156 protein-coding genes and 3 pseudogenes are annotated in these 176,368 nt (G+C 65.2%); 85 read left to right on the forward strand and 74 right to left on the reverse strand.

Annotated elements, in window-relative coordinates; all coding sequences use genetic code 11:
• The first annotated feature begins 88 nt into the window (after nt 1-88).
• Genes BLU17_RS15470 through hutG form a run of 4 tightly spaced genes read left to right on the forward strand, consistent with a single transcriptional unit; the run spans nt 89 to nt 4,277 of the window.
• The gene (locus BLU17_RS15470; protein ID WP_245746879.1) at nt 89-787 is read left to right on the forward strand and encodes a HutD/Ves family protein; all 699 of its coding nucleotides are present in this window, start codon (nt 89-91) and stop codon (nt 785-787) included.
• Nucleotides 787-2,025, forward strand: a complete 1,239-nt coding sequence (hutI, locus tag BLU17_RS15475; protein ID WP_091997926.1) for an imidazolonepropionase — start codon at nt 787-789, stop codon at nt 2,023-2,025. The genes BLU17_RS15470 and hutI overlap by 1 nt, the downstream gene beginning before the upstream one ends.
• A complete protein-coding gene (locus BLU17_RS15480) occupies nt 2,022-3,440 on the forward strand; it encodes a formimidoylglutamate deiminase (RefSeq protein WP_425434095.1) in 1,419 nt (472 codons plus the stop codon). The genes hutI and BLU17_RS15480 overlap by 4 nt, the downstream gene beginning before the upstream one ends.
• A 30-nt stretch (nt 3,441-3,470) precedes the next feature.
• Nucleotides 3,471-4,277 carry an N-formylglutamate deformylase gene (gene hutG, locus BLU17_RS15485; protein ID WP_091997928.1) on the forward strand — a complete coding sequence of 269 codons (807 nt, stop codon included), beginning with the start codon at nt 3,471-3,473 and terminating at the stop codon, nt 4,275-4,277.
• Nucleotides 4,278-4,448: 171 nt separating this feature from the next.
• Here the strand turns inward: hutG and BLU17_RS15490 are convergent, their stop codons facing one another.
• Nucleotides 4,449-5,954, reverse strand: coding sequence for a phospholipase D family protein (locus BLU17_RS15490; RefSeq protein WP_091997929.1), 1,506 nt, complete (start codon nt 5,952-5,954; stop codon nt 4,449-4,451).
• 445 nt (nt 5,955-6,399) lie between these two features.
• On the reverse strand, nt 6,400-7,263 hold the full coding sequence (locus BLU17_RS15495) for a LysR family transcriptional regulator (protein WP_091997931.1): 864 nt from the start codon (nt 7,261-7,263) through the stop codon (nt 6,400-6,402).
• A gap of 144 nt (nt 7,264-7,407) precedes the next feature.
• Between BLU17_RS15495 and BLU17_RS15500 the strand changes: the two genes are divergently transcribed.
• From BLU17_RS15500 to BLU17_RS33180, 4 genes are all read left to right on the forward strand, one after another.
• Nucleotides 7,408-9,045, forward strand: coding sequence for a gamma-glutamyltransferase family protein (locus BLU17_RS15500; RefSeq protein WP_091997932.1), 1,638 nt, complete (start codon nt 7,408-7,410; stop codon nt 9,043-9,045).
• Nucleotides 9,046-9,407: 362 nt separating this feature from the next.
• Complete coding sequence (locus BLU17_RS15505) at nt 9,408-9,656, forward strand: hypothetical protein (RefSeq protein ID WP_091997935.1); 249 nt, start codon at nt 9,408-9,410, stop codon at nt 9,654-9,656.
• A gap of 213 nt (nt 9,657-9,869) precedes the next feature.
• Nucleotides 9,870-11,321 carry an IS1182 family transposase gene (locus tag BLU17_RS15510; protein WP_091998199.1) on the forward strand — a complete coding sequence of 484 codons (1,452 nt, stop codon included), beginning with the start codon at nt 9,870-9,872 and terminating at the stop codon, nt 11,319-11,321.
• 274 nt (nt 11,322-11,595) lie between these two features.
• The gene (locus BLU17_RS33180) at nt 11,596-11,754 is read left to right on the forward strand and encodes a hypothetical protein (RefSeq protein WP_176929110.1); all 159 of its coding nucleotides are present in this window, start codon (nt 11,596-11,598) and stop codon (nt 11,752-11,754) included.
• Nucleotides 11,755-11,764: 10 nt separating this feature from the next.
• Here the strand turns inward: BLU17_RS33180 and BLU17_RS15515 are convergent, their stop codons facing one another.
• From BLU17_RS15515 to BLU17_RS15530, 4 genes are all read right to left on the reverse strand, one after another.
• Nucleotides 11,765-12,706 (reverse strand): ABC transporter substrate-binding protein, encoded by a 942-nt coding sequence (locus BLU17_RS15515; RefSeq protein WP_091997937.1) that lies wholly within the window; start codon nt 12,704-12,706, stop codon nt 11,765-11,767.
• 92 nt (nt 12,707-12,798) lie between these two features.
• Nucleotides 12,799-13,827, reverse strand: coding sequence for an ABC transporter permease (locus BLU17_RS15520; protein ID WP_091997939.1), 1,029 nt, complete (start codon nt 13,825-13,827; stop codon nt 12,799-12,801).
• Between the two features lie 19 nt (nt 13,828-13,846).
• Nucleotides 13,847-15,358, reverse strand: a complete 1,512-nt coding sequence (locus tag BLU17_RS15525; RefSeq protein WP_091997941.1) for a sugar ABC transporter ATP-binding protein — start codon at nt 15,356-15,358, stop codon at nt 13,847-13,849.
• 52 nt (nt 15,359-15,410) lie between these two features.
• The gene (locus tag BLU17_RS15530) at nt 15,411-16,145 is read right to left on the reverse strand and encodes a GntR family transcriptional regulator (RefSeq protein WP_091997943.1); all 735 of its coding nucleotides are present in this window, start codon (nt 16,143-16,145) and stop codon (nt 15,411-15,413) included.
• A gap of 197 nt (nt 16,146-16,342) precedes the next feature.
• Here BLU17_RS15530 and BLU17_RS15535 point away from each other — a divergent pair, with 197 nt between their 5' ends.
• The 3 genes from BLU17_RS15535 to BLU17_RS15545 all read left to right on the forward strand — a co-directional run bounded on the left by BLU17_RS15535 (nt 16,343) and on the right by BLU17_RS15545 (nt 20,925).
• On the forward strand, nt 16,343-17,641 hold the full coding sequence (locus BLU17_RS15535; protein WP_091997946.1) for an L-fuconate dehydratase: 1,299 nt from the start codon (nt 16,343-16,345) through the stop codon (nt 17,639-17,641).
• A 274-nt stretch (nt 17,642-17,915) separates the two neighbouring features.
• Complete coding sequence (locus tag BLU17_RS15540) at nt 17,916-19,832, forward strand: SMP-30/gluconolactonase/LRE family protein (protein WP_091997948.1); 1,917 nt, start codon at nt 17,916-17,918, stop codon at nt 19,830-19,832.
• 172 nt (nt 19,833-20,004) lie between these two features.
• Nucleotides 20,005-20,925: a 3-hydroxyacyl-CoA dehydrogenase family protein gene (locus tag BLU17_RS15545; protein WP_091997950.1), complete on the forward strand. Its 921-nt coding sequence runs from the start codon at nt 20,005-20,007 to the stop codon at nt 20,923-20,925.
• Between the two features lie 18 nt (nt 20,926-20,943).
• Here BLU17_RS15545 and BLU17_RS15550 read toward each other — a convergent pair whose 3' ends face one another.
• The gene (locus tag BLU17_RS15550) at nt 20,944-22,419 is read right to left on the reverse strand and encodes a sigma-54 interaction domain-containing protein (RefSeq protein WP_091997952.1); all 1,476 of its coding nucleotides are present in this window, start codon (nt 22,417-22,419) and stop codon (nt 20,944-20,946) included.
• A 358-nt stretch (nt 22,420-22,777) separates the two neighbouring features.
• Here BLU17_RS15550 and BLU17_RS15555 point away from each other — a divergent pair, with 358 nt between their 5' ends.
• On the forward strand, nt 22,778-24,178 hold the full coding sequence (locus tag BLU17_RS15555; protein ID WP_091997954.1) for a GntP family permease: 1,401 nt from the start codon (nt 22,778-22,780) through the stop codon (nt 24,176-24,178).
• A gap of 24 nt (nt 24,179-24,202) precedes the next feature.
• A complete protein-coding gene (locus tag BLU17_RS15560) occupies nt 24,203-24,994 on the forward strand; it encodes a 3-hydroxybutyrate dehydrogenase (RefSeq protein ID WP_091997955.1) in 792 nt (263 codons plus the stop codon).
• 102 nt (nt 24,995-25,096) lie between these two features.
• On the opposite strand, the gene BLU17_RS15565 is transcribed toward BLU17_RS15560, so the two are convergent.
• Nucleotides 25,097-25,495: an FKBP-type peptidyl-prolyl cis-trans isomerase gene (locus BLU17_RS15565; RefSeq protein ID WP_091997957.1), complete on the reverse strand. Its 399-nt coding sequence runs from the start codon at nt 25,493-25,495 to the stop codon at nt 25,097-25,099.
• A 275-nt stretch (nt 25,496-25,770) separates the two neighbouring features.
• Between BLU17_RS15565 and BLU17_RS15570 the strand changes: the two genes are divergently transcribed.
• A complete protein-coding gene (locus tag BLU17_RS15570; protein WP_091997959.1) occupies nt 25,771-26,349 on the forward strand; it encodes a DUF4142 domain-containing protein in 579 nt (192 codons plus the stop codon).
• A gap of 66 nt (nt 26,350-26,415) precedes the next feature.
• On the opposite strand, the gene BLU17_RS15575 is transcribed toward BLU17_RS15570, so the two are convergent.
• Nucleotides 26,416-27,015, reverse strand: a complete 600-nt coding sequence (locus tag BLU17_RS15575; RefSeq protein WP_091998200.1) for a TMEM175 family protein — start codon at nt 27,013-27,015, stop codon at nt 26,416-26,418.
• A gap of 161 nt (nt 27,016-27,176) precedes the next feature.
• On the opposite strand from BLU17_RS15575, the gene BLU17_RS15580 reads away from it, so the two are divergent.
• The 10 genes from BLU17_RS15580 to BLU17_RS15625 all read left to right on the forward strand — a co-directional run bounded on the left by BLU17_RS15580 (nt 27,177) and on the right by BLU17_RS15625 (nt 34,667).
• Nucleotides 27,177-27,872: a cytochrome b/b6 domain-containing protein gene (locus BLU17_RS15580; protein ID WP_091997960.1), complete on the forward strand. Its 696-nt coding sequence runs from the start codon at nt 27,177-27,179 to the stop codon at nt 27,870-27,872.
• 62 nt (nt 27,873-27,934) lie between these two features.
• A complete protein-coding gene (locus BLU17_RS15585) occupies nt 27,935-28,168 on the forward strand; it encodes an H-NS family nucleoid-associated regulatory protein (protein ID WP_091997962.1) in 234 nt (77 codons plus the stop codon).
• A gap of 420 nt (nt 28,169-28,588) precedes the next feature.
• Nucleotides 28,589-29,194 carry a c-type cytochrome gene (locus BLU17_RS15590; protein ID WP_091998202.1) on the forward strand — a complete coding sequence of 202 codons (606 nt, stop codon included), beginning with the start codon at nt 28,589-28,591 and terminating at the stop codon, nt 29,192-29,194.
• Nucleotides 29,195-29,273: 79 nt separating this feature from the next.
• On the forward strand, nt 29,274-30,566 hold the full coding sequence (locus tag BLU17_RS15595) for a c-type cytochrome (RefSeq protein WP_091997964.1): 1,293 nt from the start codon (nt 29,274-29,276) through the stop codon (nt 30,564-30,566).
• A 7-nt stretch (nt 30,567-30,573) separates the two neighbouring features.
• Entirely contained in the window at nt 30,574-30,756 is a 183-nt protein-coding gene (locus BLU17_RS15600) for a hypothetical protein (RefSeq protein ID WP_091997966.1), read from the forward strand.
• A 24-nt stretch (nt 30,757-30,780) separates the two neighbouring features.
• Entirely contained in the window at nt 30,781-31,356 is a 576-nt protein-coding gene (locus BLU17_RS15605; protein ID WP_091998204.1) for a cupredoxin domain-containing protein, read from the forward strand.
• Nucleotides 31,346-32,971 (forward strand): b(o/a)3-type cytochrome-c oxidase subunit 1, encoded by a 1,626-nt coding sequence (locus BLU17_RS15610; RefSeq protein WP_091997969.1) that lies wholly within the window; start codon nt 31,346-31,348, stop codon nt 32,969-32,971. The genes BLU17_RS15605 and BLU17_RS15610 overlap by 11 nt, the downstream gene beginning before the upstream one ends.
• On the forward strand, nt 32,968-33,765 hold the full coding sequence (locus BLU17_RS15615) for a c-type cytochrome (RefSeq protein ID WP_091997971.1): 798 nt from the start codon (nt 32,968-32,970) through the stop codon (nt 33,763-33,765). Before BLU17_RS15610 ends, BLU17_RS15615 begins: the two co-directional genes overlap by 4 nt.
• Before the next feature lie 69 nt (nt 33,766-33,834).
• On the forward strand, nt 33,835-34,266 hold the full coding sequence (locus tag BLU17_RS15620) for an OsmC family protein (protein ID WP_091997973.1): 432 nt from the start codon (nt 33,835-33,837) through the stop codon (nt 34,264-34,266).
• Between the two features lie 62 nt (nt 34,267-34,328).
• Nucleotides 34,329-34,667: a cupin domain-containing protein gene (locus BLU17_RS15625; RefSeq protein WP_091997975.1), complete on the forward strand. Its 339-nt coding sequence runs from the start codon at nt 34,329-34,331 to the stop codon at nt 34,665-34,667.
• Between the two features lie 62 nt (nt 34,668-34,729).
• Here the strand turns inward: BLU17_RS15625 and BLU17_RS15630 are convergent, their stop codons facing one another.
• Nucleotides 34,730-36,163: a cytochrome-c peroxidase gene (locus tag BLU17_RS15630; protein WP_091997976.1), complete on the reverse strand. Its 1,434-nt coding sequence runs from the start codon at nt 36,161-36,163 to the stop codon at nt 34,730-34,732.
• Nucleotides 36,164-36,346: 183 nt separating this feature from the next.
• Nucleotides 36,347-38,029: a phospholipase C gene (locus BLU17_RS15635; RefSeq protein WP_091997978.1), complete on the reverse strand. Its 1,683-nt coding sequence runs from the start codon at nt 38,027-38,029 to the stop codon at nt 36,347-36,349.
• A 561-nt stretch (nt 38,030-38,590) separates the two neighbouring features.
• Here BLU17_RS15635 and BLU17_RS15640 point away from each other — a divergent pair.
• On the forward strand, nt 38,591-38,848 hold the full coding sequence (locus tag BLU17_RS15640; RefSeq protein ID WP_091997980.1) for a hypothetical protein: 258 nt from the start codon (nt 38,591-38,593) through the stop codon (nt 38,846-38,848).
• Between the two features lie 128 nt (nt 38,849-38,976).
• Here BLU17_RS15640 and BLU17_RS15645 read toward each other — a convergent pair whose 3' ends face one another.
• The 4 genes from BLU17_RS15645 to BLU17_RS15660 all read right to left on the reverse strand — a co-directional run bounded on the left by BLU17_RS15645 (nt 38,977) and on the right by BLU17_RS15660 (nt 42,794).
• Entirely contained in the window at nt 38,977-40,323 is a 1,347-nt protein-coding gene (locus BLU17_RS15645; RefSeq protein ID WP_091997982.1) for a multidrug efflux MFS transporter, read from the reverse strand.
• Nucleotides 40,324-40,462: 139 nt separating this feature from the next.
• Complete coding sequence (locus BLU17_RS15650) at nt 40,463-40,867, reverse strand: DUF302 domain-containing protein (RefSeq protein WP_091997984.1); 405 nt, start codon at nt 40,865-40,867, stop codon at nt 40,463-40,465.
• A gap of 206 nt (nt 40,868-41,073) precedes the next feature.
• The gene (locus BLU17_RS15655; RefSeq protein WP_091997986.1) at nt 41,074-41,922 is read right to left on the reverse strand and encodes a mechanosensitive ion channel family protein; all 849 of its coding nucleotides are present in this window, start codon (nt 41,920-41,922) and stop codon (nt 41,074-41,076) included.
• A 410-nt stretch (nt 41,923-42,332) separates the two neighbouring features.
• Nucleotides 42,333-42,794, reverse strand: a complete 462-nt coding sequence (locus BLU17_RS15660) for an outer membrane lipoprotein (protein WP_091997988.1) — start codon at nt 42,792-42,794, stop codon at nt 42,333-42,335.
• Between the two features lie 447 nt (nt 42,795-43,241).
• Between BLU17_RS15660 and BLU17_RS15665 the strand changes: the two genes are divergently transcribed.
• Together BLU17_RS15665 and BLU17_RS15670 are read left to right on the forward strand one after the other, a co-directional pair.
• Nucleotides 43,242-43,859 carry a LysE family translocator gene (locus BLU17_RS15665; protein WP_091997990.1) on the forward strand — a complete coding sequence of 206 codons (618 nt, stop codon included), beginning with the start codon at nt 43,242-43,244 and terminating at the stop codon, nt 43,857-43,859.
• 72 nt (nt 43,860-43,931) lie between these two features.
• Complete coding sequence (locus tag BLU17_RS15670; protein WP_091997992.1) at nt 43,932-46,304, forward strand: DNA polymerase II; 2,373 nt, start codon at nt 43,932-43,934, stop codon at nt 46,302-46,304.
• 19 nt (nt 46,305-46,323) lie between these two features.
• Here the strand turns inward: BLU17_RS15670 and BLU17_RS15675 are convergent, their stop codons facing one another.
• Entirely contained in the window at nt 46,324-47,736 is a 1,413-nt protein-coding gene (locus BLU17_RS15675; RefSeq protein WP_091997993.1) for an aminotransferase-like domain-containing protein, read from the reverse strand.
• Between the two features lie 169 nt (nt 47,737-47,905).
• Here BLU17_RS15675 and aptA point away from each other — a divergent pair, with 169 nt between their 5' ends.
• Both aptA and BLU17_RS15685 read left to right on the forward strand, forming a co-directional pair.
• Nucleotides 47,906-49,234, forward strand: a complete 1,329-nt coding sequence (aptA, locus tag BLU17_RS15680) for an omega-aminotransferase AptA (RefSeq protein ID WP_091997995.1) — start codon at nt 47,906-47,908, stop codon at nt 49,232-49,234.
• A gap of 240 nt (nt 49,235-49,474) precedes the next feature.
• Nucleotides 49,475-49,723 carry a hypothetical protein gene (locus tag BLU17_RS15685; protein WP_091997997.1) on the forward strand — a complete coding sequence of 83 codons (249 nt, stop codon included), beginning with the start codon at nt 49,475-49,477 and terminating at the stop codon, nt 49,721-49,723.
• A gap of 82 nt (nt 49,724-49,805) precedes the next feature.
• Here the strand turns inward: BLU17_RS15685 and pcaC are convergent, their stop codons facing one another.
• The 5 genes from pcaC to BLU17_RS15710 all read right to left on the reverse strand — a co-directional run bounded on the left by pcaC (nt 49,806) and on the right by BLU17_RS15710 (nt 53,884).
• Nucleotides 49,806-50,195 carry a 4-carboxymuconolactone decarboxylase gene (pcaC, locus tag BLU17_RS15690; protein WP_091997998.1) on the reverse strand — a complete coding sequence of 130 codons (390 nt, stop codon included), beginning with the start codon at nt 50,193-50,195 and terminating at the stop codon, nt 49,806-49,808.
• Nucleotides 50,195-50,983 (reverse strand): 3-oxoadipate enol-lactonase, encoded by a 789-nt coding sequence (gene pcaD, locus BLU17_RS15695; protein WP_091998000.1) that lies wholly within the window; start codon nt 50,981-50,983, stop codon nt 50,195-50,197. Before pcaD ends, pcaC begins: the two co-directional genes overlap by 1 nt.
• Nucleotides 50,984-51,012: 29 nt before the next feature.
• Nucleotides 51,013-52,380, reverse strand: a complete 1,368-nt coding sequence (locus tag BLU17_RS15700; protein ID WP_091998001.1) for a 3-carboxy-cis,cis-muconate cycloisomerase — start codon at nt 52,378-52,380, stop codon at nt 51,013-51,015.
• A 131-nt stretch (nt 52,381-52,511) separates the two neighbouring features.
• Nucleotides 52,512-53,171 (reverse strand): 3-oxoacid CoA-transferase subunit B, encoded by a 660-nt coding sequence (locus BLU17_RS15705; RefSeq protein ID WP_091998003.1) that lies wholly within the window; start codon nt 53,169-53,171, stop codon nt 52,512-52,514.
• A gap of 17 nt (nt 53,172-53,188) precedes the next feature.
• On the reverse strand, nt 53,189-53,884 hold the full coding sequence (locus BLU17_RS15710) for a 3-oxoacid CoA-transferase subunit A (RefSeq protein WP_091998006.1): 696 nt from the start codon (nt 53,882-53,884) through the stop codon (nt 53,189-53,191).
• A gap of 325 nt (nt 53,885-54,209) precedes the next feature.
• Here BLU17_RS15710 and BLU17_RS15715 point away from each other — a divergent pair, with 325 nt between their 5' ends.
• Both BLU17_RS15715 and folE read left to right on the forward strand, forming a co-directional pair.
• Nucleotides 54,210-55,133 (forward strand): LysR family transcriptional regulator, encoded by a 924-nt coding sequence (locus BLU17_RS15715; protein WP_091998008.1) that lies wholly within the window; start codon nt 54,210-54,212, stop codon nt 55,131-55,133.
• A gap of 120 nt (nt 55,134-55,253) precedes the next feature.
• Nucleotides 55,254-55,916, forward strand: coding sequence for a GTP cyclohydrolase I FolE (folE, locus tag BLU17_RS15720; protein ID WP_091998011.1), 663 nt, complete (start codon nt 55,254-55,256; stop codon nt 55,914-55,916).
• A 50-nt stretch (nt 55,917-55,966) separates the two neighbouring features.
• Here the strand turns inward: folE and epsC are convergent, their stop codons facing one another.
• Nucleotides 55,967-56,890, reverse strand: a complete 924-nt coding sequence (gene epsC / locus BLU17_RS34260; RefSeq protein ID WP_091998013.1) for a serine O-acetyltransferase EpsC — start codon at nt 56,888-56,890, stop codon at nt 55,967-55,969.
• A gap of 118 nt (nt 56,891-57,008) precedes the next feature.
• Entirely contained in the window at nt 57,009-57,242 is a 234-nt protein-coding gene (locus tag BLU17_RS15730) for a hypothetical protein (RefSeq protein ID WP_091998016.1), read from the reverse strand.
• Between the two features lie 315 nt (nt 57,243-57,557).
• Between BLU17_RS15730 and BLU17_RS15735 the strand changes: the two genes are divergently transcribed.
• The 3 genes from BLU17_RS15735 to BLU17_RS15740 all read left to right on the forward strand — a co-directional run bounded on the left by BLU17_RS15735 (nt 57,558) and on the right by BLU17_RS15740 (nt 59,190).
• The gene (locus BLU17_RS15735) at nt 57,558-57,998 is read left to right on the forward strand and encodes a DUF3005 domain-containing protein (protein ID WP_091998206.1); all 441 of its coding nucleotides are present in this window, start codon (nt 57,558-57,560) and stop codon (nt 57,996-57,998) included.
• Nucleotides 57,999-58,139: 141 nt separating this feature from the next.
• Nucleotides 58,140-58,322, forward strand: coding sequence for a hypothetical protein (locus BLU17_RS32410; RefSeq protein ID WP_143189264.1), 183 nt, complete (start codon nt 58,140-58,142; stop codon nt 58,320-58,322).
• A 163-nt stretch (nt 58,323-58,485) separates the two neighbouring features.
• Nucleotides 58,486-59,190, forward strand: a complete 705-nt coding sequence (locus tag BLU17_RS15740) for a helix-turn-helix transcriptional regulator (protein ID WP_091998018.1) — start codon at nt 58,486-58,488, stop codon at nt 59,188-59,190.
• Here the strand turns inward: BLU17_RS15740 and BLU17_RS15745 are convergent.
• Nucleotides 59,174-59,491, reverse strand: coding sequence for a helix-turn-helix domain-containing protein (locus tag BLU17_RS15745; protein WP_218137020.1), 318 nt, complete (start codon nt 59,489-59,491; stop codon nt 59,174-59,176). The two genes, BLU17_RS15740 and BLU17_RS15745, sit on opposite strands and share 17 nt — an antisense overlap.
• 168 nt (nt 59,492-59,659) lie before the next feature.
• Between BLU17_RS15745 and BLU17_RS15750 the strand changes: the two genes are divergently transcribed.
• The gene (locus BLU17_RS15750) at nt 59,660-60,250 is read left to right on the forward strand and encodes an acyl-homoserine-lactone synthase (protein WP_091998020.1); all 591 of its coding nucleotides are present in this window, start codon (nt 59,660-59,662) and stop codon (nt 60,248-60,250) included.
• Nucleotides 60,251-60,363: 113 nt separating this feature from the next.
• Here the strand turns inward: BLU17_RS15750 and BLU17_RS15755 are convergent, their stop codons facing one another.
• Nucleotides 60,364-61,923, reverse strand: coding sequence for an MFS transporter (locus tag BLU17_RS15755; protein WP_091998210.1), 1,560 nt, complete (start codon nt 61,921-61,923; stop codon nt 60,364-60,366).
• A gap of 326 nt (nt 61,924-62,249) precedes the next feature.
• On the opposite strand from BLU17_RS15755, the gene BLU17_RS15760 reads away from it, so the two are divergent.
• The 3 genes from BLU17_RS15760 (at nt 62,250) to BLU17_RS15770 (ending at nt 65,072) form a co-directional block, all read left to right on the forward strand.
• A complete protein-coding gene (locus BLU17_RS15760) occupies nt 62,250-62,723 on the forward strand; it encodes a universal stress protein (protein ID WP_091998022.1) in 474 nt (157 codons plus the stop codon).
• A gap of 170 nt (nt 62,724-62,893) precedes the next feature.
• A complete protein-coding gene (locus tag BLU17_RS15765) occupies nt 62,894-63,646 on the forward strand; it encodes a helix-turn-helix domain-containing protein (RefSeq protein WP_091998024.1) in 753 nt (250 codons plus the stop codon).
• A gap of 145 nt (nt 63,647-63,791) precedes the next feature.
• Nucleotides 63,792-65,072 (forward strand): SUMF1/EgtB/PvdO family nonheme iron enzyme, encoded by a 1,281-nt coding sequence (locus BLU17_RS15770; RefSeq protein WP_091998026.1) that lies wholly within the window; start codon nt 63,792-63,794, stop codon nt 65,070-65,072.
• A gap of 142 nt (nt 65,073-65,214) precedes the next feature.
• On the opposite strand, the gene BLU17_RS15775 is transcribed toward BLU17_RS15770, so the two are convergent.
• Both BLU17_RS15775 and BLU17_RS15785 read right to left on the reverse strand, forming a co-directional pair.
• On the reverse strand, nt 65,215-66,690 hold the full coding sequence (locus BLU17_RS15775) for a metal-dependent hydrolase family protein (protein WP_091998028.1): 1,476 nt from the start codon (nt 66,688-66,690) through the stop codon (nt 65,215-65,217).
• 825 nt (nt 66,691-67,515) lie between these two features.
• Nucleotides 67,516-70,578 (reverse strand): ATP-binding protein, encoded by a 3,063-nt coding sequence (locus BLU17_RS15785; protein WP_245746880.1) that lies wholly within the window; start codon nt 70,576-70,578, stop codon nt 67,516-67,518.
• A gap of 231 nt (nt 70,579-70,809) precedes the next feature.
• Between BLU17_RS15785 and BLU17_RS15790 the strand changes: the two genes are divergently transcribed.
• The 8 genes from BLU17_RS15790 to BLU17_RS15825 all read left to right on the forward strand — a co-directional run bounded on the left by BLU17_RS15790 (nt 70,810) and on the right by BLU17_RS15825 (nt 81,071).
• On the forward strand, nt 70,810-71,493 hold the full coding sequence (locus tag BLU17_RS15790) for a response regulator (protein WP_483874360.1): 684 nt from the start codon (nt 70,810-70,812) through the stop codon (nt 71,491-71,493).
• A gap of 397 nt (nt 71,494-71,890) precedes the next feature.
• Complete coding sequence (locus BLU17_RS15795; RefSeq protein ID WP_091998214.1) at nt 71,891-72,607, forward strand: response regulator; 717 nt, start codon at nt 71,891-71,893, stop codon at nt 72,605-72,607.
• A 527-nt stretch (nt 72,608-73,134) separates the two neighbouring features.
• Nucleotides 73,135-73,632, forward strand: coding sequence for a fimbrial protein (locus tag BLU17_RS15800; protein WP_245746881.1), 498 nt, complete (start codon nt 73,135-73,137; stop codon nt 73,630-73,632).
• 102 nt (nt 73,633-73,734) lie between these two features.
• Nucleotides 73,735-74,499, forward strand: a complete 765-nt coding sequence (locus BLU17_RS15805; RefSeq protein ID WP_091998036.1) for a fimbrial biogenesis chaperone — start codon at nt 73,735-73,737, stop codon at nt 74,497-74,499.
• A 164-nt stretch (nt 74,500-74,663) separates the two neighbouring features.
• Nucleotides 74,664-77,318 (forward strand): fimbria/pilus outer membrane usher protein, encoded by a 2,655-nt coding sequence (locus tag BLU17_RS15810; protein WP_091998038.1) that lies wholly within the window; start codon nt 74,664-74,666, stop codon nt 77,316-77,318.
• Nucleotides 77,319-77,338: 20 nt separating this feature from the next.
• Nucleotides 77,339-78,304: a fimbrial protein gene (locus tag BLU17_RS15815; protein WP_091998040.1), complete on the forward strand. Its 966-nt coding sequence runs from the start codon at nt 77,339-77,341 to the stop codon at nt 78,302-78,304.
• 40 nt (nt 78,305-78,344) lie between these two features.
• Nucleotides 78,345-79,322, forward strand: a complete 978-nt coding sequence (locus BLU17_RS15820; protein ID WP_091998042.1) for a fimbrial protein — start codon at nt 78,345-78,347, stop codon at nt 79,320-79,322.
• A gap of 336 nt (nt 79,323-79,658) precedes the next feature.
• Entirely contained in the window at nt 79,659-81,071 is a 1,413-nt protein-coding gene (locus BLU17_RS15825; protein WP_176929111.1) for an EAL domain-containing protein, read from the forward strand.
• Nucleotides 81,072-81,164: 93 nt separating this feature from the next.
• Here BLU17_RS15825 and BLU17_RS15830 read toward each other — a convergent pair whose 3' ends face one another.
• The gene (locus tag BLU17_RS15830; protein ID WP_091998046.1) at nt 81,165-81,374 is read right to left on the reverse strand and encodes a MarC family protein; all 210 of its coding nucleotides are present in this window, start codon (nt 81,372-81,374) and stop codon (nt 81,165-81,167) included.
• Between the two features lie 117 nt (nt 81,375-81,491).
• Between BLU17_RS15830 and BLU17_RS15835 the strand changes: the two genes are divergently transcribed.
• Entirely contained in the window at nt 81,492-81,746 is a 255-nt protein-coding gene (locus tag BLU17_RS15835) for a hypothetical protein (protein ID WP_176929112.1), read from the forward strand.
• Nucleotides 81,747-81,853: 107 nt separating this feature from the next.
• Here the strand turns inward: BLU17_RS15835 and BLU17_RS15840 are convergent, their stop codons facing one another.
• From BLU17_RS15840 to cyoA, 6 genes are all read right to left on the reverse strand, one after another.
• Nucleotides 81,854-82,471: a histidine phosphatase family protein gene (locus BLU17_RS15840; protein WP_091998048.1), complete on the reverse strand. Its 618-nt coding sequence runs from the start codon at nt 82,469-82,471 to the stop codon at nt 81,854-81,856.
• Nucleotides 82,472-82,823: 352 nt separating this feature from the next.
• A complete protein-coding gene (locus BLU17_RS15845; protein WP_091998051.1) occupies nt 82,824-83,012 on the reverse strand; it encodes a CsbD family protein in 189 nt (62 codons plus the stop codon).
• A 130-nt stretch (nt 83,013-83,142) separates the two neighbouring features.
• The gene (cyoD, locus tag BLU17_RS15850; RefSeq protein WP_091998053.1) at nt 83,143-83,517 is read right to left on the reverse strand and encodes a cytochrome o ubiquinol oxidase subunit IV; all 375 of its coding nucleotides are present in this window, start codon (nt 83,515-83,517) and stop codon (nt 83,143-83,145) included.
• Entirely contained in the window at nt 83,514-84,125 is a 612-nt protein-coding gene (cyoC, locus tag BLU17_RS15855) for a cytochrome o ubiquinol oxidase subunit III (protein ID WP_091998056.1), read from the reverse strand. Before cyoC ends, cyoD begins: the two co-directional genes overlap by 4 nt.
• Nucleotides 84,126-84,128: 3 nt before the next feature.
• A complete protein-coding gene (cyoB, locus tag BLU17_RS15860) occupies nt 84,129-86,138 on the reverse strand; it encodes a cytochrome o ubiquinol oxidase subunit I (protein ID WP_091998058.1) in 2,010 nt (669 codons plus the stop codon).
• Between the two features lie 7 nt (nt 86,139-86,145).
• Nucleotides 86,146-87,153, reverse strand: a complete 1,008-nt coding sequence (gene cyoA / locus BLU17_RS15865; protein WP_091998060.1) for a ubiquinol oxidase subunit II — start codon at nt 87,151-87,153, stop codon at nt 86,146-86,148.
• 241 nt (nt 87,154-87,394) lie between these two features.
• Here cyoA and BLU17_RS15870 point away from each other — a divergent pair, with 241 nt between their 5' ends.
• The 3 genes from BLU17_RS15870 to BLU17_RS15880 all read left to right on the forward strand — a co-directional run bounded on the left by BLU17_RS15870 (nt 87,395) and on the right by BLU17_RS15880 (nt 90,699).
• A complete protein-coding gene (locus BLU17_RS15870) occupies nt 87,395-88,732 on the forward strand; it encodes an aminotransferase-like domain-containing protein (protein WP_245746882.1) in 1,338 nt (445 codons plus the stop codon).
• A 245-nt stretch (nt 88,733-88,977) separates the two neighbouring features.
• Nucleotides 88,978-89,874 (forward strand): fructose bisphosphate aldolase, encoded by an 897-nt coding sequence (locus BLU17_RS15875; RefSeq protein ID WP_091998064.1) that lies wholly within the window; start codon nt 88,978-88,980, stop codon nt 89,872-89,874.
• Nucleotides 89,875-89,991: 117 nt separating this feature from the next.
• Nucleotides 89,992-90,699, forward strand: coding sequence for a transglycosylase SLT domain-containing protein (locus BLU17_RS15880; protein ID WP_091998066.1), 708 nt, complete (start codon nt 89,992-89,994; stop codon nt 90,697-90,699).
• A gap of 187 nt (nt 90,700-90,886) precedes the next feature.
• Here BLU17_RS15880 and BLU17_RS15885 read toward each other — a convergent pair whose 3' ends face one another.
• On the reverse strand, nt 90,887-91,786 hold the full coding sequence (locus tag BLU17_RS15885) for a ProQ/FINO family protein (protein WP_091998068.1): 900 nt from the start codon (nt 91,784-91,786) through the stop codon (nt 90,887-90,889).
• A 209-nt stretch (nt 91,787-91,995) separates the two neighbouring features.
• Between BLU17_RS15885 and BLU17_RS15890 the strand changes: the two genes are divergently transcribed.
• Nucleotides 91,996-92,772, forward strand: coding sequence for an SDR family oxidoreductase (locus BLU17_RS15890; RefSeq protein ID WP_091998070.1), 777 nt, complete (start codon nt 91,996-91,998; stop codon nt 92,770-92,772).
• A gap of 184 nt (nt 92,773-92,956) precedes the next feature.
• On the opposite strand, the gene BLU17_RS15895 is transcribed toward BLU17_RS15890, so the two are convergent.
• Nucleotides 92,957-94,045, reverse strand: a complete 1,089-nt coding sequence (locus BLU17_RS15895; RefSeq protein WP_091998072.1) for an OpgC domain-containing protein — start codon at nt 94,043-94,045, stop codon at nt 92,957-92,959.
• Entirely contained in the window at nt 94,045-94,431 is a 387-nt protein-coding gene (locus tag BLU17_RS32415) for a hypothetical protein (protein ID WP_143189265.1), read from the reverse strand. Before BLU17_RS32415 ends, BLU17_RS15895 begins: the two co-directional genes overlap by 1 nt.
• 176 nt (nt 94,432-94,607) lie before the next feature.
• On the opposite strand from BLU17_RS32415, the gene BLU17_RS15900 reads away from it, so the two are divergent.
• The 9 genes from BLU17_RS15900 (at nt 94,608) to BLU17_RS15940 (ending at nt 104,366) form a co-directional block, all read left to right on the forward strand.
• Nucleotides 94,608-96,968 carry a bifunctional salicylyl-CoA 5-hydroxylase/oxidoreductase gene (locus tag BLU17_RS15900; RefSeq protein WP_091998074.1) on the forward strand — a complete coding sequence of 787 codons (2,361 nt, stop codon included), beginning with the start codon at nt 94,608-94,610 and terminating at the stop codon, nt 96,966-96,968.
• 2 nt (nt 96,969-96,970) lie between these two features.
• Complete coding sequence (locus BLU17_RS15905) at nt 96,971-97,747, forward strand: SDR family NAD(P)-dependent oxidoreductase (protein ID WP_425434096.1); 777 nt, start codon at nt 96,971-96,973, stop codon at nt 97,745-97,747.
• A gap of 44 nt (nt 97,748-97,791) precedes the next feature.
• Entirely contained in the window at nt 97,792-98,328 is a 537-nt protein-coding gene (locus BLU17_RS15910; RefSeq protein ID WP_425434099.1) for a MarR family winged helix-turn-helix transcriptional regulator, read from the forward strand.
• A gap of 33 nt (nt 98,329-98,361) precedes the next feature.
• The gene (locus BLU17_RS15915; RefSeq protein WP_281247831.1) at nt 98,362-99,216 is read left to right on the forward strand and encodes an enoyl-CoA hydratase family protein; all 855 of its coding nucleotides are present in this window, start codon (nt 98,362-98,364) and stop codon (nt 99,214-99,216) included.
• 1 nt (nt 99,217) lies between these two features.
• On the forward strand, nt 99,218-100,405 hold the full coding sequence (locus tag BLU17_RS15920) for an acyl-CoA dehydrogenase family protein (RefSeq protein ID WP_245746883.1): 1,188 nt from the start codon (nt 99,218-99,220) through the stop codon (nt 100,403-100,405).
• 40 nt (nt 100,406-100,445) lie between these two features.
• Nucleotides 100,446-100,862: a RidA family protein gene (locus BLU17_RS15925; protein ID WP_091998082.1), complete on the forward strand. Its 417-nt coding sequence runs from the start codon at nt 100,446-100,448 to the stop codon at nt 100,860-100,862.
• 75 nt (nt 100,863-100,937) lie between these two features.
• Nucleotides 100,938-102,575 (forward strand): AMP-binding protein, encoded by a 1,638-nt coding sequence (locus BLU17_RS15930; protein ID WP_091998085.1) that lies wholly within the window; start codon nt 100,938-100,940, stop codon nt 102,573-102,575.
• A 280-nt stretch (nt 102,576-102,855) separates the two neighbouring features.
• The gene (locus BLU17_RS15935; RefSeq protein WP_091998218.1) at nt 102,856-103,134 is read left to right on the forward strand and encodes a helix-turn-helix domain-containing protein; all 279 of its coding nucleotides are present in this window, start codon (nt 102,856-102,858) and stop codon (nt 103,132-103,134) included.
• Nucleotides 103,131-104,366, forward strand: a complete 1,236-nt coding sequence (locus BLU17_RS15940) for a type II toxin-antitoxin system HipA family toxin (protein WP_091998087.1) — start codon at nt 103,131-103,133, stop codon at nt 104,364-104,366. Before BLU17_RS15935 ends, BLU17_RS15940 begins: the two co-directional genes overlap by 4 nt.
• 28 nt (nt 104,367-104,394) lie before the next feature.
• Here the strand turns inward: BLU17_RS15940 and BLU17_RS15945 are convergent, their stop codons facing one another.
• Both BLU17_RS15945 and ydiK read right to left on the reverse strand, forming a co-directional pair.
• Complete coding sequence (locus tag BLU17_RS15945) at nt 104,395-107,076, reverse strand: ATP-dependent Clp protease ATP-binding subunit (RefSeq protein ID WP_091998089.1); 2,682 nt, start codon at nt 107,074-107,076, stop codon at nt 104,395-104,397.
• A gap of 214 nt (nt 107,077-107,290) precedes the next feature.
• The gene (gene ydiK, locus BLU17_RS15950) at nt 107,291-108,349 is read right to left on the reverse strand and encodes an AI-2E family transporter YdiK (protein ID WP_091998220.1); all 1,059 of its coding nucleotides are present in this window, start codon (nt 108,347-108,349) and stop codon (nt 107,291-107,293) included.
• A gap of 258 nt (nt 108,350-108,607) precedes the next feature.
• On the opposite strand from ydiK, the gene surE reads away from it, so the two are divergent.
• Entirely contained in the window at nt 108,608-109,396 is a 789-nt protein-coding gene (gene surE / locus BLU17_RS15955) for a 5'/3'-nucleotidase SurE (RefSeq protein WP_091998091.1), read from the forward strand.
• Nucleotides 109,397-109,427: 31 nt separating this feature from the next.
• Here the strand turns inward: surE and BLU17_RS15960 are convergent, their stop codons facing one another.
• A complete protein-coding gene (locus BLU17_RS15960) occupies nt 109,428-109,883 on the reverse strand; it encodes an acyl-CoA thioesterase (RefSeq protein WP_425434097.1) in 456 nt (151 codons plus the stop codon).
• 18 nt (nt 109,884-109,901) lie between these two features.
• Nucleotides 109,902-110,492 carry a BPSL1445 family SYLF domain-containing lipoprotein gene (locus tag BLU17_RS15965; protein WP_091998095.1) on the reverse strand — a complete coding sequence of 197 codons (591 nt, stop codon included), beginning with the start codon at nt 110,490-110,492 and terminating at the stop codon, nt 109,902-109,904.
• Nucleotides 110,493-110,924: 432 nt separating this feature from the next.
• Here BLU17_RS15965 and BLU17_RS15970 point away from each other — a divergent pair, with 432 nt between their 5' ends.
• The 4 genes from BLU17_RS15970 (at nt 110,925) to BLU17_RS33185 (ending at nt 115,803) form a co-directional block, all read left to right on the forward strand.
• On the forward strand, nt 110,925-111,290 hold the full coding sequence (locus BLU17_RS15970) for a DUF2946 domain-containing protein (protein ID WP_091998097.1): 366 nt from the start codon (nt 110,925-110,927) through the stop codon (nt 111,288-111,290).
• A 101-nt stretch (nt 111,291-111,391) separates the two neighbouring features.
• Nucleotides 111,392-113,779, forward strand: coding sequence for a TonB-dependent receptor (locus BLU17_RS15975; RefSeq protein WP_091998099.1), 2,388 nt, complete (start codon nt 111,392-111,394; stop codon nt 113,777-113,779).
• Between the two features lie 80 nt (nt 113,780-113,859).
• Nucleotides 113,860-115,359, forward strand: coding sequence for a PepSY-associated TM helix domain-containing protein (locus BLU17_RS15980; RefSeq protein WP_091998101.1), 1,500 nt, complete (start codon nt 113,860-113,862; stop codon nt 115,357-115,359).
• 90 nt (nt 115,360-115,449) lie between these two features.
• Entirely contained in the window at nt 115,450-115,803 is a 354-nt protein-coding gene (locus BLU17_RS33185; RefSeq protein WP_176929113.1) for a hypothetical protein, read from the forward strand.
• A 47-nt stretch (nt 115,804-115,850) separates the two neighbouring features.
• On the opposite strand, the gene BLU17_RS15990 is transcribed toward BLU17_RS33185, so the two are convergent.
• Nucleotides 115,851-116,567 (reverse strand): SDR family NAD(P)-dependent oxidoreductase, encoded by a 717-nt coding sequence (locus BLU17_RS15990; protein WP_091998103.1) that lies wholly within the window; start codon nt 116,565-116,567, stop codon nt 115,851-115,853.
• Nucleotides 116,568-116,625: 58 nt separating this feature from the next.
• Nucleotides 116,626-116,850 (reverse strand): hypothetical protein, encoded by a 225-nt coding sequence (locus tag BLU17_RS32420; protein ID WP_143189266.1) that lies wholly within the window; start codon nt 116,848-116,850, stop codon nt 116,626-116,628.
• A 284-nt stretch (nt 116,851-117,134) separates the two neighbouring features.
• Here BLU17_RS32420 and BLU17_RS15995 point away from each other — a divergent pair, with 284 nt between their 5' ends.
• From BLU17_RS15995 to BLU17_RS16015, 5 genes are all read left to right on the forward strand, one after another.
• Complete coding sequence (locus BLU17_RS15995; RefSeq protein WP_091998106.1) at nt 117,135-118,067, forward strand: hypothetical protein; 933 nt, start codon at nt 117,135-117,137, stop codon at nt 118,065-118,067.
• Nucleotides 118,068-118,154: 87 nt separating this feature from the next.
• Nucleotides 118,155-118,469 (forward strand): EF-hand domain-containing protein, encoded by a 315-nt coding sequence (locus BLU17_RS16000; RefSeq protein ID WP_091998108.1) that lies wholly within the window; start codon nt 118,155-118,157, stop codon nt 118,467-118,469.
• 16 nt (nt 118,470-118,485) lie between these two features.
• A complete protein-coding gene (locus BLU17_RS16005) occupies nt 118,486-119,199 on the forward strand; it encodes a response regulator (RefSeq protein WP_091998110.1) in 714 nt (237 codons plus the stop codon).
• Complete coding sequence (locus tag BLU17_RS16010) at nt 119,199-120,596, forward strand: ATP-binding protein (RefSeq protein ID WP_091998112.1); 1,398 nt, start codon at nt 119,199-119,201, stop codon at nt 120,594-120,596. The genes BLU17_RS16005 and BLU17_RS16010 overlap by 1 nt, the downstream gene beginning before the upstream one ends.
• 189 nt (nt 120,597-120,785) lie before the next feature.
• The gene (locus BLU17_RS16015; protein ID WP_091998222.1) at nt 120,786-121,553 is read left to right on the forward strand and encodes a DUF4410 domain-containing protein; all 768 of its coding nucleotides are present in this window, start codon (nt 120,786-120,788) and stop codon (nt 121,551-121,553) included.
• Nucleotides 121,554-121,608: 55 nt separating this feature from the next.
• On the opposite strand, the gene dld is transcribed toward BLU17_RS16015, so the two are convergent.
• The 5 genes from dld to BLU17_RS16040 form a co-directional block, all read right to left on the reverse strand.
• A complete protein-coding gene (dld, locus tag BLU17_RS16020; protein WP_091998114.1) occupies nt 121,609-123,348 on the reverse strand; it encodes a D-lactate dehydrogenase in 1,740 nt (579 codons plus the stop codon).
• Nucleotides 123,349-123,473: 125 nt separating this feature from the next.
• Complete coding sequence (locus BLU17_RS16025; protein ID WP_091998116.1) at nt 123,474-124,373, reverse strand: LysR family transcriptional regulator; 900 nt, start codon at nt 124,371-124,373, stop codon at nt 123,474-123,476.
• A 149-nt stretch (nt 124,374-124,522) separates the two neighbouring features.
• On the reverse strand, nt 124,523-126,067 hold the full coding sequence (gene hpnR, locus BLU17_RS16030) for a hopanoid C-3 methylase HpnR (RefSeq protein WP_091998118.1): 1,545 nt from the start codon (nt 126,065-126,067) through the stop codon (nt 124,523-124,525).
• Nucleotides 126,068-126,338: 271 nt separating this feature from the next.
• Entirely contained in the window at nt 126,339-127,829 is a 1,491-nt protein-coding gene (locus BLU17_RS16035; RefSeq protein WP_091998120.1) for a GntP family permease, read from the reverse strand.
• Nucleotides 127,826-128,884: a patatin-like phospholipase family protein gene (locus tag BLU17_RS16040; protein WP_176929114.1), complete on the reverse strand. Its 1,059-nt coding sequence runs from the start codon at nt 128,882-128,884 to the stop codon at nt 127,826-127,828. The genes BLU17_RS16035 and BLU17_RS16040 overlap by 4 nt, the downstream gene beginning before the upstream one ends.
• Before the next feature lie 172 nt (nt 128,885-129,056).
• Between BLU17_RS16040 and BLU17_RS33830 the strand changes: the two are divergent.
• Both BLU17_RS33830 and BLU17_RS33835 read left to right on the forward strand, forming a co-directional pair.
• Nucleotides 129,057-129,644: pseudogene (locus BLU17_RS33830) on the forward strand (uracil-DNA glycosylase family protein); the annotation flags it as partial.
• A 51-nt stretch (nt 129,645-129,695) separates the two neighbouring features.
• Nucleotides 129,696-130,064 (forward strand): DUF488 domain-containing protein, encoded by a 369-nt coding sequence (locus BLU17_RS33835; protein WP_245746887.1) that lies wholly within the window; start codon nt 129,696-129,698, stop codon nt 130,062-130,064.
• Nucleotides 130,065-130,133: 69 nt separating this feature from the next.
• Here BLU17_RS33835 and BLU17_RS16050 read toward each other — a convergent pair whose 3' ends face one another.
• The 9 genes and pseudogenes from BLU17_RS16050 to BLU17_RS16095 form a co-directional block, all read right to left on the reverse strand.
• Nucleotides 130,134-131,456, reverse strand: coding sequence for a TIGR00366 family protein (locus BLU17_RS16050; RefSeq protein WP_091998124.1), 1,323 nt, complete (start codon nt 131,454-131,456; stop codon nt 130,134-130,136).
• A 1,108-nt stretch (nt 131,457-132,564) separates the two neighbouring features.
• The gene (locus tag BLU17_RS16060) at nt 132,565-133,554 is read right to left on the reverse strand and encodes a hypothetical protein (protein ID WP_091998128.1); all 990 of its coding nucleotides are present in this window, start codon (nt 133,552-133,554) and stop codon (nt 132,565-132,567) included.
• A gap of 254 nt (nt 133,555-133,808) precedes the next feature.
• Nucleotides 133,809-133,973: a hypothetical protein gene (locus BLU17_RS33190; RefSeq protein WP_176929115.1), complete on the reverse strand. Its 165-nt coding sequence runs from the start codon at nt 133,971-133,973 to the stop codon at nt 133,809-133,811.
• A gap of 161 nt (nt 133,974-134,134) precedes the next feature.
• The gene (locus BLU17_RS16065) at nt 134,135-134,347 is read right to left on the reverse strand and encodes a hypothetical protein (RefSeq protein WP_091998131.1); all 213 of its coding nucleotides are present in this window, start codon (nt 134,345-134,347) and stop codon (nt 134,135-134,137) included.
• A 276-nt stretch (nt 134,348-134,623) separates the two neighbouring features.
• Entirely contained in the window at nt 134,624-135,055 is a 432-nt protein-coding gene (locus BLU17_RS16070) for an Hsp20/alpha crystallin family protein (RefSeq protein ID WP_091998226.1), read from the reverse strand.
• A 248-nt stretch (nt 135,056-135,303) separates the two neighbouring features.
• Nucleotides 135,304-135,860, reverse strand: a pseudogene (locus BLU17_RS16075) (SDR family oxidoreductase).
• Nucleotides 135,817-136,341 (reverse strand): hypothetical protein, encoded by a 525-nt coding sequence (locus tag BLU17_RS16080; protein WP_091998133.1) that lies wholly within the window; start codon nt 136,339-136,341, stop codon nt 135,817-135,819. The pseudogene BLU17_RS16075 and the gene BLU17_RS16080 overlap by 44 nt, the downstream one beginning before the upstream one ends.
• A 425-nt stretch (nt 136,342-136,766) precedes the next feature.
• Nucleotides 136,767-137,228: a universal stress protein gene (locus tag BLU17_RS16085; RefSeq protein ID WP_091998135.1), complete on the reverse strand. Its 462-nt coding sequence runs from the start codon at nt 137,226-137,228 to the stop codon at nt 136,767-136,769.
• 174 nt (nt 137,229-137,402) lie between these two features.
• Nucleotides 137,403-138,389 (reverse strand): zinc-dependent alcohol dehydrogenase family protein, encoded by a 987-nt coding sequence (locus BLU17_RS16095; protein ID WP_091998140.1) that lies wholly within the window; start codon nt 138,387-138,389, stop codon nt 137,403-137,405.
• Between the two features lie 290 nt (nt 138,390-138,679).
• Between BLU17_RS16095 and BLU17_RS16100 the strand changes: the two genes are divergently transcribed.
• Complete coding sequence (locus BLU17_RS16100) at nt 138,680-141,115, forward strand: phosphoketolase family protein (protein WP_091998143.1); 2,436 nt, start codon at nt 138,680-138,682, stop codon at nt 141,113-141,115.
• Between the two features lie 49 nt (nt 141,116-141,164).
• Here BLU17_RS16100 and BLU17_RS16105 read toward each other — a convergent pair whose 3' ends face one another.
• The gene (locus tag BLU17_RS16105; protein ID WP_091998145.1) at nt 141,165-142,142 is read right to left on the reverse strand and encodes an acetyltransferase; all 978 of its coding nucleotides are present in this window, start codon (nt 142,140-142,142) and stop codon (nt 141,165-141,167) included.
• 206 nt (nt 142,143-142,348) lie between these two features.
• Between BLU17_RS16105 and BLU17_RS16110 the strand changes: the two genes are divergently transcribed.
• A complete protein-coding gene (locus BLU17_RS16110) occupies nt 142,349-144,040 on the forward strand; it encodes a bifunctional aminoglycoside phosphotransferase/ATP-binding protein (RefSeq protein WP_091998147.1) in 1,692 nt (563 codons plus the stop codon).
• A 43-nt stretch (nt 144,041-144,083) separates the two neighbouring features.
• Here the strand turns inward: BLU17_RS16110 and BLU17_RS16115 are convergent, their stop codons facing one another.
• On the reverse strand, nt 144,084-144,488 hold the full coding sequence (locus tag BLU17_RS16115) for a transposase (RefSeq protein WP_176929116.1): 405 nt from the start codon (nt 144,486-144,488) through the stop codon (nt 144,084-144,086).
• A gap of 162 nt (nt 144,489-144,650) precedes the next feature.
• On the opposite strand from BLU17_RS16115, the gene BLU17_RS16120 reads away from it, so the two are divergent.
• Entirely contained in the window at nt 144,651-145,478 is an 828-nt protein-coding gene (locus BLU17_RS16120) for a DUF72 domain-containing protein (protein ID WP_091998151.1), read from the forward strand.
• A gap of 160 nt (nt 145,479-145,638) precedes the next feature.
• On the opposite strand, the gene BLU17_RS16125 is transcribed toward BLU17_RS16120, so the two are convergent.
• Both BLU17_RS16125 and BLU17_RS33195 read right to left on the reverse strand, forming a co-directional pair.
• Nucleotides 145,639-147,171: an RNA polymerase factor sigma-54 gene (locus BLU17_RS16125; protein ID WP_091998153.1), complete on the reverse strand. Its 1,533-nt coding sequence runs from the start codon at nt 147,169-147,171 to the stop codon at nt 145,639-145,641.
• A gap of 38 nt (nt 147,172-147,209) precedes the next feature.
• Entirely contained in the window at nt 147,210-147,428 is a 219-nt protein-coding gene (locus tag BLU17_RS33195; protein WP_176929117.1) for a hypothetical protein, read from the reverse strand.
• An 83-nt stretch (nt 147,429-147,511) separates the two neighbouring features.
• On the opposite strand from BLU17_RS33195, the gene BLU17_RS16130 reads away from it, so the two are divergent.
• On the forward strand, nt 147,512-147,856 hold the full coding sequence (locus BLU17_RS16130) for a BON domain-containing protein (RefSeq protein WP_091998155.1): 345 nt from the start codon (nt 147,512-147,514) through the stop codon (nt 147,854-147,856).
• A 106-nt stretch (nt 147,857-147,962) separates the two neighbouring features.
• On the opposite strand, the gene BLU17_RS16135 is transcribed toward BLU17_RS16130, so the two are convergent.
• Nucleotides 147,963-149,015, reverse strand: coding sequence for an aldo/keto reductase (locus tag BLU17_RS16135; protein WP_091998156.1), 1,053 nt, complete (start codon nt 149,013-149,015; stop codon nt 147,963-147,965).
• 264 nt (nt 149,016-149,279) lie between these two features.
• Here BLU17_RS16135 and BLU17_RS16140 point away from each other — a divergent pair, with 264 nt between their 5' ends.
• Complete coding sequence (locus BLU17_RS16140) at nt 149,280-153,884, forward strand: DEAD/DEAH box helicase (RefSeq protein ID WP_091998158.1); 4,605 nt, start codon at nt 149,280-149,282, stop codon at nt 153,882-153,884.
• A gap of 69 nt (nt 153,885-153,953) precedes the next feature.
• Here the strand turns inward: BLU17_RS16140 and BLU17_RS16145 are convergent, their stop codons facing one another.
• On the reverse strand, nt 153,954-155,414 hold the full coding sequence (locus BLU17_RS16145; protein ID WP_091998160.1) for a M20 family metallopeptidase: 1,461 nt from the start codon (nt 155,412-155,414) through the stop codon (nt 153,954-153,956).
• Between BLU17_RS16145 and BLU17_RS34550 the strand changes: the two genes are divergently transcribed.
• Both BLU17_RS34550 and BLU17_RS16155 read left to right on the forward strand, forming a co-directional pair.
• Nucleotides 155,337-155,906, forward strand: coding sequence for a superinfection immunity protein (locus BLU17_RS34550; protein WP_425434098.1), 570 nt, complete (start codon nt 155,337-155,339; stop codon nt 155,904-155,906). The two genes, BLU17_RS16145 and BLU17_RS34550, sit on opposite strands and share 78 nt — an antisense overlap.
• A 120-nt stretch (nt 155,907-156,026) precedes the next feature.
• Complete coding sequence (locus BLU17_RS16155; protein ID WP_091998162.1) at nt 156,027-156,659, forward strand: LysE family translocator; 633 nt, start codon at nt 156,027-156,029, stop codon at nt 156,657-156,659.
• A gap of 57 nt (nt 156,660-156,716) precedes the next feature.
• On the opposite strand, the gene BLU17_RS16160 is transcribed toward BLU17_RS16155, so the two are convergent.
• From BLU17_RS16160 to BLU17_RS16200, 9 genes and pseudogenes are all read right to left on the reverse strand, one after another.
• Nucleotides 156,717-157,004, reverse strand: coding sequence for a YodC family protein (locus BLU17_RS16160; RefSeq protein WP_091998164.1), 288 nt, complete (start codon nt 157,002-157,004; stop codon nt 156,717-156,719).
• Nucleotides 157,005-157,620: 616 nt separating this feature from the next.
• The gene (locus tag BLU17_RS16165) at nt 157,621-158,187 is read right to left on the reverse strand and encodes a carboxymuconolactone decarboxylase family protein (RefSeq protein WP_091998166.1); all 567 of its coding nucleotides are present in this window, start codon (nt 158,185-158,187) and stop codon (nt 157,621-157,623) included.
• A 99-nt stretch (nt 158,188-158,286) separates the two neighbouring features.
• Entirely contained in the window at nt 158,287-159,633 is a 1,347-nt protein-coding gene (locus BLU17_RS16170; protein ID WP_091998168.1) for an aspartate aminotransferase family protein, read from the reverse strand.
• Nucleotides 159,634-159,661: 28 nt separating this feature from the next.
• A pseudogene (locus BLU17_RS16175) lies at nt 159,662-159,853 on the reverse strand (hypothetical protein); the annotation flags it as partial.
• A 187-nt stretch (nt 159,854-160,040) separates the two neighbouring features.
• The gene (locus tag BLU17_RS16180) at nt 160,041-160,901 is read right to left on the reverse strand and encodes a MurR/RpiR family transcriptional regulator (RefSeq protein ID WP_091998171.1); all 861 of its coding nucleotides are present in this window, start codon (nt 160,899-160,901) and stop codon (nt 160,041-160,043) included.
• Nucleotides 160,902-161,396: 495 nt separating this feature from the next.
• Nucleotides 161,397-162,617, reverse strand: coding sequence for an aminotransferase-like domain-containing protein (locus BLU17_RS16185; RefSeq protein WP_091998173.1), 1,221 nt, complete (start codon nt 162,615-162,617; stop codon nt 161,397-161,399).
• Between the two features lie 182 nt (nt 162,618-162,799).
• Nucleotides 162,800-163,972: an NAD(P)/FAD-dependent oxidoreductase gene (locus tag BLU17_RS16190; RefSeq protein ID WP_091998175.1), complete on the reverse strand. Its 1,173-nt coding sequence runs from the start codon at nt 163,970-163,972 to the stop codon at nt 162,800-162,802.
• Nucleotides 163,973-164,092: 120 nt separating this feature from the next.
• A complete protein-coding gene (gene amaB, locus BLU17_RS16195) occupies nt 164,093-165,592 on the reverse strand; it encodes an L-piperidine-6-carboxylate dehydrogenase (RefSeq protein WP_091998177.1) in 1,500 nt (499 codons plus the stop codon).
• Between the two features lie 212 nt (nt 165,593-165,804).
• The gene (locus tag BLU17_RS16200; RefSeq protein WP_091998179.1) at nt 165,805-166,956 is read right to left on the reverse strand and encodes a branched-chain amino acid ABC transporter substrate-binding protein; all 1,152 of its coding nucleotides are present in this window, start codon (nt 166,954-166,956) and stop codon (nt 165,805-165,807) included.
• Nucleotides 166,957-167,436: 480 nt separating this feature from the next.
• Between BLU17_RS16200 and BLU17_RS16205 the strand changes: the two genes are divergently transcribed.
• Nucleotides 167,437-168,069 carry a helix-turn-helix domain-containing protein gene (locus BLU17_RS16205; protein WP_091998181.1) on the forward strand — a complete coding sequence of 211 codons (633 nt, stop codon included), beginning with the start codon at nt 167,437-167,439 and terminating at the stop codon, nt 168,067-168,069.
• 22 nt (nt 168,070-168,091) lie between these two features.
• Here the strand turns inward: BLU17_RS16205 and BLU17_RS16210 are convergent, their stop codons facing one another.
• The gene (locus BLU17_RS16210; RefSeq protein ID WP_091998183.1) at nt 168,092-169,117 is read right to left on the reverse strand and encodes a DUF1338 domain-containing protein; all 1,026 of its coding nucleotides are present in this window, start codon (nt 169,115-169,117) and stop codon (nt 168,092-168,094) included.
• 156 nt (nt 169,118-169,273) lie between these two features.
• On the opposite strand from BLU17_RS16210, the gene BLU17_RS16215 reads away from it, so the two are divergent.
• The 4 genes from BLU17_RS16215 (at nt 169,274) to BLU17_RS16230 (ending at nt 173,699) form a co-directional block, all read left to right on the forward strand.
• On the forward strand, nt 169,274-170,269 hold the full coding sequence (locus BLU17_RS16215; RefSeq protein ID WP_091998185.1) for a LysR family transcriptional regulator: 996 nt from the start codon (nt 169,274-169,276) through the stop codon (nt 170,267-170,269).
• A 1-nt stretch (nt 170,270) separates the two neighbouring features.
• Nucleotides 170,271-171,512: an NAD(P)/FAD-dependent oxidoreductase gene (locus tag BLU17_RS16220; protein WP_091998187.1), complete on the forward strand. Its 1,242-nt coding sequence runs from the start codon at nt 170,271-170,273 to the stop codon at nt 171,510-171,512.
• A gap of 70 nt (nt 171,513-171,582) precedes the next feature.
• Nucleotides 171,583-172,509 (forward strand): bifunctional Delta(1)-pyrroline-2-carboxylate/Delta(1)-piperideine-2-carboxylate reductase, encoded by a 927-nt coding sequence (lhpI, locus tag BLU17_RS16225; protein WP_091998189.1) that lies wholly within the window; start codon nt 171,583-171,585, stop codon nt 172,507-172,509.
• A 107-nt stretch (nt 172,510-172,616) separates the two neighbouring features.
• Nucleotides 172,617-173,699 carry an asparaginase gene (locus BLU17_RS16230; protein WP_091998191.1) on the forward strand — a complete coding sequence of 361 codons (1,083 nt, stop codon included), beginning with the start codon at nt 172,617-172,619 and terminating at the stop codon, nt 173,697-173,699.
• Between the two features lie 52 nt (nt 173,700-173,751).
• Here the strand turns inward: BLU17_RS16230 and BLU17_RS16235 are convergent, their stop codons facing one another.
• A complete protein-coding gene (locus tag BLU17_RS16235; protein WP_091998193.1) occupies nt 173,752-176,025 on the reverse strand; it encodes an amylo-alpha-1,6-glucosidase in 2,274 nt (757 codons plus the stop codon).
• A gap of 73 nt (nt 176,026-176,098) precedes the next feature.
• On the opposite strand from BLU17_RS16235, the gene BLU17_RS33520 reads away from it, so the two are divergent.
• A partial coding sequence (locus tag BLU17_RS33520; RefSeq protein ID WP_218137021.1) for a hypothetical protein occupies nt 176,099-176,368 on the forward strand: 270 nt, incomplete at its 3' end.

Genomic DNA, 176,368 nt, shown 5'->3' on the forward strand with positions numbered 1-176,368 from the left:
CGGGGGTGATGCGTCACGCGGACGCCGGCTACGAGCTGGCGCAGCACACCGCGCGCGAGGCGGGCCTCAAGCTGCCGATGCTCGGCCGATGAACGGCACGATGGCAGTCGGCGCGGCGCAGCCAGCGAAGCTCACGCTGCTGCGCGGCGCGGCGCTCGTGGCGTCGCCGTGGAAAAACGGCGGCGGCGTCACGCGGGAAATCGCGCTCGCGCCTGTGGCGGCGCACTCTCACTCGAACGCGGCCCCGTCGCTCGAAGCTTTCGCGTGGCGCGTGAGCGTCGCCGATGTCGCGCAGGCAGGGCCGTTTTCGCGCTTCGAGGGCGTCGATCGCACACTGGTGCTGCTCGAAGGGGCGGGCATGCTGCTCGATGACGCGGCACGCACGCATGCGCTCACGCAGCCGCTCGACGTGGCGCGGTTCGCGGGTGAGGCGGCGATCGACGCGCGCCTCGTGAACGGCGCCACGCGCGACTTCAACCTCATGGTGCGACGCGATGCGGCGCGCGGTACGCTCGATGTGTGGCGCGAAAAACAGCGGCGCAGCGTGCGGGCGCAAACGGTGCTGCTCTATTGTGCGCAAGGCGGGCAGGACGTTCGCGTCGACTACGATCGCCATGTCCGTCTCGCGACGGGCGACACGCTGCGCATCGACACGTCCGACACGCAATGCCCCGTGTACATCGAAACACAGGGCGCGGGCGCGTTGCTCGCCGTCGCACTGGACGTGCTGTGCGTACCTCGGCAAGACACTACGGACACGGCGTCGCGCGATGCCATGCATACCTGATGAAACGCACTCTCTGGCAGAACCTCAAGCTGTGCCCGCATGGCGACCCGGGCGACAGCATCGAACAGGCGGCGATCGCGGTGCAAGACGGCAAGATCGCATGGCTTGGCGCGGCGGCGGCGCTGCCGCTGCAATTCGCCGGCTGGCCGCGCGAAGACCTTGGCGGCGCGTGGGTCACGCCCGGCCTCGTCGATTGCCATACGCATCTTGTCTACGCCGGCCAGCGCGCCGATGAATTCGCGCAACGTCTTGCCGGCGTTAGCTACGAAGAAATCGCACGGCAAGGCGGCGGTATCGTATCGACGGTGCGCGCCACGCGTGCGGCCGACGACGCCTTGCTGTTCGCGCAGTCGGCGGCGCGCCTCGAAGTGCTGCTTGCCGAAGGCGTGACGGCGGTCGAAATCAAATCGGGCTATGGCCTCGACCTCGCGACCGAACGCAAGATGCTGCGCGTGGCGCGCTTGCTGGGCGAGCGCTATCCCGTCACCGTGCGCACGACATTTCTTGGTGCGCATGCGTTGCCGCCCGAATTCGCGGGCCGTGCCGACGACTATATCGACGAAGTATGCGAACGCATGCTCCCCGCGCTCGCCGACGAAGGTCTCGTCGACGCCGTTGATGTGTTCTGCGAACGAATCGGTTTTTCGCTCGCGCAGAGCGAGCGCGTATTCGAAGCCGCCGCGCGGCGCAATCTCGCGGTCAAGATGCACGCCGAACAGCTGTCCAACAGCGGCGGCGCGGCGCTGGCGGCGCGTCACGGCGCCTTGTCGGCCGATCATCTGGAGTTCCTTGACGAAGCGGGCGTCGCGGCCATGAAGGCAACTGGCACCGTGGCGGTGCTGCTGCCCGGCGCGTACTACTTTATCCGCGAGACGCAGATTCCTCCGCTCGATTTGCTGCGGCGCTACGACGTGCCGATCGCCATTTCGACCGACAGCAATCCGGGCACGTCGCCCGCTACGTCGCTGCTGCTCATGATGAACATGGCGACCACGCTGTTCCGCATGACCGTGCCCGAGGTGCTGAAGGGAGTGACGCGGCACGCCGCGCAGGCGTTTGGCGACGCGCAGCGCCATGGCACGCTCGCGGCGGGTCGTCCCGCCGACTTCGCCGTGTGGCCGGTGCAATCGCTTGCGGAGCTTGCCTACTGGATCGGCCGCCCGCTTTGCGCACGTGTGGTGCGCGGCGGCGAAACCGTTTTTGAGCGTCGCGCTTTTGAGCGTCATTCTCTCGCATGAATTACACCATCGAAATGATTCCGACCGCGCGCGCGCTGTTCGCCGGGCACGCGTACTTGCCTGACGGCTGGCGCCGCAACGTGTTGCTCGAATGGGACGCAACGGGAACGCTGCGCCGCGTGACACCCGATCTCGCACAGGCTCCCCAAGGCATAGCACGCGCGGCCGGTCCGCTCATGCCTGGCATGCCTAATCTTCATTCGCATGCGTTCCAGCGTGCCATGGCGGGCCTGACCGAATTTCGCGCGAATCCAGCCGACAGCTTCTGGAGCTGGCGCGATCTGATGTACCGCTTCGCTGCGCGCATCAGCCCCGACGATCTGGGCGCGATTGCGCGCTGGCTCTACGTCGAGATGCTCAAGTCGGGTTATACGTCGGTTTGCGAATTCCACTACGTCCATCACGCGCAGGACGGCCAGCGTTATGCGCGTCCTGCAGAACTGGCGCAGCGCGTGGTCGACGCGGCAGGCGCGACCGGCATCGGCATGACGATGCTGCCCGTGCTCTATCAATACAGCGGCTTTGGCGCACAAGCACCGCGCGATGACCAGCGGCGCTTCCTCAATGCGCCGGATCGCCTGCTCGGCATTGTCGAGGCGCTGCACACGTGGCGTCCCGAACATGACGCGCTGCGCTATGGCGTTGCGCCGCATTCTCTGCGTGCCGTTTCGCAAGACTCGTTGCGCGCGCTGCTCGATGGCCTCGACAGGATGCTGCCCGGCGCACCCGTGCATATTCACATTGCCGAGCAAACGGCCGAAGTCGAGGCTTGCATCGCGATCGAAGGCGCACGGCCGGTGCAATGGTTGCTCGATCACTTCGACGTGAACGCGCGCTGGTGCCTCGTCCACGCCACGCATATCGACGCGCAAGAGACGGCCGCGCTCGCGAAAAGCGGCGCGATCGCGGGACTGTGCCTAACCACCGAGGCGAATCTCGGCGACGGCATTTTCCCGGCGCGCGATTACCTCGAAGCGGGCGGGGCGTTCGGCGTCGGCTCGGACAGCCATATCGGCGTGGACTGGCGCGCCGAACTGCGCCTGCTCGAATACGGCCAGCGGCTCGTTCGGCGCGAACGTAACGTGCTTGCCGCAACCCGTCATGCGCAAGTTGCCGACCGTCTTTTCGATGCCGCGCTCGCGGGTGGGACGAACGCGGCGGGACGCACAGTGGGTGTCTTGAAAGAGGGTGCGCGTGCCGACTGGATCGTGCTCGACGCGCAGCATCCGAACCTGGCGGAACAGAAGCCGCTCACATGGCTTTCATCGGTCGTGTTTTGCGAACATGGCGAAACACCGGTGCTCGACGTCTACACGGGCGGCGAGAAAGTCGTGGAGGCGCGACGCCATCGAGACGAAGCGCGCCTCTATGCCGACTATCGTGCGGCGCTCGCGCGATTGCTGGCCGAGGCTTGAAACCTCGTGCCATTCACGAGACTACATTCCATGACCGATATCCTTTCACTGGAACGCGGCTCGGCACCGCTAGTTATTTCCATTCCGCACCTGGGCACGCATATTCCCGCTGCAATGCACGCCCAGTACACGGACGCCGCATTGACCGTTGCCGATACGGACTGGTATCTCGATCGTCTCTACGCGTTTGCGAGGGCGCTGGGCGCGACCGTGCTCGGTGCGCGTGTTTCGCGTTATGTGATCGACCTGAATCGTCCGCCGAATGACGAAAGCCTGTATCCCGGCCAAACCACGACTTCGCTGTGCCCGATCGAGACCTTTCGTGGCGAGCCCGTCTACCGCGATAGTTGTGCGCCCGATGCGGCAGAACGTCAGCGTCGCGTGCGGACGTTCTGGCAGCCGTATCACGATACGCTCAGCGCGGAACTGAAGCGCCTGCGCGCCGCGCATGCGAACGTGCTGTTGTGGGAGGCGCATTCGATTGCGAGCGTGCTGCCGCGTCTGTTCGACAACAAGTTGCCTGACCTGAACATCGGCACCCTGGATGGCCGCACGGCGAACGCTGCCGTGCAGGCGCGAGCGGAGCGCGCGGCGGCGGCGAGCGGCTATACGTGGGTCGCGAACGGACGCTTCAAGGGCGGCTACATCACGCGCCATTTCGGCGCGCCGCAGGATGGCGTGCATGCGATCCAGCTGGAGATGTGCCAGTCGGTTTATATGAACGAATCCGCGCCGTTCGATTATGTGCCTGCGCTTGCGGAGAAAGTCGAGCCCGTGCTGCGCGACATGGTGGGCGGTGCGCTGGAGACCGTGAAGGCGATGAACGCAGTAGCGTGACGGCTGCAACCCGTAGCGAGCGGCAGGCCCGGATTCGCGACGCCGGAGAATATGCAACGTGAACGGTTACGGTTTTACAGGAACGGCAGCGCGCAGCAGAAGTTAGTCATCCAGAAAAATTCGTATTCGGACATCGGACCGATCCGGTCGGCGTTGTTGCCCTGCGACGCGCTACAGCAGCCACTCGACAGGCAGGATGGAAAAGAACCAGACGCTCAGGCGCTGGCTCCATTTCGTGTTGGGCTCGGTGTCGTAGCGCACGAGCGTGTCGCCGGAAAGGCGCGTCCAGTAGAGCTTGCCGGACGCGTCGAGGTGCGCTTCGTAGGCGAGTTCCGGCACGCGGGTCCAGAACGCCTTTTCGATCTGGCCGGCAAGCACAGGGCTCTCGATCACGAGCCCGAGCTCGGTGTTGAGGTTGGCCGAGCGCGGGTCGAAATTCACCGAGCCGACGAACACGCGCTCCGCATCCACGGCGAAGGTTTTGGCGTGCAGACTCGAGCCCGAGCTTCCGAATGGTCCTTTGCCGGTTTCCTTGCTCGCGCCCGCGGCGCGGCGCAGCTCGAACAGTTCGACGCCGCCTTTGAGCAGCGCCACGCGGCGCCGCGCGTAGCCGGAGTGAACGGCGGTGACGTCGGTCGCCTCGAGCGAGTTCGTGAGCACGCGCACGGTCACGCCCTTGGCGGCGAGCTGCGTGAAGTATTGCGTGCCCATTTCGCCCGGCACGAAGTAGGGCGAAACCAGATCGAGCTCGCGGTCCGGGTCGCCGAGCATCTCGTGCAACTGCCTCAGGATGAGCGTGTGCTCCGGGGCTGTCCCCAGTGCTTTTGCCGGGTCGTCGCTGACCAGTCGCGTCTTTGCCCATTCGAGCGGCAGCGTGCCATCCAGCAGGCGGCGCACGTCGGTGGTTTTGCGCAACGATTCGATGTATTCGGTCGCGGCCGGATCCGTTTGTGCCGCCAGCGCCGAGCGATCGAGCGCGGCAAGCGCGTCGGGCGGCTCGTACGGCAGGATATGCGACGCGGGCCACGACGAGGCGCTGGCCCAGTAACGGTCGAAATCGTGCGCGACGTCGGTGGCGGCGGGGCCGATGGCGAGCACGTCGAGGTCGGCGAACACCACGCCGTCGGTGGCGCCGAAGTATTCGTCGCCGATATTGCGGCCGCCGAGAATGGTCGCCACGCTGTCTGCCGTGAGCGACTTGTTGTGCATGCGGCGGTTCAGCCGCGAGAAGTCGGTGAGAAAGCCGATGGCCTTCGGCTTGCGCGTGACGAACGGATTGAAGAGGCGCACCTCGATGTTGGGATGGCCATCGAGCGCGGCGAGTGTGGGGTCCAGCGAGGCGGGAATGCCGTTGTCGTCGAGCAGCAGCCGCACGCGCACGCCGCGGTCCGCGGCTTCGCGCAGTTCCTCGAGCAGCAGGGTGCCGGTGAAATCGTTACGCCAGATGTAGTACTGAACATCGAGTGTACGCTGGGCGCTGCGCACGAGCGCCACGCGCGAGGCGAACGCCTGAAGCGGATCGGCGAGCGGATCGACGCCGGTAAAGCCGGGGTGAGCGGCGAGCTTGCCGGAAACGGCCGCGCCAAGTTGCGTCGATCGCGCTTCGGCCGGCGAGAGCGCAGTGGACTGCGTGCGCTCGCCAGGCGGTGGCAGTTGCTGACATGCGGCCACCGCCATCACGCATAGCGGGTACGCCTTGACGCACAGTTCACACAGTTTTCGCAGTCCCTTTGCTGCCAGCGCGATGAGCGATCTTTGCATGGAGCGTTCGCTTTCCCGTGTCGATCCCGCTTCGAGGCGCGAAGCACGTGGCTTCGCGAGTGAGCGTGCAACAACGGTAGCTTAGGCGATTGGCGCAGGGCGTACCACGCAATGTGCCCAGCCAGGGGCAGACGCTTGCCTGGCGGCGAGGGGTGGCCGGCGTTGAGCGCGGCTTGTGCGCGTGCGCGCGAGTCTCGCGCTTCCTGCCCGAAAGGCTGACGTGATTCGCTCGTCCGTGTGCGCTGCTCCTCGTTGGTGTCGCGAATCTCTTTCCTTGCCAATAACTTTCCATTGCTAATTAATTGCCGCGATCCGGTAAAAACGCGAGCAGGACCTGTCGAGCAATGGAAGAGGGCTTCTGTCATCGTGCCAGCATGTCTGCAATCGTCCGGGTCAGCAAGGTTTGCTTGTGTGCTTTCCGGTGAATCATGCCCACCGTGCGAAGGAACGGCGGCCCGGGGAGCGGCACGAGACGCAAGTTCGGATCGTTTTTCCATTTTCCGCCTCGAAGCAGAGGCAATACGCTCACGCCCACGTCGTTGCGCACCAGCGAGACGATCGTTTCAATCGAGTTGAGCTCCAGATATTCGAGCGGCTCGATGCCGAGCCCCGCAAGCGCGCGGTCGATCACGACGCCGGTCGGCACGCGCCGGTCAAAGCGCAGGAAGCTGCGTTCGCGCAGGATGCGGCGCGCGTCGTCGCCCGACGTCGCGCGGCTCGTCACGAGCATCAGCGGTTCTTCGTAAAGCGGCGTCCAGGCAAGTGATTCGTGAAGCGAACCGTCAGCACTACCGACCACCACGGCGAGATCGACGTCGCCGTCTTCCACCATGCGCGCCAGCTCGTTCGAGCGCGCCGAGCTCAGGCGCACTTCGAGTTCCGGGTGACCGGTTTTCAGATGCGCCACCGCCAGTGAAAGCGCGCCGATCACCGAGACCACCGCGCCGATGATGATCGAGCCGCGCATCGTGTCTCCCGCGCTGGCGGGCAACTCGTCGACGAGCGCGAGAATGTGGTCGATCTTCGCGCAGACCTCGCGGCCTTCGCGCGTGAGCGCGACCTGGCGCGCGCGGCGGTCGAAGATCTGCCGCCCGAGCGCCTCTTCGAGTCCGCGCATTTGCAGACTCACGGCCGCCTGCGTGAGCGCCATTTTGTCGGCTGCCGTGGCGAACGAACCGCTGCGCGCGACGGCCTGCAAGGTGCGCAGCATGCGTAGGGTTAGCATGTAAAGAAAACTTAAGTATCGAGAATAAAATATTAATATTTTTTTCCCGAGACCTTCAAGATAATCAATCGATCGGCATGGGCCGCGCTTGCTGCGAGCTGACGCGGCAGCGCCGGCGCTTTCGTTCATTACCGGAATCTGGACATGACGCGCTTCAACTGGCAAAACCCCTATTCCACACCGCGCCTGCCGGTGTTTGCCCGCAACATTGTTTCGACTTCGCACCCGCTGGCCGCGCAGGCAGGGCTGCGCATGCTCTGGAAAGGCGGTAATGCCGTCGACGCCGCGATCGCCGCCGCGGCCGCCATTACCGTGGTCGAACCGGTATCGAACGGCCTCGGCAGCGACGCGTTCGCGCTCGTCTGGGACGGCGCGAAGCTGCATGGCCTGAACGCATCGGGTAACGCGCCGGCGGCGTGGAATGTCGATTACTTCCGCCGCAAGTATGGCGAGGAAAACGGCCGCGCGAGGCAACCCACGCGCGGATGGGATACGGTGACCGTGCCCGGCGTGATCGCCGGCTGGGAGGCGCTGCACGCGAAGTTCGGCTCGCTGCCGTTCGCGGACCTCCTGCAACCGGCCATCGAAATCGCCGCGCGCGGTCATGCCGTGGCGACCATCGTCACGCGCAAGTGGCAGGCGGCGATTCCCGAACTACACAACCAGCCGGGATTCGCCGGGACTTTCATGCCGAGCGGCCGCGCACCCGAAGTGAGCGAGCGCGTGTGCTTTCCCGGTCACGCCGCCACGCTGCGGCGCCTCGCGGAACGCGGCGCGCGCGACTACTACGAAGGCGAGACCGCCGAGCGTATCGCCGCGTTTGCGCGCGAAGGCGGCGCGGCGCTCACGCTCGATGACCTGCGCAGCTATCGCCCGCAATGGGTCGAACCGATCGGCAAGGACTATCGCGGCTACACCGTTCACGAGATTCCGCCGAACGGGCAGGGTATCGCGGCACTGATCGCGCTCGGCATTCTCGAACAGTTCGACATGGGCTCGCTCGCGCTCGACAGCCTCGAATCGCAGCATCTGCAGATCGAAGCGATGAAGCTCGCGTTCGCCGATGTCTATCGCTATGTCGCCGATCCGCGTTCGATGGAGGTGACGCCCGAACAAATGCTCGACGACGCCTACCTGAAAGATCGCGCGAAGCTGATCGACCAGAAGCGCGCCACGCACTTCGACTTCGGCATGCCGCGCTCGGGCGGCACGATCTATCTCTCGGCCGTGGACGAGCGCGGCATGATGGTGAGCCTCATCCAGTCGAATTACATGGGTTTCGGCTCGGGCGTGGTCGTGCCGGGTACGGGTATCGCGTTGCAGAATCGCGGCTGCGGGTTTTCGATGGACCCTGCTTCGCCAAACGTCGTGGAGGGCGGCAAGCGCCCGTTCCACACCATCATCCCGGCCTTCCTCACACAGCAGGTGGAAGGCCGCCGGGAAGCCGTGATGAGCTTCGGCGTGATGGGCGGCGACATGCAGCCGCAAGGGCATTTGCAGTCGGTCGTGCGCATGCTCGACTACGGCCAGCAGCCGCAAGCCGCGTGCGATGCGCCGCGCTGGAAGGTCAACCGCGATTTCACGCTCGACATCGAATCGACTTTCGATGCCCGGACGGCGCGCGCGCTGCAGGATCTCGGCCACGAGATCAAGGGCATCGACGACCCGTATATGGACTTCGGCTCAGGCCAGTTCATCTGGCGGCTGGACCGCAACGATCCCGAGCGCGGTTATGTGGCCGCGAGCGACACGCGTCGCGACGGACTCGCCGCGGGGTTTTAGGCGACGGGCAGGGCAGGCAGCGTGCGGGAACACCCGCGCGACGCGTGTCGCTTGCCGCCTTCGTTTCAGGCGTCTCGCTCGCGATCGTGGGCTGGCGAACGATGCGTCAGTCGTCGATGCGCGCCACGCTCGCCAGTTGAAATTATGAACTCCAGAAGTTTTGAACTCCGAATCAAGCGGCTTCCAGTCGCGCTCGCAATGTGCCGGCGAAACAGGGCGCGAATGCGCGCGTCGCTTTTGCCCGGTCGGTATTCCCGCCTCGCACGGACCTCGCTGAAGCTGCTCGCGAGTGGTGATATAGTCGCCCCCTCGCCGTCGAAGGGCGGCCGGGAATTACGTTTTGTCAGGTTCCGGGAGAGTATATGGCAGTCGAATATCATGGCTTTCGAGTCACCGTCGATGCAAAAGCAGACGCGACGGATACGCAATGGTTGTGCCGCGCGGTTTTGGAAGGAGTCGAAGCGCAATCTGAAACGGCGAAGCTGCCTTGCATCGAGCTTGCGATTCCCAAACTGAAGATCGATGTGCTGATGGCGCTCAGCATGGTCGAGCAGACGGCGAAGCAGGCCATCGACGAATGGTGGCACGCCAGGCAGCCCGAAATGGCTTGAAAGTTCGGCCGCAGGCGAGGCCTAGTGCGGTTCGCCTGGGCCGTGCTAACCAAACACACCGCATACGATGCCAGCGCAGCCTCCGGTGCCGGATAACCGGCCAACGGTCAGCCTGCGATGGTCCGAAAAGCGGACATCTGAACCTGGCTGAGGCCGTGTAAAAACACACGCGATCTCCTAGACTGAATCAACCCGTTGTTGCGCGAGGCGAAGATGGGACGATTTGTCGAAGGTGCGGACCGCAGTCAGGCAACGCTGCTGCCGGAATGTCTCGAAGACTTCATCACCGAGGACAATCCAGTCAGGATTATCGACGCATTCGTTGAAGAACTCGAACTGGCCGCGCTGGGATTTGACGGCGCCACGCCCGCGACTACCGGCCGACCGTCTTACCATCCGGCGGTGCTGCTCAAGATCTACATCTACGGTTATCTCAATCGCGTGCAGTCGAGCCGGCGTCTGGAGCGGGAGTGCCAGCGTAATGTCGAACTGATGTGGCTGACTGGCAGACTCGCTCCCGACTTCAAGACCATCGCCGAATTCAGGCGGAGCAATGGTGAAGGCATCCGCAGCGTGTGCCGACGCTTCGTGATGATCTGCCGGGACCTGAAGCTGTTCACGCAAGCCGTCGTCGCCGTCGACAGCAGCAAGTTCAAGGCGGTCAACAGCCGTGACAACAACTTTACGCCCAACAAGATCAAGAGACGCCAGGAGCAGATCGAGCAAAGCATCCAGCGCTACCTGGAGGCACTGGAGACAGCAGATCGCACGCAACCTGCCGAGGTGGAGGCGAAGACAGAACGGCTACGGGAGAAGATCGACACGCTGCGCGAACAGATGCGTGACCTGGATCGCGCGGCGGAACTGTTGGAAGACCTGCCTGAGAAACAGGTCTCGCTGACTGATCCGGACTCCCGCTCGATGATCTCGCAGGCCAAAGGTACCGGCGTGGTCGGGTACAACGTTCAGGTGGCCGTTGACACGAAACATCACCTCATCGTGACGCATGAAGTCACGAACATCGGCAGCGACCGGGCGCAGCTGAGCCCGATGGCCAAAGCCGCGCGTGATGCGATGGGCACGAAGAAGCTCCGGGCGCTCGCGGACCGGGGATACTTCAGCGCGCAGGAAATCAAGACGTGCGATGACGCCGGGATTGAGGCTATGGTGCCCAAGTCGCAGACGTCGAGTGCAAAGGCTGATGGTCGGTTCGACCGGGCCGACTTTATCTATATCGCCAGCGATGACCAGTACCTGTGTCCAGCGGGTCAACGAGCGATTTACCGGTTCAGCTCCGTTGAACGCGACAACCCGATGACCCTGCGTACCTACTGGAGCAGTGCGTGTCCGCGATGCCCGATCAAGAGTCAATGCACACCGTCTGACTACCGACGTATCCGGCGGTGGGAACACGAAGCGGTGCTTGAAGCGATGCAGAGCAGACTGGATCGCCAGCTTGATGCGATGACGATACGACGTCGAACGGTGGAGCACGTGTTCGGTACGCTCAAGCACTGGATGGGTTCGGCGCACTTCCTGACGCGCGGGCTTGGTCACGTCGCCACTGAGATGAGCCTGCATGTGCTGGCGTACAACCTCAAGCGCGTCATTAGGATACTGGGATTCGCAAAGGCCGTGCAGGCGATGAAGCTGGCGGGCGCGTAATCTCATGCGTTGTCGCTCCGACTGGCTCGGTGCAATCAGGCCAGTCGCCCCGCTTCGACGCTGAGCGAACGCACTCTCCCCGATGCTCGGCCGCATACTCGAACGTTTTTACACGGCCTCGGCTAAAAGCGGACATTACAACTTAGCCGCTACAAATCAAAAATGCGATAATTTGCATTATGTAAAATAGACTCATCACCTACCTTCGCACATCTTCACGCCAGAAGCGCGTCTGGCGACACATCTCGCTGCGCACCGATACCGTGTGTCCGACATGAATTTGCTGCTCGGCGGTTGCCCCGAGTCAGAAAACGGTCACGACAATTCGGTGTGCGCGCCGCAGAAGCCCATCAATAGCCGCTGGAAACCTGCACTGCAGGCCATTGCAGCGCGAGACAAAGAGCCCGCCGCCTTTCTCTCGCGCTACGCGTGATCGACACAGGTCAATCGTAAAGCACGGCGGCGATCTTCGGATCGCTCATATTGGTCTTGTCGTACCAGTAAAAGCCCGTGTCGACTTTCTTGGGCAGCTTTTCGCCCTTCATCGCCTTCACTGCGGAATCGACGACGCATTTGCCGATGCCTACCGGATTCTGCGTGATCGCGCCCGCCATCAGGCCGGACATGATGTCCTCCTTTTGTTCTTTGCCGGAGTCGTAGCCGATCAGCACGAGCTTCTTGCCCGATTCCTTGACGCCGATCGCCGCGCCTTCCGCCGAGCCTTCATTGGCGCCAAAAATGCCCTTGATGTTCGGGTTGGCCTGAATCATCGCCTTGGCGATTTCCGCTGACTTCAAGTGGTCGCCGCCGCCGTACTGGACGGACACGATTTTGATGCCCGGATGTTTCGCCTTCATCTGGTTGAGAAAGCCGTCGCGGCGATCGATACCCGTGCGGCTCGTCTGGTCGTGCACGATTACGCCGACTTCACCTGAATTGCCGATCATCTCCGCCATCTTGTCGGCGGCGAGCGCCGCCGCAGCCAGGTTATCCGTTGCGCAAGTGGTCAGCGGAATATCGCTGTCGACGCCCGAGTCGAAGGCGATCACCGGTATCTTGCCGGCCTGTGCGCGTTTGAGCAGCGGAATGGCCGCCTTGCTGTCGAGCGCGGCGATGCCGAGCGCCTGCGGCTTCTTGGCGAGCGCGGCCGAAAGCATGTCGATCTGCTTGTCGACCATGGCCTCCGTTTCCGGCCCTTCGAAAGTGATCCTGACGTGGTTCTCCGTCGCCGACTGCTCCGCTCCAGCCTTCACGGCTTGCCAGAACTGATGCTGGAAGCCCTTCGAAATGAGCGGGACATAGGGTTCTTCCGCGTATGTCAAACCGGTCGCCCCGACGAGCGCACCGACCCCGACCACGGCACTGATGAGTCTTTTTTTCAACATGACGTCTCTCCTCCTAAGGTGGGCTAATGACCTCCAGCCGTTAAGGGAGCCTTGCGGGACTCCCCGTTCTTTCTTTGCTTCTTCGATCTATCCTATGAGCTCTTCTTGCGCCGCAAGATGTCGGCGTACACAGCGAGAATGATGATGAGGCCCGTCACCACGATCTGCCATTCCTGGGCGACGGACATGATGCGCAAGCCGTTGGTCAGCACGCTCATGATGAAAGCGCCGATGATGGTGCCGAGTATCGTGCCCGATCCCCCGCTCAACGACGTGCCGCCGATCACGACGGCAGCAATGGCCTCCAGCTCATACCCCTGCCCGAGCGCCGGTTGCGCGGAATTCAGACGCGATGCGATAAGCAGTCCTGCAATGCCGCAAATCGCCCCGCCGAGCCCGTAGATCGCAATCTTCCAGCGGTCGACGTTCACGCCGGAAAGGCGCACTGCTTCTTCATTGCTGCCGAGCGCGAACGTATAGCGGCCGAGCGCCGTGCGATTGAGCGTAATCGAGCTGATAACGGCGAGCAGGAAAAGGATCAGCACCGCATTCGGCACCGGCACGCTCGGCAGCAGGTAGCCGATCAGCGAATCCTGCGAAATCATGTAGAAGTTTTCGGTGTCGGTGAAATAGATGGGCTTGTCGGCCGAGACGACGAGCGAAAGCCCCTTCAGCAGCAGCATCATGCCGAGCGTGGCGATGAAGGGCGGGATTTTCATTTTCGCCGTCAGCGTGCCTGAAATGGTTCCGCACAACGCGCCCGTTCCGATCGCGGCGAGCACGCCCGTCCACATCGGCAGATGCCAATAGCTGAGAAACACGCCGCAAATCACGGCCGTGAAAGTCATCAACGTGCCGACGGAAAGATCGATGCCGCCCGTGATGATGACGAACGTGCTGGCAATGGCCAGCACGCCGTTGACGGCCGTCGCCTGCAGAATGCCGAGGATGTTGTCCATCTGCATGAAGGCGGGCGACGCGAAGCTGAAGAAGATGAGCAGCAGGATCAGGCTCGCAAAGGCGAGCAGCTTTTGCAGCGCAGTTGGCGAGAAAATTCTCGCCTTGAAGCCGGACGACCGTTTCTGGTCGGACAGCGCTGCGGTATCCGATTGCATTGTCATGGATTCGACCTCTCGCGGCTCATGCCGCTTGCAAGTTTTTACGCTGCGTAGCGAGATGCATGATGCGCTCCTGCGTTGCCTCGCCGGCGCGGAGTTCGCCGGTGATACGGCCTTCGCACATCACGACGATCCGGTCGCTCATGCGCAGGATTTCCGGAAGTTCCGAGGAGATCATTACGATCGCCTTGCCTTCTTCTGCGAGCGCACGCAAAAGCTTGTAGATTTCGCTCTTGGCACCGACATCGATGCCGCGCGTCGGCTCGTCGAAGAACAGCACGTCACAGTCGCGCTCCAGCCACTTCGCGATGACGATCTTCTGCTGGTTGCCGCCCGAAAGCAGCCGGACCGGCTGCGTAGGCGAAGGTGTGCGGATGGCGAGAAGATTGATGAAATGGGACGCCGTCCTGCGTATTTGCATGCGGCGCAGGAACAGATTCAGCGACAGGAATTTACTGAGGTTGGACATCACGATATTCGACTCGACGTCCATGCCGGTGGCGAGGCCGAAGCGTTTTCGGTCTTCCGAGAGATAGCCAATGCTGTGCGCGACGGCGTCGCTCGGTGCTTTGATCGGCGCCCTCACGCCTTTCACGAAGACTTCTCCGGATTCGACCGGGTCCGCACCGAACACGGCGCGCGCGACCTCGGTGCGCCCCGCGCCCATGAGCCCCGCAAAGCCCAATATCTCGCCTTTGCGCAGCGTGAAACTCACGTCCCTGACGAGTGGGCCTGCGTTCAGGTGCTTCACTTCGAGCGCGATTTCGCCCTGTCGCGCCGGGCCCTGATACGGTTCGGCGTCGGCGAGCGTTCTGCCCACCATCATGCCGATGATGGTCTGCACGCTCGTATCGGCCGTGGCGACGGTGGCCACATACTCGCCGTCGCGCAATACGGTGACGCGATCGGAAATCTGCTTGAGCTCATCCATCTTGTGCGAGATGTAGATGATCCCGACGCCGCGCTCCTTCAACTGGCGAATGATGCGAAAAAGTTCGGCGATCTCCGCGTCGTTGAGCGCGGAAGTCGGCTCGTCCATGATGAGCACGCGCGAATCGAACGACAGGGCTTTGGCGATCTCGACCATCTGCTGGCTGGCGACCGTGAGCGTACCGACCACGGTGCGTGGGTCGAGATGCACGTGCATGCGGGCGAGAATGTCGCGCGCCTGCGCATTGAGTTTGTCTTCGTCGAGAAACAGACCGAGACGTCCGCGCGGTTCCCGGCCAATGAACATGTTTTGCGCGACGGTCAAATGATTCATCAGCTGGAGTTCCTGATGAATGATGCCGACGCCCGCAGCTTGCGCTTCGCGCGGACTCGCGAACGCGACGGGCCGGCCGTCATGGAGAATATCGCCCGAATCACGGGTATACACGCCGGCGAGAATCTTCATCAACGTGGATTTTCCCGCGCCGTTCTCGCCCATCAGCGCGTGCACTTCGCCGGCCAGGAGCTCGAATTGCACTTCGTGAAGCGCCCGCACGCCGGGAAAGCGCTTGCTGAGCTTGTTGACGGAAATGAGCGGCGTCATGGCGCAAATCCGCACGAAAGAAGTTGAAGGACGGGCATGGATCGACGTAAGCCTAGGATGCGAAAAGATCAGGTCGTTCCTTCGCGGACCGGTGCAGTTCCGCGACCACCTGATCGAGATGCTCGTGCATCGCTTTTGCCGCCACGTCGGCCTTGCCGGCGCGAATGGCGTCGAAAACGAGTTCGTGCTCGTCGAGCGTGTGCACGAGCCGCTCGGGACTTGCCAGCAATTGCCTTGCGCGATCGAGCGCATTCCGTGATACCGCGACGATCTCTTTCACTCGCGGCAGATTCACCGCGTCGAGCAGAATTTCATGAAAGGCCAGGTCGAGCGTATGAAATGCGAGACGCTGCCCGTTCCCGGCGAGCTTGCGCTGCTGCTCGAGATTTTCGGCCAGCGCATCGATCGTGGCCCGGTCGTGCATCAGCGCGACGCCACGGACCGTTTCCACTTCGAGCGCGCTGCGGATAAACAGGTGCTGGCGAATATCGTCGAGCGCGATGGGCTTGACGCGCGTGCCGCGCTGCGGCAAAACTTCGACGAGCCCCGCATGGGCAAGCCTCGCCAATGCGGCGGAAACCGGAAAGCGCGAAACGCCCATCCGGTCGCAGACCGCCATCTTGTCGATCATCATTCCCGGTTCCAGCACGAGCGTCACGATCGCTTCTTTCAGCGCCTGCTCGACCGCATCGGTCAGGCTGCCGCGCTCCGAACCCGAAATCTTTTGCAGTGCGACATAAGGATTGCCGGCGACACCCACTAGATCTGATTCTGATGAATAGCTCATGGTGCTTGATTTCAGGAAGACATGCTAGCATGCTAGGAAGCGGATCTAGCGTTGTCAACGCGTGCAAACGTCTGGTAAACCCGCCTGGTGAACCGCTTGATACCCCCGTATTACCCGCGTACTGCGATGCAAATGTGTTGCGGTTCATCGTCGCCAGCAGTCCTAATCTGATAGTCGTCACTTTGGAGGGAGTTCAGATGACCACGATCACCAGGCTGTCCGTCCGGGATATCCGCTTCCCCACTTCTCGTTCGCTCGACGGTTCCGACGCGATGAACGCCGCGCCGGACTATTCCGCCACTTACGTCACGCTCGAAACCGATTCGCCGCACAAGCTCACGGGGCACGGTCTCACGTTCACCATTGGACGCGGCAATGAAATCTGCGTGACGGCGGTCAACGCGCTTGCACCGCTCGTCGTCGGCAGGCGACTCGAAGAGATTGCCGCGAATATGGGCGCATTCTGGCGTGCGTTCACGTCGGACAGCCAATTACGCTGGATCGGCCCGGACAAGGGCGCGATTCATCTCGCTACGGCGGCCGTCGTGAATGCGGTGTGGGACCTGTGGGCGAAGTCGGTTGGCAAACCGGTGTGGAAGCTGCTCGCCGATATGAGCCCCGAAGAACTCGTGCGTTGCCTGGACTTTCGCTATGTGACCGACGCGATTACGCCTTACGAAGCGTTAGCCATCCTGAACCGCCATGCGAAAACCAGGGGCGAGCGCGAAAAGGAAATGCTCGGGGAAGGATATCCCGCCTATACGACTTCGGCGGGCTGGCTCGGTTACGACGACGACAAGATCCGGCGACTCGCGCGCGAAGGTGTCGCATTGGGCTGGACGCATTTCAAGCAGAAAGTGGGCGGCAATCTCGACGAAGACGTGCGGCGCGCACGCATTCTGCGAGAGGAAATCGGCGAAAACCTGAAGCTGATGATGGACGCAAACCAGGTGTGGGACGTCGACGAAGCGGTCGCGAACATGCGGCGCCTGGCGGAGTTCGACCCATGGTGGATCGAAGAACCGACGAGCCCCGACGATATCCTCGGCCATGCGGCGATCCGTCGGCGGCTGGGATCGATTGGTGTCGCGACGGGCGAGCACTGCCACAATCGCGTGATGTTCAAGCAGTTGTTGCAGGCCCAGGCAATCGACTTTTGTCAGGTGGACGCTTGCAGGTTAGGAGGGCTGAACGAAGTGATCGTCGTGTTGCTGATGGCGGCGAAGTTCGGCGTGCCCGTTTGTCCGCATGCGGGCGGCGTGGGATTGTGCGAGTACGTGCAGCACATTTCGCTGTTCGACTATCTCTGCGTATCGGCGTCGCTGGAGAACCGCGTGCTCGAATATGTCGACCATCTGCACGAGCATTTCGTCGATCCCGTCGTAATCCGCAACGGCCGGTATATGCCGCCTCAACAACCTGGTTACAGCATCGAAATGAAGGCGGATTCGCTCGGCAAGTACACGTTCCCCGAAGGCGAGGCCTGGCGGCCCTAGGCGGCCTGCCTCCGCTCACCGCGCGCCAGCTCGATGGCGCGGAACGGCACCGGCTCCGCATTCAATCGTTTGTCGGTGGCGGCGATTCCGTTTTGCATGTTTCCCGGGCACGAATAATGCGAAAGCACTCGCGAAAAAGCTCGATACGTGATTCGCATCTGCAGGAATATGCTCGGCGCATGGGATGCGACGCGTTCCGCGTTGCTGCCATATCGATCATCTCATGCGCCGCCACTGAAAACCTCGCAGCGCAACGTCAAGGGGAACATCTCGCATGTTCAGAAAGCGGCTTCGCGCGGCATGGCTGGCTCTGCTCGTCGGCGCGGCGGCGCCCGTCGGTCACGCGCAATATACGACCGACTGGCTCGCGAACACGCATGGCACCCTTGCCGCGCACGTCGGTAACGGCGCACGCTCGATGTGGGTCGCGCCCGAGGGTGTTATCTACACATCGTCGCGGTGGGACGAAAATGCAGGCGGCATGGAGATCTACCAGAACGGTGCGACGCTTGGCACCATCGGCGCGCACGACGAATTCCAGGGCGGAGCGATTACCGGCAACGCGACGTCGATCTTCGTCGCACTCGGCTATAACCGGTCGTTCGGCAGCGGCTCGGTGGGCCGCTACGATCGTAGCTCGAACGCGCGTGATCTTCGCATTGCGGTCAGCACGTGGACCGGCATCCAGAACGCAGACGTCATCACCGGCCTCGCGACGGCAGGCACGCTGCTCTATGCCAGCGACTTTTACGGCAATCGCGTACGTGTCTATACGACCGACGGCGTCTGGCAGCGCGACATCGGCGTTCAGCAACCCGGTGCGCTCGCAATCGACGGCGCCGGCAACCTGTGGGTCGCGCGCGCGAGCGCGGGCGTCGTCGCGCAGTTCAGCCCGGCCGGCGCCGCGCTGCATACGATCCAGATGGCCGCGGGCGCGCATCCGTCGGCGCTCTGTTTCGACGCTTCGACCGGCGAGCTGCTGGTCGGCGACGAAGGGCCCGACATGAACATCAAGCGTTACGCCCTGCCGGGCACGCCCACGCAGGTCGGCACGTTCGGCGTGCAGGGCGGCTACCTCGACACCACGACGGGCATCAAGGGGCAAGTCGGCGACAAGCGCTTCACGCGCGTCGTCGGCATCGGCAAAGATGCAGCGGGGAACCTGTACGTGCTCGACAACGCATGGGGCGGCGACTGGGACCTGGGGCGCAACGGCAGTACCGACATTCACGCCTACAGCCCGACGGGCACGCTGCAGTGGACCCTGCAGGCGCTGAATTTCGAGGCAGTCGCGGCGCCGGACCCGGTCACCGACGGCGCATATTTCTACAGCGGCAACAACATCTATACGGGCACTTCGGGGGGCACATTCGTCGCCAACACGATCGATCCGTTTTCCTGGCCATCCGATCCGCGCCTGAACATGAACGACTATCAGCGCGGCCAGCATTTCGGGCAGCTCGTGGCAGTCGGCGGCAAGCGCATTCTCGTCGCTTCTGGTCAGAATCCCGACACGTTCAACTTCTATCACTTCCAGCCGTCGAGCGGCTACATAGCGATTCCAGACGGCTCGATTCCTGGCAAACCATTCAACACGAACCTGAAGGTGACGGCCGGCTTCGCTATCGACGGCAACGGCGACGTATGGGCCGGCCTCGCACGGACCAATCAGATCTACCACTATCCGCTGGCCGGTTTCGACGCGAACGGCAAGCCGTCCTGGGGCGCGGCCACGCCGGTCCAGATTCCGCGTACCGTGCTGCCGCTTACGCGCATCATTTACCAATCCGACACCGACACGATGATTCTCGCTCAGGGCATCTCGGGAAGCTGGGACTGGACGGCGATGAACGGACACGTCGAGGTCTATCACGGCTGGAAAGCCGGCAACACGAGTACACCGGGCCCCGTCATCAATCTCACGGGCGCGAATCCGAAATCGATTGCGGCGGCCGGCCACTATCTGTTCGTCGGCTATGTGCACACGGTGCCGAACGTCGACGTATTCGACCTCACCACGGGCAGCTTCGTCACGACGCTGACCAACTCGAACTCGTCGGCAATGGACGTCGGCAACGACGTCGATTCGATGTACGGCATTCGTGCGTATCTGCGGTCGACCGGGGAATATGTGATAACCAGGGACAATTACAACGGTTCGAGCATCGTCGTTTATCGCTGGCGTCCGTGAGCACGGCGGAACAGCGCGATCGTTTACCTGGGCTACGGATCAAGGCGTTTCGCGGCGCGTCGCTGTCCGTCGGGTCCACCCGGACGTCCGATACCGCGGCAGTTTCGCCAGTTCTTGCCGGTTGCTTTATGCTGTCGAACCCAGTCAGGGAACAGCATGGAGAACACAAAGCATGGACAGAACAGTGACGGTAACGGGCGTGGTGGGCACGGGATTGATGGGCGTCGGGATCGCGACGCAATGTGCATTGCACGGCATGCGCACGATCGTGCATGACGTCGATCCCACACGGCTCGAGAGTGTGGCCGCAAAGGCCGAAGCCGTGCTCGACGAACTGATCGACGCACGCCGCATCGACGCTAAGGCTCGCGCGGCGGCGCTTGCGCGTATCGAAACGACCGGGACACTCGACGCGATGGCCGACGCCCAGTTCGTCTTCGAGGCCGTGCCCGAAGTGCTCGATCTCAAGCACCGGCTCTATGCGCAGCTCGGCGCGGTGCTCGCCCCGGATGCGATTCTCGCGAGCAACACGAGCGGTTTCGAGCCCGACCTGCTAGCCGCGCCGCTGGCCGCTCGCGAGCGTTTCGTGATCGCGCATTTCTGGAATCCGCCTCACATGATTCCGCTCGTCGAAGTCGTGCCCGGGGGCGCTACCGCGCCGGAAGTCACTGCGCGAACAGAGGCGCTCATGCGCGTAATCGGCATGGAGCCCGTCGTGCTCGCCAAGGCGATCCCCGGCTTCGTCGGCAACCGGCTGCAGTTTGCGGTGCTGCGCGAGGCGCTCAACATCGTGCGCTCGGGCGCGGCGAGCCCCGAAGTGGTCGACCGGGTAATGAAGGCGTCGCTCGGCCGTCGCTGGGGAATCGTCGGCCCGTTCGAGAGCGCGGACATGGGCGGCCTCGACACGTTCGTCGACATTTCCTCGCACCTCATGCCCGAACTCGCGAAGGACGAAGACGTGATCGATCTGTTGCGCGAGCAAGTGAAGGCCGGACGCGTCGGCGTGCGCAGCGGCGCGGGCTTCTACGATTGGGACGACGCGCATTTCGCACGCGTGAAAACAGCGCGGCGCAAGCTCATTGCGGGCGGTTGAGCAAGCGAACCCGGGGCATCAAACCTCGATGCCGAGGGCGACGATCCGCCGGTACAGCGTCGCGCGCGCCATGCCAATCCGCGCTGCGGCTTTCGCCACGTGACCGCCCGCCGCGCGCAACGCGTCGGTCAAGAAGCGGCGCTCGAAATCCTGCATCGCGTCTTCATACCGCTGCGGGCCCGCGAGATCCGGCGACGCGGCGACCTGCCCGCCGTGCGCACCCAATGCGCGGCGCGCCTCATCTTCGGCTCGATGCTGCTCGCGGCCGTCGCCGACGAAGCGCGCGAGCACATGCGCGTCGATCCGCTCGCTGTCCGATAGCAGCACCGCGCGCTCGAGCGTATTGCGCAGCTCGCGCACGTTGCCAGGCCAGTTGTACGAGCACAGCGCCGCGAGCGCATCGCGGTCGAGTTCGAGATGCCCCGCTCCGCTTTCCACCGAAAGCTTGTCGAGAATTGCATACGCCATCCCCTCGATGTCGGCGAGGCGCTCGCGCAGCGGCGGCACGCGAATCATCAGCACGTTGAGGCGATAGTAGAGGTCGGCGCGAAATCTGCCCTGCGCCACCAGCGCAGGCAGATCGGCCGACGTCGCCGCGATGATGCGCACGTCGGTGCGCATGATGCGGTTCGAACCGAGCGGCTCGAATTCCTGCTCCTGCAGAACCCTCAGCAATTTGCCCTGCAGCGCGAGCGGCATATCGCCGATCTCGTCGAGAAAGAGCGTACCGCCCTGGGCCAGCTCGAACTTGCCGATGCGCCCCTTGCGGTCCGCCCCGGTGTACGCGCCCGGCTCCGCGCCGAAGAATTCCAGTTCCAGCAGCGTGTCGGGAATCGCCGCGACGTTCACCGTCACGAGAGGACCGTCCGCGCGCCCGGACGCGCCATGTATCGCGTGCGCAAGCAGTTCCTTGCCCGTGCCCGTTTCGCCGAGCAGGAGCACCGGCGACGTCAGGCGCGCAGCCCGGCGCGCCTGACGCTTGACCTCGAGGCTCGCGGCGCTGGTGCCGATCAAACTCGAAAAGCTGTATTTCGCGCGACGCACCTGAGCGAGCGACTGACGCGTGCTGATGAGTTCGGCACGCAGCCGCGCGTACTGGCTGAAGAGCGGCGACAACCCCTTGAGTTCGTTGAACAACACGAAGCCCACTGCGCCGATCGTATCGCCGTTGTCGTCCTTGATCGGCAGGCGCGTGACGACGATCGGATCGCGATCGGTTTCGAGTATGTCGAGCAGAATGGGTTCGCCGCCCTTCACGACGTCGCGCATCATGCTGTTCGGAATGACGCTTTCGCAATCGAGCCCGATCACCGCGGCCGGATCGTCGAAGCCGAAGCGCGCCGCGTAGTGCTGGTTGATCCACACCACGCGCGCGTTGCGATCGACGATAACGGTGCCTTCGCTGAACTTGTCGAGTGACTGGAAGAGCGATTGCATAGCCAGTTTGCGCACGTGCTCGTAGTCGGCCAGCAGCGCGGTCGTTTCTATTTCCATTCGGTTCTTTTTTCATCTGTCGCGGTCCAATCCGGGCCGCGTATTCTCATTTTCGCGACGAATTATCGCAGAAATGAGAATGCGCTACACCCCGGAGAAACCGGGCTTTACACGCTTGGCGACGAGCCCATGGCGTCTTTCCGCGCCGGTGCCATCTCAGTTTCGAGACCGTATCGGGGCCTCGGCATCGCCGCGGGCGCCGCGCCGCGCCGGACGCACGACTGCGAGCCTTGCTGCGCCGTGTCCAGCAAGGCTCGCCGGCTGCTGGCACATATCGTGCTCTATTGCGCGGTCGCGCCGGCTTCGAAGCGCGGAACAAGCAAATGTGCCTGCACGAATAAACCCCACTGGAGACAAGATGTCCTTTGTGATCGTGATCGCCGCCCTGGCGTTCCTGATGCTGGTCGCCTACCGCGGCTACAGCGTCATTCTGTTTGCGCCCATCGCCGCACTGGGCGCCGTCCTGCTGATCGACCCCGCCGCTGTCGCGCCGGTGTTCTCCGGCATCTTCATGGACAAGATGGTGGGCTTCGTGAAGCTCTACTTTCCCGTGTTCCTGCTCGGCGCCGTATTCGGTAAGGTCATCGAACTATCGGGCTTTTCCGAAGCCATCGTGGCCGCCGCGATCCGCTATATCGGCCGCTCGCGAGCGAACGCCGTGATCGTCGCGGTGTGCGCGCTGCTCACGTACGGCGGCGTCTCGCTGTTCGTCGTGGTGTTCGCGGTCTATCCGTTCGCCGCCGAACTCTATCGCCAGAGCAATATTCCCAAACGCCTCATGCCCGGCGCGATCGCGCTCGGCGCGTTCACGTTCACGATGGATTCGCTGCCCGGCACGCCGCAAATCCAGAACATCATTCCCACCACGTTTTTCAAGACCACTGCGTGGGCCGCGCCCTGGCTCGGCGTGATCGGCTCGGTCTTCATCATCGTCGTGGGCCTCACGTACCTCGAATGGCGTCGCCGCGGCGCAATGGCGAAGGGCGAAGGCTACGGCACTTCGCTCGTGAACGAGCCCGAGCGCGTGGAAACGGGCAACCTGCCGCATCCGGCGCTCGCGATCGCGCCGCTCGTGCTCGTCGGCGTCGCCAATTTCTTGCTGACCAAGTGGATTCCGCAGTGGTACGGCGAAAGTTTCACCGTCTCGCCCGACGTGCTGCCCGGCATTCACGCGCCCGTGACCGTGCCAGTGAAGAGCGTCGTCGCGATCTGGGCCGTCCAGGGCGCGCTGCTGCTCGGCATTCTGCTCGTCATCGTGACGGCCTTTGGCCGCGTGAAGGCGCGTTTCGCGACCGGCACCAAGACCGCCGTGAGCGGTGCGCTGCTCGCCACGCTCAATACGGCGTCCGAGTACGGCTTCGGCGGCGTGATCTCGGCGCTGCCCGGCTTCCTCGTCATCGGCAACGCGCTCAAAGCGATTCCGAATCCGCTCGTGAATGCGGCCGTGTCGGTCTCGGCGCTCGCGGGCATCACGGGCTCGGCGTCGGGCGGCATGAGCATCGCGCTCGCCGCGATGTCGGACACCTTCATCAAGACGGCGCAGGCCATGCACATTCCGATGGAAGTCCTCCACCGCGTGGTGGCGATGGCGAGCGGCGGCATGGATACACTGCCGCACAACGGCGCGGTCATCACGCTGCTCGCGGTCACTGGCCTCACGCACCGGGAGTCGTATCGCGACATTTTCGCGGTGACCATCATCAAGACGCTAGCCGTCTTCTTCGTCATCGCCGTGTTCTACCTGACCGGTCTCGTCTGACCGGCATTCATACCAGGCTCACTCATGCACCTCTCACAGACGCTTGCCCTCGCCGGGAAAACCGCGGTCGTCACCGGATCGACGAGCGGCATAGGGCTCGGCATCGCGACGGCGCTTGCCCGTGCGGGCGCCAACATCGTCCTGAACGGCTTCGGCGACGTGGCGGCCGCGCTCGCCCGGATCGAAGCCGCCGGCGTGCGCGCCGCGCATCACGACGCGGACATGAGCCGCCCCGCCGACATCGAGGCCCTCATGGCCTTCGCGACGAACACGTTCGGCAGTCTCGACATCCTCGTCAACAACGCAGGTATTCAGTATGTCGAAACGATCGAGCACTTTCCGGCCGAGCGCTGGGATCAGATCATCGCGGTCAATCTCAGCGCCACCTTTCATGCAACGCGCGCGGCGCTTCCCATCATGCGCGCGGCGGGCTGGGGACGCGTAATCAATATCGCCTCGGTGCACGGGCTTGTCGGCTCGGTCGGCAAATCGGCGTATGTCGCGGCCAAGCACGGCGTCATCGGGCTCACGAAGGTCGCCGCGCTGGAGACGGCGCGCAGCGGCGTCACCGTCAATGCGATCTGTCCGGGCTGGGTGCTCACGCCACTCGTCCAGAAGCAGATTGACGATCTTGCCCATCGCGAGTCGATTTCCACCGAAGACGCCACACTGAAGCTGCTCGGCGAAAAGCAGCCGTCGGGACGTTTTGCGAGCGTCGAACAGATTGGCGGCGTGGCGGTGTTTCTGTGCTCGGAAGCGGCCAGCGAAATGCGCGGAGCCGAACTGAAGGTGGATGGAGGATGGCTCGCGCAATAAGTGCGCCAGCGTGTCCCGCCCTTTGAATGCGGGCGGGACGGCGACGCATGGTTTCGCGCGCCGCATGGCGGACGACGCGAACACGTCGCCCGCCTCGTCCTGCTACTGACCGATGCCGATCAGTTCGACTTCGAACGTGAGGTCGCTGTTCGGGGGGATCGGGCCGACTGCGCGATCGCCGTAAGCGGTCGCTGCCGGACAGGTCAGCTTCGCCTTGCCGCCGACCTTCATCTTCTGCACCCCTTGCGTCCAGCACGGGATCACCTGGCCAAGCGGAAAGGTCGCCGGGCCGCCATGCTTGGCGGAGCTGTCGAATTCGGTGCCGTTCGCGAGCGTACCGCGATAGTTGACGCGCACGACGTCGTTGGCCGTCGGTTGCGGACCGGTGCCTTGCTTGAGATGCTCGACCACCACGCCCGAGGGCAACTTCTCTATGGGGTTGGCGGCGAACGCGGTCGATGCAACGGTAGCAGCGGCGAGTAAGGCGACTAGTGTTTTCATGCGATGTCCTCGTTGGATAGCACGGCGATTATATCGGCTGCGGTTCTCGCCGCCGTCGGCGGCGCGTATCGGAAATAGCGCCCGCTTGCCGCAGATCTCCCTTACCAACCGTTACACAAGCGAAGCAATCGTTTCACCTGTAGTCCAGGCGAGTTCCTGGAATTCCTCAGACCGTTGAGCGGCACGGCTTTTCACGCAAGACGGTCTCGCGCAAAACGGCACTGCCCGCTGCGTTGCGCGCGCATTCGATACCAATCACGCAGAAAGGAGTTCACATGACTCGCCTCTCGCTTGCCTCGCTCATCACGGCTTCGGCCGCTGGCCTTTTCGCCGTTACGCCGGGCGCCCGTGCGCAAACCCCCGCGCCTTCTGCGTCCGCGGCGCCTTCCGCTACGGCCGCGGCCGCAACCGGCCAGCTTCACGAAGCCGACAAGACCTTCATCGCCGACGGCACGCAAACCGTCGCCACGCAGCGCGATGCCGCGCGCATTGCCGACTCGCGTTCGACGGACCGCGAAGTGAAGGCCTTCGCGGAGAAGCTGGTCGCCGACTATACGAAGCTCTCGGACTCGATGCGCGCCGCAAGCCCGCGCGGCGTGGACGTGCCGCGCAATGATCCTGATGCGGCGGCGCTGGGCAGCATCGACAATCTGCGCGGCGCGGATTTCGACAAGACGTACATCGAGCAGATCGCGCTTGCGGGCCAGCAGAAAACGCTCTCGGCATTCCAGGCGGAGATTGCCTCGGGCCGCGACGCGGGCCTCAAGAAAGCCGCCACGGAAGGTCTGCCGGTGATCCAGGCCGACTACGCCAAGGCGCAGCAACTCGCTAAGCGCAAGCACCTGGCAGGCTGACGACGCGGTAATGACGGCGGGGACCGGCCGCGCCTGCGCCGGCCCCTGCCCCTGCCCCTGCATACCCTACTCTTCCCTCTGCTCGCGCGCGGCCACGGCGAGGCGTTCCATGCGCCGGTCGGGCACGAGCCAGAGCAGCGCGACGAAGCCATAGAAGATCGCGCCGATGTGCGGATGATCGAGCACCGCCAGCGCGAAGCCCGCCAGGTAGAACACCGGTGAGATCTTGCCTTTCACGTCGTTGCCGAGCGCAATCGCCAGCGGACTTTGCGTGCCCTGATAGCGCACGAGCGCGATTTGCAGCAGAACGTAGGCAACCGCGCAGAGCAGCAGATTGATGCCGTAGAGCGCGGTGGGCCAGCGTCCGAAGTGGTTCTCGCCCATCCAGCCCGTGGTGAACGGCAGCAGCGAAAGCCAGAACAGCAGATGCAGATTGGCCCAAAGCACCGTGCCGTTCACGCGCCGCGCCGCATGCAGCATGTGGTGATGGTTGTTCCAGTAGATGCCCACGTAAAGGAAGCTCAGCACGTAGCTCAGGTAGACCGGCCAGAGCGGCACGAGCGCGGCGAGATCTTCGCCGTGCGGCACCTTGAGCTCCAGCACCATGATCGTGATGATGATGGCGAGCACGCCATCGCTGAAGGCTTCGAGTCGGTTCTTTTCCATCTGCGTGATCGGCTTGCGGGAGACGTAGGGCGAGCGGCAAGTATGGCCGAAGTCGCGGCGCGAAGCCATGCCGGCGAAACGGCGCGTGCGTTGCGATCCGCGGCGCGTTCCCGTTTCTGGCCTATGATGGCGTTGAACGCCACGCCCGCCTGCCGCGAATCATGCGCTCCACGACATCCGCAACCGATAAGCGCCCCGAAGCTCCCGAGCGCCGCGTGCCGGTCTGGGATCTGCCTACGCGGCTTTTCCACTGGCTGACCGTCGTGCTCGTGGCGGCGGCCTACGTCACGCAGCGCATGAACTGGATGCAGACGCACGTGCGCATCGGCGAAACGCTGCTCGCGCTCGTGGTGTTTCGCCTGCTGTGGGGATGCTTCGGCAGCGAGACCGCGCGCTTCTCGCGCTTTGTCGCGTCGCCGCGCAAGGCGATCGGGCATCTGCGCCATCTGCTGCGGCGCGAGCCCGACGTGCAGGTGGGCCACAACGCGGCGGGCGGCTGGATGGTCCTGCTGCTGCTCGCGCTGCTGCTGATCGAAGCGCTCACTGGTCTCTACGACAACAACGATGTCGCCGACGAAGGACCGCTCAGCGAAATCGTGCCCGCGAAAATCGCCAACGCCATTGCGAACATGCATTCGCTGGGCTGGGATCTGCTCGCGGCGGCGGTCGCGGTCCATGTGTGCGCGATCGCCGTCTACGCGCTCGCGAAAGGCCACGATCTGATCGGGCCGATGGTGAGCGGCAAAAAGCGCTTGCCCGCTTCGGTGCGTGCGCCCGCGCGCGGGTCGCTGTGGCTCGCCGTTTTGCTGATGGCTTTGTCGGGCGTCGTGGTCGCGCTGCTCTCCATCTATCTTTGATGCCGCGAACGCCGCGCAGCGCGTAAAATCAGCCGCTCGCTTTCACTCGACACGATTTACCGATGGCTACTTACCGCGAACTGCTCGCCCAGAAGCGCGAGCTCGACGAGCGTATCGAAGCCGCGCGCGCCGCAGCGGCGCACGAAGCACTGACCAACGTGCGCGCGACGATCGCCGAATTCGGCTTCACGCCCGAAGACGTGTTCGGCAAGCCGCGCCGCGCACGCAAGCCCGCGGACGACAAGCGCGAGCGCGCCAACCTGGACCTGTTCGGCGACACCGTCGACAAAGCTTGATCGCGCGCGCGTCCCGCATCAGGCAAACGCGCCGCGGGGGCTCCGTTCGAAGCGATGCCGCGCCGGAGACCGGCGCGCGCGTGGCGAACACCCGGCGTTTTACCGCGACTCCATGCCGTTGTGTTAGCAAACGTCCGTACTCATCGAGCACGGGTCGCAAAAAATTTTGCGCATCTTCGTGGCGTTAATTTTCGTTTTTCTCTGATAATGTGTTTCAGAAGGTGCGCGCCCGGCCGTCATTGAAAATGAGAATCCCCACGGACGACGCCTCAAGTGATATCGAATCGCAACGCGTGTGTGCTGTCACAATCCGCAACGAGGGAATCATTGAGAAACCGCATCGTCCTTCTGATCCTCGCGCTCGGGCTGCCATGGGCGCAGGTCCTCGCGGCTCCGCCCGCCGAGCCCGCGCCTGACACCATGCAGGCTCGCGTGATGGGTTGCGCGGCATGTCATGGCGCGCATGGCGAGGGCACCGACAACGACTACTTCCCGCGTCTCGCGGGCAAGCCGGCAGGCTATCTCTACAACCAGCTCGTCGCTTTTCGCGACGGCGGTCGCAGCTATCCGCCCATGAACTATCTGCTGGCGTATCTGCCCGACGCTTACCTCAAGCAGATTGCGGAGTTCTTCGCGCAGCAGCACCCGCCCTATCCGCCGCCCGCGAAGCCCGCAGTCGACGCGGCCACGCTCGCGCTCGGCAAGTCGCTCGTGCTGAACGGCGATCCCGGGCGCAAGGTGCCCGCGTGCGCGAGCTGCCACGGCGCATCGCTCACGGGCATGCAGCCGGCCATTCCCGGTCTCGTCGGCCTGCATCCGAACTACATCAGCGCGCAGCTCGGCGCGTTCCGTTACGGCACGCGCCGCGCCGCGAGCCCGGACTGCATGCACGACATCGCCACGCACCTTGCCGACCGCGACATCACCGCGATCGCGGCCTGGCTCTCGTCGCAACCCGCGCCCGCCGATACGACGCCAGCGGCGCCCTCGCCGCTGCCGCTCGCGTGCGGCAGCGTCCATAACTAGCCGGGGCCTCGACGTGCGCAGACTTCGATCCCTTCTCCCGTCATCGTCACTCGCGGCGCGCCTCTCGCTTTCGGCCGCCATGCTCTGCGTGGGCGCGGCAGTCGCGCTCGCGCAAACGGCCGCACCCAGCGCGAACGCAGCCAACGCGGCGCGAGCCGCCGCCGCCGCGGCCACCGCCAACGCAAAGCCGATAGCGAGCAACGCCGAACTGATCGCGCGCGGCGAATACCTTGCGCGCGCGGGCGATTGCATTGCATGTCATACGGTGCCCTCCGAGCAGATGTTCGGCGGCGGCCGCCCGATGGAAACGCCGTTCGGCACGCTCTACACGCCCAACATCTCGTCGGACAAAACGTATGGCATCGGCTCGTGGACCGCCGACGAGTTCTACCGCATGCTGCACGACGGCAAGTCGCGTGACGGCACGCTGCTCTATCCGGCCATGCCGTTCGCGTCGTACACGAAAGTCACGCGCGCGGACTCCGACGCCATCTTCGCGTACCTGCTCTCCACGCCGCCCGTGCGCCGGGAGAATCGTCCGCACGATCTGCGCTTTCCGTATAACCAGCGCTCGTTGCTGCTCGGCTGGCGCACGCTGTTCTTCCGTCCGGGCGAGTTCAAGCCCGACCCGAAACAGTCTGTCGAATGGAACCGCGGCGCCTATCTCGTGGAAGGCCTTGGCCACTGCACGATGTGCCATACGGCCATCAACGCACTTGGCGGCAACTCGGCCTCGAAGGAATTCCAGGGCGGCCTGATCCCCGTGCAGAACTGGTACGCGCCCTCGCTCACGTCGAACAAGGAAGCGGGCCTCGGCGACTGGAGCATCGAGGACATCGTCGATCTGCTGCATGCGGGCGTGTCCAAACGCGGCGCCGTGTACGGGCCGATGGCCGAGGTGGTCTACGACAGCTTCCAGTACCTCACCGAGGACGACGTGCGCGCCGTGGCCGTCTATCTGAAGTCGCTGCCCGGCCGCGACAGCGAAGTCGACAAGTCGCCGAAGAGCACCTTCGTTTCGGAGGAAGCCGCCCGCCTCGCGCCGCTCGGCAAGAAGATCTACGACTCGCAATGCGCGGTTTGCCACGCAAGCGAAGGCCAGGGGAAGCTGCCGCACTTCCCGCCGCTCGCCAACAACCAGTCCATCCAGATGAACTCGGCCGTGAACCCCATACGCATGGTGCTCAACGGCGGCTATGCTCCCGGCACGAGGAAGAACCCCATGCCCTATGGCATGCCGCCCTTCGCGCAAGCGCTTTCGGATGAGGAAGTGGCGGCCGTGGTCACGTATATCCGCACGGCGTGGGGCAACCACGGCACGCCGGTTTCCGAACATGAAGTAAACGCGCTGCGTTCCGCGCCGCTTTTCTGAGGCCGCGATGATCGAGACACCCGTACCCGAACAACCGGGCGAACGCCCGCAGCATGAACAGGTCGACGAGATCGTGGCCAACGGCCCGAGCGGCGCGCTTGCCGTAGCGGGTATCGCCACCGTCATCGTGGCCGCGCTCTGGTTCGCGTTCTACTTCGTCGTGTTCCTGCCGCGCGGCGTCATCCAATAGATCTGACAAGAAAAGGCCGGCCTCATGTCGAATCCGCTCGATAACCATGCCAGTGCCGAAGTCGCCGCGCGCGTGGAGCGCCGCTGGGCGACGCTCATGGTGGCGTTCGTTGCCCTGCTCGTGGCGGTGGTGGTCTTCACCGGCCTGCACTGGGCCATGATGCCGCCTTCGCGCGTCGAGATCATCAATCCCGAAACGCTGCACGTGTCCGGCGAATTCGTCGAATCGAACCTCGGCAGCGCAGTCGAGACCGATGGCTCCGTGACGGTGCGCATACTCGCGCAGCAGTATTCGTTCACGCCGCAATGCATCGTCGTGCCGGCGAATACGCCCATCACGTTCCGCGCCACGAGCGCCGATGTCGTGCACGGCTTTCTCGTTACCGGCACCAACCTGAACTCGATGGTCGAGCCTGGCTACGTCTCGACGTTCCGCACGACCTTCGACGCGCCCTCGGACCACCTCATGCCCTGCCACGAATACTGCGGCACGGGCCACCAGGGCATGTGGGCGCACGTGAAGGTCATCGACAAGGATGCCTTCATGCAGATGGCGGCTCAGGCAGGCAACCCCGCGCGGAGACTCAGCTGTGTTAAATAACAAGCGACTCGTACTCGCCCACTTCTGGCTCGCGTTCATCGTATTCGGCGTGGCGCTGCTGCTCGGCGCGTGGCAGATGTTCGTGCGCAGCCCGCTGCATCCGTGGCTCAACGATCCCGAGCTTTACTACCGCTCGGTCACGGAGCACGGCACCGTGATGGGCTATGTGTTTCCCACGCTCATTGCCATGGGCTTCGGCTACGCGGTCACCGAGCTTGCATTGAAGCGCCCGCTCGTCGGCGTGCGCTGGGCGTGGCTCGGCTTCATCCTGCTCGCGCTCGGCGCGGTCACGGCTTCGGTGCCCGTCGCGCTCGGCCTCGCCTCCGTGCTCTACACGTTCTACCCGCCGATGATCGGCAACGTGTTCTATTACCTCGGCGTGGTGCTCGTCGTGGTGGGCTCGTGGGTCTGGGTCGCGCTGATGAGCGTGAATCTCTCGGCCTGGAAGCGCGAGAATCCCGGCAAACCCGTGCCGCTCGCCATGTTCGCGAGCACGGCGGGCGCCTACCTGTGGGGCTGGACGGCAGTGGGCGCGGCCATCGAGGTGCTGTTCCAGATCCTGCCTGTCGCGCTCGGCTGGCGCCATACCATCGACGCGGGCCTCGCGCGCGTGTTCTTCTCGTGGACGCTGCACGCCATCGTCTACTTCTGGCTGATGCCCGCGTATATCGCCTACTACACGATCGTGCCGCGCGCGATTGGCGGCCGGCTCTACAGCGACGCGATGGCGCGCATTTCGTTCATCCTGTTCCTCGTGGTGGCGATGCCGATCGGCCTGCACCACCTCTTCACCGACCCGCAGGTGGGCTCGGGCTTCAAGTTCGTGCAGTCGGTGTTCACGGCGCTCGTTTCGGTGCCCACGCTCCTCACCGTATTCACGATCTGCGCGTCGATCGAAATCGCGGGGCGGCTGCGCGGCGGCAAGGGCGTGTTCGGGTGGATCGCGAAACTGCCGTGGCAGAACCCGCAAATGCTGGCGGTAGCGTTCTCGTTCGTCATGCTCGGCTTTGGCGGCGCGGGCGGTCTCATCAACATGAGCTACCAGCTCGACCAGCCCGTGCATAACACGCAGTGGATCACGGGCCACTTCCATCTGATCTATGGCGGGGCGATCGTCATCATGTACTTCGCCATTGCCTACGATCTCTGGCCGCAGCTCACCGGCCGCGCGCTCACCAACTGGCGGCTCATGCGCTGGCAGTTGTGGCTGTGGTTCATCGGCATGATCGTGACGACCTTCCCCTGGCACCTGGTCGGTTTGATGGGCATGCCGCGCCGCATGGCCTACTACGATTACAGCGACCCGGCGTTAGCGGGGCAAGGCGCGCTCGTGGCGCTCTCCGCGGTGGGCGGCCTGATTCTCGTGATTTCGGCGGTGCTCTTCTTCGTGGTGCTGCTGCAGGGCCATCGCGGCGCCGAAGTGGCGCCCGAGGAATATCGCTTCAGCAAGCCGGTGCACGAGTCGCCCACGTTGCCGGTGGCGCTCAACAGCTTTGCGCTGTGGATCGTGCTGATGATCGCCCTCACCATCACCAACTACGGCTACCCGATCGCGCAACTGCTCGCGACGCCTGAGTCGTCGGTGCCCGCGATCCCGATTGGAGCGCAGCGATGAGCGACGAACGCCTGTTCTCGTTTCGCAATGTGTGGTTCCGCAGGGGCGTGGGCGCGACGATCGCCGTGTTCGTCGTCTCCGTGCTCATCGGTTTCGTCTGGCTGCCTTCCGTCAAGAGCGACCCGTATTTCCAGGGTGTCTGGAACGCGATCTGCAGCGCGGCCGGCGTGCCGCGGCAGTGGCACCAGGTCGGGTCGGCGGTCGCGCCCGGCTACCAGGTGAGCACAGTCGAACTCGCGCCGCACATGCTCGACGGCGCGACGAGCCTGTCGATCGGCCGCGGCGCGACGCTCGCCTTGCGCTGCACGATGTGTCATGGCCCGCGCGGCATCAGCATGGCGAATTCGCCGAATCTGGCGGGCCAGTTCGCCATCGTGGTCTACAAGGAACTGCATGACTTTCAGACCGGCGCGCGCCAGAACGCCGTGATGTCGCCGATGGCGCGCGACCTGTCCGACGAGGACATGCGCGACCTCGCCGCCTACTACGCCTCGTTGCAGCCGATCGCACACCTGCATGGCACAGCGCCCGGCATCGTGGCGCACGGCGCGCCGCTGCGCAACATTCCCGCATGCGCGTCCTGCCATGGCGGCGTGGACAGCAAGGTGGGCAGCCCGTGGCTCGACGGCCTGCCCGCCGCGTACACGAGGGCGCAACTGCTCGCGTTCGCGAACGGCACGCGCCACAACGACATTTCCGAGCAGATGCGCAACATCGCGCGCAACATGACGCCCGAGGAAATCGACGCCGCCGCCGCATGGTACGCCGGCGAGACGCCCCCGAAGCAGCCCTGACCACGACGCTGCAGGGCACGCCGATTGCGCGCCCTGCGGGCTCCCCACTCCAGTTCGCGGAGAAACATCATGCAAAAGACGGCATCGGCAAGATGGCACGGCGGAATCAAGGACGGACAGGGCGCCATCTCGACGCAAACCGGCGTGCTCAAGGACGCGCCTTACGGCTTCGCCTCGCGCTTCGAAGGCGGTCCCGGCACGAACCCGGAAGAACTGATCGGGGCGGCCCACGCGGGCTGCTTCACGATGGCGTTCTCGCTTTTTCTGACTCAGGCGGGCTTCACGGCGGAAAGCATCGAAACGAAATCGACGGTGACGCTCGACAAAGTGGGCGAAGGCTTCGCCATCACGAGCTGCCGGCTCGACATGAGCGCGAAGATTCCCGGCATCGATCAAGCGAAGTTCGACGAGCTTGCGAATGCCGCCAAGGAAAACTGCCCGGTTTCGAAGCTCTTCGCCAACAATGCGAACATCACGCTCGACGCGAAGCTCACTGCCTGAGCGCCCTCCCGCCGGCTCGCGCGCCAGGTGCGCCGCGCCGGCTTCATCGATGAGAGACAGTCATGGCCATCCGCCACGCCGCGCCGGGTGAGGTCTTCGACGCGCGGCCGCTTGGCAGCGCGCTCAAGAACGCCAAATCGACCACGCTGATCCGTGCACAGCAACTCGAAGTGATACGGCTCGTGCTGCCGGCTGGCAAGCGGCTGCCCGAACACAGCGTGCCGGGCGAGATCACGGTGCAGTGCATCGAGGGTGCGATCCGCTTCTTCGTGAACGGCGACCCGCGCACGATGCATGCCGGCGACATGCTGCTGCTGGCCGGCGGCGAGACCCACGCCCTGGAGGCGCTCGACGACGCCTCCGCGATCGTCACGATCCATCTTGCCCACGAGGACAAGTAAGCGCGCCGCGAAGAATCCGCGCCGCGACCCGGACGGTTTCGCCGGGACGCGGCACGCTCCGCTCACGGCTTCGACGGCAGCGGATCGTCGTTGAGCGTCTTGAGAAAGGCGATGATGTCCTGAATATCGCTTTGCGTCATCGCGGGCTTGTCGCCGAACTTGCGGTCGAACGGTGCGTCGGTCACATCCACGTTCTTCTGGAATTGCGCGGGGATGTCGTCGTACTTCTCGATCTTGCCGTCCGCCCCACGCGGATAGAACTTGCCCGGATCCGTGTTGCGGTCGTTATAGAACGCCATCACCTGGTCGAGCGTGTGGTAGACGCCATTGTGGAAAAAAACCGTGCGCGTGGCCGTATTGCGCAGCGTCGGCGTGAGGAACATGCCGCAGTATTGCGTCTGGTTCTTGAAGTCGTCGCGGAACGGGCCGCATACGCCCAGATCGAAGAAGTGCGGGTCCTGGTTCTGCGCAAGCTTGCGGTTGCGCGGCACGCCCAGCGCCTCGTACTGATAGTCCGTGAACATGGGCGGCAAGCCGTCCTTGCCTGGTTTCGAGAGGTGACAGCCGGCGCAGTTCGCCTTGTCCGGGTCGTTGAACAGGCGCAAGCCGCGCAGCTCCGCTTGCGTGAGGCGCGCGTGGCCTTCGAGCCAGCGGTCGTACTTGCTGTTATACGGATGGAAAGACGGATCTTCCACCTGATAGCGCGAAATCGCGAACATCGCTTCCGACACGACCATCTTCGGGTCGCTGAAGATTCGTGGTCCGAACAACTGCATGAACTGATTCGCGTAGGCCGCCTTTTCGAGTTTCGCCGCCACCTGTTCGATGCTCGTGTTCGCCATCTCCACCGGATTGAGCAGCGGGCCGTAGGCCTGCTGCTGCAGCGTGTCGGCGCGTCCGTCCCAGAAGAGGCCGCCCTGCGGCACCATCTCGACCGAAGTCGAGGCGCCGCCCGCCACCTTCTGCGATTTCACGACGCTGGCGGCGGCCGTGGCCTGCTGCGCGACGCTCGGCGCGTCGTCGTTTTCGCCCTGGTCGGGGCCGATGCTGAAGTTCGGCTGCCGGTACAGGTACATGAGCGAAGGCGGCGGACGATAACCCTGCTGGTTCATCGCGAGGCCGCCCTGCTGCACGTCGAGCCCATTGGGCGGACCATAGGCGTGCCCGGGGCTATGGCACGTAGCGCAGGACTGCTGACCGGAGGCCGAGAGTGCCGGATCGGAAAAGAGCTGCTTGCCGAGCTGCGCCATCGCCGAAAGCGGCGCGACAGGCGGGCGCTGCAGAACGACGGGATGCGCGTTCGCGCCGGTCAGGTTCTCGACGACCTCGCCCACGGCGTCGGGCACGTTCGCGGGAAACGCCACGGCATAGGCGCAAAAACCCAGTGCGCCGGCCACGAGTACGGCGGCGGCGGCGCGCAAGACGAGCCGCGAGGCGCTCGAAGCGCGGCGCGGTTCGGGAGAAGACGGTGTAGGCGAAGCGGAAAGCTCGGACATGATGCGATCTTTCTCTTGCGTAATGCAACGAAAAGGAAAAGCCGAACGCCGCGAGCGTCCAGCGGCGATGAAAGCTGGCGCAACGCGGCGTGAGCCACCCGACGTGACCACGGCGCAAGGCCAGCCGCCCTGCACACGCGAGACCTGCGCGTGCGGACGATCGAACCTCGCGCCGGGCGTCGATCAGATCGACGGCGCCGAGCTGAGCTGCGTGCCCTGCGTGCCGTCGAGGTACAGCGCCGGCAGATTACCCGTGCCGCTGAAGTTGAACATGCCGCGCATGTCGCCCGCTGCTGCGTCGAATGCACCGCCGCCGAGACGCGCGCCACCGAGCCAGTTGTCCTCGATGAAGCGTACGACCGAAGCCTGATCGATGAACACGTGGTCGACGTAGTTTGCCTTGGCCCACGGCGAGATCACGAGGAACGGAATGCGCGTGCCCGGACCGCAGCGGCCGTTGACCGGCGCGCCCGTAATGCCCGTGGGCTGCGTGCCGCCGCCGCAAACACCGTTGCCGTTGAGCTGATCGGCGACGTTCAGCGACGAATGCACCGGCGCCATGTACTGGTGGTCGTACCAGCCGTCCGAGTCGTCATAGGTCACGACGACAGCCGTGTTCTTCCAGTCCGGCTGCTGCATCAGGAAGTTCACGACCTTGGTCACGAACTGCTGCTCGTCGAGCGGATCCGAATAGCCCGCGTGCGCGTCCTGGGCAGCCGGCGCCTTGAGGAAGCTCACCGACGGGAAGTTGCCCGCCTTCACGGCCGCGAAGAAGTCGTCGGAATCGTACTCGTGGTTGGCCGGGTCGACCGTCTTGCCGTCCGGTTCGAGCGTGTAGCCGATGGTTGCCGTCGAGCTCGGGCGCAGGTGCTGCGGGTTCGCCGTCGACTTGAAGTACTGGAACCAGTTGTGGTGCGGGCTGTAGTCGGCGGTCGCCGCGTTCACGGCCGTTGCGATCGTGCTGCGCTTGCAGCCCGTCGTGCCGTTCGAGTTGACCGTCTGCAGGTTGAAGCCGCCCATGAAGCCGCCCCACGTGATCTTCTGCGCGTTCAGCAGGTCGCCGATGTTCTGCGCGTTGATCATGCCTTGGTCGGTCGCGCTCGAGCAGATGTCGTAGCCCGGGTCCACGTCGCCCATCAGCGTGAGACCGCCTGCGCCGTCCTCGATGTAGTAGGTCGGCGCGGCCACCGTCGAGGGCTGCTTCGACGTGTTCACGATTTCGAGGCCGTTGGTCTGACCCGATACGACTTCGAGCGCGCCCGGCGTCGACGGACCGTAGGTCGTGGTCCAGGCGTTGTCGCTCATCGCGAACTTCTGCGCGTAGTTCCACAACGCCGTGACGGTGTTGCCGTCGTAATACCCCATCACCTGGCCCTTCGTGCCGAAAGCGTCCGCGCCGCCGCTCGTGGCCTTACCCGTGTACTTCGGGAACAGGTCGAGTGCGCCGTTGTCGCCGGCCTGCTGTTCGGCCGTGTAGGCGTGGTTCTGGTCGGCCGTGGCGGCCTGCGTGCGGTCGAGACGGAACGGGTTCGCCGCGTCGGTGCCGTTGAGCGTCGTGTTCGAGTTGGGATTCGACGTGAGCAGCGCGCCAGCGAGACCGTTGACGGCCGGCGTGCCCGAAGCGGCATTGAAGGCGGGCTCGCCGCCCGGGTTCCTGGCGCTCGGGTAGGTGGCGAAGTAGTGGTCGAACGAGACGTTCTCGCCGTAAATCACGACGAGGTGCTTGATCGGCGTGGCCGTCGTCAGCGCATCCTGCGCCGACACGCTCGGCGTAGCTGCCCCCGGATTCGAATTGCTGCTGCCACATGCAAAGAGTGCAGCGGCGAGGCCCGCGCAAGGCAGGGCAAGTAGTGCTCGGCGATACATGTAGTTGGGCTCCATCGATTTGTTTGACTTGCTTTTAGAGTCCTGGGACGCGGCGCGCACATCGTGCGCCCTGCCGCCACGCCATTCAGGCGGTGCCGGTACTGCGAACAGGCCCCAATGCGCCATACATCAGAGCGAGCGCATTACAACATCGCAAGATGACTACACGGCGACCATTTAATTTCCAATGACTTTCAGTCTGTTTCATTATCGAAAGAATCGTGCAGGCATCGCGCGCAGCCGTGACCCCGCGGCGGCCCATTGCACTCCGTGCGGCGCGAGCTATAACTGAAAGTGCAGCGCGGATGTTCTCTGCGCGCCCGCTCGTCCCCCTCTTCTTGCGTCGCGCCGCGCTGTGCCGCCCCCGAATGCGCGGGTGAGCTTCTTACGTGGAGCAGTGAGCTAACACGTTCGGCAGCCGTGCGTTGCGCGCCGGCATCCCGACTTTCCAGATCAGTGTGCGAGCGAGGCCCTGTGGCCTCGCTCGCGCGCGCCCTCGCCGCGGGGTTGCCGCATAGCTGCGGTGAAGGCGCATTCACGAACTCGAGAAAGGAGGCTGAAATGACTATCCGCCTGGCGTTGATCGCCGCGTGCGTGGCGGCCCTGGCGGCCGCCGCTCCGGGTACGGCGCGCGCGAAGGATGAGCCCGTTTCGCAAGACAGCGCGCATCAGACGATGACCAATGACGCCAATGCCTCGGCCCAGGCCAGCACCGACATGTCGTATGGCGGCGTGCCCGACACGCGCGGCGCCTCGGGCCATCGCACGGGCAAGACGTGCTGGCCGCGCTCGGAGTGCGATATTTTCTTCGGGCAATGAGCCGCGCGCGATGAAGCGCACGCGGCAAAGCCCGGCCGCGTGCGGAAAGCCGATGAAAGGAAGCGGCGCGCAGATCCGCCGTCGTTGCCTTGCGCCCTGCGGGCGCCCTCGTCGTGGTCTTGCTGCGCTTATTCGTGCCGGCCGGGTCCCACCGCGCGCCAGGTGAAGAGCGCGCCCGCCAGCATGAGAAGGCTCGTGCCGAGGAAGACGGCGCGCATGCCCAGATGCCCGCCGACGAAGCCGCCGATCAGCGGTCCGAGCACCTGCCCGGCGAACTGGGCCGACACCGAATAGCCGAGCACGCTGCCCGCAGCGTGGTCCGGCGCGTTGTGGCGAATGACCGTCGCGATGCACGGCAGGAGCGCCGCCAGCGACACGCCCATGAGAAAGCGCAGCGCGACGAGCTGCCAGCCCGCAGTGACGAAGGCCTGCGGCACCAGCAGCAGCGCCGAGACAGTCAGCGCGCCGACGATTACCTTCGCGTGCCCCACGCGGTCCGCGAAGCGCCCGAGCCGCGAGGCCGCGACGATACTGCCGAGCGCCGCCGCCGACATCGCAAGGCCCGCGACGAAGGTCACGCGCGCGCGATCGTGGACGAGCGTCGCCACGTACACGGTGATGATGGGCTCGATCGACATGTTGGCGAGCATCAGCAGCATGCCCGTCACGAGCATGGCGACGATCGGGCGTTTGTCGGGCAGCGCGGACCATGCGCCGACCGCCGTGTGCTGCGCGGCGCGCGCGGGACGCGGCGCTTCCTTCACGAACACGCAGGTCGCGACGAAGGCCGCGAAGATCGTCGCGCCCGCCACCCAGAACGTGGCGCGCAAGCCGATGAGCGGAGGCAGCGAGCCGCCGAGCAGCGGCCCGATGAGATTGCCGGCCATGATGCCCGAGGAAAGCACGCCGAGCGCCCAGGCCGAGCGGTGACGCGGCGTTTGGGTGGCGACGAGGATGGTCGAGCCCGACGAATAGCCACCCGCGAAACCCGCGACGAGGCGCAGCGCCACGAGTTGCCAGATGTTTCGCGACATGCCGATCAGCGACATCGTGACCGCCATGCCGAGGCTCGCGCGCACGAGCATGGGTTTGCGGCCGTAGCGGTCGCCAAGGCGCCCCCACAGCGGCGCAACGAGCGCGGCCGTGAAGAACGTCGCGCTGTAGGCGATGCCCGACCATTGCACGATCGCCGCGTGGCCATGCACGCCGAGTTCCTCGACGTAGAGCGGCAGGAACGGCAGCATCAGCGTCATTGCGACGAGCGTCGTGAACGAGCCTGCCACGCAGACCGCGAGATTGCGTCGCCAGTGCTGCGCGGCGGCAGGTTCGTGCGTCCTTTCGGGCGTCCTTTCGGGCGGCGCTTTCGTCGTGCCGGAAGAGGCCGGCGCGGCTGTGCGAGAAGAATCGGAAGTCGGGTCGGACGCCCCTGCCCGATCGCGTGACGGATCGGCGGGGTCTTCTGCGCGGGAAGTCATCGGCGGATGGTGGGCTGCGGCGGGCGACGCGCTTCGTCCGGCAGCCGGGCGAAGTCGCAAGTCATGTACGTTAAGCCAGGCGCGCTGCGGCTGTCAATTTTTTAAGCGCCCACCGAAGATGGCCGCCCGCGCGCCGGTGTTATTGCACAGCGGTCTGCAGCAGCGCCACCATGCGCTGCAGCGGGCCCAGCACTTCAGGCTCGATACCGTAGAGCGGGCCGAGCGTCTGCGAGACATCGCGATAGTCGAGCCGCGTGTGCCCTTCGTTGTCTTCCCAGACCACCATGCGCAGAGGCAGCTCCACCGCCGCATGCGGATTTACCGCCATGATGGGCGTGCCCGCCTTCGGATTGCCGAACAGAATGAGGCGCGTGCGACGCAGGCTGAGCCCAGCGGCTTCAGCCGCGCCGCGCTGGTCCACGTCCGCGAAAACCACCGCGCCCGCCGTAGCCAGCGCGGTCTTCAGGCGGGCGATGGTCGTATCGAAATCGTGCGCACTTTTGAGCGCCAGCACGGATGAGGGATGCTGCCCGTATTCGGCCATGACGGACCTCCTTCGACGGCACACGGTCCGCGCAAGATGCGCGGTGCATGCAACGGCACTTTATCCCAGAATGCGCGGCCGATGGCAGCGGTTCGCGTTGCGGCCACACTGGCCGATTGTCGCCGCGGCAGGCTAGTCGGGGGGCGACGTTGCGCGCCCGCGATGTCGAACGTGTTGTAGCGGTTTGAAAGGCGGAAGGCGCGGACTCACGAACGCGTCAGCGCCGCGTCGCCGCTCGCGCGCGCGTTGGCCGCGACCGCAAGTCCCGCCGTCGCCAGCGCGTCGCGGGCATGGCCGCGCAAATCGTCGGCTGCGTATTGCGCGTCCTCGTTGCGCACCCATGCGCGCACGCGCAGGCGCACGCCGCCGTTCGACGGATAGCTGTCCACGGCGACCGTCGGCGCGAGCGTGGAGCCGTTCTGCACGCGCGGTTCGGCGGCGACCATCTCCTTGAGCTTGCCGATGGCCGCATCCACCTGGTCGCGCCGCGCGAGATCGATCGTCATGTCGACACGCTGCGTGCCGCCGCTGCTGTAGTTGATGACGGGATTGCTCCAGATCTGGCTGTTCGGCACGAATACGACATTGCCGTCGCCACGCTCGATGCGCGTCGTGAAGAGCCCCACTTCGCATACGATCCCTGCCGCAGCGCCGCTGCCTTCGATCACGTCGCCGGCGCGAAACGGGCGCAGCATCAGCAACATCATGCCGGCGGCGATATTTTGCAGCGTGCCTTGCAGCGCGAGGCCGATCGCGAGTCCGGCGGCGCCCAGCGCGGCGAGCACGCTCGCCGTGGCGATGCCCACCTCGCTGAGCGCGGCGACGATGGCGATCACGCGCACGGCCCATGCGGCCATGCCGGCGAGCATCGGCGCGACGGTCGGGTCCGCGTGCGAGCGCATCAGCATGCGCGAGCATATCCGCGCGACGCGGTTCGAGACCCACCAGCCAATCACGAGAATCAGCACGGCGACGATCAGGTGCACGACGTCATGGGTGATCGTCGCGATCAGCGACGGTTGCAAATGAAAGAGGCGGTTGAAGAAGTCGTCCATGGTCGATGGTCAAGCGATTGCGAGGGGGACTGAAAGGCGCAGCGCGCACCTCACAACCGCGGCAGCAGTCCGCATGCCCGTAAGCTTCGAAAGCATCCGGCACGCGAGCGCCCGTCCGCACACGCCAGCACATCGATCCGACACCGCTGCAGGCGCAACGGATCGCGTTCTCGGCAAAACTGGAAGCCGACCACATTGCCAATAATCGGACACGTCATGCGGCGATTACCCTGGCTTTATTCCGCCATCCGGCTGCTCGATTCGCGGCGTCAAGCACCGGCAGGCCGCGTTCATCGACGCCGCCGTGACATTCGCCCGGCTATCGGTTTCGTCGTTTTGTCAGGCACTTCGGCTCGCGCCTTCAATGTCGACGAAGGGCTTACCAGGAGACCAGCCATCCACGCATCGCATCAACGGGTGACGCGAACCGAGTTGTTGCCGAGCAGCACGCGCACACGATCGCCCGGAAAGAACTGCTGATCCGCGTCCTGGGTCACCGAAATCAGTTGCCCCGAATCCAGACGGACGCCGATTTCAAGGCCCGCGCGCTGCGTGGCGCGCTGTTCCACGGCATTGCCGGCCACGCCGCCCAGCACTGCGCCGCCTATGCCGGCCGCAACCGAGCCGGTGCCGCGCCCGATCGTGCTGCCCGCCGCGATACCGCCTAGCGCGCCGCCCGCGATAGCGCCGACGCCCGTGGGGCCAGGCTGGATCGTGACAGGTCGCACGGTTTCGACCACACCGACCTCGACCACCATTACCTGCTGCGCCTGGGCCGGCGTAAAAGTCGAGGCCGACGTCGGCGCCTCGCAGCCGGAGAGGGTGAGCGAAGCAGCCAGAGAGCCAAGAAGTGTTGCAGCGAGATGTCGCATGACGTTCCCCTCAATATGACGGCTCACTACGGATTCGCCGATTCATTCGACCCGTTTGCTAACGACCGGCGCGGGCATTAATTAGCGAACGTTTAGCCATTGGCGACCGGAGCGGGCGCGATTCATCATCCGGACACCTGAAAATCATTATGGAATACGATTGGCACATGAGGTATTCAACGTGCCATCTATTGGTAGATATTTCGGATATCTTAATGTGTCGTGCGCTTTTGCCCGCGATTTCCCGCGCCCGCATTACGCCTCGTGAAGTCGATCGGAGAAGGTCTCGCTTCCCGTTCCTTATGGCGATGATTCGAACAGTTCGCGCCGGCCCCACCCCAATCCGTACCGCCAGCCGTACTCGCATCTGTACCGGTACTGTACCGAACATCGCCGATAAACTGATTCCGGTCGATTCTGCCTCTTCTTTCCGGAGTTCCTCGCATCATGCTGCCCGAACTGTTCAGCGCGCTTCCCGCCGGCATGCTCTTCGTCGTGGTCACGACCATCACGCCCGGCCCCAACAACACCATGCTGCTCGCTTCCGGCGTGAACTTCGGTTTTCGCCGCACGCTGCCGCATATTCTTGGTATCAGCGCTGGCGTCGTCGTCCTCATGCTCTCGGTCGGCTTCGGGCTCGGCGAAGTGTTCCGGCATGTTCCATCGCTCTATTTCGTGCTGGAAACCGCGAGCATTGCGTACCTGCTCTATCTCGCGTGGAAAATCGGCACCTCGGGCGACCTCAAGGTGAAGAGCGGCGAGCATCGCCCCATGCGCTTTCATGAAGCCATCGCCTTCCAGTGGGTCAATCCGAAGGCGTGGATGATGGTGCTCACGGCCGCCACGACGATCCGTCTTTCCGCGAACTTCGGCACCAATACGATGATGATGGCCTTTCTGTTCTACGTGATCGGGCTGCCTTGCATCTGTATCTGGGCCGCGTTCGGCACCGGCATGCGGCGCTTGCTCTCGAACCGGCGGCGGCTGCGAGTTTTCAACGTGGCCATGGCGCTTTCGCTGCTCGTTTCGCTGTATCCGATGTTCGCGCATCTGATCCGGCATTGAAGTGGCACGCCGACCTCCTCCGGTTCAAACGCTACAATCGCAACCGGGAAACATGGGCGGCGGAGTCACATTTTGTCTGAGTTCGAAGCGGGTTTTATTCTCACCCGCCATTGGCGCGATACGGGAGACATCACCGAGGTCGACTTCTGGCTCGCGACCGGGGCGGGCCCGCGCCAGTTGCGCCTGCGGGCGCAGCCGTCCGTCGCGTTCGTGCCGGCCGCGCAGGAAGCGGCTGCGCGCATTGCACTGAAGAGCGACGCGCGCGCCGAGCTTCGACCGCTCTCGTTGCGCGACTTCCAGCGCCGCCCCGTGCTCGGCCTCTACTCGCCGCAATATCGCGCGTTGTCGGTGCACGCCAGACATCTCGCGAAAGCCGGCGTCGATGTCTACGAAGCCGACATTCAACCGCCCGAGCGCTACATGATGGAGCGGTTCATCACCGCGCCGGTCCTGTTTCGCGGCAATGCGGCAGAGGCCGAAGGCAAGCTGCTGCTCGACGGCGAGATGAAACCGGCAAACGGCTATCGCCCGCGCCTGAACCTCGTCTCGCTCGACATCGAAACGAGTGCCCGGGGCGAGCTGTATTCCATCGCGCTCGAAGGCTGCGGGCAACGCCAGGTCTTCATGCTCGGCCCCGCGAACGGCGACGCAAGCGCACTCGACTTCGACTTCGAATACTGCGCGAGCCGCGCACAGATGCTCGAGTGCCTCAACGCCTGGATAGCAAAGCACGACCCCGACGCCATCATCGGCTGGAATCTCGTGCAGTTCGACTTGCGCGTGTTGCACGAGCATGCCCGGCAAACCGGCGTGCCGCTGCGTCTTGGCCGCGGCGGCGAGGTCATGGAGTGGCGCGAGCACGGCATGCGCGAGAACCATTTCTTTGCGGGCGTGGCGGGCCGCCTCATCATCGACGGGATCGAGGCGCTGCGCTCCGCCACCTGGAGCTTTCCGTCGTTCAGCCTCGAATACGTAGCGCAGGCGCTGCTCGGCGAAGGCAAGTCGATCGACAATCCGTATCAGCGCATGGACGAAATCCAGCGCCGCTTCGACGAGGACAAGCCCGCGCTCGCGCGCTACAACCTCAAGGATTGCGAACTGGTCACGCGTATCTTCGAGAAGACAGAGCTGATTGCCTTCCTGCTCGAGCGCGCGTCGGTGACGGGGCTGCCGGTGGACCGCAGCGGCGGCTCGGTGGCCGCGTTCACGCATTTGTATCTGCCGAAAATGCATCGGCTCGGCTACGTCGCGCCGAATCTCGGCGACGTGGTGGGCGAAAACAGCCCAGGCGGCTTCGTCATGGACTCGCGCCCGGGCATCTACGACTCGGTGCTCGTGCTCGACTACAAGAGCCTCTATCCGTCGATCATCCGCACGTTTCTGATCGATCCTGCCGGGCTGATCGAAGGCCTGAGCGCCCCCGGCGACGAAGCCTCCGTGCCGGGCTTCCTCGGCGCGCGCTTTTCGCGCGTGACGCACTGCCTGCCGGAAATCGTGCACCAGGTGTGGGAGGGGCGCGAGAATGCCAAGCGGCAGCACAACGCTCCGCTTTCGCAGGCGCTCAAGATCATCATGAATGCGTTCTACGGCGTGCTCGGCTCGACCGGCTGCCGTTTTTTCGATCCACGCCTCGCCTCGTCGATCACGATGCGCGGACACGAGATCATGCGCAAGACGCGCCAGCTCATCGAGGCGCAGGGCTACGACGTGATCTATGGCGATACCGATTCGACCTTCGTCTGGCTCAAGCAAGCGCACAGCGAGGCCAGCGCCGCGGAAACCGGCAAGCGGCTCGTCGAACACGTTAATGCATGGTGGAAGGGCGATCTGCAAGAACGTTTCGGTCTCCAAAGCGCTTTGGAGCTTCAGTTCGAGCGCCACTATTCGCGCTTTCTCATGCCCACGGTGCGCGGCGCCGAGGAAGGCAGCAAGAAGCGTTACGCCGGCCTCACGCTCGCGAAGGACGGGCGAGAAGAGGTCGTGTTCAAAGGTCTCGAAACCGTGCGCACCGACTGGACGCCGCTCGCGCAGGCGTTCCAGCGCGAGCTTTACCGGCGCATTTTCCAGCGCGAGCCGTATGTGGAATACATTCGCGACTATGTGCGACGCACGCTCGACGGCGAGATGGACGACCAGCTCGTCTACCGCAAACGCCTGCGACGGCCGCTCGCCGGGTACCAGCGCAACGTGCCGCCGCACGTGCGAGCAGCGCGCGTGGCCGACGAGTTCAATCGCGCGAAGGGGCGCCCGCTCCAGTATCAGAACGGCGGCTGGATCAGCTATGTGATGACGACGGCCGGACCCGAGCCGCTCGAAACGCTGAGCTCGCCGCTCGATTACGCGTTCTACGTGAGCCGGCAGCTACGGCCCGTCGCGGACGCGATTTTGCCCTTCCTGCGCGAGGATTTCGATACCGTCATGTCGGGGCAGCGGAGCTTGTTCTGATTCCGGGCGCGCCCTATCCCTATCGCATGCGCTCGATGAATCGCCAGAGCGCGTCGTCCGTCGAGTACGGCGCGTTGAAGCGAAACCACGCGCTCGGTTCATCGTCGGGACGAAAATAGGAGCCCGGGGCGAGCCAGATGCCGTCGCGCAGCGCCGCCGTGGCAATCGCCCCGGCGCGCTCGGGCTCGACGGCAAGGCGCGCCCATACGAAGAGGCCAGCGCGAGGACGATGGAACACCTCCAGCCCGAGCGCGTCCAGCCGCTCCTCCACGCACGCGTGCGCGGCCTTCAGCCGCTCGTTCACGAGCTCGACATGCCTTGCGTGGCGGCCTTCCAGCAATACCTTGTCGACGATGCGCTCGATCGTCGCCGACGACGTGAGCCCAACCGCCATCTTCGCGCGCGCCAGTTCGCGCAGCACGTCGCGCTCGGCGACGACGTAGCCGCAACGCAGCGAAGGCGTGACCGTCTTCGAAAAGCCGCCGACGTACAGCACGCGCTGCAGGCCTTCCATCGCCGCAAGCAGGGGCGCGCCGGTCGGCGCCAGCTCGCGGCTCACGTCGTCCTCGACGACCCACATGCGCTCGCGCTCGGCGATCTGCAGCAGGCGGAACGCGTTGGCCATCGTATACGTCGCGCCCGTGGGGTTCTGCAGCGTCGTGTTCACGAAGATCGCCTTCGGCTGGCGGGCGGCCACCTGGCGTTCGAGCGCCTCAATATCGAGCCCCGCCGGCGTACGCGGCACGCCGTGCACCGCGAGCCCCGCAAGCTTGAGGATCTGCAGCAGGTTGCAGTAGCCGGGGTCTTCCACGAGGACCGAATCGCCCGGGCGCAGCAGCGTGCGCACGATGAGGTCGAGCGCCTGCGTCGCGCCCTGGGTGAGCAGGACGTTGGACACCTCGACGGGCAGCCCTTGCCGGTCGAGCTGGGCCGCGATGCGCTCGCGCAGCGGCGCGTAGCCGTAGGGGTGCCCATAATCGCCAAGGCGCACCGCGGGTACACGGCTCGTTGCGCGCAACGCGTGATGCAGGCCGCTCTCGTTGATCCATTCGCCCGGCATCCAGCCGCAGCCAGCCTTGATGGGCACCGAGTGGTCCGCGAATACGTCGGAGAGCAGCCACGTGGCCGTGAGCGTGGGCGGCTGCCAGCCCGTCACGCTTGCGCGCGCCGGCTCCGCACTTTCGCTGCGCGACGCCACGCGGTAGCCCGAGCCGCGCCGTGCGACGACGAGGCCCATCGAAACGAGCCGGTTGTACGCCTCCGTCACCGTGTAGGTGGAAAGCGCGTGCGTTTGCGCGAGCTGCCGCACCGAAGGCAGCAGCGCGCCCGCGCGCAGGGTTTGCGCCTCGATGGCGCGCGTGAAGGCCAGCACGAGTTGCTCGACGAGCGTGGCCGAAGCGCCGCGGCCGCGCTCCAGTGCGAGTTCGATCATCTGGGAGAAAAGAATGCGATGCGAGGGAAAGCCCGAGCGATTCGATCGCTGACCAATACAGTTGGCGCGAATTGTCCAGCACGGTTTCCAGATCAGTATAGAGACTGTCTATGCCGTCGTTCAAGTCCGGACGCTACAGTTGCATGAAACCCACCTGAGGAGGAAACCCATGACTTCGCGCCCCGTCATCGACGATCTCTCGTCGTTCTGGATGCCGTTCACGGCCAACCGCCAGTTCAAGGCCGCGCCGCGCCTGCTCGAATCGGCCAAGGGCATGTACTACCGCACGACCGACGGCCGCGAAGTGCTCGATGGCAGCGCGGGGCTCTGGTGCGTGAACGCGGGCCACGCGCGCGAGGAGATCGTCGCGGCGATCGCCCAGCAGGCGGCGACGCTCGATTTCGCACCGACCTTCCAGATGGGCCACCCGCTCGCGTTCGAAGCGGCAAGGAAGGTCGCCGAAGTCATGCCGGCCGGGCTCGACCGCGTGTTCTTCACGAACTCCGGTTCGGAATCGGTCGATACGGCGCTCAAGATCGCCCTCGCCTACCATCGCGCGCGCGGCGAAGGCCAGCGCACGAAGCTCATCGGCCGCGAGCGCGGCTATCACGGCGTGGGTTTCGGCGGCATCTCGGTCGGCGGCATCGGCGCCAACCGCAAGGCGTATTCGGGGCAACTGCTGCCCGCCATCGATCATCTGCCGCACACGCACAGCCCGGAGCACAACGCGTTCTCGAAGGGCCAGCCCGCGTGGGGCGCGCACCTCGCCGACGAACTCGAGCGCATCGTCGCGCTGCACGATGCTTCGACGATCGCCGCCGTGATCGTCGAGCCCGTGGCAGGGTCGACCGGCGTGCTGATTCCGCCGCAAGGCTATCTGCAACGCCTGCGCGAGATCTGCACGAAGCACGGCATCCTGCTGATCTTCGATGAAGTCATCACGGGCTTCGGCCGCCTCGGCAAGGCGACCGCCAGCGAGTATTTCGGCGTGACGCCCGACATCATCACGATGGCCAAGGCGATCAACAATGCCGCCGTGCCGATGGGCGGCGTGGCCGCAAGCCGCACGATTCACGACACCATCGTCAACGGCGGCGCACCGGGCGCGATCGAGCTTTTCCATGGCTACACGTACTCGGCGCACCCGCTCGCCGCCGCGGCCGCGATCGCAACGCAAGACCTGTATCGCCGCGAAGGCCTTTTCGCGCGCGCCGAAGCGCTCGCGCCGAAGTTCGAAGCCGCCGCACACGCATTGCGTGGCGAAAAGCACGTGAAAGACGTGCGTAATCTCGGGCTCGTCGCCGGCGTCGAACTCGAATCGCGCGATGGCGCGCCGGGCGCGCGCGCCTACGAGGTCTTCGTGAAGTGCTTCGAGGCGGGCGTGCTGATCCGCTTCACGGGCGACATTCTCGCGTTCTCGCCGCCGCTCATCGTGAGCGAGGAAGAAATCGCGCGCCTGTTCGGCACGGTGCGCGACGTGCTCGCCACGGTGCAGTAATACGCGATGCGCGTGCGAGGGCGCGAGCCCTTGCATGCCTGCACGCTCCCTGCGGCGATGCGGCGCACGGACGGCCCGGGCTCTTCGGGCCGCTTTTTTTTGCGGGCCGCCCCTTTTCAGGCGAGAGGATTGCGCGGTCGGGCCGGTATGGGCCGCATTCACGGTTCAAGCACCGAACGCGCCATCGGCGTATCGTTGCCCTATCCGTCACACCTTGCTATTGCGCCAGGAGGGAATCCCATGAAGATGCCAATCCGCACAGGCACGCATATCGAGGGCATCCACTGGATCGCCGAGTATCTGGAAGCGACCCGTCAAATCCGCGTACTCCGCGACGGCCGCGAGGTCGACATCATCCCCGCGCCACCGGCCATGTTCGGCGAGGAACGCGACGCCGGATCGGCCAGCGACGCCGCCAGCCGCGCCGAAGAAGCCGCGCTGCTCGCATGCCTGCGCCGCTATGTGGCCGACGTACAACCGGAAGAGTAGGACTCTTGAGCGTTGCCCCGGCGGAACGGAAAAAGGAAAGAAGTCAGGGCAACCCGCCCCGCGCTGCCCTCATGCACGTGGCTTAAGTCTGTTCGCCGTCCTGCTCGCGGAAAATGCGATCGGCGAGATGGAACGCCGAATTCGCCGCCGGTACGCCGCAGTAAATGGCGGTCTGCAGCAGCACTTCCTTGATTTCGTCGCGCGCGACGCCGTTGTTGCGCGCCGCGCGCAGATGCAGCGCGAGCTCCTCGCTGCGGTTGAGCGCGACCATCATCGCAATCGTGAGCAGGCTGCGCGTGTGGCGCGGCAAGCCTTCGCGTGTCCAGATCTCGCCCCATGCATAGCGCGTGATGAGGTTCTGGAATTCCTCGGTCACGTCCGTGCGATTCGCGAGGGAGCGATCGACATGCGTGTCGCCCAGCACGGCGCGGCGCACCTGCATGCCCGCTTCGTAGCGTTCTTCGTCGTTCATCACGCCCCCAGCAGGAAATCCACGACGATCTTGTTGTACTCGTCCGCGAGCTCGACGTTGGAGATGTGTGCGGCGTTCAGCTCGGCATAGCGCGCGCCCGGCACCGACGCGGCCAGTTCACGGCCCTGCGCGGGCGTGGCGGCCAGATCGTGCGTGCCCGAGATCACCAGCGTGGGCGCCTTGATCGATCCAGCCTCGCCGCGCAGATCGGCCGCGTTGATCGCTTCGCAGTTCGAAGCGTATCCCTCATTGTCGGTATGCACGAACACGTCGCGCACCTGCGACATGACGAGCGGATTGCGCGCGATGAATTCGGCCGTGTACCAGCGTGGCAGCACCGCGTCGACGAGCGCGAGCATGCCTTCGCTGCGCGCCTTCGCCGCACGCGGCACCCACACCTCGGGCGTCCCGATCTTGGCGGCCGTGTTGCAAAGCACGAGACGATCGATGCGGTTGCCGTAACGTGCGCCAAGACCCACGCCCGTCAGACCACCCATCGAGACGCCCGCGAAATGCGCGCGCTCGATGCCGATCTCGTCGAACAGACCGATCACGTCGCCCGTCAACTGCTCGATCGTGTACGGGCCCTTGGGCGCCGCCGAGTGGCCATGGCCGCGCGTGTCGTAGCGCAGCACGCGGAAGTGCTTCGTGAATCCGGCGATCTGCGGGGCCCACATCGACATGTCGCTACCGAGCGAATTCGACAGAACCACCCACGGCGCCGTGCGGTTTTCCGCACCGTCGATGCGGTAGAACAACTGCGTGTCGTTGACGGCTGCGTAAGGCATGCGTGTTACTCCTCGAGTGTCTTCAATGATCAATGGGAAGCGCGTTGTTTTGCATTCGTTTCGTACGACGCGAGCACCGCATCGACGAAAGCGTGCGCCTCGCCCACGTAGCTGGCCGGATCGAGCAGCGCCTTCAGGCGCGCTTCGTCCAGATGCCGGGTGACGGCGGGGTCCGCCGCGAGGACTTCGTAGAGCGAGCGGCCGCTTTGCACCGCGGATTTCGATGCGTGCTCAACGAGATGATGCGCATCGAGGCGGCCGATCTGATCGCCGAGCGCGAGCATCACCGCCTCGCCGAGAATGAGACCGTGCGTCGCGTCGAGATTCTCTGCGAGCCGCCCGGGCCGCACTTCGAGACCGGCCGCGATCTGTTCGATCTGCGCGAGCGCGCCGCCAGCCAGGCGCGCCAGATCGGGCAGCGCATCCCATTCCGCTTGCCAGCCGCCCAGCGCGCGCTCGTGCTCCTGAACCATGCCGGCGAACACGGTCGCGACGAGGCCCGGCGCGCGCGTCGCAGCCGTCAGGACGGCCGCGCACCCCACCGGATTTCGCTTGTGCGGCATGGTCGAGGAGCCGCCCTTGCCCGCCGCGGCCGGTTCGGCCAGCTCGCCGATTTCGGTCTGCATCTGCAGGGAGATGTCGCGGGCAATCTTGCCTAGCGTACCGATGAGCATGCCGAAGAACGATGCGGCCTCGGCAATGCGGTCGCGCTGCGTGTGCCACGGCAACGCAGGCAACGCAAGACCGAGGTCCTGTGCCAGCGCGGCGCTTACTTTCGGCGCGGCGTCGCGCAGGCTGGCGAGCGTGCCTGCCGCGCCGCCGAACTGCAGCACGAGTGCGCGCTCGCGCAGCGCGGCAAGCCGTTCGCGATGACGCAGCATGGCGTCGAGCCATTGCGCGAACTTCAGGCCGAGCGTGATGGGCAGCGCCTGCTGCAGCCACGTTCGCCCTACCGCGGGCGTCGTCCGATGCGTGCGCGCGAGGCCCGCCAGCGTCGCGCAGGCCGTGTCGATGCCGCGCTCGATGAGCGCGAGCGTGTCGCGCAACTGCAGCACGGTGGCCGTATCGATGACGTCCTGGCTCGTGGCGCCCCAATGTACGTATTTGGCGGCCTCGGGGTCCGCAGCCTTCACGCGCGCCGTGAGCTGCTTGACGAGCGGAATCGCCAGATTGCCGCCGAGCGCGGCGTCGCGTGCGAGCGCCTGCGCGTCGAGCTGATCCGCCGAGCAGGCCGCGACGATCGAGGCCACGGCCGGCTGCGGAATCACCCCGTGTGCGGCGCTGGCGCGCGCCAGCGCCGCCTCGACGTCCAGCATGCGTTGCAGCGTGGCATCCGGCGACCAGACCGCGTTCATCGGTCCGGTCCCGCAGATCAGGCTCGTGAGGCGTTCAATCATGGAAAGTGGTGCGAGGAAAATACAGGCGTTCAGTACAGATCAGATGGCCGGTGGCGCGGCAACCAGCGGCGTGGGCCGCCGGCCGCCGCGCCACGAACGCGCGCGGTGCGCAAGTCGTGCACGCCGCCAGTTTACGCTGCGCTGCGATTCCGCGTCGCGTCGATCAGCGGCACGCCGGCGAGCTTCTGGAGCGCGTCGAAGTCGATGTCCGAATAGATCTCGCGCACGGCGAGCCCTTCGGGCGTGACGTCGAGCACGGCGAGGTCCGTGTAGATGCGGCCCACGCAGCCCACGCCCGTCACCGGATAGGTGCATTCGCTCACGAGCTTGCTTTCGCCCTGCTTCGTGAGCAGCTCCATCATGACGAACACCTGCTTGGCGCCAAGCGCGAGGTCCATTGCGCCGCCCACGGCCGGAATGGCGTCGGGCGCGCCCGTATGCCAGTTCGCGAGGTCGCCTTTCACCGACACCTGGAACGCGCCGAGCACGCAGTAGTCGAGATGGCCGCCGCGCATCATCGCGAACGAGTCTGCATGGTGGAAAAACGCGCCGCCCTTGAGCAGCGTGACGTGCTGCTTGCCCGCGTTGATGAGTTCGTCGTCTTCCTCGCCGGGCGCGGGCGCCGGACCCATGCCGAGCAGGCCGTTCTCGCTGTGCAGGAAAATTTCCTTGCCCGGATCGAGGTGGTTGGCGACCAGCGTGGGGACGCCGATGCCGAGATTCACATAGGCGCCTTCGGGAATGTCCGCGGCCACGCGCTTGGCCATTTCGTCGCGATTCAGTCGTTTCATTGCCTCTCTCCGTTCCTTCAGGCTGCCTGGCCGTGCGCTCGATGGGCCGCTTGCGGCACTTCCACGACGCGCTGCACGAAAATGCCGGGAGTCACGATATTTTCCGGATCGAGCTGGCCGAGTTCGACGACCTCCGACACCTGAGCGATGGCGACCTTCGCCGCGCTCGCCATGATCGGGCCGAAGTTGCGCGCCGTCTTGCGATAGACGAGATTGCCCCAGCGATCGCCCTTGTACGCCTTGATGAGCGCGAAGTCCGCATGCAGCGGCGACTCGAGCACGTAGTGGCGGCCGTCGATCAGACGCGTTTCCTTGCCCTCGGCCAGCTTCGTGCCGTAGCCCGTGGGCGTGAAGAAGCCGCCGATGCCCGCCCCCGCCGCGCGAATGCGCTCGGCGAGATTGCCCTGCGGCACGAGTTCGAGCTCGATTTCGCCGGCGCGATAGAGCGCGTCGAACACATACGAGTCGGTCTGGCGCGGGAACGAGCAGATGATCTTGCGCACGCGCTTCGCCTTGAGCAGCGCGGCAAGACCGGTGTCGCCGTTGCCCGCGTTGTTGTTGACGATCGTGAGGTCGCGCGCGCCCTGCTCGATGAGCGCGTCGATCAGTTCGGCGGGCATACCGGCCGTGCCGAAGCCGCCGATCATCACCGTGGCGCCGTCATGGACGTCGGCCACGGCGCCTTGAAGCGAGTCGAAAATCTTGTTGATCATGCCTGTTCCTGAAAGCGATGCACATCGCGGAAGGTCCACGTCACTCGATCGTAAATGTTCTTTATACGAACACCGATTCGTTTAGCGAACGATCAGCGCATTATCGAAGCGGACTTGCGCGCTTGTCAAGGCGGGGCAACCCACATACCGCGACTGTTTCCGCTTCGCGCCGCAGCCAACCCGCACCGAAGCGCCACGCACTTTTCCTCCGCGCTTTCGGGCCAGGAAAGGCCGTGCGCACATATCCCGATATGCGGGCTTTCAATTCATCAACTAGTCTCTATCCGGTTTCGACATAGTCCATCGCGGCCGTTCGCCATTCCTCATGCAAGACCTCGACTTGAACCTCATTCCCTTTCTCGTGGCCATGGGGGAAACGCGCAACGTGAGCCGCGCCGCCGAACGGCTCGGCGTGAGCCAGCCGCGCGTGAGCACGGCGCTCGGCAAGCTTCGCGAATATTTCGGCGACCCGTTGTTCGTGCGCGCCTCGCGCGGCATGGAGCCCACCCCGCGAGCGCTCGGCTTGATTCCCGCGGCGCGCGACGCGCTGGTCCACATCGAAAAAGGCATGCTGCAGGCGCAGGACTTCGATCCCGCCACGAGCACGCATACGTTTTCGATTGCCCTTTCCGATGTCGGCGAGATCGTTTTTCTCCCACGCCTGCTGCAAGTGTTCGCCGAGCGTGCGCCCAACGCGAATCTGCGTTCGGTGTCGCTACCGCCAAGCCAGGTGGAACGCGGACTCGAATCGGGCGATGTCGATCTCGCAGTGGGCTATTTTCCCGACCTGGGCGGCAACAACTTCTTCCAGCAGCGCCTCTTCACCCACCGCTTCATCTGCATGATGCGCAGCGGCCATCCGCTCGCGGGCAAACCCATGACGATCGAGCAGTTCCTCGACATGGGCCATGCCGTCGTGCGAGCCGAAGGGCGTAGCCAGGAAGTACTGGAACACTATCTGGAGAAGCGGCGGATGCGCCGCCGCGCCGTGCTCGAAACCCCTCACTTCATGAGCTTGCCGTTCATTCTCACGCGCTCGGACCTCATCGCGACCGTCCCGCATGCCATCGGCTTCGCCTATGTCTCGGAGCACGCATCGATCACGCTCGTCGAGCCGCCGCTGCCACTGCCTCGCTTCGATCTCAGGCAGCACTGGCACCGCAAGTATCACAACGCGCCTCGGGGGGCGTGGTTACGCGGCGTGGTGGCGGAACTGTTCAACGACGCCATGGACGAGTGGCCCAAATGAGCGCGCAAAAGCAGATGGGGCCGCCGCGGCCACGTCGCACCAAGCCTGACAAAACATGAAACAATGTGCGTCCGCGGTGCACGCCCCGGCGGCGTCCTGCCACACGATGGGAGCCCATGCATGAGCGAAGAAAAAAAGGCAACGAAAGCGAAGCAACGCAAGAAAGCGTCAACCACGAGCGCGCCGGCCGGCCGGCCCTCGCGCGCCGAAGCCGAGGACGCCGTGCGCGTGCTGATGCGCTGGGCCGGCGACGACCCCGCGCGCGAGGGGCTGATCGACACGCCTGCACGCGTCGTGCGCGCCTATGAAGAGTTCTTCGCGGGCTATCAGGTCGATCCGCGTGAAATCCTGTCGCGCACGTTCTCGGAGGTGGACGGTTACGACGAAATGATCGTGCTCAAGGACATCCGCTTCGAGAGCTATTGCGAACATCACATGGTGCCGATCATCGGGCGCGCGCACGTGGCGTATCTGCCTGAGCATCGCGTGGTGGGCATCTCGAAGCTCGCACGCCTCGTCGATGCATTCGCAAAGCGTCTGCAGATCCAGGAGAAGATGACCGCGCAGATCGCCGACACGCTCAATGAAATCCTGCAGCCCAAGGGCGTGGGCGTGATACTCGAAGCGGCACATCAATGCATGTCCACGCGCGGCGTGCATAAAGCGGGCGTGGAGATGGTCACGTCGCGCATGCTCGGCACCTTCCGCACCGACCCTTCCACGCGCCGCGAATTTCTCTCCATCGTCGGCAATCCGGGCGCGATGAGCGTTGCGAATACCTGAATACGTGAGCGGCGCCTGACGGGACCGCATGCCCCATCAGGCGCCTCGCTTCAGGCGCCTTCGTCGCCGCGCTCGATCTCCCGAACCTTGCCCTGGCGCACGCTGCTGCCCGGCGGCACGCTGTGCGTGAGCCACACGTTGCCGCCGATCACCGAGCCGCGCCCTATCGTCACGCGGCCAAGAATCGTCGCGCCGGCGTAGATCACCACGTCGTCCTCGACGATCGGATGGCGCGCGTTGCCCTTCACGAGCGTGCCGTCGAGATCGGCAGCGAAACTCTTCGCGCCGAGCGTCACGGCCTGGTACAGGCGCACGCGCTCGCCGATGATCGCCGTCTCGCCGATCACGACGCCTGTGCCGTGGTCGATGAAGAAGCTCGAGCCGATCTGCGCGCCCGGGTGAATGTCGATGCCCGTCGCCGAATGCGCGATTTCGTTGATGAAGCGCGCGAGCAGCGGCACGCCGAGGCGGTGCAATGCATGCGCGAGCCGATGGTGTGTCATGGCCCATACGCCCGGATAGCACAGCAAAATCTCCGTGATGTGCTGCGCGGCCGGGTCGCCCGTGAATGCTGCCTGGATATCGCTCACGAGCAGCGCGCGTATGCCGGGCAGTTGCCTGCCGAACTCGCGCGCGACTTCGAATGCGCGCGTGCGCAGCGCGTCGTCGCTCGCCAGCGTGCTATCCGGCAGGAAACGCAACGCACGGCGAATCTGCTCGGCAAGCAGCCGCAAGGTGCTGTCGAGCGTCTGGCCGACGTAGTAGTCGATGCTCTCGTCGGTCAGGTCCGGCGCGCCGTAATGCGTGGGGAAAAGCGCGGCGCGCAGGCCGGCCACGATGTTGACGACCGCGTCGCGTGACGGCAATTCGCGAATGCCGAGCGGATGGCGCGTGCGGTGTCGCTCTTCACGCGACGCACGCAGGTCGGCGACGATCTGTTCGAGGCCCCAGTCGGGGGAAGCAGCATTGGACATGGTGATGCAGCGGCAGACGCATGGTCCGCTCAGGAGTGTATCGGCCCCAGAGATTACCGCGTTTCGCGGGAACTCGCCGAAGCGGTCCCGGCGGCAGACCGCTACGCCGCGCGCATGGTCAAAGCGTGACCGTGCTCGCGTCGATCCAGCGGACGGCCCAGTCGCGTGCATGGGCAATGGCGGCCGCTTCGTCGGAGAAACGCAAATCAGCGGGGAAAAATCGGTTGGCAACGAGTTCACCGTCGCTCGAGCGCGAAATAACCACATACGGTTGGTACGTGCCATCACCGGCGCGTGCCGGTGCGCAATTGAGCAAATAGCCGCGATGCGTAAATGCAGCGTCGAAGTGCATGTGTGTCACCCGCCCCTGACTGCCTCGTCCATTTTTTGTGGCGCGTGCATTTCAGGATCGTGCGGCAAAGCCACAGCGTGGGCCCTCGCCCGGCCCATTAATCGAAAGCACGCCAACTCGTTGAAAGAGGATCATACTCCTGGGAAAAAGGCCGAACCAACGAAAAAAATGCAACATCGCTGGAGGCGTTCTCCTGGCGAACCGGCTTGCTTTCCATCCCGATTCAAGGGTTGCGGCGCTGCAGTGGAACGGCGCTTGCTGAACCGTTGCTGAATGGTCTTCGAAGGAGGAAGCATCATGAATCGTCCCGACGACATGCACGAAACCAACGTGGAAGACGCGAACGCATCCCGGTCGCGGCCACGCAGCGCCGAACTCCACAACGACCGCACCCACGACAGTTCGGTCGACACCGACGGCAAGAATCGCGAAGCCGCGCGCCTCGCAGGCGACGGCTATATCGGCCCGGACGAGGTGACGACGAGCAATGCCTCGCTCGTCAACAGCGTGGCCGAGGCCGACGACGGCCTCGCGGGCTTCGACAGCCGCACAGGTAGCCACCGGCTGCCGTTTGCGCTGCAGTCCGGATACGAGGCCGTCGATAAGGGCATGGCCGCGCCGGAAGTGCCCGATGACGTCAACTGGCAGCTCGCCGATCCGCGCGAGCCCAACGGGCGTCGCAACCCGGGGCGCATCCACTATGCGCTCAACCACCTGCGTCCGACGCGTGTGATCGAGTTGCACCGCAAGTCCTGAGACAGGTCCGCCGTCCACGCGGTGGCGGACCGCTTCGATTATCCAGTCGTTTCTCGCGCCCTTGGCGGAATCAAACTGGATTCAGTCGAACGCAGTTAAAAGGCGAAATGAAAAACTGCGGCGAAAATCGAAAGCGGATAAATGACCGGCCATTATCCGCAGCCGCATCCGCTTTTTTCCGGCTTCGAAATGAAGCCCGGTTCTATTGGTATGGAGGGTATCGGGCAATCTCCGGCGAAAATGCGCATTCCGGCGGAGATGCGCTCTTTCTGTTCAGGATCCGCTGAAATTCTCTCCGCTGTCCCCAAAATCCGACACAAATGACCGGGCAACCCGACTGCTATGCGAACGAGGGGCAGTCACGTAGGGATTTAGTGATAAATTCTTACATCATAAGAAGCGGGGAGCGGATGCGGGGGCGTTGGCTCGCGATCTCGCCCAGCGCAGATGGAGAGTGTTGAACGTGCCTCTACATTTCATTGAGCAGATGTCACCCGTGCTCGACGCGCCCGAAGAGGCGGCGTGGTTCGGCGCGGTGGCCGAGCTCGCCAGTTCGTGGGGATTCAGCCAGGTCATGCTGGCTATCTTGCCGCGCCCGGGCATGAGGCTCGAGGACGCGTTCATCCGCACGAACTATTCCACCGCGTGGCGGCAGACGTACAACGACCACGGCATGGCATATTTCGATCCTACCGTTTCGCATTGCACAACGCGTTCGTCGCCGCTCATCTGGTCGCCGGAACTGTTTTCGAGCGAGCAGCAGCAATCCATGTATGAGGAGGCCCGCTCGTATGGGCTGCGCGCGGGCATTACTCTGCCGATCCACGGCCCGCGTCAGGAAATCGGCATGCTGTGCTTCGTCAACGACGCTAACCCGACCGACGGGTTCTGGGACGACGTGAACCGCGCGCTGCCGAATCTCGTACTGCTGCGCGATCTCGTGCTCGACACGAGCCGGCGGCACCTGAACGACCATGTCCAGTCGCTGATCCCGAAACTCACGCCGCGCGAGAAGGAATGCCTCAAGTGGACTGCGCTAGGCAAGTCCACTTGGGAGATTTCTCACATCCTGAATTGCTCTGAAGCCGTCGTGAACTTCCACATGAAGAACATTCGCGGGAAGTTCGGCGTGAACTCACGGCGTGCGGCAGCCGTGATTGCAACCCAAATGGGTCTTATTGACCCGGGCTAAGCACCATTGGTGCTTCGGGACGGCGCAGCACGCGTTCGGCGCGGCCGAGGTCGCCGTCCGAAATCGTCTTGTTGAAGTACAGCCCGAGCAAGATCGACACCGGCGGCGGGATTTCCGCGCCCGACTCGAACCGGCTGCCGCGCGACTGCGTCACGCCAAAGCGCGCCCAGAAGCGGCGTTGGCTCTCTTTCTTCTTCTTCCGGTACGCAATGATCAGGACGCGGTCGATTACCGAAGACAGATCCCCGGAAGACGAAATGGTATTCGCACCCGAGTGCCATTGATTGTCCATAAGTTCCATGATGACTCTCGCTGTCAGATATGCCTGATGAGTGACTGCCGCCGAAGTGATTCTCCTTAAGAGCCCCTACCTCCGCACCTACCTATCTAGATAGGTGTTTTTTTATATTCATAACGCATAGCTTTCGAACCGTACTGCCGCGCTTCCACACAAAACGGGAGAGTTGTCATGCAAGTTGCGATACGGATCGGACTGAGACAGGATTTCAACAACGAGGACATCAACGAGATGTACCGGTTGCGGGCACGCGTGTTCCGCGACCGGCTCGGCTGGGACATTCCCACCATCGCAGGGATGGAAATCGACGGCTACGACGCGCTCGGGCCCCATTACATGCTGATCCAGGATGGCGCGGGACAGGTGCGCGGCTGCTGGCGCATGATGCCCACCGAAGGCCCGAATATGCTGCGCGATACCTTCCCGCAGTTGCTTCATGGCAAGGCGGCGCCGGCGGCGCGCAATGTCTGGGAACTGAGCCGCTTCGCCATCGAGTCGGGCAACGATCAGGCGTTCGGCTTCGCCGACGTGACTTTGGGCGCGATGCGCGCAGTGGTTTCGTTCGCCGACCGCGCGGGCATCAGCAGCTACGTGACGGTGACCACGACGCCGATGGAGCGCCTGCTGCGCCGCACGGGCATCGAACTGGCGCGGATCGGCGCGCCGATGCGCATTGGCGTAGAGAACGCCGTCGCGCTCGAAATCGCGATGAGCCAGCAGACCCACAGCGCGCTTTTCGGGCCGATGGCGAACGCGGCCTGAGTATCGCGCCGGAGGGAAGAGAACTTACCGGCGAGGCGCGGCGGTCTTCGACGATCGTCGCGCTTTTTTGCCCGACAAATCCAAATTTGCAAGGCCACAGACCTCATGGGGTCTCATTCGACCTTGACCTCATCGGTTCGCGCCTCGCCGCTTTTCGGCGCCGAAGCACTGCGTGCGAAACGGATATGGGAAATCCGCCCCACGCATAGCGCCGCCGCCAGGGCCGCGCAGCCGGTCAGCCCGATTCCCAGGTGGATCGCGTCCACCAGCACATGGCGCACCGCATCGATCAGCGCTTCGCCGTCGAGACCCGCGGTCTTCATCTGTGCGATGAGAGTCTCGCGCAAGGCCGGGTCGATCAGCACGCGCGGGTCGGCGAGCTGAAGGTGCCAGCGCTGCCGCAACGGCGCGCCGAGGACCGCCAGCGCGTCGCCGACTCCGGCCGCATAGCGATGGTTGACGATGGTCGCCACGATGCTGGTGCCGAGCATGCCGCCCACCATGCGGGTCGATTGCAGCAAGGCGGTCGTGATGCCGAAGCGCTCGCGCCCGGCAATCTCCTGGCCAAAAATATTGAGGTTGTTCAGGATGAAGCCGAGTCCGATGCCCACCGCCGACATCGTCAGTTCGAGCCACAGGTGCGCCGTGTGCCGGGACGCGAAGGCAAGGCCGGCGGACGCCCCGACCAGCAGACTGAAACCGGCCGTGAGAATCGTCGTGGGCTTGCGCAGGCGGATCACGATGCGCGTGTTGATCAGACTGCCAAGGGCGATGCAGGCGGCAATGGGCGTCGCCAGCAGGCCGGCTTCCTGGGGCGACAGCCCAAAGCCGCCCTGCAGGAGAAGCGGCGCGAAGAAGATCAGCGAGAACATCACGAAGCCCGACAGCGTCGAGAGCGTGAACAGCGTGACGAGCTGCGGATCGCGAAAGAGGTCGAGCGGAATGATCGGGTGTGTCGCGCGGCGCTCACAGGCGAGCAGCGCCAGCGTGCAGGCGAGCACCGCCGCGGCGAGCACGGCGTTGCCGGTCGTCAGTCCGTCTTTCGGCACCGCCTCGATGAACGTCTGAAAGCCGCCCAGCACCAGCGCGACGAGCGCAGCGCCGGTCCAGTCGATGCGGACGTCGCCGGCGCGCGCCGGCCGGTAACGCGGCAGGTGTGCCCGGATGAAATAGAGGGCGAGCGCGCCGACCGGCAGATTGACGAGAAAGGTCGAGCGCCAGCCGAAGTGCTCGCTGAGCCAGCCGCCCAGCGAGGGCCCCGCTGCCGTGCCGATGCCGTAGGCTGCGGCCATCACGACCTGCCAGCGCACGCGCGCACGCGGGTCGGGAAAGAGATCGGGAATCGAGGCGAACGCCGTCCCCACCATCATGCCGCCCCCTACCCCCTGCAACGCGCGCGCCGCCGCGAGAAAACGCATGTCGGTTGCCAGTCCGCACAGCACCGAAGCCGCCGTGAACACGATCACCGCGGCGATCACGAAGCGCTTGCGGCCGAAATAATCGCCGAGCCGGCCGAACACGGGCACCGTTACGACCGAGGCCAGCAGGTAGGCACTCGCGATCCACGCGTAAAATTCGAAACCGTGGAGTTCTGCGACGATCGACGGCAACGCAGTGCTGACGACGGTCTGATCGAGCGCGACGAGCATGTTCACGAGGCCGATGCCGAGCATGGCAAGCAGCGCGTCGCGAAACGGCAGGCTGGCGGAGGAAGGTTTCACGGGGCGAAAACTGCGCGGGGCGAAAAAGACGCAACGATAGCGGTACGACGGTGTGTGCGCAACCGAACGAAAAAGCAACTGGAATCGCAGGTAACGGCACGCTATTCCGACGCAAACCCCTTGATCTTCCTTCCCGCGCCTTCCATCTTTCATACAGTCCGACTGCATATTTGCTCGCGATCCATTAAGCTTCTCGCCAGTCACGACACGCCGCGCCGGCCCCGGCAAAACATAACCAGAGGCCGCGCGATTCTCGATCCCACCAAAGAGGAGGTCTTATGTACAAACGCATCCTTGTCGCCGTCGACGGCAGCGCCACGTCGCGCCGCGCCTTCGAAGCCGCGCTGGAGCTGGCGAAGGCGATGGGCTCGACCCTGCAGCCGTATTACGTGATCGAGAACACGCCCATGTATTTCGACGCGCCCGGCTACGACCCGTCGATCCTGCGCAACCAGATGATCGCGCAGGGCAACGAACTCGCCGAAGAAATGAACAAGGCGATGCATGAGCGAGGCGTCGAAGGCGCCATGCTCACGGGCGAAGCGTCTTCGCTCGACGACGTCCCGACGCTCGTGCTCAACGCCGCGAAGACCGCGGGCGCCGATCTGATCGTGATGGGCACGCACGGCCGCCGCGGCTTCCAGCGTCTTATCCTCGGCAGCGTTGCCGAGCGCTGCGTGCGCCAATCGTCGCTGCCCGTTCTGCTCATCCCGTCCGCCGCGGGCAACGCTGCCGATACCGGCGATCAATAGCGCCCCAAAGCACCGCGTTTTCGAAATGCCGCTTGCGCTCCGTCAGGCGCCGCGCAAGCGGTGCCTGACAAGACTCAACAGCATTCATCTCAAAAGCGCGTCACTTTGCCACCAATCTGAGATTCGACCCCGGTAGACAATCCTTGGACAAAGATCAAAGGAGCGTGGCTATGCTTACCCCTACCGTCGTTTCCCATACCGTGCGCCGCGGCAACCGCACGCCCGTGGCGGCTCCGCGCACGTCCACGCGCTGCTCGGCTTGCGCGATGCGTCATTTGTGCATGCCGCAGGGCCTTACCCTCGACGACATGCCGAAACTCGAAGCGCTGATCTGCTCCGCACGCAGCGTGCGACGAGGCGAAGCCGTATATCGCGTCGGCGATCCGTTCGACAATCTCTACGTCGCGCGTTCGGGCTCGCTCATGACGGTGATGGCGCACCGCGACGGCCGCGAGCAGGTCACCGGGCTGCGGCTCGCCGGCGACCCGCTTGGCCTCGACGGCATCAGCACGGGCTTGCATACCTGTAGCGCCGTCGCGCTCGAAGACAGCTCGGTCTGCATCATTCCCTACTCGGCGCTCAAGCACATGTGCCGGGAAACCGGCGCCATGCAGGACCGGCTGCACCGCCTCATGAGCGAACAGCTCATTCGTGAGTCGTCGCAAATGATGGTGCTCGGCTCGCTTTCCGCCGACGAGCGCGTAGCCGCCTTCCTGCTGGACGTTTCCGAACGCAACGGCCAGCGCGGCTATTCGCATGCGGAATTCAACCTGCGCATGACACGGGAGGATATGGGCAGCTACCTCGGCATGACGCTCGAAACGGTGAGTCGCACCCTGTCGAAATTTCAAAAGCGCGGCCTGATCGACGCACAGGGCAAGCTCATCCGCATCATCGACCTCGAGGGCTTGCGTCACCTGTAATTCGCGGCTGTGCGCTGGAGCCCCGTCTCGGGCTCCTGGTCCGGAACCGCTCACGCCGCGCCTGGGCAGCGCGGCGTTTACGTTGGCACAACTCCTGCGCGGGGCTAAAGTTCCCAAATACGCTCACGCAAGGAGAATCGCCGAAATGCCTCTCCCGCATTCCCCCGCGCTGGCTTCGCGCCTCGCCCACGCGCGCGCCGCCAGCGACGCCCTCTTCGACGTCGTCAAGCCCGAGTTTCTCTATGAGCGGCCGATTCGCGAGCGTCACCGCATTGTGTTTTACATCGGCCATCTGGAAGCGTTCGACCGCAACCTCTTCGACAAGCGCCTGTTCGACCTGCCTTCGTCCGATGCGCGCCTCGATCGGTTGTTTGCGTTCGGCATCGACCCCGTCGATGGCGGGTTGCCGACCGACACGCCCGCCGACTGGCCCGCGCTCGCCGAAGTCCATGCCTACGGCCGCGATGCGCGCAGGCGCATCGACGAACAACTTTTGGCGCTCGACCTGCCGCCCGATGTTTCGAACCACGACACGCCAGGACAGCTATTGAACGTGGCAATCGAGCACCGGCTGATGCACGTCGAAACGCTCGCTTACATGCTCCACCAGCTACCGTTCGAGCAAAAACACGTACCCGACGCGCCGTCCGCGCGCGCCGGTCATCTTTATGCCGTGGAGCCCGGGATGGTGCACGTGCCCGCGGGCCGCACGGAACTCGGCATGACCGCAGAGCGCGGCGTATTCGGCTGGGACAACGAATTCGGCGAGCAGCAGGTAGACGTGCCGGCGTTCGAGATCGACCGCTATATGACAACGAACGGCGAGTTTCTCGAATTCGTCGAGGATGGCGGATATCGCAGGCGCGACCTCTGGAACGCCGCGGACTGGGCATGGAAGCAAAGCACCGGGATCGAGCATCCGGTGTTCTGGTTGCGCGGACCCGAAAGCTGGCGACTGCGCACGATGTTCGAAGACATTGCGCTGCCACTCGCGTGGCCCGTCTACGTGAGCCACGCCGAAGCGAGCGCCTTTGCCCGCTGGCGCGGCGTCAAGTTGCCGAGCGAAGCGCAATGGCAGCGCGCGGCGCATGGCGCGTTGCCGGGCCGAACCGACAATTTCGATTTTCGCGACTGGAACCCGGTGGCAGTGGACGCGACGCCGGACAGCGTCAGCACGTGGGGCGTGGAAGGCCTGTATGGCAACGGCTGGGAATGGACGTCGACGCTTTTCGGGCCGTTGCCGGACTTTAAGGCGTTTCCGTTCTACGAAGGCTATTCGGCGAACTTCTTCGACGGTCAACACTATTTAATGAAAGGCGGCTCGCCACGCACGGCGCACTGCATGCTGCGGCCGACCTTCCGTAACTGGTTTCAGCCGCGCTACCAGTATGTTTATGCGGGCTTCCGCTGCGTGAGGGATTGGTAAATAAGGCATAAGTCGAGGCCGTTGGAGCGCTTATGCTTTATTGCTCCCCCCTCACGGAGCCCGGGGAGTGTCATGCTTATGGTCATGGCTGACGAACTGGACAACGACACCCCGCCGATTAAGCCCGAGAAAAACATCCCGTCTACTGGAATTGCACCCCCAGGGTGTTCTTGTAGATCCGACCGTCCTTCATGATGATCCGCATGTTCTTCTGCGGGTCTGCGATCAGGGCTACGTCATCCAGCGGATTGCCTTCGACGACCAGAAGATCGGCAAACGCGCCCGGCCGGATCACGCCCAATTCCCCAGGATAAGGATTGCGCGAGCCAGACAAGCCGAGAAGCTCGGCATTGCGGCTGGTGCCAAGCCGCAGGACGTCGACGTTCTCGAACCAGCGCGCCAGTTTCGAAAGCTGCCTGCCTTGCGTCGAAGCACCCGCGGGATTGAACAGAACGTCGGTTCCCCACGCCATTTTCACGTCGTGCTTTTGACCAAGTTCAAAGGCGCGCACCGTTCCTTCCGCGATGGCCTTCTGCTGAAGCCGCTGCGCTTCCGTTGCCTTCGGATTCGCATCCTCGTCGGCCAGAAAAGGTTGCAGACTCCACCATGCGCCGGCATCGGCCATCCTGCGCGCCGTCTCCTCATCCGCAAGCTGGCCGTGTTCGATGGACCTCACGCCGCACGACAAGGCGCGGCGGATGCCCGCCGATGTATAGACGTGGGCACAAACATAGGTTCCCCAATCCGATGCCGCCGTCACCGCGGCTCGCATTTCCTCTTCGGTGTACTGGATGGAATCGAGCGGATCGAACATCGACGACACGCCGCCACCCGCCATGATCTTGATCTGGCTGGCGCCGAGCATCAGTTGTTCGCGCACCCGTTTCAGAATTTCGGGCACGCCGTCGGCAATCGACGATATGCCGGCCGCCTCTGCCGCGCTCAGCGAGCACAGCGCCGTGCGCGGCAACTCCCGGCGGCTGCGGAAGTCGCCATGTCCGGACGTCTGCGAAATCATCGCGCCCGAAGGAAAGATGCGCGGCCCGGCAATGCGATGCTCGTCGATTGCCCGTTTCAACGCGAAGGAGGGACCGCCCACGTCGCGGACCGTGGTGAAGCCGCGCAGGATCGTTCGTTCGGCCTCCTGCGCCGCCAGAAGGTAGACGTAGGTGATGTCGGCTGTCATCGCCACGTCGAGCGGAACGGCGGCGAGAATGGAATGCCAGTGCGCGTCGATCAGTCCCGGCATGATGACGTGCCCCGCACAGTCGATCACCCGCGCATCGCCACCCCCTTGCCCGGCGGGCAGCAGATCCTCGATGAGGTTGCCCGCGACGATCACGTCGGTTCCCTCGATCAGCTTGCCGGACACTCCGTCGAAGATCCGCGCACCGCTCAGAACAATGCGACGCGCCGCATTCCGGGCGAGAGCCGCGTCGGCCGGATCGGTCGAGCTGCGGTTGCCCGCTCCGAACGCGGCATCGAGGTCTTGAGCGAACGAGCGGCGCGAGACCGCCTCGCTGACGCGACGGCAAACCTCATGCGTCGCAGCGCTTTGACAACCGCACCCGAAGCGATACCTCAAACCCCGACTTTCATCGCCATACCTGTCTGCCATTTTGTTCTCCGCGGTTTGCAGAATGCACTACCGCCGCGGCGTGCGGCGCTGGTGCAGTGGTCATTCAATATACATGACTGCGCATTTCAAGGCATTGCGTCCTACAGAAATATCTCTGCCCTGAATTCGCATAAACAAATCGTTCGATTCCGAAAAATTACAAAATCCTTGCAATGCAGAAGAAATGCGCCTATTCTAATTTCAACCGGGGCAATCAATTAATCGCAATATCCCGGTTTCCTTAATCAACATTTTATCCGTGAGGCTCGTTTTATATGTACAGCCACTAATTGCAATCGCCTGGCAAGCAGTTTTGATTGCCGCGATGCACCTCACATAGCGGAGGTTTTCATGGCACGCCGTTCGATCGTCCTACATCGTGTACTAGCCACGTCCCTGCTCCTCATGTGCTCCGCCGGGAGCGTCCACGCCAGTGGCGTCATTCATTTCCGCGGCATGATTGTCGAGCCGCCATGCTCGCTGAGCGCACACGGCGAGGCAGACCAGATGCAGATCAGGACCACATGCCCTCGTCCGGCTGCGGGAAAGGTCGCTCTCGTCGATACGTCGAACCACGTCCCACTACGTAATTTCAGGTTGACCTCGCAGTCTCAACCGATCGATTTGACGGCTGTCGATAATACCGGCAATCGCTCGGGAATAACCGCCATCGTGACTTATCGGTAACCAGTTGATTTTCGCGTGTCAATCCGGATATGCCTTGATTCACTCTCCCGATTAATCGGAAATCGAATTGATTTCGACCATTTCCCGGATTGACGCGGCGATTTAAGTTCAGGTATCGAAAGCACGATCTGCATTGATTTAATCACGCACATTGTCTTGACCGATTTTCTCGCCATGCGCCATTTGTCCGAGTGCGTGGGCGACGCATTCCCGCAGCCCGGCCAGCGCCTGCAGCAACTCGCCATCCGCGTCGTCCGGATCGTCGCCGAGTAACGTCTCCAGTCGCACGCACGCGCCGACCACGTCCTCGACGTGAAGCATCGCGAAGCCGCCCTTGATCGAATGAACCTGCGACGCGATGGTTTCCCAGTCGCCCTGCGCCATCGCGCTCGTCAGGACATCAAGCGATTTCGCGGTCTGCTGTTCCAGTATCGCGCGCAGCCTGTCCGGCAACACCGGGGCCGCCCGCCCCGCCTCGGCCTCGATCGCCGCGGCAGCCTTCGGATCGGCGGCGAGCCGCAGATGCCGCCGCACCGTCGCATCGATCGATGCGAGCGACATTGGCTTGAGCAGCACGCCCGATATTCCCGCGTCGCGAAAGCGCTGCGTGTCGGCAGCGGTGACGTCGGCCGTGATGGCGATGATCGGCGTACGCGCCCCCTGGCTGCGCAGGCAGCGGGCGAACGCGTAGCCATCCATCACCGGCATGCCGAGGTCGGTCAGCACGAGGTCGTAGTGTCGCTCGTTGAAACTGCGCAGCGCGGCGAGACCGTTCTCCACGATGTCGCTCGTATAGCCCAGCGCGTCGAACTGGTCGCGGATCAGCCCGCGGTTCACCTCGTCGTCCTCCGCGACGAGTACGCGGATACCGCGCATGTCGGTCCCGTCGTCCGCCGACTGCGACGCGGCTTCCTGAACGGCCGCCGCATCGTCGTTGTGCGGCAGCGGCAGCGTCACCGTGAAGACACTGCCTTGCCCCACCTCGCTGCTCACGTCGATCGTGCCGCCCATCGCGCCGGCAATGCGCCTGCAGAGCGCGAGCCCCAGCCCCGTGCCGCCGAAACGTCGCGCAATCGACGCGTCGGTCTGATCGAACGCGTCGAACACACGCGTCAGACGGTCCGCCGGAATGCCGATGCCCGTATCGGTCACGCGGATCACGAGTGGCGGCGTCGCGCCGCCCTCGCCCGCGCGCACGTCGATCGAGACGCTGCCCCGGTCCGTGAACTTGATCGCGTTGCCGAGCAGGTTCGCGACGATCTGCCGCACCCGCCCAGGATCGCCGACATATCGCGGCGGCAACGCGGGATCGATCGCGCAGGTGATCGCCAGCCCCTTGCGCTGCGCGAGCGGCATGAACATGGCAACCGCTTCCCGAACGAGCCCGGCCGCGTCGAAGCAGAGCGACTCGAAACTCATTTCGCCGGCTTCGACTTTCGAGAAATCGAGGATGTCGTTGAGGACCTGCAGCAAGGCCCGCGACGACGACGCGACGGTCCGCACGCGCGCTGCGACCGGGGCGGCCTGCGGCAGCCGTTCGAGCAGTTCGAGATGACCTAGGATCGCGTTCAGCGGCGTGCGGATTTCGTGACTCATCGTCGCGAGGAAGGCGCTTTTCGCGGCATTCGCGCTGTCCGCCGCCCGCTTTGCGGCGCTCAGTTCGCGCGCCAGTTGCCGCTCGGCGGTGACGTCCGACAGCGCCGCCACGACGACGGGCTGCCCCTGATACCAGGACGGCGTCAGCTTCGCGGCGATGTCGATGGTGGTCCCGTCTCCGGTCCGCAGGTGCAGTTCGACATCGGACGTCGTCGCCACACGGTCGCGCGACACCTCGAAGGCGGCAGGCGCCCGCTGCCTGAGCACGTCGCCGATCAGCGCGTCACCGGTCGGCGCGACGCGCTTCTCCAGCGCCTGCATGTGCGCGCTCTCCAGCAGCACGGCGCGGCTGCTCGCGTTGACGAGCGCCAGGCCGACCGGCACGGTTTCGATCAGCGTGCGGCTCAAATGCTCGCTCTCGAACACGCGCTCCGATCGATCGAACAGCGGCGCGAGGATCTTGCGGTTGAACAGCAGAACGAAAGTCCACAACAGGACGACGGCAAGCCCCGTGGCGAAGGCGACTCCCGCGACATCGCGCGCCACGCGGGCGGCCATGACGCGACCGGGCAGCACGTAGGCGAGTGTCCAGCCGGTGTCGCCGAGCGGCGCGCAGATCAACAGATTGCCGCTGTGGAACAGATCCGTGACGCCGCCTTGAACAGCCGCAGCGGGCCTGGCGCAATGCGCCATCAGGAATGCCTTCTCCGCCGGATCCAACGGACTGGACGCGCTGCCCGTCACCGGACCGAAGCGTTCGTCGAGCACCCGGTAAGCGCCGGAAAACGTACCGGGCTCGAGGCGGTCGATCAATCGCGCCGGACTGAATACGCCCCCAACCACGCCGAACGGGCGGCCATCCGCGATCACGAGCGCGAGGATGCGGAACAGCGATTTACCGGTGAGCGGATCGATCTGCGGACGCAGCCAGCGTAGCCGCCGGTCGCCGCGCTGCCGCGCGGCGGTCCATGAACCGAGGTCCGTCAGCCCTGTCTCGTAATAGTCCGACAGCCGTGCCATCTCAGCGGCGCCGCCCCGCGCCCGCAATGCCGACGGCGCGGGCAGCGGGCTGATCGCGACCATGGACGCCGCTGGTGTCACGAGGTAACCGCTGAGCCCCCACGGAAGCCCGACGGCGTCATTCATCGTCTTCACCAGGTTGTTGCCCGAGCCGGCAATGCCCCGTGCGACGGCGAGGAAGCGGCCAATCGCCTCGCCGTTCCCGCTTTCCTCGCGAGGAGCCAGCCGGAGGACCCACGCGCCGCCGGAGTCGGCCCCTGCGGGAAGCACTAGCTGCCCGCCCTGCGCTTCGAACGTCCTCGCGTCGGCAGCATCCCCCTTGCCGGCGCCCTTCGACACGGTCTCGACGCCCGCCGCCACGATGCGCACGCGGGTTTCGCTCGCCGAGACCATATCTGTGACGCGTCCCCAATCGCGCCGGAACGTCTGCCGCTCGTCATTCAGATCCTCTCGCACGTAGCCGACGAGACTCAACACGAACGCCAGCACGATGAAGAGCGTCAGCACCGCCGCCCCCATGAACAGGACGATTCGCTGATGGGCGCGGAAGCGCGCAAGCAGATTGGGCCGGGATGGTGGGCGCATGGCTCGGGGTTATCAGGCACGCTTTTGCAGCCGGGACGGGTACGCCCGCGGCTTGGACGCGCCTTGGCGGCTCGCGGCCCGCAAGCGGCGCATGATACCTGGCCGGTTGGCGATCGATTCCCGATGAATCAATTGTCCGGGTATGATCCGAATCTGACATCGTAACGAAACGAAAGGCCGGCTTCGCGGGCCCCGAAATCGTAATTGGCATATATGCATGGCGGGGAACCCGTGAGCGCCGGAAACCAGTTTTCGATAAAAGTCGTGATCGCAGATGACCATCCTACCGTACTGGGTGGACTTGTTCATACGCTGGAGCCAGTCGGCACGATACAGATCGTCGCAATCTGTCATAACTCGACCGAATTGATTGCCGCGCTCAGGACTCAGCCCTGCGACGTGATCGTCTCCGACTACGCCATGCCGGGCGGCGAATACAGCGACGGACTTGCGCTCTTCGAATACCTGCGGCGCAATTTCCCGAAAGTCGGCATTGTCGCCCTCACGGTCATGGACAGCCCCGCGGTCATCCGCGCGCTCATCGCGGCGGGCGTAACCACCATTCTGAGCAAGTCCGACGCAACCGGTCATATCATCACGGCGATCCATAGCAGTTACGCCGGCGGTTCCTATTTGTCGCCCACCATCGAGCAGGTCGTGAATAACGGCGAGCCCCGCGCTAACCAACAGCCCCTTTCGCCGCGCGAACTTGAGGTAGCGCGGTTGTTCGCTTCGGGACTTTCGATGACGGAAATCGCAAAACGACTGAATCGCAGCAAACAGACGGTCAGCACGCAGAAGACCATGGCCATGCGAAAGCTCGGCGTGGCGAACGACGTCGAGCTCATCCGCTACGCTATCGAAAGCGGACTGATCGCTTCCCCGCAGACCTCCGACGCGCCCAAAGACAAGTAGGTGCCCGTTCCTCTTTCGCCGCCGCGCCCCTCCTGATCGGCATCCCACATCGCAATGGCTTTCGGCCGATTCGCATGCGGCTTGATATTCCAATGCATTAGCTTCACTTTCATACAAGTACTATTAAACGGCGACGAAATAACTTACTTGTATGATATCTGTGATTTAACGAATTTTTATAAACTCGTTCTCGTCGCTGTTCTAACGGCACGGGGCCTCGGGTCGAATCCGTCCCGACAACTCACCCAAAGCGCGTGAACATTGGCGGCGAGAGCGCAATACCCGAGCGAACCGACGCCTGGAACGCGATCTGGTTGCAAAAATGCCAGGTCTACCGTTTGGAGCCATGGGTACCCGGCCCCGTATCGCGCACCGCATCATTCAACGGTACGATTTCATGAACTATTTCTCCATCCGCGTTGCAATTGCCGACGATCATCCAGCAGTTCTTATCGGACTGCAGCAAATCCTGGAGAACGCGGGCCAAATAAACCTTATCGGTGCTTGCCGAAATTCAACCGAGCTCGTCGAGCTGTTGCAGCACGTACCGTGCGATGTCGTAATCTGCGAATTCACGATGCCCGAAGGCAAATATCGCGATGGCTTGGGGCTCTTCGGTTATCTGCAGCGGAAATTCCCCGACCTGGGAATCGTCGTACTGACGACGATGAACAATCCCGCCGTCATGCGCACCCTAGCGTCCCAAGACAATCTATCGGTAGTCAGCAAGGCCGACGCAACCGGCCATATTATCACTGCGGTTCATGCCACCTTTGCGGGCGGGACACATCATTCGCCGACTGTCAGATCGATTGTCTCGAACGTACATAGCGGTTCAATCGATGCGGTTATCGAGCTGTCTCCGAAAGAAGCCGAGGTTATGAGGCTATTCGCGTCAGGCAATACCGTCACCGACATCGCCGCCTATCTGAAGCGCAGCAAGCAGACAATCAGCTCGCACAAGCGAAGCGCGATGCGCAAGTTCGGCGCATCCAATGACATGGAGCTTATCTCGTTCATTTTGAACGGAAGGCGTGAGATCCCGCCGCCAGACATCCATGTAGAAAGTGCCTCGACTGCGCTTACGACGCATTCTGACCTCAACGCGAGGTGATCTGGCCAGCTGCGCCGCGTTGGCATCACCGGTCGCCAGAGAATGGGTCGGACGAGTCCGGGACAAAATACAAAAATAACTTCGACCTTTATGCGATACGTCTAGTTGTCAGCGCAACATTTCGCTCATCGCGGCAACTCGTTGCGGATTGGCTCGCCATCGTGTCCATATGCGAAAGCACCGCTTTGGCGAGCCGCCGTAAAGGCTTCCCACCTACCACCCACATGACCTGTCAGCGCTGCTACGGCCTTCACAAGCATAGAACGCGCCTGATTGTAGTGATTTAGTACTAGTACGACAGCCTCGCACCGCCGTTTCGTCGCCATCCGATATCCCGGAGAAGCTTAATTTGTCAAAATTATCTTGGTCGGGCGCAGTGATATCGAAGCGATCCGTCACGCCTCCTCGCGAGTTAACTTCACTCTACAAATAGTTTCGTAAAAGGTAAACCAAATATGAAAATCAAACTGAATCATATCTTCAAGTCGTTGGCAGTACTATCGATTTCGGCTGCGGGTTCCGCTGCCATGGCTGCGGACGGCGGCACGATCACCTTCAACGGCAATGTGAGTGCAACCACTTGCACGATCAACGCAGGCGGTGGCGCAACCGGCAGCGGCGGCGACATGACGGTGACGCTGCCGAGCGTCTCGGCCAGCATGTTGGGCGCAAGCGGCGCCACCGCAGGGCGCACGCCGTTTTCGATCATCCTGAGCGGCTGCTCGGGCTCCGCGACCCAGGTATCGACCTTTTTCGCGAACGGCACGCTGGTCGACCAGACGACCGGGCAGCTTATCCTCGACTCGACCTCCGGCGCGAAGAACGTCGAAATCTCCCTGCTGGGCGAGTCGCAGGCTCCGATTGTGGTCGGCGCGCCCAATGGGCAACAGAACTCGCAGCTGGTGACGCTCAACAGCAGCGGCCCCACCACGCTGAAATACTTCGCGCAGTACATCGGCACCGGCAAGACGGTGACTCCGGGTTCTGTGAGTTCGCAGGTTTCATATTCGCTGACTTATCAATAACGCAGCAACTTGCCGGACGGCCATACGGGTCTGGCGCACACACCAGGCGGCTCCGCTTATGGAAACCGCCTGGCCAATCCACCAACCAGAAAGGAAAAGCAAATGAGTCGCTGGATATCAAAAGTACTCGCCATGCTGGCTCTGAACGCAATCGTTCTGGGCGGTCTGGCCCATGCAAGCGTGGTCATCACCGGCACGCGCGTCATTTTTCCTGGTGCCAGCCGCGAAGTAAGCGTCAAGCTCGACAATGACGGAAAGGCGCCTGCACTGGTTCAGGCATGGATGGATACGGGCAACGAAAAAGCCGCTCCGGAGTCGATCAAGGTGCCGTTCGTGCTAACGCCGTCGATATTCCGCCTCGATCCCGGCAAAGGCCAGACGCTGCGCATGGTTTATACCGGCGAGCCGCTACCCGCAGACAAGGAGTCGCTGTTCTGGCTGAATGTCCTGGAGATCCCGCCCAAGGCCCGCAGCGACGATGGAACGAACAAGATCCAGTTGGCATTCCGTTCGCGAATCAAGGTGATGTACCGGCCGGCCGGACTGCCCGGAAGCGCTGAGGATGCCCCGAAGCAACTGCGGTGGGAAATCGTGCACCGCGATGGCACCAAAGGTTACGAATTGGCGGTATCGAATCCCAGTTCGTACGTAGTGAACCTGGGCAGCGTCGAGCTTGAGGCAGCCGGACGTAAGCACGAGATCGAACCCCAGTACGTTCCCGCCAAGGACTCGATTTACTTTCCGATTCCGGGGCTCACCACGGTTCCCGCGAACGGCGCCACCGTAACGTACAGCAGCATCGACGACTGGGGATTGATACGTCCTGCGACGCCGGCCCAGGTCATCAGCAACGGCACGCTTCACTGAGCCGCATCAAGCCAGAGCCGTTGGCCTAGCCCCTTTCCGCTTCACCGATTCGTCCTTGCCGGCGCTGAACGCGCCCGGCAGGCGGGTGTTCGTCCGCTGCTCGGCAATACGGAGCGCATCGCCTTCCACCCGACTTACCAGTCTCAAGAAATCACAGGATCAACATGACGTTGTCTACCCGCCATGGTGGCCTCGACGGTGGTCGGGTGCCACGACTCGACCCGCTCTATCTGGCCGTGCTGTCCGCGCTTTTGTTCTGGCAAGCGCCCGTGGATGCCGCGCCCATGAAACAGGACGACCGGGCGGAACGCTCCCGCACGCAATCGGCCTCCGACGACGTTGAATTCGATAGCGGATTCCTCGCGCACACCGGCGGCGAAAGCATCGATCTTTCCCGCTTCGAAAAAGGCAATGTCGTCCTGCCCGGTGAATACACCGTCGACATCTACGTCAATGGCAACGACGTCACGCGCACACCCGTGTCGTTTCGCGCCGTCGCCGCCGAAAAAAACGCACAGCCCTGCTTCAATGCGGCGCTCCTGGAGAGTATCGGCGTCGATCTGCAAAAGCTGTCGGTCGATGTGCAAAACCAGCTCAAGGCAAACGACGCGTGCGTCGCGCTGCCCGAAGCCATCACGGATGCAGCCGTCGTATTCGACCTCGGCGAGCAGCGTCTCTCGCTCAGCATCCCGCAGAGCATGCTGCGCAGAACGCCGCGCGGTTACGTCAGCCCGAACCAATGGGATGCCGGCGTAACCACCGGCATGCTGAACTACAGCGCCAACGCGTACACCTCCCGCACCTCGGGAGGCACCACGACGTCGCAGGGCTATGTTGGACTGATGGCGGGCCTCAACCTGGGTAGCTGGCATTTCCGGCACCAGGGATCGTATAGCTGGGCTAGCAGAAGCAGCGGAAGCTATCAGGACATCGCCACTTACGTACAGCGCGACTTGCCTTCGCTCACGTCGCAACTGACGATCGGCGAAGCCTATACGAGCGGTGAGCTGTTCGATTCAACGCAGTTCCGTGGCGTCAAGCTCGAAACGGACGACCGGATGCGACCGGACTCGATGCGTGGCTATGCGCCGGTCGTGCGCGGTATCGCCTCGAGCAACGCGCGGGTCACGATCACCCAGAATGGCGTCAAGATCTACGAAACGACGGTGGCGCCCGGGGCATTCGAGATCGACGACCTGTATCCGACCGGCTATGGCGGCGACCTGAACGTTTCGGTTACCGAAGCCGACGGTTCGGTCCACAGCTTTTCGATACCGTATGCGGCCGTTCCGCTTTCATTGCGTCCCGGCACGCATCGGTACAGCTTCGTGGCCGGTACGGTCCGCACGTCGCAAGGCGACAGCAACCCGTTGTTCGTGCAGGGCACGTGGCAGCAAGGCATCACTAACCTGCTGACCGGCTACGGCGGCATGACGGCCGGCCAGGGTTATCTGTCGTTCATGCTGGGAACCGCGCTCAATACTCCGTTCGGCGCGCTCGGGCTGGACGTCACGCAAGCGACGACGTCCGTACCTGGCGAGAGGCACTACAGCGGCAGCAGTATGCGGGTCAGCTATTCGAAGTCGATTCCGCAGACGTCCACGGACATCGCCATTGCTGCGTACCGATACTCGACCGGCGGCTTTTTCTCGCTCAACGACGCAATGCTGACGCGCGAAACCGTGGCGCACGGCGGGTCGGTGAACGACATCATGCGGCAACGCAACCGCGCATCGCTGTCGATCAATCAGAGCCTTGGTGAAAGGGCTGGGAGTTTCGGCATGACGCTGTCGGCAGGCACTTACTGGAACCGCCCCGGCTCGGACGTGACCTATAACGCGGTGTATTCGAATGCGTTTCGCAACGTCAACTACCAGCTTTCGGTGATGCGCGAGAAAACGAGCCTCCGCGGCACGAATACGACGTTTTACGCGAGCGTCACTATTCCGCTGGGCAAGTCGCATTCGGTCATGTCCACTTCGAACCTGAGCCACGACACCAGCGGCCGCACCCAGGCGCAGACAATGCTGTCGGGAAGCGTCGGGGCCGACGACTCGTTGTATTACAGCGCGACGGCAAACCATACGTCTCAACACAGCGGATCGTCGACCGATGGAAGCGGCACGCTCGTGTATCGCGCGCCGTATGCCCAGTTGACCGCAAGCGCCGGCGCGGGCCGAGGCTATCAGCAGGCATCGATCGGCGCGCAAGGTGCAGTGGTAGCGCATCCGGGCGGCATCACGCTGGCGCAGCCGCTGTCCGATACGTTCGGCGTCGTCGAGGTGCCTGGTGCGGAAGGCGCACGTGTTCTCAACTCGCCGGGCGTACGGGTGGACAGTCGCGGCTATGCGGTCGTACCGTCGCTCACGCCGTACTCGATGAACGCCATCCAACTCGATCCGACCGGGCTTCCGCTCGACGTGGAGTTGAAGGTCACGTCGCAACAGGTCGCGCCCCATGCAGGAGCCGTACCGCTGATCAAGTTCTCGACCGACGTCGGTCGTGCTGCGTTGATCACCGTCCGCCAGACCAACGGCGAGGCCATGCCGTTCGGCGCCGAGGTACTCGACGAATCCGGCAAGGAGGTTGGCGTGGTCGGCCAGGGTGGTCGGATCCTCGCACGCGGACTCCAGGACGAAGGCACCTTGACCGTCCGCTGGAACAAAGGCGATACGTCATGCGCCATGCCATACAAACTGGCCCCGGCGAAAGACAGCAAATCCGGACATGGATACCAGCAGATCGAAACGAGTTGCCGGATCCCATTGCCAATTAACCAGAACGCCAGGAGTTCGGCAGAAAAGCCGCTTCAAAATTAGGCGGCACAAGGATATCCAACATGAACCGCTTTCTTTCTATTGCAGCGTCTATCGTCAAATCATCGGTTACGCGAGTAGCCTGTGCCCGATGGGCGCGAAGCGGGCTCGCAGCCGTGGGACTCATGGCTGCGATTTCGTCGCCGGCATTTGCCCAATACGTATTCGGCCAAGGGACAATCAAGGTGCCGGCGACTGTTGCCCCCGGCACAATAGTTGCGCGCGACTATGTCACGCCGCAACAAATCTGCCGTGCAGCGCAATGTACGGGTTCCTGGGACGTTCAGCTATGGCAGTTCGGCGGATCGACGTCAGTTCGCGGGCCAGATGTCCTGACCTCCGTCACCGGCCTCTCAACTCGAATGATCCTCAACGGGCAACCAGTGGTCGCCGGCATGCTAAAAACCACTATCGTGAGCCCCATTGAGATTCAGTTGGTGGCCAATGGAACGGCTATCCAGCCTGGCTCCTTAAAAGGGTTGATCGCGCCAAACATGTCCCCCGCTTACTTCACGTTTAGTCTCGGCCAACCGAACCAATACCAGTTCTTTCTTGCAGCAACGGTTCAGGTCATCAATGGAACCTGCTCAGTTCCAAACCAGACCGTCACGCTACCGGCGGTGAGTCCCACAAATTTCGGTGGCGTCGGCAGCGTCCAAGGCACACAGAGCTTCAACATCAACTTCACCGGTTGCCCACCGGGCTACAACCGCGTGGGCTACAGCCTCATACCCGTCGGTAGCGAAACGACGGTCCCAGGTGCGTTACCGCTCAGCGCCGATTCGACGGCTACGGGCGTCCGCATCCGCGTGGCCAATTCGCTCGGCACGGCCGTGACGTTCAACACGTCGTACCAGCTCACTGCCTATAACCAGTCAACCGGCGGTTCGTATTCCGTTCCTCATCGGGCGTCGTATGTCCAGACGGGAACGAGCGTCACGCCCGGGTCGGTGAGCGGCAGTATGCAAGTGCTGCTGGATTACCAGTAATCGGGCGTTGCGCACTCGCATAGAACATGAGGGGAACTCGATGAACTGCTTTTCTTCCGTACTGGGGCGTACCCTTCTCGCAATCGCGCAGGACGTTCACAAGCGCTGCGCCACGATCGGCCTCGTGGCGGCAGCCCTGCTGGCCGGCATGTCGTCGCCGGTCTTTGCTGTTAACCCTGACACTACCAGCTACCCCCCGTTCAGCAGCAGAACGATCACGACGGCAACACAATATCCCGCGGGCACAGTCCTTGCGACGGACTCTCTGACGCCGACACAACTGTGCAACGCAAGCAGTTGCACGCTAGTCGCCATGCAGCTTTACAACCGCGACTCCTACTACACAGGCGGACCGAACCTGGCGACCGAGGTGCAGGGTATCGCGTTCAGAATACTCGCCAACGGGAAGCCGTTGCCCTCTAGCAGCACCACGATCACACTCACCACTTCCCTCGTGTTTCAACTGATCGCCACGGGAGACCCGATCATCGCCGGCCAGATCGGGGCGTCGAGTTCGCCCTCATACGCCGTCACAACCCTGGACCGCGGAGCCAGCTTGCCGGCGCTCGTCTGGTATTTTTTTCCCAAGGCAACGATCAAGACGCAATCCTGCTCGGTTCCGAACCAGACTATCACTCTGCCGTCTGTCAGCTCGGGGAATTTCAGCGGCCTGGGCACGACTTCGGGCGCGCAGAATTTCTCTATTACCCTCCAGAACTGCCCCGCGGGCGTGAGCCGCGTAGGCTACAGCCTCACGCCGGTCGGCAGCGAAACGACCGGCTACGCGGGCACCTTGCCGCTCGGATCGGGTTCGACGGCCACGGGTGTCCGCATCCGCGTGACCGATACGAACGGCACGCCCGTGACGTTCAACACGTCGAACAAGCTTACTGCCTATAACCCGGCAACCGGCGGTTCGTATTCGGTTTCCTTCCAGGCGTCGTATATCCAGACGGGCGCGAGCGTCAAGCCTGGGTCGGTGAGCGGCAGTATGCAGGTGCTGGTCGACTATCAATAGACGGTGTGCGCCGGGTCGGGAGCGGCCTCACAGCATGTCATAGCGCGGTAAGGCCGCTGCCGACTACATCCGCAATACCACGCACTGGTTTTTCATGATCGAGGCGGCGCTTATGCAAGTTGCCAACCCAGGTACCTAAAAGGAAGCCCGCGTGCAACGCAGGGCACAGGCGGCCAGCTCGCAATTCCTGACTCCAGGCAAACAAAGGATTTGACGATGAACCCCATTACCTTGCCGCGCATCGCGCGCACTCGACGTATCGCTTTGGCGATCGCCATTTTTCTGATCGTTGCAATCGTCGGAATTGCAATCGAGCGACTAGTCGTCGAGTCGCATATGAACAGACAGGCAACCGAAGGCAGCCGCGTCATTCTGAGCGAGATCGAAAAAATGATCGATCAGGCATCCGAAGCGGCCACGGAAACGCTCGCGTTCGCGGATCAGCCCTGCTCTCGCGCGGCACTTCCCCTACGCGAGGCAGTCCAGTCGCGACCTTACGTGCGCTCCGCAAATCTCGTGGATCCCTCGGGCATTCTGTACTGTTCCTCACTGCTCGGCGAGGCACACGAAGTCATCGATTCGAAGGCGTTCGCGAGCGGCACGCTGGAGCTCCTGCCGTTCAACCGCGTCACGCCTGATTCGCCGCTGCTCGTGCTGCGGGCGGCGACGCATGACGGCGCGGCATTGATTGCCGTGGATGGTCACCACCTGGCCCGAGCGCTAAAGGCTTTCGATCGCACAGGAACCGCAGCGCTTCGCGTAGGCGACGTCTGGCTCAGCGCGGAGGGCGTGGTCGAGCATCGCGCGCCTGCCGCCGGAACGACGTGGGCCGTGGCCGGATCGACGCGTTACCCGCTGGAGGTCCAGGCCGGCTACAGCCAACCGGATTTGCTCCCGGGAGTGTCCTATCGCTTCGCCATCTGGCAGGTGGCGATCATGGTTCTGTCGGCACTGGCCGCTTCGTTGTTCTGGTGGTTTGCCGGCAAGCCCCAACGTGCAAGCAAGGTTTTGGGCAAGGCGCTGCAGGCGGGCGAATTCTCGCCGTACCTCCAGCCGCTGGTAGACGCGCACAGCGGCGAATGGGTGGGCGCGGAGGTCCTGGCGCGCTGGCGTCACGGCACGTTCGGCTTTGTGTCTCCTGACCAGTTCATTCCTGCGGCGGAGGAATCCGGGTTCGTCGTGCCGCTCACGCGGGAATTGATGACTTCGGTTGCGAAAGCGCTCAATGCAGTCGATCTTCCGCAGGGCTTTCACATCAGCTTCAACGTGTGCCCGGCACAACTCGTGGAGGGCAGTCTGGTCGAGGACTGCCGCCGCTTTCTGCGCGCACTCCAGCGTCCAGACGTCCGGCTCGTGCTGGAGGTGACGGAACGCGAACTCATCGTGCTGGACGATGCCATGCGGGATTCGCTCGCGAGTCTGCGTGGTCTCGGCATCAGCATCGCGATAGACGACTTCGGTACGGGCCACGCGAATCTTTCGCTGCTGAACGATCTGAGTATCGACGTGCTGAAAGTCGATAAAAGCCTCGTTTCACGCGTCGCCGAAAACACGGTGGAGCAGCCGGTTCTGGACAGCGTGATCCATCTCGCGCGCCGGTTGAAGGTGAAGATCATCGCGGAAGGCATCGAGACGGCAGCGCAATGGCGATACCTTCAGTGCCGGCACGTCCATGTGCTGCAGGGCTACCGGTTTGCACGACCGATGTCGCTTGAAGCATTTGCGACACAACTGGGTGCGTCGGCGTAAGCGGCTGCGTCAGTTGCGGCGCCGCTTCATCACGGTCCGCGCCGCGCAACGGATCGCCGACGATCTTGCGCGGCGCGTCAGGTACCGGAAACATCACGTCGCTGCAAACGATACCCGCTCGCACCCAATGACGTCGTCCGACGGCTTCTGAAGCAGGTTCCAGCCGGCAAACGCGATCACGAGACCGCCCGCAACGCGCAACGCCGGTATCGATATGCCAGGGAACGAGGGCACGTAAGCACCCATCAGCAGCGAGCCGGGCAGGATGGCCAGGTTGTGATCGCGATGGTCCGCGCAGGACATGCGCGTTCTCTCGACGTCGCGTGATGCAGGACACCGAGGACGATAAAGCCCGCTGCCGGCGGAATGATGATGGGAAACAGTCCGGCGAAAACGAGCAGGAAGGTGTCGGAAAGTTGATTGAGCATCCCTGTTCTCCCGGGGCATCCCGGAGTACAGGAAGCCGTTCGCCGCCCGTTCAATAAGTCGAAGGGCCGCTATTCGATCGATCATCAGGAACGCGTGCCCAAGGGCATGGGCCAACTGCAGCCTGTGAACAGCAACCGCCTGGTGCGTTACGGGCCGGCGCGCACCAACGTGCAGAAGACCGCCTTCATCAACGAATCCGGCCACCACATGGCCATGCGCGTGATGGTGCACGGCCGGCGGCCCTGATCGTCGCCATGCTGGGCAGCGCCACGCCCGAAGGTTCGCGGCTCGACGGCGCGCGCTTTGCGCATTGGCTGTCTTGTTCGCTACGGTAAGTGCGCGCCTTCCCCCGGTCACATCAGCGCCCGGCGCTCCCCGAGTGCATTCCAGCGGCGAATGGCGCGGCTTTCGTGGTCGAAGCCGAGCACGCTCACCGACGCCGTGTCGAGATACAGATGCTCGCCAAGCGCCGCCGAGCCGGAAACCCAGCAGCCGCCCACTGCGCGCAGGAAATGCGCATGTGAAAACAGCGCCACGCGACCCCGCATGACCAGGAGGTTTTCGACAACGGCCGCGGCGCGCGCCTGGATCCGATCGAGGTCCTCGCCATGCGCGATGCGCGAATGCCAAACGCTCCAGCCAGGCTCGGCCCTGCGGATATCGGCCGTGGTGCGGCCCTCGTAGATCCCATAGTCCCACTCGTGCAGGTCGGCCGAAATCGTCATCTGGTCGCCGAGACCCGCGAGCTGGCAAGTTTCGATGGCGCGCGACATCGGACTGCAGAGCACCGCGTCGAAGCGCTGCGCGGCAAGCGAGGGGGCTAGCGAGCGCGCCTGCTCGCGCCCGTGCTCCGTGAGCGCGATGTCAGTGCGGCCGGTGTGCTGCCCCGAGCGGCTCCATTCCGTTTCTCCGTGGCGGATCAACCAGACTTCGCGCAAGCCGGCGGACCTGTCGGCAGGGATGGCAGACATCGTGAGCTCCGCATTCGATCCCCGCGCGGGGGCACGCGGGATGCCTGCAGCATACCTGTTTTGATGGCGCTTCGCCGCATCGCTCGCCCATATTGCGCACGGAAAACATGAAGGCGTGACGAAAGCGGCCCAGCAGAAATGCCGTACCGCCATCCTTCGATGTGTACTCCGTAACGATATGCGAGCGATTCGTGAAAAAAATCCGGGATGACGGCCCACGGCAAGCGTTGCGCGGCGCCGGACCGAAATGGCGGGCCAGCCTTCGGCGCCTCGCGGCGATTCTTCCAATCGCAGACAGCACGGCGGCGCGACCTCTTGCGAGGCAGCGCCGCCGCGGGTTAGCCATCGCAGATTAGTGATGACGCTTCGTCGAGTCCTTCACGGCCTCCTTCATGTCGCCGACGTCCTTGCGGGTCTGTCCGGCTTCCTGCTGGAGGTCGCCTTTCATTTCGCGCGCCGGGTTGTGGGTTGCGCGCCCCAAGGCCTCGTTTGCCTTGCCCTTCATCTTTTCAGCCGTGCCCTTCACCTGGTCCTTGTTCATGGTCACACTCCACGTAAAAGCGACGGTGTGTCGCGACGCTTCGTATTGCGCATGCACCGTGCCCGAGGCGAATGGCGGGCGCGTGGCCGGGTCCCGGCCAGCGCGCGCTTTCAGGGACGCAACACCTCGGTCAATCGTGTGCCATCGCACGATCGATCGATATTTGCGTCGGCATCATGTTGACGTTGGCGTTGTGGATGACCCAGAGCGACAGCCCGACGATCACCGCGATCAGGAACGCCGTGCAGACGAAGATGCCCGTGTTGGTGCGCTCACTGCGCGAAGCGCCGATGTGCAGGAAATAGAAGAGCTGCACGACGAGCTGCGCAATACAAAGCACGACGATGGCCGCGAGCCCGACGCCCGGCGAAACGACGCGGAACATGACCACGCCGAACGACGCAAGCGTGAGCACGAGCGAAAGCACGGTCCCGACCATGTAGCCTTTGAAGCTGCCGTGCGACGCGTCGTGGCCGGCCTGATGAGTGGCATGGGATTGGCTCACAGGAAACCTCGCAGATAAACGAACGTAAACACACAGATCCACACGAGATCGAGAAAGTGCCAAAAAAGGCTCAGACACGCAAGACGGCGGCGAACGGTGCCGGTCAGGCCGAACTTGAAGCTCTGATGCATCATGATCGCGATCCACAGCAAACCCGTCGTGACGTGCAGGCCGTGCGTACCGACCAGCGTGAAGTACGCCGAAAGGTACGCGCTGGTGCCGGGCCCCGCTCCATCGGCGATCAGCTTGGCGAATTCGTTGACCTCCATCGCGACGAAGCCCGCGCCGAACAGGAACGTGACGGCAAGCCACACGATCACCTGAGAACGGCGCTCCGCGTGGAGGTTCAGCATGGCCATGCCGAACGTGACGCTGCTCGCGAGCAGCAGCAGCGTTTCGCCGAGCACGTAGGGCAGCTCGAACAGATCTTTCGCGCCTGGACCGCCTGCCGTCGCATTCGCGAGCACGCCGAAGGTGGCGAAGAGCGTCGCGAAGATGAGGCAGTCGCTCATCAGGTAGATCCAGAAGCCTAACGTGGTCTTGGTGCTGTCGTCGTGGCCGTGACCATGACCATGACCATGGGCGTGAGTAATAGCAGCGTGAGCCATGGTTTAAGCCATCTCCTCGATTTGCTCGGGTTGTTCGAAGCGCTTGATGCCGAGCTGCCTGAAACGCGCGTCCTCGATACGCTTGACTTCGGCGGCCGGGACCCAGTAATCGACATCCTGGTCGTAGCTGCGCACGATGAACGTCGCGATCATGCCGATCAGACCGACGGCTGCGAACAGCCACATGTGCCACACGATCGCAAAGCCGAACAGCAGGCTGAACGCCGCGATGATGAAACCCGCGCCCGTGTTGCGCGGCATGTGAATGTCCTCGTACTGGCGCGGCTGCACATAGGCGCGGCCGGCTTCCTTGTTGTCCCAGTGCTGCTCCATCGAAGTGATTTCGGGCAGCACCGCGAAGTTGTAGAACGGCGCGGGCGACGACGTCGACCATTCGAGGCTGCGGCCGTCCCACGGGTCGCCGGTCAGGTCGCGGTTGGCTTCGCGGTCGCGCACGCTCACCACGATCTGCACGATCAGCGCGAGAATGCCGAGCCCAACGAACACCGCGCCCACGAGCGCCACGACGAGCCACGGATGCCACTCGGCTACATCATAGTGATTCATGCGGCGCGTCATGCCTTCGAAGCCGAGGATGTAGAGCGGCGTGAACGCGAGCCAGTAACCGATCAGCCAGCACCAGAACGACACCTTGCCCCAGAACTCGTTGAGCGTGAATCCAAACACCTTCGGGAACCAGAAGCTCACGCCAGCGAGGCAGCCGAACACCACGCCGCCGATGATTACGTTGTGGAAGTGCGCGACGAGGAAGAGCGAGTTGTGCAGCACGAAGTCCGCGCCCGGCACGGCCAGCAGCACGCCGGTCATGCCGCCGACGGCGAACGTGACCATGAAGCCGATGGTCCAGAGCGTCGCGCTGTGATAGCGGATGCGTCCGCGATACATCGTGAAGAGCCAGTTGAAGAGCTTCACGCCGGTCGGGATCGAGATGACCGTGGTCATGATGCCGAAGAACGCATTGACGTTCGCGCCCGAACCCATCGTGAAGAAGTGATGCAGCCACACGAAGAACGAGAGAATGCCGATCGACGACGTGGCATAGACCATCGACTTGTAGCCGAACAACGGCTTGCCCGAGAACGTGGCGATGATTTCGGAGTACGCACCGAATGCGGGCAGGATCAGGATGTACACCTCCGGATGGCCCCAGACCCAGATCAGGTTGATGTACATCATCGCGTTGCCGCCCAGCTCGTTCGTGAAGAAGTGCATGTCGAGGTAGCGGTCCATCGTGAGCAGCGCGAGCGTGCCGGTGAGCACAGGAAACACCGCGACGATCAGGATGTTGGTGATGAACGCCGTCCACACGAACACCGGCATCTTCATCATGTCCATGCCCGGCGCGCGCATGCGCAGGATCGTCACGATAAAGTTGATGCCCGAGAGCGTGGTGCCGAGCCCCGAGAGCTGCAATGACCATATGTAGTAATCCATACCAACTGTCGGACTGTAGCCAAGCTCCGAAAGCGGCGGATACGCCACCCAGCCCGTGGCCGCGAAATCGCCCACGAACATCGAGACCATCACGAGCACCGCGCCCACTACGGAAAGCCAGAAGCTCAACGAGTTGACGAACGGATAGGCGACGTCGCGCGCGCCGATCTGCAGCGGCACGACCACGTTCATCAAGCCGAGAATGAGCGGCGTGGCCACGAAGAAGATCATGATGACGCCGTGCGCCGTGAAGATCTGATCGTAGTGATGCGGCGGCAGATAGCCCGCCGCGTCGCCATGTGCCAGGGCTTGTTGCACGCGCATCATGATCGCGTCGGCGAAACCGCGCAGCAGCATGACGATCGCGAGAATGATGTACATGACGCCGATGCGCTTGTGATCGACGGACGTGATCCACTCGCGCCACAAGTAGCCCCACTTGCCCGCGATCGTGATCGCGGCGAGCAAGGCGAGGCCGCCGAGCGCCACGACGGCGCCCGTGCCCATGATGATCGGCTCGTGCCAGGGAACGGCATCGAGCGTGAGTTTTCCGAACATGTTGTGATTACTCCGCTGCCAGGATGGCGCTACGGTTGAGCGTGAGCGCCGGGGTGCTGCCCGCGCCGGGGACCGTGCCGCAAATCGGGTTGCCGTGCACGTCGCGCATGTACTTGCCGACCACGCCGTCGAAGAGGCCCGGTGCGACATTCGAATAGCGCGTCACGGGCGCCTTCTCGCCCGGCCGCGCAAGCTGTTCGTAGGCCGCGCGGCTCAGCATCGTCGGCGAGGCCTTGGCTTGCGCGATCCACGCGTCGAAGTCAGCGCGGCTCGTGGCGAGCGTCTCGAAGTGCATGTCGGAGAAGCCGGGGCCGCTGAAGGCCGCCGAACGTCCGGCGTAGACGCCGGGCTCGTTCGCGATCAGATGCAGCTTCGTCTGCATGGCCGGCATCGCGTAGACCTGGCTGCCCAGTTGCGGGATGAAGAACGAGTTCATCAGCGACTCGGCGGTCAGCTTGAACTCAACGGGCGTATCCACGGGAATCGCGAGCTGGTTCACGGAGGCGACGCCGTAGTCGGGGTAGATGAAGAGCCACTTCCAGTTGAGCGCGACCACGTCCACCCGAACCGGCTTCGTTTGCGACTCGAGCGGACGGTACGGGTCGAGCGAGTGCGTGGTGCGCCAGATCAGCACGCCGAGCGTGAGCACGATCACACAGGGAATCGACCACACCACCACTTCGATGGCCGTGGAATGCGACCAGCGCGGCGCATAAGTCGCGCGGGTGTTCGAGGCCCGATAGCGCCACGCGAACCACAGCGTGAGCATGATGACGGGGATCACGACGAGCAGCATCAGGCCGAGCGAGATCAGGATGAGGTTCTTCTCCTGCACGCCGATGTCGCCTTTCGGCGCGAGCAGCGCCATGTTGCAGCCGCCGAGCAGGACGAGCGGGCCGGCCGCGGCGGCAAGCGCCGCGCGACGCAGCAAAGTGGTGAGGGACGAGGTTGGCGAGGACGAGTCTGGCGGGCCGGCTGTGGCGGCCCGCCCTGAGCGAGGGTCTGGTTTGCGCATGTTTGGTTCCGAGGTTGACTGTTCGCGCAAACCCATCCATACGTGCTCACTCTGCTGTCGTACAAACGGCCCTCTATGTTCACTGCAAGGCCGCTGCAGAAGCCATACATAGCCTACATGTATGGATTTACGCGCTTCATGCACGCATGCTAGAGTAAGACATGACGCATACATCTGCGACACGATGACACACGATCAAATTTCCGAAAGCAGCACTGGGATCAATGTCTGGTCCACTGCGATGCAGACAGGCAACGGCCCGCGCTACCTGCGGCTTGCCGATTTCATCGAAGGCGCGGTAGCGGAAGGCGTGCTGAGCCCCGGCGACCGCGTGCCCGCACAACGCAGTCTCGCCGCCCTGCTCGCGGTCGATCTCACCACCGTGACGCGCGGCTTCAACGAAGCCAGACGGCGCGGGCTGATCGAGGCGCGCGGACCGCTCGGCACCTTCATCGCCGCGCCGCGCGCCGAGTTGCTGCAGCGCGTGGACCTCAGCATGAACATTCCGCCACCGCCCGTGGGTCTCGAAATGGACGCGCTCCTGCGCGAAGGCATGTCCCGCGTCCTGCTGCGCAGCGACGCCGAGCTGCTCATGACCTATCACATGGGCGGCGGCGGCCGCGCCGACTGGGAGGCCGGCGCGAAATGGCTGCAACCCATGCTCGGACACGTCGCGACCGAGCGGATGCTCGTGTGCCCCGGCGCGCAAGCGGCGCTTGCCGCGCTCATCGTCGCGTTTACGCGGCCGGGCGACGCCATTCTGGCCGAGCCGCTGCTCTATCCGGGCTTGCCGCATGCGGCGGCGCAACTGGGCCGGCGCATCGAACCCGTCGCCGTCGACGCCCAAGGCATGCGTCCCGACGCACTCGAAGCAGCCTGCCGCGAGCACGAGGCGCGGCTCATCTATCTGAATCCCACGCTGCAGAATCCGACCACGGCCACGATGCCCGAGGCGCGCCGCGTCGAAATCCTGAGCGTGGCCGAGCGCTGCGGCGCGCGCATCGTCGAGGACGATCCGTACTGGCGCTTCGCCCCCGATGCGCCCCCGCCGCTCGCGCGCCTCGCGCCCGCCCAGGTCTGCTATCTGGCGACGCTTTCCAAGACGCTTTCGCCCGGCCTGCGCACGGCCTATCTGGCGCTGCCCGATGCGCCAGCGCGTGCGCGCCTGCTGGCGGCGCTGCGCACGTTCTCGCTGATGGCCGCGCCGCTCACCAACGCGCTCGCGACTCACTGGATCGAGGAAGGCGTGGCCGAGCAGATTTTCTTGGGTGTGAAGGCCGAGGCGCGCGAACGCCAGCGCATCGCGGCGCATATGCTGGGTTCGTCCGCGGGCGCGGGCATTCACCTCTGGTATGCGCTGCCGCGTTACTGGCAAGCACGTGAACTGGCCGCCGCCGCGAGCACCGAAGGGCTGGCCGTGGCGCCTTCCACGGCGTTCCAGCAAGGCCCCGAAACCGCGAACGCGATCCGCATTTCATTGGGCGCGACGGGCGGCCGCGAACAACTGCAGGCGGCGCTGCGCAAGCTCTCCGCACTGCTGGCCAACGACCGGAGCGCGCCGGCGCAAGTGATCGTATGACGGCCCCGGGGGCGCGCATGGATTGCTGCGCGCCCGCCCCCCGCCGACGGCTTCCCACATGTTTTGCCTGTCCGGGCATCGCGATTGCTACGGCTTACCGCCTCCATTCTTTCGCCCGCAGCGCGGCCGTCCCCACACAGCGGCGACGCCGTCGCGCGGCGGCGCAAGTACACTCATCGGAGCAGTTGACGACCGGATTCGAGTAACCGCGCCCGCAAGGGCGCCCCAACGCGGGAGAAACGACGATGGCAAACGAGCAAATGCTTGCGCAGATGCGCGACAAACCGGGCTTTATCGCCGCGCTGGACCAGAGCGGCGGTTCGACGCCGGGCGCGCTGCGCCAGTACGGCATCCCCGATAGCGCGTATAGCGGCGACGCCGAAATGTTCCGGCTGATCCACGAAATGCGCGTGCGCATCATCAGCGCGCCGGCGTTCACGGGCGAGAAAGTGATCGGCGCGATCCTCTTCGAAGCCACCATGGACGGCCAGGCGCAAGGCAAGCCCGTGCCCGCTTTCCTCTGGAACGACCGCGGCGTTGTGCCTTTCCTCAAGGTCGACAAGGGCCTGGAAGCCGAGGCCGACGGCGTGCGCCTCATGAAGCCGATTCCCGCCCTCGACGCCTTGCTCGAACGCGCGGTGAAGGCCGGCATTTTCGGCACCAAGATGCGCTCGGTGATCGAGCATGCCTCGCCTTCGGGCATTGCTTCGATCGCGGCGCAGCAGTTCGCGTTCGGTTCGCAGATCGCCGCGCACGGACTCGTGCCGATTCTCGAGCCGGAAGTCTCGATCAAGGCGCCGGACAAGGCCAAGGCCGAGGCGCTGCTGCGCGACGAACTGCTCAAGGGCCTCGACGCCCTGCCTGCCTCGCACGACGTGATGATCAAGCTGACGATTCCCGATACGCCGGACTTCTATCTGCCGCTCATCGAGCATCCGCGCGTGGTGCGTGTGGTGGCGCTCTCCGGCGGCTATTCGCGCAGCGACGCATGCGAGCGTCTAGCCAGAAACCATCGGATGATTGCAAGCTTTTCGCGCGCGCTCATCAACGACCTCACGAAATCGATGAGCGACGCCGAGTTCGATGCCACGCTCGCCGCGAGCATCGACGAAATCTGGAAGGCCTCGGTGCACAAGGTCTGACGCCGCTGGCGTCTGCGCTGGCGTCAGCCAGGATATGAACACGGGATGACACGCAACCGGCCTCGCCTGGCGAGGCCGGTTATACTTGCGCCTTCCCTTTTTCCCTATGCACCGGCCATGAGGCAGTTACTCTGCCTGCTTGCCCTGTTGCCGGGCCTCGTGCAAACCGCGGCCGCGCAGGCGCAGCAGGCACCCGTTAGCGAGGTCGCCAGCGCACCGGTTGCGAGCGGCGTTTCCGCGGCGCATTCGAGCGCGGTTTCGCGATACCTCACGCAAAAGTTCGGCGTGGCGAAAGAAAAGGCCACGCAAATCTCGCAAGCCGTTACTGGCGCTGCCAAAAAGTACTCGCTGCCCCCCGCCGTGCTGCTCGCCATCATTTCGATCGAGTCGCGCTTTCGCGAAAGGGCACACGGCGCCAATGGCGCGACCGGACTCATGCAGGTCGTGCCGTCGGCGCACCGCAATCTCCTCCATAACAAGGATCTCACCGATCCCGATGTCAACATCGACATCGGCTCGTCGATCCTCTACGGCTACCAGCGCGACGCGGGCGGCGACCTCAACGCCGCGATGAAGAACTATGGCGGCTCGAAGGCGTATGCGGAAAAGATCCGCATGCGCGCCGTCGAATTCAGCCGGGTGCTTGACGACGCGAGCGCCCCTGCCGCAAGCGATGCGCCCGCAACCTTGGGTCTTGCAGCTTCGGTCTTCGCCGCAGCGGTGACTTCGGCCGCGGCGTCTGCACCGGCCGTTGCGCCCTCAACGGCATCGGCGACATCCGCGCAGGCCGCGGTGCAAGAGGCCGCTTCGGGCAGGGCACGCTAGACGCGTTGTTCGCCGATGCTCGATCGGCGAATGGACGAGAGCGCGCGCCAGAGACGTTTCGTGCTGTACGCGCCACCGCAGCGCGAGGGCGAAAACGCGCGGCGCGCAAATCGTGTCGCCCGACTACGGGACGGATCGCCAGACAGGAGGCGTCTTCTGCGCAGTATTCCTGGCGGCGCGATCCCGCTCAAGCGCCGGCTGCGGGCGTCTCGCCGTTTTCCGTATGCTGCGCCGAGGCTTCCGCCGCGGCTTCTGTCGCAACGGGCTGCGCCTGCGTGGACTGTGCCGCTACTTCGGCCTTTGCTTCCGGCTTGGCCTCGCCCTCTTCGCGCGCCTTCGCCTGCGCCTCGGCCTTCGCCTTCTGACGCGCAAGCGCTGCATTCGCGCGGCCGATGTGCGACGGATCGATGCCCGGGCCTTCCGATGCGGCGCCGTCGAGTTCGTAGCGCGAGCCGCCCGCGGCGACCCGCTCGTGATAGCGCGGATGATTCACGTGGCGCTTGAGCACGGCGACGATCATCGTGCGCTCATATTCGGGATGGCGCGCGACGAGATCCTCCGCCACGCCGATCTTGAGGGGTAAACGGTCGCGAAATGCCGGATAGTGCTTCGCGAACACGTTCCAGACCGTGTTGAGTTGCCGGTTTCGTTCGATGCGCGCCTTTTCGGCCTCGCTCAGGTTAGCCGAAGGCGGCTGCTGGGGCCGGACCGGGCGACGGCGCTGCTGCTGGGACCGTTCGGCCGCCTCCTGCCCGCGAGCCGGCTTGGCCTGTTGCGGCCGACGTTGCTGCTGCGCGCGTTGCCCCTGCTCCGCTGGTTGCCCTTGCTGCTGCGCACGGGCGCCATGCGGCCGGCCCTGGCGCGAGCGCGCTTCGCCGGCGCCAGCCGCCCCTTCTCTCGGGGCACGCGGACCGTTCTGGGCTTGCTGGCCGCCATGGCCCTTCGCCCCCTTGTTTGCGGGCTTGCCCTGCGACTTTTGCGTCTGTTCTTCGGGCGGCTGGCCCGAGCCCTTCCCCATGCTCTTCTTGATTTCCAGAAGACCTTCCTTGAAGCTCAGGGTACGGCGTTGTTGCGATGCGGCTTTCACGTCCAGCTCTCTTCCATATGGGACCGGACGCTATGATACCGAATCGCGGCCGACCTAACCGGCGAATCACGTGATACGGCCGGTTTCGATTGCGCCTCGCGCGGCGCGCCATGCGGCGAACACGCGAAACGCGCTGCAAAAATCCGCCGATTTTCATGGGTCAACATCTTGCGCGCGCAAGGCACCCTCCCTTTTTCCCTCACGACACCATGACGATTTCGACATCCGCCCCCCGTTCCGCCACCCGCGCCATCGTCACCGGCCATACGCGCGGGCTGGGCGCGGCGCTCGCGCGGTTGCTGCTGCAGCGGGACATCGACGTGCTCGGCCTCGGACGAGGCGCGCACGAAGAACTGGCGTCGCGTCACGCGGCGCGGTTCACACAGGCAATCGTGGATCTCGCCGATCCCGCCGCGCTCGAACGCTGGCTGGCCGGCGACGCGTTGAGCGCTTTCGCGGCCGGCGCGCAATGCGTGGTGCTCTTCAACAACGCGGGCACCGTCGAGCCCATCGCGCCGCTCGGGGCGCAGGACGCAGGGGCAATCGCGCGCGCCGTGACGCTCAACGTGGCGGCGCCGTTAATGCTCGCGAACGCGCTCGCCGCTGCGCCCGCGCCAGGCGCGAATGCTTCGCGACGCATTGTGCATATTTCGAGCGGCGCGGCACGCAACGCCTATCCGGGCTGGAGCGTGTACTGCGCGACCAAGGCCGCCCTCGACCACCACGCGCGCGCCGTCGCACTCGATGCGCCTGCTGGCGTGAGCATTTGCAGCCTCGCGCCGGGCGTCGTCGATACGGGCATGCAGGAGACGATTCGCGGGACGCGCGCCGATCGCTTTCCGATGCGAGAACGCTTCGAGCAACTGAAGCAGAACGGTCTGCTCTCCACGCCGGAAGCCACTGCGCAGCAATTGATCGACTATGCGCTAAGCGACGCATTCGGCTCGACGCCCACGGCCGACGTGCGCGAACTCGCGAAGGCCTGAGCGCGTTTCGGATCGACGTTCATGGCCAGGCCATACGGCTCCCGCAAACCCTCACCCCAGGCAGCGTTTCCGCCCGCGCCCCTTCCGGGAAACCTGGGGTTTTGCCGCAAATTCGGCAGCTCGCAGCAATCCGCCCGGCGTTCTCTCCCGCAAACACTCACCTTTGAAGTTTCGCCGTCGCGCTTCATGTAAGCGCGACGCGCAGTCGCGCCGACTTCAGCCGCCGCGCACCGCCGGCGAGCATGAGCAGCGCGCTGATCGCCAGCACGTCGCCCGCGAGCCTCGCGGGCATCGAATCGGCTACATGTGTTGCGCGTAACAGCGTGTCGATGGCGTTCGACGCCACCGCACCACCCACGAAGCATACGAGCCCCTGCTGCCCCACGTTGACGATGGCCGGCAACCGTCGTGCAAGCCACGCTATCCAGCCCTTGCGCACCGCTTGCGCCGCGAGCCAGGCTACGGCGGCGAAATTCACGATGCGCACGCTCGCGAGGTTCTGTTTCATGTAGCCGGGCTGCGGGTCGAGATCGGCGAACAACTCGATGAACGCGAATACCGCAACGAGCACCAGCGCGAACGCGGTCAGTACGCGCCCCGTCCACGAGATATGAAATGGGCGCGACACAGGATAAAGACGGCACAACAGACCCAGCATGAACATGGCCTGCCAGGCGAACGGGTTGAAGGGCCAAATGGCGCCCGGCGCGGTCGGCAGATAACCCGCGAGCCAGCAGCCGGCGAACCACAACACGAAGCTGCCGACGAGCACGAGATCGGGCGAGCGGCGCGCTAACGGCATCACGAACGGCAACGCGACCACGAGCGCGATGTACATCGGCAGCACGCCCGCGAGATAAGGCTGATCGCGAAAGACGGCGATATTGGCCAGCATCGCAAGCGGATGCGCGGCGAAGCGCAGAAAGCCCGACTCCCCCACCAGCGGTGAATCGACGCGCAGCATCACCGCCGCAGCGCCCGAAAGCAGCATGAGCGCAGCCGTGCAGAGATATGCCGCATAGATTTCGCGCCCGCGGCGCCAGAAGCGCCGGTTGGCCGCTCCCTCCCCCTTGCGTTCGGCAATCGCCAGCCAGCTGGCCGCGCACACATAGCCGCTCACGAACACGAAAATTTCCGCGGAATCGCAGAAGGCGAAGTTATGCAGCATCGCATGCGAAAGCACGCTCGACGGAATGTGATCGAGCGCAATGGAAATCAATGCGAAACCCCGGAAAAAATCGATTTCGATCGATCGCTTCGCGGTCTGATTCATCAACGACTCCCGTTCGTGTCGAAGACTCCAATTGAAGGGATACGCAGCCGCCAATCGACACAGATGCCGGCGTCGCCGATCCTTTTGTAAGGAAACCTGATCGAATTTCGACTGCGCGCTTTCCGCGTGAAAGGGTTTCGTAAAAGGGTGCGCCGGAGCGCCGTTTCCTTATGCGACTTTAATGCCAACATGAGCCGAAAAGTGATTGCGTAACCCACGGTAAGCATTTCGCCGACGCGGCCCCCTTCATTGACGCCGCCCACTCGCATACGGTGCGCGCCATGCACCCCGGCATGGCGTGCGCCCATTTGTGGTGCCGCATCCCCTGCGCGCGCCCATAGCGAGATTCCGACGATCACGCCGACTGGAAAGGCGCGCGAAAGCATGCGTATTCCCTTTGCTCGCGTCATGGCGAGTGGACGCCGAACCGAGTCGAGGGTTCCGGAAAATTTGCAAAGTTTCGCGGCCCTTCCCAGGGTCATCCCGCCCCTGCCAGTCATTTACTTGACATCTAAAGTAAATCGGCCTACATTGTCCTTGCGGACTGAACGAAGGAGCGAGCATGCGCATTGTTTGCATTGGTGGCGGGCCGGCCGGCCTTTATTTCGGCCTCTTGATGAAGCGCCGTCACCCCGACTACGAAGTGACCGTGATCGAACGGAACCGTCCTTACGACACCTTCGGTTGGGGCGTGGTCTTCTCGGACCAGACGCTGGGCAACCTGCGTGCGACGGACCCCGAAAGCGCGGACGACATCCTCGACGCGTTCAATCATTGGGACGACATCGAGATCCACTTCCGCGGGCGTTCGATCCGCTCCTCGGGGCACGGCTTCTGCGGTATTGGCCGCAAGCGTCTCCTCAATATCCTGCAGGCGCGCTGCGAAGCGCTCGGCGTGAAACTCGTGTTCGAATCGCAGATCACCGACGACGACGTGACCCACGCCGACCTCATCATCGCGAGCGACGGGCTCAACAGCGCCACGCGGCAGAAGTACGCCGCGACCTATCAGCCCGACATCGATTTGCGCGATTGCCGCTTCGTGTGGCTCGGCACCTCGAAGCGCTTCGACGCATTCACGTTCGCGTTCGAAGAAACCGAATGGGGATGGTTCCAGGCGCACGCCTATCGCTTCGACGAGAACACCTCGACGTTCATCGTCGAAACGCCCGATCACGTCTGGCGCGCAGCCGGCCTCGACGCCATGAGCAAGGAGGAAAGCATCGCTTTCTGCGAAAAGCTGTTCGCGCGCTATCTCGACGGGCACGCGCTGCGCTCGAACGCGGCGCATCTGCGCGGCTCGTCGCAATGGATCCGCTTCCCGCGCGTGGTCAATCGCGAGTGGGTGCACTGGAAAGTTTCGGCCGACGGCAAGCAGGTTCCCGTCGTGCTGATGGGCGATGCCGCGCATACGGCGCACTTCTCGATCGGCTCGGGTACCAAGCTCGCGCTCGAGGACGCCATCGAGCTCGCCAACAGCATGGACGCGCATCCCGGCGATCTGCGGGGAGCGCTCAAGCATTACACGAACGTACGCAGCGTCGACGTACTGCGCATTCAGAACGCCGCGCGCAATTCCACGGAGTGGTTCGAGCACGTGGACCGTTACGCGCGCTTCGAGCCGGAGCAGTTCGCCTATTCGCTGCTCACACGCTCGCAACGCATTTCGCACGAAAATTTGCGCGAGCGTGACGCAAATTATCTTTCGCACTTCGAATCGTGGCTCGCGCAGCGCGCGAGCGGCGATACGCGCGCCGTGCCGCCCATGTTCACGCCATACACGGTGCGCGGCGTCACGCTCAAGAACCGCGTGGTCGTTTCGCCGATGGCGCAGTACTCCGCGCAAAACGGCGTGGCCGGCGACTACCATCTCATGCACCTCGGCGCGCGCGCCATGGGCGGCGCCGCGCTCGTGTTGACCGAAATGACCTGTGTTTCGCCAGAAGCGCGCATCACGCCCGCTTGCCCCGGCATGTATGCGCCCGAGCATCTGGCGGCGTGGCGGCGCATTGTCGACTTCGTGCACACGAACTCGGACGCGAAGATCGGCATGCAACTCGGTCACGCTGGGGCGAAGGGCTCGACGCGCGTGGCATGGGAAGGCATCGATCAGCCACTCGACGACGGCAACTGGCCGCTCGTTTCCGCTTCGCCACAGCAATATCTGAGCGGTGTGAGCCAATGGTCGCGCGAAGCGAGCGGCGAAGAACTGCGGGAAATCGAGGCGCAATTCGTACGCGCCACGAAAATGGCGGACGAGGCCGGCTTCGATTGGCTCGAATTGCACTGCGCGCACGGCTATCTGTTATCGAGCTTCCTTTCTCCGCTAACGAATCAGCGCACCGACGAATACGGCGGCTCGCTCGAAAATCGCCTGCGCTATCCGCTTGAAGTTTTCAAGGCGATTCGGGCCGTGTGGCCGCAGAGCAAACCCATTTCGGTGCGTATCTCGGCGCACGACTGGGTGGAAGGCGGCAATACGCCCGACGACGCCGTCGAAATCGCGCGCGCCTTCAAAGCGGCAGGCGCGGACATGATCGACGTTTCGTCTGGGCAGGTCAGCAAGGAAGAAAAGCCCGTCTACGGTCGCATGTTCCAGACGCCGTTCGCCGATCGCATCCGTAACGAGGCGAGTATCGCAACGATCGCCGTGGGCGCCATTTCCGAAGCCGACCACGTAAACGGCATCATCGCGGCCGGGCGCGCCGACCTGTGCGCCGTGGCGCGGCCGCACCTGGCCAATCCATCGTGGACGCTCACCGAAGCCGCGCGCATCGGCTATCTGGGCATCAAGTGGCCAAATCAGTACGCGGCGGCCAAGACGCAACTCGAGCGCAACATTGAGCGCGAACGCGCAGCCGCTGCTGCGGCGGCCGGTCTCTCACCGCTCGAACGCGCACGACGAACCGAAGGAACCGTATGAGCATGAACCAGGCAATCCTCAGCGATCGTCACGCCGTCGTCACGGGCGGCGGGAGCGGCATCGGCGCTGCAGTGGCTGCCGCCCTTCTGCACGCCGGCGCTCGCGTCACGCTCATGGGCCGCGATGCCGCGCGGCTCGACGCACAGCGCACGGCACTCGGCGGCGGGAACGTGGCGTGCGTAAGCGTCGATATCACCGACGAAAACGCGGTAACCGCGGCATTCGAGCATGCCGCCGGGACGCTCGGCGCCATCGATATCCTCGTGAATAACGCGGGCCAGGCCCAGGCTGCACCATTTGCGCAAACGGACCTCGCACTGTGGAAGCGCATGCTCGACGTGAATCTCACGGGCGCGTTTCTCTGTACGCGCGCGGCGTTGCCCGCCATGCTCGCGCGAAAGGCCGGGCGCGTCGTCAATGTCGCGAGCACGGCGGGCCAGATCGGCTACCCGTATGTGGCCGCATATTGCGCCTCGAAACATGGCGTGATCGGCATGACGCGCGCACTCGCGCTCGAAGTGGCCACACAAGGTGTGACCGTCAACGCCGTGTGCCCCGGCTATACGGAAACGGAATTGCTGCAGGCGTCGCTCGAACAGATCGCGCGCAAAACCTCGCGCAGCGAAGCCGAGGCGCGCAGCATCCTGGTGCGCCACAACCCGCAGCAGCGCTTCGTCACGCCGGAGGAAGTCGCCAACGCGGTGCTGTGGCTCTGCGCACCCGGGTCGTCCGCGATCACCGGGCAGTCCATATCCGTTTCCGGTGGAGAAATCACATGACCTCGCCCGCATCCACGCGCAAGCCCTCCGCTGCGAAGGCTCCAATGAAGGCAACGACGAAAGCGCCGCGCAAGGGCGTCGAGAAACCGTCCGGCAACGTCGTCGACATGGAGATGAGCACCGGCACCGACAGCCACATGGGCCTGCGCCTGTGGCTGCGTCTGCTCACCACGACGAACCTCGTGCAAGCCGAATTGCGCCGCCGGTTGCGTGCCGAATTCGACACGACGCTGCCGCGCTTCGACCTGATGGCGCAACTCGAGCGCTACCCGGAAGGACTGCGCATGACCGAGCTTTCGCGCCGCCTGATGGTGACGGGCGGCAACGTCACGGGCATTACCGATCAGCTCGAAAAGGAAGGCCTCGTCGTGCGCGACGTGGCTCCCGACGACCGGCGCTCATTCACGGTGCGCCTCACGCACGAGGGCCGCGCCCTCTTCGACCGCATGGCGGCCGCGCACGAGCAATGGGTAGTGGAATTGCTGGGCGGTCTCTCGCTCGACGAAAAGTCGAAGATGCACGAGCGTCTCGGCAAGCTCAAACAACATCTGCGTAACGGCATCGAAGGTGGAAGCCGCTGAAAGCATGAATAGCGAATCTCCAGGAGACATATCTTGACGACACGTTCCAGCGCCGAAGCGCGATTCGCGGGCAACCGCGTGATGCTTGCGGACTATCAGGCGCAACACTTCGGCTGGTCGGTGGAGGATCGCGTCGCGACCATCATGCTCGATCGCCCCGATCGCAAGAATCCGCTCACGTTCGAATCATATGCAGAACTACGCGATCTCTTTCGCCAGCTCGCTTATGCCGTTGACGTAAAGGCCGTCGTTCTGTGTGGCGCGGGAGAAAACTTCTGTTCGGGCGGCGACGTTCACGACATCATCGCGCCGCTCATCGATCTGCCGATGCCCGAACTTCTGATGTTCACGCGCATGACCGGCGATCTCGTGAAAGCCATGCGCCACTGCCCGCAACCGATCATCGCGGCCGTGGACGGCGTGTGCGCCGGCGCGGGCGCGATTCTCGCCATGGCCTCTGACATGCGTTACGCGACGGCCCGCAGCAAGCTCGCGTTTCTCTTCACGCGCGTGGGACTCGCGGGCTGCGACATGGGCGCGTGCGCGATCCTGCCGCGCATCATCGGTCAGGGCCGCGCGGCCGAGTTGCTCTATACGGGCCGCTCCGCAAGCGGAGAAGAAGGGTACGCGTGGGGCTTTTACAACCGCGTTTGCGCCCCCGAAACGCTGCTCGCCGACGCGCGAAAACTCGCCGCCGACCTCGCGTCGGGCCCGACTTTCGCGCATGGCATCACCAAGACGATGCTGCATCAGGAATGGACCATGAGCATCGACGAAGCCATCGAGTCCGAAGCGCAGGCGCAGGCGATCTGCATGGCCACGCGCGATTTCGGCCGCGCCTATGAAGCGTTTGCGGCAAAGACGCGTCCGGTTTTCAAGGGGGATTGAATTGAACGCTGCCGCACAAACCAATCTCCACGACGCGCTCGCGTGGCCTTTCTTCGAGCCGCGCCATCGCGCGCTTGCCGCCGACGTCGAAGCGTGGGCAAGCGAACATCTCGCGCACGTCCCGCACGGCGACGTCGATGCAACCTGTCGCGCGCTCGTGCGCAAGTTGGGTGAAGACGGCTGGCTGCGCTACGGCGTAGGCGGCACCGCATACGGCGGTCATGGCGACACGATCGACACGCGCGCCGTCTGCCTGTTGCGCGAAACGCTCGCGAAGCATTCGGGCCTGGCCGACTTCGCACTCGCGATGCAGGGTCTCGGCTCGGGCGCGATCTCGCTGGCCGGCGACGACATGCAAAAATCGCGCTATCTGCCGCGCGTGGCGCGCGGCGAGATGATCGCGGCGTTTGCGCTCTCCGAACCGGAAGCGGGTTCCGACGTCGCCGCAATGTCGCTCTCGGCGCGCGCCGAGGGCGACGCTTACGTGCTCGACGGCGAGAAAACGTGGATCTCGAACGGCGGCATCGCCGACTTCTACGTGATTTTCGCACGCACCGGCGAGGCGCCGGGTTCGCGCGGCATCAGCGCATTCGTCGTCGACGCCGACACGCCAGGGCTCGACGTCGCCGAACGCATCGACGTGATCGCACCGCATCCGCTCGCTCGCCTGCGCTTTGCCGGCGCGCGCGTGAAGCGCAGCCAGATGCTCGGCGCACCCGGTGAAGGCTTCAAGATCGCCATGCGAACACTCGATATTTTCCGTACCTCGGTGGCCGCGGCTTCGCTTGGCTTCGCACGTCGCGCGATGGCCGAAGGACTCGCGCGCGCCGCGTCGCGCAAGATGTTCGGCCAGACACTCGGCGATTTTCAGTTGACCCGGGCAAAGCTCGCACAAATGGCGCTCACCATCGACAGCAGCGCCCTGCTCGTCTATCGCGCGGCGTGGCTGCGCGACCAGGGCGAGAGCGTGACGCGCGAAGCGGCCATGGCGAAGTGGCACGCGAGCGAAGGCGCGCAGCAGGTGATCGACGCGGCGGTGCAGCTTTGGGGCGGCATGGGTGTGCAGAGCGGCAATATCGTCGAATCGCTTTACCGCGAAATTCGCTCGCTGCGCATCTACGAAGGCGCGACCGAGGTGCAGCAGCTGATTGTCGGGCGCGACCTGCTCAAGCAATACCACGCCGCGTGAGCGGGTCCGCGCGACGCTCCTCTACCGAATCGGACGAAACATGAAACAAGCCCTTCTTCCCGCCGGCTGGATCAAGCCGCGCGGTTATGCCAATGGCGTTGCAGCCAGCGGCACCCAGGTTTACATCGCCGGCCAGATCGGCTGGGACGAGAATGCGCGCTTCACGAGCCGCGAATTCGGCGCGCAGGCCGTGCAGGCGCTGCGCAACATCGTCGCCGTGCTCGCCGCGGCGGGCGGCAGGCCCGAGCACCTCGTCCGCATGACCTGGTACGTCACCGACAAGAATGAATACCTGGCATCCCTGAAGGAAATCGGTGCGGCGTTTCGCGAGTTGATCGGCGACTACGACATCGCGATGAGCGCGGTGCAGGTGGTGGCGCTCGTGGAAGACGAGGCAAAGGTGGAAATCGAAGCGACAGCCGTGATTCCCGGCGACGCGCGCCTGACGCACGCCTGATCCGCGCCTGACGCGCTCATCGCGCACCGCTCACGCAACAGAACGATCCGCCCCACCTAGACAGCCGGAGACGCCATGCAACCCACCGCCCATGTCGATACGTTTGCGCGCGACCATTTGCCGCCCGAAGCGCAGTGGCCCGACATGCTGCTCGACAATCCCGACGTCGCGTACCCCGCGCGCATGAACTGCGCGGTCGAGTTGCTGGACCGCGCGATCTCGGCAGGACACGGCAATCGCACGGCCATCTGGTCTGACGCCGACGGCAAGCCGCACGCGACGACCTATGCCGAGCTGCTTACGCTCGTCAATCGCAACGCCCATGTGCTCGTGAATGACATGGGCTTGCGGCCCGGCAATCGCGTGCTGCTGCGCGGTCCCAATACGTTGCAGATGGCGGCGGCGTTCCTCGCGTCGCTCAAGGCGGGGCTCGTGGTGATTCCCACCATGCCGCTCCTGCGCGCAAAGGAACTGAAGCAGATTGCGGACAAGGCGCAGGTCAGCGCGGCGTTGTGCGATGTACGACTCGCAGGCGAACTCGCGCGCTGCATGGATCCCGCCGACACGTTCTTCTGCGAAGGCCTGAAGCAGGTCTGCTACTTCCATCACGATGCGCCAGGCTCGCTCGAAGCCCTCGCGGCAAGCAAGCCCGCCGACTTCACGGCCTGCGACACGGCCAGCGACGACGTCTGCCTCATCGCCTTCACGAGCGGCACGACGGGCATGCCGAAAGGCTGCATGCACTTTCATCGCGACGTGATCGCCATGTGCGACCTGTTTCCGCGCCACGTTCTCAAGCCCACCGCCGCCGACGTGTTCTGCGGCACGCCGCCGCTCGCTTTCACGTTCGGGCTGGGCGGCCTGCTGTGCTTTCCGATGCGTGTCGGCGCATCGACCGTGCTAATCGAAAAACTCACTCCGGCGCTGCTGCTCGATACGATCCAGCGCTTTCGCGCAACGATCGCCTTCACCGCGCCCACGTTCTACCGCCAGATGGCGCCGCTCGTCGCGCAATACGACCTTGCCAGCCTGCACAAGACCGTCTCCGCGGGCGAGGCGCTGCCGCAGGCCACGCGCGACCTGTGGCGAGAGGCGACGGGCATCGAGATGATCGACGGCATCGGCGGCACCGAGCTCATTCATATCTTCGTCTCGTCGGCGGGCACCGATGTGCGCCCCGGCTCGATCGGGCGCGCGGTGCCCGGTTATGTCGTGCAGGCGCTGGACAACGACCTGCAGCCGGTTCCGCCTGGCGTGACCGGCAACCTCGCGGTGCGCGGGCCGACCGGCTGCCGCTACCTCGCCGACGAACGCCAGACCGTGTTCGTGCGCGGCGGCTGGAACCTACCCGGCGACGCCGTTTCCATCGACACGGACGGCTACGTGTTCTATCAGGCACGCTCCGACGACATGATCGTTTCGTCGGGATACAACATCGCGGGGCCGGAGATCGAGACGGTGCTCATGCAGCATCCGGCCGTGGCCGAATGCGGCGTGACCGGCGTGCCCGACGAATTGCGCGGTCAGGTGGTGAAGGCGTTCGTCGTGCTGCGGCCCGGTTTCAGCGCCGACGACGCAATGGTCGCCGAGCTGCAGAACTTCGTGAAGAACGCGGTTGCGGCGTACAAGTATCCGCGCCTGATCGCGTTCATCGACGCCCTTCCGCGCACCGAGACAGGAAAGCTCAAGCGCTCGGCGTTGCGGGCATTGTGAGTACTGCGCAGGTTAAATTCTTAAAGTATTACTACGTAAACCGTCAAATTCACAACGTAAACCACATACTTTTTGACATTATTCTTATAATGTTTTGATAGTGACGCAATCTGACGCCGGGGAAATCTGCAAGACCCTTCTCAGTTTGCGCACAAACTTGCGCAGATCGGTCGGCGGCGGGCATTTTGCGCAAGTTCGCGCTCATTTTTGAACTAAAGCGCGGATGAATTTTGCGCATGATTACGCGTAAAAGAGCGATCGGCATCCTATAATGCGCACCATGATGCGCAAAAAACCCGCCAACCAGCCAATCTCGAACGTCGAGCGTCTCGCCGAAAGCCTGCGGGCAAAGCGGCGCGAGCGCAAGCTGACCCAGCAGGCCGTAGCAGACAAGGCCGGCGTTGCCCGCCGTACCGTTACGAACGCCGAGCACGCGGAAAATGTCGGCATCCGGGAACTCTGCCGGCTCGTCAACGCGCTTGGCTACGAAGTCGTCATCCGCCCCATGGACACCGTGATACTCGAGGACCTGAACGACATATTCAGGGACGAAGAATGACCGCCGACGCCCCGCTCGACCTCGAGCGGCTCCTGCGCGAGATCCGCAATCTGGAGGTTCACACACCGCAAGGTCCTAGCGGCCTGCTGGCGCGCGAAAGCCGCTTCGTCTTCAATTACGGCGACGTGCCGGACGTCGCTGGCGTTTCGCTCACCATGCCGGTGCGGCGCCAGAGCTATGCGAGCGGCGACCTGATGGGCATTTTTGCGATGAACCGGCCCGAGGGCTATCTGCGCTTCGTCATCGAGGAGCGGCTCGCGCGCTACGGTGCGCCGAGCGACTTGTTTCTGCTCTTTCTTGCCGGCCGGAACCAGATCGGCCGGCTCACCTATTCCGTGCCCGGCGAACGTGTCCCGGAAAGCGAAGGCGAGCGCCTCGAAGAGTTGCTTTCGTCGCCGTCGGGCCGGCTGTTCGAGCGCCTGATCGACCGGTACGCGCTCGGCTCGGGCATTTCGGGCGTGCAGCCGAAGGCCGTGGTTCCGCTAGCCGGGGAATCCGCCGCGCGCCCCGCGGAGCACGCGGCGCTACCGCTGCGCACGGTGATCGTGAAGGCGGAAGGCGAGGATTTTCCGGGGCTCGCGCGCAACGAATACTTCTGCATGTCGGTGGCGAAAGAAGCGGCGCTCGAAGTCCCCGACTTCTGGCTTTCCGAAGACGGCAAGCTCTTCGTGATGTCCCGCTTCGACCGCGAGGCAGACGGCACACCGCTCGGATTCGAGGACATGAGCGTGCTGACCGGCAAGGCCAAGTACGAAGGCAGCTACGAAATGATCGCCAAGGCCGTCGACATCTACACGCGCTCAGACCCGGCACAGAAGCGGCGACTCTTCGAGCGCATCGCCCTGTCATGCCTGTTGCGCGACGGCGACGCGCACATGAAGAACCTGGGAATCCTCTATATCGACCCCACTGGCCCACGCCGTCTCGCCCCGGCGTTCGACGTGGTCTGCACGGATATCTATCCGGACCTGGACGGGCGCATGGCGCTCAGCCTCAACCGGAGCAAGACCTTCCCGCTGCCCGCGGAACTCCATGCGTTCGCGCGTCGCCTCGAACTTGGAACGGCCGAAAGCGAGGCCATCATGGCCCGCCTTCTCGAGGCGTACCACACGGTCGCCGCGCGTCTCGCCGGCGACCGGCGCTTTGGCGAGGACGACCTCCTTGCAAGGATCCGTCGGGCCGTGGAGCGCACGGGCGTCAAACCCGTGTCGCGCCCCAAGCTGGTCCGCTAAACGCGCGGGCACAAGCGAGCCGGCTATTTCAGCCGTTGCCCGCCTCGTTGTTCGCGAACGCCATGCGCCGGGCGCCCGCGTCATAGCGGCACACGACCTGCGCGCCCTCCTTCACGTCGCCCTTGAGCATCTCCTTCGCCAGCTCGTTTTCCACTGTCTGCTGGATCTGACGCTTGAGCTCACGCGCCCCGTATTCCGGTCGATACCCCTCTGCCGCGAGGTAGTCGATCACGCTGTCGTCGAACGTCAGCTCGATGTCCTGGCTGCGCGCCATACGCTGAACCTGTTCGAGCTGCAGCCTCACGATCGCCCGCAACTCGTCGCTGCTGAGCGGCTGGAACACGATGATTTCGTCGATGCGGTTGAGGAACTCAGGCCTGAAATGCTGGCGCAGCTCGCCCATCACGGCGCTCTGCATCGACCCTTCGGCGCTCGACAGGAAGCCCGGCCCCGAGCGCTTCTGGCCCGAAACCACGTCCGAGCCCAGATTGCTCGTCGCGATCACGACCGTATTGCTGAAGTCGACCACACGCCCTTTGCCGTCGGTGAGGCGCCCGTCGTCGAACACCTGCAGCAGCACGTTGTAGACATCGGCGTGCGCCTTCTCGATCTCGTCGAGCAGGATCACGCAATAAGGACGGCGCCGCACTTTCTCGGTCAACTGCCCGCCTTCGTCGTAGCCGACATAGCCGGGCGGCGAGCCGATCAGGCGCGACACCGCATGGCGCTCCATGTACTCGCTCATGTCGATGCGCACAATGGCGTCCTCGTCGCCGAACACCACTTCGGCAAGCGCTTTCGCCAGTTCGGTCTTGCCCACCCCGGTCGGGCCGAGAAACAGAAAGACGGCCGTGGGGCGGCGGCCGCGCCGCAGCCCCGCGCGCGAGCGGCGCACCGCGTCGCTCACCGCCACGATCGCCTGCTCCTGGCCGATCACACGCTCATGCAGGCGCCGCTCCATTTCGAGCAGACGCGTGCGTTCCTCGGCGGTTAGCTGCGTGACCGGCACGCCCGTCAGCTTCGAGACGATTTCCGCGACTTCCTCGGTCGTCACGTCGGACGTCACCGAGCCGAGCCGCCCTTTCCATTCGTTCGTCGCCTGCGCGAGCGCCTTTTCCTTGTCGGCGATCGGCTCGTCGAGCGTGTGCGCGCGCTCGAAGTTCTTGCGCGTCGCCGCGTAGTCCTGCTCGCGCCGCAACTGCGCCAGTTCGGCCTCGAGTTCCAGAATCGCCGCGGGCCGCGAGGTAGCCGAAAGATGCACGCGCGCCGCCGCCTGGTCGATCAGATCGATGGCCTTGTCGGGCAGGAAGCGGCCCGTCACATAGCGGTCCGACAGCTCGGCTGCCGCGACGAGCGCATCGTCGCGGATCGTGACGTGGTGATGAACCTCGAGCTTGTCGCGCAGGCCGCGCAGAATGTTGATGGTCTGGTCCACGCTCGGTTCGGCGACGAACACGGGCTGAAAGCGCCGCTCGAGCGCCGCGTCTTTCTCGATGTACTTCTGGTATTCCGAGAGCGTCGTCGCGCCGATCAGGTTCAGTTCGCCGCGCGCCATCGCCGGCTTGAAAACGTTGGCGATATCGAGCCCGCCCTCGCCGCCGCCCTGGCCCGCGCCGACGATCATATGCACTTCGTCGATGAAGAGCACGAGGTTCTCGCGCTGCGCCGAGATTTCCTCCATCACGCCCTTCACGCGCTCCTCGAATTCCCCGCGATACTTCGCGCCCGCGATCAGTCCGTTGACGTTCAGTTCGACGAGCCGCCGGCCGCGCAGCGACTCCGGCACGTCGCCGTTCAGCACGCGCTGCGCGAGCCCTTCGGCAATAGCCGTCTTGCCCACGCCCGGCTCGCCGATCAGCACCGGGTTGTTCTTGCGCCGGCGCGCGAGCACTTCCACTACCGTCTCGATCTCGCTCGAGCGGCCGATCACGGGGTCGAGCTTGCCCTCGCTCGCGAGCGCAGTGAGGTCGCGGCTGTACTGGTCGAGCTGCGGCGTTGCGCTCGGGCCTTTCGCGGCGGGCCGCTCGCGCTTGTCGCCCTGGGCTTCGACGAGCCGCTGCAACACCTTCTGCGGCGTGACGCCGTAGCGGCCGAGCAGATGCCCCGCAAAGCTGTCCGGCACCTGCGTGAGCCCGAAGAGCAGATGCTCGGGCGCGACGTAGCTGTGGCCCAGTTCGCGCGAGACGAGAAATGCGCGGTCGAGCGCGCCCTTCAGGCGCGGCGAAACGCCAATGCGGCTGTCCTCGGGTGCGCTCGCTCCTTCGCGTTTTTGCGCATTGGCGTCGATGAACGCGCGCACGTCGTCGGGTTGAATGCCGAGGCGCTTGAGGATCGCCGCGCCCGCGTCGTTGTCCGCGAGTTCGTAGAGCAGATGCTCCGTGTCGACCTCGCGGCGGCCGAACTGCACCGCGCGCTCGGCCGCGCGCTGGAGCAATTCGCGCGCCACGTCGCTGAAATAGCGCTCGACGACCGCGCTGTCGCCCGCCTCCATCGCTTGCGGCGCGGGCTGGGCCCCCGCGTCATCCGGACCGCCTGCCTGCTGCGAGGCGCGAAACAGCGCCTCGAGCGGGCTCAACGTGCGTTGATGCCGCGTGAGCTGCGCGTAATGAAAGTCGCAGACGTCGAGAAAACGCCGCCTGCCATCCTGCAACACGGCGACTCGCACCGTTGCGGGGCGCACGCCGCAGATATCGCAGTTGAATTGAGCCATTTCGTCTCCTTGGAAGCCATGCGCGGCACGCGTGGGAGTCGCCCGCGAACGCACGAGGATGTCCGCGCGAACCCCGCATGAATGCTCTAACGAATACCGAAGCGAAGTCAGACGTCATCGTAACGTCGAATCGAACTGCGCGTCGTCAAGCGGACGTTACTACCGAACAGCGCTTGCGATCTGCGTCCGATCAAGCGTCGTGGCGGGCGACTGGCTAGCCCGCTTCGCGAGCTCCGGCAGCCGGATCGCGTATCCAGGCGGTCAGCAGCGTGGACGAAACGGCGAGGATCACCGGCCCGATGAAGAGCCCGACGATGCCGAAAGCGAACAGGCCGCCCAGCACGCCGGAGAGAATCAGCAGCATCGACAGATTGACGCCGCGCCGGATCAGCACCGGCCGCACGAGGTTGTCGAGCATGGCGACCATCACGGACCACACGGCGAGCAGAATGGCCGCGAGGTGCGCGTCGTGCACGAACAGCCAGATCACGCCGCCGAGCAGCGGCAGCGTCGGGCCGATCTGCGCGAGGCAGAGCATGAGCATCACCGCGGTGAGCACGCCCGCCCCCGGCACGCCAGCCACCCACAGGCCGATGCCGCCGAGCGCCGACTGCAGGATCGCGGTGACGACGATGCCAAGGGCCACCGCGCGAACCGAAGCGCCCGCGAGCTTGACGGCCTGCTCGCCATAGGCGGGCGCGACGCGAATGGCGAACCGCGTGACGTAATCGGCGGCATGCTCGCCCTTGCTGTAGAGGATGCCCGTGATGATGATCGTGATGAACATGTGCATGACGAACACGCCGACCGAGGCGGCATGGGCGATCAACCAGTGCGCCGCTATCGAAACATACGGCTCGAGTTGCGCGAGCAGGCCGCCGGGACCGGCATCGGAGAACTCCTGCCACTTGCCCGCAATGCGCGCGCCGATCACGGGTATGTCGTGAACCCACGCCGGCGGCGGCGTCAACGTGTAATCGGGCAGCTTGCGGATCACGTCCATGATTTCGCCGCCGTGCAGCGCGAGCGTCGAAATGGCTTCATAGAGCGGCAGGACAATCACAACGAGGAGGATCAGCAGCATTACGAGCGTGGCGAGCCAGCGGCGGTTGCCGCAACGCCGCTCGATGGCCGTCATGGCGGGCCAGGTCGCGACGACGATGGTCGTGGCCCAGATCAGCCCAGGGATGAACGGCCGCATGACGTAGAGCGTGCCGATGGTCAGCGCGCAGAGTATCGCGACAATGAACAGGATGCGGGCAAGGTCCGGCATGGCTTGCGGCTTCACGTACTATTCTCCTCACAGCGGGGCGCGCGTCGCGGCGCCGACGCGCTAGTCTATCCCGGATACGCGCTGCATCCCCCGAACTGGACACCTTACACGCTCCTTCGCCAGCCGCACGCCGCACCGGCTTTCATTCGCATTCTTAACCGAATGGATGATGCAGGCGACTCAACGTGCCGATGCGGTCGCCGGCGCACTCTGGAATAATGGCCGCTTCCCCGATCTCGCAACGAAGAAAAGCCAGCCATGTCCGCAACCGATACGAAACTGCCCTGCGTGCTCCTGACCAATGACGACGGCATCGACGCGCCCGGCCTCGCCGTGCTCGAAGCCGTGGCCGGCGAACTCGCGCACGAAGTCTGGGTCGTCGCGCCGGAACACGATCAGAGCGGCACCTCGCACTCCATCAGCCTGCACACGCCGCTGCGCGTGAGCCGCCGCGGCGAACGGCGCTTCGGCGTGCTCGGCACGCCCGGCGACTGCGTGGTGATGGCGGTGCGCCAGCTAATGGGCGACGTGCGGCCTTCGCTCGTGCTCTCGGGCATCAACCGCGGCGGCAACCTCGGCGTGGAGACGATGTTTTCCGGCACGGTGGGCGCGGCCATGACAGGCCTTCTGCTCGGCCTGCCGTCCATCGCGCTGAGCCAGACTTTTCGCGACCGCGAGCGCGTGCGCTGGGACACCGCCCGTGCGCTCGCGCCGGATGTGATTCGCCGCCTCGCCGCCGTCGCGCACGACGCGCCCGTCTGCCTGAACGTGAATTTCCCCGATATCGACGCGAGCGCCGCCGGCCCCCTCACCGTCGCGCGCCAGGGCGTCGGGCTCGTGCAGGGCATCGACGTCGTGCCGCAGATCGACCCGCGCGGCATGGATTACCATTGGCTGCGTTTTAATCGCGGCCCGCGCGAAAATGGCCCCGACACCGAGACGGCCGTGGTGAACGCCGGCCGTATCGCGGTCACGCCGCTGCAGTTCGAGCGCACCGACGAAAAAGCCTTCACGACGTTGCAGGCGGCCCTCGGCGCAACCGTCTGAGCGGTACCCTGGCCTGAGCCGTACCCGCGCGTCACTCGCGCGCGGCGGCCGCCATGGCGTTTTCGATCGCGCTGCGAATGTCGTCAGGAATGCCGATCGATCGATGAGTGTCGAGCGAGGTCGTCACGATGGTCTGGCGCGCCGCCATGCGCAGCACGCCGTCTACGCCCGTGCAGGCCCATGCGAGCGTCAGCGACGCTGCGCCGAGCCGCTCGACATCGAGCGAGAGCCAGACCTCGTCGCCCATCTTGCTGACCGCCTTGAAATCCACTTCGAGGCGCACGGTCGGCATGCCTGTGCGGCGAGCGCCAATCACCCCGTGATAGCCCTCGCCCGGCAGCAATTCATCGAACCACGACTCGACGAGGTCGTTGAACAGGACGAAGTACTGCGGATAGAACACGATGCCGGCCGGGTCGCATTCCGAGAAGCGAATCTTGTGCTTGCGCCGGTAGATGGGTGTCGCCATGCGGGGTTCCGGGTTCATTCCAGCTCTCGCGCCCGGTCAGATCATGAGCCGCGACACCTTCACGCCTTCCAGCGACACCCCTGCCATCAGGCCGGCGTTGGTCAGCACGAACGCCTCGACGGGGCTCGTCGCCGTCGAGGTATCGACGTTGCCGTTCGCGCCCACCGTGACCAGCGCGACCGTGGCGTCCGCGCCCGCCGACCAGCCCTGGCTGCCCGTGAAGTCGTTGAGCGCGACCGGATTCATGAACGCGAAGATGATGGCCTTGGACTGCGCGCCGATCTGCAGCCCGAACGAGCCGGCTACCGTGCTGTAGTAGCCGGTCGTGCGGCCGTCCACGCGCAGCGCGCCGGTGCCGTACTGCCCGCCGATCCAGAAGCCCGCCGACAGCACCTGCGGAAAGACCAGCACGCCGCTCGCTTTCGAGATCAGTTCCCGGGACCCGCTCACTGTGCTGTAAAGGCGCGAGAGCGTGGCATCGACGCCCGCGTCGATCGAGTTTCGCTTCGCTGTGTTTTGTGCGGCGCTGTTCTGCGAGCCGAGCGGGGTCGTCGTGCAGCCGGCAAGCGCGAGACCGCCGGCGGCAAGAGCGGCACTGGAGCTGAGAAGAAATTGACGTCGGCGCATTGCGGAATTCCTGTGCAGTGATGGCTTCATGGTGACTTCGATTGCCCGCGCCGGCCCGAACGTGCACGTACGGACCGCGCGAAGCGCTACAGGATAGCGCGCATGGCCGTCGCACGGGCAAACCGGCAGTTTGGCACGCGTTCGCCCGGCCATTCGACAGAACGGCTCCGGCGGCCACGACCGCTCATCCCTGGGGGTATAGGACCATGCATCGGGCATCGAGTTCGCGCCGATGCATCAGGGTGTTCCCGCCCGCCGCCCCTGGGTGCGGCGCAGCATCGCCGACGCTTCCCGGAAGCGTTCGTCTCGCCCATCCGATCGAAAGCGGCCGCAGCGTCACGCCACGTTTATGGCCGCCCTCGGGCCTGTCCGCGGACGTGTGCAAACGCGACACGCCATGTTAGACTGCGCCGCGCAATCGTTCTCATTCTCATGAATCCACGCAAGCATTCACTGCTGACCGCATGGCTTGGCCTCGTCGCCATGTGGCTCATCGTGCTTGCGCCGCTCGTGAGCCAGCTCGTCGCCGCGCAGCACCTGCACGAGCCCGACAGCACGCTCTGCTCGGCCATGCAGCCGGTGCAGAGTGCACCGCATCTTTCGCACGACGACGCATTCGGCGCGTGCGGCTACTGCCATCTGCTCGAACATCACGTGGCGATGCCGTCGATCGCCGCGCCCGAGCCGGCCGGCGCGCTCGTCGTCGCACTCGACAAAGTCGCGCCGCCCGTGTCGCGCGACATCCCCTCCGGCGCCTTCCCTTCCGGCAGGCCGCGCGGCCCGCCGTCCCTTTCCTGAGCCCTGCCGTTACCGGCCGCATGGTCGCGACCTGATCGCGTGCGCAACGAGCACGCACGGCGCGCGCGGCCGCTCGACCCTCGTCTTCAGGAAAGCACTCCATGTCCACGTCCGCCACGCGTGGCGCTGGCGTTCGCTCGCGCGAACGCGCAACGCCGCGCACGCGGCAGCATGCCCGGCGTATTGCGCCCGGTCTGCTGCCGCGCCTTTTGCCGCTCGCGCTCTTCGCATCCGGGGCCACCCACGCCGCCGCAGCCGCCGAAGCGTCCCCGCCCGAATCCGCCACGCTGCCCACGGTCACGGTAAGTGCCGGCGCGGCAAGCGCCGCCACACCCGCCGTCGATCCCAACCTGCCCTCCACCGTGGAAACCGTCACGCCCGCCGAATTCGGGAACTGGAACGTCGTCAACACGGAGGACGTGCTCAAGTATCTGCCGAATCTCGCCGTGCGCAAACGCTACGCGGGCGATCTGAACTCGATCATCGCCGTGCGCGGCACGAGCAACACGCAAAGCGCGCGCGGCCTTGTCTATGCCGACGGCCTGCTGCTCTCGAATCTGCTCGGCAACAGTTACACGTTCCCGCCGCGCTGGTCGATGGTGTTTCCCGATCAGATCCAGCAGGTGGACGTGATCTACGGCCCGTATTCCGCGCTTTATCCCGGCAATTCGCTCGGCGCGACCGTGCTCATCACCACACGCATGCCGAAGCAGTTCGAGGCGACCGCCGACGTGAAGGCGTTCACGCAGCACTTCAGCCTCTATGGCGTGAACCAGAACTTCAACGGCAGCGAGATGAGCGCCTCGATTGGCGACCGCATCGGCAAGTTCTCGTACCTGCTCGGCGTGAACCATCTGGAGAACACGAGCCAGCCGCTGCAGTTCGCCACGCTCGCCCAGTCGACGAAACCGGCGCAGCCGGGCGACGTTCCCGTGCGCGGCGCGTACGCCTACAACAACCAGACGAACGCACCCACGGTCGTGCTCGGCGTGAACGGCGAAGGCATCCAGCAAACGGTGCAGGACCAGTTCAAGCTGCGCATGCAGTACGACTTCACGCCGACCGTGCAGGGCGGCGTGACGCTCGGCTACTGGCACCAGCTCTACAACAACGCCACATCCACCTTTCTGTATGACGCGAACGGCAATCCCGTCTATAGCGGCAGGGTTTCGATCAACGGCTACGAATACACCATCCCTGCCGCGGCGCTCGCGCCGAGCCGCGGCTGGAGCGAAAACTGGCTCTACGGCGCGACGCTGCGCACGCATCAGGCGAGCGGCTGGAACGCAGAAGCCATCGCTTCGTACTACGACGTAAGCAACAGTGTGGCGCGCACGGCCAATGCGGGCGGCCCGGGCAACGGCGCCGGCGTCATGACCATCGGCGACGGCACCGGCTGGAAGACGCTCGACCTCAAGACGACGTGGACGCCCGCCACGCCCGACGCCGGGCTCGCCGCGCACTGGCTCACATTCGGCTATCACTACGACGACTACGCGCTCGACAACCGCACGTACAACACACTCGCGTGGCGCGACGGCAGCGCGTACAGCTTCGCCAACGCCTTTGCGGGCAAGACGCAAACGCAGGCGGTCTACGCGCAGGATGCGTGGCGATTCCTGCCGCGCTGGAAGCTCGTCTACGGCGTGCGCTACGAAGACTGGCGCGCCTACGACGGCTATCAGGCGCTCGGCAGCGCGAACGTGCCTTATGCGAACGCGGGCGACCGCCACTTCTCGCCCAAAGCGTCGCTCTCGTTCGACGTAACCGACGATTTCACCCTGCGCGCCTCGATTGCACGCGCCTACCGCTTTCCGACCGTGAGCGAATTGTTCCAGGGGCAGGTGAACGGCTCGTCCATCGTCAACAACAATCCGGACCTGCGCCCCGAAGACGATCTTTCGAAGGAACTCAGCGCCGAATGGGCACACTGGAACGGCCTTTTTCGCTTCACGCTCTTTCAGGACGACGTAAAGAACACCATCTTCAGCCAGACCGACACGACGGTCATTCCGAACGTCACCAACTTCCAGAACATCGGCAAGGTGCGCTCGCGCGGCGTCGAAACGAGCTACCAGGGCGAGGACGTCGTGCTCCATGGCCTCGATCTCGCGGCCAGCGTGGCGTATACGCAGTCGAAGATTCTGGAGAATGCGCAGAACCCCGCGAGCGTTGGCAAGTACTTCTACCGGATTCCGCTGTGGCGCGCGAATCTCGTCGCGACGTATCGCTTCGACGCGCGCTCGGCGCTCACGTTCGCCGCGCGCTACTCGGGCCGCCAGTACAACACGCTCACCAACGCCGACACGAACCCGAACGTGTTCGGCGGCACGAGTACGTACACGGTCGCCGACATCAAATTCACTTATCGGCCGACGAAAAAGAGCGAGATAGGCGTGGGCGTAGACAACCTCTTCGACGCGCGCTACTTCGTCTATCACCCGTATCCCGGCCGCACGTTCTACCTCGAAGCGAAGCTCGGAATCTGAACGACCGGCTCGCCGCCGTCTCCGTTCAAAACCGGATCGCCAATGCAACCGGGCCGCGCCGGCTCGACAAGGAGCACCCCATGTCCACGATATCCAACCCCGTGAGCGCGCCGCCCACCCGCGCCGCTCAGCCCGGTTACCGCACGCTGTGGCGCTGGCATTTCTACGCGGGGCTGTTCGTCATGCCCTTGCTGCTCGTGCTCGCCATAACAGGCACGATCTATTGTTTCCAGCCACAGATCGAGCCGCTGCTCTACCCGCACCGGCTCGTCGTCGCACCCGTGGCCGCGCCGCGTCTGCCCCTGGATGCGCTGCTGGCCCGCGCGCGCACGGCGCTGCCCCCCGCAGCGCGGGCGCTGCGCGCGCATGTCGAAGCCAACCCGGCGCGCAGCGCCGAATTCGTTTTCGCGCTGCCCGGAGGGACCAAGGAAAGCGTCTATGTGAATCCCTACGACGGCGCGGTGCTCGGCACGCTCGACGTCGATCGCCGCTTCATGCAGGTGGACCGCATGCTGCATCGCAAGCTTCTGCTCGGCAAGCCTGGCGAGCTGCTGATGGAACTGGCCGCCTGCTGGACACTCGTGATGATCGGCACAGGCGTCGCGCTCTGGTGGCCGCGCGCGGGCACGTCATGGCGCGCCGCGTTGCTGCCTCGCGCCGGCGCCCATGGGCGCCCGTTCTGGAAGAGCGTGCATGCGAGCCTCGGCATCTGGCTCGCCGCGGGCTCGCTCGCGTTCGTGCTGAGCGGCCTGCCCTGGACGGGCTCATGGGGCAAACAGTTCAAGGCGCTCGCCACGCGCGCGAGCCTCGGCGCGCCGCGCGGCGCGTGGGGCGGCGGCCTCGCACTGAAGTCGGCGCTGCCGGGCGCGCCTGCGGCGGCCACGCGCCACGCGGGGCCCGATCCGCATGCGGAACACGCGGGCCACGACACGTCGTCGATGCCGGGCATGGTGATGGACGACATGCCGCTGCCCAACGTCCCCTGGGCCGTGGGCGCGGTTCCCGTGCCGCGCTCGCCCGAAGCGCCCGCGCCGGGCACGCCGCGCCGCTGGACGCTCGACAAGGTGGTCGCCCAGATGCGCGATTCCGGCGTGCGCGATGGATACGACATCGTGTTGCCCGCCACGCCCGTTGGCGTCTACACGGTCTCTTACTTTCCGCCCGACCCGAAAGCGGAGCGCACGGTCTATATCGACCAGTACAGCGGCGCCGTGCTCAAGGACATTCGCTATGAGGACTACGGCGCGGTTTCACAGGCGATTTCGTACGGCACGTCGCTGCACATGGGCCGCTACTTCGGCCTCGCGAACCAGTTGATCTGCGCGGCGATCTCGCTGGGTCTCGCCGCGCTCGCGGTGACCGGCTTCGCGATGTGGTGGATGCGCCGGCCCGCGCGAGCGAACGGCGCACTCCTCGCTGGCGCCCCGCCACGCGAGCGCGCCGCGCCGCCGTTGCGCGCCTGGAAGGGCGGCCTCGTGCTGCTCGGTGTCGTATTCCCGCTGATGGGCGCGACGATCGCGGTGGTCTGGTTGCTCGACCGCGCCGTCTTCGGCCGTGCGAAGAGGCGGCCTTCATCCTAACGGCCGCGCTGCGGTAATCTGCGGACACAATTGCGTCTGAACCTGGCAGCGTCTTCCGGTTTCAAACGTTTATCTCCGGAGATCATCATCGTGTTGCGGCTTATTTCGGCACTGGCGCTGGCGGCGGCTCTCGCTGGCTGCGCCGTCGCCCCATATCCAGGCTACCCCTACTACGATTACGGGTACGGATACGGCTATCCCGACTATTACGGCTACCCGTACAACTACGGATATGGCTATTACCCTGGTTATTTCGGCGCGGGTTATGGCGGCATCGCGATCTGGGGGGGCGGGTGCTGCTACTACCGTGGGTATCACGGGTGGCACGGCGGCGGCGGGCACGGGGGCCATGGGGGCCACGGCGGCGGCTGGCATGGCGGTGGCGGCGGCACCTGGCAGGGCGGCGGAACGGGCATGGGGCACGGCGGCGGCCATGGCCATTAGCGCACCGTTCCGGCGGCCCTGCGCAGCGCAATCCGCAGCGCCGCGCTTTACATTCGCCCGCTGACGGGAATCAGCGCCCCTGTAATCGCCTGTGCGTCCGCGCCTAGCAGGAACGCAATCACGGCGGCGATCTCGCGCGGCTGCACCCATCGCGTGAAATCGGCATCAGGCATGTCGGCGCGATTCCGTGGCGTATCGATGATGCCCGGCAGTATCGCGTTCACGGTCACGCCGCTGTCCTTCACTTCCTCCGCGAGCGCCTCCGTCAAGCGCGCCACGCCCGCCTTCGCTGCCGAATAGGCGCCCATGCCGCGCCCCGCCTTGAACCCCGCGCCCGCGCCGATGTTCACGACGCGCCCCGCGCCGTTTTTCAGCAGATAAGGCAGCGCCGCCTTCGAGGCATTGAGCGTCGTCTTCACGTTCAGCTCGAACATCAGGTCCCACGTGCGCGCATCGCCCTCGCCGAGGGTCTCCCAGCGGAACGCACCCGCCACGTTGACGAGCGCATCGAGTCCGCCCGACCGCTCGTGCAACGTGCCGAACGCCGACTGCGCGGCCTGCGCGTCGACGAGATCGACGCCGGCGAGGCACAGTGCGCCCGCAAGCGCCGCGGGCAGCGCGGCGTCATCGGGCGCGGCGCCCCGGCCGATCAGCGCCACGCGGGCGCCGCGTTCGGCAAGCAGTTGCGCCGTGGCCATGCCGAGGCTGCCGAAGCCGCCCGTAATCGCGACCACCTTGCCGTTCAACCCGCTTTCCGTGCTCATCGTCCTTTCCTTACCTTGTTTCGATGCGGCGATCCGGACCAGCGCCGCTGGCGCCACGTTACGCGAGCGGGGACCTTCCATCAACTTCGGGGCTCGCAACGACGCGTGCCCTGGGCGCTGCGCGCACCGCCGCGGATGCATGCCGCCTGCGAAGGTCTTCGGTGGTGTCGCCGTTGCCGTCCGCGCGCCAGCCTGGCGGCTCGAGGACATTGCGCACGGCGGTCCAGACGTCCTCCGCCGTGAATACGCCGTGAGCGAGCCGATAAATAGCGCCATGGAACATGATTTTCCCTGCGACGAGCCGGGTGGGCCATGTGCGAATGTGTGCGCCTCGCGCGGTGAAGGTAAAACCACGCCCAGGATATGTCGCGGTATGTCACGCGGCCCGGCGCACGAAACGCTGCGAAGCGCGCGCGGCCGCGTATGCACGGGGCCACCCGTGGAAGTGGCCTGCACCGTGTAACGCCGCGACATCTTTTATGACGCGACTCGAGCGAAAGAGAATCCTATAGTTCGTCCCGCTGGCACAGCGCAGCGCGCCCCCGAAACGAACCGCAAGGACCTCTGATGAAAACGCTCCCCCTCGTCGCCGCCGCGCTCATCGGCTTTGCCAGCGCCCCCGCCTTCGCCGGCTGGTCCGGCCACGGCACGGCCTACACGGCGCACGGTACGTACAACGGCGCACACTACGGTTCCTGCGGCGGCGGCACCTGCACGCATGCAGGCGGCGTGGTCGGTCCCTGGGGAGGCGTCGCGACCAGCACCGGCTCCATCACGCGCACCGCGCCGGGCCAGTTTAGCAACAGCGGCACGGCCTACGGCCCCAATGGCCGCTCGGTTCAGCATTCGGGCGATACGAACTGCGCGAACGGCACCTGCTCGCACACCGGCTCGCTCGACGGTTCCGGAGGCCGCAGCGCAAGCACCTCGGGCAGCGTGACGCGCACGGCGCCGGGCCAGTACTCGTCGACGGGCACCGTCACGACGGGCAACGGCAACACCTACAGCCATTCGGCGGCCACCGCCTGTGCGGGCGAGACCTGCTCGCGTTCGGGCACCGTCACGGGCACCGGGGGCGGCACCGTCTATCACTCCGGCAGCGCGACGGGCGTCGGGACCGGCGTGGTGACGACGAGCGGCGGCACCACCGTTGTCCACGGCGGCACGGTTTCCACCGGCGGCGCGACGGTCGTGCGCGTCGGCACGGTCACCGCGGTCGGCGCCACGGCTGCCGTCGTGCCCGCGCCGGCGCCGGTTGCCGCGCCGGTCGTCGTGATGCCGCCGCCCGGCCCCGCCGTGTACGTCGCCCTGCCGCCGCCCGCGCCGAAAACGGTCGTTGTCGCGCCCGCGCCGAAGACCATTTACGTCGCGCCGCCCGCGCCGAATGTCGTCTACGTGGCCCGGCCGCTGCCGCGCGCCGTGTACATCGCGCCGCGCCCCGCCGTCTGGGTTCCGGGCCACTGGGCCGGCCAAGTATGGGTGCCCGCCCATTGGGCTTGAACCTTCGCCGGCACCCGCCGCTTGCCCAGCCGCATTCGCGCTATCGACCGGCCGCCAATCTGTGTCGGCCATCTCACGGAGAACACTATGAAGAAGATGATCGCAGCCTTCGTTTTGTGTATCGTTGCAGCAGCGGTTTCGGTGCCCGCCTCGGCGCAGACCCCGCCCGGAGCGGCGAATGGAACGCGCGGCAACGCGCGCCTCGAACGCATGATGGCGCAGGTGCAAAGCCGCTTTGCCGCCGCTAACACGACGCACGACGGCAAGCTCACGCGCGAGCAGGCACAGGCCGGCATGCCGCGGGTCGCGCAGCACTTCGACGAAATCGACACGCAAAAGGCCGGCTTCGTCACCCTCGCGCAGATCGAGGACTTCATGCGAGCGCGCGCAGCAGCCCGATGAACGCCGGAGGCGGTCCATGGAGCAGGCAAACCGAATCATCGTGCTCGACGACGAGGCCGAACTGCGCAACATGCTGCAGCGCTTCCTCACGGGCCAGGGCTTCGAAGTCCGAGCGGTCGCCGACGGCAAGCGCCTTGACCGTCTGCTCCAGCGCGAGCCCTACGACCTTCTCGTGCTCGATCTTATGATGGAGCCCGAAGACGGCCTTGCGGTATGCCGGCGTCTGCGCGCCGAAGGCCAGACGCTGCCGATTCTCATGCTCACCGCGAAGGGCGATGCCGCCGACAAGGTGATCGGCCTCGAAACCGGCGCCGACGACTACCTCGCCAAGCCGTTTCTTCCCGACGAACTAGTCGCGCGCGTTCGCGCGCTGCTGCGCCGCCAGAAAATGGCTTCCGGCGAGCCCACGGTCACCTCGCAGATCCTGCGCTTCGGCGACTTCAGCTTCGACGTCGCCAAACAAACGCTCTATCGCGGCGGCGCGCCCGTCGAAGTGCACTCGGCGCAGATGCTGCTGCTCCACGCGCTCGGGTCCTCGCCGAACCGCGCCGTGAGCCGCGAAAACCTGCTTGCCCGCGCGCGCGGGCGCGACCACAACGCGCTAGACCGCAGCGTGGACGTGCAGATCCTGCGCCTGCGCCAGATCGTCGAAGACGATCCCGCCAGGCCGCGCTTCATCAAGACCGTCTGGGGCATCGGCTACATGCTGGTGGCCGGCGTCGAACCGTAATGCGCTTCCGGCTGCCGCGCTCGCTGCTTTCGCGCAATATCGCGCTGCTGGTGGCGCTCGTCGCGCTCTCGCAGATCTGCTCGCTCACCGTGCTGCTGCATTTCGTGCAGCGCCCGCGCATCGAGCGCGCGTCGGTCATCTTCGCCGATTATGTGAAGCTGCTCGACGCCGCGCTCGCATCCATGCCGCCGGACGAAGGCCGCGCGGCCGCCGCGCGCCTCGACGCACGCAGCGCACCGCCGCCGCAAGTAGCAGCCGAAACGCACCCGCGTCTCATAGACTTTTTCCGCGCCTGGCAGCGCGACATGTTCGTCGAAGCGCTGCAACGCAACCTGCCCGCCGACCTGCTGGTGCGCTGGGACGCCAGCCACGACGAGATCGAGCGCGCGGCGAATGGCGACACCGCGCAGGAACGCCTGTGGATTCGCATCCACGCGGCGGGCAAGCCCGTGTGGATCGCGCTGCCCATGACCGCCGACGCGCGCGCGAGCGGCATCACCACCGCATTGTGGCTCTGCGCGGCGCTCGCGCTGCTCGCGGCCTTGACGGGTTATCTGCTGCAGCGTCATATCAACCTGCCGCTGCGCAAGCTCGCGCGCGCGGCGCGGCGCGTGAGCGCCGGCGAAACGCCCCCGCCGCTACCCGTTGACGGTCCAACCGAAATCGCTCAGGTGAGCCGGGCATTCAACCAGATGACCGAAGCGCTGCAACAGGCCGAGGCCACGCGCGCGCTGATGCTGGCCGGCGTGTCGCACGACATCCGCACGCCGCTCACGAAGCTGCGCCTCGCGATCGCCATGGCCTTGCCGCGCGGCAGCAACGATGCGCTCGTCGCGTCTTCCGGGAGTTATCTCGACCAGATCGACACGATCCTCCAGCAGTTCATGGATTACGCCGGCAGCGGCGAGCGCGAGACACCGCAGCCCGGCGATCTCAACGCGCTCGCGGGGCAGCTCGTCGCCGATTTTGCCGGGCTCGGGCACGAATTCGAGTTCGAGGAAGGCGACTTGCCGATGTTCGAGTTCCGGCCCATTGCCGTTATGCGTCTGCTGATGAATCTGATGCAGAACGCCGCAAACTATGGCCGCACCGGGCTCTCGATCCGCACGTGGCGCGACGCGAGCGCCGCCTGCGTGGCCATTGCCGACCGCGGCAGCGGCATACGCGCAGCGGAACTGGAGCGTCTGAAATCGCCCTTCAGCCGCGGCGCGAACGCCCGCACGCATTCGGGCGGCTCGGGCCTCGGGCTAGCCATCGTCGACCGGATCGCGCGGCTGCACGGCGGCTCGCTCACGTTCCGCGACCGCGAAGGCGGCGGCCTCGAAGCCGTCGTGCGCCTGCCGCTCCACCCGCTTTCCGCGGGCAGCGACACCGCGTCGCAAACCCCGCGCGCATGACATGAATCGACATAACTTGCGCGTGGATTTCGCGCGTCCTACCGCCCATACTTGCGCCTGAGCCGAGCAACGGAATGAGGCAACCCGAAGCGCAAACCTCCATGCACCACGGTAGATAGTTCGCCATCCTCAATGAAGCGGGTATCGGCGGAGATGAAACATCCTTTCAGGCAACGGACGGACACCGACATGAACACGCTCATCCACTTCCTCGTCAACAAGGCCAGGCGCATTGCGGGCACCGCGTTCCTCGCCGGGGCGCTCGTCGCCAGCGCTTGCGCATCGGCCGCGACCACCGTGCAAACGAACGGCCCGCTGCCGCAACTGCACGCCGACGTGATCTACGTCGTTGCATTCGACGCGGCCGCGGGCCAGGTACAGCTCGACAGCACCGGCATGCTGCATAAGCTCGAGACGATGGCGAACGGCGAATCGCCAGCGCAACGGCAACAGCAGGCCGCGCTGCAAACGCGCGAGCGTCTCGCCGATCAACTCGTAAGCGAACTCCAGAAGATGGGCCTGCCCGCCGTGCGCATGGACGGCCCCGCGCCCGCTGGCCGCGACGCACTGATCGTGGAAGGCCATATCGATGCGATGGATGCGGGCAGCAGCCGCCGACGCATGCTCGTCGGCCTCGGAGCCGGCAAGAGCGAAGTCGGCGCGACGATCGCGCTGCTGTTCCAGCCGGCCAGCGGCGGCATGCCGCAACCGCTCATGAGCTTCGAGGCGAAGGCGGACAGCGGCTACATGCCCGGCATGGCGGAAACGGCGGGCGTGGGCGCGGCGGCGGGTCATATCGCGACGGCTGCGGTGGCGGGCGGCGGCCTGCACGGCGCTTCGGAGGCGAAGCATGACACGCTCTCGGCCGACGCCGGCAAGCTGGCCCACTCGATCGCGAAGGAAGTCGCACAGGTCAGCACGCAAAACGGCTGGATGGCAACGGCGGCGAAGAGCTAAGCGGATTGCGTTCGACACGGCGCGGAGGCGGTTAGAAACCGTCGCCGCCTTTTGCTCACTCCGCCGGAGACTCGCTATAACGCGCGAACTTCGACGTATGCCCGATGCCAGGATTAAAGCAGTTGCAGGGGTCGAGGCTTTCGTAAAACGCCTTCAGCGCGGGCTTCGCATAGTAGAGATGACCCACATTGTGCTCGGCCGGATATTCGGCGCCGCGCGCGTCGAGCAGTTTCCACATCTCATGTTCGAGTGCGAGGCAATCGTTCCCCTTGCGCACGATGTAGTCCTGATGAAATACGTGGCAAAGGAAATGCCCGTAATAGAGCTTGATCGCGATGGGCTTTTCCACGGCCTCCGGCAACCGCTCGAACCATTCGCGATCGTTGCGCCGCAACGCGATGTCGAGCGCGACGATGTCCTCCACTTCGTCGCCATGCACCGCGCGATAGCGCACCGCCGCGCCCGCCGCCGCGAAGCGATGGAGAAACGCCTTGCTGCCCTCTTCATCGGTACATTCGAAGAAGTCGCCGCTAGCCACGCCGAAAAACGCGTTCAGGTAGTGGCGGGTCTCGTCCACCATATCGGCCGATACCTTGAGCATCAGATGATGCTCATAGCGCTGCCGGTAGTCCTTGAGCCTCGCGGGCAGATGGCTGGGAAAGCACTGGCTCACGGCCTGCATCATGCGGTCGGTGGCGTGCGCGGGCATGAACGGCAGCCGCTCGAACAACGCGTCGCAGCGGCTCTTGAAGGCGAACAACGCGGGCAGCCGCTGCGTGCCGAGATGCTGGATCAAGAGGAACATGTCCTTGCCGTAGCGTTCGGCAATATCGAAAGCGTCTCGATGCAGATATTCGCCGGCAATCGGCAGCTTCGAGAACTTGCCGAGTATGTCGCGGCGCAGGTCCGTCAACTCGGCCGTCTCGTTCGTGCCGATATAGAACACCTTCGCGCCGCGTTCGATCGGAAACGTGTCGAGCCGCACTGCGAACACCATCACCTTGCCCGCCGAGCCGGCGGACTCGTGCAGGCGCAGCGGGTCGGCGTTGTAGCGCGCGGGCGTGGCGGCGTCGATGTCGCGCACGTGCCCGGCGTAACCGTGGTCGGAGGCCGCGCCCGCGTCGTGCTGGATGTCCGCTTCGGGCAGTTCGCCGCGATCGAGGCGGCCGAGCACGTCTTCAGGCGTCTCGCCGAGGCGGATGCCGAGGTGGTTCACGAGACTCAGGCTGCCGGTTGCGTCAATCCGCGCGAAAACGGTCATCTCCGTGTAGGCGGGGCCGCGCCGCACGAGCGAGCCGCCCGAGTTGTTGCAGACGCCGCCAACCACCGAAGCGCCTATGCACGACGAGCCGATCACCGAATGCGGCTCGCGCCCGAGCGGCTTGAGCGTCTGCTCCAGTTGATCGAGCGTCGAACCGGGCAGGCAGACCACCTGCTTGCCGCCGTCGATCACGTAGACCTTGCGCATGCGCGTCATGCTGACGATCACGACCTCGCGGTCGTAGTCGTCGCCGTCGGGCGTGGAACCGCCTGTGAGCCCCGTGTTCGAGGCCTGCGAGATGACGATCGCATTCGCGGCGACGCAGGCCTGCAGCACGCGCCACTGCTCGACGAGCGTACCGGGTTTCACGACGGCCGCCACCTTGCCCTCGCCGAAGCGAAAGCCCTTGCGATAGCGCCGTGTGGCTTCGTCACCGGTCAGCACATGCTGGCGACCGACAACGGCGTGCAAAGACGCGATGAGCGACTCGCGCCCCGTGTTGGACGAGGCGGCGCGCCCGATGACGGTGGACATGCGAAAGGCTCCTGCAAAAAAAGCGTGAGACCTTCAAGCATAAAACCCGCGACTCATTACGTCCAATATCGCCATCACGCTCGAACAAGACGAAAAACGTATAGATCGCGGTGCGCCCGGCAGAATCAACCCTGCGTCGCATGGCGCGCCGCCTCGCGCACTATGCGCACGAAGTTCTGCACCGTGGGCGCCTTTTCGCGCGGACGATGCACGAGCGCAATGGTGGTATGCAGCGTGCCGCCCTTCAGGTCGTGATACGTCACGCCCTTGGCCTGAATCTGCCGCATCGACGAAGGGATCAGCGTGACGCCGAAGCCCGCCGCCGCCATGTTGACCGTCGAGGAAATCTGCGGCGACTCCATGCTGATGACCGGGTTGAAGCCCGCTGCGTGGCACGCGCTGATGATCGAGTCGTAGAGATCGGGGCCGATCGAGCGAGGAAACAGAATGAGCGGGTCGCCGGCGAGTTCGCCGAGCGCGAGGCTGCGGCGGCGCGCGAGCCGATGGCGCGGCGGCAGCACGGCCAGCACGTCCTCCTCCACGAGCGGCTGCGTGGCGAGCCCGCGGCAATCGAGCGGCAAGCGCACGAACGCCGCGTCCACTTTCGCGTCGCTCACGCGATCGAGCAGCACGGAACTGTTGCTCTCCTCGCAACCGATCACGACGCCGGGATACGCGCCGCGATAGCGCTGCAGCACGGTTGCGACGAGCGGATGAAACACCGTGGAGCCCGCAAAGCCCAGTACGAGCCGGCCGGTCTCGCCGCGCCCGGCATTTTGCGCCTCCGCAAGCGCCAGATCCGCGTCGTCGACGATTCGTTGCGCGCGCTCGCGAAAGAGCCGCCCAGCCTCGGTCAGCTCGACGCGCCGCGAGTGGCGGATGAAGAGCCGCGTGCCGATTTCCTTTTCGAGCTTGAGGATCTGCTGGCTGAGCGGCGGCTGCGCAATGCCGAGAAAGTTCGCGGCCTCGCTGAAATGCAGGTACTCCGCGACGGCGAGAAAGTAGCGTAGTTGCCGGAATTCCATACCTTTTTCGTCTTGATGCGACCGGTGGATTGTGAACCTGCCGTGCGCGCGCGTCCAACCCGAAGGCGTAACGCGCGCGCAACCGGTATTGCATCATGACGGCGCGGCGTGCAGCCGGCACCTCGGCCGTAAGGCGAACGCGCCGCGAGTCAGCCTAGACCCACGCGTGTCTCGTCGACGAACTTCTCCGTGGCGTCGTCGATCTTGCGGCCCTTGCGGCCGGTCGGGCCATGAATGTAGACGCTTTTCATATCCATCTGCGGGGCGCCGCTCATGGCGGGCGGCGGCGTCATCTCGTAGCGGACCTCGCGCGCGTGATCGGCCATCTGCAGGCGCGGATCGAACACCGAGTTGAAGCGCCACAGCATGCGCACGAAATTGGTCTGGCCGCGCAGCAGCAGGCGCGTGGCCTGCCCCGCGGCGCCGCGCAGCGCCGTCCATCCCAGATGCTTGCGGTTGAGCACCTGCTGCGTGCGCACGAGCTCCGCGTAGAACTCCGGCAGCGGCAGCCTCGTCGGCACCACGGCGTGCTGGATGTCGTAAAGACGATAGTCGAGGCTCGTAAGGCGGCGCGCCTCGCGCTGCCAGTTCTCCGTGCCCGGATACGGCGTGTTCACGCTGATGTTGACGATCTCGGGGATCTCCAGGCACCACTGCCGGATCGTCTCGAAGCGCGCGCGGTCCCAGTCCGGATCGGCGATCAGGTTGATCGCCACCGTGATGCCGAGCGAGCGCGCGAACTCGAGCGCCTCGAAATTGCGGTCGAGGCTGATGCGCTTGCGAAACGCCTTGAGCCCCTCCTCGTCGATCGCCTCCAGACCCAGGAACATGTACTTCAGGCCAATGGACTCCCACAGCCGGAACACGTCCTTGTTGCGCAGGAGCACGTCCCCGCGCGTCTCCAGGTAATAGCGCTTCTTGATGCCGCGCCGCTTGATCGCCTCGCCTATCGCCATGCCGTGCTCGGCGTGCACGAAGGCCACATCGTCGACGATGAACACGCCGGGCTCGCGCAGCGCCGCCAGTTCGTCCACGACGACTTCGGGGCTGCGCGTGCGGTAGCTGCGCCCATAGAACGTCCACGCGCTGCAGAACGTGCAGTCCCACGGGCAGCCGCGCGCGAATTCGATGGAGGCGCAGGGATCGAGCGTGCCGATGAAATACTTGCGCCGATGGCGCAGCAGGTCGCGCGCGGGCCGTATGGGATCGAGGTTTTCGACAAAGCGCGGCGGCGGCCCCGATCCCTCGGTCGTCACGACGCCGGGCACCGCGAGCAGGTCGCCGCCGCGCGCCACCGCTTCGAGCAGCGCGTTCACCGAAGCTTCGCCTTCGCCGCGCAGCACGCAGTCGATCGCGCCTTCGGCATGACGCAGCAGATCGTGCACCGTGAACGACACGCTGTGCCCGCCCACGAACACGAAGCACGCGGGCAACACGGCCTTCACGGCCTTCGAAAGATCGATGATCTCGGGAATGTTCGCCAGATAATTGCCCGAAAAGCAGAGCGCCTCGGGTTGCCAGTTGCGCACCATGCGCATGAGGTCGCGGTGCGTCTCGACCTGCAGGTCGATGAGCCTCACGTCATGGCCGGCGTCGCGCGCGGTGCCGGCGACCGATTCGAGACCCAGCGGCTCGAGCCGCAGGAACACGCGCGTGTACATCAGTCCGCTCGGGTGGACAGCAAGCAATCTCATGAAGCCTCCTTGCGAGACGCCTGCCCCGACGCGGCATAGCAGCGCGGAGGGCCGGACGCTCACGGTCGTTCACGGGGGTGGCCGCGTGCGCGCAATCGGGTAACGGGTTGTCGAGCGAAGAGACGCCGTTATCGCAACGCGCAGCACGCGCCGGGACTGCCGGGCGCCGTTGACGCCCGCCGGAGACGGCGCGAGCCTCGCGCCTCGACACTGCTGCTTCGCGAAAGTCTACGCGCGTTCGCGCATTGCTGCCGCCGCGCGGTCAGGCGCGTCAGAAACTGCCGAACAGCGACCCGAGCACGATCACCACAGCCAGCGCGATGAGCGCGCCGACGATGCTCACTACCACGAGATCGCGATAGCTCTCGCGATGCGTCGAGCCGCACACGGCCAGCAGCGTCACCACGGCGCCGTTGTGCGGCAGGCTGTCGAGCGTGCCCGACGACATCACGGCAACGCGGTGCAGCAGCGCGGGATCGATGCCATGCTCGGCGGCGAGCCGCATGTAGGTGCCGCCTAGCGCGTCGAGCGCGATGGTCAGACCGCCCGAAGCGGAGCCCGTCAGGCCGGCCAGCAGGTTAGTGGCGACGGCGAGCGAGACGAGCGGCCCGCCGCCGATGCCGAGCACCCAGTCGCGCACGACTTCGAACGCGGGCAGCGCCGCGATCACGGCACCGTAGCCGACGAGGCTGCCCACGCTCAACACGGGCAGCACCGAGGCGTTGGCGCCGGCATCGACGCTCTCGCGCAGCGCGCCCAGCCGCCCTCGGTTCAACGCCACCAGCACGATGATGCCGAGCGCGAGCGCCACCGAAACGCCCCACACGCCCGCCACGGCCGAGAGCGTGGTCGCCCCCCAACGCGGTTCGGCCAGATAGGTGGCGTCGATGTGCGGAAACACCACGACGTTCATCACGAAGTTCATCGCCACGACGACCACGAGCGGCGCGAGCGCGACGAACGGCGACGGCGGCCCGGCGTAGTCCGACGCAGCCGCGCCGTTGACGATCTCGGCGGGGTCGAAGGCTTGCGCGAGCGTTGCGCGCTCGCGCACGAGTCCCGACTTGCCGCGATCCTCGTCTTCGGCGCCGCCGTGGTCGGGCTCGACGAAGCCCTCGCCGTTGCGCCGCGCCGCCGCCGCCGCGCGCCCGAGCCACCAGAGGCCGAAGCCCGCCATCACGAGGCTCGCGACCACGCCGAGGCCGGGCGCGGCGAATGGCGTCGTCCCGAAAAACGGCATCGGAATCGCGTTTTGCAGCGCCGGCGTGCCGGGCAGCGCCGACATCGTGAAGGTCGCGGTGCCGAGCATGATCGCGGCCGGCATCAGCCGGCGCGGAATATCGGCGGAACGAAAGAGCGCCTGCGCCATCGGCGCGAGCACGAAGAACGCCACGAACAGGCTCACGCCGCCGTAGGTGACGAGCGCGCCGCCCAGCACCACGGCCACGAGCGCGTGGCGCGTGCCGAGCCTGTCGATCATGAAGCGCGCCACGGCGTCCACCGAACCGCTGTCCTCCATCAGCTTGCCGAACAGCGAGCCGAGCAGGAACAACGGGAAAAACTGCGCGAGAAAGCGGCCCGTGCTCGACATGAAGGTCTGCGTCCAGTGCGCGAGCACGGGCTCGCCGGAGACGAGCGCGGCCAGCATGGCGCACAGCGGCGCGAGCAGGAGCACGCTCCAGCCGCGATACGCGAGCCAGATGAGCAGCGTCAGGCTCAGCAGCATGCCTCCGAGTCCGAGCGCCAGCGCGCCCGCGCTCATTTCAGCACCCCTTCGAGGAGCGCTTCGAAATCGAACGTGGAGGCCACGCCAAGTTGCGCGCCGTGCCGCGCGAGAAACGCTTCGGCCACGAGGCGGCCCTCGTCGCGCAGCATCGTGATGAAGGACCACTCGGCATTGAGCTTCGACGACGAGCCGAGCGTGGCGAGCTTCGCGCTATGCACGCGATGCAGGCGCATGTGCGCCCATCGGCGGCCTTCCTCGCTGCCGGCGTCGGCGACCTTGTGCAGCAGCGCCATCATGCGCAGCTCCTTGATGAGCGGCGAGTTGAACGCGATCTCGTTCACGCGGTTGACGATGTCGCGCGCCGAGCGCGGCGTGCCAGCGCGCTCGACGGGATTCACCTGCACGAGGATCGTGTCGATCGAGTCGGTTTCGCGCACGAGCGGCGAGATGGTCGGATTGCCCACATAGCCGCCGTCCCAGTAGGCCTCGCCGTCGATCTCGACAGCTTGGAACAGCGTGGGCAGGCAGGCGGAGGCGAGCAGCGCATCGGGCGTGAGGTCGGCGTTGCGGAACACGCGCGCCTGACCGTTGGCGACGCGCGTGGCCGTGACGAAGAGCTTGATGCGCGAGTTGCGCAGCGCGTCGAAGTCGATGGTGTCGACGAGAATGCTGCGCAGCGGGTTCACGCTCGCGGGATTCAGGTCGTAGGGGGAAACGACGCGCGCCATCATGTCGAGCGCGACGAATATCGGCGAATGGTCGAGCGTCCAGCGGCCGAGCAGGATGTCGATGGGACCGCGCCGGAACGGGCTGAAGCGCGCACCGTCTGCCACGCGGCGCCAGAAACGCGCGAGCGCCTCGCGCGCGCCGGCCACACCGCTGCCCGCATAGCCGCTCGCGAGCACTGCCGCGTTCATCGCACCCGCCGAGGTGCCGGAAATGCCTTCGATCTGCAGCCACGGCTCTTCGAGCAAGCGGTCCAGCACGCCCCATGTATAAGCGCCGTGGGAGCCGCCGCCTTGCAGTGCAAGGTCGACCAGCAAAGGCTCGGCGCGGGCCGCGCGGCTTGACGTCTCGGGTTCAGCGGGCATTGCGGCTCCGTTCCAGATCGACCACCGGCGAGGTTACAGGAAAAGCGCAAACGGCCGCGCGAGGATGGCGCACGACAGGGCGGTTAGTTGCGATGTCGAGGGTTGGGCGCCGGCCGCCGAAAGATATTCCGTTTGGTAGACTGGCTCTCCCGCCCTTTCCCTTCGCCGCGCCGTGCCGACTGTTCTCCCGCTTCCCGCGCTGCTAGAAGAAATTCGGGCCTGCCGCGCCTGCGCGGACGCGCTGCCGCTCGGCCCGCGCCCCGTGCTGCAGGCGAGCGCCACCGCACGCCTCCTGATCGTCGGCCAGGCGCCGGGCGCGAAGGTCCACGCCTCTGGCATCCCTTGGGACGACGCGAGCGGCGAACGCCTGCGCGAGTGGCTCGGTATCGACAGCGAAACGTTCTACGACGTCGCGCGAGTGGCGATCGTACCGATGGGGTTCTGCTATCCGGGTCGAGGCAGCGGCGGCGACAACCCGCCGCGCCCCGAATGCGCGCCGCTCTGGCACGAAAAGCTCATCGACCAGTTGAAGGGCGTGGGCCTCACGTTGCTGGTCGGCCAGTACGCCCAGCGGCACTTCCTCGGCGGCCGGCGCAAGCCGTCGCTCACCGAAACCGTCGCCGCATGGCGCGAGTACGCGCCCGACTACGTGCCGTTGCCGCACCCGTCGCCGCGCAACCAGCCGTGGCTCAAGCGCCACCCCTGGTTCGAGCACGACGTGCTGCCGGCTTTGCAGGAACGCGTGGGCGCGTTGCTCGCACCCGCGAAACACACGGCGCGAGAGGCGCAATCCGCTAACAAGGACTCGACGATGACGAAACCGGCAATCGATATCCAGCGTGTCTACGGGCCGCTGCCCGAGGGCGGGCGCCACTGCTTTCTGGTGGACCGGCTGTGGCCGCGGGGGCTGCGCAAGGAGGCGCTCGCGAACGTAGCGTGGCTGAAGAACGTGGCGCCGAGCACCGGGCTGCGTCAGTGGTTCCACAAGGACCCGGCGCAGTGGGCCGAATTCAGAAAGCGCTATCTGGCCGAGCTGGACGCCAATCCGGACGCCTGGCAGCCGCTCGCCGAAGCGGCCGCCGAAGGGCACATCACGCTGCTCTATGGTTCGCACGACACGGAGCGCAATCATGCGATCGTGCTGCGCGAGTATCTGGAGAAGCAGTCGAAGCGCAAGTGAGCGGGCCCTGCCCGGCATTTGGTGCGGCCAGGGCACGTCGCCGCGCCATGGCCGCGCTCATTGCGCTCATCAGAAGAGATACATCCCCGCGACGAACACCACGCCGGAGAACAGCAGCGTCGTCACGCAGTAGCCCATGATGTCGCGTACGCCGAGGCCCGCGATTGCGAGCGCCGGAAGTGCCCAGAACGGCTGCGCCATGTTGGTCCACGCTTCGCCATAGGCGATCGCCATTGCCGATTTGCCGAGGTCCGCGCCCAGCGCCTGCGCGGCCGGCATCACGAACGGCCCCTGTACGACCCAATGGCCGCCGCCCGAAGGCACCGCGAAGTTGATCAGCGCCGAGCTGAGGAATACGAGCAGCGGGAACGTGTGCACGTTCGCGATATCGACGAACCACTTCGTGATGACGCCCGCGAGCCCCGAGTGGTCCATGAGCGCCTGGATGCCCGCGTAGAACGGAAACTGGATCATGATGCCCGAGGCGCCCTTCGCGGCGCCGGCCACGGCGCGCGCGTAGGCCATCGGCGTCTTGTGCAGCACGAGGCCTGCGGCGAGGAACACAAGGTTCACGGTGTCGATGTCGAGCGCGAAGCCTTTGGCGTGAAAGCGAAAGCCAAGGAACACGAAGCACAGCGCCGCCACCAGAAGCGAGAGCGCACGGCTTTCCTCGATGCGCTCGGCGAAGGTCGCGCCGGGCCCGAGCTTGCGCTCGACGCCCGGCGGGTCTTCGAGCAGCGCGGGATCGACCGAGACGACGTCGTCGGGCTTCGGCATCATGAGGCGCACGAGAATCGGCAGCAGCACGATCAGGCCGATCGTGATGAACGCGTTATAACCCGTGAAGATGGTCTGCGAGACCGGAATCAGTCCCACGGCTTTTTCCATCGGGTTGCCCTTCGTGGCCGCGACGAGCGGCACCGAGCCGGAAAGCCCGCCGTGCCACGTGAGAAAACCCATGTACGCGGCGGCGACGAGCAGCCGGTAGTCCGTGCCGCGCACGCGGCGCGCCACTTCGCGCGAGAACATCGCGCCGAGCACGAGGCCGAAGCCCCAGTTGATCGCGCAGGCGATCGCCCCCACGAACGCCACGAGCATCACGCCTTGGCCCGGCGTGCGCGCGCAGCTCGCGAGCGCGACCAGCATGCGCTTGACGGGTGCGGAGCTCGCCAGCGCATGCCCGGTCACGAGAATCAGGACCATCTGCATCGCGAACGCGAGCAGGTTCCAGAAGCCCGAGCCCCACATCAGGATGAGCGCTTCGGGCGGCTGCGGCGTGAGCGCGAACGCCAGCACGAAGGTCACGACGGTCAAGAGAATGGCGAAGATAAGCGGGTCCGGCAATATCCGATGCACTACGCCGGTAAAGAAACTGGAAATGCGTTGAATCACGGTGGTCTGTTCCTCGTCTGCTGATAGGAATCGGCCGCTTGTTTTCGTAGTTGCGAACCGAGGCCGCGATTCTTGCACATGGCGGCGCAATGCGTGCAGGACGCGAAAAACGCTTTCCGGGGGAGAGATCGCGATGATTGGCTGCGCGCCGCGCAGAATAAGCCGTTACATCCTCAAATGCGCCCTAAAAGGCTTATCTGCTACCGTTATGGTTGCCATCGCAATTAAACGACCGGTAGTTCCACCCAAGGGGAGGCAACAATGCGCAAGCAGCTTGTCGGTGTCGTACTCGCCGGCCTGATCGGACTGTTCGCGGCTTCGCCGCCGGCCCGCGCTCAGTCCCAGGCGTTCACGAACCAAACCGTCAATCTCTATGCCGGGCCCGCAGCCGATTTTCCGATCGTCGCCCAGGTGCCGGGAGGCGTGTCGGTTCTGGTGTGGGGCTGCGTCGCCGGTTTCAGTTGGTGCGACGTAGGACTGCCGGGCCTGCGGGGCTGGGTCTACGGCAGCTTCATCAGCTACCCGTGGCAAGGGCAGCGCGTGCCGGTGATGGCCTATGGCCCGCGCATCGGCTTGCCCATTGTGACGTTCTCGCTCGGTGCGTACTGGGGCCTTCATTACCACGACCGTCCGTGGTTCTCCAATCAATCGCGTTGGGCCCGCCATCCGGGACCGCGGCCGGTGCCCCCGCCAGCCGTCCGGCCGCGCCCGCCTTCGCACGGTGCAGGCCGGCCGCCCGGCGGCGCACGGCCGCCTGGACAAGGCGGACATCGCCCGCCGGACAATGCCGCGCCGGGAAACCGGCCGCCCGGCGCAAGGCCCGGCAACAGCGGCGCGCGGCCGCCGGGGCAAGGTAGCGCCAGGCCGCCGGGCCAGGGTAACGCACGGCCGCCTGGCCAAGGTAACGCGCGGCCGCCCGGTCAAGGCGGCGGCCGGCCGCCGGGTCAAGGCGGCGGGCGCCCGTCCGGTGGCGGGGACAACCGCCCGCAAGGTGGTGGTGGTGGCGGCAGCGGTGGACGTCCGCCGGGAGGCTGATGCGTCCGCCGGGAGGCTGATGCGTCTGCCAGGCCGCGCGCCGATGTGCGCCAGCGCGTGCCCGCACCGCGGCTCAGAAGCGGTAGCCGATGCCGCCCAGAATGACGTCCGTATCGCGGCTATAGCGTGTGACAACGCGATTCCAGGTGACGCGCGCGGCCCAGTGCCGCGCGAAGCGATACGACGCCGACACGGAAACGAGCCCCGAGAGAATGCCATCGCCGGTATCGCGTTCGTCGGGATGCGCGCCGTGATGGATCGCCGCGTACATGCCCGCGCCAAACCCCAGCGTGAGGTGGTCGTCAAGAAACGCGCGCGTAAGCCAGAGTTGCGCGGTCGCGCCGTCGCGTCGCGCGGAAAGGCCGTTGCCCTCGTGCAGGTAACCCACGGTGGCATCGACAAAGGAGTTGATGCCGCGCCGGTACTCGATCGCCTCGGCCGCCGACGTCTGCGAATCGAGGCTGTTGAGGATCGTCTCGCCGGCCATCAGCGTGATCTCGTTGTTCGTCACCTTCTGCGTGCGCGGCAAGGCGAAATCGCGCGGACCCGGCGTGTCGGGTGCGTCGAGCTGGTAGCCGAGACCGAGCATGAGCGCCGTCGTCGATGGCCCGTGCGAAATCTGCACACGGTTGAGCTGCAGGTTCGCCGTCCAGCGATGCGTGGAATACCACGTGGCGCGTGCGCTGTAGAGAACGCCCCAGCCGTGCGTATCGGACCAGCCTTCGCCATGTGACGCGGCCTCGGTGTCGAAATAGCGATACGGCCCGACACCGAGCGCGAACACGAAGCGCCGCCGCGCGAGGGGCAAACGCGCCCATGCCTGGATGGCCTGGCCGTCGCGGTGGTGATCCGGAATGTGGCCTTCGTTCAACCACGAAATACTGCCGGCAAAATACTCGCCGAAGCCTTCCGTGTAATCCATTTGCCACGAATAGGAATGATCGGCTCCGCTCTTGAGCGGCCCCGTATAAAGCGCGAACTCCTGCGCGCAGGCCGGCCGCGCAACCATGGCGAAAGCGCCGGCAGCGAGGCTGGACGCGACTAGCGATGTGGTGAGCTTCATTATGTGCGTTGGCGTCTCGGCGTTCGGACGTTGAGCTGCGCGCATGCGGACTGCCAGGCCCGCAGCGTTGCAAACGTGTGTAGCGCACCATCAAGCTTACTGTAATGCGATATTTCTTGTGTCGCCATTGTCTTTCGATGCATTACAGGATCACACGCAAAACATTTTGGCTTATTTATTCGCAATCCGAATCAATTGGCACAAAAAAAACGCCGCACTTTGGCGCGGCGTTTTTTCTTTCGGCCTTTTCGCGATCAATGCACGCGATGGCAGACGCGCTCGGCATGACCGTGATGGTGCTCGACGTGGCATGCCTCATGATGATGATACGGAGCAGCGACGGCGGCGAGCGGTGCGAACAGCGCGGTGCAGGAAATCAGGGCGAACAGGCGGGCAACGGGCTTGAAAACGGCGTTCATGGATCGACTCCTGAATGGGAACAGCGTGGGTTTGACAAAAGCCCAGCACTGTACCGCAGAGTGCGCTGCGTCGTATTACACGGATGTAACGGGCGTAGCTCACGGTGAATCGCTCTTGACATCGTCCGCCAGGCAACGCATTTACGCCAAGGCGCGGCTGTTCAGGGTTCGCCGTCGTCGCTTTCGTCGTGCGTGAGACGCCGCAGCAATTCGCGTCCCCGACTGGTGAGGCGTAATGTGGGGTCGCCGCCCACCTCGTCCATCTCGACGAGACGATAGCGCTGAAGCGCCAGAAAATCGGAATCGAGCGTCTGTACAGGCGCGTTTGCATCACGGATCAGCAGCAATGTCGCCAGTTCGTGGTGACTAAGCATCGGGTCTCTCCAGTGTCGGCCGGAGCGCGGGCTTCCGCCCCTACTCCAGCCCCGTGCCCCAAGGGGCGATGGACCGAGAATCGGTCGACTTGAGTTTTCCCAGCATAGCGAGCCAATCGTACAGTTTCGCTACAGTCGTGTTTCGCCGTGTTACTGGCCGATGAACCCGACGTGCGCCCGGCGCAACCGGGCGATACAGATGCGGCACGTAAAAAAACGCGGCGCGCAGCCGCACCATGTGCAGTCTGCGCGCCGCCGCTCGAAGCCTCTTCGGCCTTAGCCGATTTCGATACGCTTACGTGCGCTCGCAACTTTCTTCGGCAGCACGAGCGTAAGCACGCCATCCTTGTATTGCGCACTCGCCTTTTCGTCGTCGATCTCCGCGGCGAGCGTAAACGCGCGGCTCACGCTACCCGAATACCGCTCGCGTCGCACGACGCGTTCGCCTTCCTTCAACTCGCTGCCGCGCTCGATTTTCGCGGCGAGCGACACGAGATTGCCATCGATTTTCACGTCGATATCGTTCTTCTCGACGCCGGGCAATTCCGCTTTCACCGTGTAGCCGCCTTCGTCTTCGGTCACGTCGATGCGAATGCCGCCCGCCTGCCCTTCCACGCCGCCTGCCGCGCGCAACGGACGAAATAGCCCCTGAAACAAATCGGGCACGCCTTCCATCGAGAACGGATCGTAACGCGAGATATGGCTCATTGCTGCCTCCACGAACTGGATGATTTCCTTGCCCATGCATCGATGACGAATGCAATGGACTCCTTAACTCATCGTCGGCTGATGCCGGCGCGGTGTCCGGCCGCGGCCGCCGATGGCGAATCCCGGCGCCGATGCCCGCCGCTCTCGCAGCGCGTCCGGCGTCGTTCACTGTTCCAACTTGCAGGCGCCCGGCGCAATTGCAAGACCCGCTGCCGGAGCAGGCGAAAAAAACGGTGCCGGACATCGGCTCATTGCATATGCGTGCCGCCGTTGATCGCGATATCGGCGCCGGTGATGAAGGCCGCGTCGCCCGCGTAGAGAAACGCTCCCAGCGCCGCCACTTGGTCGGGCTGACCGAAACGGCATACCGGAATCTGCAGCGGGATGCGCGCGTCCGTCACGTCCCTGGGCACCGCCTCAACCATCTTCGTGGCGAGGTAGCCCGGCGACACCGTATTTACCGTCACGCCCTTTTTCGCCACCTCCAGCGCGAGTGCCCTCGTGAAGCCGTGCATGCCGGCCTGCGCCGCAGCATAGTTGGTCTGCCCGAATGCGCCGCGCGGGCGCAGGCCTCGCAATCGGCGACGTTCATTTCGTGGCATTCGAAGTCGCGACCCGCCGCGCGTTGGGCGGCGAGCCAGGCGTCGTCGCGCTCGCTCGCGGCCAAGTACGAGACCGCGAGGGTCACGCCCGCGTCATGCAGACGCTGGCTGATCGCCTCGCCGAGACCACCCATGCCGCCCGTCACGAAAGCAACGCATCTATCGGCCACGCTGGCCTCCGCCTTCGCCGGCGCCCTGGGCATGGCCAGCGCGCGACGCCTTGCCCGCATGGGCGGCGCCGTTCGCGGCGCCATTCGCCTCGCCGTTCATGGCGCGCTCGAAAGCATTCATCCACTCGCGCATCGGCATTGCGCCCGGCACGCTGGATTTGCCCGACTGAGCGCCGGCGCAGGTGTCCTGCCAGTGCTGCGCAAGGTCGCGTGCCGTGTCGGTCCACGTGCCCGCATCCTGCATTGCCGCCGCGACGCCATCCTGCCAGAGCGCCGCGCTCGCGCCGAGATAGTCGCGCCAGACCGATTGCATGGCGATCGTGAAATCGGTCCAGTCGCGCGCGGTCCGCAACGTCTCGAGCATGCCCTCGAGCGCCTCGCGGTCGCGCTCGATCCGGCGCTGCTCCAGCTTCAGAATCTGTTCGCGCCAATGCTGTTGTCCGGCGAGCAATCGCAATGCAGCAGCGGTGTTGGCGCGATACGCGTCGAACGAGGGCTGGGAAGCAGTAACCATGGTCAATCTCCTCCATGTAGGGCGCGAGCCCGGCACACGGTCGGGAGCGTTGGGCTGCGACGGCGACCGCGACAGGACACGTTCAGCGGCGCGAAATGAAAGGCGTGTTTCGCGCGGCGAGGATGGACAAAATGCTTCGAAGTGCGGCGCGTCCGCAAGACAGCGGACTCAAGTCATCATGATAGGCAGGAAGAAGGGGGGGCGCGTGACGATCCGGCAAATCGCCGCTTGATCGACGTCACAAATCGAGATAGTTGATGCGCAGCAGCTGAAACCGGGGCGGGGCTTTGCGGGTATTTCGCGACGGATCGACGGGCGGGCGCAAGCACCTGGAGGGAGATAGCGGCACTTCGCGCGGGCGAAAACCCGCGCGAACGCAGGCGGCCGATCGCGCCCCGCTGGCCGGCCGCTAGACGGACCCCGCGTCAGGCAGCGGGCGTCTCTTCGTCGCGCACGAGCATGACCGGGCGGTCCGCCATGCGCAGGAACGACTCGGCTACGCTGCCGAGCAACAGACGCTTCATGCCCGACAGGCCGCGCGTACCCATTACGACGAGATCTGCCCCGTCCTCCGCCGCGATGCGCGAGATCACCGCCGCGACTTCCTCACCGCTCGAGTCTGCCGCGCGCGTCGAGCCCGCCACCTGGGCCTGCGCGAACACCGCTTTCGCCTCGTCCAGCGCCGCCGTCGCCGCATCGTTCTCGGCCGAACGGCGCGCCTGTTCCTCGGCGAACCCCGAACTGACGTCCACGAGCCGCGCCGGGTGCCGCACGACGCAAAGCGCCTGAATGGCGCCGCCAGTCGCCTTCGCGATCTTCACGGCTTCGTCGAGCGCGCGCCGGCCGCTGCGGCTGCCATCGACCGCTACCAATATCTGCTTGTACATCGTGGACCTCCCGGGCGTCGCCCATGGTGCGCGGCATGACCGCCGCGCGCATTTATCCCGAAATCTTTGTAACGCATCTGTGTGCAGATGGGCACCTTCGCCACTGCGACCGCTTGCCGCCGCTGCATCAGCGTTTCTTCGCCGGCGCCTTCACATTCGAGGCATTCGGGGCGCTCATCGCATCGTCAGTACCGCGGCGCCCGTGAGCCGGCCTTCGCGCAGATCGGCCAGCGCCTCGTTGGCGCGTGCGAGCGGATACGGCGTCGTTTCGATTTCGAGCTTGTGGCGCGCGGCGATCGCCATGAAGGTCGTGCCGTCTTCGCGCGTGAGATTCGCCACCGACACGATACGCCGCTCCTCCCACAACCACGCGTAAGGAAACGAGGGAATGTCGCTCATGTGAATGCCGCCGCACACGACGATGCCGCCCTTCGTCAGCGCGTGCAACGCAGTGGGCACGAGCGCGCCGACGGGGGCAAACAGCAGCGCCGCGTCGAGCTCGTCGGGCGCGCGCTCGTCGCTGCCGCCGGCCCACGCCGCGCCGAGGCGTTGGGCGAATTGTTGCGCCGCAGTATCGCCGGGGCGTGTGAACGCGTAGACCGTGCGACCCTGATGGCGCGCGACTTGCGCGACGATATGCGCCGCCGCGCCGAAGCCATAAATGCCGATGCGCGCCGCATCGCCCGCCATCGCGAGCGAGCGATAGCCGATGAGCCCGGCGCAGAGCAGCGGCGCGGCCTCGACGTCGGTGTACTGGCGCGGTAGATGAAAGCAGTAGCGGGCGTCGGCGACGGTCCGCGTGGCGTAACCGCCGTCGATCGTGTAGCCGGTGAAGCCAGGCGCGTCGCAGAGGTTTTCGCGCCCGTTCACGCAAAAGCGGCAATGCCCGCAGGTATGGCCGAGCCACGGCACGCCCACGCGGTCGCCGGGCGCGAAACCCGTCACGCCGGCGCCGAGCGCCGCGACCGTGCCGACGATCTCGTGACCGGGAATGACCGGCTTCTTCGGATGCTTGAGATCGCCGTCCACCACGTGGAGATCAGTACGGCACACGCCGCATGCATGAACGTCGATCAGCAACTCGCCCGCGCCTGGCGCCGGGTCGGGTAGATCGGCTTCGCGCAGCCGCGAATTCCCACCGTCGAACACCATCGCCCGCATCGCACTCCTCCTCGTATGAACGCGGCCCACGCGCCGCCTGGACCGCCATGAAACCATGTTAGGCGCTCGCGCGACTCATCGCGCGCTAAATAGCCGGTGCGACCGGCAGCCGCAGGGACATCCTCGCGTGGCGCGTCGCGCGATCGTGGCAACATAAGACAAATCTCTCAGGACCACAGGCCCCCGCCGCCTCGCGACGCGAGCAAGCTACGCGGGTCTCGCGCGCGCCGCTGCACCGCGCCCAGGTCCGCCTCGGTCCGCCTCCCGCCGCCGCGCAACCGGAGCCCCGCATGAACGCAACCGACACCCCCGCCCACCCGCCGCTCTCCGACGACCTGCTGCGCCGCATGGACGCCTGGTGGCGCGCGGCCAACTATGTCTCGGTCGGACAGATCTATCTGCTCGCCAATCCGCTGCTGCGCGAACCGCTCCAACTCGCGCACGTGAAGCCGCGCCTGCTCGGCCACTGGGGCACGACGCCGGGCCTGAACTTCCTCTATACGCACCTGAACCGCGTCATCAGCGAGCGGGATCTCGACGTGCTCTTTCTTGCGGGACCCGGGCACGGCGGCCCCGCCGTCGTCGCGAACACCTGGCTTGAAGGCACCTACAGCGAGACCTGGCCGAACGTCCCGCTCGACGCGGAAGGCATGGCCGCGCTCTTCAAGCAGTTCAGCTTTCCGGGCGGCATTCCGAGCCACGTCGCCCCGCAAACGCCCGGCTCGATCCACGAAGGCGGCGAACTCGGCTACGCGCTCTCGCACGCGTACGGCGCGGTGTTCGACAACCCGGACCTGATCGTCGCCTGCGTGGTCGGCGACGGCGAAGCCGAGACGGGCCCGCTCGCCACCGCCTGGCACTCGAACAAGTTCCTCAATCCAGCCACGGACGGCGCCGTGCTGCCCATCCTCCATCTGAACGGCTACAAGATCGCGGGACCGACGGTGCTCGCGCGCATCGGCGACGACGAGCTTGCCTCGCTCATGAAGGGCTACGGCCACGAGCCGATCTTCGTGGAGGCCGAGGAACCCGACGTCGCGCACCGCCTGATGGCCACCGCGTTCGACACGGCGTTCGACGAAATCGCACGCATCCAGAAGGCCGCGCGCGAGCTCGCCGACGAGAACGGCGCGCTGCCGCCCGGCTACCCGCGCCCGCGCTGGCCCATGATCGTGATGCGCACGCCCAAGGGCTGGACGGGCCCGAAAACGGTCGATGGCCAGAAAACCGAAGGCTCGTGGCGCTCGCACCAGGTGCCGCTCGCCAACATCGCGAAGCCGGGGCATCTCGCGCAGCTCGAAAGCTGGATGCGCAGCTACAAGCCCGAGGAGCTCTTCGACGCGCAAGGCCGCCTCGTGCCCGACATTGCCTCGCTCGCGCCCAAAGGCGAAAAGCGCATGAGCGCCAACCCGCGCTCGAACGGCGGCGGCCGCGTGCGTGAGCTGCGCGTGCCGCCATTCGAGCACCACGCCGTGGACGTGCCGGCCCCAGGCCAGGTGGAAGCCGAGGCCACGCGCGTGATGGGCGCGTTCCTGCGCGAAGTGATGCGCGTGAACGATCCCACGCGCAACTTTCGTATCTTCGGGCCGGACGAAACGGCCTCGAACCGCTGGAGCGACGTGTTCGACGTGACCTCGCGCACCTGGCTCGCCGGGCGCACGCCCGACGACTTCCAGCTCGCCACCAACGGCCGCGTGATGGAAATACTCTCCGAGCACACTTGCCAGGGCTGGCTCGAAGGCTATCTGCTGACGGGGCGGCACGGCTTCATGTCGTGCTACGAGGCGTTCATCCACATCATCGATTCGATGTTCAACCAGCACGCGAAGTGGCTGAAAGTGATCCGCGAGATTCCGTGGCGTCGGCCACTGCCCTCGCTCAACTACCTGCTGACCTCGCACGTGTGGCGCCAGGACCATAACGGCTTCAGCCACCAGGACCCGGGCTTCATCGACTATGCGGTGAACAAGAAGTCGGACACGGTGCGCGTCTATCTGCCGCCCGACGCCAATACGCTGCTCGCCGTGACCGACCACGTGCTGCGCACGTGGAACCGCATCAACATCATCGTGGCGGGCAAGCAGCCGCAGGCGCAATGGCTCGACATGGACGCCGCCATCCGCCATTGCGCGGACGGCATCGGCATCTGGCAGTGGGCCAGCAACGACGACGGCGGCGAACCCGACGTCGTCATGGCCTGCGCCGGCGACGTACCGACGATGGAAACGCTGGCGGCCGTGGACCTGCTGCGCACGTGCCTGCCCGACCTGAAGATCCGCGTGGTGAACGTGGTGGACCTGATGACGCTCGAACCCGCCGACCGCCATCCGCATGGCCTGCCGGACGCCGACTTCAACGCGCTGTTCACCACCGACAAGCCCGTGATCTTCGCGCACCACAGCTACCCCTCGCTGATCCACCGGCTGACGTACCGGCGCGCCAATCACACGAACATCCACGTGCACGGCTTCATCGAGGAGGGCACGACGACCACACCGTTCGACATGACCGTGCTTAACCGCCTCGACCGCTACCACCTGTGCGAAGCCGTGATCGACCGCGTGGACGGACTCGCGCAGCGCGCGGCGCACCTGCGCCAGACGCTGCACGACAAGCTGGCCGCACACCGCCGCTACGTGGACGAGTACGGTGACGACATGCCCGAGATCCGCGACTGGCGCTGGCCGGCGCCACGCAGCGCAGAGGGCGGCAGCGAAACGTCCTAGGTCGCGCCGATACCCGCTTGGGGCACGTCTCGGTCAGGCCTCGGCGCGCTCAGATCGAGGCTGGCTTCGTGCGCCCGAACACGCGCGCGAATGCCGTGACGAACGCGTCGAGCCGCGCCGAATCGAGACTGTCGATGCCCGCCGCGCCCACCCGCCCGTTTCCGCCGGGGAACACGCGGCAGAGCTCGTCGGCGCCGCGCGGCTCCGTGAGCGGCGCGCGCACGCTCACCGCGTAATTGCCGTCCGCGTTCACGCTCAGCACCGCGTGCGCGCGCGACGGCTCCTCGTTGGCGAGCGCATTGGCGAACACGCCGCGCACGCGGCGCGCCCACGGCTCGTCGGGCAGCACGCACACACTGCCGTACTGCAACGCGATGAGCGGCGCGATCGCCTGGGCCTGCTCCAGATCGTCTTCCCGGCAACGCGCAAGCCGCGTCACGATGGGCTCCGCGGCGATGAAGTCGAACGGGCTTTCGTAGGGCTTCATCGTCGAGTACAGGTCGAGCGGCGCGATCATGAGGTCTTCGACGCTGTCGCCGTACGCGTTGTAGTTGATCGACTCGCCGAGCTCGCGCAACTGCGCGATCTGCGCGGCGTCGAGCCCGGCCTGTTGCGCAAGCGCGCGCGCCGTCTCGGGCAGATTGTCGCCCCACGCCGCCGCAATCGCCCATGGCCGGTAGCGGCCGGCGAGGTGGCGGTCGACGAGCACGCTCGTACAGACCTGCGCCGTCGTGTCGATATGCGCGACGAGATTCAGGCACACCGGCAGTTCGCCCGCGTGGTGATGGTCGAAATACTCGACCGCGACGTTCTTTGCGAGCAGCGCCATGAGCGCCGCGCGGTTCACGTCGAACGAGATGTCGAGGACCGTGAGCGAGTCGCCGGGCTGAGCGGGCACGCGCTCGACGAGCGCGATGTCGCGCTTCGTGCCGGTGATGAGGGTCGCTTCGCGCGGCCTTGCGAGCCGCAGTTGATGCAGCGCGCAGATGCCGTCCGCGTCGCCGTTGAATACGTCGAAATGCGCCATGTCTCCGAGGTTCCGTTGGGTTGAACTAGACAGTATCGCGCAGCGTCGCCGGATTGCACAAAAGGCGCAAGCAGCCGATGCCTGCGCAAGCCGTTTCGATCAAGCCCGGTCCATGCCACGCAACGGGCGGCCGACGCGCGCTCGCGTGTATGCTCGGCTGTAACCCTTGACCTCCTCCGCCCCGGATTTCCACCTTGGCCACGCCGATGTCCGACAGTCCGCTCTCCCGCCATAGCTTCAACCGTCAACGAGCGGCGCGCCGCCATGGCCGCCTCGTCAACGCCGCGCTTTCGCGGGCCTCGACTTATGCGCATCCGGCCGGGCGCGTCGTGCGCATCGAAACGCATATCTCCGTCGTGTTTCTCGCCGGGAGGTACGCGTACAAGATCATGAAGCCCGTCGACTTCGGTTTCGTCAATTTCCTGCGACTCGATTCCCGACGCCGATGCTGCGAAGCCGAGATCCGGCTGAATGCGCCCTTTGCGGGACCGATTTATTGCGACATAGGCGAGCTGTATTTCGATGGAAGGCGCTGCAGGCTCGGGCGCGGCGTCAGCACCGAAGCGCGGCCGGGCATGCGCGGCAAGTACAAGGTGTTCGACTACGCGGTCCGTATGCGCCGCTTCGACCAGCGCCTGCTGTTCTCGAACCTGCTCGCGCACGGCGAACTGGGCGCCGCCGACATCGACGCCGCCGCAACGAAGCTCGCCGATAGCCATCAGCACGCTCGCCGGGCTGGTCACGGCCCGCTCGCGCCGGCGGCGCGGCTCGGTTCCGCGGCGCTGCTGCGCGAGCAGGTGCTCGCGGCGCTTGCACCGCTCGAATCCGACCCGCGCACCGCGCAAGCGGTCCAGAGCGCCGCGCTGCGCGCGGCTTGCGAAAGCGAACTCGCGAGGCTCGCGCCGCATCTCGATGCGCGCCGCGCCAACGGTTTCGTGCGCGCCTGCCACGGCGACCTGCATCTCGACAATATCGTGCGGCGCGGCCGCCACGCGCTGATGTTCGATTGCATCGAATTCAGCGAAGAACTGCGCTGGATCGACGTGACCTGCGATCTCGCGTTCCTGCTGATGGACCTGCGCGCGCATGACGAGGCGAGGCATGCGCACCGTTTGCTCAACCGCTATCTCGAGGCGACAGGCGATTTCGCGGGCCTTGCGGCGCTGCGGCTCGATGTTGTCTACCGCGCGCTGGTGCGGGCGCTCGTGGCGCTGCTCAAGGCAGGGCCGCCTGGACAACACGACGCGGGCGCGAGCGCAAACAACTTCTCGCGCTACATCGAGCTGGCCGCAAGCGAGTCGCGCACCATGCGCGAGCGCGCGCCGTGGCTCCTGCTGTGCCACGGCTTTTCGGGTTCGGGGAAATCCGTGGCGAGCCGCGCGTTCGCGGAACTTAGCGGTGCAATCCGCATATCGAGCGATCTTGAGCGCAAGCGCCGCGCGCCATTCGCAGCGCCCTCGCTCGCCGCACTGCCCGCTAGCGCCTATACGAAGACCGCGCTCGACGCCCACTACGAACGCCTTGTCGCGCATGCGCGCAACGTCCTGAATGCGGGCTATACGGCGCTCGTAGACGCGACGTTTATCAAGGCGACGCATCGTGCGCAATTTGCCGCGCTCGCGCACGAACTGAACCGGCCGATGCTGATCCTGAACTTCACTGCGCCGCAAGCACGCCTGATCGAGCGCGTGAATGCACGGGCGAGCGGGCCGCACGACGCTTCCGACGCGGGCGCCGAAGTCCTCGCCGCGCAGCTTGCGCAAGCGGATCCGCCAGGTCCGCAAGAACGGCAGTACACCGTCGATCTCGATACCGACGTGCCGATCGGGACTTTCTCTCGCGCGCGGTGGTGGGCACCGCTGCTCGGGCGCATGCGCGCGGAGGATGGGAGTTTTTGAGGCTGCGGCGGACTCGTAATCCGCCGCCCGTGCCGCGTATCGCTCAACGCTCTGCGAATGGCCGCACGAGCGGCCAGCGCAGCGTGGAAGACACCGGAAAACGCGGCTTGCGGCCAACGGGCGCGTGCTGCGGCTGCATGCGTGCGGCCATCGCCATGCACAGGGCGAGTCCGTCTTCGCCGTATAGATGCTCCATGGCGCGATGCACGAGGCCGGCGTCGAACCACAGCTTGAAGCGGCGGTGGCAGGTGCGGAAATCGGGGTAGCGCTCGGGCAGCTTCGACCAGACCGAGCCCGTTGCCAGTACCCAGAGAACTCCTGCGAAAACGAGGCGGGGGTTGTGCGCGGGGCGCCCGCGGCGGCGTCCGTCAAGGCGGGCTTCGTGAAAGATCGGCTCGATGCTGCGCCACTGGCTATCTGTCAATTCAGGAGATATGCGGGAAGACATCTGATGATCCATGTGAGGTTATCTGACACAACCTGACCAAATTAGCCTCACGATCCGCAAGAAAATATCGGACTATGCCTAAAAATCGAGACGCCCCGCGACCTGTGTGACAGCCGGCGTTGCGCTACACTGCGCCATCCCGGCTTCGTTGACGGATTCCCAATGGCGCCTTCCTCCAGTTCAAAAGTCCGGCGCGGCCGGATTCGCGTCGGCATCGGCGGCTGGATCTATGCGCCGTGGCGCGGCGTGTTCTATCCCGATGGGCTCGCGCAGCGCCGCGAACTGGAGTATGCGAGCCGCCATCTCTCGACGCTGGAAATCAACAGCACGTACTACGGCGCGCAACGCCCCGAAAGCTTCGCGCGCTGGCACGACGAAACGCCCGAAGATTTCGTGTTCTCGCTGAAGGCCCCGCGCTTCGCGATGAATCGCCGGGTGCTGGCCGAAGCCGGTGCGACGATTGAGCGCTTTCTGGGTGGCGGCGTGCTGAACCTGCGCGGCAAGCTCGGCCCGATCAACTGGCAGCTCACGCCGGGCAAGCGGTTCGATCCCGAGGACTATGCGCGATTTCTCGAACTGCTGCCCGAGCAAGCCGAAGGCCGTCCGCTGCGCCACGCGCTGGAAGTGCGCGACAAGAGCTTTTGCACGCCGGAGTTCGTCGCGCTCGCGCGCCGGCACAAGGCGGCGATCGTCGTCTCGGGCGACTCCGGCTACCCGCTGATCGCCGACGCGAGCGCGCCGTTCGTCTACGCGCGCATCATGGGGACGGCGGCCGCTCACCCGCAAGGCTATGCTCCCGCCGATCTCGACCGCTGGGCCGAGCGGGCGCTCGCCTGGTCGCGCGGCGAGACACCAGCCGATCTCGCCACCTGCGCGGCGCCGCTCGCCGCCAAGACCGGCCGCGACGTTTATCTCTACGTCATCAGCGGTTTCAAGGAACGCAACCCGGCAGCGGCCATGGCGTTGATCGAGCGCCTCGGCGCGAGCTAGCCGCCTGGCGCTGCGGCCCATGTTCCCGATGTTGTCGTGAACTTTACGGGACATCGAAGCGGCGCGCGTAACGTAACGTGCTGTCCACACGTTGCGCTACGCCGGTCACGCGCCGCGGACCTTCCCCCCGCTTTTCGGCACGCAAGCGGGACAGCGCGCCTCAAATCTGTCGACGCATTTCCGCGGCCGGCAGCTTCATCATCTGCCGATACTTCGTGACCGTGCGTCGCGCGACCTGCACGCCCTGCTTTTCGAGCTCCTGCGTGAGCACGACGTCCGAAAGCGGATCGCGCGGATCTTCGGCGTCGATCATCTCCTTGATGAGCGCGCGCACCGCCGCCGCCGAGCAGGTACCACCCGTGCGCGTCTCCAGTTCGCGCGGGAAGAAGCGCTTGAACTCGAAAATGCCGCGCGGCGTGGCCATGTACTTGTTGCCGGTCGCGCGCGAAACGGTCGATTCGTGCAGGCCCAGTTCGTCGGCCACGTCGCGCAGCAGCATCGGTCGCAGCGCGATTTCGCCGTACTGGAAGAACGCCTTCTGCCGCGCGACGATGCACTCGCCCACGCGCAGGATCGTCTCGCAGCGCTTGTGCGCGTTGCGGATCAGCCAGCGTGCTTCCTGGAGCTGCTGCGCGAGCGGCGAGCGGCTCGTCTGGTCCGAGCGCGCGAACATTTCCGCGTAAAGCTTGTGGATGCGCGCGCGCGGCTCGATGGCCGGGTTCACGCTCACCACCCACTTGCCGCGCACCTGACGCACGATCACGTCCGGAATGACATAGCCGCCGTCTGCGCGGCCATAGTGGTTGCCGGGCTTCGGGTCGAGCCGGCGCACGAGCGCGATCGCGGCCTGCAGCGACGCGCCGTCGCAACCGAGCTGACGCTGCAGCTCGCCGTGCTCGCGGCGCGCGAGACGTTCGAGATGCTGCGAGACGATCTGCAGCGCAAGTTCGCGGTGCGGCGTGACGTGAGGCATCGCCTCCAGTTGCAGCGCGAGACATTCGGAAAGCGAGCGCGCGCCGATGCCGGGGCGGTCGAGCGTCTGGACGACGCGCAACGCCACGCGCAGGCGGTCCTCGTCGAGCGTGTCGCCTACGCCCTCCACTTCGGCGAGATCGGCCAGATCCTGGCGCAGATAGCCGTCGTCGTCGAGCGCCTCGATCACGACCTGCGTGGCCACGCGGTCGAGGTCGTCGAGCGGGGAGAGGCGCAGCGCCTCGTGCAGTTGCTCGCGCAACGAAACGGGCACGCGTACCCAGTCGGAAGCGTCGGACTCGCCATCCTCGCCGCCGCGATAGCTCGACGTGCGCAGCGAGGCCGGCGACGGCAGTTCGGCAGGATAGCCCGAGCCCTCTTCGCCGTAGGCGGACTCGGCGTAGGAGGTTTCGCCGTAGGGCGAAGCGTCCTGCGGCATGCCGGCGTCGAGGCCGGACTCGCCGGCGCCTGCGGTCGCCACGGCCGGCGCTTCGGCCGCGGCCGTCGCCGCGGAACCGATGCCGGCTGCGCCGCCGGCGGCTTCGGCAGCCTCGCCGGTCTCCGAGGCGGGCGGCACATATTCGAGGAACGGATTGGTGTCGAGCGCCTCGCGCAACTCCTGCTGGAATTCGAGCGACGACAGTTGCAGCAGCCTCACCGCCTGCTGAAGACGCGGCGTGAGCGCCAGGTGCTGGCGCGCGTGTAACGCGATGGATGGCATGGCGATTCCGTTGTTGAATGAATGAGTAGTGAGCCCGTTCACGCAACACTCATGCCAGTTTTTACAACGCCCTGTTTTGAAACGGGATCGGGGCTTGCGGCGCCTGCCGTGTGCGCGTCTTCTCCGGCCCCGTCGTGGTGGTTTTTACAAACGAGCGGAAAAATTGTGTCGCGCCCCCGGAATAGCCAGGCGCGGCGCGGCGAATCCGCGCCGTCCGCGATATCCGGCGGCTTCAGCAGCTTCCGGACGGCTTTCAAGGGACCGCCCGGGCCGCGCGCGACATGGCGCGGCACGAACCTTGCGGAACGAGCCGGCGACCACAACCAGAAAGGGAGTAGCCATGAAGCGCAATCTCACCCTCAAGACCGCGGCCGGCGCCGCCTGCATGACGTTCGCACTGATGGCCGGTGCCCAGACCACGAACGACAGCGCGCCGTCAGGTGGTTCCGAATCCGTGGGCCAGCACGTTGACGACGCAACCATCACCACCAAGGTCAAGGCCGAGCTGATGGGCGCGAAGAACGTCAAGTCCACGCACATTCACGTGAAAACCCGCAAGGGTGTGGTTTCGCTCACGGGCACGGTGCCGAGCGCCGAGGACCGCGACAACGCGAAGCAGGTCGTGGAAGGCGTTTCGGGCGTGACCTCGGTGAAGAACCACCTGAAGGTCTCCTCGGCGGGATGATGTAACGCGCGCCCGGACGCAGACGCCTTGCGTCCGGGCGCGCTGTTGCACACGCTGTTGCGCAGTACGCCTGATTAATACGCTCGATCCGGGCGAAGCCGGCGCCTCACTCCTCGCCTTCCCGCGACTGCCTGAGTTGCGCGCGGCGTTGCTCGCCCTGTCGCGCGAGCATCCAACCCGGATACTCCGCCGGCAATCCGCTGACGTCGTCCAGTACGCCGAGATCCTCGACACTGAGCTTCACTTTCGTCGCGGCGATGTTGTCGTCGAGCTGGTCTACGCGCCTCGCGCCGACGATCACCGACGTCACAGCCTTCTGATGCAGCAGCCAGGCAAGCGCGATCCGCGCGACCGACACGCCTTTGGCCTGCGCGACCGGCCGCATCGCCTCGATGCAATCCCACGCGCGCTCGCGATTCACGGGCGGGAAATCGAACGTCGTGCGGCGGCTGCCCGCCTCGCCTTGCTGATCGCGCCCGTACTTGCCGCTCAGCAGCCCGCCCGCGAGCGGACTCCAGACCATCAGCCCGAGTCCCTCGCTTTCCAGCATCGGCACCAGTTCGCGTTCGAGGTCGCGCCCCGCGATCGTGTAATAGGCTTGCAGCGACTCGAAACGCGCGAGCCCTTCGCGCTGCGAGATGCCGAGCGCCTTCACGATCTGCCAGGCCGCCCAGTTCGACACGCCCGCGTAGCGGACATGCCCCTGCCGCACCAGCGTGTCGAGCGCGCGCACCGTCTCCTCGATGGGCGTGACGGGATCGAACGCGTGAATCTGGTAGAGATCGATATGGTCGAGCTGCAAGCGCTTCAGGCTCGCCTTCACGCCGTCCATGATGTGATAGCGCGTGGCCCCGCGCTCGTTCGGCGACGTTCCCATCTCGCCGAACACCTTGGTCGCGATCACCACCTGCTCGCGCGGGACCTTGAGATTCTTGAGCGCCTGGCCGGTAATCTGCTCGGAAGCGCCCTGCGAGTAGACGTCGGCCGTATCGATGAAATTGATGCCCGCGTCGAGCGCGCGGCCAACGAGGCGCTCGGCGTCGGACTGCTGAAGATCGCCGATCTGGTTCCAGATGCCGGCGCCGCCGCCGAAGGTCATGGTGCCGAGGCAGAGTTCCGAAACGAACAGGCCGGTGCGGCCCAGTGGGTTGTAGCGCATGGTGTGACTCCGTCGTGGGTCGAGGGAAAGTCCAACGCGGCGAGGATACTGCGTTCGCGCCGCGCTTGCCGGACAGCCGGCCGCAATGCGTCCGCGCAGGGAAGCCCGCCGCAGTGCTCCCGCAGTGCCCCGCCTATTGAAACGGCGGCAGGCGACCGGATATCGAAGTCATGCCCGCTGCAACGCCCGCGCCTGGCAGCCACGCACGAAAGCTGCGAGACTGGCAGGCGTGCATGAACGCCACCTCTGTCCCCCACCATTCGCATGGCACTGTCCGCGCCCCTCGATCCCCCGCGCCGCCCGAACGATCCCGCCCCCGCCGCGGATGACGACGGCGCCGGCGACGTGCTCGCCCGCTTTCATCCGGCCGTCGCCGGCTGGTTTCGCCGCAGCTTCGACGCGCCCACCGCCGCGCAGCGCGCCGCGTGGCCGCTCGTCGCGAGCCGGCGCGCGACGCTGGTCGCCGCCCCGACCGGCTCGGGCAAGACGCTCACGGCGTTTCTCGCCGCGCTCGACGAGCTGGTGCGCGAAGGCCTCGCGAACGGCGGCGCGCTGCCCGACGCGACGTTGGTGGTGTACGTCTCGCCGCTCAAGGCGCTCTCCAACGACATCCGCCTGAATCTCGAACGGCCGCTCGAAGGCATCGGCGCGGAACTGGCCCGGCTCGGTCTGCCGCCGGTCGAAATCCGCACGGCGGTGCGCACCGGCGACACGCCGCAGCCCGAGCGCGCGGCGCTCAGAAAGCGCGCGCCGCACATCCTCGTGACGACGCCCGAATCACTCTACGTGCTGCTCGGCTCCGAATCGGGCCGCCGCATGCTGGCGAGCACGCGCAGCGTGATCGTCGACGAGATCCACGCGCTCGCGGGCAACAAGCGCGGCTGCCATCTCGCGCTGAGCCTCGAGCGGCTCGACGCCCTGTGCGGCGCGCCACTGCTGCGCGTCGGGCTCTCGGCCACGCAAAAACCGATCGAAACCGTTGCGCGCTTTCTGGTGGGCATGGGCGAGCCGCGGCAAGCGCCGCGCGCCTGCGAGATCGTCGACGTGGGCCACACGCGCACGCGCGACCTCGCGATCGAGATGCCGCCCGTGCCGCTCGAAGCCGTGATGGCGAACGACGTGTGGGAACGGGTGTACGACCGCATGGCCGAACTCGTCGCCATGCATCGCACGACGCTCGTGTTCGTCAACACGCGCCGCATGGCCGAGCGCGTGGCGCGCCATCTCACCGACCGCCTCGGCGCCGAAGCCGTCGCCGCGCATCACGGCAGCCTTGCGCGCGAGCATCGCTTCCTGGCCGAACAGCGCCTGAAGCGCGGCGAACTGCGCGTGCTCGTGGCGACGGCATCGCTCGAACTGGGCATCGACATTGGCGACGTCGATCTCGTGTGCCAGATCGGTTCGCCGCGCTCGATCGCAGCCTTTCTGCAACGCGTGGGGCGCTCGGGACACCAGGTCGGCGGCGTGCCGAAGGGCCGGCTCTTCCCGACTTCGCGCGACGACCTGATCGAATGCGCGGCGCTGCTCGACAGCGTGCGGCGCGGCGAGCTGGACCGGCTCGCGACGCCTCATGCGCCGCTCGACGTGCTCGCGCAGCAAATCGTCGCCGAGGTGGCCTGCGAGGCGTGGGAAGAGGACGCGCTCTACGCGCTCGTGCGGCGCGCCACGCCCTGGGCGAATCTCGAGCGCGCGCAATTCGACGCCGTGCTGCGCATGCTCGCCGAGGGTTACACGAGCCGTCACGGGCCGCGCGCCGCCTACCTGCACCGCGACGTGGTGAGCCATACGCTGCGCGCGCGGCGCGGCGCGCGGCTCGTCGCGCTCACCTCGGGCGGCACGATCCCCGACAACGCCGATTACGCCGTTCTGCTCGAACCGCAAAGCGTGCAGATCGGCACCGTCAACGAGGACTTCGCCGTCGAAAGCCTCGCGGGCGACGTGTTCCAGCTCGGCAACGCCTCGTACCGCATCTTGCGCATCGAGGCAGGCCGCGTGCGCGTGGAGGACGCGCAAGGGCAGCCACCCAACATCCCGTTCTGGCTGGGCGAAGCGCCCGGCCGCAGCGACGAGCTTTCGTTCGCGATTTCACGTCTGCGCAAGGCGGTCGAAGCAGCGCTTGCCGATGCGAGCACAAGCACGGCGGACGATGCGCCGTCGCCCGCCGTGATCGATCGCGCCACGGCGACGCTCGCCGCCTCGCTCGGCATGGACGACGCTGCGGTACGCCAGATAGTCGAATATCTGGCGCGCGCCCGCGCGGCGCTCTCGGTGCTGCCCACGCAGGACACGCTCGTCATGGAGCGCTTTTTCGACGAGGCGGGCGGCACGCAGCTCGTGATCCACGCGCCGTTCGGCAGCCGCCTGAACCGTGCGTGGGGCCTCGCGCTGCGCAAGCGCTTTTGCCGCCAGTTCAATTTCGAGCTGCAGGCTGCCGCAACCGAGGACGCCATCATTCTTTCGCTCACTGGCGCGCACAGTTTCGCGCTGGACGAAGTGTGGCGCTATCTCCATTCGAACTCCGCCGAGCATCTGCTCGTGCAGGCGCTGCTCGACGCGCCGCTCTTTGGCGTGCGCTGGCGCTGGAACGCGACCACGGCGCTCGCGCTGCCGCGCCAGACCGGCGGGCGCAAAACGCCGCCGCAGATCCAGCGCATGCGCAGCGAGGACCTGCTCGCAGCCGTGTTCCCTGACCAGGTGGCGTGCGTGGAGAACATCGTGGGAGAGCGCGAGGTGCCGCGCCACCCGCTCGTCGACCAGACACTCGACGACTGCCTGCACGATGCTATGGATACCGAAGCATGGCTCGCGCTCTTGCGCCGCATCGAAGCGCACGAGGTGCGCCTCGTGACGCGCGAACTGCCCGCGCCCTCGCCGCTCGCGGCCGAGATCCTGACCGCGCGCCCGTATGCGTTCCTCGACGACGCCCCCCTCGAAGAGCGCCGCACGCAGGCGGTACTGTCACGACGCTGGAGCGACCCCGAATCCACCGACGACCTCGGCGCGCTCGACCCCGAGGCAATTGCGAGCGTGCGCGACGAAGCCTGGCCGCAAGTGCGCGACGCCGACGAAATGCATGACGCGCTCACGAGTCTCGGCGCGCTGGCCGAAAGCGAGGCGCAGCGCGAGCCGCAATGGCTCGCGTGGCTCGCGCAACTCGCGGCGGCTCGACGCGCGACGCGGCTGCCGGTCGCGCAGCACGACGCGCTGTGGGTGGGCGTCGAGCGGCTGGCCTGCGTACAGGCCATCTACCCGCAGGCGCAGTGCGAGCCGCCGCTCGCGCCGCCGCCCGAATACGCGCAAACGTGGACCGAAGATGCGGCGCTCGTCGAAATCGTGCGTGCGCGCCTGTCGGGTTTCGGACCACTGACCGTCGCGCAGGTAGCTCGGCCCCTCGCACTGGAGGCGAGCGTGGCGGCGCTTGCGCTCACGCGCCTCGAAGCGGAAGGCACTGTGATGCGCGGGCGCTTCACGCCGCATGCGATGGGCGGTAGCGAGGAGGAATGGTGCGAACGTCATCTGCTCGCGCGCATCCACCGCTATACGGTGCGCAAGCTCAGACGCGAAATCGAACCCGTCGAGCGCCACGACTTCATGCGTTTCCTGTTCGAGTGGCAACGCGTCGCGCCTGGCGCGCGCGGCTCGGGCCGCGAGGCGCTGGCCGCGGTGCTCGATCAGCTCGAAGGCTGGGAAGCCTCGGCGCTCGCGTGGGAGGACGAAATCCTGCCGGCGCGCGTCGACGATTACACGCCGACGCTACTCGACGACCTGTGCCGCTCCGGACGACTCGCATGGGCGCGGCTGCCCGCGCGCGCGGCGGCCGCATCGACGGTGCGCAGCACGCCAGTCGTGCTGCTCTCGCGCCGCGAACTGGCGCGCTGGACGGCGCTCGTCGAAGCGCCCGACCCGGCCGGGCTTTCGGCGCGCGCACGGCGCGTGTACGAGGCGCTGCTGCGGCACGGCGCAATGTTCTTCGACGAACTGGCCGCCGACGCGCATCTGCTCGGCGTCGAGCTGGAGAACGCGCTCGGCGAACTGGTGGCGGCCGGTCTCGTGAACGCGGACAGCTTCGCCGGGCTTCGCGCGCTCGTGAAACCCGCCGCACAGCGCAACGCACATCATGGCCGACGCAGACCGCGCGGCTTCGGGCCGCTGGCGGGCGGCATGGCCGACGCGGGGCGCTGGGCGACGCTGCGGCGCGTTCAGTTGCACGATGCGTTGGCCGAGCCACGGCCCGATGCGTTGACCGCGCCGCAAGCCGCTGCGGCCGACGATGCCGCGGCGCTCGTCGCGACGCGATCGCCTGCGTCGCATGCCGCTGCCGAAGGCAACGCGCTGCCTCGCGCGCAGGCACTCGCGCGCGCGAGGCAGACCGCCAACGCCGCGCGCCGTCCACCCGCCGATCCGGAACTGCTCGAACATGTCGCCAACGTCCTGCTGCGCCGGTACGGCGTGATCGGCTGGCACCTGCTCGGACGCGAAGCGCCGTGGCTGCCCCCATGGCGAGACTTGCTGCGCGTGCTGCATCGCATGGAAGCCCGCGGCGACGTGCGCGGCGGACGCTTCGTCACCGGCATCTCGGGCGAGCAGTTCGCGCTGCCCGAAGCTGTGGCGCTGCTGCGAGACGTGCGACGGCGCGGGCCAACGCAAGGCGACGGCGGCGCGCTCGTCTGCGTAAGCGCCGCCGATCCGCTCAATCTCCTCGGGTCGCTGATGCCCGGTGAAAAAGTGCCGGCGCTGACCGGCAACCGCATCGTGTTCCGCGACGGCGTGCCCATCGCCACCTTGGTTGCCGGCCGCTTCAGTTTTCTCGGCGAGTTCGACGAAAGCACGCGCGCCGCATTGCGCGCGCACCTCGCCAAGCCATGGTGAGGCGCGCTCCACCGGTGCCGACGGGGCTGGCGGTTAGTTGCGGCGAACTTTCGTTGGCGAAGCGCGCGATCAAGGCGCTGCCGCGATCACCTCCGCCACCGTGGCCGTGAGCTTCTTCGCATAGGGCACGTGCAGAAACTCATTCGGCCCATGTGCATTCGACTTCGGGCCCAGCACGCCGCACACCATGAACTGCGACCGGGGAAAACCGGCCTGCAGCACGTTCATGAGCGGAATCGTGCCGCCCTGGCCCAGATAAGCGCAGTCCGCGCCGAAATGCGTGCGTGAGGCGGCGTTGAGCGCCTCGGTGAGCCACGGAGCGAGTTCCGGGGCATTCCAGCCATTGGCCGCGCCTGCGTCCGGCTTGAACGTGACCTTTGCGTTGTAAGGCGGGTCGAGTTCGAGCAGCGCCTTGAGCTCCGCCACGGCTTTCGAGGCCTCGACGAGCGGCGGCAAGCGCAGCGAAAGTTTGAACGCCGTGCGCGGACGCAGCACGTTGCCGGCGTCGGCGAGCGCGGGCAGGCCCGCCGCGCCGGTCACCGAGAGCGAGGGCCGCCACGTCGAGTCCAGTAGCGCCTCCTGCGGATCCGTCGTGGTGGGCAGCACGCGCCGCCCGTCCTGGCCGCACGCCCAAGGCATGCTCTTCCAGACGCTGTCCCCGAGAATCCTGGCGGTGGCCTCGGCTTCGCTCAGGCGCTTCGACGGGATCGCGCAGTGAAAGCCTTTGGGAAGCAGCGAGCCGCTCGCGGCGTCTTCGAGCCGCTCGAAAAGCTGCCGCATCACGCGGAAGCTCGAGGGCGCAATGCCGCCGTACGATCCCGAATGAATCCCCTCTTCGAGCACCTCGACCTCGAGGTCGCCCGCCACGAGGCCGCGCAGCGACGTGGTGAGCCAAAGCTGGTCGTAATTGCCCGCGCCCGAGTCGAGGCAAACCACGAGGCCCACGTTGCCGAGCCGTTCGCGCAGCGCGTCGACGTAAGGCAGCAGATCATAACTGCCCGATTCCTCGCAGGTTTCGATGAGGCCCACGCAGCGCGGCCGTTCGATGCCTTGCGCGTCGAGCGCGGAGAGCGCCGTGACGCTCGCGTAGATCGCGTAGCCGTCGTCCGCGCCGCCGCGACCGTACAGGCGACCGTCTTCGAGCTTGGGTGTCCACGGGCCGAGATCGTTGCGCCAGCCGGAAAATTCCGGCTGCTTGTCGAGGTGGCCATAGAGTACGACCGTTTCGCTGCTGCCCGAGCGCGTGGCGGGCGCCTCGAAGAAAATGACCGGCGTGCGATTGGCGAGGCGCACGATCTCCAGTTTCAGGCCGCGCACCGGCTGCTGCTCCGCCCATTTCGCCGCCTCCTGGACGACTCGCTCGATATAGCCGTGCTGCGCCCATTGCGGGTCGAACGCGGGGCTCTTGGCGGGCACCGCGATGTAGTCGGTCAACGCGGGCACGATCTCGTCATGCCATTTACGTTCGACGAAGGCGCGCAATTCGTCGTGATCCAGTTGGCGGGTGGCCTCGGAAGGGGCGGAGATCATGGTGTCGGTTCCCTGCGATGGAAAACCCCGATGATAGACCCGTTCTCCCGCTCGCCGACACCCCTCGCGCCCATGGTTGGCCGTCCGGCCAAGGCCTGGTGCACGCTCGACGCCAATCCGCGCGAAAATGATGGATCGGGCATATTCCGTCGCTTTTCGGAGAGTGAAAACATGGCGAGCCGTTCCGTCTTCGAGATCGTCGTTCTCGCAGCGGTGGTCGTGCTCTACTTTCTTCCCGCGCTGATCGCCGACAAGCGCCGGCGTCACGACCTGCTGATCATTGCGCTCTTCAACGCCGTGCTTGGATGGACGGTGCTCGGCTGGCTGCTGGCGTTGTTCTGGTCATTTCAGCCCAATCCGCCGGAAGATCTTGGCGGGCAAACGAAGACGCGCAGCCGCCGGATCGGAATGCTGGTCTTTTCGCGCAGGCTCGACGACCGCGTCCATGCGCGTGAAGCGCGTGCGGCGGAGCGCGAACGCTCCTCGCGTTGAGGCAGTCAGTCTTATCCAGATGGCCAATGTGCAAGGCCATTGCAGCACGCGCCGCCCTTGCGTGAAATAATCACAAGGAACCATACCGCCCTCACGCAACGCAAATTACGGAGCCCCGTCATGCCGCACGCCGCCCCGCTGTTCGCCTTTGCCGCCGTCGCACTCGGCATGGCGCTCACGCCCGGACCCAACATGATCTATCTGATCTCGCGCTCGATCTGCCAGGGCCGCAAAGCGGGCCTGATTTCACTGGGCGGCGTCGCGCTCGGTTTCGTGTTCTATATGCTGTGCGCCGCGTTCGGCATTACGGCGTTACTCATGGCCGTGCCGTTCGCTTACGACGCGCTGCGCCTGGGCGGCGCGCTCTATCTGTTCTGGCTGGCCTGGCAGGCGCTCAAGCCGGGCGGGCGCTCGCCGTTCCAGGTGCGCGAACTGCCGGCCGACCGGCCGCGCAAGCTCTTTCTGATGGGGTTCGTCACGAACCTGCTGAATCCGAAAATCGCCATTCTGTATTTGTCGCTGCTGCCGCAATTCATCGACCCGCATCGCGGCAGCGTGCTGGCGCAGTCGATCGCGCTCGGCAGCATTCAGATCGCCCTTTCGATCAGCGTGAACGCCGCCGTTGCCATGACGGCAGGCACGATCGCCACGTTTCTCGGTGAGCGCCCCACGTGGCTGAAGCTTCAGCGCTGGCTCATGGGCACGGTGCTCGCCGGGCTCGCCGTGCGTATCGCCGCCGAAGGCCAGCGATAAAACGAACGACCGGGCACGCCGGCCCGGTCGCGATCGCAGCGCTGGCAAGTCTGCGTTCTAAAAACTGCCTGCGGCCCTGCCGCCCATCGGGCTGCGCATCTTGACGAAAGCTGCGGGTATGGAGCGAGGTTCGATCTGCACCATGTCTTGCGCGAACATGTCCTGGCGCAGTTCGCCGTGCTCATCGAACCATTGGCAGATCAGCCAGTTGCCGCTCGCAAAGCCAACCGGACCGGCGTACATGACGGTCATGCGCGGGCCGCCCGACTTCAGGGTGACAACGTCGCCAATCCCGGCCATGGCGGCACGCGGCTTTTCGGCTACGTCGATGCTCGTATCAAGCATGAAGTTCCCCGTTAAAAAATGCACAGAGAAAAACGCTGAGCGGGATAGTGCACCTCCCCCGCCTCCGGACCGCCCTTTCGTTAATGAAAATGCGGCGGCTGTTAATAAGTTTGGCAAGACTAACAACTCGAATTAATGCGCGCAAGCGATTTCAATAACACCTGCTGAAAACCCTGTTATTGCGCACCCGCTGAAACCGGCTGCAAACGCGGCCCGCAGAATTTACCCGGAAAGCCGTACATGGACACGCAAGACCTACCGGGAAAGATTTCTCTTCCCAACAGTCATATTATTTCTGCATTGCTTCCAAAATGACGCACAGCAACTTCCGGTAAATACTCGCGCGGGCAGCGGCATTAACCCAGCATTTCCTGAAAACCGAAAGCCGTGCCGGCGCGGGTGGAAACGTTTTCTGCGCCGATAAACCGCCCGTTCGATTATTTTCTCCCAATGGATTCCGTCTGCCCCGCGCTAGCGAAATCCTCAACGTTTGCCCGGCGATTTCAAAATATGCGAGCGAAACAGGATTGTCATGTAAATCTGAAATACAAAGAAAAACCCTATCCGGCAAAGCCGGATAGGGCGTCGCAGGTGCCTCGCACACGGAGCCGCGTGCTTATTCCGCGAACGGCAGCGTCGTCTGCCCTTCGGCGCGCATACCGAAGACGTTGAGCGTCATGGCTACGAGCGCGTAGTAGCCGAGCAATCCGACCAGATTGACCGTGGTCTCGTGTCCGAAACGCGCGACGGCACGCGCATAGGTCGCGTCGGACACGCGCTTCGCGTCGTACAGTTCGCTCGTGAACGCGTAGATCAGGGCATCGTCGGGTTCGTCGAAATGCGGCGTCGCGCCAATGCGAATCTGCTCCGCCAGCGCTTCGGGCACGCCCGCCTTCAGCGCGATCGGATAGTGGATGTACCACTCGGCCTGAGCTTGCCAGCGCGCGGCCGTGACGAGGATCGCCAGTTCGGAGAGGCGTAGCGACAGGCCGGTTTTGTAGCGGCAGAAAGCGCCCAGACGTTGGGCGAGCTGCGCCAGTTCCGGGCTGTGAATCCAGCCGAGGAACGGCCCGTTGAGATTGCCTCGCGGACCGGAGAGGATCTCGTCGAGCACGGTCTTCTGCTCGGGTGACGCCTGGGTCGCGTCGAATGCGGGAAGCCGAGGCTGCTGTTCCTGGGTCATCGATGGACTCCGTGGGAGGGCTTGGCCGCACCCCGCACCGCTTACGGTGGCGGGGGTGCGGTGGACAGTTAGTTGCTCACTAATCGCTGACGGTGAAGCTTACGCCGGGCGCGCGACGCCCGTCGCGTCCAGCGCGCCGTCGATCGCTGCGGCGAACCGGTCGACGATGGTGTCGATGTTTTGCTCCGTACAGATGAACGGCGGCGCAAGCAGCACATGATCGCCGTTCTTGCCGTCGACGGTGCCGCCCATCGGGTAGACCATCAGGCCACGCGCGAAAGCCTCGCGCTTGATCGCCGCGTGAAGCTTGAGCGCCGGGTCGAAGGTCGCCTTCGTGGCGCGGTCCTCGACCAGTTCGACGCCCACGAAGAGACCGCGGCCGCGCACGTCGCCCACATACGGATGCGCCGCATAGCGCTCGCGCAAACGCGCGCGCAGTTGCTCGCCGCGCGCGAGCACGTTGTCGAGCAGCTTCTCTTCGGCGATCACGCGCTGCACTTCGAGCGCCGCCGCGCACGCCGTGGCATGGCCGATATAGGTGTGGCCGTGCTGGAAATAGCCGCTGCCTCCGACAATCGTCTCGTAGATGCGCGGGCTCACGAGTGTCGCGCCGATCGGCTGATAGCCCGCCCCGAGGCCCTTCGCGATCGTGAGCAGGTCGGGCGACACGCCGTCCTCTTCGCAGGCGAACAGATAACCGGTGCGGCCCATGCCCGACATGATCTCGTCGAGCAGCAGCAGCACGCCGTAGCGGTCGCACACCGCACGGATCTTGCGAAAGTATTCGCGCACGGGCGGCACCGCGCCGGCCGTCGCGCCCACCACGGTTTCCGCGACGAAGGCCGCGACCGTGTCCGGACCAAGCTCGAGAATTTTCTGTTCGAGCTCGTCGGCAAGACGTTGCGCGTACGCCTCGTCGGTTTCGCCCTCGTGGCGCTCCCGGTAGGCATAGCACGGACTCACGTGATGCGACTCGATCAGAATCGGCAGGAACGGCTCGCGACGCCAGGCGTTGCCGCCGATCGCGAGCGCGCCGAGCGTGTTGCCGTGATAGCTCTGGCGCCGCGCGATGAAGTGGCGGCGCGCCAGTTCGCCCTTTTCCACGAAGTACTGGCGCGCGAGCTTGAGCGCCGCCTCGATCGCCTCCGAACCACCCGACACGAAGTACACATGGCCGAGCCCCTTGGGCGCGGCGGCAACGAGGTGATCGGCCAGTTGCTCCGACGCCTCGGTCGTGAAGAACGAGGTATGCGCGTACGGCAGTTGCTGCGCCTGGCGCGTGATCGCGTCGATCACGCGCGCGTTGCTGTGGCCGAGGCACGAGACGGCTGCGCCGCCGCTCGCATCGATATAGCGCTTGCCGGTGGAATCGATGATTTCGATGCCTTCGCCCGCCACTGCGACGGGCAAGGTTTGTTTCGGCATCCGATGAAACACCTTGGTCATGAACGTCCTCGATGAAGTCGGTGATAGATCAACGGACCGCGCCACCCGCGCGGCCCGTGTTCGTTTCGATATGCAGGCCGAGCACGCGCGCCCTGCTCTGCCAGACGTCGAACGCGACACCGTACGGCTTGATGCGCATGCACGCGGTGGCGAGCGCGTTCCCGTCGTCGGGATCGCGCGGGTCGTCGCGGAAAATCGGCAGCCCCGCGCCCGCGCGATCCTCATTCCAGCTATTCGGTTTCCAGTAGTGCGCGTTATACGCCTCAACAACATGTGTTGTCAAATTGAAATTAAACAACAACAAATGGAATGCAGAGGACGCAACGCTGCCGGATGCGGTCCTCGTAACGGCATCCGGCACGGAGAGATCGGGTTGGATTGACGCGAAAAACGGCGTCGTCAGGCGCTCAGGGTACGTAGGCGCCGCGCGCGTTCAGCGAGCGCTCGGCCTGTTCGAGCTGTGCGATCGCGCCCGACCCTTCGAGCGCCAGCAAATGCGCGACGAGCGACTCGGCCAGCGCCGTCGCGGCCACCAGCGAAGGAAAAAACGACGGGCTTTCGTGCGTGAAAATCAGTGCCCTGTCGGCGTTCAGCGCGATCGGCGAGACGGCGCTGTCAGTGATCGCGATCAGCCGGCTGCCCTTTGCGAGCGCGGCCTCCGCTACACGCACCGCTTCGACCGAATAGGGCGCGAAGCTGACAACAATCGTTGCGCTGTCGCGCTCGATGCCGAGCAACTGCATCTCCAGCGTGCCCGCCTCGCCGCCCAGCAGGGAAACCGAAGGCCGGAACAAGCGATAGCCATAAACGAGCCCGAACGCCACGGCGTAGCACGACCGGAATCCGGCCACATGGACATGTTTCGCCCGACGCAGCACGCGAGCCGCTTCGACCATCGTGCGGGCGTTGTGCGCGGCGCTTGCTTCGAGATTGTGCTGCTGCGCCACGAGCAGATCGTGCGCGAGGCCGTCTTTCGTGTTGCCCGCCACGAGCGACCGAGCACGCGAAGAAAGCGGCTCGGGCCGCGTGCGCACCCGCGCGACGAACAGGTCGCGCAGTTCGTTCCAGCCCGGAAAACCCAGTTGCTGGGAGAGCCGCACAAGCGAGGCAGGCTGCACGCGGGCGCGCTCGGCCACTTTGCGCATGGACGAAACGGCCACTTCGTCGGGATGGTCGAGCAGGAAGGCTGCACCGGTCTGGAACTGCGGGCTCAGGTCGGAGAAGCGCGCGCGGATCAGCGCGGCAAGCTGGTCGAAGCTGTCTGGCATGCGTCGCTCGGGCAGTGGTTGACAACAAATGTTACCACTCGTGTTGCCGGATGTTGCAAGTCGGGACAGATGCCGGCCCGCGATACACTACCGCACCCCCTCCGCGCCGCGCGACCCAGCCTTATCGGCGCCGGCACCGTGCCCCGTCCGCCAGAACGCGAACACGAGCCTCCGACGAGCGCCAGTGCCGCGACGACGCACGCAACGCACCCCGCCCGACCCAACGGTGTCACGCCGGAATGGCGCGCACCGAGCCCAGGCTTCAACCGAAGTAGCAGGAGAGGTAATCCCTATCGCCGTCGGGCCGTCGGCCACGCACCGCAAGCCTCCATTCCGGCGGGGCCTATATGCCGCTGGCGAATGCGCACGCGCTGGAGCAGACCACTTCGTGGATCGAGCCGTTCACGACGAGTTGCCTTGGGCGCTTTGTCGAGCTTGCGCAGTCGGCTGCGCAACGGCACGCGCACGGTTGTCGATCCGCGCGCTTCACCGCATTCACGCGTGCGCCGACGCCGAACTCGCCGTGCGCGAGGCTTGCGTGGCACGTTTCAAACGTGCCACGCCTTCGCGAATCTCATCCTCGTTCGGCGCGGCGAACGAAAGGCGCAGCGACGCGGTGTCCGGATCGTCGGCGAAAAACGCCTTGCCGGGCACGAAAATCACCTTGCCGGCAATCGCGTTTGGCAGGAGCGCATCGATCTCCACGCCGGGAATGCGGGCCCATACGAACATGCCGCCCTCGGGCTGATGAAACCCGATTTCGCTGCCGAATTGCGTGCGCAGGCTGTCGCAAAGCGCTTCGCATTTACGCCGATACGCCTGCGCAATCAGAGGAAGATGCTGCTCCAGCGAACCCGCGGCGAGATACTGCGTGGCAATCGCCTGGGTCCAGGGGGAACTGCACAGGTCAACCGTCTGCTTGGCGATCACGCAACGCCGCGCGATTTCGGCCGGCGCGATCGTCCAGCCGACACGCAAGCCCGGCGCGACGACTTTCGAAAGACTGGAGAAGTGCACGACCCGGTCGCGTGCGCCCTCCACTTCGCTCGCCAGCGCGAGCAGCGAGGGCACCGCGTTGCCTGCGAAGCGCAAATCGCCGTAGGGGTCGTCCTCGACGATCACGAAGCGGTACTGGACAGCGAGATGCAAGAGCGCGAGGCGACGCTCGCGCGTGAGCGTGGCGCCGGTGGGATTCGCGAAGGTCGGCACCGTGTACAGCAGCTTCGGCCGCACAATGCTGCCCGACGCGAGCCGCGCCGCGAGCACGTCTACGTCGATGCCGCCGCCGTCCACAGGCACCGTCACGACATGCGCTTGCTGAAGCCGCAGCGCCTGCAGCGTGGCCGGATAGGCGGGCTGCTCCGTCACGGCCGTATCGCCTGGATCGAGCAGCACGCGCAAGAGTAGATCGAGGCCTTGCTGCGATCCCGTGGTGACGAGCATCTCTTCCGGCGCACAGGTCACGCCGCGGCGCGCCATCAGCGCGACGAGCTGGGTCTTCAACTCGGGCAGGCCGTCGGTGGGTCCGTATTGCAGACAGCGCATGGAAGACTGCCATGCACGCGCGGCGGCTGCCTGAAGCCCCGCGGTATCGAACAGATCGCTTGCCGGGTAGCCGCCGGCGAACGAGATCATGCCTGGTTCTCCCAAATACCTGAAAAGCTCGCGAATCGGCGAACCGGCGGGATGCTGAAAGGGAGCGGTAAATTCGTACATGGTATCGATGGCGATAGCCGGGACAACGGACAAGCCTCGATTGTGGCCAGCACGCGCGCGCGCATCAAACGAAATCTAATCACGACGTCATGCGGTTTTCTCATCAGCGCCGCGCCATGAAAAAGGCCCGTGAATCACGGGCCTCATGTTCGAGCTGCCTGGTTATCGCGTCACGCGACGCGTCACACGACGTTCTTCTCGACGATCGGGCGATCTTCAAGTACGCGCGACCAGTCGAGCGAAGACAGATCGAGCGTGGTGTATCGGCCGTTCAGAATCAGCTCGCTCACGCCGCGTCCGGTAGCCGGCCCCTGTTGCAGACCATGGCCGCTGAAGCCATTGGCGAACACGCAATTGTCGATGGCCGGGTGATAGCCGATGATGGCGTTCTGGTCCAGCACGTTGTACTCGTAATAGCCGGACCAGCAGTTCTCCACGCGCAGCGCCTCGAAACCCGGCACGCGGTGCGCGAGCGTGGGCCAGATCACGTCGTCGAAGATGGCGTGATCGACTTCGTCGAGCGGCAGATCGTCGGGATCGTTGTCGGCGGCCGGCGAGGTCCCGGCGATGTACGTGTTGCCTTCGGGGCGGAAGTACACGCCCGACGGATCGATCAGCAGCGGGCAACGGCTCAGCCTCGCCGGCGAAGACACATTGAAAATGCTGCGGCGGCGAGCATAAACCGGAATGTCGATGTCCATCATTTCCGCGAGCTTGCGCGCCCATGCGCCGGCCGCGTTGACGAGCGTGTCGCAGGCATGGCGCTCGCCGTCGCTCGCGATCACGTGCGTCACCTTGCGGCCGCTGCGCGCCACGCCCGTTACGTCGGCGCACACGTAGCGCGCGCCGAGCGACTGCGCCTTCTTGCGCAGCGCCTGCACGAGGCCGTAGCCGTCGAACCAGCCCTCGCCGCTGCGGCCATACGCGCCGCTGGAAAGGTCGTCGACGTTGAGCCAGGGAAACGTTGCCCGCAACGCCTCGCGCGGCATGAGGTCGATGTCCGCGCCAAGACGCGTCTGCAGCGCGTGATTCTCGCGCAGCGTGGCCTCGCCCGCCGGCGTGGCGAGGAAAAGATAGCCGCCCTCGTGCAGATCGATCGACGGCCGGTTGCCGCTCACTTCGAGCCGCTCGCCGATGCTGCGCAGAAACTCGATGCCGAACAGCGACATCTGGATCGAGAGCGGCGTGGAAAACTGCTGCCGGATCGACGCGGCCGAAAGCGCCGACGAGGAGCGCGCATAACTCGGATCACGCTCGAATACGGTCACGGAAACCGTGGGGTCGGTCGCGCGCAGAAAGTAAGCGATGGAACTCCCGATCACCCCGCCGCCAACGATAACGACTTGAGAACTCACGACTGGCTCCAGATTGCGAATAGCTGCGGCGCAGATGCGCCAGATGACGTCGAGCGAATCAATCCATCGGCCGGGCGCATTGTGCGCCCGGCCATGTCCGCTCCGGTTCGTCGAATGCGTTTATTCGACGTTGAAATCGATGCCCTGCGCGAGTGGCAGCGCCGACGAATAATTGACCGTATTGGTTGCGCGGCGCATATAGGCCTTCCACGCGTCGGAACCCGACTCGCGGCCGCCGCCCGTTTCCTTCTCGCCGCCGAACGCACCGCCGATCTCGGCGCCGCTCGGCCCGATGTTCACGTTCGCAATGCCGCAATCGCTGCCCGCAGACGACGTGAAGCGCTCGCTCTCGCGAAGGTCCGTCGTGAAGACGCACGACGACAGGCCATGCACGGCCGCGTTGTTCGCCTCGATGGCGTCGTCGAAGTCGCTGTACTTGAGCACGTAGAGAATGGGCGCGAACGTTTCCTTCAGGACGACTTCGGTTTGCGACGGCATTTCGACGATCGCCGGGCGCACGTAGAAGCCCTTTTCGTTGCCCGGCACCGTGTGGCGCTCGCCACCGAATACCTTGCCGCCCTCGCGCTTCGCCTGTTCGAGCGCCGCCTGCATGCGCGCGAACGACTGCTCGTCGATGAGCGGCCCCATCAGGGTGCCCTGTTCGAGCGGATTGCCGATCGCGACCTTGCCGTACAGCGTCTTCAGGCGCTCGACCGCCTTGTCGTACACGCTCTCGTGCACGAAGAGGCGGCGCAGCGACGTGCAGCGCTGGCCCGCCGTGCCCACGGCGGAGAACAGGATGCCGCGCAGCGCGAGCTCCAGGTCCGCCGTTGCGGAGACGATGCCCGCGTTGTTGCCGCCCAGTTCGAGAATCGAGCGGCCGAAGCGGCGCGCAACCTCCACGCCGACCGCGCGGCCCATTTCCGTGCTGCCCGTTGCGCTCACGATACTCGAACGCGGGTCCGCCACAAGCTTCGCGCCCACTTCGCGGCCGCCGATGACCACGCTCGTGAGGCCCTCGGGCGCATCGCCGAATTCCTTCAACACGTCCTGCATGATCCTGTTCACGGCCAGCGCGGTGAGCGGCGTTTTTTCCGAGGGCTTCCAGACGACGGCGTTGCCGCACACGAACGCGAGCGCGGCATTCCACGACCACACGGCGACCGGGAAATTGAAGGCGGAAATGACGGTGCACACGCCCATCGGATGCCAGGTCTCGGCCATGCGGTGGCCCGGACGCTCCGAAGCGATCGTGAGGCCATAGAGCTGGCGCGAAAGGCCCACGGCAAAGTCGCAGATGTCGATCATTTCCTGCACTTCGCCCAGGCCTTCCTGGAAGATCTTGCCGGTCTCCAGCGACACGAGGCTGCCGAGCGCGCGCTTTTGCTCGCGCAGCTTGTTGCCGAGCAGGCGCACGAGTTCGCCGCGGCGCGGCGCGGGCACGTTGCGCCAGGTCTTGAACGCCTCCTGCGCTTTCGAGAGCACGGCGTCGACGTCGGCGGCCGACTGGCTCGCGACGCGGCCGATCAATTCGCCGTCGATCGGCGAATGCACGGCGATGTCGCCCGCTTCCGCGAGCTGGGAAATACCGAGATCCGAGAGGATGGCGGAGGCTTTCATAGGTACAATCCCTTAAAAATTTCCGATACGAAACATTGCTACTTTAGGAAACTATACACGCGCAATTTTTCGGCGACAACACGAAAATCCACTGAATTCCCGCCATGCCGCGTGTGCATCGCCACTCCGGCTCGTCGTTCATTTCCTGTCGGAAACAATACAGCGGGCGCCGACGGAAGCGGCGCCCTCAAGGTTACTGCGCGATGGCGATGTCAGTCCGCGGTCCGCGTCGTGACCGGCACCCAGGCCACGTTTTTGACCTGATACAGCGTCGAGCTCGGGCTCTTCAAATCGCCGGCCGCGTTGAAGGCGATCTTGCCCGTGATGCCGTCGTAGTTCGTGGCCTTCAATACCGCGTTGAACCGGGCCGGCGTGATGGAGCCCGCCTTTTCCATCGCCGTGATGGCGACCCACGTCGCGTCATAGGCGAACGGCGCGTAGGCGAGCATGTCGATGCCGTACTTCTGCCTGAACTTCGCTTCGAAGTCCTTGCCCTTGGGCAGCGCGGCGAGCGGCTGGCCGTACTCCCACACCGAAGCGCCATCGGCGGAGTCGCCGGCGAGCTTGATGAAATTCGCATCCATGACGCCGCCGCCCGCCAGGAACTGCGCCTTCATACCGAGCTGACGCATGCGCTTGACGAGCATGGCCGCCTGCGCGTCGAGGCCGCCAAAGAACACGAGGTCCGGATTCGTGCGCTTGATGCTCGTGAGCTGCGCGCTGAAATCGACGGCCTTGTCGTTCGTGAACTCGCGCGCGACGATCGCGCCGCCGTTCGCCTTCACGGCCTTTTCGAACTCGTCGGCTTCGCCCTGGCCGAAGGCCGTGCGGTCGTCGATGATCGCAATGCGCTTCGCCTTCGTCACCGTCGCCGCGTAGTGGCCCGCGTTGCCGGCATTCTGCGAGTCGGTTGCGATCACCCGGTAGATGGTCGGGAAACCGCCCTGCGTGATGGCCGGATTGGTGGCGGCCGGCGTAATCATCGGGATACCCGCCTTCGCGTAGATCTTCGAGGCCGGCAGCGTCGTGCCCGAATTGAAATGGCCGATCACGACCGCCACGTTGTCGTCCACGAGCTGCTGCGCGACCTGCACGCCGATGCGCGGATCGCTCTGGTCGTCCTGCGAATCGATCACGAACCGGACCGGCTTGCCGCCGATGGCGGGATGCGTGGCGTTGGCTTCTTCGACGGCGAGACGCACGCCGTTCTCGATGTCCTTGCCGTAAGCCGCGCCGCCGCCCGTGAGCGGGCTGGCCACGCCGATCTTCACGACCACTTCCTGCGCGCAGGCGGCGCCGGCAACCAACATCAACGACGCTGCGATGGCGCAGCCACGACGAGAAGCGAGTAGACGGGAACGCATGCGGTATTCCTTCGGTATCTGGAGTCGGCTCATGACACGCCCGAACGGTCGCGCGGACCTTCGGCGCACAGGATTCGTCTCGCACTGCACCTGGCACAAGGGCGAAACGTGAGCCGATTGTCAGCGGCCGATTCAGCCCTATCAAACGAGAACTAATCACCAAGTAATGCGCTTTTCTCATCAAGCCCGCACTCGTGGGAAGTACGGCGACGGGTGGCGCCAGCACGCAGGCATTGGGGGATACCCGATTGCGCCGGTTATCCCTGTGCGCTGACACATTGCGCTTTCGGATCGCAGCGGCGCAACGCCGGGCGCCACATCTGAGCCCGGAGCAGAAATCATCAACTCGCTTCGCGACAGGTTGCCTGGTTATGCCAATCATCCTCGGCACGGCGGCCCGCTCGCCGGGTCGATGCCCGAATGTTATGATCGGAAACACAGAGTACGATACGAACGCTCCCGATGGCCCGAACTGCCCGAATGGAACCCGCCCCCCTCAAACCCGCAGAGAACGCTTCGGCGGAGCTAGGCAAGCGCGTCAAGGCGGCCCGGCTGAAGCACGACTACACGCTCGACGCGGCCAGCCGCGTGTGCGGCGTGTCGCGTTCTACGCTCTCGAAGGTGGAAAACGGCGTCATGTCGCCGACGTTCGACGTGCTGCAAAAGATCGTCCATGGCCTGAAGATCGATCTCGGCGAACTTTTCGGTTCAGCGCCGAAGCCGCGCGCGAGCGGTCGCCGCGCGCTCACGCGCAAGGGCGGCGGACAGCGGCATTCGGCCGGGTGCTATCAGATGGAATTGCTCGCCACGGAACTTGCGCACAAGTCGATGCACCCGTTTCGCATTCGTATCACGGCGCACTCGCTGGACGAGTTCACGGAATGGGGCCGGCACGAAGGCGAAGAGTTTCTCTTCGTATTGAGCGGCTCGGTTTGCCTCTACTCCGAGCTATACGCGCCGACCCGGCTCGAAGCCGGCGACAGCATCTATTTCGACAGCCGCACCGGTCACGCGGCCGTTTCGACGAGCGAAGAGGACGCCGAAGTCCTCTGGCTCATCAACGAACCCCACCCGGCCGCGCACGATATCGAGGGCGGCGCGCCGGGCGTTTGATCCGGCGCGCCGCAGTTCGCGCCTACGCCGCGTTCGCGGTCATTTTGAAGATCCCGGTCGCATTGCCCGCGTCGAAGCGCAAGTCGATTTGCCAGCGCCGCGACGCCTGGTCGAACGTGCGCTTGCGGGTGATGAACTCGTAGAACGAGCCCGGCACCTGGCGCGTCACGCGCTGGCCGTCGGCGGCGCGGAATTCGCGCTCCACCGTGTCCGCACGGTACGCCGTCTGAAACACGCGGCCGGAGCGCGAGCGTTCGACCTCGGACTTCATCGGACGGCCCTTGGCTTTTTCGTCGTCCGAAAGCCTGAACACGTCTTCCACGCGATCCGTGGCGTGATTGAAGGCATTGCCTTCCGTCGAGATCCACGCCATTTCCGCCGATTCCCGCAGCAACGTCTCGTAGTCCGAAACAGATGGCACATCATGCTGACGAGCAAACGCGCCGACGATCACCGGCAGCAGTTCGCGCGCGGCCTCGAGCGACAATGAGCCGTCACGTTCGAGTTCGGAAAGTTGCGCGATCGCCAGTGGCGTAAGCGGATCTCTCGACGAGCCCACCACGTTCGTCACGGCTTGCTGGAACGCCGCCGAAAACCGCTCGGGGTGCAGTTCGCTCACGAAGAATTGCGCGATCTCGTCGGGGGCATCCTCGTGGGCGTAAGCGCGACCGGTCATGCCCAGTTTGTCCAGCGGATAACGGCCGTTCAGGCGAAAGCCGAGCGGACGCAGAATGCGCGTGAACGCCGCTTCGCCGGGCGGCAGCGCGCCGTTGTGCGGCCAGCGCACCGTGCGCAGCGCGCCGTGATCGAAGTGGACCGCACCGCCCAGCGCCACTGCATCGCTCGTATAGGCGCGGCCGTTGGGCGAGCGTTCGAGCAGGTCTTCGAACAGCGCCATGTTCATGGCCTGGGCAAGTTCGGCGCGCGTGACCGTGCCGAATTCCCAGTCTTCGAGAATCGAAGGGAAGTTGAGCGTCGAAAAAAGCGCTTCGGTTTTCCTGGCGCCGAGCAGCGTCGACAGCATGTGTTCTACGTTCGAATTGCGCATCGCGAATCTCACAGGATTTGACCGCCAAACGGCGGACGGCAAACGGGCCTCGGCCCTTGCATTCGGGCCAGGACATACGTGAAGCGCATTATTAGAACGGTTGCACGGCCCGTAAAGCGAGATTAAATTGTCACTTGATGCGTTTCAGGAATCAACATGCGCAAGTTCAAGATCCCGAACATCGGTGCGCTCACGGCCTTCGAAGCCGCCGCGCGGCACGAAAGCTTCACGCACGCCGCCAAGGAACTGTTTCTCACCGAAAGCGCGGTGTCGCGCCAGATCGCCACACTCGAATCGAACCTCGGCGTGCGGCTGTTCGTGCGCGCCAAGCAGCGGGTCGTGCTCACGCGCGCGGGCCGGCTCTATAGCACGCAGGTGCGCCGCGCGCTGGAAAATCTCGACCGCGACACGCTTTCCATCATTGCCCACGGCAGCGGCGGCGGTTACCTCGAGCTTGCCGTGCTCCCGACTTTCGCGTCCGAATGGCTGATTCCGCGCCTCAAGGACTTCTATGACCGCACGCCCGACGTGCGCGTGAACATGGGCGTGCGCACCGACACCTTTTCCTTCGACGAATCGCATTTCGAAGCCGCCATTCATTACGGCAAGCCAACCTGGCCCGGCACTTCGGCAGACTATCTGTTCGGCGAGGAAGTGGTGCCCGTCTGCTCGCCCTCGCTGCTCGCGCGCCCCGTCAGGAAGGCGCATGAACTGCTCGCCTACCCGCTTCTGCACTCCACCACGCGCCCCGACGCCTGGACGCGCTGGTTTTCGGACCTCGGCGTGGAAGACAACGCCACCATGCACGGCGTGCGCTACGAACTGCACACGATGCTGATCGCCGCGGCGGCGGCCGGGCTCGGCGTGGCGCTCGTACCGAAGTTCTTCGTCGAAGGCCAGCTCGCACGGCTTGGCCTCGTCATTCCGTTCGAAACCGCAGCCGCCGCAGATGGCGGCTACTACTTCGTGTATCCCACGGAACTGAGCCACGGCAAGCCGCTGGAGCTATTTCGCACCTGGCTGCTCGAACAGGCAAGCGCATACGGTGCCTCGCGTGGACATGCCACAAAAAATACCAGATATGAAAAAAGTTTCTTATCGGAAATTGTTCGGTTAGGATCGGACGAAACAACTCCTTCGTCGCGGGACTGACATGGAAAACGTGGTCGTCATTGGGGCGGGCATCATCGGGGCGTCCGCCGCGCTCAGGCTCGCGCAGCGCGGCATGCGGGTGCGTATCGTCGATGGCGCGCCGCCCGGCACGGGCTGCTCGTTCGGCAATGCGGGCTTGATTGCGGTCGATCACGTCGCGCCGCTCGCCAGCCCGGAAACGATCGCGAACCTGCCCCGCATGCTGCTGCGCCGCGACAGCCCGTTGCGTCTGCACAAGCGCAGCCTGCCGCGAATGGCGCCTTGGCTGCTGGAATTCGCCGCACAGGCGCAGCGCCCGCGCTTTCGGCGCAACACGCGCGCGCTCGCCAGCCTCGTGAGCGGCGCGGCGCAGGCGTGGCGGCGACTGCTCGATGGGCACGTCCCCGCGGAACTCTTTCGCGACATCGGCTCGCTCTACGTGTTCGAGCAACCCGTTGCCCGCGCAACGGAACGCGCACAACTCGATCTGTTCGAGCGGCATGGCGTGCGCTATGTCGATCTCACGGCCGACCAGGTGCGCCGCGACTACCTGCCGTCGCTCACGCCGCATGTCAGCCACGCGCGCTACTTTCCCGGCATGGCATCGGTCACGAATCCCCAGCAGGTGGTCGAGCGCATTTTCGACGCCGCGCTCGCTGCCGGTGCGAACTTCACGAACGCAGCCGTAGAGACGCTGCGCCCGCTGACCGATGGCCGCATCGACGTGACGCTGAATGGCGAGACGTACGTGGCCGACAAAGTGCTGATCGCAGCCGGCTCGCGCAGCGCCGTTCTCGCGCAGCAACTCGGCGCACGCATTCCGCTCACCAACGAGCGCGGCTATCACGTGCAGCTCGCCGCGCCGTCTCGCGACACCCTGCGCGTGCCCGTGAGCTTCGTCGAACGCGGCTTCACCTGCAATCCGATGACGCACGGCATTCGTCTCGCCGGCACCGTCGAACTCGGTGCGCGCGGCGAGCCCGACTGGCGGCGCGCCGACCTGCTCGCCACGCAGTTCCACAAGCTTTTCCCCGGCGAGAGCGCCCCGCGGATCGAAAGCCGCTGGTACGGCGAGCGCCCCACGTTGCCCGACTATCTGCCGATGATCGGCGAGATGCGCGGCGCCCGTAACGTCTTCCTCGCGACGGGCCATCAGCATCTGGGGCTCACGCTCGGGCCGCTCACCGGCGAGCTCGCCGCACAATTGATGGCGCGCGAAGCGCCCGCCGTCGATCTCGCGCCGTTTCGCATCGACCGCTTTTGAGGCCGGCGCGCCAGTGCCAAAGCCGCGCCGCCCTCACGCCAACCCAACATTCGTCAGGAGAGACCATTCGATGGAGCCCATCGCTATTTACGACGCACCCGCCACGGCGCGTCTGCTCGACTTCGGCGTGCTGATCGACGCCCTCGCCGACGCCGCGCAGGAGCACGATGCCGGCCGCATCCATGCGCCCGTGCGCACGGGTGTGCCGCTCAGGGACAACGGCGTCATGCTCTCGATGCCCGCCAGCGCCGACGACATCGCCATCCACAAGCTCGTGAGCGTGTGCCCGGCCAACGCGGCGCGCGGCATGCCGACCATCTTCGGCGCGGTGACGGTGTGCAACGGCGCGACGGGGCAGCCCGAATTCATCCTCGACGGCCCGACGGTGACCGGTAGGCGCACCGCCGCGCTTTCGATGCTCGGCGTACGCGTGCTGCACCCGGGCACGCCGCGCGCATTTCTCGTCATCGGCACGGGGCAGCAGGCGCGCTTTCATGCCGAGGCGATCGGCCACCTGCATCCGCAGGCAACGCTCTATGTGCAAGGCCGCACCGAGGCGGCCGAATCGGCTTTCGCAGCGCATCTGGCGCAGTCCGGCGTGCACGTCACGCCCGCGCGCGGCGCGGCGCCCGACGAGATCGACACGGTCATCGCCGCGACGACGAGCAAGACGCCCGTGTACGGCGCCGCGGCGCGCAAGGATCGGCTCGTGATCGGCGTGGGCGCCTTCACGCCCGACGCCGCCGAAATCGCGCCCGAAACAGTGCGCGCAAGCCGCGTGTTCGTGGACGATCTCGCCGCCGCGCGCGAAGAGGCCGGCGACCTGCTTCAGGCCGGCATCGACTGGGCGGCCGTACGCACGATCGGCTCGGCCGTGGCGGATCGCCAGGCCCGGCGCATCGTGCCTGAAGCGCCCGTGCTGCTGAAAACGGTCGGCAGCGGCGCATGGGACCTCGCGGCTTGCCGCGTTGCGCGCGCCGCGCCTCGCCGCGTGTAAGCACGAGGAGCGCCGTAGCGGCATGGCAAGGCGCCGGCCGCCGCGCGCTGCGGATAGAATCGCTCATCGACCGTGCAGCCCATCCCGAGACCGAAGGCAGACCCACCATGACGACGAACGCCACCCAGCCCGCCGTAAAAGTCCTGCGCGGCGGCGTGATCGAAACCACGCATGCGGCCCACGTCGCCGTGACCGACGCCCAGGGCCGCCTGCTCTACGCCTTCGGCGACCCGTATCGCCTCACGCTCGTACGCTCGGCGGCCAAGCCCGCGCAGGCGCTCGCCGTTGTCGAGACGGGCGCGCTCGAGCGCTGCGGCTTCGACGACGCCGATCTCGCGCTCATGTGCGCGTCGCACAGCAGCGAGGATCGTCACATCGAGCGCGTGCGCGCCATGCTCGCCAAGGTCTGCGCCACGGAAGCGGACCTTCGCTGCGGCGGCCACCCGCCGCTCTCCGACGCCGTGTACAAAGCCTGGATCAAGCGCGATTTCACGCCGGGCGCGGTATGCAGCAACTGCTCCGGCAAGCACGCGGGCATGCTCGCCGGCGCGCGTTCCATCGGTGCCGCGCTTGCCGACTACCATTTGCCTTCGCATCCGCTGCAGCAACAGGTGAAGCGCGTCGTGGCCGGGGTCTGCGATCTTCCGGAAGCGAACGTCGAGTGGGCCATCGACGGCTGCAATCTGCCCACGCCGGCGTTCCCGCTCGACCGTCTCGCACGGCTCTTCGTCAAGCTCGCCGACGCGCAGGATCGCCGGGCGGCAGCAGCCGGCTCGCGCACGCTGGCGCTCGCGCGCATCTATCGAGCAATGACGTCGTATCCGGAGCTCGTGGCAGGCGAAGGCCGCTTCTGCACGACGCTCATGCGCGCATTCGAAGGCGCGCTCGTCGGCAAGGTGGGCGCGGCGGGCAGCTATGCGATCGGCGTGCGCGCGAGCGCGGCGACCGCGCCTCACACGGGCGGCCCCGCGCTGGGTATTGCCGTCAAAGTCGAGGATGGCGATCAGACCGTGCTCTACGCAGTCGTGGTGGAAGTGCTCAGGCAACTGGGCATCGGCACGACTGAACAGATCGCACAACTGAGCAAATTCGACGCGCCGCGCATCGTCAACACGATGGGTGTGGAAACCGGCTACGTCGCGCCGCAGTTCAGACTGGAGCGCATCGACTGCCCGCCTTGCGAAGGGTAGTAAATTCGGGAATGAATTCGCAGGCGCGGGCGACGAGCGCCCGCGCCCTGCCTCAGAGCAACGCCACTACCTTCACGTCGCTGCGATCGGCCGCCGCCACGACCTTGCCATCCACGCGGCGGAACATGAGCGTCACCGTGTTCTTGCCTACGCGCAGATCGCCGACCTCGAGCCAGTCGATGCCTTCGGGCAGCATCGGCTGCTCGACGCGCACCTCGTTGCGCGCCGCGTCGATCGTCACGCCGAGACACGCCTCGAGCATCATGAACGGCGAGCCAGCCGCCCAGGCTTGCGGCAGGCAGGCGACCGGATACGCGGTCGGAGGCTCGCCGCGGCGGCGCGGAAAACCGCAAAAGAGCTCGGGCAGGCGCATGTCGAACGTCACCGCCGCCTCGAACAGCGCCTGCAGCAGGCGCACCGCCGCAGCCTTGCGGCCATAGCGCGCAAGGCCGCGCGCGCACAGCGCGTTGTCGTGCGGCCAGACCGAACCGTTGTGATACGCCATGGGATTGAAGCGCGCCTGGCCTGCCGCGAGCGTGCGCACGCCCCAGCCCGTATGAAAGAGCGCCGATTCGAGCACCTCCGCCACGGCACGGCCGCGCTCCTCCTGCGGCAGCCCGAAGGCAAGCAGATGCCCGGCGTTCGATGCGAGCACGCGGCACAGTTCGCCATGGCCGTCGAGCGCGATGCCGTAGAACTCCGACTCCGGCATCCAGTATTTTTCTTCCACGCAACGGCGGATTTTCGCAGCGCGGGCGGCATAGCGCGCGGCGTCCTCCACCTGGCCGCGATGCGTCGCGAAGCGCGACATCGTTTCGAACGCCGCGCTCGCATACGCCTGCACTTCGACGAGCGCGACGGGGCCGTCGGGGAAACGGCCATCCGCGTGAAACACCGAATCGTGGCTGTCCTTCCAGCCCTGGTTCGCAAGGCCGCCTTCCGATTCGCGCCGATAGTCGAGCAGGCCGAGCTTGTTGCGGTCGCACACGCCCGCGACCCACGCCGCTGCGCGTTCGAGCGCCGGCCACAATTCGTCGATCAGCGAAACGTCGCCCGTGCGATCGACGTAAGCGCCTGCCAGCACGACGAAAAGCGGCGTGGTGTCCACGCCGCCGTAGTAGAGCGCGAACGGCACTTCACCCGTTGCCGCCATCTCGCCCTTGCGCATCTCGTGCATGATCTTGCCGACCGCCGCGTCGCGGAACGGCGAGTCCTCGCGCGCCTGGTGCTCCGCGAGAAAACGCAGCACGCCGCGCGCGAGCGCGGGTGTGAGCCACAGCGTTTGCAGCGAAGTGATGACCGCATCGCGGCCGAACGGCGTGGAGAACCATGGAATGCCCGCGTACGGATACGGGCCCGTCGGCAGATCGGTGGTCAGCAGGCCGAGGTCGGCGATCGAGCGGTTGATCCACGCATTGAAGAGCGGATTGCTCGAGCGCAGGCTCGCCGCCGCGCGGCGGCGCTCGCGCATCACGATGTGCGAATCGACCAGCGCGGCCCGCACGGCGGCGCGGCCCACGCGCTGCTCCTTCGAATTCACGAGGCAATGCGCGGGCTCGATGATGCCCGCACTCTGCGTGCCGGGCGCGGCGCCCGGCAGCGCCTCCACTTCGATCGCCACCGTGAGGTAGATCGAGACGCAAGCCTGCGCCGGCAAGTCCACGGTGAAGTCGGCGCGATCGGCGAAGAGCTTGCTGGGCGTCGGCGAGAACTCGATGCGCACGCGCCGCGCGACTTTGTCGAGGCCGATATATTCGAGACGCACCTCCCCGTCTTCGATGCGCGGAGGCATGAGCGTGCCGCGTTTCTCGCGCTTCAGGCCGCGCACTTCGAACATGTCGCGGAAATCGCTCGCGAACGAGACGGAAAGCGGCACCACGGCGTCCTCGGTGCCGTAGTTCGTGAGTTCGATGGCCTCGGTCATCATCGTGCCCGAAAGCACGCGCTCGCGTTCGACGTGAATCACGCCTTCGGGCGTGGTCGAGCCGCCGAGCGGCGGCAGCGGACGATTGGTGAGGTGAGCCGTGAAGACAGTGTTGTCGCTGCTCACGCTGCCCGAGAGCAGCGACGGCACGCGGCCGCCGAACGTGAGGCGCAGCGACGAGAGCACGCGCGTATCGTTGACGAAAAGGCCGTCGTCGATGCCGGTGAGGTCGCCGAGCGGATCGTTGACGATGAAGGTGTCGCCCGATTTCAATACATGCTGGTCGGCGCTCGCGACCTCGGGCGTTTCGGGCGCGATGAACGCGCTGTCGGGTTCACGATCGGGCTGATGATCCACGCCGCTTGAGCGCGTGACGCCGCCGAGTGTTTCCGGATCCTGCATTGCGTGCCTCCTCAATCCCGTGCAAAAGGTTACGGTTCGCCTCCGGTTGATTGTAGTGGCTCCGACGCGTGCGATGGCAGCGATTACGCGACGATCGCGCGGCAGACAGGCGGCAATTCGCGACGCACGCAAGGAACGTGCGCGGAAAAAATTGCGGGCGCCGGCACGATGGAACGTGCGGGCGCCCGTGAAGGCCATGCAGGCTGATTGCCGCTGGCGCGCCTGCCGTGGCGCGCTGCGGGAATCAACGTTGCGCGATCGGCTTGGCTTCGCGCGGCGTTTCGCCGATGAACAGCTGACGCGGACGGCCGATCTTCTGTTCGGGGTCGGCGATCATTTCGTT

The sequence above is a fragment of the Paraburkholderia lycopersici genome (assembly GCF_900096975.1).
GTDB lineage: Bacteria > Pseudomonadota > Gammaproteobacteria > Burkholderiales > Burkholderiaceae > Paraburkholderia > Paraburkholderia lycopersici.

Bases quoted from the DNA above. Each gene is read 5' to 3' on its own strand.
- BLU17_RS15500 (WP_091997932.1), top strand. From the start codon at position 7,408: ATGACGCGCTTCAACTGGCAAAACCCCTATTCCACACCGCGCCTGCCG.
- cyoC (WP_091998056.1), bottom strand. From the start codon at position 84,125: ATGGCTCACGCTGCTATTACTCACGCCCATGGTCATGGTCATGGTCAC.
- lhpI (WP_091998189.1), top strand. From the start codon at position 171,583: ATGGAGCCCATCGCTATTTACGACGCACCCGCCACGGCGCGTCTGCTC.
- BLU17_RS16115 (WP_176929116.1), bottom strand. From the start codon at position 144,488: ATGTCTTCCCGCATATCTCCTGAATTGACAGATAGCCAGTGGCGCAGC.
- BLU17_RS16100 (WP_091998143.1), top strand. From the start codon at position 138,680: ATGAACGCAACCGACACCCCCGCCCACCCGCCGCTCTCCGACGACCTG.
- BLU17_RS15555 (WP_091997954.1), top strand. From the start codon at position 22,778: ATGTCCTTTGTGATCGTGATCGCCGCCCTGGCGTTCCTGATGCTGGTC.
- BLU17_RS15995 (WP_091998106.1), top strand. From the start codon at position 117,135: ATGAAAACGCTCCCCCTCGTCGCCGCCGCGCTCATCGGCTTTGCCAGC.
- BLU17_RS15560 (WP_091997955.1), top strand. From the start codon at position 24,203: ATGCACCTCTCACAGACGCTTGCCCTCGCCGGGAAAACCGCGGTCGTC.
- BLU17_RS15765 (WP_091998024.1), top strand. From the start codon at position 62,894: ATGCTTACCCCTACCGTCGTTTCCCATACCGTGCGCCGCGGCAACCGC.
- BLU17_RS16125 (WP_091998153.1), bottom strand. From the start codon at position 147,171: ATGCCATCCATCGCGTTACACGCGCGCCAGCACCTGGCGCTCACGCCG.
- BLU17_RS15845 (WP_091998051.1), bottom strand. From the start codon at position 83,012: ATGAACAAGGACCAGGTGAAGGGCACGGCTGAAAAGATGAAGGGCAAG.
- BLU17_RS16180 (WP_091998171.1), bottom strand. From the start codon at position 160,901: ATGCCAGACAGCTTCGACCAGCTTGCCGCGCTGATCCGCGCGCGCTTC.
- BLU17_RS15900 (WP_091998074.1), top strand. From the start codon at position 94,608: ATGCGCATTGTTTGCATTGGTGGCGGGCCGGCCGGCCTTTATTTCGGC.
- BLU17_RS16135 (WP_091998156.1), bottom strand. From the start codon at position 149,015: ATGCGCTACAACCCACTGGGCCGCACCGGCCTGTTCGTTTCGGAACTC.
- BLU17_RS15730 (WP_091998016.1), bottom strand. From the start codon at position 57,242: ATGCACTTCGACGCTGCATTTACGCATCGCGGCTATTTGCTCAATTGC.
- BLU17_RS15660 (WP_091997988.1), bottom strand. From the start codon at position 42,794: ATGCGACATCTCGCTGCAACACTTCTTGGCTCTCTGGCTGCTTCGCTC.
- BLU17_RS15785 (WP_245746880.1), bottom strand. From the start codon at position 70,578: ATGCGCCCACCATCCCGGCCCAATCTGCTTGCGCGCTTCCGCGCCCAT.
- BLU17_RS15640 (WP_091997980.1), top strand. From the start codon at position 38,591: ATGACTATCCGCCTGGCGTTGATCGCCGCGTGCGTGGCGGCCCTGGCG.
- BLU17_RS15775 (WP_091998028.1), bottom strand. From the start codon at position 66,690: ATGGCAGACAGGTATGGCGATGAAAGTCGGGGTTTGAGGTATCGCTTC.
- BLU17_RS32415 (WP_143189265.1), bottom strand. From the start codon at position 94,431: ATGCTTTCGCGCGCCTTTCCAGTCGGCGTGATCGTCGGAATCTCGCTA.
- BLU17_RS16095 (WP_091998140.1), bottom strand. From the start codon at position 138,389: ATGCGGGCGATGGTGTTCGACGGTGGGAATTCGCGGCTGCGCGAAGCC.
- BLU17_RS16000 (WP_091998108.1), top strand. From the start codon at position 118,155: ATGAAGAAGATGATCGCAGCCTTCGTTTTGTGTATCGTTGCAGCAGCG.
- BLU17_RS16120 (WP_091998151.1), top strand. From the start codon at position 144,651: ATGGCGCCTTCCTCCAGTTCAAAAGTCCGGCGCGGCCGGATTCGCGTC.
- hpnR (WP_091998118.1), bottom strand. From the start codon at position 126,067: ATGAGATTGCTTGCTGTCCACCCGAGCGGACTGATGTACACGCGCGTG.
- BLU17_RS16215 (WP_091998185.1), top strand. From the start codon at position 169,274: ATGCGCAAGTTCAAGATCCCGAACATCGGTGCGCTCACGGCCTTCGAA.
- BLU17_RS15815 (WP_091998040.1), top strand. From the start codon at position 77,339: ATGAACCGCTTTCTTTCTATTGCAGCGTCTATCGTCAAATCATCGGTT.
- BLU17_RS33180 (WP_176929110.1), top strand. From the start codon at position 11,596: ATGAATTTGCTGCTCGGCGGTTGCCCCGAGTCAGAAAACGGTCACGAC.
- BLU17_RS15635 (WP_091997978.1), bottom strand. From the start codon at position 38,029: ATGTATCGCCGAGCACTACTTGCCCTGCCTTGCGCGGGCCTCGCCGCT.
- BLU17_RS16065 (WP_091998131.1), bottom strand. From the start codon at position 134,347: ATGCTTAGTCACCACGAACTGGCGACATTGCTGCTGATCCGTGATGCA.
- BLU17_RS15520 (WP_091997939.1), bottom strand. From the start codon at position 13,827: ATGACAATGCAATCGGATACCGCAGCGCTGTCCGACCAGAAACGGTCG.
- BLU17_RS15970 (WP_091998097.1), top strand. From the start codon at position 110,925: ATGAATCCACGCAAGCATTCACTGCTGACCGCATGGCTTGGCCTCGTC.
- BLU17_RS15820 (WP_091998042.1), top strand. From the start codon at position 78,345: ATGAACTGCTTTTCTTCCGTACTGGGGCGTACCCTTCTCGCAATCGCG.
- BLU17_RS34550 (WP_425434098.1), top strand. From the start codon at position 155,337: ATGCCATTTACGTTCGACGAAGGCGCGCAATTCGTCGTGATCCAGTTG.
- BLU17_RS16145 (WP_091998160.1), bottom strand. From the start codon at position 155,414: ATGATCTCCGCCCCTTCCGAGGCCACCCGCCAACTGGATCACGACGAA.
- BLU17_RS16165 (WP_091998166.1), bottom strand. From the start codon at position 158,187: ATGACCCAGGAACAGCAGCCTCGGCTTCCCGCATTCGACGCGACCCAG.
- BLU17_RS15710 (WP_091998006.1), bottom strand. From the start codon at position 53,884: ATGATCAACAAGATTTTCGACTCGCTTCAAGGCGCCGTGGCCGACGTC.
- BLU17_RS16230 (WP_091998191.1), top strand. From the start codon at position 172,617: ATGACGACGAACGCCACCCAGCCCGCCGTAAAAGTCCTGCGCGGCGGC.
- BLU17_RS15685 (WP_091997997.1), top strand. From the start codon at position 49,475: ATGAAGATGCCAATCCGCACAGGCACGCATATCGAGGGCATCCACTGG.
- dld (WP_091998114.1), bottom strand. From the start codon at position 123,348: ATGTCCACCGTCATCGGGCGCGCCGCCTCGTCCAACACGGGGCGCGAG.
- BLU17_RS16160 (WP_091998164.1), bottom strand. From the start codon at position 157,004: ATGCTTGATACGAGCATCGACGTAGCCGAAAAGCCGCGTGCCGCCATG.
- BLU17_RS15715 (WP_091998008.1), top strand. From the start codon at position 54,210: ATGCAAGACCTCGACTTGAACCTCATTCCCTTTCTCGTGGCCATGGGG.
- BLU17_RS15700 (WP_091998001.1), bottom strand. From the start codon at position 52,380: ATGATTGAACGCCTCACGAGCCTGATCTGCGGGACCGGACCGATGAAC.
- amaB (WP_091998177.1), bottom strand. From the start codon at position 165,592: ATGAAAGCCTCCGCCATCCTCTCGGATCTCGGTATTTCCCAGCTCGCG.
- BLU17_RS15470 (WP_245746879.1), top strand. From the start codon at position 89: ATGAACGGCACGATGGCAGTCGGCGCGGCGCAGCCAGCGAAGCTCACG.
- BLU17_RS15510 (WP_091998199.1), top strand. From the start codon at position 9,870: ATGGGACGATTTGTCGAAGGTGCGGACCGCAGTCAGGCAACGCTGCTG.
- BLU17_RS15495 (WP_091997931.1), bottom strand. From the start codon at position 7,263: ATGCTAACCCTACGCATGCTGCGCACCTTGCAGGCCGTCGCGCGCAGC.
- BLU17_RS15565 (WP_091997957.1), bottom strand. From the start codon at position 25,495: ATGAAAACACTAGTCGCCTTACTCGCCGCTGCTACCGTTGCATCGACC.
- BLU17_RS15960 (WP_425434097.1), bottom strand. From the start codon at position 109,883: ATGAACCCGGAACCCCGCATGGCGACACCCATCTACCGGCGCAAGCAC.
- BLU17_RS16005 (WP_091998110.1), top strand. From the start codon at position 118,486: ATGGAGCAGGCAAACCGAATCATCGTGCTCGACGACGAGGCCGAACTG.
- BLU17_RS15965 (WP_091998095.1), bottom strand. From the start codon at position 110,492: ATGCGCCGACGTCAATTTCTTCTCAGCTCCAGTGCCGCTCTTGCCGCC.
- BLU17_RS15620 (WP_091997973.1), top strand. From the start codon at position 33,835: ATGCAAAAGACGGCATCGGCAAGATGGCACGGCGGAATCAAGGACGGA.
- BLU17_RS15575 (WP_091998200.1), bottom strand. From the start codon at position 27,015: ATGGAAAAGAACCGACTCGAAGCCTTCAGCGATGGCGTGCTCGCCATC.
- BLU17_RS15590 (WP_091998202.1), top strand. From the start codon at position 28,589: ATGCAGGCTCGCGTGATGGGTTGCGCGGCATGTCATGGCGCGCATGGC.
- BLU17_RS15675 (WP_091997993.1), bottom strand. From the start codon at position 47,736: ATGATCGAACTCGCACTGGAGCGCGGCCGCGGCGCTTCGGCCACGCTC.
- pcaD (WP_091998000.1), bottom strand. From the start codon at position 50,983: ATGCCTTACGCAGCCGTCAACGACACGCAGTTGTTCTACCGCATCGAC.
- BLU17_RS15745 (WP_218137020.1), bottom strand. From the start codon at position 59,491: ATGGAACTTATGGACAATCAATGGCACTCGGGTGCGAATACCATTTCG.
- BLU17_RS15665 (WP_091997990.1), top strand. From the start codon at position 43,242: ATGCTGCCCGAACTGTTCAGCGCGCTTCCCGCCGGCATGCTCTTCGTC.
- hutI (WP_091997926.1), top strand. From the start codon at position 787: ATGAAACGCACTCTCTGGCAGAACCTCAAGCTGTGCCCGCATGGCGAC.
- BLU17_RS16140 (WP_091998158.1), top strand. From the start codon at position 149,280: ATGGCACTGTCCGCGCCCCTCGATCCCCCGCGCCGCCCGAACGATCCC.
- BLU17_RS15540 (WP_091997948.1), top strand. From the start codon at position 17,916: ATGTTCAGAAAGCGGCTTCGCGCGGCATGGCTGGCTCTGCTCGTCGGC.
- BLU17_RS15890 (WP_091998070.1), top strand. From the start codon at position 91,996: ATGACGATTTCGACATCCGCCCCCCGTTCCGCCACCCGCGCCATCGTC.
- BLU17_RS15545 (WP_091997950.1), top strand. From the start codon at position 20,005: ATGGACAGAACAGTGACGGTAACGGGCGTGGTGGGCACGGGATTGATG.
- BLU17_RS15750 (WP_091998020.1), top strand. From the start codon at position 59,660: ATGCAAGTTGCGATACGGATCGGACTGAGACAGGATTTCAACAACGAG.
- ydiK (WP_091998220.1), bottom strand. From the start codon at position 108,349: ATGCCGGACCTTGCCCGCATCCTGTTCATTGTCGCGATACTCTGCGCG.
- BLU17_RS15600 (WP_091997966.1), top strand. From the start codon at position 30,574: ATGATCGAGACACCCGTACCCGAACAACCGGGCGAACGCCCGCAGCAT.
- BLU17_RS33190 (WP_176929115.1), bottom strand. From the start codon at position 133,973: ATGAACGCCGTTTTCAAGCCCGTTGCCCGCCTGTTCGCCCTGATTTCC.
- BLU17_RS32410 (WP_143189264.1), top strand. From the start codon at position 58,140: ATGACCGGCCATTATCCGCAGCCGCATCCGCTTTTTTCCGGCTTCGAA.
- BLU17_RS15585 (WP_091997962.1), top strand. From the start codon at position 27,935: ATGGCTACTTACCGCGAACTGCTCGCCCAGAAGCGCGAGCTCGACGAG.
- epsC (WP_091998013.1), bottom strand. From the start codon at position 56,890: ATGTCCAATGCTGCTTCCCCCGACTGGGGCCTCGAACAGATCGTCGCC.
- BLU17_RS15755 (WP_091998210.1), bottom strand. From the start codon at position 61,923: ATGCTCGGCATCGGCCTCGTGAACATGCTCGTCGCGCTCGATCAGACC.
- BLU17_RS15605 (WP_091998204.1), top strand. From the start codon at position 30,781: ATGTCGAATCCGCTCGATAACCATGCCAGTGCCGAAGTCGCCGCGCGC.
- BLU17_RS15840 (WP_091998048.1), bottom strand. From the start codon at position 82,471: ATGTCTGCCATCCCTGCCGACAGGTCCGCCGGCTTGCGCGAAGTCTGG.
- BLU17_RS15925 (WP_091998082.1), top strand. From the start codon at position 100,446: ATGAAACAAGCCCTTCTTCCCGCCGGCTGGATCAAGCCGCGCGGTTAT.
- BLU17_RS16235 (WP_091998193.1), bottom strand. From the start codon at position 176,025: ATGCAGGATCCGGAAACACTCGGCGGCGTCACGCGCTCAAGCGGCGTG.
- BLU17_RS16155 (WP_091998162.1), top strand. From the start codon at position 156,027: ATGCCGCACGCCGCCCCGCTGTTCGCCTTTGCCGCCGTCGCACTCGGC.
- BLU17_RS32420 (WP_143189266.1), bottom strand. From the start codon at position 116,850: ATGTTCCATGGCGCTATTTATCGGCTCGCTCACGGCGTATTCACGGCG.
- BLU17_RS15945 (WP_091998089.1), bottom strand. From the start codon at position 107,076: ATGGCTCAATTCAACTGCGATATCTGCGGCGTGCGCCCCGCAACGGTG.
- BLU17_RS15645 (WP_091997982.1), bottom strand. From the start codon at position 40,323: ATGACTTCCCGCGCAGAAGACCCCGCCGATCCGTCACGCGATCGGGCA.
- BLU17_RS16105 (WP_091998145.1), bottom strand. From the start codon at position 142,142: ATGGCGCATTTCGACGTATTCAACGGCGACGCGGACGGCATCTGCGCG.
- BLU17_RS15875 (WP_091998064.1), top strand. From the start codon at position 88,978: ATGGCAAACGAGCAAATGCTTGCGCAGATGCGCGACAAACCGGGCTTT.
- BLU17_RS15525 (WP_091997941.1), bottom strand. From the start codon at position 15,358: ATGACGCCGCTCATTTCCGTCAACAAGCTCAGCAAGCGCTTTCCCGGC.
- BLU17_RS15990 (WP_091998103.1), bottom strand. From the start codon at position 116,567: ATGAGCACGGAAAGCGGGTTGAACGGCAAGGTGGTCGCGATTACGGGC.
- BLU17_RS15870 (WP_245746882.1), top strand. From the start codon at position 87,395: ATGCAGACAGGCAACGGCCCGCGCTACCTGCGGCTTGCCGATTTCATC.
- BLU17_RS16170 (WP_091998168.1), bottom strand. From the start codon at position 159,633: ATGACCAAGGTGTTTCATCGGATGCCGAAACAAACCTTGCCCGTCGCA.
- BLU17_RS16185 (WP_091998173.1), bottom strand. From the start codon at position 162,617: ATGTACGAATTTACCGCTCCCTTTCAGCATCCCGCCGGTTCGCCGATT.
- pcaC (WP_091997998.1), bottom strand. From the start codon at position 50,195: ATGAACGACGAAGAACGCTACGAAGCGGGCATGCAGGTGCGCCGCGCC.
- BLU17_RS16060 (WP_091998128.1), bottom strand. From the start codon at position 133,554: ATGAAGCTCACCACATCGCTAGTCGCGTCCAGCCTCGCTGCCGGCGCT.
- BLU17_RS15975 (WP_091998099.1), top strand. From the start codon at position 111,392: ATGTCCACGTCCGCCACGCGTGGCGCTGGCGTTCGCTCGCGCGAACGC.
- BLU17_RS15570 (WP_091997959.1), top strand. From the start codon at position 25,771: ATGACTCGCCTCTCGCTTGCCTCGCTCATCACGGCTTCGGCCGCTGGC.
- BLU17_RS15615 (WP_091997971.1), top strand. From the start codon at position 32,968: ATGAGCGACGAACGCCTGTTCTCGTTTCGCAATGTGTGGTTCCGCAGG.
- BLU17_RS15505 (WP_091997935.1), top strand. From the start codon at position 9,408: ATGGCAGTCGAATATCATGGCTTTCGAGTCACCGTCGATGCAAAAGCA.
- aptA (WP_091997995.1), top strand. From the start codon at position 47,906: ATGACTTCGCGCCCCGTCATCGACGATCTCTCGTCGTTCTGGATGCCG.
- hutG (WP_091997928.1), top strand. From the start codon at position 3,471: ATGACCGATATCCTTTCACTGGAACGCGGCTCGGCACCGCTAGTTATT.
- BLU17_RS15480 (WP_425434095.1), top strand. From the start codon at position 2,022: ATGAATTACACCATCGAAATGATTCCGACCGCGCGCGCGCTGTTCGCC.
- BLU17_RS15490 (WP_091997929.1), bottom strand. From the start codon at position 5,954: ATGGCGGTGGCCGCATGTCAGCAACTGCCACCGCCTGGCGAGCGCACG.
- BLU17_RS16035 (WP_091998120.1), bottom strand. From the start codon at position 127,829: ATGAGCGCGGGCGCGCTGGCGCTCGGACTCGGAGGCATGCTGCTGAGC.
- BLU17_RS15740 (WP_091998018.1), top strand. From the start codon at position 58,486: ATGTCACCCGTGCTCGACGCGCCCGAAGAGGCGGCGTGGTTCGGCGCG.
- BLU17_RS16025 (WP_091998116.1), bottom strand. From the start codon at position 124,373: ATGGAATTCCGGCAACTACGCTACTTTCTCGCCGTCGCGGAGTACCTG.
- surE (WP_091998091.1), top strand. From the start codon at position 108,608: ATGTCCGCAACCGATACGAAACTGCCCTGCGTGCTCCTGACCAATGAC.
- BLU17_RS16085 (WP_091998135.1), bottom strand. From the start codon at position 137,228: ATGTACAAGCAGATATTGGTAGCGGTCGATGGCAGCCGCAGCGGCCGG.
- BLU17_RS15625 (WP_091997975.1), top strand. From the start codon at position 34,329: ATGGCCATCCGCCACGCCGCGCCGGGTGAGGTCTTCGACGCGCGGCCG.
- BLU17_RS16010 (WP_091998112.1), top strand. From the start codon at position 119,199: ATGCGCTTCCGGCTGCCGCGCTCGCTGCTTTCGCGCAATATCGCGCTG.
- BLU17_RS15800 (WP_245746881.1), top strand. From the start codon at position 73,135: ATGGCTGCGGACGGCGGCACGATCACCTTCAACGGCAATGTGAGTGCA.
- BLU17_RS16130 (WP_091998155.1), top strand. From the start codon at position 147,512: ATGAAGCGCAATCTCACCCTCAAGACCGCGGCCGGCGCCGCCTGCATG.
- BLU17_RS16080 (WP_091998133.1), bottom strand. From the start codon at position 136,341: ATGGTTACTGCTTCCCAGCCCTCGTTCGACGCGTATCGCGCCAACACC.
- BLU17_RS15770 (WP_091998026.1), top strand. From the start codon at position 63,792: ATGCCTCTCCCGCATTCCCCCGCGCTGGCTTCGCGCCTCGCCCACGCG.
- BLU17_RS15910 (WP_425434099.1), top strand. From the start codon at position 97,792: ATGAAGGCAACGACGAAAGCGCCGCGCAAGGGCGTCGAGAAACCGTCC.
- cyoB (WP_091998058.1), bottom strand. From the start codon at position 86,138: ATGTTCGGAAAACTCACGCTCGATGCCGTTCCCTGGCACGAGCCGATC.
- BLU17_RS15760 (WP_091998022.1), top strand. From the start codon at position 62,250: ATGTACAAACGCATCCTTGTCGCCGTCGACGGCAGCGCCACGTCGCGC.
- BLU17_RS33835 (WP_245746887.1), top strand. From the start codon at position 129,696: ATGACGAAACCGGCAATCGATATCCAGCGTGTCTACGGGCCGCTGCCC.
- BLU17_RS16200 (WP_091998179.1), bottom strand. From the start codon at position 166,956: ATGCGTTCCCGTCTACTCGCTTCTCGTCGTGGCTGCGCCATCGCAGCG.
- BLU17_RS15595 (WP_091997964.1), top strand. From the start codon at position 29,274: ATGCTCTGCGTGGGCGCGGCAGTCGCGCTCGCGCAAACGGCCGCACCC.
- BLU17_RS15515 (WP_091997937.1), bottom strand. From the start codon at position 12,706: ATGTTGAAAAAAAGACTCATCAGTGCCGTGGTCGGGGTCGGTGCGCTC.
- BLU17_RS15655 (WP_091997986.1), bottom strand. From the start codon at position 41,922: ATGGACGACTTCTTCAACCGCCTCTTTCATTTGCAACCGTCGCTGATC.
- BLU17_RS15795 (WP_091998214.1), top strand. From the start codon at position 71,891: ATGAACTATTTCTCCATCCGCGTTGCAATTGCCGACGATCATCCAGCA.
- BLU17_RS15630 (WP_091997976.1), bottom strand. From the start codon at position 36,163: ATGTCCGAGCTTTCCGCTTCGCCTACACCGTCTTCTCCCGAACCGCGC.
- BLU17_RS15530 (WP_091997943.1), bottom strand. From the start codon at position 16,145: ATGAGCTATTCATCAGAATCAGATCTAGTGGGTGTCGCCGGCAATCCT.
- BLU17_RS15580 (WP_091997960.1), top strand. From the start codon at position 27,177: ATGCGCTCCACGACATCCGCAACCGATAAGCGCCCCGAAGCTCCCGAG.
- BLU17_RS15930 (WP_091998085.1), top strand. From the start codon at position 100,938: ATGCAACCCACCGCCCATGTCGATACGTTTGCGCGCGACCATTTGCCG.
- BLU17_RS16015 (WP_091998222.1), top strand. From the start codon at position 120,786: ATGAACACGCTCATCCACTTCCTCGTCAACAAGGCCAGGCGCATTGCG.
- BLU17_RS15650 (WP_091997984.1), bottom strand. From the start codon at position 40,867: ATGGCCGAATACGGGCAGCATCCCTCATCCGTGCTGGCGCTCAAAAGT.
- BLU17_RS16220 (WP_091998187.1), top strand. From the start codon at position 170,271: ATGGAAAACGTGGTCGTCATTGGGGCGGGCATCATCGGGGCGTCCGCC.
- BLU17_RS15825 (WP_176929111.1), top strand. From the start codon at position 79,659: ATGAACAGACAGGCAACCGAAGGCAGCCGCGTCATTCTGAGCGAGATC.
- BLU17_RS16040 (WP_176929114.1), bottom strand. From the start codon at position 128,884: ATGCCCGCTGAACCCGAGACGTCAAGCCGCGCGGCCCGCGCCGAGCCT.
- BLU17_RS15535 (WP_091997946.1), top strand. From the start codon at position 16,343: ATGACCACGATCACCAGGCTGTCCGTCCGGGATATCCGCTTCCCCACT.
- BLU17_RS15805 (WP_091998036.1), top strand. From the start codon at position 73,735: ATGAGTCGCTGGATATCAAAAGTACTCGCCATGCTGGCTCTGAACGCA.
- BLU17_RS15895 (WP_091998072.1), bottom strand. From the start codon at position 94,045: ATGAATCAGACCGCGAAGCGATCGATCGAAATCGATTTTTTCCGGGGT.
- BLU17_RS15705 (WP_091998003.1), bottom strand. From the start codon at position 53,171: ATGAAACGACTGAATCGCGACGAAATGGCCAAGCGCGTGGCCGCGGAC.
- BLU17_RS15830 (WP_091998046.1), bottom strand. From the start codon at position 81,374: ATGTCCTGCGCGGACCATCGCGATCACAACCTGGCCATCCTGCCCGGC.
- folE (WP_091998011.1), top strand. From the start codon at position 55,254: ATGAGCGAAGAAAAAAAGGCAACGAAAGCGAAGCAACGCAAGAAAGCG.
- BLU17_RS16205 (WP_091998181.1), top strand. From the start codon at position 167,437: ATGGAACCCGCCCCCCTCAAACCCGCAGAGAACGCTTCGGCGGAGCTA.
- BLU17_RS15980 (WP_091998101.1), top strand. From the start codon at position 113,860: ATGTCCACGATATCCAACCCCGTGAGCGCGCCGCCCACCCGCGCCGCT.
- BLU17_RS15735 (WP_091998206.1), top strand. From the start codon at position 57,558: ATGCACGAAACCAACGTGGAAGACGCGAACGCATCCCGGTCGCGGCCA.
- BLU17_RS15880 (WP_091998066.1), top strand. From the start codon at position 89,992: ATGAGGCAGTTACTCTGCCTGCTTGCCCTGTTGCCGGGCCTCGTGCAA.
- BLU17_RS15550 (WP_091997952.1), bottom strand. From the start codon at position 22,419: ATGGAAATAGAAACGACCGCGCTGCTGGCCGACTACGAGCACGTGCGC.
- BLU17_RS15810 (WP_091998038.1), top strand. From the start codon at position 74,664: ATGACGTTGTCTACCCGCCATGGTGGCCTCGACGGTGGTCGGGTGCCA.
- BLU17_RS15935 (WP_091998218.1), top strand. From the start codon at position 102,856: ATGATGCGCAAAAAACCCGCCAACCAGCCAATCTCGAACGTCGAGCGT.
- BLU17_RS15940 (WP_091998087.1), top strand. From the start codon at position 103,131: ATGACCGCCGACGCCCCGCTCGACCTCGAGCGGCTCCTGCGCGAGATC.
- BLU17_RS15905 (WP_425434096.1), top strand. From the start codon at position 96,971: ATGAACCAGGCAATCCTCAGCGATCGTCACGCCGTCGTCACGGGCGGC.
- BLU17_RS16110 (WP_091998147.1), top strand. From the start codon at position 142,349: ATGTCCGACAGTCCGCTCTCCCGCCATAGCTTCAACCGTCAACGAGCG.
- BLU17_RS16070 (WP_091998226.1), bottom strand. From the start codon at position 135,055: ATGAGCCATATCTCGCGTTACGATCCGTTCTCGATGGAAGGCGTGCCC.
- cyoA (WP_091998060.1), bottom strand. From the start codon at position 87,153: ATGCGCAAACCAGACCCTCGCTCAGGGCGGGCCGCCACAGCCGGCCCG.
- BLU17_RS16210 (WP_091998183.1), bottom strand. From the start codon at position 169,117: ATGCGCAATTCGAACGTAGAACACATGCTGTCGACGCTGCTCGGCGCC.